Here is a 226064-nt window from a genome sequence, read left to right as displayed (position 1 = left end):
GCGTTTTGCTGGCGGTGGCAACGTCAACTGCCTCGTAGCGGATCGAGCGCAGTAGCGACTCCTGCCGTTTGGCCTTGCGCCAGAACCATGCCGATTTCTGTTCAAAGCGGAAGGTCGTGGTAGTCGCGATCATCGCGGCGGGGATGGACGCGAGTACCGCTGTCACCTGCGGCGGAATGCAGGGAAAACTGACTGAAATGCCGGCCAGGATACTCGACACCACGGAAGCGCCTGCGACCATGTATCCCAAAAAGTAATTCCTGCGCGCGTAGTAGCGCGATGCCGCAATGGCCGCTACCAGTTCTGCCTCAAGCGTATCCAAGTTAACCCCCCCCCCTAGTTTTAATGTTTATTTGATAAGGTAACATTTTTCCAGTCCGGTGGATATTGGCTTCATTTACGCAACAAGCTCGCGATCTTCATGTACATTCAGTTTTGAAAGTGATATTATCTTGATAATAGATTTTTTAAACCAGTAACAATAACTAGGGGACGAAAATACTATGTCAAAACATCTTGCTGCTGTCGCGCTGGCGTTCGCATCACTGACCACCAATGCCGCCACCATCCACCCGCTGGGCGATCAACTGCCAGTGGGCTTTTCAACGAACAACTACTTCTCTGGTAATGCGCGCGGCTGGGAGTTCACCGCAGGCGTCGCCGGCATCTCGGTCTCGGAACTCGGTATTGCCCCGGTCAGCAGCGGGTCGTACACGGTGAGTTTGTGGGACGTCGCAACCCAGTCGGTGCTCGCCCAGACCACCATCTCGAACGTCAGCGGTGAGCAGTGGAACTGGGCGAACCTGACGACCCCGGTGGCGCTCACCATGGGAGCAAGCTACCTGGTGATGGGCATTGGTAACGATTCAGGCCAGAGCTATTACTATGGCAGCGGTCTGCCGTCATCGTGGTATCCAACCGGCGACATCAACTACACGAGGATGATGTACTGCAACGGCTGTACCGCCAATTCCTATCCGTACGACACCCTGAGCGGCTATCAGTACGGCGTGGTGGATATCGGCTACACGGTCAACGCGGTGCCGGAGCCATCCACTTACGCCATGCTCGGCCTCGGCGCATTGGTAGTGGGTCTGGCCATCCGCAGGAAATCTTAAAATACAGGGACTGGGGAGCCATGCTAGAATTGGTTCATGAATTTCGTAATGGAGGTATTTATGAACACCAAGGTTCCTAGCATCTAATCTAAGCCTTAGCGCCGAGGATCACTTCTTCGGCGCGCCCTCATCTTGGGCTTTTGGCTTCGCCTCAGCATAGGGGCGGTCAATGAACCTGCTTCTTAACAAGTCTTCTTCAAGCGCATTGAAGTCGTTGTCATCCCAGATTTCGCGCCAAGTCCAGATTCCGCTGCTCATTCCTTTTTCCAGTATCCCTAAAGCAGTCTCTTTATCACTGGCCATGCCGCGTTTGCCGAAGCGTTTGGCGAGTGCACACGCGTAGTTGTATTCCCGATCATCATATTTCATCGGATTAAATTTGATCGACTTTTCGGCCCAACGAACTGCGTCGTCCAAAGACTCAGCGCGCATAGAAAAAATGCACAAAGTTGCCACGATGTAGCCAAGTATGCGTTGAATCGCAGCGGTTTGACTTTGATCGCTTGATTGGGCTGATTGAGTGCGTCGCGCCAGGAGCTTTTCTGCGCGCTCGAATAATTCGTGCCCTGCACCCAGGGCCAAGGTGGCTACCCGTTGTAACTCGACCGTGTTCTCGCCTTTAAGCAGATTTTCCACCTCATCAATTTTTATCGACAGTTGATGCATGTCTAAAAGGATCGAGGTGAGCTCCTGCATTTCCCACAGCGAGGACTCCAGGCGAGGGACGACTTCATTTTTTAGTTTTTCGACTTCCGTTAATTTTCTTTCGGACTCTGCCAAATTCTCAAAAAGCCGTGCCTTTGTTTCGGTCCAGCGTTTGTATTCCTGGAAGCCAAAAAAAGTCAGGATCACGGCTATAGCGCTCAGCGCAATGCCGACGACCTTCAGGATTCCCACTAACGACTCTTCGTTAGACTGCGCCGACTTGATGGCGGACTGGGCGGTTGCCGACACTTGTTCGAGATTTGACTTTGCGGAATCGATCGCAGACTGCGCCGTAGCTGAGACTTGTTCAAGATAATTAGATTGAACCACCACGAAGCCTGGCGGGATCGGCGGAAGCGGAGTGTTCGTCGGCGGCGCAGGCGCAGCCTTGGCCGTTGCGCATTGTTTGCATTTTCCGCTTGTCCCATTGTTCTGAACAACGACAACACCTTGTGGGTAGGATACGGCTTGCCCAGAGACCACCGTGCCTGGTTGAGTGTCTTGAGCGACGACTCCAAAACAAACAGTTTGCATTACCATCGCAAACGCCACAGATTTGCAGTTGGCAAAAGTACTTATTTCCACTGTTCTGTTATGCACGGAATCGTCCCGGGTCATCTGGCACTCCCTCTCAAAAGAACGACTTATTTAAAAGTTAAGAATATCATCGCCGAGCCAATTAAAGTAAAAATTTGGCTTGGTATGAATCGCTTAAAGAACTCAGGCGCATCGTTCTTCGATTGAGTGAATCCATTTGAAACCTCGCGAGTGCTGTGGTTTAATCGAACGATCTTTGCTTCCCTCGATTGCCATGTCCGACGCCACTCTTCAGCAAGACCTTCCAGCGTATCGAGTCGAACGCTCTTCCGTGCACGGTAACGGTGTGTTCGCGCAGCGCGATATTGCGCCCGGTGAGCGCATCGTTGAGTATGCAGGCCGTGAAATTACCTGGGACGAAGCCCAGGTGCGGGCCGAGGAGCAGGGCGGGCCGCATAATCACACCTTCTTTTTCAGCCTCGCCAACGGCAATGTGATCGACGGCGGCGACCATGGCAACGAGGCCCGCTTCATCAACCATTCCTGCGAACCGAATTGCGAGGCGATCGAGGAAGAAGACGGCCGCATCTTTATCTACGCCCTGCACGACATCAAGCGGGACGAAGAACTCAGTTATTCCTACCCGCTGATTTACGAGGGCCGCCACACGCCGGCCATCAAGCGCGCGTTTGCCTGCCGCTGCGGTGCGCCCAATTGCACCGGCACCATGCTGGCGCCCAAGCCGCGCAAGCGCAAGCCTAGGCCTGCACCAGCATCGCTTGTAGATTCCGTCCCTGCCGCAGCAGTTGTTCAAAGTCCGCAGCCGGTAGCGGCGGGCTGAAGTAGTAGCCCTGGATCTCGTCGCAGCCATGGCGGCGCAGGTAGTCCAGCTGGCTTTCGGTCTCCACGCCCTCGGCAATCACGCGCAGCTTGAGGTTGTGCGCCAGCGCGATGATGGAGACCACGATGGCCGCCTCGTCGTCTTCCTTGATGTCGCTGACGAAGGAGCGGTCGATTTTCAGCACGTCGATCGGGAAGTGCCGCAGGTAGGAGAAGCTGGAATAGCCGGTGCCGAAGTCGTCTATCGACAGCGCCAGCCCCAGCGCCTTCAGCTTGTGCAGCAATTCCACCGCCTGCGCCACGTCGTGCATGAACAAGCCCTCGGTCAGCTCGATGTCGAGGCAGGCCGGCGGCAGGCCGGTCTCGGCCAGCACCTGCGCGATGGAATGCAATAGCTGCGGCTCGCTGAACTGGCGCGGCGACAAGTTGACGGCGATGCGCAACATGCCATGCCCATCGTCCATCCAGCGGCGGGCCTGGGCGCACGCAGTCCTTAACACCCAGGCGCCGATTTCCACGATCAGCCCAGTCTCTTCAGCCAGCCCGATGAAGCGCTGCGGCGCCACCATGCCCAGTTCCGGGTGCTGCCAGCGCAGCAGCGCTTCCATGCCGACCACGCGGCCCGTCTGCAAGTCCACCTGCGGCTGGTAGTGCAGCACGAATTCCTGCCGCTCCAGCGCGTTGCGCAGCGCGCTTTCGATGCGCAGCCGCTCGCGTGCCTCTTCGTTCATGGCCGGTTCGTAGAACTGGGTGTTGTTGCGGCCCAGTTTCTTGGCGCGGTACATGGCAATGTCCGCATGCTCGATCAGGCGCTGGGCCGAGGTGCCGTCCGCGCCGTACACGGCCACGCCGATCGAGCAGGTGACGAAAAATTCTTTGCCCTCCAGCATGGCCGGCTGGGTCACGGCGCGCATGATGCGCTGGGCGATGTCGCGCGAGGCTTCTTCCGGGTACTCGGTCAGGATGGCAACGAACTCATCGCCCGACAGCCGCGCCACGGTGTCGCTCTCGCGCACGCTGTCCTGCAGGCGCTGGGCCACGGTCTTGAGCAGCTGGTCGCCGGCCTTGTGGCCGAGGCTGTCGTTGACGAACTTGAAGCGGTCGAGGTCGATCAGCATTACCCACAGCGGCTTGCCGCTTCGGTTGGCAAACGCCACGGCCTGCGTCAGCCGGTCTTGCAGCAGCACGCGGTTGGGCAGGCCGGTCAGCACGTCGTGGTGGGCGATGTGCTGGATGCGCTGTTCGGCCAGCTTGCGCTCGGTGATTTCGGTGCCGGTGCCGCGATAGCCTTTGAATTTGCCCTCGCGGTCAAACACCGGCTCGCCGGCGCTGCTGAACCAGTGGGTCTGGCCGTCGGTGCCGGGCTGTGAATATTCCAGATTGCTGAACGGCAGGCGCGCCTCCAGCGTGGCCCGGTGGTCGCGGCCCCAGCGGTTGTTCCACATTTCCGGCTGTAGTTCCCAGCGCGTCTTGCCGATGAATAGCTTGGGATCTTGCTTGCCTTTGTCGAAGAAGCCGCCGGTGATGCTGGTGAAGCGGAATTCCTCATCCTGCTCCCAGTACCAGTCCGACGACAGCGCCAGCAGGCGGCGGAAGCGGTGCTCGCTTTCTTGCAGTGCTTCCTCGGTGCGCTTGCGGGCGGCCACGTCTTCGGCCAGCTTGTCGTTGCTGGCCTGGAGGGCGACGGTGCGCTCATCGACCAGCCGCTGCACGCGCTTGGAGCGGCGCGCCAGCGAGTTGACGAAGGCCGCCGTCAGCAGCGAGAACAGCAGGCCGCCGACCAGCGTCGACAGCGAGCCCAGATGATGCGGCAGGAAGGGGCGCGGCAGCGGCGTCACTTGCACGTGCCACGACTTGCCGGCGGCGCTGAAGGCGCGCACGTAGGGCTCGCGGTAGTCGAAGGCCAGCCAGCGTTGCAGCGGGCGCGGCGCCGGCGCCTCGGTGGCGGGCTGGCCGCGCGTGTAGACCAGGTTGGCCGGGCGGATGTCGTCGCCGATGTAGACCTGCACCATCAGTTCGCGGTCATTGAGCAAGTCGGCCGCCAGCAGGATTTTCTGGATCAGGTCGGCCGAGCGGATCACCGCGCTGGTATTGCCCAGCCATGCGGCGCGCCGCTGCGCGGCCGTGCCCAGTTCGGCGCCGGGACGGTAGACCGGCATCATCATCACGAAACCTTGTTGCACGGCCCGTTCCTGCTCCAGCCGCATCAGCGCGGTGGTGCGCGGCTGGCCGCTGTCCACCGCTTCGGCGACGATGCGGGCCATGGCCGGCAGCGAGGCCACGTCCAGGCCGAAGGCAGCCTCGTTGCCTTCCAGCGGTTCCAGGTAGTCGACAATGATGTGCTGCGGACGCGGCGTCAGCGGCTGCTGGCCGCTGTCGTGCAGAAAGTAGCCGGGATAGCGCAGCCTGACCTCGGCCTCGTGGCGGCGCGCGCTGGCCGTGTCCATCACGCGGTGGAAATTGAAAGCTTGGACGAATGGGTAACGCTCCAGCAGCGGCTGGGTGAAACCGGCAAACTGCTCGCGGTTGACCACGCCCACCGACTTGAACAGGCCGTTGATGATGGTGACCAGCTCCAGCGTATCGTCGAGGCCGCGGCGGATCGCCGCCGCGCGCATGTGGCCGCGCTGCTGGAAGCTCAGCTCCATCTTGCTGTATTCCAGCGCGCTCACGGCCACGAACAGCAAGCCGGTCACGGCGAGGCCTGTCATCAGGGTCAGGATGGCCGCCAGCGATATCCGGGATGACTTGCGGGAGGACGACATGACGCGCTTTCCGGGACGGTGTGTGGCAGGGCGCGGGCGGGGCTAGGGGCCGCAGGGATGCTAGCTAGTGTGTCACAAAACATGCCTGCGGGACAGACTTGGTGTTAAATAACCACGCTCCAGGCTCAGGCCCATCTCAGCTTGAGCACGATCCAGTGCGCCAGCAAGCGGTTCAGCAGCGGCAGCGCCAGCCCGCCGGTGCGCGCCACTTTCTGCTGCATGGCCAGCGCCGGCGATGGCGCGCCGCCCTTCACCGCGAACAGGATGCGGTTGTTGCCGGCGATGCCGTTGAACCAGCAGATGCGGCCCTGGAACGCTTGCCGCAGGCGGCGCAGCATGGCGCTGTAGTTGGGATCGTAGCTGAAGATGTTGGACACCATCACGCCGCCGGGACGCAGGGCGCGGCGGCAATCGGCGTAGAAGGCGGCGCTGCCTAAGGCCGGCGGCAAGCCCTCGGCGTCGAAGCCGTCCACCAGCAGCACATCGGCGCTGTTGTCGAGCTTGCTCATGTAGTCGACCGCGTCGGCCTCGATCACGCGGAAGCGGGCGTTGTCGCGCGGGATGGCGAATTGCTCGCGCAGGGCGATCACGTCCGGGTTCAATTCCAGCACCGTGATGCGGCAGTGCGGCAAATAGCGGTAGCAGAACTTGGCCAGCGAGCCGCCGCCCAGCCCGACCATGACAATGTGCTCGGGGCGTGGATGGAACAGCACAAAGCACATCATGGCGCGCACATAGCTGAGCACGAGGTCGTCCGGGCGCGACAGGCGCATCTCGCTTTGCACCATGCCGGGCTGGAACTCCAGCAGGCGCTTGTCGCCGTGGGTGCGTACCTGGGGTCGATGCGTGGGCTTGGTGGGCTGCGTCAAGTTGTGTTGTATTGTGGATTTACGTAGGGAATCATAGTAGCATGGCGTTAGCACAGGCCAGCCCCTCCGGCGGCCAACTTGGAGAGAGATAACGATGTTTTTAGACCACCCTACGCTTACCGCCACCAACAGCTTTACCGAGCCTGACCGTCTGGAGCGCCTGACCCGCGTCTATGGCTACGTGGCGGCCTTGGCTGATCTGGCCGGCAAGCAAAGCTTTATCGAGAAAGTCAGCCAGCTGCATGACCACAAGGGCACGCTGATCGTGTTCTGGCACGACAGCCCGACCGAGGACGAAAAAGCCTTCTTTACCCAGGCCTGGGCCAGCAAGATGGGCGACGGCAGCAACAACGTGGAACACGAGGTCTGAGGCCAGGGGCTGACATCGGGCTGCGCTCATGGATATAAAAACCTTGCTGTTGGCGCTGGCGCTGGGCAACTTGAGCCTGTGCGCGGCGCTGTTCTTTTTTGATGCCGAGGCCCGCCGCTGCGGCCAGGGCTCCCGCCTCCACGCCACCTGGGCGTGGGCCAAGCAATGCCAGGCCGTGGCCTGGGGCTTGTTGTATTGCCGCGGCGTGCTGCCCGATTTCCTGACCATCCCATTTGCCAACGCCGTGCTGTTTGCCGGCTTTGCGCTCGATGCTTCCGCGCTGTGGGAGCAGGCCGGCCGCCGGGTGTGGCGCAAGTATCTGCTGCCGGCGCTGGGCGCCTTCATAGGCGTGTACACCGGCGCTTGGCTGTTGCAGCTGCCGGCCGGCGGCCGCATTGCGATTGCGTCGGTGGCGGCAGGCTTCTTCTTCCTGTCCGGCGCGGCTGCGCTGGGACGCGGCTGGCGCAACGGCACGCTGTTGCGGCGCTACATCGTGGTGCTGATGGTGGTGCTCAGCGTCGCCGTGGTGGCGCGCGGCCTGTGGTCGCTGTTGCCGGAAGGCGTCAGTGGCGTCAGCATGCTGGTAGTGCAGGGCGCAGGCGTCGGCGCGCTGTATTTGATGATGCTGGGCAATGCTTTTGGCTATCTGCTGCTGGCGCGCGAGCAGGCGCAAGGCGAGCTGGCGCGGCTGGAAGTGGTCGATCCGCTGACCGATGTGCCGAACCGGCGCGGCTTCTATCAAGCGCTGACGCCGTGGATTGCGCTGGCGCGCCGTCCCGGCATGCCGACGTCGCTGATTGTGCTGAATCTCGATCAATTCAAGCGGGTCAACGACAGCTACGGCCATCCGGCCGGCGACATGGTGCTGAAGGCCATGGTCGATGTCTGCAAAAAGCAGTTGCGCGATTCCGACCAGATGGGCCGCCTGGGCGGCGCCGAATTCGCGATTCTGCTGCCGCGCACTTCGCTGGAAGATGCGGCCATGGTGGCGGAGCGTATCCGCCAGGCCGTGGCGGCGTTGCCGGTGAAGGCGGAGAAGGCCATCATCAATATGACGGCAAGCCTGGGCGTGACGATCATCCGCGCCGAGGACAGCACCGTGAGCCTGTTCAAGCGCGCCGATGAGGCGCTGCAAGCGGCCAAGCAGGCGGGCCGCAATCGCGTGGCGGAGGCGGAAGTCATCAGGCTGTAACAAATCAGGCATATCTTGCTTATAATGGTGTAAATCGTTTAGTCAGATTCCAAGAATATGTATGCAGCCGTAGACCTCGGGTCAAATAGTTTTCGTCTCCACATCGGCAAGCATGATGGCGAGGCCATACGCGTTTTAAAAAGCATGCGCGAGCCGATACGGCTTGCCGCAGGGCTGGACAAGGACGGCTATCTCACGCCGGCCGCCATGCAGGCGGCGCTCAACTGCCTGAAGAACTTCCGCGCCGTGCTGGCCGGGTACAAGCTCGATGCGGTGCGCGTGGTCGCTACCTCCGCCATGCGCGTGGCGCGCAATTCCACCGCCTTCTTGCCGGAGGCCGAGCAAGCCATCGGCTACCCGATCGAGATCATCTCCGGCGAGGAGGAGGGCCGCTTGATCTACATGGGCGTGGCGCATGCGGTCAACCTGCCCGGCGAGCGCCGGCTGGTGATCGATATCGGCGGCGGCTCCACCGAGTTGATTCTCGGGCGCGGGCAGGAGATTGAAAAAGTCGAGTCGTTCAGCGTCGGCACGGTCAAGCAAAGCCTGTCGTTCTTTATCGGCGGGCGAGTCGATGCGCCGTCGTTCGAGGCGGCCATCCTGTCGGCGCGCAGCCATTTTGAAGACGCCGCGCCGCCATACCTGCCGCAATACTGGAAGCAGTGCTATGGCTCCTCCGGCACCGCGCGTACGATTGCCGACATCATCATCAAGAACGGGCTGGGACGCGAAGTCAATGCAGAGACGCTGGACGCGCTCAAGCAGCGCTTCATCGACTGCGGCCATATCAGCAAGATCGATCTTCCGGGCTTGAAGCCGGATCGCGCCGGCACCATCATCGGCGGGCTGGCGATTTTGATTGGCCTGGTGCGCGAATTGGGCATCCCGGTGGTGCAGCCGATCGAGGCAGGCCTGCGCATGGGCGTGATGTGGGACTTGCACCTGCGCTCGACCAAGCGTGACCGCCGCGAGCAATCGGTGCAAGCGTGCGTGCAGCGCTTCCACGTCGACGAGCGCCGCGCCAACCGCGTGGCCGATGACGCGGCGGCGCTGTATGCGCAAACCAAGCCGTCGTCCGATCAGTACAGCCGCCACCTGTATTGGAGCGCGCTGCTGCACGAGATGGGCATGGTGGTATCGCACACCGGCTATCACAAGCACGCCGCCTACATCATCGAAAACGCCGACCTGCCGGGCTTCACGGCGCGCGAACAGCGCACCATGAGCCGCCTGATCGTGGCGCACAAAGGCAATCTGCGCAAGGTGGCGGAGGTGCTGGCCGATCCTGATTTTGCCAAGGCGATTGTGGCGCTGCGGCTGGCGGTGCTGTTCATGCACTCGCGGATCGATATCGACTTCACGCAGATTAAGTTGCGCTTCAAGAGCCGCATCGAGCTGGAGATCCGGCGCGAGTGGGTAGCCGAGCATCCGACCTTGTCCTACTGGCTGGAGAAGGAACAGGAACAGTGGGATGAAGTCGGTGTAGACTTCACCATCCGAACCAGCGGCTAAGCGGGAGACGCCATGATCGACAGGACGAAAAGCTATTGCGCTTGCATGTTGCTAGTCCTGTCCTTGCCCTTCTCTGTGACTGCTGGTGCTGCGCCCAAAGAAACCGTTAAGCTGTGCTACGAAGCGCAAGACGTACTGCCTTGGCGCACCGAGAAGGGCGGCGGTCTCAATTTCGAGCTGCTTAAGCTGGTGGAGCAGCGGCTCAATATCCATTTCGATTTTCAAAGTATTCCGTGGAAGCGTTGCCTGGCGCAGTTGAAGGCTAACGCGGTGGACGGCGCTTTCGCCGTCAGCTACAAGCCGGATCGGCGTGAGCTTGGTGAATATCCGGGCGGCGAAAACGTCGACGCCAGCAAGCGTATGCACACCGATACCTACGTGGTCTTGCGCCGCAAGGGCAGCAAGGTGGAGTGGGATGGTAAGCACTTCAGCAATCTCGACGGCGCCGTCGGTTTCCAGCTGGGCTACTCGGTGGGCGATGTTCTGCGCGCACAGAACCTGGAAGTGGACGAGGGCAGCCAGCGCGCCGATGAACTGGTGCGCAAGCTGATTGCCGGCCGCCTGGCGGCAGCAGCGGTGGGCGGCAGCGACGCCGCCGGTTTGATGCGCGGCCCGCTGGCGCCGCAGCTGGAGCAGCTGCCGATACCGATCATCGAGAAGCCGTACTTCTTGATTCTGTCGCACGCGCTGGTGGCGTCCAAGCCGCAACTGGCGGCGCGCATCTGGAGCGCGGTGGAGCAAGCCCGCAACAGCGCCGCCTACAAGAAACTGGTGCAAGCCGAAGGAGCCCGTCATTGACACGCGGGACAAGCCGTTGAGCGACGGCGGCGGCCCGTTCGCGCAACTGCGGCTGGCCTGGCGGCGCAATATCCTGCTGCGGCTGGGCTTTGGCATTTTCCTCGCGGTGGCGATTTCCACCGCCATCTACACCACTTACGTGATGCGCACCTTGCGCAGCGAGGCCGAACAGAATCTACGCGAACGCGCCGAGCGGCTGGCGGCGGTGCTGTCGCAAGCCTTGGCGCGGCCACTGTTCGACATCAATAGCGCGGCGGTATCGAGCGTGGTCGATGCATCGGGCGCCACGCCGGAGGTGCTGGTGCTGCGCGTGCTCGGGCCGAATGGCGCGGAGCTGGCCAGTTATGTGTCGCCGATGAAGGTGCCGGTATCGTCGATCCACGTGCGGCGCGAGATCCAGTTCAGTGATGCGCGCCGTAGCTATCCGGTCGGCTCGATCGATCTCGCGTATTCGCGCCAGCAGATGGATGCGGACTTGCAGCGGCAGATCGTCAACACGGTGGCGGCCAATCTGCTGCTGGCGCTGGGGATCGTGCTGTCGATCTTTATCGTGGGCCGGCGCGCGGCGCGGCCGTTTGCCGATATCCGCATAGGCCTGGAAAAGCTGACGCGCGGCGAGACCGACATCAAGCTGTCCGGCGTGGGGCGTGCCGACCAGGTGGGGCGGCTGTCGGACGCGGTGCTGCGCTTCCGCGATACGCTGACGCGCCTGCGCGATGCCGAGCGTGAGCTGCGCGATCTCAACGCGGAGCTGGAGCAGCGTATCAGCATCCGCACGGCGGAGCTGACCCGCACCACGCAGCAGGCGCGCGATAGCCAGGCCAAGCTGCAAACCATCGTGGATACTGCGCTCGACGCGGTGGTGCGCATGGATCTCGATGGCCGCATCGTTGGCTGGAACCGGCAGGCGGAGGTCATCTTCGGCTGGCCGCGCGAGGAGGCGCTGGGGCTGGAGCTGGACAAGACCATCATCCCGCCGCGCTTCCGTTACGAGCACAAGCGCGGCATGCAGCGCTACATGAGCGGCGGCAGCAGCGGCGTGCTTGATACCCGCATCGAGGTGTACGCCTTGCGCCGCAACGGCGAGGAATTCCCGATCGAGCTGGCGATAACGCAAGTGAAGATCGAGGAGCGCGATAGTTTCGAGTTCTGCGCCTTTATCCGCGATATCAGCGAACGGCGGGAGCGTGAACAAAAACTGGTCAACGCCAACGTGATGGCGGAGGCGGCCAACATCGCCAAGTCGGAATTCCTGGCCAATATGAGCCACGAAATCCGCACGCCGATGAGTGCCGTGATCGGCATGGCTTACCTCGCGCTGCGCACCGAGATGACGCCCAAGCAGCACGACTACATCAGCAAGATCCACCGCGCGGCCTTGACGCTGCTGGGCATCATCAACGACATCCTCGATTTTTCCAAGATCGAAGCAGGGCGCTTGGAGGTTGAGGCGATTCCGTTTTCGCTGGAAGATGTGCTGGTCAACGTGAATAGCGTAACGGCGCAGCGCGCGGCCGACAAACGGCTGACTTATGTGATCGGCGTTGCGCCTGAAGTGCCGCGCTACCTGGTTGGTGATCCGCTGCGACTGGGGCAGGTGCTGATTAATCTGGTGAACAACGCCGTCAAGTTTACGCTGGAAGGCAAGCTGGAACTGCGCTGTGAGCTGCATAAGCAGCGCGAAGACAAGGTGATCTTGCGCTTCACAGTCAGCGACACCGGCATCGGCATGACGCCGCAGCAGAAATCGCGCTTGTTCCGCGCTTTCAGCCAAGCCAATGGTTCGACTACCCGGCAGTATGGCGGCACCGGGCTGGGGCTGTCGATCTCGCAGCAGCTGGTGCGGCTGATGGGCGGCGATATTGAGGTGGAGAGTGAAGTGGATCAGGGCTCCACCTTCCAGTTTGATTTGCCGTTTGCCTTGTCGGATGCGGCGGCGCTGGCGGTGCAGATGGCGGTGCATAACGGCCCGGCGGGCGATCTGCAGCTGGCGGCGTCGCCGCGCCGCACGGCGCGCGTGCTGCTGGCCGAGGATAGCGCCGATAATCAAGACGTCACGCGCGCGTTGCTGGAATTGCAGGGGCTGGACGTGGAGGTGGTGAGCAATGGCAGCGAGGCGGTGTCACGCTTGCTGGAAGCGGGGCCGCGCGCTTATGACCTGGTGCTGATGGATCTCGGCATGCCGGTGATGGATGGCCACGAGGCGACCCGCTTGCTGCGCGTGGATAGCCGCTTTAACGAGCTTCCCATCATCGCCGTGACCTCGAACGCGCTGGCTGGCATGCAGGCGCGCTGCATCGAGGAGGGCATGCAGGACTACCTCACCAAGCCTATCGACCCGCAGCGCCTGTATAGCGTGTTGTCGCGCTGGCTCGGCATATCGATGAAAGTGATTCCACCGGTGCCGCCGCTGCCGGAATATGGCGAGGATGCCACGGCCGCCAGCGCGGCCGACGTGCAGAAAACCTTGCTGGACTTGGCCGCGCTGCTGGCGGAGTTCAGCGGCGAGAGCATGGACTATTTCGAGCGCGCGCAGGCGAGTTTGGCGACCGTGCTATCGCCGTCGGAAATGGCGCGGCTCAATCATCACATGGAGCAGTATGAGTTTGAGGCGGCCGGCAAGCTGCTGGCCGAGGCTATTAAAAAACTGGAGACATCATGAACAATAATAATCGCGCGACTGTGCTGATTGTGGACGATACGCCGGACAACATCACCTTGCTGTCCAGCCTATTGAAGGACAAGTATCACACCAAGGTGGCGACCAGCGGGGCGACGGCCCTGCAGATCGTGGCCTCGTCCAAGGTGGACTTGATCCTGCTCGACATCATGATGCCGGATGTGGATGGCATTGAAACCTGCCGCCGGCTAAAAGCCGATCCTGCCAGCGCAGGGATTCCGGTGGTTTTCTTGACGGCGAAAAGCCAGCAGGAAGACGAAGCGCTGGGCCGCAGCGTGGGCGCGGTAGACTTCTTGCGCAAGCCGGTGAATCCAGATCAATTGTTCACGCGCGTGGCTGCGCATCTGAAATGATATATACTGTTTATATTGTTGACTAAATTGGAGTAAGCATGGCCACCAAAGCAGCCCCGAAAACCGCCGTAACCAAGACCGCCGCCAAGCCGGCAGCCGCCAAGCCGGCGCCAAAAGCTGTTGTGAAACCTGCAGCAAAACCAGCCGTGAAAGCCGCCGCCAAACCAGTGGCCGCAAAGCCAGCCGCCGCAAAGCCGGCACCGAAAGCTGCGGCCAAGCCGGCACCGAAGGCTGCGGCCAAGCCGGAACCGAAGGCTGCGCCGAAAGCCGCCGCCAAGCCGAAAGCCGCTGCCAAGCCAGCCGCGCCAGAAGTGAAAGTCAAAGCCGTCAAGGAAAAACTGGTACGCGACAGCTTCACCATGCCGGAAGCCGAATACGCAGTACTGGGCCAGGTAAAGAAAACCGCGCTGAAAGCCGGCTTCGAAGTGAAAAAGAGCGAACTGCTGCGCGTCGGCGTGGCGCTGATCTCGCAAATCGACCTGGCCACTTTGAAAAAAGTGCTGGCCAGCCTGCCGCAGTTGAAAACCGGCCGTCCTAAAAAAGCCTGATTTAAAAACAACATGTCATGAAAATGACATTCAGTTGTCATTTTCTTGAAAAATTCGCTGGTTACGCTTGCTTCGTCTTCCACACAACAGGGATGAAGCATGCAAACCTCGATCATACAAGCGGACGTCCGAGCAGCGTCTGGCAAGCTGGTACTCAGTATGGCAAGCACGCCGGAAGAACTGCGCGAAGTGCAGCGCTTGCGCTACAAGGTCTTTATCGAAACCATGGGTCTGAGCGCGCTGCAAAACGCCGACGGCCTCGATAGCGATGAATTCGACGAACATTGCGATCACCTGATCGTGCGCGACGCCGACAGCCTGATGGTGGTCGGCACCTACCGCCTGCTGAGCGCCAACCGCGCCCGCAAGCTGGGTCGCTTGTACTCGGAAGGCGAGTTTGACCTGGGCCGCTTGAATAACATCCGCAGCCGCATCGTGGAAGCGGGCCGCGCTTGCATCCATCCTGATTATCGCGGCGGCAGCGTGATCATGCTGCTGTGGTCTGGCCTGGCCGAGTATATGCGCCGTGAGAACGCCGAGTTCCTGGTTGGCTGCGCGAGCATCTCGCTGGCCGATGGCGGTCACAATGCGGTGGCCGTGTACCAGCAACTGGCGGCCAAGAACCTGGCGCCGATCGAATACCGCGTCACGCCGCACCTGCCGTTCCCGTTCTCCAAGCTGGAAGCGTCGCAAAAGCCGCAAGTGCCTGCGCTGTTGAAAGGCTATATGCGCTCGGGTGCGTGGATTTGCGGCGAGCCGGCATGGGATCCTGATTTCGAATCGGCCGACCTGTTCCTGCTGATGCCTTTGGCGAACCTGGATACACGCTACGCCCGTCACTACGGCGTCGGCGAGCAGCAAGCTGCCTGACGAGGTTTTCCAGCCCCGTGTAGAATAAGCCGTTGTGCTAATTCTGCGGGGCTGTGATGAAGTTGGATTTAGAGTCGGATAAAACGGGCTACCAAGAACGCCCGGTAACGCGCCATCGCGGCGCGGACGCCGCTCGCACCACCGACCGCGTGATCGAAGAAGTACCGGTTGCGCTGGTTTTCAATGGCATCTCGCATGCCGTCATGATGGTTACCCCGCGCGACCTCCAGCCGTTTGCTATGGGCTTTGCCCTGACCGAAGGATTAGTCTCCCAGGCTTCCGACGTGTTTGACATTGAAGTGCGCGAGCATGCGCGCAGCTTCGAGATCGACATCACCATCGCCACGCAGGAATTCGTGCAGCTCAAGCAGCAGCGCCGTTCGATGGCGGGGCGCAGCGGTTGCGGCGTGTGCGGGATCGAGAGTTTGGAGTCGCTGGACTTGCAGCCGGAGCGCATCGAGGCCGCGCCACTGGCCGGCCCGCTTCAGCCGGCCATTGCGCGCGCGGCGTCGGAACTGGGAGCGCATCAAGATTTACAGCGCGCCACTGGCGGCGTGCACGCGGCGGCGTGGTGCAGCGCCGATGGCGCGGTGCTGCGCGTATGCGAAGATGTTGGCCGCCACAACGCGCTCGATAAACTGATCGGCCACCTGGCCTTGGACGGGGTGAACATGCAAGAAGGCTTCGTCTTCATGTCCAGCCGCGCAAGCTACGAGCTAGTGCGCAAAGCCGCCCGCATGAACATCCCGATGTTGGCAACCATCTCCGCACCCAGTACCCTCGCCATCGACATCGCCACCGAGGCCGGCATCAAGCTAGTCAGCTTCTGCCGCCAAGACGGCTGCGTTGAATACACCTGACACTTAGGCTGAGCGCTCCAGCAGTACCGGAATGGACTTGGAGGTGGGGGTGCCGGCGCCGTCGGCGGTGCTGTGCAAGGGCACCAAGCCGTTGGTCTCGGGGAAGTAGGCGCCCAGGCAGCCGCGCGGGATGTCATAGGCGACTAGCAGGAAGCGCTCGGCGCGGCGGGTCACGTCGTCTTCCCAGACGCTGATCATGTCGACGTATTCGCCATCTTTTAAGCCCAGCATCGCCAAGTCTTCTTTGTTGATGAAGACCACGCGGCGCAGGCCGAACACGCCGCGATAGCGGTCATCAAGCCCGTAGATGGTGGTGTTGTACTGGTCGTGCGAACGGGCGGTCATCAACACCATCAGGCGCTCGCCGTGCTTGGCGCGGGCGCGCTGGATCGGGGTGTCCAGATCCACGGCGTGCGGCACGAACTGGGCACGGCCGCTCGGCGTGCGCCATTCGCGTTCGCGTGACGCCACACGCAAGTGGAAACCGCCCGGATGCGATACCCGCGCGTTGAAGTCGTGGAAGTCGTCGAAGACTTTTTCGATCATTTCGCGGATGCTCGCATAATCGGCGGCGGCGCCCAGCCAATCAACCTTATCGCTACCCAGCGTCGCATGCGCCAGCCGCGCGACTATCGCGGTCTCCGACAGCAAGTTGTCCGAGGCCGGCTTGTTCATGCCGTAGGACAGGTGCACCATGCTCATCGAATCTTCCACCGTCACGCCCTGCGGCACGCCGCGTTGCAGGTCGATCTCGGTTCGGCCCAGGGTCGGCAGGATCAGCGCGTCCTTGCCCATCACGAGGTGGCTGCGATTCAGCTTGGTGGCGATGTGCACGGTCAGCGCGCACTTGCGCAGCCCCGCGAAGGTGAGGGGCGTGTCCGGCGTGGCCATGGCAAAATTCCCACCCAGGCCGATGAAGACTTTGACGCGGCCATCGAGCATGGCCTGGATGCTGTCGACCGTGTCCAGCCCATGCTCGCGCGGCGGCTCAAAATTGAATACTTTTTGCAGGCGGTCGAGGAAGGCCTTGGTCGGCTTTTCTTCGATGCCCATGGTGCGGTCGCCCTGCACATTGGAGTGGCCGCGCACCGGGCACAAGCCCGCACCGAGGCGGCCGATCTGCCCGCGCATCATCATCAGGTTGGACAGCATCTGGATGGTCTTGAGCGCGCCCTTGTGCTGGGTCAGGCCCATGCCCCAGGTGCTGATGACGTTTTTGCCCTTGATGTAGATGTCGGTCAGCTGCTCGATCTGCGCGCGCGGTACGCCGGATTCTTGCAGTAGCACGTCCCAGCTTTCGGCGCGCAGATCCTGTTCAAATGCCGCGTAGCCGCTGGTGTGGCGCGCGATGAATTCGCGATCCAGCAGGCTTTCACGGCCTGCGGCCAGCGCCTCGTCGTCGCGCTCCACCAGCCGCTTGGCCATGGCCTTGACCAGCGCAAAGTCGCCCGCCAGTTTCGGCTGGATGAAAAGGTTGCTGATGGTGGTGCTGGAACCAATCAGCATTTCCATGGCGTGCGCCGGACTGGTGAAGCGCTCCAGCCCGCGCTCGCGCAGCGGATTGATGGAGACGATGGTGGCGCCGCGCCGCGCCGCATCGCGCAGTTCGTTCATCATGCGCGGGTGGTTGGTGGCCGGGTTCTGGCCGAAGATCAGCAGGGTGTCGGTATGCTCGAAATCCTCCAGGGTGACGGTGCCCTTGCCGATGCCAACGGTGCCCGGCAAGCCGCGGCTGGTCGGCTCGTGGCACATATTCGAGCAGTCCGGGAAGTTGTTGGTGCCGTACATGCGCACGAACAGCTGGAACAGGAACGCCGCCTCGTTGCCGGTGCGGCCGGAGGTGTAGAAGGTGGCTTGATCCGGGTCGGGCAGGGCCTTCAGGTGGCGCGCCATCAGCGCGAAGGCGTCGTCCCACGCGATCAGCGTGTACTTGTCGCTGGCGGCATCGTAGACCATGGGATCGGTCAGGCGGCCGTGCTGTTCCAGTTCGTAATCCGACTGCGCCAGCAGTTCGGTGACGGTGTGGGCGGCAAAGAAGGCCGGCGTCACGCGCTTGCTGGTGGCCTCGGCCGCCACCGCCTTGACGCCGTTCTCGCAAAACTCAAAGGTGGACGCGTGCTCGCGATCCGGCCACGCGCAGCCGGGGCAGTCGAAACCATCGGGCTGGTTTTGCTTGAGCAGGGTCTTGTAATTGCCGCCGGCGACGCGCTCGCGCACGAGGTTGATGGCCACTTGCTTCAACGCCCCCCAGCCTGCAGCAGGATGGGTGTAAGGTTCGATATGGCCTGCGGGCTTTTTGTTCATGTTGCGATCCGGTAATATTTGCAGCGAGTATATTGCATTTTAAGTAAAGAGACTACGCATGGATGATCAAGTGATGGCCGCGCTGGCTGGCGTGCTGGAGGCGCTGCGGCGCATCGAGGCCGAGTGGCCGGACAAGCCGTGCTCGCTCGCCAAGCTCAGCAAGCAGGCCCAGCGGCCGATGAGCGTGCTGCGGCGCCAGCTGACCATGCTGGAGGAGGCCGGTCTGGTCACGCTGGCGCTGGAGGACGGCGGCGTCGCCGGTACAGTTCAGTTTAGTCCGGCCGGCCGCCAGCTGGCCGCCGACATCTTCAATTAAAAATTTTTCTTGCATCTTGCCTGATCGCAGTTTAAAGTGATTGTACCGTTTGGTACAACTTAAAGGAAGCCACCATCATGTCCCGTCCTCCACTCCCGCCGTTCACCCTTGAAACCGCCGCCCAAAAAGTCCGTGCCGCCGAAGACGGCTGGAACAGCCGCAATCCCGAGAAGGTCTCGCTGGCCTACACGGAAGACTGCGCCTGGCGCAACCGCGGCGAATTCGTCACCGGCCGCGCCGAGATCGTCGGCCTGCTGCAGCGCAAATGGACGCGCGAACTGGAATACCGTCTGATCAAGGAATTGTGGGCGCACGACGGCAACCGCATTGCAGTCCGCTTCGCCTACGAATACCATGACGATTCCGGCCAGTGGTATCGCGCTTACGGCAACGAAAACTGGGAGTTCGCAGCAGACGGCTTGATGCAGCGCCGCCTCGCCAGCATCAACGAGCACCCGATCGCCGCCTCCGAGCGCAAGTTCCACTGGGATATCAATGCACCGCGCCCGGCCGATCATCCCGGCCTGAGCGATTTTGGATTCTAAACATGCCACGAGTGATGGGAGACCGCAGCGACGCCGTACCGCTGCTGGCCGAAGTATTTCGCACCTACGGTTTTGAAGGCGCCAGCCTGGCGCGGATCACCGAGGGCACCGGCCTCGGCAAAGGCAGCATCTACAACTTTTTCCCCGGCGGGAAAGAGGAGATGGCCGAGGCCGTGTTGAACGAAATCGACGGCTGGTTCCGCGACCAGGTGTTCCAGCCGCTGCGTTCCACCGTCGACGCGCGGCAGGGCGTGGCCGATATGTTCAAGGCGGTCGGCCGCTATTTCCTGTCCGGCCGCAAGGTGTGCCTGGTCGGCGTGTTTGCGCTCGGCCACGAGCGCGACCGCTTTGCGGAGAAGGTGCAGTCTTATTTCGCCGAATGGGTGCAGGCGCTGGCCGCAGCGCTGCAACGCGGCGGCCGCGACCACGCTAGCGCGCTGGCCGAGGCTGAAGATGTGGTCGGCGGCATCCAGGGCGCGCTGGTGCTGGCGCGCGCCGCCAACGAGCCGGAGCTGTTCATGCGGGCGCTGGAAAGAATGCAGCAGCGCTTGACTATCGTGTGAACTCATCGGCGGGCACGCGGTCTAACCATGTTTAATGGAAGACCGCGCCATGACCCCGCACCTCACCACCGTTATTTCTCCCGGCCTGGCCCCGGATATCCTGCTGCGGCAGATTTACCTCAACGTGCGCGACTTCGCCATTTTCACCGCTGACACGCAAGGCATGGTCACCAGCTGGAATATCGGCGCGGAGCTGATCTTCGGCTATGCGCCGAATGAAATCATCGGCTTCAGCATGGCTCGCCTGTTCACCGCCGCCGACCAGGCCGAGGGCCAGCACTGGCACGAGATGGAGCAAGCCGAGCAGTGCGACCGTGCCGCTGATTACCGCTGGCATTTGCGCAAGGATCATTCGATGTTTTGGGCCGACGGTGTGATGACGCCGATTCAGGGCGATCATGGCCAGCCGATCGGCTATCTCAAAATTCTGCGCGACATCACCGAGCGCAAGCTGGCGCAGGATGAAATCCGCCGCCTTGCCACCATCGACGCCTTGACCGGGCTGGCCAACCGCGCGGCTTTTGACACGCGCCGCATGGAAATGGTGTCGCTGGCCGAGCGCACCGGCCAGTTGCTGCTGTTGCTGATGATCGACCTAGACCAGTTCAAGGAGGTCAACGACGTGCTGGGCCACCAGGCCGGCGATCAATTGCTGCAGCAGGTGGCGCAGCGCATCCGCGACATCAGCCGCGAGAGCGATTACATTGCGCGCCTGGGCGGCGATGAATTCGCGCTGCTGCATTTGTACGCGCCGTCGCCGACCAGCGGCGGCGTGCTGGCCGAAAAGCTGCTGGCCGCGCTAGTGCAGCCCTTCATGATCGACGGGCGCGAGGTGAAGATCAGCGCCAGTATCGGCATTGCCGTCTGTCCGGTGGATGCCACTTCGGCGGACAGCCTGTTGAAGAAGGCGGATCTGGCGCTGTACTACGCCAAGAATGCCGGCCGCAATCGCTACCACTACTACACGCAGGCGCTGGACGATGTGGCGCACCGCAAGAACGCGGATCACACCGAGTTGCGCCGTCTGCTATTGGGCCGGCGCTGCGATCTGGCCTATCAGCCGATATTGGATCAAGCCGGCCATACCATCTCCATGGAGGCGCTGCTGCGCCTACCCGGCTATCTGGGGCGGCAGCCGGTGGAGTATGCGATCGGGCTGGCCGGCGAAATGGGCGTGCTGCCGGAACTGGGCAACCTGGTGGTGCGGATTGCTTTCGCACAGTTGCGCCTTTGGCGCGATGCCGGGCTGACCGGCGTACGCATCTGCATCAATACCTGCGCCAAGGAGTTGCGGGATGCCGGCTATTTGCGCCAGCTGGATGCCGCGCTGGAAGAACATGGGCTGGACGCTGGCGATATCGAAATCGAACTCACCGAGCGCGACGCCATCGAGCTGGAACGCAACGGCAGCAAGGTGATTGAGCAGTTGCGCGCGCGCGGTTTCATGGTGTCGCTGGACGATTTCGGCACCGGCTATTCCTCGCTCAGTTACTTGCGCACGCTGCCGGTCAACACCATCAAGCTCGATAAGAGTTTTCTGCACGGGGTGCCGGTCAGCGACGACGCCAACGCCGTGGTCAAAATGGTGATCCGGCTAGCGCAGGATCTGCGGTTGAATGTGATTGCGGAAGGCGTGGAAAGCACGGAGCAGGCGGTGTTTCTAGGCGATGCCGGCTGCCACGCTTTCCAGGGTTATTTGTACACACCAGCGCTGGCAGCCAGCGAGGCCACCGCTTGGCTGCACGATCACGCCATGGCTTAAACCAGCGACAGGTCGCGTCCCGAGGTGCCGAAGATTTTTTCCACTTGCCCGGCGTTCAAGCCGTACATGCGCGACAGCAGGCCGCCGAACATGGCGCGGTACTCATTGAGCACCGGGTAGTCGCGGTTTTGGAACAGGGTGGGCTGCTCCAGGCGCACTTGCTCGCCGTGCACCTTGCCGCCATTGACGCCGCCGCCCAGCACCCAGTACACGCTGCCGTGGCCATGGTCGGTGCCGCGATTGCCGTTTTCGCGGAAGGTGCGGCCGAATTCACTGACCACGATCACCACCGTATCCTTCCAGTCCGGCCCCATCTCCTGCGCAAAGCCGGACAGGCCGCGCCCCAGTTCTTCCAGGCGGTTGGCAAGGTAGCCGGTGGCGTTGCCTTGGCCGACGTGGGTGTCCCAGCCGCCGACGTCAACGAAGCCGATGTTGTAGCGCTCCTTCATCACCTTGGCGATGCGGCGCGCCTCCAGTTCAAAGCCCTTGGCGGTGATGGCGTTGCGGTTGGCCGCATCCATTTCGCCGATCATGTCCTTCATCACGTCTTCGCGCACGGTGAAGCCGTCGCGCACCGGCTGCGCCAGCGCCGTACCTTCGTACATGGCGGCGATCATCCTGGCTTGACGTGCATCGACGGCTGGCTTGGCGACGTTGCGCAGCGCGGTGTTCGGTACTTGCAGCCCGCCTTGCATAATCAGCGGCAGCTGGTCGGTGAAGGAAATGGCGTTGGCGCGATCCGCGTTGAGCGTGGCTGCCAGGCGGTTGAGGAAGCCGGAGCGGTAGTCGCGCTTGCGATCCAGCGCTTGACCGAGTTCGATGCTGTCCTGCGTTTCGAAGTGGCTGCGCGACAGATCCTCGGTGCCGGCAAACGGTACGAAGGCCGCTTCGCCCGCAGTGAACAGCGGGTAGATGGTGTCGCGCAGGGCAGGGTGCAGGCCCCAGTCGCTATTGACCGGCAGCGCCGCTGTTTTCGGAATCGCGATATTCGGACGCACCGCGTAGTAGTACTCGCTGGAGATCGGTACCAGCAAGCTGGTGGCGTCGTAACCGCCGCGCATGAAGACGAACAGCAGGCGCGTTTTGCTGGCGGGTGCGGCCCATAGCTGGCCGGTCATGGCGGCTGCCGGCAGGGCGGCCAGCGATTTGATCAGGGTGCGGCGTTTCATCGGGCTTCTCCTAGCGATGCATCAGTTCCGGCGATGCGAGGAACAGCGTGTTCCACTCCTGCGGCGAGGTGGCTTGCTCCAGTGCTTGCAGCGTGGCCGGCGCCAGCGATTTTTGCAGCGACTGGTAGTACAGCGCGTTGGCCAATTGCGGGAAGGCCGGCTTTTCCTGCGGCTGCGCGCCTTCGCTCTTGAACAGGCCCGCCGCGCCGCCGCCGATGGCCTTGGCGATTTCAAAGCGCGTTGTCATTTGGCCGGGACTGGCCCAGCCGGATTCGGTGAGCGGGTAGCCGTCCGGCGTTTGGCGGCCGTACAGCGGTTCGGCCATGCGGTTCAGCCAATTCAGCATCGGGCCGGTGTTGAGGATGACTTTATCGTCGTAGGTCAGGCGCACGGCGGAGACCACGTAGTGCACCGGGTCTTTAAACTTGTGGCCCAGCGATTGCTTGAACTCCTGCGAGTTGAACATCTCGCGCAGCACGGCGGCGATGTCGCCATCGCTGGATTGGAAGCGCGCCGCCATGCGGTCTAACAATGCCTGCGGCGGTTCGTCGGCCACGAAGTAAATAGCCAGCTTGCGGCTGATGTAGCGCGCGGTGGCGGGATGGCGGCTCAGGCGATCCAGCGCTTCGTCCACTTCTTCCAGTCCGCGTCCCTTCACGGTTTTGCCGAGGAAGAGCTTGTCGGCGTAGTCGTGGCGGTTGGGATTGAATTCAAACAGGCCTTGCCGCACGTACTGGTCTTGCTTGTCGCGGCGGACATTGGGCGTCTTGTCACCAAGGTTGACGCCGACGCCGGTGAGAATGCGCGCCAATTGCTGCACGTCGTTCTGGCTGTAGCCGCCGTCTACGCCCAGCGTGTGCAGTTCCATGATTTCGCGCGCGTAGTTTTCGTTGATGCGGTTGGCGGCGTTTTGTTCGTTATCGAGATAGCGGATCATGGCCGGATGGCGCAGCGTGGCCGCCAGCAGGTCGCGGAATTTGCCCAGCGCACGCGGACGGATCGCTTGTTCTTCGTAGTCGCTCACCAGCAGGCGCAGATTCGCCTTGCCCAGGTGGACGTTGAAGTGGTTCATCCAGAACCACGTCATCTGCTCCTGCAGCTGATTCGGCGAATAGAGATTGCGCAGCAGCGAGCGCGTGGCCGCTTCTTTGGCGAGGCGATTCAGTTCCTGCTGGTAGGCGCGTTGCGCGGCTTTCTTGGCGTCGTCATCGACCATGGCCTTGTCGTAGTCGCGGCGCTGGTCTTCCAGTTCTTTCACCAGTTGCGGCAGCGGTTTTTGCGTGATGCTCATGGCGTCGATTTGCGCCTGCGCGGCTGCGGGCAGCACGGCCGGTGACGGACGCAATTGCTTCTCCAGCCACGCCTCGTAGCCGATCTTCTCGACTTGCTGGTAGGTGCTGAGATTAACGCCCCATGTCACGCGATTGAGCGCACTGCTCAAGGCCGCCGGATCGGCCGGCGGTGCGGAGACGGTGGTGGTGCCGGCGCAGCCGGCCAGCAGCAAAGCAAGCGGGAAGGTGAGCGTTCTCATGCTCGGGAGTATAGACCGTTGCTTGCAAAGTCACGTATGTGTTTCGTGTATGGTGCAACAAAATGTTACCGGGTATATTAATGGCATGCCTACATTAGATCCGCGCGTCGACGCCTACATCGCCAAGTCTGCCGATTTCGCGCAGCCCATACTAGAACACCTGCGCGCGGTGGTGCATGCCGCTTGTCCCGAGGTGGAAGAGACCATGAAGTGGAGCTTCCCGCACTTTATGTACAAGGGCATGATGTGCAGCATGGCGTCCTTCAAGGCGCATTGCGCGCTGAATTTCTGGAAGGCGGAGCTACTGATGGCCGCAGATGAAGTCAATCGTGAAGCCATGGGCCACTTCGGCCGCATCACCAGCATCAAGGATCTGCCGTCGAAAAAAGTGCTGTCCGCTTACATCAAGCAAGCCATGAAGCTCAATGATGATGGCGTGGCGGCGCCTGCACGTGTTAAATCCGCGACACCAAAGCCGCTGGACATTCCCGATGACCTCAACGCCGCGCTGGACGCCGTGCCGGCGGCGCGTAAACACTTTGATTCCTTCAGTCCGAGCAAGCAGCGCGACTACGCCGACTGGCTCAACGAGGCCAAGACCGACGCGACACGGACGCGCAGACGCGAACAAGCCGTCGAATGGATTGCCGAAGGTAAGTCTAGGAATTGGAAATACGAGAAATGCTAGGGTACTGCCTGGTTACTACAAGAGGATTAGCGTTCAGCGGGGTTTGGGCTGGTCGCTAAGGCGCTTCTTAAAGGGCGCCGGATACCGCATGCCGGCGCCTGGCATGGCACGATAAGCTAAGCTGATCAATGCATAGACGCGGTGGACAAATCTTTCAGCTCGCGAATGCTGATATCTGATTTTTCATGCATACGCAGCAGGATCGTCGCACCAACTGCCAACTTCCGGTGCCGGATCTTGCTGATAATCGGTGGCTGAACTTCCAGCACGCGACACAACTCTGCATCGTTCTTCAAGTTCATCTTTTCGATCAAAGTATCAAGAAGCTTGTTCGGGACAAAACTGGATGGCTCCAGCGCCCGCGCACGATTCATGGCTTCGATCAGTTCCAGCTTTTTTTGCCGTACGTTCATGGCTTGCTCCTCCTTTGCTCTAAACGTTAAAAAAAGTACGTTTCCCGGCAAGGCTAGCGCCCACACCTCTTCTGGTCCGAATGTGGTACGCGACTCAACATTCTTAATAACCATGCAAGTTAATTTCAATAATACTACGGTTAAAAAAAAAGTGCAGTATTTGACAAAAAAATTATGTTAGTCAATGCTTAAACGGGTTGACGATTGTTGTTTCTTGTAACTGGTTGTTAGATAAATGTAGGATTTTGTCTGTCTTTTTGGCAGCAAGTTGCGAATGTGTCACCATGATGGCACAGGCGCCGGTGGCCTTGATTTCGCGTTGCAGGAGGTCGAGGATGGCGTCCGCGGTATCTGGATCAAGATTACCAGTTGGTTCATCCGCCAGCACCAGGGCCGGGCGGTGCACCAGCGCGCGGGCGATGGCCACGCGTTGCATTTGCCCGCCGGAAAGTTGATGAGGGAAATCGTTGCCGCGCCCGCCGAGACCAACGGCTTCCAGCATCTCGTTGGCGCGTGTCGTGGACAAGCCGTTGAGCAGCAAGGGCAGGGCTATGTTTTGCAGCAAGGTTAAATGCGGCAGGACATGGAAAGCCTGAAAGATGAAGCCCATGCGCGCGCGCCGCAGCCTGGTGGCGGCGTCGTCATCGAGGCCGGACATCGGGATGCCGTCAATGATGATGGGCGATTCGCCCTGTGCCGCATCCGGCGTATCGAGGCCGGCGATCAAATTCAACAGCGTTGATTTGCCGACGCCTGAGTCACCCATGATGGAGACGAATTCGCCGGCCTTGAAGGTCCATGACAGCTGGTCCAGCACCGGACGGCCGCCGTAGGATTTGGTGAGGTTGCGAAGTTCGAGCATGGGTGGCTTTATCGTGTGAGCGCGCGGCGCATGGCAAAGCTGACGCCATCGACCAGGGCCACCAACAGCAGCATGGCGATGATGACGGTGGCGGCCAGCGGCATCTGGAATAAAGACAGGTGGTACTTGAGCATCTGGCCCAAGCCGCCCGCGCCCACCACGCCGAGAATCGCTGCGGCGCGGATGTTGTTCTCCCAGCGGTACAGGGTGTAGGACATCATTTGCGGCAGCGTTTGCGGCAGCGTGGCGTAGAAGAAGGCCGCCGTGGCGCTGGCGCCGTTGGTGCGCAGGCTTTGCTCCGGCAGCGGCGCGGCGTTTTCCAGCGAGTCGGCAAACAGGCGGCCCAGCACCCCGGCGGTGTGCGCGGCCAAGGCCAGCGTGCCGCCCAGCGGGCCCAGGCCGGCGGCGATCAGCATGATGGAGGCCCACACCAGTTCAGGAATCGAACGCAGTACGTTGAGCAGGCCGCGCATGGCGGCGCGCGGTGCGGCGCCGAAGCGTCCCGATGCCGGCAGCGAGAAGGCGAGGCCGAAGACCACGGCCAGCAGCGTGCCCAGGCCGGACATGGCCAGCGTTTCAATCGCAGCCCAGAAGGTCTTGGTGAGGAAGGGCAGGCCGGTTTCCGGTGGTGTGAAGCCGGCCAGCAGTTCCAGCGTGCTATTGATGGCGTCGACGGTAAAGAACTCGCGCCACTTCAATGGCAGCGTGGCGAAGCTGGCGATGATCAGTGCGGCCAGCAGCGCCATCAGGATGATGATGGTCCAGTCGTGACGCGGCGGCTTGGGCATATTCGGATTCATCCCAGCCTCCGGCGCAGCACCTTGGAGAATTGGTCAGCCAGTGCGACCAGCGCGACAAACACCAGCAGCATGGCAGCGACTTCGGAACCGGCCAGCATTTTCATCGATTCATCCATGCGCTGACCCAGGCCGCCCGCGCCGACAAAGCCCATCACCACCGAGCCGCGGATCGCGCATTCCCAGCGGTAGACGGTGTAGGACATCAGTTCCGACGCGGCTTCCGGCAGCACGCCGTATAGCAGCGCGGAGATGCGTCCGCTGCCGTTGGCCAGCAAGGTGTCGCCGGCGTGCGAGTCGGACGATTCGAGGATTTCAGCGTAGACCTTGCCCAGCATGCCGCAGTAGGTAAGGGCGATCGCCAGTACGCCTGCGGTCGGGCCGAGGCCGATGATGCGCACGAATAGCAGCGCCCACACCAGCTCCGGTACGGAGCGCAGCAGAACCAGCAGCCAGCGCACCGCCTGGCGCACCAGGCGCGCCGCGAGGCGCATGCGGCCGGTGCCCAGCGCGGAGATCGACAGTTTTTCGTTGATGACCAGCGTCGCCGGAATGGCGCCTAGCAGGGCGAGTGCGAGGCCCGCCGTGGCGATGGCGATGGTGTTCCAGGTTTCGCGCAGCAGCATTTCGAGGAACTCGGCGCTGTGGGCCGGCACCAGGAAGTCGGCGAGGAAGCGGCCGGTGGCGCCCAGGCTTTGCTCGTCCAGCAGGATCCACGGCTTGAATTCTGTGATGACCAGCGTCGGCCACAGGATGATCAGCGCGAGCGCGCAGGCCACCAGGCGGCCGCGCAGCGCCGGATCGCGGCGGTCAGTCATTACAAGCACGCGCCTACCCCTGGTTTGACGGCCATGGCGTCGTACGGCTGCGCTGCTTCGGCGGCGGGCTGCTCGCCTTGATACAGCGCGGCGATCATCTGTGGCGTCACTTGTTCGCGCGGCAGGTCGAATTCGATGCGGCCATCGCGCAGCGCGACGATGCGCGGGAAGTGGCTCAAGGCCAGCTCCACCTGGTGCAGGCTGCAAATCAGCGTGGCGTTGCGCGCCTTGGCTTCTTCGCGCAGCGTGGTGAGCGTGAGTTCGGACAGCGCCGGATCGAGCGCCGACAGCGGCTCATCCACCAGCAACGCCTTCGCTGGGGACAGCAGCAAGCGCGCAAGACCGCAGCGCTGGCGCTCACCGCCCGACAAGCGATCGACGCGCGAATACAGCTTATCGCCCAAATTAAAGCGTGACAGCGCCTGCCACGCCGCTTCCGGGTCGGCAGGCTTGAACAGCGACACCAGCGCGCGCCACGCGCTCCATTGCGGCAAGCGCGCGGCCAGCACCGCAGTTACCACGCGCTGGCGCGGCGGCAGCGGCGGCGTTTGCGGCGCGAGGAACAACTGCGCGCGCAAGCGGTGGCGCGCCGCTTCGCCCAGCGCCCATGGATCGGTATCAAAGGCCGTGAAGCTGCCTTCGGCCGGGCGATGGGACAGCGACAGCGTCGCCAGCAAGGTAGTCTTGCCGGCGCCGGAAGGGCCGATCAGGGCCAGTTGCTCGCCCGGTTCGATGCTCAGGTTAATCGCTTGCAGCGCAGGCGCTGACGGCGCGGTCAGGTGCCGCACTGTCAGGTTTTGCAGGTGGTACGTGGGCATTGAATTACTTCAGCAGGCCGGCGTTCTTGGCTGCGGCTTCGATGTTCTTGTAGTTGTCCGCCTTGGTCGGGATGAACTTGACGGTGCGCTGCAAGTCCATGATGGCTTTATCTTCAGGCTTGTTGATGTCCAGCGCGAGGAAGGCGTCGGTCAGTTTTTTCTTCAGGTCCGCGTTCATGTCGGTACGCACCGACCAGTTGTAATCGTAGTAGCCTGGCGTGGTGTAGAACACGCGCACCACGGCCGGATCGACCTTCTTGGCTTCCACCAGCTTTTCCCACACCGAGATATTCAGCGCGCCGGCATCGACCTTGCCGCCTGCAACGGCGGCCACGGTGGCGTCGTGCGCGCCGGAGAAGGCGATGCGTTTCAGGTCGGTGTCTGGATTGATCTTCGATTGCAGCAGGTAGTAGCGCGGCATCAGGTGGCCCGAGGTCGAGGACTCGGAACCGAAGCTCAGGGTTTTGCCCTTGAGGTCATTCAGGCTGTTGATCGACTTGCTGGTGGTGACGAACACCGAGCGGAATTTTTCATCCTCGGTACGCTGCACCAGCGGCGTGATCTGGCCCTTGCTGCGGTCATTCGCTTGCACGAAGGTGAAGCCGCCGAACCATACCATGTCGACCTTCTTGTTAATCAGCGCTTCCACCGAGGCCGCGTAATCGGTCACCGGGGTGAACTCGACCTTCATGCCGATCTTCTTCTCAAGGTACTCGCCCAGCGGCTTGAACTTGCGCTGCAATTCGGTCGGTGCTTCATCCGGGATGGCGGAGACACGGAATACGTGGTCGGCCGATTGTGCTTGCGACCAGGAAGCAGCCAGCATCAGGCCGGTGGCGAGGATGGATTTGAGGGAGATTTTCATTGTGATTGCCCTTGAGTGTGAAAAGCCGCACGGAACTTATAGTGCGGCGCTGCAAAATGGATATTCGGCTATCATAGCAAAAATACCCAAATTAAAGGCAGCGCATCCCATGCAAATGTCCCACGGCAGTGCGGCGGTTATCGCCGAAATTAGTGCTGGTCTGTTGGTTCCTGCCGCGCACATCTCGCCCAAGTTTCTGTATGACGGCCTCGGATCCAAGCTGTTTGAGGCGATCTGCGAGTTGCCCGAATATTATCCAACCCGTACCGAAGCGGCCATTTTTGCCGCGCACGGCGCCGATATGGCGCGGGCGCTTGGCGATGGCACGACCTTGATTGACCTTGGCGCGGGCAATTGCGCGAAGGCCGCCTCGCTGTTCCCGCTGCTGCAACCGGCGCAGTATGTGCCGGTCGATATTTCGCGCGACTTCCTGCTTGGCGCGGTGGCGCAGTTGCAGCAGCGCTTTCCGCACATCGAGATGACGGCGCTGGGTCTGGATTTTTCGCATGGCTTTCAGCTGCCGGACAGCGTACGCGCCGGGCGCCGCGTGTTCTTCTATCCCGGTTCTTCAATTGGCAACTTCTCGCCCGAGCAGGCGGTGGAGTTCCTGCGCAGCCTGCGCGCCAACGGCGGCGCCGACGGCGGTCTGCTGATCGGCGTGGATCTGATCAAGGATCAAGCCTTGCTGGATGCGGCTTACGACGATGCGCTGGGCGTGACCGGCGCGTTCAACCTGAATATCCTGCGCCACCTGAATCACTTGATCGGCTCGGACTTCGATGTCGGGCAATGGAAGCACATCGCTTACTTCGATTTTGAACATAGCCGCATCGAGATGCATGTGGAAGCCCGCACCGCGCTGACCGTGCACTGGCATGGCGGCGAGCGCCGTTTCGAACGCGGTGAACGGATACACACGGAAGATAGCTACAAGTACACGCGCCAATCCTTCGTCAACCTGCTGGAGCGCGCCGGCTTTGCCACATCGCGGGTGTGGACCGACGAGGATAACTGGTTTGCCGTCATCCACGCGCGGATGATGTGAGGATCATGGATTCCCTACACGCCCGCTACGCCGAGGTACGCCAGCACACGCTGGCGCTGGCCGCACCGCTGTCCGACGAAGACTGCGGCGCGCAGTCCATGCCGGATGCAAGCCCGATCAAATGGCACCTCGCGCATACCACCTGGTTCTTCGAGACTTTTATCCTTGAGCGCATGGAGCGCGGCTTTGCGCCGTTTCACCCGGCGTTTCGCATTCTGTTCAACTCCTACTACAACGGCATCGGCGAGAAGCATCCGCGTGCGCAGCGCGGCTTGCTGACGCGGCCCGCCATGTCCGAGGTGCGTGCTTATCGCGCCGATGTCGATGCACGCATCGGGCGCTTGCTGGCGAGCGAGCTCGATGCGGCGCGGCGCGGCGAGTTGGCAATGCTGCTCACACTGGGCATGCAGCACGAGCAGCAACATCAGGAACTGATGCTGACGGACGTAAAGCACCTGCTGGCGCAAAGCCTGCTGCGGCCTGCGTACAATGAGGCGCCGCTGCCTGCCGCCGCTGCTGCCGCGCCGCTGGAATGGCTGGCGTATCAGGGCGGCTTGACTGACATCGGTCATCATGGCGATGGCTTCAGCTTCGATAACGAGCTGCCGCGCCACAAGCAGTACGTGGCGCCGTTCGCGCTGGCGTCGCGGCTGGTGACCAACGGCGAGTATCTTGAGTTCATCAACGCCGGCGGCTACTTCAATGCGGCGCTATGGCTGGCCGAGGGCTGGGACTGGGTACGCGCGCAGAATTTGAAAGCGCCGATCTATTGGTTCCAGGACGAGCAGGGCGCATGGCAGGAATTCACGCTGCACGGATCGCAGCCGCTGGACTTGAACCGGCCGCTCACGCACATCTCGCTATTTGAAGCGGATGCTTACGCCAATTGGGTCGGTGCGCGTTTGCCGACCGAGTCGGAGTGGGAATACGCGGCGGTGGAATCGCCGCCCGCGCAGATGTTCGGCCACTGCTGGCAATGGACTAGCAGCAGTTACGCGCCATATCCCGGCTTTGCGGCAGCCGAGGGCGCGCTGGGGGAATACAACGGAAAGTTCATGCTGAACCAGTACGTGCTGCGCGGCTCATCGAGCGCCACGCCCGAAGGCCACGCGCGCGCCAGCTACCGCAACTTCTTCCCTGCGGGCGCGCGCTGGCAGTTCACCGGCATCCGCCTCGCGCGTCGCTAAGGCCTAGTGATTGAGTGCGAGCGCCGTGGTTCTAAGCCGGAACTGGCTGACCACCTGATTCAGTTCTCCGGCCTGATCCTGCATTGCGGCTGCCGCAGCGGCGGCTTCCTCCACCAGCGCGGCGTTCTGCTGGGTGACTTGATCCATCTGGCTGATGGCGATATTGATTTGTTCGATGCCGCTGGTTTGTTCGTGATTGGCCTGCGTGATTTCGCCAACGATTTCGGTCACGCGGCGTACGCTGTCCTGCACCTCGTTCATGGTGCTGCCGGCTAGATCGACCAGCTGCGCGCCGGCTGCCACCTTGTCGACCGATTCATCGATCAGCGTTTTGATTTCCTTGGCGGCGCTGGCGGCGCGTTGCGCCAGCGTGCGCACTTCCGTCGCCACTACGGCAAAGCCGCGTCCCTGTTCGCCGGCGCGTGCCGCTTCCACTGCCGCATTCAGCGCCAGAATATTCGTCTGAAACGCGATGCCGTCGATGACCGTGATGATATCGACGATCTTGCGCGACGATTCGTTGATGGCGTTCATGGTGTCGACCACCTGCGCCACCACCGCGCCGCCGCGCTGTGCTACCTCGGTCGCCGTTTGCGCCAGCTCGTTGGCTTGATGGGCATTGGCGGCGTTTTGTTTAACGGTGCTGGTGAGTTCCTCCATCGAGGCGGCGGTTTCTTCGAGCGAGCTGGCTTGCTGCTCGGTACGCGACGACAAATCCAAATTCCCGCTGGCGATTTCCGCCGACGCAGTGTTGATCGCACCGGTACCGCTGCGCACACGGCCGACGATGTGGGCGAGGTTGTCGTTCATCTGTCCCAGCGCTTGCAGCAACTGGCCCATCTCGTCGCGCTGCTTGCTGCTGATGTTGCGGGTGAGGTCTCCGGCAGCGACGGCGCGCGCCATTTGCAGCGCGGTGCCGATAGGATCGGTGATCGAGCGCGTGACGCGCCATGCAAACGCCAGCCCGAGGGCCAGCGCAACAACGCCGAGCCACGCCATCACCTGGCGCGCGGTCGAGATATTGTGTTTTACCAGCTCGCCGTTTTGGTTGACGGCGGCCTTCTGCATCTCGTTCAATTCGCGCACGCTGTCTTGCAGCTTGGCGAGTTTGGGCAGCATATCGCCGCGTAGCTGGGTGAGGGCGGCGTCGCGCTGGCCGTCGGCCAACTGCTTGCCTACTTGTGTAAAGGAGCCGACGTAGGCCTTGCGCTCATCGCGGATGCGGGCCAGCAGGGCCTTGCCGTCATCGGTGATGAGTAGCTTGTCGAGCGTCTCCAGCGCGGTGGTGATGGTCTTCTTATTGACCTCCATTTCGGCGCGGATTTGGTCGGTGCGCGCGGGCGTATCGGCGACGAACAGTTCCAGCGTGAGGGCCGAGTTGGCGCGGGTGGTGCTGCTGACCGTGGCCGCCGCTTCGGCTTTGACCCAGTCTTCATCGATGATGGTGCGATTGAGATTGCTGATGCTGCCGAGCCGTTGCAGGCCGATGGCGATCAACAGCGCCATCAACAACAGCACGGCGCCAAAAGCGAGGCCCAGCCGGGCGCCAATTTTAAGATTGGAGAAATTCATGCACCGGCTCCTCGTTAGCAAACGAAAAGCCAGTATAGCGTTGAATGCTGCGTTGCGGAAAAAGCTCTTGCAGCAGGTGTTGCGCGGACGGGACGCATGTCCCGTCCGTGGTAGTGGGACTATTAAGCTGCTACTTTGCCTTCGGCCGCTTCCACGCGGGCCAGTTGGCGATTCACTGCGCTCAGCACGGCCTTGAAGGAGGCGGTCAGGATGTTGCTGTCGGTGGCGGCGCCGAACAGGGTCGGGCCATTGGCCAGACGCAGTTCGACGTAGCACGCCGCCTTGGCGTTGGCGCCCGAGCCGATCGAGTGCTCGTGGTAGTCCATCAGTTTGATGTCCAGGCCCAGTGCATCAACGAAGGCGTCGATCGGGCCGTTGCCGCCGCCTTGCAGCGCCAGTGGCGCGCCGCGGTGGATCATGGCGATATCGATCTGCACCGGTTCATCGCTGCTGGTGTCTTCCACCATTTTGTGCGACTGGTAGGCGTACGGCGAGGTCTGCTCGAAGTACTCCTTGTTGAAGATGTCGTAGATGCCTTCGGAGGTGATTTCGAGACCGGTTTGATCGGCCACCGCTTGCACCGCGCGGCTGAATTCAATCTGCAGGCGGCGCGGCAGCACCAGGCCGAAGTCCTGTTCCAGCAAGTAGGCCATGCCGCCTTTGCCCGATTGACTGTTGACGCGGATGACGGCGTCGTAGCTGCGGCCCAGGTCTTGCGGATCGATCGGCAGGTAAGGAATCTCCCAGATTGCGCCGGCTTCCTGCTTGGCGAAGCCCTTCTTGATCGCGTCCTGGTGCGAACCGGAGAAGGCGGTGAATACCAGGTCGCCCACGTACGGGTGGCGCGGGTGCACCGGCAACTGGTTGCATTCTTCAACCACTTTGCGCACTTCGTCGATGTCGGAGAAGTCGAGGCCAGGGTTGACGCCTTGGGTGTAGAGGTTGAGCGCCAAGGTCACCAGGTCGACGTTGCCGGTGCGCTCGCCGTTACCGAACAAGCAGCCTTCCACGCGGTCGGCGCCGGCCATCACGGCCAGTTCGGCCGAGGCCACGGCGGTGCCGCGGTCGTTGTGCGGGTGAACCGAGATAATCAGCGAATCGCGGCGCGCCAGTTTGCGCGACATCCATTCGATTTGGTCGGCGTAGACGTTGGGCGTGCTGCATTCCACGGTCGACGGCAGGTTGATGATCATCTTCTTGCCTGGCGTCGGTTCGAAGATGGCGGTGACGGCGTCGCAGATATGCTTGGAGAAGTCCAGCTCCGTGGTGGAGAAGGATTCAGGGGTGTACTCGTAGCCCCAGTCGGTGTCCGGGTGCTGCTTGGTCAGTTCTTTTACCAGCTTGGCGCCGGTGGTGGCGATGTTGGTGATCTCCTCGCGCGACATGCCGAAGACGACTTTGCGGAATACCGGCGCCACCGAGTTATACAGGTGGACGATGGCGCGCTTGGCGCCGACGCAGGACTCCACGGTGCGGCGGATCAGTTCCTCGCGCGACTGGGTCAGTACGATGATGGTGACGTCGTCCGGGATGCGGTTCTCGTCAATCAGCTTGCGCACGAAGTCGAAGTCGGTCTGCGAGGCGGAAGGGAAGCCGACTTCGATTTCCTTGATGCCGATTTTGATCAGCAGGTCGAAGAAGCGGATTTTCTTCTCGATGCTCATCGGCTCGATCAGTGCCTGGTTACCATCGCGCAGGTCGGTGCTCATCCAGATAGGCGGCTTGCTGATGATGGCGTTCGGCCAGGTGCGATCGGTCAGTTGGACGGCTGGGAAGGCGCGGTATTTGCTCGCTGGGTTCTGCAACATCATGGTAGTGCTCCTGAATTCTGTATGTAGGGTGTGCTAAACGTTGGATGTGGCGAAGGGCTGCGGCGCGGCCACGGGACACTAGGCGCGGCAACCGATCGGTAGTTTTAGCAGTAGCGAAAAAGCTGGGAGCATCGGTACAACTTTCCTGATTTTTTGGGGGCAGGTGCGGCTTATGGCCGGCACTGAGGTACAACTGAGACGCGGATTAAACGCGTGCTAGTAGGCGCGCTGCTAGCGATAGGGCGCTGGCAGGCGATAGCAGGAAAGCGGATAGGTGCAGATGCGAGATCATTCCTAGAATGTAAGCGATCCCTTGGGCGTCCGTCAAGAGAATGTTTGGCATGACTGAAATGGCACTGTTGTTATTTTTATCTGTCGGCGTGCTTACCAGCGCATCATCGGCAGCGGGCTCCATGGGTGGGTGAGGAGGCGCTTGGCGGAGAGTTTGAGGAGCATGGCGTGGAAGCCGGCGTCGGGGAAGGCGGCGAAGACTTCGCGCCGTAGCGCGCGCGGGATGCCGTGGTTGATGACGCCAAAGGTGACGTCGGCCCAGTCGGCGCGGCGGAAGGCTTCTACTAATGGGCTGCCGTTGGTGGCGGTGATTTTGTGGTGCTCGTTGATCATGCCGGCGATGTCTGCGCTCCACGCTTGCTTGCCGTTGGCGTTTAACCACGCTTGCGCCTGCGCGTCGGATGGCGGCAGGTAGTCGAAGGTGTGCGCTGACCAGATGCCCAGGTCGTGGAAGGCTGCTGCCACTTGCATCTTCTGCAGCGCTTCATCGTCCGCATCCAGCTGCGCGGCGCAGAAATTGACTAAACGGTATGTATGGTTTCGATAGGCGTCGAAGTCCTTGCCCAGCAGGGCGGCGTGCTGGCCATGCAGGGTGTCCAGTAGCGGTAGCTGGGTAAGGATGTGCGCCATGTGCTGATTAGGCCACGTTCACGCGCGGCTCGCCATCTGCCATGCGGCCGATGACGGCGGCCGATTCAAAGCCTTCGCGGTGGAACAGGGCGAGGACTTCGTCAACGCTGCCGGCGTCGCAGGAGACCAGCAGACCGCCGGAAGTTTGCGGATCGGTCAGCAGCGAGTGCTGGGCGGGTGTGACCGAGGCGGCCAATTGCACGTCTTTGCCGTAGGCTTCCCAATTACGGCCCGAGGCGCCGGTGAAGTAGCCGTCGTGCGCCAGTTGTTCTACACCCGGCAGCAGCGGAATTTTTCTCATCTCCAGATGCGCCGACAGCTTGGCGCCGCGCGCCAGTTCCAGCAAGTGGCCCAGCAGGCCGAAGCCGGTAACGTCGGTCAGCGCGTGCACGCCAGGCAGCTCGGACAGCGCCTTGCCCGGCTTATTCAGCTTGGTGGTGTTGGCGATCATGGCCTTGTAACCGTCGTCATCGAGCGCGCCTTTTTTCAGCGCGGCCGACAGCACGCCCACGCCCAGCGGTTTGCCCAGCACCAGCACGTCGCCGGCCTTGGCGTCGGCATTGCGCTTCACTTTCGATGGATGGATGAGGCCCATCACCACCAGCCCGTAAATTGGCTCGACCGAATCAATGGTGTGGCCGCCCGCGATCGGAATGCCTGCTTCAGCGCAAATCGATTCGCCGCCCTTGATGATTTGGCCGATGGTTTCAATCGGCAGTTTGTTGATCGGCATGCCGACCAGGGCCAGCGCCATGATCGGCGTGCCGCCCATCGCGTACACGTCGGAGATGGCGTTGGTGGCGGCGATGCGGCCGAAGTCGAACGGATCGTCGACGATCGGCATGAAGAAATCGGTGGTGGCGATCAGCGCCTGCTCGTCGTTAAGTTTGTAGACGGCGGCGTCGTCGGAGGTCTCGATCCCGACCAGCAATTCCTTCGGCACCGGGAAGCCGCTGGAGTTTTTCAGAATCTCCGACAGCACGCCGGGCGCGATCTTGCAGCCGCAGCCGCCGCCGTGCGAGAAGGAGGTGAGTTTGATTGCTTCATTGCTCATGATGTGATTCCTGTTGTATTACAATCGACGCATGACTTCCAGCTCTTCTTCATTCAGGAACGCCACGTCGCAGCAGTTGGCGCAAGCCCTGCAGCATGCCAGGGATTATACGCTGTCGCTGTTCGAGTGTTTTGCCGCCGCCGGAATGGACGCCGCGGCGCGCGTGCCGCAGCTTCGCATGATTAATCCGCCGTTGTGGGAACTGGGCCGCATCGCGTGGTTCGCCGAGTGGTACATTTTGCGCGAAGCCGCGTCCAGCCATCCGGCCGACGCCAATGGCCACTGCCTGCTGACCAAGGGCGACGACTGGTTCGACGCCGAGCGCGTGCCGCACCGCGCGCGCTGGACGCTGGACTTGCCGAGTCCCGGCGGCGTCAAGACCTACTGCCACGAAGTGCTGGATCGCGTACTCGACAAACTGACGCGCGAAGCCAATACCGACGAAGCCCTGTACCCATATCGCCTGGCGCTGGCGCACGAGGACATGCTGGGCGAGGCGATGCTGCATACCCTGCAAGCTCTGGGCCTGCCATCGCCGCTGCCGCACGTCGGCGAGTCGCAAGGTGCGTTCGCGCCATCCGAAATCGGCTTCCCCGGCGGTACGCTGCAACTGGGCAGCAAGACCGGCGCCGGCTTCACATTTGATAATGAACGCGAGGCGCACGCTTTCCATGTGGCGTCATTTCGCATCGATAGTGGGCTGGTTACCAACGCCCAGTATGCAGATTTCGTCACCGACGGCGGTTACGACCAGCGCCAATTCTGGAGCGATGCCGGCGCCGCGTGGCTGATGCGCCAAGAGCGCTCCGCACCGCGCTACTGGCAGCGCGACGGCGGCCAATGGCGCACCATGCGCTTCGGGCGGCTGTCCACGCTGGCCGGCGGCGAGCCGGTACGGCATGTGAATCTGTACGAAGCGCAGGCCTACTGCGCATGGGCCGGACGCCGCTTGCCGACAGAAGCCGAGTGGGAATATGCCGCCTTGGCCGGCCACCCCGCATTCCGCTGGGGCCAGTTGTGGGAGTGGACAGCGTCTTCATTCGAACCATACCCCGGTTTCACGCCTGACCGCTACCGCGAATACTCGGCGCCCTGGTTCCACACGCACCAGGTTTTGCGCGGCGCTTCCTTCGCCACGCCGGCCCGTTTTGGCTCGGCGAAATTCCGCCATCTTCAACTACCTGAACGCGATGACCTCTTTGCAGGTTTCCGCACCTGCGCCTGGCCCGGATAGTTTCGCTTTTGGCGGGTGCTCTGCTATGCTTTTTGTTTTCATTCAAACCGAGAGCGCCCGTTATGAAACTGAAGCACCTCCTGATGTCCGCAGCGATTTTGGGCGCAGTCGCGCAAACCAGCGCCGCCGATCAAGTCACCGTGATCCGCGCCGGTAAGCTGGTCGATGTCGTCGCCGGCACCGTGCTGAAAGACCAAACCATCGTCATCACCGGCGAGCGCATTAGCGCCGTCGGCCCGAGCGCATCGACGCCTGCACCGGCCGGCGCGACAGTGATCGACCTGTCGGCGCAAACCGTGCTGCCAGGCCTGATCGACATGCACACCCACTTGACCGCCGATCCATACATGGGCGGCTACAACTCGCTGGGCGTGTCCGACACCCGCGCTGCGCTGTACGGCGTGCGCGCTGCACGCAAAACGCTGGAAGCCGGTTTCACCACCGTGCGCAACGTGGGCGCAGGCGGCTTTGGCGACGTGGCGCTGCGCGATGCGATCAACGACGGCGATTTCATCGGCCCGCGCATGCGCACCGCCGGTTACGCCATCGGCATCAAGGGCGGCCACTGCGACGAGAACCTGCTGCCGCCGGATGTGAACTTCACCGGCCGCGGCGTGGCCGACGGCCCATGGGAAGCACGCGCCAAGGTGCGCGAGATGGCCAAGTACGGCGCCGATGTGATCAAGATTTGCGCCTCGGGCGGCGTGCTGTCGAAAGGCGATGAGCCGGGCGCGCAGCAGTACACGCTGGAAGAGATGCAAGCCATCGTCAACGAAGCGCATAAGCTGGGCCGCAAGGTAGCAGCGCACGCGCACGGCACCAGCGCGATTCACGACGCGATTATCGCCGGCGTGGATTCGATCGAACACGCAAGCCTGATCGATGACGTCAACATCAAGCTGGCGAAGGAGAAGGGCACCTACCTGGTGATGGACATCTACAACGATGACTTTATCCTGCAGGAAGGCGAGAAGGCCGGCATGCTGGCTGAATCCATCGAAAAAGAAAAAGTCATCGGCCAACTGCAGCGCGATAACTTCCGCAAGGCTTTCCAGGGCGGCGCCAAGATGGCCTTCGGCAGCGACTCCGGCGTTTATCCTCACGGCGACAACGCCAAGCAGTTCTACTACATGACCAAGTACGGCATGACCTCGATGCAGGCCATTCAAGCGGCGACCATCAACGCGGCTGATTTGCTGGGTTGGAAAGACCGTGTGGGTTCGATCAGCGTTGGCAAGTTCGCCGACATCATCGCCGTGCAAGGCAACCCGGCCGACAACGCCACTGAACTGACCAAGGTGTCGTTCGTGATGAAGGGCGGCGCGGTCATCCGCCAGCAGTAAAGGTCTGACGGGTCATCACACTGGCTCGCAAGGCCATGCTGGCAGTATAGGGAGAAGTTGTTTTTCTTCTTATACTGGCCGCATGCGTGTTTTACTTCTCTTCGTCTTTGCGGTGCTGAGCGCTTGCGGTGGCGGTTCCGGCTCCTCCTCCGGGGCTGCCACTGCGGGTAGTTCAGGAGCCGGCTCCCCGACTGCCTCCACCATCTCCGTCACTGATCCCGTCACCGTTGGCTCGCTGGCGGCGATGATCGATGCGCTGGTGGTTGGCGACCAAATCGTGGTGCGCTCACGCTCCGATTCTTTTGTTACCGTCAACGGTCAGCCCAGGTATGCCGGTACGCGATTGAGCGTGCTGGATAAGCAGGGCAAGCTTCTCTCCACTACGGATTATGGATTCTCGCTGGCCGCAGGCTACACCGGCGAGTGGCTGATGATGCCGTCGCCCGGTGGCTTCATCATGGTGCAAGCCAGCACCGGCGCCAAGCTGCTGCACTTCGATGCGCAGGCCAAGCTGTCTGGCGGCGCCACCGATTTATATCCGCAAGTAGCAGCGACATCCACCACTGAATACGCGGCGGCCGAAAACGGCGGCGCGGTTGATGGCAATGGCTTCTGGCTCGCCACTACCTTCTCGCTGCTGCCGGTCACGGACAAGACGCAGTATGTGCTCAAGCTGTGCAAATTCGATTTCAACGGCAAGCAGCTTACGCCGCCGTTCTTGATCGCTACCTCGGCGCTGCATCCGCGCGTGGCCGCTGCCGGCGGCACGGTGCTGGCCGGCTGGATGGAAGGTGGCGGCGGCATGCTGGCCATGTGGGCCAAGGGCGCTGGTGCGCCTGTTATCCACTCCGTCAATACCGGCGGCTCGCAGCCGTACCCGATTGCCCTCAACGCCGATGGCAAAATGGGCGTGCTGTGGAACGGCAAAGCGACGACCACCAGCGCCGGCGGCGTTATGGGCGTGACTGTCGATAACAACGGCGCTTCGGTGCTGCCGGGCGGCCGCACCGATTTAACGCAAGAGACCTTGTCCGCCTCGTGGGCCGGGAATGTGCGCGTGTCCGAAATCGACGCGCATGCATTCAGCGGCGGTATCGCTATCGCGGGCAGTGTGGTCGGCTCGTTCAACACCGGCGATCCAATCGGCGATGTGCTGGTGCTGGCCGATTACGCCGTCGGCGCCGGGCCTTTGTCGACGCAGACGCAGAACGTAAAGCGCTTCGTTCTGCCCGGACGCGCCGCGCTGGGCCCAACCCCGATCTTCCGCCAGATGCTGTTTGCCGACCATGCGGTGCTGCTGATGGGCGACGACAATCGCCTGCAAACGATTACTGTTACCAGAAGTCGTTAATCGAATGTCATAATTGTGGTAAATCTGTCTAATTTTCGGTTTGTCATAGACAAAACTATGCGTTTCCGGCATCGTTCGTCCTTTGCCAACAGGACGATGATGGAAGCATTTAAAAAACTGAAAATTGGTACTCAGCTCGCGCTGAGTTTCGGCACCTTGACGGCGCTGATGCTGATCATGGCCACCTTCGCCATCGTGCGTATGAATTCGATTACCGATGCCTTTCACAACGAGCAAAGCCTGATGGCGGAGAAGCTGGAGCCGTTGTACGTGGCGCGTGAAGCGCTGGCCCAGACCGGGCTGGCGGCACGCAACGCCTACATTTTTAGCGACAGTGCGCAGGTAGCCAAGGAGTTGGTTCTGGTCGATGAGCAGAAGGCGATCTACCTGGCAGCGTTGGAGAAGATGACGCCTGCCTACAAGGGCGACGCCAATTTCGACAAGGTTCGTAGCGGGTTGCTGAAGATGGCCGATGAACTGAAGCGCGTGCGCAAGCTGCGCGAAGCCGGCGACATGGAAGCGATGGCGGCGTTTCTTGCCAATGAATGCTCGCCGCTGCGTCGCCAGATCGTGGCCGATATCGCCGTGGTGCTGAAGGCGGCGCAAGAGGAAACCCGCGCCGCCAGCGCCGGCGTCGATGCGCATGGGAACGACGCGTTCATGTGGATCGTGCTGCAAGCCGTGTTGTCGCTGGTGGTGAGCGTGGTGATTGCGTGGGTGAACACACAGCTGCTGCTCAAGCAGCTGGGCGGCGAGCCAGCTTACGCGACCGCTATCGCCAACAAGATCGCCGAGGGTGATCTGTCGGTAGCCGTGGCGGTGAAGGCCAATGATCAAACTAGCTTGCTGCACGCGATTGCCGCGATGCGCGACAACCTGTCCTCTATCGTTGGCCAGGTGCGCCAAGGGACGAACCACATTACGACGGCATCGTCGGAAATCGCTAGCGGTAACCGCGATCTGTCGCTGCGCACCGAGCACCAGTCGGAGTCGCTGGAGAAGGTCGCCACCGCGATGGAAGAACTGACCGGCACTGTGCGCCAGAATGCGCACAATGCGATGCAAGCAAATACGCTGGCGGTATCGGCGTCGGAAGTGTCGGAGCAGGGCGGCCAAGTGATGGAGCAGGTGACTGAGACCATGGCTTCGATTAACGAGTCGTCGAAGAAGATCGCCAACATCATTTCCGTGATTGATGGTATCGCCTTCCAGACCAATATTTTGGCTTTGAATGCAGCAGTGGAAGCGGCGCGCGCCGGTGAACAGGGCCGTGGTTTCGCGGTGGTAGCGACCGAGGTGCGCAATCTCGCGCAGCGCTCGGCCGCAGCAGCCAAGGAAATCAAGACGCTGATCGACGATTCGGTCGACAAGGTTGGCGCTGGTTCGGCGCAAGTGCACAAGGCCGCCGAGACCATGCACGATGTGGTGACCAGCGTGAAGCGCGTGACCGAGATCATGGGCGAAATCAGCGGCGCCAGCATGGAGCAGACGGCCGGCATTGAGCAGGTCAACAACGCCATCGGCGAAATGGACAGCATGACGCAGCAGAACACCGCGCTGGTCGAGCAAGCGTCGGCCGCCGCGCAGGAACTGCAAGATCAGGCTACCAGCCTTGCGCACGTGGTGGATGTGTTCAAGCTGGAGTCGCATACGGCTAGCGTGACCGGCCTGCGTGGCCGCACGCGCAAGCAGCCTGCCGCTGCGCCGCAATTGGACGAGGAAGTTCGCCGCATCGCCAACGGTTAGTCACCTCCAAATAAGCGCTTGCATGTAGCACGTTGCTCATTACATAATTGAAAAATAATTATGATGAGGAGGGTGCTGCATGAAGCGTGTGTTCAAGTGGCTGGCGATTGCGCTGGCTTCCGTTGTGCTGGTGCTTGCGGCTTTAATCGCGCATACGATTTACTTCAAGCCGCTGAAGCTGAACTGGTTCTACACCAAGGTATTCGCCACCTTTGCCATCGACAGCCCGGAAATGCTGTCGTCAATGCGCATTCTTCCGGGATGGCTGGACTTCTACAGCGCCAAGCTGGATGACGCTTCGCCCAAGCACGAGCAGGAGATGCTCGATCTGGTGAAGAACAGCCTTGCCACCATCAAGCAGTACGACCGCGAGCAGCTGGATCGCGAAGGCCAGCTTTCCTACGACACGCTGACCTACTACTTGCAGATTCAGGCTGACGGCGAGGCTTACGACAAGCATAACTTCCCCGTCAATCAAATGCAGGGTGTGCAAAGCGCGCTGCCGGACTTCATGGTGCAGGTGCACCAAGTGCAGAACAAGGGTGAGGCGGAGAGCTATATCGCACGCTTGAAATTGTTCCCGACTAAATTCACCCAGTTGACCGAGGCGTTGCGCCTGCGCGAATCGCTGGGCATCATCCCGCCACGCTTCACGGTGGAGAAAGTGCTCAAGCAGATGAACGGCATGATTGCCGGAGCGCCGGAGCAGGATCCGCTGTATGTTACGTTCAAGGAGAAGCTGGATAAGATTCCGGCGGGGGAGATGGATGCGGAGACGCGTACGCGCTTGCTGGCTTCCGTGGCTGCTGCGCTGAAGGATCAAGTGTATCCGGCGTATCGCGGCTTGATTAGCTACTTCACGGCGCTGTCGCCGAAGGCCAAAGAAAATAACGGCGCCTGGAGCCTGCCGAACGGCGACGCCTACTACGCATGGGCAGTGCGCATGCATACCACCACCGACATGACGCCGCAGCAGGTGCATGAACTGGGTCTGGAAGAAGTGGCGCGTGTGAGTGCGGAGATGGACGCCATCCTCAAATCGCAAGGCCTGAACGAAGGCACCATCGGCGCGCGCGTGCAGCAGTTGGCGCGTTCGCCAGAGCAGCAGTATGCGAATACGCCGGAAGGCAAGAAGGCCATGCTGGCGCAGTATCAAACCATTCTGGATGAAGTGAACAAAGGCCTCGATAGCGCTTTCGATCTGCGTCCTGAACTGGGCGTGAAAGTGGAGCAGGTGCCGCCGTCATCGGAAGCGACTGCGCCGGGTGCTTATTACATGCCGGGCGCCTTTGACGGTTCGCGCCCGGGCGTGTTCTACGCGAACATGCGCAATCCGGGCGATACACCGAAATTCGCCATGCGCACGCTGGCCTATCACGAGGGCATACCGGGCCACCACTTCCAGATCGCAATTGCGCAGGAAATGCAGAACGTGCCGTTCTTCCGCCGCGTGCTGCCGTTCACCGCGTATCAAGAGGGCTGGGCGCTGTATGCGGAGCGCCTGGCGTATGAGATGGGCTTCCAGAAAAATCCACTCGATAATCTGGGTCGTCTGCGCGATGAGATGATGCGGGCCACGCGCCTGGTGGTCGATTCGGGTATCCACTACAAGCACTGGACGCGCGAGCAGGCCATCAGCTACATGATGGATAACACCGGCATGGCCGAAGGCGACGTGACGGCGGAGATTGAGCGTTACTTCGTCAATCCGGGGCAGGCCTTGGCGTACAAGGTCGGCATGCTGAAAATCTTGGCCTTGCGCGAGCATGCGAAGCAGGAACTGGGGGCGAAGTTCGACCTGAAGCAGTTCCATAACGAGGTGCTGTCGCATGGTGCGTTGCCGCTGTCGGTGCTGGAGCGCGTGATTAATGACTGGATCGCGAAGCGCAAACAGGCATGAAGATAGGACTGCAAACTTGGGGAAGCCATGGCGATATACGGCCGTTTATCGCCTTGGCGGAAGGTTTGCAGTCGGCCGGGCATGACATTACGCTGCTGATTACTTGCGTGGATAGCGCGGTGTACGAGAGCGTGACGTCGGCGACCGGCGTGAAGATACGCGTAATCGCTTCGCCGGTGAATACGCAGGCGGAAGCGGAACAGATTGGCTTCGAGGCGCTGATGATGCGCAATCCACTGAAGCAGATGAAGATGATAATCGATCGCTGCTTCATGCCATCGGAAGAGGCGATGTTTGCGGCGGCGATGGCATTGGCAGCGGAGTCGGACCTGCTGATCGGGCATTACTTCATGTATCCCTTGCAGGTGGCGGCGGAGCATGCGGGCAAGCCGTATGCGAGCGTGCTTCTGTCGCACGCGGCGATACCGAGTGCGTATAGCCATCCGCTTGGCCTTCCGTTTGGCCAGCGCTTCTTGTGGTGGCTGAGTAAGTGGGCTTTGCATAAGACGATGAGCCCTTATGCTGATCGCTTGCGGACGCGCCTGGGCATGGCGCCGTCCAGGGATTTTGTGACTAGTGTGTGGCTGTCGCCGTGGCTAACGCTAGTGGCGGTGAGTCCGCAGATTTGTCAGCGCCAGCCCGATTGGTCGTCGTCATTGCAGGTGTGCGGCTTCCTCGATATGCCGAACATGCAGTTGGAAGGGCGCTTGACGGAGGAGGTTGAGGCGTTCCTCGCAGCGGGCGAAGCGCCGGTCTACATGACCTTTGGCAGCTGGACGCCGCGCGAGATCGGTAATCAAAGCGAGAACCTGAAGCTGTTCACTGAGGCGGCCAAATTGTCGGGCCGACGCGCCATCATCCAAACGCACGATTCGGCGGCATGTGGCTTCCACTCGAACGATCAAATCCTGTACGTGACGGCTTCTCCGCATCACTTGATCTTCCCACGCTGTGCAGCAGTCGTCCACCACGGCGGCGCCGGCACCACGCAATCGGCCACGCTGGCGGGCAGGCCGTCCGTGATAGTGGCGCACATCAGCGAACAAGAACACTGGGGCAAAGAACTGCAACGCTTGGGTATTGCCGGCAAAATCACCAAGCGCAGTACCGTCACCCCCAAACAACTCGCCGCCCGCATCCAAGCGCTGCGCCCAGAAATGCAAACCCGCGCCGCCGCCATCGCTCGCGCAATGGCCCAAGAAAACGGCGTCGCCACAGCGCTCCGCTTAATTCATGAAAGTGCTCAACGTGAAGTCAAATAATTCGAACTCGCCAACAATAGCAAAAAAATTGCCTCCTCTAAAAAATCGCGTAGTAGCGATTGCTGAGAATAATTATTTGAGGTTCATAATTTGGGCAGGATTGCTGTTATTGACCACAGTAGGATCATTCACATTGCATCTATATCGAAGGCGATCGGGGATTTCTGATCTCCGAGAAGGCTGCTTGCTTTTGGTTGCGCTGATGATTTATCTACTTTTAATGTTCCCATTGCATTCGTTTCTGAGGGAGAAGATTTACGCACTTATCGTCCCGAAAGTAGATGAAAAAGAAGGGGGCAGAGATGTGGAAATGGCGAGGATCTGCGCTGTTCTTTCATTCGGATTGATCGTCCTCTTATCCTTAATCTGGACTCTATTGGCGGGTGATTATTTTGGACATGCTGGAACGCTTGCGCCTGAGGTGGCCTCGTCCTCGAGTACTAGCGTCAAGCCGACGGCAGAAGATACTATTAGCTTCTTGGGAACATACGGCGACTTCTTCGGCGGCGTATTGAATCCAATTTTGACTTTCGGAACTTTGATTGGGCTGGCGATTACGATTCTGATGCAACGATTGCAACTGCGCGATGCACGCAAAGAAGCTCTGACCAATGGGAATCTCGTTCGCAAGCAAGCTTTTGAGACGACGTTCTTCAACATGCTCAATCTTCACGCCGAGAATGTAAGGAACCTAAGATTTGACCCAAGACTGTTCTACAAGTCGATTAATCCTTCGCAGGTCAAAACGGACGTCATTGAGGGGCGTGCAGTATTTGCCGAAGTCCTAGATTACACGATGCAAGGTGCGCAATTTGCAGCTGATCAATTGGCCGCATATCGTAAGCTGCACTCTGAGCATCATTACATCTTGGGGCATTACTATCGTCATTTGTACCAGATTTTAGAACTGATTGAGTCAGCAGAGGTAGGAACTGACAAGACTGAAAATGACGCAATCCAGAAGTCGTATACAAACATCTTGCGAGCGCAAATTTCTTCCCCAGAGCTGGTGGTGCTTCTCTTAAACTGCACCAATAACACTCCTGATGATGAAGCCTTGAGGAGATTGCTGATCAAGTACGAGTTCTTAGAGAACTTGCCAGCATATACGGGAACAAATGGCATGCCGATTGTTTGGGGACTTGCGCCTAACCGTAGCTATATTTTTAAAGAGTACCTTCCTAGAACGGTGTCAGCAAAACTTGCGCGCCCGACCGGCGCATTTGGGAAGAATGAGGTCTTTGCAAAATACCTAAAAGCACAACTCGCGATCAAGCGACCTGCTGGGCCTGCAACACGAAGTCAGCCTTGATCGTATTGTTCGCATAAAATTAAAATAATGGATTTCCTCGAATCGCATCGCTGTTTTTTGTGACGGCGCTTGCCGAGATAGTAGGCTGCTATTTGCCTTGGCTGGTAATCAAACAGGACAAGTCGGCGTGGCTGCTGCTGCCTGCTGCTGCGTCGCTAGCGGTGTTTGCGTGGCTGCTCACGCTGCATCCCGCAGCTGCGGGCCGCACATACGCAGCATATGGCGGCGCATACATCTCCGTCGCGCTGCTGTGGCTTCGATTGGTTGATGGCTTGCCGCTGAGCCGTTTTGATGCAATTGGCGCCGTGCTGGCGCTAGCTGGCATGGCCGTTATCGCTTTGCAGCCAGGGAGGTAGCATGAAGCGGGCTTTATTCATTTGTAGCCAGAACCGTTTGCCTAGCCCGACGGCGGAGCATATCTTTGCATCGTGGCCGGACGTGGAGACTGATTCTGCTGGACTTGGTGGCGATGCGACGGTGCCGTTGTCGTCAGAGCAGATCGAATGGGCGAACCTGATCTTCGTGATGGAGAAGGTGCACAGGAACTGCCTCTCGGCCAAGTTCCAACGTCATCTGAACGGCAAGCACGTAATCTGCCGTGATACCCCTGATGTTTTTACGAGTACATACAGCCGGAGTTAATCAAGCTGCTGTAGAAGGTTGATTGAGCGATACTACCACCCCAAAAGTTTGGGGTCTGACCCCGTACGGGGTCAGACCCCTTGGCGCCGCAGTGCGGGTTTTGCGGTTCCCGCGGATTCAGTAGAAAAACAGAACCTGAACCCGCTTGGTTTGCGCCTTGGGGGAGGGGTTACAGTAACGACTCGGCCAAGTCTTTCAGGTCGTCGGCGTATTCGAGTTCTACTAGCTGCTTGCGTGCGACGCCGCTGCGCCATGCGGCCGTCGCGATCTTTGGCGTGACGCCGCTCAGCAGGCGCGGATCCAGCAGGCCCGGGACGATGTAGTCTTTGCTGAAGCGTGCATCGCTGCGCGCCATATCCGCCAGGGCCACCACGCACGCGCGCTTCATCTCCTGGTTGATGGTCGTCGCACCCGAGTCCAGCGCTGCGCGGAACAAATACGGGAAGCACAGGGCGTTGTTGATTTGGTTCGGGTAGTCCGAACGGCCCGTTGCGATGATGGCATCCGGCGCCACTTCTCGCACCAGTTCTGGACGCAGCTCAGGTTCTGGATTTGCCAGCGTGAATACGATCGGATGCGGGTTCATACGCACGATGTCCGCCTGCGACAACACGCCCGGACCCGATACGCCCAAGAATACGTCCGCACCTTCCATCACGTCCGACAGCGTCGTCGCCGAAGTATCCTGCGCCCACGCGGCTTTTTCGCCGTCCAGATTACGCGCGGTGGTCAGCACGCCTTTGCTGTCGCACACGAAGATGTTTGTACGCTTAGCGCCCAAGTCCACCAGCAGTTCCAGGCACGCGATAGCCGCAGCACCAGCACCCGAGCAGACGATTTTCACCGCGCTGATATCGCGGCCGGTCATTTCAATCGCGTTCAGCATGCCCGCGCCGACCACGATGGCGGTGCCGTGCTGGTCGTCGTGGAAGACCGGAATCGACAAGCGCTCGCGCAGTTTGCGCTCGATGTAGAAGCACTCCGGTGCCTTGATGTCTTCCAGGTTGATGCCGCCAAAAGTCGGATGCAGCGCGGCGATGATGTCGACCAGTTTATCTGGATCGCTTTCGTCGATCTCGATGTCAAACGCATCGATGCCGGCGAATTTTTTGAACAGCACCACTTTACCTTCCATCACCGGCTTGCCTGCCAGCGCGCCGATGTTGCCCAGTCCGAGCACGGCGCTGCCGTTGGTGATGACGCCAACCAGGTTGCCCTTGGCGGTGTATTCATAAGCTTTGGCCGGATCGCGTTTGATCTCAACGCACGGCGCGGCAACGCCCGGCGAGTAGGCCAGCGCAAGGTCTTCTTGCGTGCTGACGCTCTTGGTGATTTCAATAGCGATTTTGCCCGCGCTGCCTGCGCGGTGGTAGGCCAAGGCCTTTTGTTCGATGGTGCTCATATTCTGTTCCTTACAAATGCGAAAAACGCCTGCACGGCGTAAAACCGTACAGGCGCAAACTGCTGGGGATTCAGTGGATCATGGATACAGGCCACGCACTTCACGCGCTTGCAGCACGCGGGTGCAGGCAAGGATGAAGGTGGCGGTTCGCAGCGTGACTTTCTTTTCCTGCGCAACGGTCCATACAGCATTGAACGCATCTTGCATGATTCGAGTTAAGCGAGCATTAATTTCTTCCTCGGTCCAGAAGAAGCTCGAGAAGTCCTGTACCCACTCGAAGTACGACACGGTGACGCCGCCAGCGTTGGCCAAAACGTCGGGCACGATCAGCACGTCCTTGTCGGTCAGGATGTCGTCCGCTTCCGGCGTGGTTGGGCCGTTGGCGCCTTCCAGGATGATTTTGGTGCGAATACGCGGCGCGTTAGCAGCAGTAATCTGCTGTTCCAGTGCTGCCGGAATCAGGATGTCCGATTCAACGTCCCAGAACGCGTCGCGGTCGAGGAAGGCTTCTGCGCCCGGGAAGCCCGATACGCTGCCCACTTCCGCCACGTGCTTGTGCAGGCGAGGGATATCCAGGCCGCCTTGGTTTACCACGGTGCCGGTGTGATCCTGCACGGCGATGACCTTGGAGCCGGCATCCGCAAACATGGTCGCAGCCACGCCGCCGACGTTACCGAAGCCCTGTACCGCAACACGCGCACCGGCAATCGCCACGCCGCGCTTGGCGGCAGCCTCGCGGCCAACCACGAACACGCCGCGGCCGGTCGCTTCACGACGGCCCAGCGAGCCGCCCAGCGAAATTGGCTTGCCAGTCACCACGCCGGTCGACAGGTTACCTTCGATCATGGCGTAGGAGTCCATCATCCACGCCATCACTTGTTCGTTGGTGTTGACGTCCGGTGCAGGGATGTCTTTGTTAGGGCCGATAATCAGGCTGATTTCGCTGGTGTAGCGGCGGGTCAGACGCTGCAACTCACCACGCGACAGGGTTTTAGGATCAACGCGGATGCCGCCTTTGGCGCCGCCGTATGGCACGTTGACTGCTGCATTTTTAACGGTCATCCACGCCGACAGTGCCATCACTTCGGACAGGGTCACGTCCTGGTGGAAGCGCACACCGCCTTTACCTGGGCCGCGCGACATATTGTGCTGTACGCGATAGCCTTCGTAGTGAGCGATGGTGCCGTCATCGCGCTCGATCGGCACGTCAACGGTCAGGATGCGCTTAGGGCGCTTGAGGGTTTCGACCCAGCGCGACAGGCTACCGAGGTGCGGGGTAACGCGGTCGATTTGCTGCAAGTAGACACCCCATGGGCCGAGATCTTCGGCGTTGAGGTAGGAAGGCAGTGCGTGTTGTGCTTGTACAGAGGTCATGCTCAAGGCTCCCGTGGATTCGTTTGCTGAACGCTGCTCATGGCAGCGCTCAAGTGGGACGAATCATAGGCCTGGAGCGTTTAGAGCGGCCAATGCTGTATGCGCATTCGGCTATGCAAATAATGCATAGTTATCTCTCCGATACCGGAATGCGGCGTTTTTTCGCGCCGTGATTTTGCTGCGCTTCGAGGAATTCCCACAGCCGGTCGACGATCGGCTTGCCGCGCCGGTGCGTCGATGGACGCTCGCGGTACAAGCGGATTTCCATCTCGATTTCCCAGTCCGAGGTATCGCCGTCGGCCCGCGCCAGCTGCTTTTGTTTGAGCTCGCGCGTGACGGCTGATTCGGGAAGAAAGGCGATGCCGCGGCCTTCCAGCGCCATCATCTTCAGCCCCTCGGCCATATCAGTTTCGTAATGCGGCTCAAGGTGCAGTGCAGTTTTTGCATCGCTCAAAATCAGCTCCACCATGCGTCCGAGGTAGGCGTTGTTGGTGTAGGAGAGGAAGGGCAGTGGCGAGCGCTTGGTGCCCGGCAGTGTAAATTCCGGCACCTTGTTTTTGTCGCAGCGAGCATATGCCCGTAATGATTCGTGACCCAGCACCAGCATGTCGTAACGGCCTGGATCCAGCTGCACCGGCTGGCGCGGATGGTGATAGCACAGCAGCAGATCGCAGCCGCCTTCGACCAATTGCAGCACGGCGTCGTGAACGTTCAGGGCCATCAAGCGGCTGCGGATCGGCGCGAAATCTTCTTCCAGTTTGGTGAGCCATTTCGGCACGAAGGTCAGTGACAAGGTGTGCGGCACCGCGAGGTCGATGCTGGTTTGCGCGGCGGCGCGCTTGGAGCGCAGCATTTCGCGCGCGCCGTTGATCTTCGATAGCATCTCCAGCGCCTGCTCGTAGAACACGATGCCGGCCGGCGTCAGGCGCGTTGGATAGGAGGTGCGGTCGATCAGGTCGGTGCCCAGCCAGTTTTCCAGCGACTGGATGCGGCGCGAAAAAGCGGGCTGCGTCACGTGGCGCAGCGCCGCCGAGCGGCTGAAGTTATTGGTCTCTACGAGCGAGATGAAGTCTTCCAGCCATTTGGTTTCCATGCAGTGTCCTTATGATGCGTTGGCGGTGATGCTGCGGATCGGCGTGAACAAATACGCGATTGCAGCAAACAGCACCAGTATGATGCCACCTCCGACGAACAATTGCGACAGCGTGATCTGCGTGAGTATCCAGCCGGTGCTTGCCGCCGACAGCGGCGCCAGTCCCATAAAGATGAACATGAAGATGCTCATGGCGCGGCCCATCATCTGCGGCGGTATGCGCTGCTGGATCCAGGTGAACACGTTGATCTGCATGTAGCCGCCCAACAGGCCTAGTGTCAGCATCAGCAAGCACGCTTGCCATGCGATGTGTACGAAGCCCAGTGGCGCAACCAGCAAGCCGGCGAGGGCGTCGATCAACAGCAGCATGGTGCCGAATTCCGCGAAGCGCATGCGCTTGCCGAATTTCGCCGCCACGCCCATGCCGAGCAGCGTGCCCGCGCCGTGAGCGCCCATCAGAATGCCAAGCGTGGTTGCGCCGTGCAGGTCTTGGGCCAGTACCGGAATCGCCACTTGCATCGCGCCGCCGATAAACAGCGATACTGTGCCCCAGTAAGCAAAGCACAAGCGCAGCGGCACGTCGTTCCACACCATGCGCAGGCCTTCACCGACAGAACGCAGCACCGATACGCCGGCTTGCGCTTGCGGCGATGCGTTTAGCGGGCGCACTTTCGCCAGCGTCCACGCGGAGAACAAGTAGCTGAAGCAGTCGAAGGCGAAGGCCAATGCAAGGCCGCGCGCATCGCTTACCGCCTCGCCGCCATTGCCGCCAATGGCCAGCAGGCCTGCCGCCATCAGTGGCCCGATCAGCATCGACAACTGACGGATGCCCATCAACACGCCGTTGGCGGCTTGCAGATTTTCGGGCGGTATCGCCAGCGGCATGATCGATGTCGCTGAGGGAATCGCAAACGCCTGTGCCAGGCCAAGACCCAGGGCCAGCGCGTAGATCACTTGCAGCGCCAGTTGCGGCGTGACTGAAACGGTGAGCGACAGCGATTCGCTCAGCGCGATGGTCGGCGTAGCGTTCAGGTTCAACACCAGCAGCGTAAGCAAGGCAAGCAGCGCGGCATTGGCGTACTTGCTCAGCATCAGAACACGCTTGGGGGAGTAGCGATCCACCAATGCGCCGCCGATCAGGATGAAGATGGCGCGCGGTACGCTCATCAGCGCGATTACGAAGCCGAGGGCCAGCGTGTCGCCGGTCAGCTTGAGCACCAGCCATGGCAGGGCGATCATGGTCAACTGATCGCCGAGCGCGGAGACGATGCCGCCGCGCGTTAGCCATTTGAAGTTGGCGTCCTGCTTGAGCGCGTTCATGAGTTGGAAGCGTTCATGCCGGCGATGAGCGCCAGCGCGTTGCTCAAGTCGTCGAACTGCGCTGCGGGGCAGTTGCGCAGCAGGTCTTTGCTGATCTGCTCGGCCACGGTGGTGGCGTTGAGCAGCAGTTCGCGGCCGGTCTCGGTGATGGCGGCGTAGGCCACGCGGGCGTCGCGCGGATCCTGCTGGCGCTCGACCAGGCCGATTTTCTCCAGCGGCAGCAGGGTGCGGGTGACGCCGGACGCGGTCAAGCCTTGGCGTTCAGCCAGATCCACGCGGCGCAGGCGGCCACCCGGTGCGCGGTTCAAGTAGTGTAACAACATAAAATCGCTGAAGCTGACGCCGTGGTAGCCGCCCAGCACTTGATCGAGCCGGCGCACCAGCGTCGCTTGCGCGCGCGCCAGGCGCAGCGTGAATTCCAGGCTGGCACTGACCTTGTTTGCGTTTTCCATGATTTTTCCTTAGTTGAACAATGGTTGAATGATACTTGAGTATGCAAGTATATCGCAAGCATTGTGTAGTTTTTTTTCACTATCGGAGCATCTTGTTTTTAAGCTAAACTGGCTCATCGATACATAATTACATAATGGAGACAATCCAATGCACATGGGGACGACAGAGATCTTTCTGATCGCAATGGTCATTATTTTCAGCGTGCCTTATCTGATTTGGCGCCTGGGCGGCACGGATTACTACGCGCCGCTGGTGGTGGTGCAGATCATCGCCGGCATTTTGCTGGGGCCGGGCATCATGGGCCGTGCCTTTCCCGAATACTATTCTTTCGTGTTTAACCCGCAGGTGGTGCAGTCGCTGAACGGCATCGCGTGGTGGGCGGTGATGATTTTCGTGATGATCGCCGGCGTGGAGTTGGACCTGAAAAAAGCCTGGATGCACCGCCGCGAGAGCAGCATCACCGCCGGTCTGGCGCTGGGCACGCCGCTGGTGTTCGGCTGCGTGGCCGCGCTGGGGATGGTCGGCTATGCCGGCTGGATGGGGCCGAAGGCGCACGACTGGCAATTTGTGCTGGGCGTGGGCATGTCCTGCGCCGTAACCGCGCTGCCGATCCTGATCCTGCTGATGGAAAAACTGGAGATCCTGCGCCAGCCGATTGGCCAGCGTATCCTGCGCTACGCCAGCCTCGACGACATCGCCATCTGGGGCGTGCTGGCGGTGATCTTGCTGGACTGGGACCGCGTCGGCCGCCAGCTTGGTTTCCTGGTGCTGTTCGCCGTGGCGACCAAGCTGTTCCGCATGCTGATGGTGCGCATCGAGGAGCGCGACCGCTGGTACATCTCCTTCATCTGGCTGGCCGTGTGCGCGTTTGCGGCAGACTGGGCGGGTCTGCACTTCATGGTTGGCGCCTTCCTTGCCGGCGCCGTAATGGATGCCGAATGGTTTAATCAAGAGAAGATGGACTTCCTGCGCGCCAATATCCTGATGGCGGTGATGCCGGTATTCTTCCTTAGCACCGGCCTGCGCACCAACTGGGCGATGGGCGGTTCGGCGGTGTTCCTGGTGGCCGGCGTGCTGCTGGTGGCGTCGGTGAGCGGCAAGCTGGCCGGCATCCACATCGCAGGCAAAATTCTGAAGTGGCAAGCGGGCGAGGCTTCGATTATCGGCTGGCTGTTGCAGACCAAGGCGCTGATCATGATCATCTTTGCCAACATCCTGCTCGATAAGCAGATCATCACCAGCGAGACGTTTACCGCGCTGCTGCTGATGGCGATCGCCAGCACCATGCTGACGGTGCCGATGGTGGCACCCAAGTTGCAACGCGTGGCGCAGCTGATCTTCAAAACCAGTTAAGCTAGCTGATATAATTCGGGGATGAACGATACTACTCAACTCCCACCACTGCCGGATCGCCTGTCGATCGATCCGCGCAGCAAATTCCACGTTGCCGCCGTGTTCGAACACGACATCGGCATCAATTTCAACGGCAAAGAGCGCAACGATGTGGACGAATACTGCATCAGCGAAGGCTGGATCAAGGTTCCAGCCGGCAAAGCACTGGATCGCAAAGGCAATCCGATGCTGATCAAGCTGAAAGGCACGGTCGAGCCGTTCTACCGCTAAGCGCTAGCTTACCCAACGAAAAAGCCACCCTCGGGTGGCTTTTTTTTTACTTGCCGGCGTCGCCGCGCAGCTTGTCCAGCATTTCCAGCGTGGACGGGGACAGGTTCATGATCCCGTGGTACGCGCAGTACTCACAGAACGCCTCCTCCGGCGACATGGCTGCAATACTGGTGTCCGAATGGCCGCGGCGGCGCAGCGCGCGCAAGCAGGCGGCATCCATATTTCTGGAATTCATGCACTTCTCCCTTTTTAGATCTGATAAGGTTGGTGGGTACGACTTACTGAAAATATTATAATTCGAAAATAGTGCCATGTGGCAACAAAATTGGTATTTCTTAACAAGAGGAAACAATTTGATACGCCTGGTGGTGCTGGCGGGGGCGTTGTCGCTGTCCGCCCATGCCACGGCGGCGCCGGCGGTGACGCTGGTGACCGAGGAATTTGCCCCGTACAGCTACGCTGACCATGGCAAGGTTCGCGGTTACTCCACCGAGTTGGTGGAGGCGGCGCTGGAGCAGGCAGGGATCGACTACGGCGTGCGGATTTACCCGTGGGCACGTGCCTTCCTAATGGCAAGGACGCAGCCCAATGTGCTGATCTACAGCATCGTCCGTACGCCGACGCGCGAGGCGCAGTTCCAGTGGATCGCGCCGATTGCGCCGCGCAGCGTCTATTTCTACAAGCGCAAGTCGCGGCAGGACATCCTGCTGCGCTCGGTGGAGGACTTGCGGCGCTATCGTGTCGGCGCCAACCGCGGCGACGTGGTCGAGGAGCAATTGCGGCAACTGGGACTGGTCGCGGAGCTCTCGGCGCAGAACGAGTTTAACTTGCGCAAGCTGGTGGTAGGGCGGCTGGACTTGATGGTGGCGACGGATCTCTCGCTGCGCGACCTGTGCGCGCGCACCCAGATCCGCTGCGACGAGCTGGAACGCACCATGCCGCTGCCGGGCATGGGCGATTACTACGTGGCGGCCAGCCTCCGCACGCCGGCCGCCACTGTGGAGGCGCTGCGCACCGAGCTCGACAAGCTAAAGAGCTCGGGCGAGGCGCAGCGCCTCGCGGACAAGTACGGCCTGACGCTCAAGTAGCCGCCTGCGGCTGCGGCGCGGCCTGCGACGGCAGGTTGCGCTGCAAGCGCCACAGCAGGGTGGTGGCCAGCAGTGAAGTCGCCACCACCACGTAGCCGACCGTGTCGAAATGCTGCAAGTGGCCGTCCGGCGCCTGCGTCACGATATGGCCGGCCGCCACCGAAGCCACGCCGCCCGCCAACTGCTGGATCGAGGCGCTAATGGCGTTGTACGAACCGCGTTGGGTCATGCTCGGCACAGTCGACGAGATCGCCTGGAACGGGATCATGCGCGAGAAAATCCCCACGAACATCACCGAATTGACCAGCACCAGCATCCACAGCGGGATATGGCCGAGGTGGGTGTAAATCAGCACCATGGTGATCGACAGCGCGGTGCCGAATAGGAACACGCGGAACTTGCCAATGGCGTCGGCCGCGCGGCCGATCAACGGGCCGATGAAGATGGTGCACAGGCCGGTGACCAGGTACACGGTCGGCAGGTGGTGCAGGTCGATGCCCATGTTGTTGACGATGTAGGCGCTGCTGAACGGCATCAGCATAAAGCCGCCGGTGGTCAGCAGGGCGGTCACGCAGAAGGCCAGCAGGTAGCGGCGCTCGGTCACGGTGTGGAACAGGTGCATGAACGGGCTGTGTTCCTGCGGCTGCTTGAGGTGGGCGTCCACCGGTTGCAGCTTCCACGCCACCAGCACGCCGCCGATCAGGCCGAACGCGGCCATGGCGAAGAACGGCACATGCCAATTCCACTGGTTCGACAAGTAAATGCCGGCCGGGATGCCCAGCACCTGGCTGGCGGCAAACGCGGTCTGGATCAGGCCCATCACGCGGCCGCGCATTTGCGGCGGGAACAGGTCGGTGGAAATGGCCAGCACCACCGAGCCGATCACGCCGCCGAACAGGCCGGTGAACACGCGCGCGGCCAGCAGGCTTTCAAAGCTGGTCGCAAGGCCGCACCAGACGGTGCCGACGATGAAACCGGTATAGAAAAACAGCAGCAGTTTCTTGCGGTCGTAGCGGTCGGCAAAACCGGCCGTCAGCAGGCCGGACACGCCGGCGCTGAAGGCGTAGGCCGACACCACGAGGCCGAACTGCACCGGGCCGAACTTCAAGTCCGGCATGATGACCGCGCCCAGCGGCGACATGATCATGAAATCGAGGATGACGGCGAACTGCAGGAAAGCCAGCATCGCCACCACGGTTTTTTGATAGCCGCTAAATGGCGGCGCGGGTGTTTTCTGCATTGCTTATTCTTTCGTTTCGGTTGGGGCAGGGCGGCAGAAATTGGCGCGGTTCTTGAAGAACGCCTGGCGTTCCTCGGGCGTCATGGCTTGCCAGCGCTGCCAGTGCTCGCGCTTCTCGTGCCAGTCGCGGTGACGGCCGCGGAAACCGCCAAACAGGATGCGGCAGAGTAGCAGCAATCCCAGGGCTTGCCAATAATTCACTGCATTGGCGCCGGGGAATATTGCTGGAATCAGCCAATTCCACAGGGCCATCACAATGACGCCGAGCACGCCGGCGCAGGCGAGGATGAAGAGGCCCTTCATCAGTTTGAATTTCTTGTAGCTCATATCGTGGTGACGCATTTTGCAGGTACTCCTTTCATTCGTCGTACAGGGCTTGCAGGCGCTGGCGCAGGAACAGCACGGCGTAGCGTTTGCGAGCCAATAAAGTGTTGATCGAGACGCCGGTTTGTTCGGCCATCTCCTTGAAACTGACGCCGTCGAGTTCGTGGGCGATGAAGACTTCGCGCTGGTTGGCCGGGAGGTCTTCCAGCGCGCGCTGGAGTTCTTCGAGCAGCATGGCGCGGGTGTAGGCGGCCTCGGGGCCGCCGTCGGGCGAGGGTAGCATCAGGTCGAGGCGGTAATCGTCGTCCTCATCGGCCGAGGAGGCGAGATCTTCCAGCGCCACTTCCTTCTTCTTGCGGAAACGGTCGATGATGCGGTTGCGGGCGACGCGGAACAGCCACGCGCTGGCCTGCTCGATCGGATCGGGCAGGCGGTAGGCCTGGGTGAACTCGTAGAATACGTCTTGCAGAATATCGTCGGCGTCGGTCTGATCGGCCACGCGCCGCCGAATGAAATTCCACAAGCGCGACCGTTCCCGCAACACCGTCGCGGTGATGTCCTGATCTTGCTCAGATGTTGTTATTGGTGCAGTCATAGACTGGAAGACGGTTCTCGGCGCTGAATATTGTGCTGTGTTGAAAAGTCTTCTAAAGGAGCAATTATGCCAACGATCTGCGTGTTCTACGGCATTGTGATCCAGATGTTCTTTCGCGATCACTTACCGCCGCACTTCCACGTCAAATATGCGGGCAGCCAAGCCACCTTTGATATCCAGAAACTGGCCTTGATGGATGGCCGCTTGCCGCCTAAGGAACTGCGGCTGGTGTCTGAGTGGGCTACACTGCATCAAGATGAATTGCTGGAGAACTGGCGCTTGTGCAAGTCAATGCAGGCGCCTAATCTAATTGCGCCATTGGGGTAAATCATGGACTGGGACGTTACAGATGTGCGGGTGGAGAGCGACTATGCTATATGGGTTCGCTTCAAGGACGGCGTGGAGGGCATGGTCAAATTCATGCCATCCGCATTCCGAGGAGTCTTCTCAGATTTACGTAGTCCGGCCAAGTTTTCTCTAGTTTCCGTCGTTGACGGCGTAGTCACTTGGCCCGGTGAGCTAGATCTTGCGCCGGACGCGATGCATGAGCAGATACTGCGGCACGGCGAGTGGGTTCTGAACTGAACTTTGAATCACTCAGAGCAGCACTAATATTAATAAAAAAATATCACTTAGCATTCTGATCCACGGAATCGACGTCCTGTCGAAAACCCATGCCCAGTGGCGCTGACCTTTTTTACACTGGCGGCTCTTTAATCTGGGGAGAGCTGCATGGGTAAATTGGTGAAGGTGATGTTGGGATTGATGCTGCCGCTGGCGGCGCAAGCGCAGGGTGACTTGGCGACGCTGGATCGGGATATGGCCGGGCCGCGATCGCAGGTGCTGGTGCTGGGAACCATGCACTTGAGCCAGTTGCCGAAAACCTTTAATCCCGCCGCACTGGACAGTGTGCTGAACCGGCTGGCGGCATTCAAGCCGGACATCATCACCATCGAGTCCTTGCCCGGCGAAGAGTGCGATCTTGCCGCGCGCCAGCGGGCGAAGTACGGCGCTGATTATTGCGCGCCAACGGACGACGCCAAGGCTGCCACCGGGCTGGATCTCACCGCCGCCATTGCCGAAGTCGAGCAAACGCTCAAAACATGGCCGTCACAGCCGACGCCGGCGCAACGACGCCACCTGGCCGCGCTATTCCTCGCCGCGAACGATCGCCCCTCGGCTTATGTGCAATGGCTGCATTTGCCGGCCGCGGAACGCCGTGCCGGCGATGGCCTGAATTCGGTGCTGGTCGAGAAACTCACCAAGATCGCCGCCAATAACAATGAGAACTACCTGATCGGCTCGCGCTTGGCCGTGCGCTTGGGACTGCAACGCGTGTACGCGACCGACAACCACACCGGCGACAACATCATGGTGGCCGATGAAAAAGCGTTCGGCCGCTCAGTCGAAGCGGCATGGAAAGCCGGCGGTGCGGCCTTGCAGGCGCAAGACAAACAGCAGGACGCGCGCGCATTGGAAGCAGACCTACTGCCGCTGTATCGCGAGCTCAACGACCCGGCTGGATTGCGCATCCGTGCCGACGGCAACGTCCGCGCCGCGCTCCGCGCTAAGTCGCCGGAAGGCTATCCGCAAATGTGGGTGGCCGGCTGGGAAATCCGCAACCTTCGCATGGTCGCCAACATCCGCGAAACCTTCCGTGAACGGCCCGGCGCCCGTGTCCTTTCCATCGTCGGCGCCACCCACAAGCCATGGTTTGACTCGTGGCTCGGCCAACTGCAAGGCGTAGATATTGTCGACGTAGAGGCCGTGCTGAAGTAAAGGAGGCCGTTGCGCGCTTGTGCTAGTTGGCTAACGGAGGAGGCCAAGAATAGCGCCTAGAGTGAGGCTGTACGCTTCACTCACCGGAGATAAAAATGAATGATCGCAGCTTGCTTTCTTCCGCTTTGATTGGCGCTGTGGCAAGCGCGCGGTCGATGACGCCGATGGCCACCCTGGCGGCAGCGCGCCTCGCCGACCGCGAAACCAGCGGCAAACTGGTCTTGCTGGACAATCCCGTGTTCAAGCTCGGCGCGCTGGCCATGGGGGCTGGGGAATTGGCCGGGGATAAGATGAAGAGCGCGCCCGACCGTACGGTTTTCCTCGGCCTGCTGGCGCGGGTGCTGAGCGCCGGCATTGCCGGCGCGGCGCTGGCGCCGCAGGGGCGGGAGAAGGCCGGGGCGGCAGTCGCGGTGGCTACCGCCGTGCCGCTAGCCTACCTGACGCTGGCCGGCCGCAAGCGCGCCATGTCTTGCATCGGCCAAACCAGTAGCGGATTGATTGAGGATGCACTGGTGGTCGCCGCCGGCGCCGCCGTGGTGGCGCTAGCCACGCGCGCGAAATCCGAATAAAAAAAGCCACCAGAACTGAGCGCGATCTTGAGCGCGTTCAGGCTGGTGGCTTTTTTAGCTAGCGAGCCGGATTAACGGTCGCCGTAGCTGCGACGTGGACGGTCGCTGTTGTACGGATTGTTGGCTTTGAAGCCCGGGCCTTTGTAGCCTTCGCTCGAGCCAGCGACGCCGTCACGGCGTGGTGCGCCGCTAGGTTTGCTGAACGAACGCTGGCCTGGTTTCTGGCCGCCACGGTTGTCGCCTGGTTTCCAGCCGCCCGGACGCGAGGTGCGTGGTGCGGAACCGGTTTTCTTCGGCTCATAGCCTTCAACCACATTCACCGGAATCAGCTGCTTGGTGAAGCGCTCGATGCGTTTCACGTGCATGCCTTCAGCGTGGTTCACCAGCGAGATGGCTTGACCGTTGCGGCCAGCGCGGCCGGTGCGGCCGATGCGGTGCACGTAGTCTTCCGGGAACTTCGGCAGATCGTAGTTGAACACGTGGGTGATGGTCGGCACGTCGATACCGCGCGCGGCAACGTCGGTGGCGATCAGGATCTTCACCTGGCCGCGGCGCAGGCTTTCCAGCGTGCGGTTACGCGCGCCCTGGTGCATGTCGCCGTGCAGCGCAGCTGCCGAGAAACCGGCGATGTTCAGGCGGTCGGCGATGGTATCGGCGTCACGCTTGGTGGCGGTGAAGACCACGGCTTGATCCAGCGACTCGTCGCGCAGCAGGTGATCCAGCAGGCGGTTTTTGTGCGACAGGTCGTCGACAAAGTGCACGCGCTGGGTGATGTTTTCGTGCTTGTTGGCCGCGCTCATGATCTGGATCACTTGCGGATCTTTGGTGATGCGGCGCGCCATGTTGCCCACTACGCCGTCCAGCGTGGCCGAGAACAGCATGGTTTGACGGCCTTCAGGGGTGGCGGCAACGATTTTCTCGATGTCGTCGATGAAGCCCATGTCCAGCATGCGGTCGGCTTCGTCCAGCACCAGGATTTCCAGTTGCGAGAAGTCGATCTTGCCCGATTCCATGTGGTCGATCAGACGGCCTGGGGTCGCGACCAGAATCTCAGGATTCTTGGCCAGCAGTTGCATCTGCTTAGGGTAAGGCATACCGCCCAGGATCGACACGGCCTTGATGCGGCGCAGGTTGACGCTGTATTTGTCGGTGTTGGTGGTGACTTGCAACGCCAGTTCGCGGGTTGGGGTCAGCACCAGCATTTTGGGCTGGGCAGCTTTGAAACGTGGACGCTCGTTACGGGCACGGGCGGCTTGCGCTTCTTGATTAGGGGTTTTGCCGGCAGGCGCCGGCTCGATAGCGGCCAAACGGTGCAGCGACGGCAGCATGAAGGCTGCAGTCTTGCCGGAACCGGTTTGGGAGGATACCAACAAGTCCTTGCCTGCGATCGCGGCAGGTACTGCCTGCTGCTGAACTGGAGTCGGCGCGGTGTAGCCGGCGTCGGTCAGGGCTTTAATGATGGACGTGTTGAGACCTAGTGCTTCAAATGTCATGCTTTTCTTTCGTAAAAATCAGCGTTCACGCTTAACTACGGAACGCGAAATAGCAACGCCTACCAAAACGAAATGACTCAATCAAAATCGAAAGAAATTTCGGCACAAAAGCTTTGCGCCGGGACGGTGTCTCAAATGACGACACCAAAGGCGGGAGGGCTTTATAAGGGCATCAGAATGATGCGCTGAGGCTGCGATGCTGCTAAATAACTCTGGCTGAACTATCGCTATCGATTTGCTATCGAAGGGCGTATCAGTGCTAGCCAGCTATTATGCCTTAGTTTGGCTCTCTTGTATAGCGCACTTAGCCGGCGAGCCGTTTCAGCAGCCGTTCGAAGCGCATGCTGGCCAAATGGGCTTTTTCCAGCTGTGCCTCGCTGATCGCGTTGGCGAGCGGCTCGGCCGGCTGGCCGTCCTGGCCGAACAGGCTGGTGGTGTGGCGGATGCGCGCCGACATGAACACCGTCAGGGCGCGGTAAAAGCGGGCGGCAAACCGGGCATCGTCGCTGAGCTTGTCGCGCAGGCGGGCGTGCGACACGCGCAGCGCCGCCGCGCCGGCGTTGGCCAGCACCGAGGCGGTGGTGCGGGCCGGATCGACCAGCGACATTTCGCCGATGATTTCGCCGCTATGCAGTTCGGCGACCACGTCGCCATTGCGCGCCAGCACGGAAAACGTACCGTCCAGCACAAAATAAATGCTGTCCACCATGCTCCCGCAGGGGATGAGTTCGGCGCCGACGGGATAGCGCAGGCGGTCGCCCGAGTTGGCCAGCCATTCGACGTCGTCATCCTCCAGTTCGCTGAGGATGAAAAGCACTTTACGCATGCGTGCCGGATCCGGCGTGATCATTCTGTTCACTTGCTGCCCTGGTTTGAATGTTGTTTATATTTTCAGAAAGTATAAACAGTTTTCAGGCGGAAGGATATCTTCTGAACAACAAGTTAAGCTAAATTTAGGGTCAGCTCTGTCATTTGGACAAGCGGCGCGCACTTTTGATCTAGCTCAATATGCGACTTTTTTAATTTGGATCGCGTGGTGATGGCGATCACGTTGGTCAAAAGTTTAAGTTGCTATGCTGCTAGCATAATCAGAAACAGATGGTGATATGGCAATTCCAAGTAAAAGACGTCGCAGTGCGAGACTGCGTAAGAAGTTGCATCTCGAAGAGTTCCAGGAGTTTGGCTTCAGCTTTGAAGCAACAGTTGACGCTGCCTGCAGTGGTGAACGGTATGACGCCATCGTCGACGCCTTCCTCGAGCAGGTTGTCGAAGCGCGCGGCTTGGGGATGGGAGGTAATTTGAGCGGCGCCTATATCCAGGCTATGGATAGGTCATCCGCCAGCGATGCAGATCGTGAAGCAGTGCAGGCATGGCTGGAAGCTCAGCCGGAGCTAGGTAATGTCTTGGTGCATCCTCTGTCCGATGCATGGTACCCGCCGGAAGAATAAAAACATCAACAATACGATGCGCAGTTTGATATTCATCAAGGTATGCGCGTCGGTGTCCAAATGACAGAGCTGACCCTGAATTAGCAAAAAGCCCTGCAAGCAGGGCTTTTTGTGTGACGCAGTAACGCGGGGATCAGGTGTAGTCTTCCGCGTTCAGGCCCATGACATGCGAGAAGCCGCCATCGACGTAGGTGATTTCGCCGGTGATGCCCGAGGCCAGATCCGACAGCAGGAAGGCCGCAGTGTTGCCGACTTCTTCGATGGTGACGTTGCGGCGCAGCGGCGCGTGCGACGAGGCAAAGCCCAGCAGCTTGCCGAAGTCCTTGATGCCGGAAGCGGCCAAGGTCTTGATCGGGCCGGCCGAGATGCCGTTCGAGCGGATGCCCAGCTTGCCCAGGTTTTCCGCCAGGTAGCGTACCGACGCTTCCAGCGAGGCTTTGGCCAGGCCCATGGTGTTGTAGTACGGGATCGCGCGCACCGCGCCCAGGTAGGACAGGGTCAGCACCGACGAGCCTTCTTTCAGCAGCGGCAGCGCAGCCTTGGCCATGGCCGGGAAGCTGTAAGCCGAGATGTCGTGGGCGATGCGGAAGTTTTCGCGGGTCAGGCCGTCGAGGAATTCACCGGCGATGGCTTCGCGCGGCGCAAAGCCGATCGCGTGCACCAGGCCGTCGAGGCGATCCCAGCTCTTGCCGAGGTCGGCGAACAGCGCTTCGATTTGCTCATCGCTGCTGACGTCGCAGTCGAACACCAGGTTGCTGCCGAATTCAGCGGCGAATTCCGTGATGCGATCCTTGAAACGTTCGCCGACATAGGTGAACGCCAGTTCGGCGCCTTCGCGTTGGCAAGCCTTGGCGATACCGTAAGCGATGGAACGGTTCGACAGCAAACCAGTAATGAGGATTTTTTTGCCTTGCAAGAACGCCATAGGGACTCCGATTGCGACTGCGTGCTCCAGCTGGCCCCGGGTGAGGAGCTGGCTGGCACGGCAGTGGGTTGTGTTTTTTTAAGACCGAGATTGTAGGGCGAGACCGCCGCAACTGCAACCTTTGTCAATGATTGGTCTTGCGGTGAGGCTTGGATTTGGCGGTGTCGCGCGACACGCGGGCCTTGACGAGGGCCACCGGCGCGGCTTTGTCCGACTTGCTGGCCTTGGCTTGCTTGTAGCCCTTGTTGGCGCTTTTCGCGGCGCTGGTGCGCTCCGCTTCGAAGGCCATGGTGGCGGAGTCGGCCACTTCCGGCGCGATGTCGCGGCTGACCGAGGTGGAAATTTTCGGCACCAGGATGGTGGAGCCGGCTTTCAGCACCGATTTCTGCGGGATGTTGTTGGCTTGACGAATCACTTCAGGCGAAGTGTGGAAGCGCGACGCCAGCGAACCGATGCTTTCGCGCGCGCTGGTGATTTTGTGGGTAGTCCAGGTCGACAGCTCTTTAGTCCATTGTGCCAGGTTCAGGTGGAACTTCTCGGCGTTTTCCTTGGGCAGCAGGATTTTGGTCTGCTCGTCGCCGGTGATGACCGGGCGCTTGAATTGCGGGTTCAGGGCCTTGAATTCATCGACCGACAGTTCGGCCAGGTGGGCCGCCACGGTCAGGTCGATATCGCTGGTCTTGTCGACGGCCGTGAAGTACGGCTTGTTGTCGATGGCCGGCAGGCTCAGGCCGAATTGCTGCGGGTTGGCGACGATGTTCTTCACCGCTTGCAGTTTTGGCACGTAGTTGCGGGTTTCGGCCGGCATGTTGTCGGCCAGGCTTTCAAAGTCGGTCGGCTTGCCGGCCGCCTGGTTGCGCTTGATGGCTTTTTGCACCGAGCCTTCGCCCCAGTTGTAGGCGGCCAGCGCCAGTTGCCAGTCGCCGAACATATCGTACAGGCGCTGCAAGTAGGTGAGGGCGGCGTCGGTCGAGGCCAGGATGCCGCGGCGCTCGTCCTTGAAGGCGTCTTGCTTCAGGTTGAAATCGCGGCCGGTGCCCGGCACGAACTGCCACATGCCGGCCGCGTTGGCGCTGGACAGGGCGTTCGGGTTGAAGGCGGATTCGATGAACGGCAGCAGCGCCAGTTCGGTCGGCATATTGCGCTTTTCCAGTTCGGACACAACGTGGAACAGGTACAGCGAAGCGCGCGCGGTGGTGCGGGCGATGTAGTCCGGGCGGGTGGCGTACCAATTAACGTGCTTGGCAACCAGCTCGTTATTCACATCGGGAATCGCGTAGCCGCTGCGGATGCGGCCCCAGACGTCTTTTTCACGGAAAGCCTCTTCATCGACCGCTTTGGCCGGTTTGATCAATTTCGGGGAGGTGAGGTCGGGGAGGGGAGCTTTAGGCAGGGGAGATAGCGCGGTAGTGACCGTTGGCAGGCTCGGCGCCTCATCGTGCGCCTGGGCCAGCACCGGCGCGAGTAGCGCGATCAGTGCCGTCAATAGTGCCGATTTAGAAATTCGTGCTTGCATAGTTTTCCATGGTTGGCGACAAGAAACATCGCGTGGACTATGAATTAAACGTGGAGTGTACGAAGGTCACTCGGTCGAGTCAAGAAATATGTCAATCATATGACTAATTCTTATAAGCAATAATTCGCAGTAAATAAGGCCGAGATCGCAGCAAATTTGCGTACAATCCTGTTTTTGAGTAGTCACCGAGGAAGAGCAATATGAGTAGTCCCATCGATCGCGACGTGGTCATCGCCGACACCGTTCACTGGATGGAAAAGGCCGTCATCGGCCTGAACCTGTGCCCGTTCGCCAAGGCCGTGCACGTGAAGAAGCAAGTGCGTTACGTCGTGAGCGAGGCGGAAACGCCGGAAGAGCTGCTGGAAAAGTTGATGGAGGAATTGCAGTATCTGGCCGACGCCGATCCTGAAAAAATCGACACCACGCTGCTGATCCACCCGAATGTACTGACCGATTTCTTCGACTACAACGAATTCCTCGATGTCGCCGACGCTGCGCTGGAAGACCTCGGCCTGGACGGTTTCCTGCAAGTGGCCAGTTTCCACCCGCAGTACCAGTTTGCCGATACCGATGAAAACGACATCGGCAACTACACCAACCGCTCGCCTTACCCAACGCTGCACCTGCTGCGCGAAGACAGCATCGACCGCGCGGTGGAAGCTTTCCCCGATGCGTCTGACATTTTCGATAAGAATATCGAGAAGCTGGAACAACTGGGCCACGAGGGCTGGGACAAACTCATGGAGAAGCCATGAGCGATTTGCCGATTCGTCCCGACACGCCGTGCGTGGCGGTATGCTCGACCACCTTTGATGAAATCTGCCGCGGCTGCGGCCGCACGGTGGTCGAGGTGGCGCACTGGGTTGCCATGACGACCGAGCAGAAAGAGGTCGTCTGGCAGCGCATTCTGGCGCAGGGCTACCCGCGCCGGAACACCTGATTAATAGCTGCCGATAAAGTCCTTCTTGCCGATTTCCAGGCCGTTGTGGCGCAGGATGTCGTATGCGGTGGTAGCGTGGAAGTAGAAGTGCGGCAGCGCGTAGTGGAACAGGTAGGTCTGGCCCACGAAGTGCTTGGTCTTCTCGCCGCTGCCGGTGGTGATGGCGCGGCCTTCGCTGCCTTCGATAGCGGCTTGCGGCACGCTGTTGATGTAGTCCAGCGTCTTGGTAATGCGCGCCTTCAATTCAGCAAACGTGGTTTCCTTATCTTCATACGACGGCACGTCCAGGCCGCCGAGGCGCGCCGCTGCGCCCTTGGCGAAGTCGCAAGCGATTTGAATCTGGCGGGTGAACGGCAGCATGTCCGGGAACAGGCGGTATTGCAGCAGCGCGTTCGGATCGATCTTCTTGTCGGCAGCGTGGGCCTCGGCCTTTTCCAGGATGGCGTACAGGCTGTTGAGGATCTGCTTGAACACAGGAATGGAGGCGGAGTACATCGAGAAGGTGGTCATGGCGATTCCTATGTGTGTGAAAAAGAGTCGCGATCATAGCGCGCTTAAGCGATTTTTGCTCGTGCCGTCACTTTTTACCTACTTTTCCGTGCATAATTCCCATGAAGTAACAATCAAGTAACGAATACGTAACAACTTTCATAACGATGATGCCAATTAATTACGACGCTGCGCTGGTGCATGACTAGTACTCTTTATAAGCGAATGCGCGCCCGCCTGAGCGCGTTGTACGGTCTGTCCATCTATGGCGCGCTGTTGCTGGTGGTATTTGGCGGCCTGGTGATCCCGGCCATCATCGGCAGCTACTTGCTGATCGGCGTGCACGAGCAGCAGTCGGCGCGCGTGGCCCTCAACGAATCCTTGCAGCGCAACGCCGACATCCTCGCGCTGGGCATGCAGGAATCCCTGTGGAATATGAACGCCGAATCGGCCCACTCGCTGGTCGAATCGGTGATGCGCGACCGCTCGGTGCTGCAAGTGCAGGTGGTCGGCCAGGCCGACACCCAGTTCATGCACGTGCGCTCGCCGCGCGTGGCCAGTGGAAACGTTTATCGCGCCGAGCGCGAGATCCTGGTGCGCGGTGAGCGCATCGGCCGCATCATGGTTGAAATGGACGACGCACGCAGCCAGCAGGAGCTGCGCGAGAAGCAGCTGTCCTACGTGTTCGTGCTGGCGGCGCAGTTGACGGTGTCGCTGCTGTTGATTGTGCTGTTCCTGAATTCCCGCCTGATTAAACCGCTGCGCAAGCTGATGCGCTTCTCCGACCGCCTGTCGCACGGCGATTTCGAAACCCGTCTCGACGTCACCGGCAGCGATGAACTGGGCCGCCTGGCGCAGCAGCTGGAGCAGATGCGGGTGGCGATCAAGCGCTTGTTTGAAGACATCGGCCAGCGCGAGGAGCGCTTCCGCACCATCGTCACGCAGGTGCCGGGCGCGGTGTTCCGCTTCCGTCCCGACGGCCCGATTGATTTCGTGTCCGATACGATAGAAGACATCTCCGGCTACTCGGCTGCGCAGTTCATGCGCAGCACGACCCATTCGTGGACTAATCTGATCGCGCCGGAAGACCGCAAGAAGCAGCGCCGCGTGATCGGCCAGGCGATCCGCGACGGCCAGCCTTACGAAATCGAATACCGCATCCTGGACGCCTCCGGCGCCGAGCGCTGGGTGCAGGAAAACGGCCAGCCGCAGCCGTCGGACGGCGACCGCGATGCGCCGTGGGTGGACGGCATCATCTCCGACATCAGCCAGCGCAAGCACAATGAAATGCGCATCGAGGCGCTGCTGGCCGAGCAAAGCGCGATTCTCGATAACGTGATGTTCGGCGTGATGTTCGTGCGTCACCGCACCATCGTGTCGGTCAACCGCCGCTGCGAAGAATTGTTCGGCTACGAGCCAGGGGTGATGACCGGCGGCTCGACCTCGATGCTGTTCCTGAACGCCTTCGACTATGAATCGTCGGGTGCGCGCCAGTATCCGTCGCTGTCGCAGGGCGATTACTTCAGCGAAGAACGCCAGTACCGCCGCAAGGACGGTAGCCTGTTCTGGTGCATGGTCAGCGGCTATGCGCTGGACAGCAACCGCGCCAACGAGGGCAGCATCTGGGTGTTTGCCGACATCACCGCGCGCAAGGAAGCCGAAGAAAAACTGCGCCTGTCCGCCACCGTGATCGAGCACATTGCCGACGGCGTGGTGGTGCTGGATGCGCAAGGCACTATCGTGGCAGTCAATCCGGCCTTCACGCTGATCACCGGCTACACCGAGGCCGAAGCAGTAGGCAAAGACCGCACGCTGACGCGCTCCGGCCGTCACGACGCGGCGTTCTACGATGAGATATGGCGCGAACAGCTGGTGAACGGCTTCTGGCGCGGCGAGTTGTGGAGCCTGCGCAAAAACGGCGATCTGTATCTGGAGTTCCTGACCGTGAGCGCGGTGCGCGATCCTGGCGGCGAGGCCACGCACTACGTCGGCGTGTTCAGCGACATCACCAAGGCCAAGGAGTCGCAGGAAAAGCTCGATCACCTGGCGCACCACGATCCATTGACCGCGCTGCCGAACCGCCTGCTATTCCACGACCGTCTGCAGCACGCCTTGCAGCGCGCCTCGCGCGATGGCGAACAATTGGCGCTGCTGTTTATCGACCTTGACCGCTTCAAGAACGTCAACGACACGCTGGGCCACCACATCGGCGACGAGCTGCTCAAGCAAGTCGCCAAGGCGCTGCAAGACCGCCTGCGGGAAGGCGATACGCTGGCGCGTCTCGGCGGCGACGAATTCATCGTGCTGCTGGAAGATATCGACAACCAGTACGGCGCCAGCCAAGTGGCGGAAAAACTGGTGCAGATGTTCGAGCAGCCGTTCATGGTGGCCGGCCACGAATTGTTCGTGACCTGCAGCGTGGGTATCAGCTTGTTCCCGGACGATGCTTCCGATTTGAATATGCTGATCCGTAACGCCGATGTGGCCATGTACCAAGCCAAGGCGCGTGGCCGCAATGGCTTCAGCTTCTACGCACCGTCGATGACGGGCGAGGGCGTCGAGCGCCTGCGCCTCGAGACCTTCCTGCGCCGCTCCATCGAGAAGGACGAGATCTTCCTCAACTACCAGCCGCAAGTCGAAATCGACACCGGCCGCCTGATCGGCGTGGAAGCGCTGGTGCGCTGGAATCACCCGGAACTGGGCTTGATCCCGCCGATCCGTTTCATTCCGCTGGCCGAGGATACGGGCTTCATCAACCAGTTGGGCAAGTGGGTGCTGCACGAGGCCTGCCGCCAGATGGTGCGCTGGCAGGAAGCCGGTTTGCATGTGCCGAAAATCGCGGTCAACCTCTCGGCCAAACAATTTGAGCGCGGCTCGATCGTCAACATGGTGGCGGATATTCTGCGCGACACGGGACTGGAGCCGCAGCGCTTGCAGCTGGAAGTGACCGAGTCGGTGATTATGAACACCGGCGACGCCATGGTCTTCATCAACGACTTGCACTCGATCGGCGTGGCGCTGGCGATTGACGATTTCGGCACCGGCTACTCTTCGCTGGCCTACCTGAAGCAGCTGCCGGTGCAGACGCTGAAGATTGACCGCTCCTTCATCAAGGACATCTCGACCGACGTCAATGACGAGGCGATTGCGATTGCGATTATCCAGCTGGGCAAGAGCATGAATCTGTCGGTGATTGCGGAAGGCGTGGAGACCGAAGAACAGGCCGCGTTCCTGCTGCGCCACGGTTGTAATCTGGCGCAGGGCTACTTCTATAGCCGTCCGCTGGCCGCTGATGATATGCTGACACGCTGGCAAAAATAATAAGACCTAGGAGACGTTATGCAGGGAGCGAAAAAGCCATCGCGCCGCCGCTTCATCTTGGGCGGTCTCGCGGTAACAGGTGCATTGGTGGTTGGCTGGGGCGTGATGCCGCCGCGCCAGCGCCTCAATGGATCACACCCGCTGCCGCTAGGCGCTGACAGCGTTGCGCTGAACGGCTGGGTGGGCATCAATAAAGACGGCACCGTCAGCGTGGCCATGCCGCGCAGCGAAATGGGGCAGGGCGTGCATACCGCCTTGCCGATGCTGGTGGCCGAAGAAATGGACGTGCCGCTGTCCGCCGTGATGGTGGTGCAAGCGCCTATCGATAAAATCTTCGGCAATATCGCCATGCTCAAGGACGGGCTGCCGTTCCATCCCGACGATACCGGTCGTCTAAAAAGTACCGTCAGCTGGGTAGTCGGCAAGGTCGCGCGCGAGCTGGGATTGATTATTACCGGCGGTTCTTCCAGCGTGAAGGATGCGTGGGAGCCGATGCGCGAAGCCGGCGCCACTGCGCGCGCCATGCTGGTCGCCGCTGCCGCCGCCGAGTGGAATGCGCGCGTTGAAGACTGCCGCACCATGGACGGCCACGTGATCCATGCCGATGGCCGCAAGCTGGCCTACGCTGCGCTGGCGCAGAAAGCCGTTACCGCCAAGCCGGATAAGGTACGCCTTAAATCTCCTGAAGAATTCAAATTAATCGGCCATCCGCAGCCGCGCCGCGACACGCCGTCCAAGGTGAATGGTACTGCGATCTTCGGCATCGATGTGCGTCCGCCGGGCATGCTGTATGCGTCGGTGCGCATGTCGCCGGTGATTGGCGGCACGGTGGGCAGCGTTAATAGCGCCGCCGTGTTGAAGATGCCGGGCGTGTTGAAAGTGGTTGATTACGCCGGAGCGCTGCCGGAGAAAACCGGCGCCGGTGCTGGCGTCGCGGTCATCGCCAAGAGCTACTGGCAGGCCAGGCAGGCCGCGCTGGCGCTGGACATCAAGTGGAACGACGGCCCGCTGGCCGGCCTGTCCAGCGCCGCCATCTACGCCGAATTTGCGGCCAAGCTGGATAAGGAAGACGGCTTCGCCTACTACAAGGCCGGCAATATGGATGCGGTGGAAGGCAAGGCCGCAGGCGTTGCCAAGACCGTGCAGGCCGAGTACCGCGCGCCGTATCTTGCGCATGCGGCGATGGAGCCGGTCAACTGCACCGCGCAGGTCAAGGATGGCAAGGTGTACTTGTGGGCGCCGACGCAGTCGCCGGGATTTGCGGTGGACGTGGCGGCCAAGGTCGGCGGCGTTTCGGCCGACAACGTGGTGCTGACCGTGACCATGCTGGGCGGCGGCTTTGGCCGCAGGCTCGATGTGGACATGATCGCCCAAGCCGTCGCCATCGCCAGGCAGGCCGACGGCTACCCGGTGCAGCTGATTTGGACGCGCGAAGACGACACCACCCACGACGTATATCGCCCGGCGTCACTGGCGCGCTTCAGCGCCACGCTGGACGCCAAGGGCAATGTGCTGGGCTACGACAACAAGTCGGCCAGCGGCGCGATCTCGCACCAGTTCTTCCAGCGGAATCTCGGCTTGCCGCCGGGCGGCCCTGACAAGACCACGGCCGAAGGCGAATTCGATATGCAGTACCACTTCGCCAATCAGCGCATCCGCCATGTGATTGTGGATAGTGCGGTGCCGCTTGGCTACTGGCGTTCGGTCGGCCACTCGCACAACGCCTTCTTCAAAGAGAGCTTCATCGACGAACTGGCGCATGCGGCGGGCAAGGATAGCGTGGCGTTCCGGCGCGAGTTGCTGGCCCAGCACCCGCGCCACCTGGCGGTGCTGAATGCGGCGGTAGCGAAAGCCGGCGCTGCGCCGGAAGGCCGCGCGCACGGCGTGGCGCTGCACCAGTCGTTCGGCACCATCGTCGCGCAGGTGGCGGAGGTGTCGGTGGAGGGCACGGAGATTCGCGTGCACCGCGTGGTGTGCGCAGTCGATTGCGGACTGGCGGTCAATCCCAACATCATCGCGCAGCAGGCCGAATCGGGTGTGGTGTTTGGCTTGTCGGCGGCGCTGTTTGGCGCGGTCACCATCAAGGATGGCAAGGTTGAGCAATCCAACTTCCATGACTATCCGGTCGTGCGCCTGAACCAGGCGCCGGAAGTGGAGACCATCATCTTGCCAAGCGCCGCGCACCCGGAAGGGATGGGCGAACCGGCCACGCCGCCTATCGCGCCGGCGGTCGCCAACGCGGTCTTCAAGCTGACTGGCAAACGGCTTCGCAGCCTCCCACTAACGCTTTAGAGTGCGTCGCGCAGCAGGGTGCGCAGGTTGCACTCGCGCTGCCACTGGGCGCGCTCTTCATTGTTGATGATGAGTTCTTGCAGGTCTTCGTCGCTTTGCGCGGCGGTCGACTGCACCAGGCGGTTGGCGATGCCGGCGTCCGGCAGCATGGTGCCGAAGAAGGCTACCAGCTCGTGGTGCTGGATCAGCAGGGTAGGGAAGTTTTCCACGTCCAGATCGCCGACGATGTCGGCGTGGTCTTCGATGTCGATCCAGACGAAGAATTTGTCCGGGTGGCGCTCGGACACCTCGTCGAAGGTGGCGCGGTAGGTGGCGCAGGTGCCGCACCACGCGGCGCACAGGCAGGCGACGATCCAGCGGTCGCCGGCAAGGGCGGCGGCCACTTCTTCGCGGTTTTCGGAATTCAGGGTCAGGCTAGCCATAATCAGATCAGCAAACGGCGCGCTCAGCGCTCAAACGCGTATTCTACCTCCCCGCGCGGGGTCGCGCCTGCCAGCGCGCCGGGTTAAAATACGGGATGCCTAACATTCTTGCCATTGAAACCTCGTCCGAAACCGCCTCCTGCGCTCTGCTGCGGGGCGATGCCGTCATTAGCCGCGTCTCGAACGGCGTGCGTACCCATTCCCAGTCGGTTTTGCCGATGATTCAAGAATTGCTGGCCGAAGCCGGCATTACTTTGCAAGAGTGCGACGCCGTCGCCTACGGTTCCGGCCCCGGTTCCTTCACCGGCGTGCGTACCGCCTGCGGCGTGGCGCAGGGGCTGGCGTTTGGCGGCAAGCTGCCTGCCGTGCCGGTGGTGACCCTGGACGCCATGGCGCTGGCCTGCCATCGGCAGCACGGCGCCGCCGAGGTGCTGGTGGTGCTCGATGCGCGCATGGGCGAGGTCTATTGGGCGCAGTACCAATTTGAAGACGGCCAGCCGGTGGCGGTGTTGCCGCCAGTGCTGTCGGCGCCCGGCGACGTGCAGGCGCAAGGTTCGCCGGTCGCGTGCGGCAATGGCTTGACGGCGTATGCGGAGGCTTTCCCGGCAGGCGGCTACGCCGAGGTGATGCCGCATGCAGAGCAGATCGCGCAGCTGGCGGCGGTGGCGTTTGCAGCGGGCCGCACGGTGGCTGCGGCGGATGCCCAGCCGCTGTACCTGCGTAACAAGGTCGCCTACACGCAGGCCGAGCGCCGCGAGATGGCCGCCACCAAGGAAGCTGGCGCATGACGGCACCTGTTTGGGATCTGGCCCGGCTCAATTACGAGCCGATGCAGAAGGCCGATTTGGCGGACGTGTATGCGCTCGAGCAGAGCGTGTATCCGCATCCGTGGAGCATGGCCAATTTTGAAGATTCCTTGCGCAGCAATTACGAGGCGTGGGTATTGCGCGATCGTGACGGCGATTTGCTCGGCTACTTTTTGCTGATGGCGGTGGTGGACGAGGCTCACTTGCTCAACGTGGCGGTATCGGCTGAGAAGCAGGGGCAGGGCTTGGGCCGGTTCCTGCTGAATCAGGCCGTGGCATGTTCGCGCGGCCTGGGCATGGAGTCGGTGCTGCTGGAAGTGCGGCCATCGAATACGCGGGCGCTGCAGATTTACGAGCGCTATGGATTTAAACAGATCGGCCGCCGCAAGGGTTACTATCCGGCGGCGAACGGGCAACGCGAGGACGCAATTGTGATGCGGTTTGGCATATGAGTCAGTCGGCACGGAGTGCGGTATTCCTGCAAGAGATGGGCATCGGCGTGCAATGGAAGGCGCGTAATGCTGCGGTAGCGGTAGTAGCTGAGGAGGCCGAAGCGGCCGATTCGTTCACCGCCGCCGTGCAAGCGCTGGCCGACGAGCATTCCGCCGCTATCGCCCCGCCAGTTGCAGCGCCAGTTGCCGCGCCAGTTGTCGCGCCTGAGTCCGCGCCGGCCGTGCCCGTGATTGCCGAGCAGCCCGCGCCGCCGGCACCTGTGCCTGCGCCCGTGCCCGTGCCCGCTGCGATCATCGCGCCGCCTGCACCGGTCGTGGCGTCGGCGTCGGATGACGACTCGATGGCGTGGTTCGACGACGCGCCAGCCCCGGCGCGCGCCGCGCCAGTCAGCGAAGAAGCGATCGCCGCCATGGACTGGGCGGCGCTGCAAGCCGCCGTTGCCAGCTGCACCCGCTGCACCCTGTGCGAAACACGGCGCAACGCCGTCACTGGCCGCGGCGCTGAAAACGCCACGTGGATCGCCATCAGCGGCGCCCCATCGCGCCTGGACGAAAAAGACAAGCAAGCCGTCGCCGGCGACGCAGGCCAGCTGCTGCACAACATGCTGAAGGCCATCGAACTCAAACCAGAGTCTGATGTCTACGTGACCAGCGTGGTCAAATGCCGCCCATCAACGCCGGACGGCGCCGACCGCCATCCGAGCGCCGACGAAGTGATCGCCTGCCGTCCCTTCCTGGATCGCGAGCTGGCGCTGACCGGCGCCCGCATGGCCATGACCTTTGGCCAATTCGCCGCCAAAGGCCTGATGATGGGCCCAGCCGCGCGCGGCAAGGTAATGCATTACGGCGAGAAGCAATTGCCAGTCGTCGCCACCTACCACCCGGACGATCTGCTGCGCAAGCCGGAAGACAAAGCCAAGGCGTGGGCTGACCTGTGCCTGGCGAAAGCCAGCCATGCCTGACCAGTCGCCGGGCGTCCCCGCCGCGCCCGGCGTCCCGGCCGCCGAGCCAATCGGCGCGTTCCAGGCGCAGTTTGAAAACCGCTGGCCGCATCTGACCAATCCGCACGTGCGCGCGCTGGCCTGGCTGCTCGACGCGCCGGATTTGCTCGATCCCCGCTCGCCGCACTGGGAAGGCCGCATCGCCTCGCTCGGCCCGATCGCGCCGGCCACCATCGGCTGGTTAGCCGCACTGGAGCAAGATCCCGCGCCGCTGCTGGCATCCCTTGGCAACAAACACTACTCACGCCTGGGCCTCTACGCTGAAAAGCTGATGGCCTTCTATTTCAAAGAACACGGCCAACTGCACGCCCACGGCCTGCAAGTCCGCGCCGACCGTACCGACACCATTGGCGAATTCGACTTCCTGCTCAACGAAGGCAATCACCTCGTCCACATCGAATTCGCCACCAAGTTCTACCTGCTGGACGCCAACAGCACTGCTGCCGATTTCAACGGCCTCATCGGCCCCAATCTGGCCGACACGCTAGGCGCCAAGATGCGCAAAATCTTCGACAAGCAGCTGTCGCTGGCGCAGCACCCCGCCGCGCAAGCGCTGTTGCCGCAGCCGGTCGCGCGGGCGCAAGCCTTGGTCAAAGGCTGGCTGTTCTATCCAGACGGCGTCATGGCCATGCAAGGCATCACCCAGCAGCACTGCCACGGCTTCTGGATCACCCAGGAACAAGCGCAAGATCTGCCCGAGCAGCAGTACGCCGTCATGCCGCGCCTGAGCTGGCTGGCGCCGCTGAAAACGCAGGCCGGCATCGACAAAACACTGCTGCTGGCTGCATTGCAGGACGCCACCGTGCCCATCATGGTCGCGGCATTGCGTACAGTAGGGGATTGGCTGGTAGAAGAGCGCCGGGGATTTGTCGTCCCCGACGATTGGCGCGCGCAAGCCGCGCAGCGCCGTCACGAAGGCGTGCTGCCCGCTTAGTGCTTGGCTTCGCCGATCAGCGCGACCGAATCAAATTCGCGCTGATTCGCTTGATGGCGACGCATGATATACAACATGGTGCCGGCCAGGAACAGGCCAAACAGCAGAATGATGATGTCCAGATTCAGGTGCGCGCGCAGCATCAGCGAGTACATGGCCAGCATGGTCAGGATCGACAAATTCTCATTGAAATTCTGCACCGCAATCGAGTGACCCGCGCTCATCAGCACGTGGCCACGGTGCTGCAACAGCGCATTCATCGGCACCAGGAAGAAGCCGCCCAGCAGGCCAACCAGAATCAGCAGCGGGTAGGCGATGGCAACCGAGTTCACCATGGTCATGCACATCACAATCACGCCCATGGCGATGCCGACCGGGATTACCGTCAGCGACTTGCGCAGCGAAATAAAGCGCGCCGAAATCACCGCGCCGGCCGCCACGCCAATCGCCACCACGCCGACCAGGCTGGTCGATTGCTCGTAAGTCAGGTGCAGCGTGCGGTTAGCCCATTCCAGCACGATGAACTGCAAGGTCTGCGCCGCGCCCCAGAACAGGGTGGTCACGCCCAGCGAAATCTGGCCCAGTTTGTCTTTCCAGAGCAGGCCGAAGCAGTTGGCGAAATCGCTGATCAGCTTGATCGGATTGCGCTCCTGGTGGCCGTAGACGCAGCCGGTGTCCGGGATGCGGGTATTGAACAGCGCCGCCAGCATGTAAATGCCGACCACCACGCACAGCGCGGCCTGGGTCGGCGTTTCGATGCCGGTGTCGATCAGCGGCATGTCAAAGCCCAGCAGGAAACCGGAGACGCGGCCGCCTACCAGCGCCCCGCCCATCACCGTGCCGAAGATAATCGACAGCACGGTCAAGCCTTCCACCCAGCCATTGGCGGCCACGAGTTTTTCGGCCGGCAGCAATTCGGTGAGGATGCCGTACTTGGCAGGCGAGTAGACCGCGGCGCCAAAACCGACGATGGCATAAGCGAGCAGGGGATGAACGTGCGCGAAAATCAGCAGGCAACCGCCAACCTTGATCAGGTTGGAGATGAACATAACCTTGCCTTTGGGCATCGAATCAGCAAAAGCGCCGACAAATGCCGCTAACAGCACGTAAAAGAGGGTAAATGAAAGCTTCAGGAGCGGCGTAATCCACCCCGGTGATTTCATGTTGACCAGCAGGTCGATCGCAACAAACAGCAACGCATTGTCCGCGAGGGACGAAAAGAACTGCGCTGCCATGATGGTATAGAAACCACGATTCATTCTGGGATAGCCTGAAAACTTATCTGGCTTGCTTTATACCATGCTTTGTTCGTATCCCCAAGAATTGAGCAGTCCTTCTGGGCGCGCTCTTGGTAAAATGGCGGCTTCATTATTTACCCAGCGCTCAGCTGTAAATGTCGTCATGCCAAGGCCGATCCTAGCAACTATTCACATTGATTCCATGAAGCATAACTTGGCGCTGGCCAAGGCCAAATCGCCGGGCGCCAAGGCGTGGGGCGTGCTGAAAGCCAATGGATACGGCCACGGACTGGAACGCGCGATGCGCGGTTTTGCCGCTGCCGACGGCCTCGCGCTGATCGAGTTCGACAACGCCGTCAAGCTGCGCGAACTGGGCTGGAAGAAGCCGATTTTATTATTGGAGGGTTTCTTCAGTCCGGCCGATTTGCACACCATGGCGGGCTACGACCTGCAAGCGGCAGTGCACTGCAATGAGCAGCTGGAATGGCTGGAAGCGGTGGCGCCGCAGTTGAGCGCGCGCGGCATCCGCTTCGATCTGCATTTGAAAATGAATACCGGCATGAATCGTCTCGGCTTTATGCCGGAGGCGTTCGCGGCTGCGCATGCGCGCCTGTTGGCGATTTCCTGCGTCGGCAGCATCACCTTGATGACGCACTTTGCCAATGCCGACGATGTCGACCATCCGCTGCTGCCGATTACCGAGCAAATCCGTCGCTTCGAGCTGGGTGCGGCTGGACTGCCGGGCGCGCGCAGCCTGTCGAATTCGGCCGGCGTGCTGCTGCACAATGAACATTTGCAGAATGACTGGGTGCGTCCCGGCATCATGCTGTACGGCGGCACGCCGGGTGGCGGCAGCGCCGAGGAATTCGGCCTGCAACCGACCATGACCTTGAGCAGCGAGATCATCGGCGTGCAAGATATTGCCGCCGGCGAGGTGGTCGGCTACGGCAGCCGCTTCCAGGCCGAAGGCCCGATGCGCATCGGCGTGGTGGCCTGCGGCTATGCCGACGGCTACCCGCGCGTTGCGCCGCTCGGCACGCCGGTGGTGGTGGACGGCGTGCGCACCCGCCTGGTTGGCCGCGTGTCGATGGATATGCTGACCGTGGATCTGACCGGCCTGCCGAATGCGCGCATCGGCAGCAAGGTCGTGCTGTGGGGGCAGGGCTTGCCTATCGACGAGGTGGCGGTTGCGGCCGGCACCATCGGCTATGAGCTGATGTGTGCGCTGACGCAGCGCGTGCCTGTGGTCGAGGGTTGAAGCATGGCAAAGGCAAAAACCAATTACACCTGTAGCGAGTGCGGCGGCACTTCCACTAAATGGACTGGCCAGTGTTCGTCCTGCCAGCAGTGGAACACCATGGTGGAGACCGTCATCGAGGCCGGTGGCAACAACCGCTACTCGCAGCCGGCCCACCTGGCGCTGGCGCAGACCGCGCCGGTGCTGTCGCTGGCCGATATCGATGCGATCGACGTACCGCGCTTCGGCACCGGCATCGAGGAATTTGACCGCGTGCTGGGCGGCGGCCTGGTGTCGGGCGGCGTGGTGCTGATCGGCGGCGATCCCGGCATCGGCAAATCGACGCTGCTGTTGCAGGCGCTGGCCAATGTGTCGCACATGAAGAAGGTGCTGTACGTGTCCGGCGAGGAGTCGGGCGCGCAGATCGCCTTGCGCGCTAAGCGCCTGGCCATCGATGCCCGCGATCTGAAATTGCAGGCTGAAATCCAGCTGGAGAAAATCCTCGGCACCTTGGCCGATCTCAAGCCGGAAGTGGCGGTGATCGATTCGATCCAGACGCTGTATTCCGATGCTTTAAGTTCTGCGCCGGGTTCGGTGGCGCAGGTGCGCGAGTGCGCGGCGCAATTGACGCGCGCGGCCAAACAAACCGGCGTGACCATCATTCTGGTTGGCCACGTCACCAAGGAAGGCGCGCTGGCTGGGCCGCGCGTGCTGGAGCACATCGTCGATACCGTGCTGTACTTCGAAGGCGATAACCATTCGAGCTTCCGCTTGGTGCGGGCGATTAAAAACCGTTTCGGCGCGGTCAACGAGCTGGGCGTGTTTGCCATGACCGAGAAAGGCTTGAAGGGCGTGTCGAATCCGTCGGCGCTGTTCCTGTCGCAGCACGATAATCAAGTGCCCGGCTCCTGCGTGATGGTGACGCAGGAGGGCACGCGGCCGCTGCTGGTGGAGATCCAGGCACTGGTCGATGCCAGCCACCAGCCAAACGCGCGCCGCTTGTCGGTCGGCCTGGAGCAGAATCGCCTGGCGATGCTGCTAGCGGTGCTGCATCGCCATGCCGGGATTGCCGCGTTCGATCAGGACGTGTTCATCAACGCGGTGGGCGGCGTCAAGATTACCGAGCCGGCCGCCGACTTGGCGGTGTTGCTTGCAATTAATTCCTCGATGCGCAGCAAGCCGCTGCCGCGCGGTTTCGTGGTGTTTGGCGAGGTGGGCTTGGCGGGCGAGATCCGTCCGGCGCCGCGCGGGCAAGAGCGCCTGCGCGAGGCGGCCAAGCTCGGTTTCTCGATTGCCATGATCCCGAGCGCCAATGCGCCCAAGCAGCCGATTGAAGGGATGACAATTATTAGTGTTGACCGAATCGATGATGCCTTCAATAAGCTGCGCGAAATCCAATAACGATGTATTGTTATGTGTTGTAATCGTTAATAGTGCATTTTGCGTAATAAGAGGACAAGAAAGTGTTAGTCGATCAAAGGTCAGGCGCGCGTAAGATCGTGCGTTCCAAAGCAGTCGTGGTGATGGATGGCATGCCGCCCAAGCAGGGGCGCACGCTGGATATCAGTGCGGCCGGGGTGTCGCTCACGTTCGACAACAAATTGGCGACCGGTGAGGTGGGCATGGTGTCGTTCGAGCTGTTCGTCGAGGGCAGGGCGCAGATCCTGAGCTGCCAGTCGCGGGTGAACTACTGCATCTTCAGCGGCGACCATTTCAAAATCGGATTCCAGTTTATGAATCCCGACCTGGCCACCATGGCCACCATCAATAAATTCCTGCGCTGATGATGGCGGCGGGCCCCGTGTAGCGGGCTCGCGGCCGGATCAGGCGGTTGGCTTGCACTTGCTCCAGGGCGTGTGCCAACCAGCCGACGCAGCGACCCACAGCAAACAAGATAAACGGTGCGTCTTTCGGCAGGCCGCAGTGCGCGGTTAGCAGCGCGAGCGCGTAGTCGATATTCGGTAGTTCACCGGCCTGCTGTTCGGCGGTTGCGGCCAACTCTTCATATGGTTTAAGTTTCGGTAGGTGCTTGAGCAGGGCTCGGGCGCGCAAATCGCCGTCGCTGTAAAGCGGATGGCCGAAGGCGGGTAGCGGGCGCTTGCTGGCGAGCCAGTTGGCGACGGCGCTGCTGGCGTTGTCGGCTTGCGCGTGGGCGATGAGCTGGGCGAATTCTTTTGCTGCGCCGCCGTGCAGCGGGCCGGTGAGGGTGGTGAAGCCGGCGAGCACGCCAGCGGCCAGCGAGGCGCCAGTCGAGATGGCGACGCGGGTGGCGAAGGTGGAGGCGTTTAGTTCGTGATCGGCCATCAGCACGAGGGCGCGGCGGATCAAGTCTTCGTGCTGCGGGACTTGCCATGCGTGGGCGAGGCGGGTGCTGATGGAGCCGGCGTCGGAACGGCCGGTCATGGCGTCTACCAGAGAGACGAGGACTTGGGCGGCTTCGGCGCGCAGATCGGCTGGCGCGCGGCCCAGCGATGGCGCATCCACAGCGCTGCGGCGCGCGAGCGCGAGCAGGCCAGCGGCAAGTGCGCTCTCAGGCGCGCTCTGCGCTGCCGGCGCCGGCGCGGTGGGGAGGCTGGCGCTGGCGGGCCAGAGTGCAGCCGCTTCGGCGGCATCGCATTCCCACAGCAGGGCGGCGATGTCTTCGAGGCTGGTGTTTTCGGCTAGTGTGGCGGCATCGTGGCCGCGGTAGAGCAACTTGCCGTCCGCGGCGGTGGAGATCGATGACGGCAGCACCGGATCGCCATATTGCATCGCCTCGCTGGAGACGATTTCCACTTTGCGCCGCCCGTTGGCGCGGCGCGCCATGCGCAGCACATCGTCGCGGTGATACAGGCTGCGGCGCGGATCATCGTCATCCGGCTTGGCGCGGATTTTTCCCCGGCTGACATTGGCGTACAGCGTTTGCGGGCGAACGTTGAGCACGTCCAAAGCTTCTGCGGCGGTCATCCAGACCATTTCCACTTCCTATGTTGACACTTCAAGTCAAGATTGACGCTTGCGGACACGCAGCCCTAAGCTGAGACCAAGCATAACTTATCGGGAGCCGACATGTCTGATCATCTGCTGAACGCCATTTGGTCTGCACTGGACTTGCCGTCATCGGCGTTGGGCGCCGTGCAGATTGTGGGCGAGGGCGCATTGCCATCGTACTTTGCCGTGACCGATCTCGCGGCGGCTTCGGTCGGCGCGGCGGCATTGGCCGTGCAGCAGTTGATGGTCGCGCAGGGCGCACCGGCAGCCTGTGTGACTGTCGATCAGCGTCTTGCCTCCATGTGGTTCAGCTGGTCGTTACACCCTGTGGGGTGGGAGCGGCCGCCGTTGTGGGACAGCGTGGCAGGCGATTACGCCACCGCCGATGGCTGGATACGCCTGCACACCAACGCACCTCATCATCGCGCCGCAGCGCTGGCGGTGCTTGGATGCGCCGAAGACCGTGAGACGGTCGCGCAAGCCGTGTCCCGCTGGCGCGGCCTGGACTTAGAGGAGGCCTTCATCGCGCAAGGCGGCTGCGCAGCGATGATGCGTTCGATGGACGAGTGGCGCGCACATCCGCAGGGTCAAGCTGTCGCGCAAGAGGCATTGATCGCGTTTGCCGACGTGAGCGGCGCCGGCAACGCGGCCGGACAGCGCGCATGGCCGTGGATGGCCGACCGCCCGCTAGCCGGATTGAAAGTACTGGATCTGACGCGCGTGCTGGCCGGCCCGGTGGCAACCCGTTTCCTGGCCGGTTACGGCGCGGACGTGCTGCGCATCGATCCGCCTGGCTGGAACGAGCCGGGCGTCATCCCCGAAGTCACCCTCGGCAAACGCTGCGCGCGACTGGATCTGGCGCAAGCGGCGGATCGCGCCGTGTTCGCCGGCTTGCTGGCGGAAGCCGATGTGTTGGTACACGGCTACCGCCCCGACGCGTTAGAGCGCCTCGGCTTCGGCAAACGAATGCGACGCCAACTGAATCCGCGCTTAATCGACGTCGCACTCGACGCTTACGGCTGGACCGGCCCGTTGGCTGGCCGTCGCGGCTTCGACAGCCTGGTGCAAATGAGCAGCGGCATCGCCTACCACGGCATGCAGCAACAGGGCGCCACCAAGCCCGTTGCGCTACCCGTCCAAGCCCTGGACCACGCCACCGGCTACCTCATGGCCGCCGCCACAGTCCGCGCACTGATCGCTCGCCTGCACGAAGCCCGCACCCTGCAAGCCCGCCTCTCACTAGCCCGCACCGCCAAGCTGCTCACCGACGTCCCGTCAACAGCACCGATGCAGACCACCACTCCAATGGCGCCCACGTCCGACAACGACTACGCGCCGCAGCTCGAACAATCCGAATGGGGCCCAGCCCGCCGTTACCTTCCGCCAGTCACCATCGATGGTGCACCGATGGCTTGGTCCCGCCCAGCCGCAAGCCTCGGTTCGTCAGCACCAAGCTGGAATTAGGTAAAACACTCGGTTCGCGAATTATGATATGGAAAAATCTTCGCGCCGTTCAGTGGCGCTTGCCGGGCTAATGTCGATGCGGATTTTGTAGCCGACAGCGACCGCCAGTTTGTGCATTACTTCCATCGTTAGGTTTTCCTCCCCTCGTAAGATTGCCGTAATTCGGGAGGGGGAAACGCCCAATTCTCGTGCCAGATCAGCGCGCTTCTTGCCTGCGTTAACAAGTGCGCGCTCAATGGCAATAGCAAAATCCAGCTTCAAGTCATCGAGATCGTCGGAGGCTAAGGTGCTGTACCAGTTTAATGCGGGGTTGCTCATGATCGTCCTAATGGTTGAGGCGGAATTGGGCTTTACACCTGATGGCGATGCTCACTTCTGCTTGATCGACTTTTTGTGACTTCTTGATCGTGCCATTGGTCAGAATCACGTTGTTCCCGATCACGAAACAGAATAAGCGTAAATCGCCTTTGACGAACTCCCAAATGCCTTTGTCCTTATCGACTTCGTGAAACAGTTCGGCGGTCAATTTACTGCGTCCACCATCAGCGTAGCGTTGAAATAGCTTCTTAAAACCCTTCGCGCTAGCGCCGTACTGGGCAGACGATGCCAGTGTCTGGAGGAAGGTGAGTGCGGGGAAAGTGGTGCTGAAATCATCCGCTACATGACCCAGCGCCAGCACATTGTACTTTCCGCTCTCAATGACAGCGTAGGAGGACATTTCACCTATAGGTTAATAATATGTGTTTTGTGGCGCAGCTACAAGCAGGGAGTAGCGTTTCATAAAATAGTCTGAACTTGATTTGCAGTGCATGATATGGAGCAATAGTAGGTAAATGAAGTGAGTGCTATCGAATAAGGGGGAAAACCCTTGCTGTTCACCGCTTTGGTGCGGACGTCTATGTTGCATACTAGGTAACCACCAAAATGGAATGAAACCATGGCTACTTCCAGTATCAATTCGACCAGCAGCTCAACCGGCGCGACGGTCTCGACGGACGTTTACAATCGCGTCCAGCAAACCATGGCGTCGCAAACCAGCGCCGCTGCCAAGCTCAATGCGTCCATTACCAAGGATCAGACTAAATTGTCGGCGCTTGGCCAGTTGCAGAGCGCGCTGGCAAGCTTCCAGCAAATCGCCGCCGGCCTCGTCGGCAATGGCCTCAACACCAGCGCCACCAGCACCGCCAAGGGCGTGCTGACAGCAGCCTCCAGCGGCGCCGCCAAGGCTGGCACTTACGCGCTGGATATCAAACAATTGGCGCAGGGCCAGTTCTTGACCAGCGAAGATTTCGCTTCCTCCAACGGCAAGATCGGCACCGGCGCGACGACCACCGTCAAAATCGATTTCGGCACCGCCGGCGGCGAGAAGGGCTTTGTCAACGCCGCCACTGCCAGCAAAACGGTCACCATCGATTCCACCAACAACACGCTGGACGGCATCGCCGCCGCTTTCAAAGCCGCCGGCGTGGACGTCAGCGTGGTCAAGGGCGACGATGGCCAGTACGCGCTGTCGATTGCCGGCCCGGACGGCGCGGCCAACAGCATGCGCATCAGCGTCAGCGGCGACGCGGCGCTGAAAAATCTGCTGACCTACGACCCCGACGGCACCCAAAAACTCAAGCAAACCAGCCCGGCGCTGGACGCCATCCTCACTGTCGACGGCAAGGAGATCAAGAGTGCCAGCAACACCGTCAAGGATAGCGCTATCGCCGGCGCCACCCTGACGCTGGTGGGCAAGGGCAAAAGCGACGTCACGATCACGCAGGACGCCAGCCAGATCAGCACCAACCTGAAATCGTTCGTCAGCGCCTACAACGATCTCAATGCCAAGCTGCTCAAGCTGCAAAAGGGCGCTTTGAAATCGGATACGGCCCTGAACCAGACCATGAGCCAGATGAATTTGCTGCTGAAAACCGGCGGCGGCTCGGTCTCGGTGACGGCGCTGGCGGCCGCCGGCGTCAGCCAGGACAAGGACGGCAACCTGCTGCTCGACGATAAGAAGCTGCAAGCGGCCATGACCGCCGATTCGGCCGCGCTGGCCAAGCTGTTCACCAACGACGGCCGCGGCATTGCCGACCTGCTATCGGCCAAGGCCGCCTCGCTGACCTCGGCCAACAGCGTGCTGACCAAGGAAACCAGCCTGACCACCAACGAAATCAACAGCCTGAACAGCAAGAAAACCGCCATGACCAAGGCCATGACCTTGCAGGCCAACGCGCTGGCGGCCCTGTACACGGCCCAGGCTCAAACCGGCGCCGGCAGCGCGCTCACGGGCAGCGGCAGTGCAGGCACCGGCACTCTGTTCGATATATTGGGCTGATAATTCTAAGGAACTCCTTGCATCCGCGTGGTAGATGTCCGATCATCACGGCTTGTGTATGAATCCCATTTCGGAGGTGCTATGGCAGGGAAGTTCGTTGGTGCGGTGCTGGTCGCGGCCGGCTTGATGGCAGGTGCGGCGCAGGCGCAAGAGGAAAAGGTTCTCAATATTTACAACTGGTCGGACTACATCGCCGAAGATACGGTTAAGAATTTTGAGAAGGAAACCGGCATCAAGGTTCGTTATGACCTTTTCGATAACAACGAAATCCTGAACTCCAAGCTGGTCGCCGGCAAGTCCGGCTACGACATCGTGGTGCCGACCGCGCAATGGGCGCGCCTGCAAATCGATGCCAAGCAGCTGCGCAAGCTGGACAAGTCCAAGCTGCCTAATCTGAAAAACCTCGACCCGGAAATCCAGGCCAAGCTGGCCAATATCGATCCGGGCAATGAGTACCTGGTGGACTGGCTGTGGGGCTACACCACGGTCGGCATCAATGTGAACAAGGTCAAGGCCGCGCTGGGTGGCATGCCGATGCCGGACAACGCATGGGAGCTGATTTTCAATCCGAAGTACGCATCCAAGCTGAAATCGTGCGGCGTGTCTTTCCTTGACTCGCCGTCGGAAGTGCTGCCGGCCGCGCTGATCTACGCCGGCAAGCCAGCCTACTCGAAGTCGGCTGCCGACTACGCCGAAGCCGGCAAGGTGCTGCAAGCGATTCGTCCTTACGTGACCTTGTTCAGCTCGTCGGGCTACATCAATGACATGGCCAACGGCGCGGTGTGCGTGGCGCTGGGCTGGTCGGGCGACATCAACATCGCCCGCCAGCGCGCGATCGACGCCAAGAACGGCAACGTGATTGAAGTGCTGGTGCCGAAGACCTCGGCCGCGCTGGTGTTCGACACCATGGCGATTCCAGCCGATGCGCCGCACCCGAACAACGCCCACCTGTGGATCAACTACATCATGCGCCCTGAAGTGCATGCCAGCCTGACCAACAAGGTGTTCTACGCCAATCCGAACGCGGCCAGCGTCAAGCACGTGCGCAAGGATATCGCTAACAACAAGACGGTGTTCCTGTCGACCGAAGACAAGAAGCGCATGGCTGCGCCAGAGGCGGTGCCGGCGGACATTCGCCGCAACATCACGCGCATCTACACGAAGTTCAAAACCGGGGTGTAATCGGGAGCTGTAAACGTTGAACGGCGCGAGAGGCGTTGTCCTGATAGGGCACGCCGCTGGCGCCGTAGGCTTCGATGAAGCTGAGTGCTATTCGTGATAGCGGTCGATGAGCTTATGTTTACTGCCACGCATTTCCTGGACTAGTTCATACACCACCAGGGCAATCATGCCCCCGAACATACCCATGGTGAGCAAGGTGAACATCATGATGGCCTCCCTCATAGTTGATGCAATTAAACTTTAGCAGATGCTATTGGCTTTGCAAGCTATTTAACTACGAGGTCGGCGGCCATCACCGCTTTTAGATACACACTCATGGGGTCACCGGGCTCGCGCTGCGCAAACCACCACGCGCTGGCCTTGCGGATATCCCACTCCAGGTCGTCACCCGTCATCAACATGGAAGCCACCTGGCCCAGCGTCGGCTGATGGCCGACCACCAGCACCGAATCCTTGTTGCCCGGCCAGTTGACGGCTTTCAAAATGTCGGACGGATCGGCGCCGGGCGCAAGGTCGTTATGGATTTTGAACTTGCGGCCCAGTGCTTCCACCGTCTCCAGGGTGCGCACGGCGGGACTCGCCAAAATCTTGCAGCTATCGGGTAGCTGCGAGTTCAGCCATTGTCCCATGCGGCGCGCCTGCTTCTGGCCCTTGGCGGTCAGCGCGCGTTCCAGATCGGTCATGCCGGGGCCTGCATCCTCCGCTTCGGCGTGTCGCCATAAAATCAGATCCATGCTTTATTCTCCGAGGTGGCCGTTGGGTGTACCCAGTGTCTCCATCAAGTGCTGTTGTGCGCTGAAGCTGGCTTGCTTGCCGCGCGCCTTGCGGCGCTGGTAGTGGCCGTCCGGCTCCAGTTCCCAGGCGTTCTGGTTATCCTTCAAGTACGGGCTCAGGCCTTCGGCCATCACCCGGCGTTTCAGCGCCTTGTCCAAAATCGGGAAGGCGACTTCGATGCGGCGGAACAGATTGCGGCTCATCCAGTCGGCGCTGGCGAGGTAGGTGTCGTGTTCCAGATCGTTGCGGAAGTAGTAGATGCGGCTGTGCTCCAGGAAGCGTCCGATCACCGAACGCACCTTGATGTTTTCCGACAGGCCGGGCACGCCCGGCTTGAGCATGCAAGCGCCGCGTACGATCAGGTCGATCTTCACCCCATCCTTCGACGCCGCGTACAAAGCGCGGATCACCGATTCGTCCACCAGCGCATTGATTTTAACAATAATCCGGCCCGGACGTCCCGCGCGCGCAATACGTGCTTCGTTGCGGATGGCTTTGATGATTTCGTTTTGCAGCGCGAACGGCGCCAGCCACAAGTGGGTGAGGCGGTGCGGCTTGGTCAGCGAGGTCAGGTGGATGAACACCTCGTTCACTTCCTGCGCAATGCCGGGGTGGCAGGTCAGCAGGCCGAAGTCGGTGTAGAACTTGGTGGTGGTCGGGTGGTAGTTGCCGGTACCAAGGTGGGCGTAGTAGCGCAGCTTCTTGTCTTCGCGGCGAATCACCAGCGCGACCTTGGCGTGCGTCTTCAAACCGACCACGCCGTACACCACTTGCGCGCCGGCTTGCTCCAGCTTGTCGGCCCAGTTGATGTTGGCTTCTTCGTCGAAGCGCGCTTTCAACTCGACGATGACAGTGACTTCCTTGCCGAGCTTGGCCGCAGTAATCAGCGATTCCATCAAGTCCGAGTTCATGCCGGTGCGGTAGATGGTCTGCTTGATCGCCACCACGTTCGGATCATGCGCGGCGCTGCGAATGAAGTCGATCACGGTCTGGAACGACTGGTAAGGGTGGTGCAGCAAGATATCGTTTTCACGCAGCGCCGCGAAAATGTCGTGGCTGCCGGGCTTTTGCGCGAAGCCGGGGAAGAAGGCCGGGAAGCGCAGCGCCGGGTTGTTGACGTGATCCATGATCTCGGTCAGGCGCACCAGATTCACCGGGCCGTTCACCGCGTACAGGCGGCTCTGGTGCAGGCCGAACTGATCGAGCAGGAACTGCGACAACTCGGGCGGGCAGTTCTTTGCCACCTCCAAACGCACCGAAGCGCCGAACTGGCGGCCGACCAGCTCACCCTTCAAGGCCTGGCGCAGGTTTTTCACTTCATCTTCATCGACCCACAAATCGCTGTCGCGCGTCACGCGGAACTGCGAGTAGCCGATGACCTCGCGGCCGGCAAACAAGTCGGAGATGTGAGCGTGGATCACCGAGGACAGCAGGCAGAACGAAATGCCGCCGCTCTTCGATAAATGGTCGGGCAGGCGGATCACGCGCGGCAGCACGCGCGGCGCTTTGACGATAGCGATGCCGGTGCCGCGCCCGAACGCATCCTTGCCGCCCAGTTGCACGATGAAATTCAAACTCTTGTTCACCACCTGCGGGAACGGGTGGGCGGGGTCGAGGCCGATTGGTGTCAGCAGCGGCCGCACCTCGGTGTCGAAATATTCCTTGACCCACGCGCGCTGCGCATCGTTGCGCTCGTTGTGGCGCACCAGGTGGATGCCGTTGGCGGCCATCTCGGGCAGGATTTCGGTGTTCAGCAGTTCATATTGATACGCCACCAGCGCGTGGCACTCATTGCTGATGCGCGACAGGGTAGCCACAAGGGCAGGGTGGCTGGACAGGGAGCCGTCGGCGGCGCCGGCCGCCAACAGGCTGGCCACGCGTACCTCGAAGAACTCGTCCAGGTTGCTGCTGGCAATGCACAGATAGCGCAGGCGCTCTAATAAGGGGATGCTTTTATCTTCCGCTTGCGCCAACACCCGGCGATTGAACATCAATTGCGACAGCTCGCGGTCGAGAAAGGCCGAGTTCTTATTTACTTCCGCATGCAGGTCAGGCTTCATGTCTTTTTGTTCACTTTGCTGGTAATTCCATTCTATCCTGTTTGCGGAAGAATGATTGCTACAGTGTAAAGACTAAATATGACAGCTTTGTGACAGAGCATGTCATAAATGGCCGCCAATTATGACAAGCAGGCGTAACATAGAGGGGCAACTCGGCCTGTTTACAGAGGGAAGCGGGGTCTACGGAACTATTTTTGAAATATTTTGGGTATGTCATAAAGCTGTCATATTCGGCCGTTAGACTGCGCAGCATCCTAACCTGTCATAACAAAGGACTTGAAATGCGACTGAAACAATTGATCTCTTCCCTGATGGTTGGCGCGGCAGCTGTAATGGCTTTCTCGTCGGCTGCTCACGCCGCCGATATGACCGGCGCCGGCGCGACCTTCCCGTACCCAATCTACGCTAAGTGGGCTGAGTCGTACAAAGCCGCTACCGGCAACGGCCTGAACTACCAGTCCGTCGGTTCGGGCGCTGGCATCAAGCAGATCAAAGCCAAGACCGTTGACTTCGGCGCATCGGACATGCCGCTGGCAGCCGCTGACCTGGACGCAGAAGGCCTGATGCAATTCCCAGCCATCATGGGCGGCGTTGTGACCGTGGTTAACCTGGACGGCATCACCCCAGGCCAGCTGAAGCTGACCGGCCCAGTGGTTGCTGACATCTACCTCGGCAAAGTCACCAAGTGGAACGACGCTGCCATCGCCGCGCTGAACCCAGGCGTGAAACTGCCAGCAGACGACATCACCGTGGTGCACCGCGCTGACGGTTCGGGCACCTCGTTCCTGTTCACCGACTTCCTGTCGAAAACCAGCCCAGAATTCAAGACCAAGATCGGCGCTTCGACCGCTGTGAAATGGATCGTCGGCGTCGGCGGCAAAGGCAACGAAGGCGTTGCAGCCAACGTTCAGCGTATCAAAGGTTCGATCGGCTACGTTGAGTGGGCCTACGCTAAAAAGAACAAAATGTCGCACACCCAGCTGAAAAACAAGGACGGCAACTTCCTGCAGCCTGACGACGAGTTCTTCAAAGCCGCTGCTGCTTCGGCCGAGTGGACCAAGACCCCAGGCTTCGGCGTCGTGCTGACCGACCAGGCTGGTAAAAATTCGTGGCCTATCACCGGCGTGTCCTTCATCCTGATGCACAAAGCCCAGGCTGATGCCAACAAAGGTAAAGAAGTCGTCAAGTTCTTCGACTGGGCCTTCAAAAACGGTGGCGCAGCTGCTACCGAACTGGACTACGTTCCACTGCCAGCATCGGTGGTTAAGCTGGTACAAGATTCGTGGAAAGCTAACCTGAAAGACGCTTCGGGCAAGGCAATCTACTAATCAGGACTGTCCCTTCGCCGCCGTCAGCATAGTCGCAACGGCGGGCGGCGAGGGGGTTAGCCTGCGGGGCCCGACCGGGATCCGCAGGCTAGCTTACATCCACCGAGAAAAAATATGAGCGCAGATATCACTTCCACGCCACTACCAAAGCAAGAGCCGGCCATGCATATCAACACCGCACAAGCTACTGCCGCGGAACAAGCTGCCATGCAGGCCATGCTCCGCACCATGCGCAAGCAGCGCATCCAGGACTTCTTCTTCCACAAGACCACCATGCTGTTCGCGCTGTCCGTGCTGGCAGTGCTGCTGGGGATTATCTTCTCGCTGATGGTCGGCGCGTGGCCGGCTTTCAAAGAGTTTGGCCCGGCCTTCATCACCACCGTGGAGTGGGATCCGGTCAACGACCAGTACGGCGCCATGATCGCCATCGTCGGCACCCTGGCTACCTCGGGCATCGCGCTGCTGATCGCCTTCCCGGTATCGTTCGGCATCGCCTTGTTCCTGACCGAGATTTGCCCGGCCGGCCTGCGCCGTCCGCTGGGTACGGCAGTTGAGCTGCTGGCCGGCATCCCGTCTATCATCTACGGCATGTGGGGCTTGTTCGTGTTTGCGCCGCTGTTCGGCGACTACGTGCAGCCGTTCCTGAAACAGACCATCGGCCAGCTGCCGCTGATCGGCCAGTTCTTCAACGGCCCGACCATGGGCATCGGCATCCTGACCGCCGCGCTGATCCTGGCCGTGATGATCATCCCGTTCATCTCCTCGGTGATGCGCGACGTGTTTGAAATCGTGCCGGCCGTGCTGAAAGAATCGGCCTACGGCCTCGGCTGCACCCGCTGGGAAGTGGTGCGCAAGATCGTGCTGCCTTACACCAAGACCGGCGTGGTCGGCGGCGTAATGCTGGGCCTGGGCCGCGCACTGGGCGAGACCATGGCGGTCACCTTCGTGATCGGTAACGCCAACAAGCTGTCGTTCTCGCTGTTCGCTGCCGGTAACTCGATCGCCTCGACGCTGGCCAATGAATTTGCCGAATCGGATACGCCGCTGCACACCTCGTCGCTGTTCGCGCTGGCACTGATCCTGTTCGTGATTACCTTTATCGTTCTGTCCGCCGCCAAGCTGATGCTGGCTGGCATGTCTCGCAAGGAAGGCGTCAAATAATGAGCGCAACTCTGGAAAAAGCCGCGATGAATCCGGTGTACCGCAAGCGTCTGCTGACGCACCGCATCGGCATCGCGCTGTCGGTGGCCGCAATGTCGGTCGGCCTGCTGGTGCTGGCGTGGATCCTGATCACCCTGATCGTCAAAGGCTTCGGCGCGCTGAGCATCAATATGTTCACGCAAACTACCCCGGCGCCGGGCAGCGAAGGCGGTGGCCTGCTGAACGCCATCTTCGGCAGCTTCATGATTGTCGGCCTGTCGACCCTGATCTCGACCCCGATCGGCATCCTGGCCGGCATGTACCTGGCGGAATACGGCGAAGAAAACAAGATCGCCAGCATCACCCGCTTCGTGACCGACATCATGCTGTCGGCGCCGTCGATCGTGATCGGCATGTTCGTGTGGGCCATGTACGTGGCTACCACCAAGCACTACTCCGGCTACGCCGGCTCCATCGCGCTGGCGCTGATCGCCGTGCCGGTGGTGGTGCGTACCACCGACAACATGCTGCGCCTGGTGCCGAACAGCCTGCTGGAAGCCGCCTTCGCACTCGGTGCGCCGCGCTGGAAAGTCGCGATGATGGTGCGCCTGCGCGCTGTTAAAGCCGGCGTGATCACCGGCGTGCTGCTGGCCGTGGCCCGCGTCTCGGGTGAAACCGCGCCGCTGCTGTTCACCGCGCTGAACAACCAATTCTTTAGCTCCGACATGAACGCGCCGATGGCCAACCTGCCGGTCGTGATCTACGGTTTCGCCATGAGCCCTTACGACAACTGGCGCGAGCTGGCTTGGGGCGGTGCACTGCTGGTGACCTTCAGCGTGCTGGCCCTGAACGTGATCTCGCGTACCGTGTTTGCCCAAAAAGCCCCGAATTAATTATATAAAGCGAATCCATACAATGAATACGCAACTGAACCAGGAAAACGTCGTCGCCATGAACCAAGGCAAGCGCAAGACCATTGAAATTTCGGGCCTGAACTTCTTCTACGGTAAAACCCAGAGCCTGCACAACGTCAGCCTCGACATCCACGAGAAGCAAGTGACCGCCTTCATCGGCCCGTCGGGCTGCGGCAAGTCGACCCTGCTGCGTACCCTGAACCGCATGTACGATCTGTACCCAGGCCAGCGCGCCGAAGGTTCGATCATGTACCGCGGCCGTAACATCCTCGAAGGCGGCCAGGACTTGAACATGCTGCGCGCCAAGGTCGGCATGGTGTTCCAGAAGCCGACCCCGTTCCCGATGTCGATCTACGACAACATCGCGTTTGGCGTGCGCCTGTACGAAGACCTGTCGAAAGGCGAGATGGACGAGCGCGTGGAATGGGCGCTGAAAAAAGCCGCGCTGTGGACTGAAGTCAAAGACAAGCTGAGCAAGAGCGGCCTGTCGCTGTCGGGCGGCCAGCAGCAGCGCCTGTGCATCGCGCGCGGCGTGGCGGTCAAGCCTGACGTGCTGCTGCTGGACGAGCCGACCTCGGCGCTGGACCCGATCTCGACCTCGAAAGTGGAAGAACTGATCAGCGAACTGAAGCAGGACTACACCATCGCCATCGTGACCCACAACATGCAGCAGGCAGCCCGTTGCTCGGACTACACCGCCTATATGTACCTGGGCGAGCTGGTGGAATTCGGCGAGACCGATCAGATCTTCATGAATCCAGCGCGCAAAGAAACGCAGGATTACATCACCGGCCGTTTCGGCTGATCAACCTTATAATACGCATTCAAATTGGAGAGCAGCATGATCGGTGAGCATTCATCCAAGCAGTACGACAACGAACTCGAATCCATCCGCAGCAAAGTGCTGCTGATGGGCGGCATCGTCGAGACCCAGTTCCTCGACGCCATGACTTGCTTCCGTATCGGTAATTCCGAGCGCGCCGAGCGCGTGATGCGTGAAGACGACGCCGTCAACCAGCTGGAAGTGCAGCTGGACGACGCCTGCAGCCACTTGATCGTGCGCCGCCAGCCGGCCGCCAACGACCTGCGCACCATCATGGCGACCATCAAGGTCATCACCGATCTGGAACGCATCGGCGACGAAGCCACCAAGATTGCCCGTACCGCCAAGCAGCTGCACGCACGTGGCGCCGTGACCGTCAACCACTACGAGATGGTGCGCGGCATCGCCAACAACACCAGCGACATGCTGCACGATGCGCTGGACGCGTTTGCCCGCAACGACGGCAAGCAAGCGCTGCAACTGATCGCGCAAGACGCCGTGATCGACCACGAATTCCGCTCGATCATGCGCAACCTGATCACCTTCATGATGGAAGACCCGCGCACCATCTCGGCCGCGCTGGATACCCTGTGGGTGGCCAAAGCCATCGAGCGCATTGGCGACCACGCCAAGAACATCGCTGAATACGTGATCTACGTGGTCGAAGGCAAAGACATTCGCCACACCAAGACCCACGTGCTGGAAGAACAGCCTGAGCAAGCTGAGTAAATCTAAAAAATAAATGGCATCTGATAAAACCACCGTATTGATTGTTGAAGACGAACCGGCGATTGTCGAGCTGGTGACGTTTTCGCTGCGCGAAGCAGGCTGGAACTGCTGCAACGTGCAAAGCGCGGGTGAGGCCTGGGACTTCATCCAGACCAAGACCCCGCAACTGATTTTGCTCGACTGGATGCTGCCGGATTCGACCGGCATCCGCCTGCTGTCGCGCATCCGCTCTGATCGCCAGTTCAACGACATCCCGGTGATCATGCTGACGGCCAAGAGCATGGAAGAGGACAAGCTGGCCGGCCTCAACACCGGCGCCGACGACTACGTCACCAAGCCGTTCTCGCCGCGCGAGCTGCTGGCGCGCGCCAAGGCGCTGCTGCGCCGCAAGGCGCCGGAACACGCGCAATCGACCATGCGCGCGGCCAACATCATGCTCGATCCGGTGAGCTGCACGGTGTCGATGGACGACCAGAAAATCGACATCGGCCACGCCGAATACAAGCTGCTGAAATTCCTGCTGGCGCACCCGGAACGCGTGTTCTCGCGCAGCCAGCTGCTGGACAAAGTGTGGGGCGATCACGTGGTGATCGAAGAACGTACGGTCGACGTGCACGTGCTGCGCCTGCGCAAGGCCTTGAAAGAGGCCGAGCACCTGATCAAAACCGTGCGTAGTGTAGGCTACATGCTGTCGGAAAAAAGCTGAGTTTTAAATGAATCCAAAACTGGTGTTCTGGGTGCCTGCCGCACTGCGCACCGCCGTCATCCTGGCGGCATGTGCGCTCGGCGGCTGGATGTTTGGCTGGGTCAACGGGCTGATCTTGGCCTTGATCGCCATGATCGCGCTGGTGTTCACGCAACTTTCCTACCTCTACCAGCTCAGCAACTGGATGGACGATCCGCAAAGCGCCAAGCTGCCGGATGGCTGGGGCGAATGGACCAACATTTTCTCGCGCCTGTACCGCATGCGCCGCGAGGACGAAAAAAACCAGACCGAACTGACCGAGTGGCTGGCGCGCTTCCGCCAGGCCATGCACTTGCTGCCGGACGGCGTGGCCATCATGGACGACGTGCTATTCCTTGAATGGTGCAATCCGGCCGCCGAGCAGCACCTGGGCCTGAGCAATGACCGTGACAAGGGCATGCGCGTGACCAACCTGGTGCGCAACCCGGACTTCATGGACTACATCATCCTCGGCCGCTACGAGCAGCCGCTGACGATCAGTTTCCGCGAGCGCAAGCTGATTGTGCACATCATCCCGTTTGAAAACCGCCGCCAGATTCTGGTCACGCACGATGCGACCGAGACCGAGCGCATCGAGGAAATGCGCCGCGACTTTATCGCCAACGCCTCGCACGAACTGCGCACGCCGCTGACCGTGATTGTCGGTTTCCTGGAGATCGCCGCGCAAGAAGGCCTGGATGCCGCGACCCGCGCCGCGCACCTGAAGCTGATGACGGAGCAGGGCCACCGCATGCAGCATCTGATCGAGGACATGCTGACCCTGTCGCGCCTGGAGTCGGTGGATTACCCGATGCGCCCCGATCCGGTGGATGTCGGCAAGCTGATGGATCAGCTGCTGCGCGAAGCGCGCGCGCTGTCGGCCGGCAAGCACGAAATCACCATGGAAGTGAATGGCCCGGACGTGGTCGGCTCCTACGAAGAACTGCACAGCGCGTTTGGCAACCTGGCCTCGAACGCGGTGCGCTATACGCCGGCCGGCGGCAAGATCCACTTGATCTGGAAAGAGTACGATGGCGGCGTCAAGTTCATGGTCGAAGATACCGGCATCGGCATCAGCCCGGAACACATCTCGCGCCTGACCGAGCGTTTCTACCGCGTCGACAAGAGCCGCTCGCGCGAAACGCAGGGCACCGGGCTGGGGCTGGCCATCGTCAAGCACGTGCTGCTGCGCCACGGCAGCACCTTGCAGATCAAATCGGAAGCAGGCAAGGGCAGTACCTTCATCGTCTGCATCCCCAAGACCGCCATCGTGGCCCAACAGCCGGAGCTGCTGCTCAACTAAAGCGTAGGCTAAGGATTCTTGATCTGATCGAGCACCGTCTTGATTTTGCTGGTCGCTTCCGGCGTCAGCTGGGTGAACATGCAGCCAAGATGGAGCTGTTCGCCAGCCAGGAATGAACGGAAGGCGCGGGTGTAGCGGATTTCCATTTCCGCGACCTCGATGGTGATTTCCCCCATTTCCAGCACCACATCGTGCAGTTTGCGCCCTTTGATCAAACCCTTGGCACGGGCTTTCGAGCAGTGCATGCCGAGTCCGCCGTCGGAAATATCGTAGACCGGCAACTCATGGAAGTTGGTTTCGCTCACGGCGAATGCGGCCGTGCAAGTGATGCCCAGCGGCGTTTCCAGCCGTTCCGTGGTGCGCCGGTTCAGCACGGTGCAGGTTTCCGGGAACACCATCGGGATGTGCAGCGGCTGGCCGGGCAGCGGGTCCCAGTCGTCCTTGGACAGGCGGAATTGCAGCTTGGCCGAGCGCAGGGTGGTGACAAACGTGATCTTACCGGAGGGCAGCGTGGCGCCCTCGTTCAACTCCATCACAAAATGCGGCAATTCGGGATCGACCGACAGGATGCGGCCGAGGATAGGCTCGCGGCTGCCTGGGGCGTACATCGAAATGGCGTCGCCATGTTCGGCCAGCAGGGTCAGCGCATCACCGATTTCGTCCTCGGTGGCCATGTCAAAAGAGTTATCTGGCTGCGCCGTAAAGGGGGCTATCGCGTCTTGCGGACGCGGCGGCCCTTTTCGGCTCAGGGTGGAATGTGGTTCATGAAGCGTCATAGTGATGTATGTGTTTTAGACGTTGTTTGGGTCTCCTACTATTTCATCATAGACGAATTTTTCCAAATGGCAACCTATTTCGCCTGACGGGAAACTGCCGTTGTCAAGGTAATAAAGTGGCAGGGCTAGCGGTAGGCAAGCGCTGCAGGCACGGTCAGCACCACGCTGGTGCCGGCGCCGGGCCCGCCGATGATGGCCAGCTCGGCGCCGATGCCGGCAGCGCGCTCGCGCATCCCGTCCAGCCCCCAATGGCGCTCGCGGTGGCCGGCGCTGCGCACCTCGTCGGGCAAGCCGCGTCCGTTATCGCGCACCTCCAGTGCCAGGCTCTCCTCGCCGTAGCCCAGTAGCACGGTCACCGCCGTGCCGCCGGCGTGGCGCAGCGCGTTGTTGACCGCTTCGCGGGTAATGGCAAACAGCTCATCCTGCACGTTGGCCCGCAGCGCGCGGCGCTTGCCTTGTTCCCGCAGCAAGAAGGCCACGCCATGCTGGGCGGCGGCGACGCTGCCCGCCGCTTCCAGCGCCGTGGCCAGGTCACCGCGGCAGGCGTGGTTGACGCGCAAGTCCATCAGTTGCTCGCGGCCTTCCTCGGCCACCGCGTCGGCGGCGTCCAGCGCCTCGTCGATCCGCTGATGGATGGCATCGTCCTGCGGCAGTCCCGCCTTGATATTATGGAAACGCAGGCTCAGGCTGTGCACGCTTTGCAGGAAAGTGTCGTGCAGCGCGCGGGCGATACGTTCGCGCTCATCGAGCCGGGTGCGCATGCGGTCGATTACGCGCGCCGTGATCTGCGCCATGCGCCACCGGTACAGCCTATACAGCGCACTGGCCAGCAGCGCCGCGCAGGCGAGCTTGAACCAGCTAGCCTGATAAAACGCCGGCGCGATGCTGAAGTGCAGGCTGGCCGGGGCGGCGCTCCACAGCCCATCCTCATTGGCGGCCATCACCTCGAAGCGGTAGTCGCCGGGGCCGAGGTTGGTGTAGGCGGCCTGGCGCAACGCGCCGGCGTCGCGCCAGGCGTGGTCTTGCCCAATCAGCCGGGTGCGGAAGCGCGCCCGCTCGGGCACCGACAGCACGGCGGCGGTGAAGTCGATTGCCAGGCTCTGGGTATGCTGGGGCAGGGCGATGCCTGTGCCGGCGCGGTAGTGCTGGCGGTCGGTGCGCAGCCCGGTGATCAGGGGCGTGGGCGGCACCGGGTTGCGCGGTGCGGTCTGGCGCGGATCGATGGCGCCGACGCTGCTGGAGGTGGCATACCACAGGCGGCCGTCGCTGGCCTCGACCAGCGTGTTGAGCGGGATCACCTGCGCCACCGCGCCGGCGTAGCCGTCCAGATAACCAAAATGCTCGGCGGCCACCAGGCCAGTGCCGCCGCGCCGGACGGTCGCTAGTTCGGCGGCCCTGATGCGCACCAGTCCATCCTGTCCGTGCAGCCACAGTTCGCCCTGCGCCGTTTCCACGATGCCGGAGACGCCGGCCAGTGGCTGGCCGTTGCTGTCGTTGAGGGTGACGAAGCGGCCATTGTGGAAGCACGCCACGCCCTGGTCGCCGCCGATCCACAGCGTGCCGCGTCGGCTGAACATGGTCAGTACGTTGCCGACCTGCAGGCCGTCGGCGGCGCTGAAGCGGCGAATCTGGCCACGCTCGAGCATGGCCATGGTGTTGCCGCTGTAGCCGAACCAGATACGGCCCTGCGCGTCGGTATGGAGCGCGCTGGCGCTCGGTTCGGCCAGCTTGGCATGGCCACCGCCGGCCTGCCACGCGCCGTCCTTGAACGTGTGCACGCCACGGTGCATGACCGAGACCCACAGCCGGCCGTCGCCGCCCATGGTGATCGCCTGCACCGGTTGCTGTATCAGCTCGGGCGGTAGCGGCCAGCGCTGCGTCTCGCCATCGCGCCGCTTCCAGACCCAGTGGACATTGCCGAACCACAGCGTGCCATCGGCCGCCAGCGTGCCGGCGGTGGCCGACGGCATATCGCTGGCGATGCGCCGTCCATCGCTGGCGATGGCGAAGGTGGGCGGCGAGATCGGGTCGAGCGAGGAGTGGCTATTGATCCAGACTTCGCCGTCGGGGCCGGCAGTGATGCTGAAATCGGTGCTGCCGGGTGGCATCTCCTGCACCGCCAGCCGGTTTTCGCGGATACGGTCGATACCGTTCTCGGTGATGAACCACAGATTGCCCTCGCGGTCGTCGAGCGGCGGCCGGAACACCCGCACGGCGCTGAAATGCTGCGGCGCCAGGAACTGCTGTTGCAGTTGGAAGTCCGGGGTGTACAGGCGCATGCCGTTCCCTGGCCCCACCCACCACGCGTTGCGGCGGTCCGCGTGTACGCTGTAGGGCATGCTGACGCCGGCTGGCAGGCGCAGCGGGGCCGAGGTTTCCGTGGCCGGGTCGAACAGTTGCAAGGGGTAGCCGAATTTAAACACCAGCACCTTGCCGTTGGCGGTCAGCTGGCTGCGCTGCATGCTGCCAAACTCGCCGACCTTGCGGAAACGGTGCGTGCCGGGCACGCTGCGGTACAGGCCGGCGTGGTGGGTGACCAGCAGGCTGCCGTCGTGCAGCACATTGAGCGTGGCTTGATCGCCGGCCGGCAAGCCGTCGGCCGGCTGTACCCGCCGCCAGCGCTCGCCATCGAGCCTATAAATGCCGGCCGGCGAGGAGAACCATTGCGTGCCATCGGCAGTTTTGCCGAACTGTAGGATGGCGCTGGACGGAATTCCGTCCGCCTCGCGGTAGTGGCGCACAGCGCCATGCTTGAACACGCTGATGCCGCCGTGGGCGTAGCCCAGCCACAGCGCATCGTCGAACAGGCCCAGTGCGAACACATTCGGCGACAGCAGCGGCTGGCCGCCGATTTCGTCCACCCGTTCGAAGCGCACGCCGTCAAAGCGGAACAGGCCGTTGGAAGCGCCGAACCACAGCATGCCGGTCTGGTCCTGCAGCATCGCGCTGGGATTGGAGGGAGCGCCATCCTGCTTGGTCCAGGCCCGATGCGACAGGCTGGCGCTCCAAGGGGGCAGAGGTTCGACGGCGGCGGCGGTGGCTGCCGCCATCGACAAAATGAGCAATAACGGCGCCCGGAAATCGGTCATGCGGGAGAGATGGTTAAAAAACAATAGCCTATATCATTCGCTCCGGTGGCTCAATGCCTCGATAGAGGAGTACGCCGGCATCGGTGACAATTAGCGTACTTTTCAAATGAGCAAGATGTTATTCTGATTAATATTAATGCCGCGAGGATTTATGAAGAGAATTTTGCTTGTTTTACTGTTCATTGGCACCATGGTTGGTGCAGAGGCCCAGCAGCCGGAAGGATCTACCTCATTTGAAATCACCGTCCAGAATGCGCCCTTGCGCGAGTCAACTGTAGTGACGATCCCAATGTACGGGGAATCTCAAAGTATTGGCTTAGGCGGTTTGACGGTCGAAGTAAGCGCGCCTGATGGGAGCGATGGGCCATCGGTGGTGAAATTATTCTCGGCGAACAAGCAGAAGCCTGAGCTGCTACATACTGCACGCATCGACAATCCGCGTGCACTCCCGGCTAAAATTGCATACACAGTGTGCGGCAAGGTGGTGACGTTTCAATCGCCAGCGCCGGCCAAACTTGTAGAATGCGCGAGCACGCCGTGAAGACTTTCATTTTGGCGCTTGCCTTACCCGGCATCGTCGCCGCTCAAGGCTCAGCCGCTGTCGATGAATCATTTGTGCGCGGACGTGCAGCATATTCGCCTGCGATGACCCAATCGCTATTGAAGAAGGTCGAAGCATATTGTGCGAGCGCGGACAAATCTGCGCGCGACAACCTGACTGCTGCCGTTGCGGCTTGGCAGAAACGTCATGCCGACCTCCTGCTGGAGAACATACGCGTGCGAGGTGAACTTCTGGACGAGGTCAATGCGCTGACGGCTCCTCAAGGTCTTAAGGCTGAACTTGATAACATGCTCAACAAACAGGTTCCGTCCCAGGTTGAGGCCGATTACAAGAAGCTAATTCCGCCGGACACTTCAAAAGGCTGGGCCACCAAGGCATTCGTTTGCGGTGCTAACGCAGGAATGATCGAGCAAGGCCAGTTTGATCTGGATCGACTCGATCCACAAGTGGCGGACTACCTACGCAGACGAATCGCGCCGCCCGGAAGCAGCGGCGTGGCAACGCCCTAAGCAATGCTGACCGAAGCTGCTGGCAGCGCTTGAGTTGAGGTCAAAGCGCACCCAGTGCCATAAAAGGAACCAAAAAGCCTTCACGTAGGGGCTGGTCTGGCAAAGATTACGGAATTGGGCTCACGCTCATTGGAAATTGGAGAACAGGTTTGCAACCGAAGCTAAGGTTTACGAAAATCTGGCAGGATGAGGACATGGTAGAGCTTCGTGTTGAAGCATGCGATGGCACATCGATGTTTTCGAATAAGGTGTACGTTGGCCATCACAGCCTACGAGAGACTGTTATTGACCTGCATAGATTCAAGGATCATATATACGGCGGCCTGTATGATTTGCGTTTCGGCGAATTTGGCCCTGAATATGGTTCGGGAGCGTTGAGTGCCCGGTTGCATTTCCATGACCGTGGCAAGCTCTTAGTTTCAATCGCCATGCAATCCGAGTACTCAGATTTCGGGAAGAAGAACGTCGCCAGTGAGGCCAACCTTTTTTTGATTTCCGAGCCTGCTCTATTGGATAATTTTATCCAATCGTTGCGCGCAGTTAGCGAAGGGCATCAAAATGATGCGCAGTTGGATGGCATTGACTCACCGTGGACTTGGGATTGATTCACGGTGCCATAGATTGTTCACAGAAATCAAAATGCCGATTTAGGCAAACACGCAAGGACGCCACTCCACACTGCCGAGCAACCCGCTTTTTGATGACGCCAGGACGTGACCGGCCCCTCACGACTGCTGCAACCAGTATCCCAGAATTTTGAAAGGATCATCCCTAGTGAACGGACGGCCCCCTATCGCACCACCTTACTGGACACAAAGCTTGGAGGAATTTTTGGGCGTCAGCGCGATCAGAAATGACGGCTTTCATCCGATGCTCAACAGTTCGGTAGCGACGAGGCCAAAACTCAGCAACGGGCTGCAAATAGATCGAACCACGAAGATAAGGCATCCGATTCTCGACGCGGACTTTTACCTTTGTCCGATAACCAGATCTGGGGAGCCTGGATTCATTTTGTACCACGATGAGAATGGAACAATCGTAGAAGCGGGAATGTTCCGCCACTTCTTATCGGATTGCAGCACATTCACCTACATCAAAGACAGTTTTCTGGGGCGAGGCCTCGGCGCCAAATTGGTAGCCGCTTCCATCGCTATCGAGACGGTGGAAAACAGGGTAGTTGCCAATCAGCCAGGCTCGTTTACTGCGAAGGGCTTGGAAACCAAAATAAAAGCATTCGGACACCTCATTGACTATGCGCTCTCACAGGAATCGACCCAGGGAATCGTCGTGGCTCAGGAAGCGATCGATACAAGAAATTGGGAAATTCCGGTGGTTACGCCAGGCTCATTCGATGAAGCGCTCTATCGATCGATCTTAGAGCCGCTGGGGGCGCGCACTCCAACCCCTCAACAAATAGCAGGGTGCCTAATTTTCTATTTTGCCGGCGCCGTAGCGTATGAGTTCACCAGGCCGGGACTGAAGACGCATTACGTACACATCCCCCCAAACATCTGGATTCATGGAGATAGAAAATTCAGTTCCGAATTGGCGTTGAAGGAGGCACTTGCCCCCGGAGCCGTAGTGAACACCACATCACTGATAATTCCGCACGAAACATTGTGTTGTGAGCCAGGGTTTGACAGGCAATTTGTGAACAAACTTGTCGCCCGGTCGCGCCCTGGTCGAACTGGCCGATCCTGATGTCACAAGGTTGCGCGGCCTTTCATCGCTAGCTGGCAGCGATGCACGGCATCGTCGTAGGAGCGGGAGACATGATCGGCGGTTGGGAAGACGCAGGTTTTGAGGTCGGCGTTTTCGAACGGGCTTGGCAGCAGCAGCGCGAATTGTTTGCAGTGGGGGAGATCCTTGCGCATGCGTTCCAAGGCTTGCGTCATCAGTTCGCAATCCTGCAGCGGGTTGACGCTGACCAGGCACACGATCGCCACCAGCTCCGGCGTTGCCTCCGGTGGCGTTGGTTTGTCGAGGTCTTCGTAGCTCATGCTGCGGGCGTCGATTTTTTGCTCGCGCAGGATGCGGACGAGGATTTCGGTTGCCAGTTCCGCGTAGGCCGAGCCAAGGCCAATACTCAGCACCAAGCTACCGGCCGGCACGTCGAACGAACCTTGCCATTCACCGGTATCGGAAATGCGCCGCTCGCGCAGTTGACGGCCAATGCCGCCGCCCGTCAACACGCTGCTGCGCTTGCGCTTTTTCCACCACTTCGGATTTCCGCTCAGCGCCTCAATCACGGCGATGATGGAGGAGGTGACTTTCTCTTCCTCATCCGGCGTAATCGCGCGGTCTTTCAAATCAAAATTCGCCAGATGCAGCGCCGGCAGCAGTACGCCGTCGCAGTACTCGGCCAGCGATTTGTGCTGCATGTAGCGCTTGGCGCTGCTGACGATTTCATGCGCGTCGCCCGACAGCGCGCGCTGGTAGAAGTTCTGCGGCATGGTCAGCGCCGGCAGTTCGCCGAACATAATCTCCAGCACTTTCAAGGCGCGGATGTAGCGCCCAGCCACCACCAGGCACAAGGTCAGCGGCGTCGACAGCACCAAGCCCACCGGCCCCCAAATCCAGCTCCAGAATATCGCCGATACCACCACCGACAGCGGCGACATGCCCGTGGTATGTCCATACAGCTTGGGCTCGATGGTTTGCGCAACAATGATCTCGACCGCAAGGAACAAGCCCAGCGTCATCAAGGCCAGTGACCAGCCCGGATCAACGGCCGCCGCCAGCAAGGTTGCGCAAAACGCCGCCATCCACACGCCAACGTAGGGAATAAAGCGCAGCACCGCCGTCATGGTGCCCCACAACAGCGCTTGCCCCAGACCCAGCAAGCTCAAGCCCAGCCACACGGCCAGACCCGTCGCAATGTTCACCAGGAATTGCGAAATGAAGAAACGCGACAGCCTCTCGCCCGCGTCATTCACGGCAATGGTGGTAGCGCGCAAATCGCCGCCACCGGCCAGCCGGATGAAGCGGTCGCGCAGGGACTCGTGCTCCAGCAGCACAAAGATCAGCACCACGAACACAATGCCGGCCGTCTCCAACGGCGGCCACACCGATGCTGCCACCTTGCCCAGCAATTGGAACGGTTTCAAGGCCGGCTCGTGAATCTCCACCAGCACCGGCGTCTTTACGCTGCCATCAGCCAGCTGCACCGGCTGCGCGCCACCGGAAGAATTCTCGTTGGTGAAATGCTCGATCAACTGTCCCGCCGGCCCGCCGAGGCTGCCCAGGGTGCCGCGCGTCAGCTCGTCCAGCGTTTCGATCTTGCTGGCGATGGTGTCCTGATACTTGGGCAAACTCGCGCCCATGGCGCCCACCTGCTGCACGATCACCGCGCCGATGGCCAGTAGCGTTGCCGTTACCACCAGCACGCCGGTAATCACCGACGTGGTCTGCCCAAGCCCAAGATGGCGCAAGGCCCGCACGAACGGCGCAATCAGGAAGCTGAAGATAAACGCCAGCGTGATCGGAATCAGGACGTCGCGGCCGAAGTAGAGCAGGGCGAGCACGGTGGCAGTGCCAACAAGGCCGGCCACGGCACTCGGCAAGGTGCGGGAGGTGAGGGAATCAGACAACGGGTAACCTGTGATGAGTTTTCATCAATGATACCCCAAGCGCGCTTAGAACTTGTAGATCAGCGCGGTCATCACCATTGGCGTGGTTTTGCGCTTGGTGAGCGGACTGTCGGCCGCGTCGGTCATCAGGCGGCTGGCGCCCAGCGCGCTGCGCACCGACCAGTTACTGTCGATCACGTGGCTCCAGTTGACGCCCACATTTACGTTTTCAAAGCCGGCCTTGGCGGTGTACGGGCGATAGTTGGAATAGATGCTTTGGCGCTCCGTCACGCCGTAGTAGGTTTGCATGTGCTTCCTGTCGCCATAGGTCGCCGACATGCCCAAGCCGATCTGGTCGGTGGCATCGCTGTACAGCGGCGTGTTGGCCGACAGCGTGTAGGTGGCGCCGTACTCGCGGTGGTTGATGTTCTGCTTGGTGGTCAGACCCAAGCCGACTGAGCCCAATTGGTAGCCCACGCTCAGCACCGCTTGCGCCGAGCCCTTGATTTCGCCCATGCCTTTCAGCGCATCCGAGCCGGAGAAGTAGTTCTTCTTGTGGTCCTCGCGCCCGCCGTCGTAGCCCAGCGCGGCGCTCACTTTGAAATCGCCAACCTTGGTCTCGTAGCCGATGCCGCGCTGGGTGCTGAGGAATACGCCGTTGGCATAGGTCTTTTCGAGGAAGGGCAGCGGCAGCACGCGGCTCTTGTCGGCGCCGGCGTATTCCGGCATGTAGGCAAGGCCGATGCCGGCGACGAGGCTGTCGCTGGGCTGGGCCGGCCTGGCGTCTTCGGCAAAGCTCTTGTTACTGAAGGCGCAGAGGGCGAGGAGAGTCAGAGTGATAGCGTGGCGCATTTTTTAGGGTCCCGTTCAGTGGTCCGCCGGTGCGTGATTGCCCGGCTTTAGACGGACGGGAGTGTCCCAGTTAATACTGTCTGCCGCTATCATTGCCGCTGAAGTATCATGTGCTGAAATCTTTGGTATCGCATTCTGGAGCTGATATGTCCCTGACCCTGTATTACCACCCGCTGGCCTCGTTCTGTCACAAGGTGCTGATTGCGCTGTACGAGAACGGCACGCAGTTCGACAAGCGCATCATTAATCTGGGCGAGGAAGCGGATCGCGCCGAGCTGGAAGCCATCTGGCCGCTGTGCAAATTCCCCGTGTTGCGCGACCACACGCAGCGGCGCGACATCCCGGAAACCTCGATTATCATTGAATATTTAGACCGCCACTATCCCGGCGCGCAGCTGATGATTCCAGCCGATTGGGACGGCGCGCTGGATGTGCGCCTGTGGGATCGCTTTTTCGACAATTACGTGCAGGAGCCGATGCAAACCATCGTCAACGCGCACTTGACCGGCCTGAGCTGCGACCAGACCAAGGAGCGCACCAAGCTCAAGACGGCCTACAAGATGATCGAAAAGCGCATGGCGACGCGCAGCTGGATGTGCGGCGAGGCCTTTAGCCTGGCCGATTGCGCGGCGGCGCCGGCGTTGTTTTACGCCGCCACGCTGTTGCCCTTCCCGGAGGAATACCAGCACTTGCAGAGCTACTTCGAGCGCTTGATCAGCCGCCCTTCGGTGAAGCAAGTGCTGGATGAGTCCAAGCCGTATTTCTCCCTGTATCCTTTTGCCGCCGATATCCCGGAGCGTTTCCTCTAGCTCTTATTGCCTTCGCCCGCGCTCTGCATGGACTGCGGCTGTTGCAGCGCCTGATTTTGCTGGGCGATGGCGGCAAAGCGGCTGGCCTCGTCGGCCAGGTGCTTGTTGGCAGCCTGGCGTCCGGCGTCAGCCAGCTCGCTCGCGGTGCGCGCGGTTTGCGGCACGTGTTCCTGCGCGATCTGGTTGATGTCGGACTGGAATTCCGCTGCCACCTGCGTCAGCCGCTGGTGATACGCTTGCAGCTTCTGCAAAATCTCTCCTGGCTGCAAAGGCGCATTCTCGGCGCTGCGTTCCTCGGGCGAGGTCAGCAGCGCATAACGCAGCGCAGTGGTGGCGTCGTCCAGCGACTCGCGGCTGAATTGCGCATGCACGTCGGATAGCTGGCGCAGCGAGCGCAGTACCGATTGGCTGAGGTCAGTGTAATAGTCAATGCGGGCCTCCGCATGGTTACGGGCGGCGGTGGTCAGCGGTTCCACAAACGAGTTCATAAGCGTGCTCCTGTTGAGAGGGGCCAAAAAAAGAGAAGGGGGAGGGACGCTTTGGCCTGGCGTCTCCATCCCCCGTATCATCGCAAATGTCGTGCGCTTGTGGCACTACTGAGCCTGCTGGAACTATTTGTTTTCCCTATTCAACAGATGGGGCAGGCCGGGGCAGGAGGAACAGCGATTTCTGCCGGCCGTTGATGTAGCGGACGCCACTTTCATCAAAATAGGCATCCTCTTCCAGCATGATGCGCACCGGCTCTTTCCAGCCCGGGATGGCGGTCGCTGCGTTCAGTTCGATCGAGTAAGCGGTGCCATAGCGCAGCACGTCGTCGCCGGTGCCGGGCACGCCGCCTTGCATATCCCACATGCCGATGGCCGGGCCGGCCGCGTGGCCGTGGTAGCCGATCGGATGGGTGTAGATGGTGGCGTTGATGCCCTCGGCTTTCGCCTGTTGCAGCGACGCGGCCAGCACCTGGTTGCCGCTGCGGCCTTGCTTGAAGTGCGAGGTCAGGATGTCTTGCAGGCGGTTGGCGCTGGCGAAGGCTTTGCTCAACTCGGCCGGCGCCGCGGTTTCGCCCGGTTTCAGCACGTAAGCGTGTTCCTGGATGTCGGTGTTCAGGCGCAGGTAGGTAATGCCGATGTCGACGTGCAGCAGGTCGCCCGGCACGATCACGTCAGCGTTGGACAAGCCCTTGCCGGCGCGCTGGATTTCCACCGATGGATGGAACCAGGTGTCGTAGCCCAGGTCGCGGATTTTTTGGCGGAACCACCATACGACATCGTCAGCCGTGGTGATGCCCGGCGTGATCACGCGTTCGGAAAACCCTTCCTCGATAATCTTGTGGGTGGCGTTCACCAGTTGCGGGTAGATGTGCATCTCGCGCGCGGTGCGCGATTCCAGCCAGCGCACGGCCAGCGGCTCTGCCGAGACGACGCGTTTTTTCAGATCGGCGGGCAGGGCGGCCAGCAGTTCGGTGTACTCGGTGTGGTCGATGCCGTCCGCGTGCCCGAAGTGGGTCGAGGTGTTGAGCGCGATCTTGGCCGGATTGCGCTGCTTGATGATGTCCACCAGCGCGTCCCACTGGTTAGGGAATTTCTTCATGTCCCATGCGGCGGCGATGCTCTTGCCGACGTTGTAGCGCGCCACCGCCAGCCGTTCTACCTTGCCGGTCTTGGCGTCGCGGTAGAACACGAGCACTGTGCGGCGGCGGGCGTTCAGCCATTCTGCCGGCAGCATGGTTTTCAGGACGGGATCTTCGTTGTATTCGCGCGAGACCACCACCCACATATCGATGCCGGTTTGCGCCATGATGTTGGGCAGCAGGTTGTCGAAACGGTCAACCAGCAGCTCGTTGACCACGGTGGCTTGGTCGCGCACCGACAGCACTTGCGCGTGGATCGGGGCGGCTGCGGCCAGCAGCAGGGGGAGGGCGAGGAGGAATTTTTTCATCTCCTGATCTTGAGGCCGGATTTTGGCAATGTCAATCAACAATGTTTACAATGCCGGATGCACTAGCTAAGGAGAGATCATGGCAGCACCCTCGGTTTTTTATTTGCACGGCGGCCCGGCGCTCGGCCCGGTGTTTGAGCGCGCCCGCTACCCGGACGCGCATCACGTCCATTGGTGGCATCAGCCGCTGGCCAAGCCGTGCGCGGCGCGTCCCTACCTGGACTTGCTGGAAGCGGCGCTGGCCGAATTCCGCCGTGTGGCCGCCGAAGCGGGTGGGCCGCTGACCGTGATGGCCAGCTCGTTTGGCGCCCACCTTGCGGTGCATTTGGCGCGCCAGGCGCCGGAGCTGGTCAAGGACGTGGTGCTGCTGGCGCCGACCTTCAACCCGGAGGATGCGGCCCTGCGCCTGGCGCGCCGCGCATTCCGCGTCCATACCGACCATCCGCATGCGGGCAAACTGGCTACCGCGCTGGCGATGTACGAAGATGATCCGGGTCGTCCGCGTTTCTGGGACGTGTTTGGCGCGCTGTCCTTGCTGCCGGATGTCACGGAGCTGTACTTCGGCCCGAGCGCCGGCCCGGATGCGGCACGCTCGTTCGCCGAGTTGATCCAGCAGCCGGGCGCTTTCGATGGCCCGACCTCGGTGGCGACTTCGGATGATTTCTCGGCGCTCGATCACACGCCGGTGCAAAGCGCGTTCACCGGCCCGGTGGCGGTGCTGTTCGGCGCTTACGATCCGATGATCGACGCGGAAAAAGACCGCGCCGTGTGGGAAGCGATCTTCCCACAGGCGGCGTTCTTCAAAGTCGAAACGGGCCACTTCCCGCTGCTGGAATTGACGCTAGCGGAATGCTTGACGCCCGCTTAAATTTGGGGTGATGGGGTTGACGTTGCACGAGTTTTAAAAGCGCGCGGCACCAACCCAACCCGCACACCGCTGCGGCCAGGGTCTGACCCCGTACGGGGTCAGACCCTTTCGTTCGGGGTGCTTTTTAGGATCGTAATGAGGCGCAGCCGGTATTCATCGTGAGTACCCCGTTAAGATTTCAGCGGGCGAAGCGGGCTTCGATTTCTTCCAGCGTTTTGCCCTTGGTCTCGGGCAGCAGGAAGGCGGCGGTGAGGAAGTAGAGCAGGGTGCTGCCGGCCCACCAGAAGAACATGGTCGCGTAGCCGTACTGCCCCACGGTGGGCAGGAAGGTTGCGGCGATCATGGTCGAGACGAATTGGTTGATCAGCAGCGCGATGCTCATGCCGTTGGAACGGATGCGGGTTGGCATCAGCTCCGACAGCGCCAGCCAAACGCACACGCCTGGGCCAACCGCGAAGCCAGCCACGAACAGGCACATGGCCAGCGCCACTTGCCAGCCGTGCGAGGTTGACGGCACTGCGGCGATGTCGGCGCGCTCGATACGCAGCGGCGCGTTCAAGCCTTCTGCCGGATCGGCAAATGGATTCAGATGCAGCTTGCGGAAGAAGACGCCGATCACGCTATCGGCTTGCACGGTGTCTTCCCGGCTCAGGTGCAGCAGCGGCAGGGCTGCGTCGTCGCTGCGGCGGGTTTGCACGTTGGTGAACGGGCCGTAAGAATAGGCTACCGTCAATTGTACTGGGGCTTGTGCTGCATTGGCTGCGCCGAAGGATTGCAGTGTCGCGGCGTCCAGGCGCAGCGACAGGCTGTCGGACTGGATTTGGGCTTGCAGCATCGGGCGCACATCGCGCTGCTCAGCTTCGGCGCTGCGGAACAGCAGGCCGGCGGCCAGCAGCGCGGTGACGATGCAGCCGGTGCCCAGCATCAGCAGGAACTTGCGGCCCTTGCGGTCTACCAGCACCACGGCCACGATGGTCATCAGCGCGTTCAGGACTTTCAGGGCGACGTCGCCGGCGTTGGCGGTCGCGCCAGGCAAGCCGGCTTGATTCAGGATGTTGACCACGTAGGCCAGCACAGAGTTGATGCCGGTCGCCTGGTTCAGCGCGAGGATCAAACAGGCCAGCAGGAAGGGCAGCATGTAGCGGCGGCTGATCAGCGGATCGGCGGCGCGGCCCGTCACGGCGGCGTTGGCCGTGGAGGTGTCTGGCGCGAGGGCTTGCTGAATCTCGCGCAGTTCGGCTTCCGCTTCGTCAGCAGGGCGGGTGCGCAGCAGGGCGGTGCGTGCTTCCTCAATGCGGCCGCGGCGCGCCAGCCAGCGCGGCGACTCGGCCAGCAGCAGCGCGCCTAACGTGAAGATGAGGCCCGGCGTCAAACACCACCAGAAGATGCTGCGCCACGCATGATCCTTGGCCGCAAACACCGCAGCGGTGCGCTCGCTCTCGGCCAAATGCTGTGCAGCGGCGGTAGCGCTTTCCACCGAATTTGCCTGCATCAAACCAATCACCGCCGCCGCCACCAGACCAATCGTCAGCAGCAGCTGGAACAAGGCTGCACCGCGTCCGCGTTGACGCGCGTGCAGGCACTCGGCCAAGTACAGCGGCACAATCACGCCAATCAAGCCACCGCTCACGCCTTGCAGCAAGCGGCCCAGCAGCAGCGGAATATAACCATCAGCCAGCGCGATCAAGGGAATACTGAGCGTGAACAGCACGCCGGACAACACCATCGCCCAGCGGCGGCCGATCCAATCGGCCAGTGCACCGGCAAATAAAGAAGACAGCACGGAGCCAAGCAGCACCGCCGCTACGATAAAACTTAGTTGCTGCGCGCTCAAACGCCACGCCACCGACGCCGTCGATTCAAGATAAGGCAACGCACCCGCGATAATGCCAACGTCAATTCCGTAAAGCAGTCCACCCATCCCTGCAATGAACAATAAAAATCCCATGGCGCGTGCTTGCATCGAGTCTCCGGCTAGTTGGTGGTTAGATCGATGGCTTCACCTTCCACGAAGACGGCCACCGGTTGTAATTCTGCGTTGAGCACCACAATGTCCGCCCATGCACCCGGAGCGAGGCGACCACGCTCGGTCTCGCCGAGATAGTCCGCCGGGTAGAGCGACAAGCGATTCGAAGCATCGGCCAAGTCCAAGCCAAGTCCGACGAAATTGCGCAGTGCTTGATCCATCGTCAGCACGCTGCCGGCCAGCGAACCGGTCGCCAGTCGCACGCAACCCAGGCACTTGTAGACGCGCTGGCTGCCAAGCCCATACTCGCCGTCCGGCATGCCGGTGGCCGACGTTGCATCGGTCACACCGTACAAGCGCGGGATGGCGCGCAAGGCTGCGCGGATCGCGCCCGGCTCCACGTGCTGCAAGTCCGGGATAATCTCCGCGTACTCTGCGTGCGCCAGCGCTGCGCCGACGATGCCGGGCTTGTAGTGATTCAGTCCGGTCATGCCGTTGTACAGGTGCGTGAAGCCAGCCGCACCGGCCTTCAGCGCGGCCACGCCGTCTTCATAGGTGCCATTGCTATGGCCAATCTGCACGCGGATGCCGAGTTCATTCAATTGCGGGATCAATTCCAGGTGGCCGTCCACTTCCGTCGCCAAAGTCATGGCGCGGATCGGCGCCAGCTCATGATAGCTGCGCACCAAGTCCATGCTGCCGACCGCGATGGCATCCGCAGGCTGCGCGCCAAGGCGGTGGATACTGAGGAACGGGCCTTCCAGGTGCACGCCCAGCATGCGCGCGCCGCCGGTTGGCCGCTCGGCTATCGCCGGCGCCAGCCCGCGCAGGGCGCGGCGGATCGAGTTGTCGGTGGCGGTCATGGTGGTGCCCAGCATGGCGGTGGTGCCATGCTTCGCATGCGCGCGCGCCACAGTGGCGCCAGCGTCGCCGCCTTGCATGATGTCGACACCAGCCGCGCCGTGCACGTGCAGGTCGACAAAGCCGGGCAGGATGGTGAGCGTGCTATCCGCGTTGTTGTCTTCGCGGATGTGTTGAATCCGCTGGTCGAAACTGATGCTGCCGTTGATCCAGCCGTTCGGGGTGAGAATACGTCCACTCAGCACAGCATCACTCCGCGATCAAGACTTCGATGCCCGCTTCCAGCAGGCCGTCGCGGTATTCCGGGCTGATGCCGGCGTCGGTGATCACCGTGTGCACGCGATCCAATTGTACGATGCGGTGCAGGCTTACGCGGCCGAACTTGGAGGCGTCGGTCAGCACGATGATCTTCTTGGCGCGTTCCACCATCTTGTGATTCAGGCTGGCCTCCGCCTCGTGGTGGGTGGTGACGCCGAACTGCAAATCGAAACCGTCCACGCCGAGGAACAGCTTATCGAAGCTGTAGGCCTGCAAGCAGGCTTCGGCCTGCGTGCCTTGAATCGACAGCGATTGCTTGCGCAGCAGGCCGCCGGTCAGGATCAAATCCACGCCCGGCGCGTCGGCCAGCTCCCAAGCGATATTCAGGCCGTTGGTCATGACCGTGATGTTTTGCGCCTCGCGCAAATGGCGCGCCAGTGAGATGGTGGTGGTGCCGGAGTCGATGATGATGTTATCGCCCGGCTGCACCATTCGCGCGGCGTAGGCGCCGATGCGCGCTTTCTGCTCGTGGTTGATGGCATCCTTCTGCGGCACCGTGTGTTCGGTCGGCGGCGTGCGGGCGAGGGTGGCGCCGCCGTGGCTGCGCGTGGCTAGCCCTTGGGATTCAAGCGCACTTAGATCGGTGCGGATGGTCACCGCGGAAACGCCCAACTGCTCTACCAGTTCGTTGACCTGCACCGAACCGTGTTGGGTGAGCGCCTGCAAAATCGAGGCGCGGCGTTGACTGGTATGTCGCATGGCTGTGCTGATAATTTTTCAAATATGGCAGCTTAACAGATTGCGGCAGCGGCGCTAATCTGTTCGTTGCTGCCAGCGGCGGCGTTGCGGTTGCAGGCGCGCGCGTACTGCGCCAGCAGGCGGCCGATTTTGTGCTCAAGCAGGGCGTTGGCCTTGGCCGCCAATTGGCCTTGCAGCACTTCCAGATACTGCTCCGGCAGGTGCTGGCTTAGCAGCGACAGCGGAATCTCCAGCGCGTCCAGATTGGCGACCAGTTTCTCGACGGCGGCTACCACCGGCGCTTCGCCCCAGTAGTAGCGGCAGCGGTCACTCAGGCCGTAGCGGCGCAGCAGGCGCTGTTCGGCGCCGCTGCCGGGGTAGTGTTTGGCCCAGTGCTTGGGCTGCGCCAGCATGGTCTCGTCCAGTACTTGCATCAGGCGCGAGACTTGGCCGGCCGGCACCAGTTCTTCTTCGATTTGGCACAGCGCCATCAGCGCCTCGCGCAGGGCGAAGGTGGCGGCCGGGCCGACCTTGAGGATGGCGAAATGGTCGCGCACCATGGCGTGCAGCGCCGATTCGCGCTGGTAGTCGGTGGAGTGGGCCTCGAACACGATGCCCGGCTGGCCGGCCACGAAGGCCGACAATTCGGTGGTCTGCTTCGCATCGTAGTGCTGGATGTGGGTGTGGTCGAAGTCCACGCCCGGCTGCACCACCATCGCAATCACGCGCCGCCATGCGGCGTGCAGGTTCTGATCTATGAAGGCTTTGCGGTGCACGTCCAGCGTGCGCTTGGCCGCTTCCGGCGAGGTGACTGCGCCTGCTTGGGCCAAGTTTGCTTCGCCACCCGGAATCGGCACCTCGGTGCCGATCACGTACACCGGCGGCGGCAGGCCGGCTTGTTTGGCTGCCTGCTCGGCGACGATGCACAGGCGCGCGGAGCGGGCGGCAATCACTTCATCGCTCAGGTATTGCGGATCGTCGGCGCAGCGCATCGAGCAATCGAGGTGGATTTTGTGGAAGCCGGCCGCCGCGTAGGCCGCGATCAGCGTTTCGGCGTGCTGCATGGCGGTGGCTGCATCCAGTCCTTGCCACGCATTGGGGCCGAGGTGATCGCCGCCCAGCACGAGGCGCTCCAGCGGGAAGTCTTGAGCGCCCGCTAGCGCATGCACGTAGTCGACGAACTGCGACGGCGTCATGCCGGTGTAGCCGCCGAACTGATCGACCTGATTCGAGGTCGCTTCGACCAGCAGCACGGTGTCATAGATCGCGGCAACGCGCATGGCGGCGCGCAGCACGCTCGGGTGGCTGCAGCACACGCTATACAGGCCGGTGGCGTCGCCACGGCGGTGCGCGGCAATGATTTGCTGGACGGGGGACAGGGAATCGGTGGTCTTCATGTTTAACTCAGTTGTTGACGGGCGAGGAGGGCTGCACCGCGCGCGCCGCCGGCATCGCCAAAAGCAGGCGGCAGGACGGGAGGCGTGCGGACGCCCGAGAACAGGTGGCGGTTCATCGCTGCCGGAAGTTTTTCGTACAAATGCGCCAGTTGCGACAAGCCGCCGCCCAGCACAATCGCGTGCGGATCGAGCGTGATCACCAGCGTGGCCAGTGCATGGCCCAGAAGATCGAGATGCACGTCCAGCGTTTGTTGCGCCGTCGCGGAACCGGCTTGCGCGCGGGCGACGATGGTCAGCGGTGTTTCATCGCCGCCGCCGAAGTGGCGGTACATCTGCTGCATGCCGGGGCCGGAGACGTAGCGCTCAAGGCAGCCTTTCCTGCCGCAAGGGCAGTCGTAGAGCGGCAGACCATGCGGTGCTAGCAGCGATGCGGCCAGCGGCCAGTGGCCCCATTCGCCAGCGACGCCGTTGGAGCCGCGCATCAAGCGCCCATTGGCGCAGTAACCGCCACCCGCGCCGGTGCCAAGAATCGCGCCGAACATGGTCGCCAGGCCATCAGCCGCGCCGCCCTGCGCTTCGGACAAGGCGAAGCACTGGCAATCGTTGCCGATGGCGAGTGGGCGCTCCAGCGCTTCTTCCAGCGATTGCACCACCAAACGGCCGTTCAGCGCCGGCACGTTGGAGCTGAGCTGGCGGCCGGTCACGCTGTCGATCACGCCGGGCAGGCCGATGCCGACCGGCGCGCGCAGGCCCAATGCCTCGTCGGCGCGGGCGATTAAGCCCTGCATGGCGGCGATGAATTCGGCGAAGTCGGTGCCGGGTGTGGCGATGCGCTCGCGGTGGACTTCGCGTAATTGAGCATCTTCCTCGGCAAACGACACCAACTCAATCTTGGTGCCGCCGATGTCGATGCCGTGGTAGCCGTTTTTAGAATTCGTCATGGCGATAAATGGTGACGCCTTGAACCACGCGGTTCACGATGCCGCCCGTGAAAGGATTATCAGGACGCAGTTGCAGCAGCGCCGATTGATGCAGCGCGTATTGCTGTGCCATCAGCAGCCACAGAGGCGCCAGCCACGCATCCGGCCATGCCGGCGTATCAATGGCGAAGTCGCCGCCCGCGCCGATGGTCAGCACGTGCGCCGCCACCTGGTCGCGGCGCAGTTCCTCCAGCAAATCGTGTTCGTAGCGGCGCGACAGCGGATCGGCGCTGCGGAACAGCAGCACCAGCGTGTCGCACGTAACGGCGGCTTTCGGGCCGTGACGGAAACCGAGAGCGCTATTCGCCATCGTCATCACCGCGCCTGCGGTCAATTCCATGATCTTCAACGCGGCTTCTTTCGCCAGCGCTTCCAGCGGGCCGCTGCCGAGATAAATCACGCGCGACACGCGCTCCGCCGCCAACTTTGCTACCGGTGCCCCCCATTGCTCGGCTGCTTGCTCGCCCAAATCGGCCAACTTACTCAAGCGCTCCGGCTGGAAGTCAGGATCAAGCACGCTCAATGCCGCCAGCAGCATGCAAGTGAAACTGCTGGTCATGGCGAAGCCGCGATCGCAGCTAGCCGGGGGCATCAGCAGATTCAAGGTATCGGCATCGCCGGCGCTTTGCTGCGCCAGTGCGCCTTCCGCATTGCAGGTGATGTTGAGGAAGCGCGCATTCGGCACGAGATCGCGCACCAATTGAACGGCGGCGGTGCTCTCCGGGCTGTTGCCGCTGCGGGCGAAGGACACCAGCAGCGTCGGCGCGCCGGTTTCCAGATACAGGGCAGGGTGGGTCAACAAGCTGGTGGTCGAAATGGCGCGCACCTGGCACGGCCACGCGGCGTTGATTTCGTCCGCAATGATTTCGCCCACGTACGCCGAGCTGCCGGCGCCGGTCAGGATCACGCGCTGCTGCGAACTGCGCAGGCTGTCGCCGAGGAAGGCGGCGATGCGGCTTTGTTCCGCGCCCAGATGCGTCGCCAGCTCGCGCCACAAGGCCGGCTGGTGAGCGATTTCTTCTGCGGTATCGAGGCCGCCGATATCGCGCCATTCGTCGGTCGTACGCTGGAATAAGGTAGTCATCGAAAGATTTTCTCTGGTGAAGGTCAGGGAAAGAGTAAGGTTTAATTTTCGAAATGTCAAATACGAAAGTAAAAAGAAAGATATTCCCTGCAACAACTTTGTTTGAATGTACCGTTTTTACTACGAATTCGAAAGTATCTGCTGCTGACATCACCTAATACGAAAGATTTTGCTAATTATTTTTCGATTTCTTCTTTCTTTTTGTTGACCGTGTTTGCTTTTATTTCTAGAGTAAGTGCAGAGTCTTTCGAAAGTAAAACCAAAACACAACACCGAGGGAGAGTTCAGCATGCATCACCACAGCCGTTTTAAGCCACGCAACAACGCCATTCGCCAAGCGACGGCCATCCTGATCGGCCTGACCATGGCTGCCGCAGGCAACCACGCGCTGGCCCAGTCTAACGCCACCACCACTATTTACGGCGAGGTGACCTCGCCGGCCGGTGCCACCGTGGTGCTGGAAAATCTGGACACCGGCGCGCAGCGTACCCTGACGCCGGATGCGTCGGGCCGCTACGTCGCCAACTCCATGCCGCCGGGCCGTTACGCGGCGCGCGTGGTGCGCAACGGTACGGTTCAGGATACGCGTGAAATTGAAGCGCTGGTCGGTAGCGGCGCGGAAGTCAATTTCGGCGGCAAGCTGGCGGAAGGCCAGACCGTGGTGGTGCGCGCAACGCGTACTTATATTGATGTCTCCAACACCAATAACGGCGTGGTGTTCACTGCCAAGGAACTGAAAGCGCTGCCGGTGGCGAACGATATCGCCTCGGTGATCCAGCTGACGCCGGGCGTGGCGCGCGGTACCAACAGCCAATACGGCAATGCGCCGTCGATTGGCGGCTCGGGCCAGTCGGAGAATGCGTTCTACGTCAACGGCTTCCCGGTCACGAATATCTTGACGCAGGTGGGCGCATCGGAATTGCCATTCGGCGCGATCTCGAATATGCAGGTGCTGTCCGGCGGCTATGGCTCGGAGTTCGGCCGCTCCACCGGCGGTGTGGTGAATATCACCACCAAGAGCGGCGGTAACAAGTTTCAGTTCGGCGGCAAGCTGTCCACCATTCCAGGCGGTTTGAAAGGCAAGCAGGAGAACACCTACTACCCGAACACCGGCGCCAACCCGGACACCGACGGCAAGCTGATTTACTGGAACCGCGATAACACCAGCACCACCAAGGTCGCCGGCCTGTATGGCAGCGGCCCGATTATCCAGAACAAGCTGTTCGCGTTTGTTGGCCTGGAGCGCAGCAAGACCAATAGCGAATCGATCGGCGCGACTGCCGACGCTTCGGCTACCGCGCTGAAAACCGGCTGGTCGACCAGTGACTCCACCGTGGATCGCGGCACCATCAAGCTCGATTACAACCTGAGCGAAGATCATCACTTCGAATACACCAAGCTGTATGACCGCACCCGCGTCAGCAGCCGCTCGTATGGCTATGATTACGCCACCCATACCAGCAACAACGTAGCGGGCAACGCTGGCGAAGTTACTACCAACTGCTGCGGCGCATCGGCTGCACCGGGCTCCAATATCGACATCTACAAGTACACCGGCTACCTGACCGAGAACCTGACGGTAACCGCCTTGTACGGCAAATCGCGTACCCGCCACGAGCGCACCCCGAACGGCTACAACCCCTCGCTGCCGCAGATTTCGACCGGCGCCACCGTGCAGGTGCCGGGCCTGAGCTACAACACGCCGCAAACCGTCACCGGCAATCTGGTCGATCCGGCGTCGGGCGACAGCCAGAAGGGCAAGCGTCTGGACTTGGAATACCGCTTGGGCGATCACTCTCTGCGCGGCGGTATCGACCGCATTGACGTGGAATCGATGGTCGGTTTCTCGCTGGCGGGCGGCTACCGCTGGACTTACCGCAAGGCGGCCGATCCTAACCGCGCCATCAACGGCGCGTTTGAAACCCCGGCGCAGGGCGGCGGTTATGGCACGCAGGGCTACTACGTCAGCCGCGATGTGTACTCCAACCTCGCCAAGCCGACCAGCGAACAATCGGCGCAATACATCCAGGATCACTGGCAGATCACGCCGCGCGTGCTGCTGGATCTGGGATTGCGCCGCGAGCAGTTCACCAACTATACCAGCACCGGCGATGCCTTCATCTCGCAGCGGAACATGATCGCGCCGCGCCTCGGCGCAACCTGGGATTACGCGGGCGACGGTTCGATCAAGCTGTTCGCCAACGCCGGCCGCTACCACTTGCCGGTGCCGTCCAACCTGTCGTCGAACATGGCTGCGCCGTTCACGTCGACCAGTGAATTGTTCACCTACACCGGCGTTGATCCAACCACCGGCGCACCTACCGGCCTGCATCAAATCGGCAAGCCGTATTCGGCCAACAACGCTTACGGCCAAAGCCGCGATGCGCGCGAAGTCACCGCCATCGATTTGAAGCCGCTGTCGCAGGATGAGATTTCGCTGGGCTTTGAGAAGGCGCTCAGCAAACAGCTGGTAGTCGGCGTGAGTGGTTTGTATCGCCGTCTGAACGACACCAATGACGATACCTGCGACCAGCGTCCTATCGATGCGTGGGCCGAGCGTAACAACGTCGACACCAGCCATTGGGGCGGCTTCCAGTGCGCCATTATTAATCCGGGCCGCGACAACGCGCTGTGGATTGACTTCGCCGATGGCAAAGGCCTGCGCCGTGTTGATATTTCGGCGGCGGAGTGGGGCAATCCGAAACCGGATCGTACTTACAAGGCGTTGAACTTCTTCGTTGAGCACCCGTTCAGCAACGGCTGGTACGGCAAAGTGACTTATACCTTGTCCGCACTGAAGGGCAATATGGAAGGCCAGACCGACACCATCGGCGGCGGCGACGTGGGCCTGACTGTCAGCGATGACCACAAGGAGTTGATGTACAACGCCTACGGCTATTTGCCGGGCGATCACCGCCACTCGATCAAGGCGTATGGCTTCTACCAAGTGATGCCTGAGCTGTTCATCGGCGGTAATCTGAATCTGACTTCCGGCGCGCCGCGCAACTGCATCGGCGAACTGCCTGCGGATCTGAAGTTCGATAACGACTATGGTGCGGCTTACTTCTACTGCAACGGTAAGCCAACCCCGCGCGGCAGCCAGGGACGCCTGCCGTGGCAAGCGCAGCTGGATTTGAATGCGATCTATCAGCCGCGCTTCGCCAAGGGCTTGAGTCTGAAAGTGGACGTGTTCAATGTGTTCGACCGCAAGTCCGTCACCCGCTACAACGAAACGCGTGAAGACGGCGGCGCTATCGCCCACAGCTACCTGCAAGTGGCCGGCCGCACTGCACCGCGTTCCGTGCGCCTGACCGCCGAATACGAATTCTAAGAGGAGGAGATGATGATGCAACGACGTTTGTTTTTGTATTCAGCAGCACTATTCTTGAGCGCTTGCGGCGGCGATGGCGCCACGCGCGCCGAAGCGCCGGCGCAGTCCTTGGCCGCGCCAGCTGCCACCACGGTCGCCGGCACTACGTCGACCGTAGCCTTGGCCGGCAATGCCTTCATCACCTCGGCCCCGGCCGGGGCGGGGGAGGTCATTAACGACAACGGTCTCGCCAACTGGAGCAACGCTAACAGCGTGACCAGCGCATACTTCCGCGTGGCGTCCGCCGGTTCTGTGACGCTGGGTCTTGATGCGCGCCTCGCGGGCAGCAACAACAGCACCATCCGCGTGACGGTCAACGGCACGCCGTTCACCGTGGCGCTGGCCGGCACGGCGACCAAGACTTACGCGGTCGGCACCGTCAACGTCGCGGCGCCGGGCTACGTAAAGGTGGATCTGCAAGGCGTGAGCAAGGATGGCGGCTACTTCGGCGACGTTTCGGCGCTGAAGGTGACCACCACGGCCACCGTCAACTACGCCAACGATGCGGCCAATTACTACTGGTCGCGCCGTGGCCCGTCGGTTCACATGAGCTACACCACGCCGGCCAACACCGAGTACTTCTACAACGAGATGACCATCCCCACCGGCCAGGATCCAATCGGCTCCTACTTCATGGCGAATGGTTTCAGCGGCGGCTACTTCGGCATTCAGGTCAAGTCCACTACCGAGCGCTGGATTCTGTTCTCGGTGTGGGATGCGGACAACGGCGCCAAGACCACGCTGGTGAGCAAAGGTGCAGGCGTGGTCGATAACAGTTTTGGCGGCGAAGGCACTGGCGGCCAGTCCTACCTCGTGTACAACTGGATCGCCGGGAACACCTACCGCTTCATCACCCGCGCGCGTCCTGACGGCAGCGGCGGCACTAACTTCTCGGCATGGTTCTACGCGCCGGAGACTGGCGTTTGGCGCTACATCGCGACGTGGAAGCGTCCTGCGACTGTGACTTACCTGACGAGCAATCACTCGTTCCTGGAGAATTTTATCGACACCAACGGCTATACTGGTCGCCGCGTTCAATACGGTAATCAGTGGGCGCGCAATGCGAACGGAACGTGGTCGGAAGCGACCATCGGCCGCCTCACCGGCGACGCCACCGTGACCAATGCGCAGCGCATGGACTATGCGGGCGGTTTGGAGAATGGCCGGTTCTATCTGCGCAACGGCGGCTTCTTTGCCGACTATGTGCCGGTCAATCAAAACTTTACCCGGCCGGCCACCGGCCAGCAACCGACGGTGGACGTAAGCAGCCTGCCGCAATGATTTTTTGAAGGAGTACCATGAAATCTGTTTTGAATCGACGTGACTTTCTGGCGGCAGGCGCCGCTCTTGCGGGCAGCATGATGCTGCCATCGGCCTTCGGTGCGACGCGCCAGCGCGTGCGCCTCGGCATGATCGGCACCGGCATGCGCGGCCAGGTGCTGCTGCAAGAACTGCTGCGCCGCGACGACGTGGAGGTGGCGGCGCTGTGCGATATCGAGCCTATCATGCTGGGCAAGGCGCTCAAGCAGGTAGAGAAGTTCAACAAGCCGAAGCCGAAGACCTACGGCGAAGACCGCGATCAGCAAGCCTACAAGCGCATGCTGGACGCGGGCGGCCTCGATGGCGTGATTATCGCCACACCATGGGAATGGCATGCGCCGATGGCGATCGCCGCGATGCAGGCCAAGATTCCGGTCGGTTGCGAAGTGGTGGCTGGCGTCACGCTGCAAGATCACTGGGATGTGCTGAACACGCAGCTGAAAACGCAAACGCCGTATATGCTGCTGGAGAATGTGTGCTTCCGCCGCGACGTGATGGCAGCGCTGCAAATGGTGCGCGCCGGCGTGTTTGGTGAGCTGGTGCACCTGCAAGGCGGCTACCAGCATGATCTGCGCGCGGTGAAGTTCAACAACGGCGATCCGGCCAAGCCTTACGGCAGCGGCATTGAGTACGGCGCCAAGGGCTGGTCGGAAGCGCGCTGGCGCACGCAGCATTCGGTGCAGCGCAATGGCGAACTGTATCCGAGCCATGGCATCGGCCCGTGCGCGATGTACACCAACATCAATCGCGGCAACCGCTTCACGCGCATTAATGCGTTCGCCACCAAGGCGCGCGGCCTGCATGACTACATCATCAAGCAGGGCGGGGCGAATCACCCAAGCGCGAAGACCACCTTCAAGCTGGGCGACGTGGTGACCACCACGCTGGCTTGCGAAAACGGCGAGACCATCATCCTGCAACACGATACCTCGCTGCCGCGTCCTTATTCGCTGGGCTTCCGCGTGCAGGGCACTGACGGTCTGTGGATGGACGTGAACAACGGCATCCATATCGAAGGCAAGAGCAAGCCGCACGAGTGGGATGACTTCAAGGTTTGGCAAGACAAGTACGACCATCCGCTTTGGAAGAAATATGCCAAGAATGCGGAAGGCGCTGGCCACGGCGGCATGGACTTCTTTGTGATCCACGCCTTTGTGGAAGCGTTGAAAGCGCAAGCGCCGATGCCGATCGATATCTACGATGCAGTGACGTGGAGCGCCATCACGCCGCTGTCCGAGCAGTCGATTGCGCAGAACTTCCAGACCCTGGACTTCCCGGACTTCACGGCCGGCCAGTGGAAGACGCGCAAGCCGATTTTTGCGTTCGATGACCGCTATTAATTAGCGCTAATAATGGCCGGGAAAAGGCGGTGTACAATCTGGGCGCTTAAATTTAACTCTTGCGCCCATGCTTTCACGCCGTCTTTTCCTTGTTCTTTTGTCTGCAGCCGCAATCGCCGGCTGTAAAACCACTCCCGTCGCGGAGACGCCTGTCGTGCAGCCGCCGGTTGCCGTTCCTGAACCCCTGCCGCCTAAAAAGATCAAGATCGGCCTCGCCCTCGGCGGTGGCGCCGCGCGCGGCTTTGCGCACATCGGCGTGATCAAGGCGCTGGAAGCGCAGGGCATTTACCCTGACATCGTGGTCGGCACCAGTGCCGGCAGCGTGGTTGGCGCGCTGTACGCAGCCGGTAACACCGGTTTCCAATTACAGAAGATGGCGATGGAGATGGACGAAGCGCAGATTTCCGACTGGGCCTTGCCGCTGTTCCGCAAGAGTACCGGCGTGCTGAAAGGCGAGGCGCTGCAAGCCTACATCAATAAACTGGTCAACAACCAGCCGATGGAAAAGCTGAAGATTCCATTCGGCGCGGTGGCTGCTGACCTCAAGGACGGCAAGCCGATTCTTTTCCAGCGCGGGAATACCGGCATGGCGGTGCGCGCATCGTCGGCGGTGCCGGGCGTGTTCCAGCCGGTGACGATCAGCGGCCATACTTATGTTGACGGCGGCCTGGTAGCCCCGGTGCCGGTGCGCTTTGCGCGCGACATGGGCGCGGACTTTGTGATCGCCGTGAACATCTCGACGCAAGCCGACGTGCAAGCCACCGTCAGTTCGCTGGACGTGATCATGCAGACCTTCTCCATCATGGGCCAGCGCATCAACGAATATGAACTGCGCGATGCGGACATCGTCATCACGCCGCCGCTGGGCAAAATGGCCGGCAATGATTTCAATGGGCGCAATCAGGCCGTATTGGCGGGCGAGCAGGCCGCCGCGCAGGTGATGGCGCAGATTAAACAGAAACTCGAAGCTAAACGTCGACCATAAGGAAGTAGCTATGCAAACCAAACCATACCTGTCGCTCGCCGACGTGAAGAAAATCGCTGCCGCCGCCGAGGCGGAAGCGGTGGCCAATAACTGGCCGGTGGTGATCGCCATCGTCGACGACGGCGGCCATCTGCTGTGGCTCCAACGCCAGGACGGCGCCAACCCGCTGTCCTCGCACATCGCTCCAGCCAAGGCGCGCGTTTCGGCGCTGGGCCGCCGCGAATCCAAGCTGTATGAAGACATGATCAACAACGGCCGCGTTTCGTTCCTGAGCGCCCCGGCGCCGATGGCGGATGGCATGCTGGAAGGCGGCGTGCCGATCATCGTGGACGGCCACACCATTGGCGCAGTGGGCGTCTCGGGCGTGAAATCGACCGAAGATGCACAAATTGCAAAAGCCGGCATTGCAGCGCTGAACTAAAAAATAGGCCGCCTGCGCAACGCCGGCGGCCTTGCCAAGCAGGGCAGATTTGGTTATAATTCAAAGGTTTAGCCAAATCATATCTCTACCGTAGCGACTACCACTCATCCATCATCAATCTGACCAACTCCCCCGTGGTGCGTAAGCTCCTGGGTCGCTTGAGGGTCGTCTGACGTGGCGCAGCTACGGTAACTTTATCAGGAGTTGCCCTTGCCGCCATTTTTTTCTGGCCCCGCCGTTCCAGCCATACTGGCCCTCGCTGACGGAACCATTTTCAAAGGTTTTTCGATCGGCGCTGCCGGCCATACGACCGGTGAAGTGGTCTTCAACACTTCCATGACCGGCTACCAGGAGATCCTCACCGATCCTTCCTACAGCCGCCAGATCGTCACCCTGACGTATCCACACATCGGCAACTACGGTATCAACACCGAAGACGTCGAATCCACCAAAGTGCACGCAGCCGGTCTAATCATCCGTGACCTGCCGCTGATCGCTTCGAACTTCCGCTCCACCCAAACGCTGTCCGACTACCTGAAGGCCGAGAACATCGTCGCCATCGCCGGTATCGACACGCGTAAGCTGACCCGTATCCTGCGCGAGAAGGGCGCGCAATCCGGCGCTATCGTCACTGGCACTCAAGGCAACGAGCCGTCGGTTACCCAGGCACTGGATCTGGCGCGTTCGTTCCCGGGCCTGTCGGGCATGGATCTGGCCAAGGTGGTCACCGTGAAAGACAAGTACGAGTTCACCGAAACCGAGTGGGCGCTGGGCGAAGGCTACGGCAAACTGGCCGATACCAATTTCCACGTGGTCGCCTACGACTTCGGCGTCAAGAAAAACATCCTGCGCATGCTGACTTCGCGCGGCTGCAAAGTGACCGTGGTTCCTGCGCAAACCACCGCAGAAGAAGTGCTGGCCCTGAACCCGGACGGCGTATTCCTGTCGAACGGCCCTGGCGACCCGCAGCCTTGCGATTACGCGATCGCTGCCGCCAAGGTGTTCATGGAGAAGAAGATCCCGTTGTTCGGTATCTGCCTCGGTCACCAGATCATGGGCCTGGCCTCCGGCGCCACCACCCTGAAAATGAAATTCGGCCACCACGGCGCCAACCACCCGGTGCAGGATTTGGACAGCAAACAAGTGCTGATCACGTCCCAGAACCACGGCTTCGCAGTCGACCCGAACACGCTGCCGGCCAACTGCCGCGTAACCCACGTGTCGCTGTTCGACGGTTCGCTGCAGGGCTTCGCCCGCACCGACACGCCGGCGTTCTGCTTCCAGGGTCACCCTGAAGCATCCCCTGGCCCGACTGACGTCGCTTACCTGTTTGACCGCTTCATCGGCCTGATGGAAGCAACGGAGAAAAAATAAATGCCAAAACGTTCTGATATTAAAAGCATTCTGATTATTGGCGCTGGCCCGATCATCATCGGCCAGGCCTGCGAATTCGACTATTCCGGCGCACAGGCTTGCAAGGCCCTGCGCGAAGAAGGCTACAAAGTCATTCTGGTCAACAGCAACCCTGCGACCATCATGACCGACCCGGAAATGGCCGACGTCACCTACATCGAGCCTATCACCTGGCAAGTGGTAGAAAAGATCATCGCCAAGGAAAAACCGGACGCGATCCTGCCGACCATGGGCGGCCAGACTGCGCTGAACTGCGCGCTGGATCTGCACCGCAACGGCGTGCTGGATAAGTACAAAGTTGAACTGATCGGCGCAACGCCAGAAGCCATCGATAAGGCAGAAGACCGCTCCAAGTTCAAAGATGCGATGACCAAGATCGGCCTGGGTTCGGCCCGTTCCGGCGTGGCGCACTCGATGGAAGAATCGTGGGCAGTGCAGAAGGAAGTCGGCTTCCCAACCATCATCCGTCCATCGTTCACCATGGGCGGCAGCGGCGGCGGCATCGCTTACAACGAAGAAGAATTCGAAGCGATCTGCAAACGCGGCCTGGAAGCTTCGCCAACCAACGAGCTGCTGATTGAAGAGTCGCTGCTGGGCTGGAAAGAGTACGAGATGGAAGTGGTGCGCGACAAAGCGGACAACTGCATCATCATCTGCTCGATCGAAAACCTGGATCCGATGGGCGTGCACACCGGCGACTCGATCACCGTTGCACCAGCTCAGACCCTGACCGATAAAGAATACCAAATCATGCGTAACGCCTCGCTGGCGGTACTGCGTGAAATCGGCGTGGATACCGGCGGTTCGAACGTGCAGTTCTCGATCAACCCGAAAGACGGCCGCATGATCGTCATCGAGATGAACCCGCGCGTATCGCGTTCGTCGGCACTGGCATCGAAAGCAACCGGCTTCCCGATCGCTAAAGTAGCGGCGAAACTGGCAGTGGGCTTCACGCTGGACGAACTGCGCAACGAGATCACCGGCGGCCAGACCCCGGCCTCGTTCGAGCCTTCGATCGACTACGTCGTGACCAAGGTGCCGCGCTTCACCTTCGAAAAATTCCCAACCGCTGACCACCACCTGACCACCCAGATGAAATCTGTCGGTGAAGTGATGGCGATCGGCCGTACCTTCCAGGAGTCGTTCCAGAAAGCCCTGCGCGGCCTGGAAGTCGGCGTCGATGGCCTCAACGAAAAAACCAAAGACCGCGAGAAGATCGAAGAAGAACTGGGCGAACCTGGCCCTGAGCGTATCTGGTACGTGGGCGACGCCTTCGCCCAAGGCTTCACGCTGGAAGAAGTGCACCAGCTGACCAAGATCGACCCATGGTTCCTGATCCAGATTAAAGAGATCGTCGACCTGGAACTGTGGATGGACACGCAGAAGCTGGAACAGCTGGACAAGACCACGCTGTACAAGCTGAAACAAAAGGGCTTCTCGGATCGCCGCCTGGCCTTCCTGCTGCAAACCACGCCGGCTGAAGTGCGCAAGTACCGCCACTCGCTGGACATCCGTCCGGTCTACAAACGCGTTGACACCTGCGCCGCAGAATTTGCGACCAACACCGCGTATATGTACTCGACCTACGATGAAGAGTGCGAGTCGAATCCGACCGACAAGAAGAAGATCATGGTGCTGGGCGGTGGCCCTAACCGTATCGGCCAAGGTATTGAGTTCGACTACTGCTGCGTGCACGCTGCGCTGGCCATGCGCGAAGACGGCTACGAGACCATCATGGTCAACTGCAATCCAGAGACCGTGTCGACCGACTACGATACCTCGGATCGCCTGTACTTCGAGTCGCTGACGCTGGAAGACGTGCTGGAAATCGTCGAACTGGAAAAACCAGTTGGCGTGATCGTGCAGTACGGCGGCCAGACCCCATTGAAACTGGCGCTGGATCTGGAAGCCAACGGCGTGCCTATCATCGGCACCTCGCCGGACATGATCGACGCTGCGGAAGACCGCGAACGCTTCCAGAAAATGCTGCAAGACCTGGGTCTGCGTCAGCCGCCTAACCGCACCGCGCGCACCGAAGCTGAAGCGCTGGCACTGGCACAGGAAATCGGCTATCCGCTGGTGGTGCGCCCTTCCTACGTGCTGGGTGGCCGCGCGATGGAAATCGTTCACGAGCAGCGTGACCTCGAGCGCTACATGCGCGAAGCCGTCAAAGTATCGAACGACTCGCCAGTGCTGCTGGACCGCTTCCTGAACGACGCCATCGAGTGCGACGTCGACTGCATCTCGGACGGCGAAACCACCTTCATCGGCGGCGTGATGGAGCACATCGAACAAGCTGGCGTCCACTCGGGCGACTCGGCCTGCTCGCTGCCACCGTACTCGCTGGCGCAAGAGACCATCGATGAACTGAAGCGTCAAACCTCGCTGATGGCCAAGGGCCTGAACGTGGTTGGCCTGATGAACGTGCAGTTCGCAATCCAGAAGCAAGACGGCAAAGACGTCGTCTACGTGCTGGAAGTGAACCCGCGCGCATCGCGTACCGTGCCTTACGTGTCGAAAGCGACCGGCCTGCAACTGGCCAAGATCGCCGCGCGCTGCATGGTCGGCCAGAAGCTGGCGGATCAAGGCATCACCAAGGAAGTGGTGCCGGATTACTACAGCGTGAAAGAAGCCGTGTTCCCGTTCGTGAAATTCCCAGGCGTGGACACCATCCTCGGCCCAGAGATGAAATCGACCGGTGAAGTGATGGGCGTTGGTAAAACCTTCGGTGAAGCCTTCGTGAAATCGCAGCTGGGCGCCGGCGTCAAGCTGCCGAAATCGGGCAAGGTATTCCTGTCGGTGAAATCGTCGGACAAGCCGCGCGCCGTGAAAGTGGCGCGCGACCTGGTCGACATGGGCTTCACCTTGGCTGCAACCAAGGGCACCGCGGCGGTGATCTCGGCAGCTGGCATTCCAGTCACCGCGGTGAACAAGGTAGTGGAAGGCCGTCCGCACGTGGTCGACATGATCAAGAACCACGAAATCGTCCTGGTCATCAACACGGTGGAAGAGAAGCGCAACGCCATCATCGACTCGCGTGCCATCCGCACCTCGTCGCTGGCATCGCGCGTGACCACGTACACCACCATCGCCGGCGCTGAAGCGGCAGTGGAAGGCATCCGTCATCTCGACGAATTGCAAGTGTACGATTTACAAGGGCTGCATAAAACCTTACACTAAGCCCTAATAGGTTTAGGTAGTACCCGGACCACAGAGCTCGCGCAGGCAGTATGGCGCGGCCTCTGTGGTTTTCCATTGTAAAAACAGAGTAAATAAACAACATGACTTCAGTTCCACTTACCAAATTCGGCGCCGAGCTTCTGAAAGAAGAACTGCACCAGTTGAAGACCAAAGAACGCCGTATCGTGATCGACGCGATTGCCGAAGCACGCTCGCATGGCGACCTGTCGGAAAACGCCGAGTACGATGCTGCCAAGGAGCGCCAGGCGTTCGTGGAAGGCCGCATCGCGGAACTGGAAGGTAAGCTGAGCGCCGCCCAAATCATCGACCCAACCACCCTGGACGCAGAGGGCCGCGTGGTGTTTGCCGCCACCGTGGACCTGGAAGACCTGGAGTCGGGCGCGAAGGTAAGCTACCAGATCGTCGGCATCGACGAAGCGGATCTGAAACTGAGCAAGGTATCGGTGACCTCGCCGATCGCGCGCGCGCTGATCGGCAAATCGGCCGGCGACGTGGTGGAAGTGCAGGCGCCATCGGGCCCGCGCGAATACGAAATTCTGGAAGTGCGCTACGTCTGATGCTACTCGCCCGCACACGTTTGCTGGTCGCGACCCTGTGGGCCGGCAGTTTATGGGCGGTGGGCTATTTGGCCGCACCGACCCTGTTCGCTACGCTGAGCGACCGCGTATTAGCTGGCACCATTGCTGCCAGCCTGTTTAAGAATCAAGCCTGGCTGTCGATTGCCTGCGCGGTGGTGATGCTGTTGCTGTTGTTGGCAACCCAGACCAGCACCGGCGGCATCTTTGCCGGTTCGGCGGCGAATATGGCGGCCAAGGCGCGCCGCACCTTGCTGATTATTGTGCTGGTGATGCTGGGTTGTACGCTGGTGTCGCACTTCGGCTTGCAGCCGATGATGGCGTCGCTGCGTGCTGCGGCGGGGCCGGGCGGTGTGATGGAAGGCGCCGCGCGCAATGAATTCGGTATCTTGCACGGTATTTCCAGCACCATCTATCTGGTACAGAGTCTGCTGGCCGCTTGGCTGGTGGTGAAGCAGTAATGATTTTCGCTCCCGCTGGCGCGGGAGCGATTACCGTATCAGCCCAATACAGTCTTTTTGGTCGACTTTTGACGAGCCTTGGCGCGCTTGATGTTGCCGCCCTGGGTCACGCGTTCATTTCCCTTCAGCAGTACCTTGGTCACCGACGGACGCTTGGTGCCGCTGGCGCTGGCCTTGACGATGGTGACTTCGCGCATGCCTTTGCCGGCGGTGGCGCTACGGGCTTTTTCCGTTTCCACTTTTGGACGGTACAGCACCAGCAGCTTGCCGATGTGTTGAACCGGCGCCGCTTTCAGTTGCTCGCAGATGGTTTCGTACATGGCGATGCGGGCTTCGCGGTCGTCGCCGAACACGCGCACCTTGATCAGGCCGTGCGAGTCCAGGCCCAGCGAGATCTCTTTGATAACGTTGGCAGTCAGGCCATCGGCGCCGATCAGGACGATAGGTTTCAGGCCGTGGGCTTCGGCGCGCAGGGCACTGCGCTCAACGGGGGTAAGTTTGATCATAAAATTTCTTTTTGTAGGTTCCTTAAAGGCAGTATTCTACGCGAATGGCTAAGAACAAAATAAACAAAAACTGGATTCACGATCATATTAATGATCCTTACGTGAAATTGGCCCAGAAAGAGGGCTATCGCGCCCGTGCGGCTTTCAAGCTGAAAGAGATCGATGAGGATGAAAAACTCATCAAGCCGGGGCAGGTGATTGTCGACCTTGGCTGCACGCCCGGCAGCTGGGCCCAGTACACCCGCCGCAAGCTGGCAGGCAAGGAGGGCGGTGGCGTGCATGGCACACTGATCGGCCTTGATATTTTGCCAATGGAGCCAGTGGCCGATTTCCACTTCATCCAAGGCGATTTCCGTGAAGCCGAAGTGCTGCAACAGCTGGAGGCTGTGGTGCAAGGCCAGAAAGTTGACTTGGTGTTATCGGATATGGCGCCCAATCTGTCCGGCATTCATGATTCCGATGCAGCCCGCATGGAGCATTTGATTGACCTGGCGATTGAATTTTCCCAGGCCCATTTGAAACCGGAAGGCTCGCTGCTGGTCAAATGTTTTAAAGACATGGGTTTCAACGACATCGTGCATAAATTCCGCGCCGAATTTAAAACCGTGATTCAGAAGAAACCGAAAGCCAGCCGCGACAAATCGTCCGAGATTTTCCTGCTGGGCCGTGGCCTGAAAAACCCGACCGATGGCGGCATGGCCTCGGCGCAACCGCTCGATTCTGGCGAATGGCGCCCTTGATATTTGCTGAACAACCCGCAAATGGGCCATCGGAGAAGTAGTTTTATCTTGATCGCAGGATGTTTTTGCTCAAATAATATGCTTTTCAGCCGGATTTAAGCCGGCGCACGGCAGGTTTGTGGCAACGCCTGCTCATTGCGAGTAAAATCGGGTTTCCAGCTTTAGGTCATACAGATGCGTCTCGCATCCAAGGAGTTTTCGTGAATAACATGTTTTCCAAATCAGCCATCTGGGTAGTCGTCGTGCTGCTCCTGCTTATGCTGTACAAGCAGTTTGATAGCCATGGCGTAACCGGTGGGGCCAAAGCCATCGCTTATTCCGACTTGCTGGATGACGTGAAAGCCAAACGCATCAAGGACGTCGTAATTGAAGGCGGCAACATTACCGCCACCCGCAGCGACGACACCAAAGTCCGCACCACCGCCACGCTGCTTGACCGCGGCCTGATTGGCGACCTGCGCGACAATGGCATCCATTTCGACGTCAAACCGCCAGAGGAGCCATCGTTCCTGTCGCAAGTGTTTGTGTCGTGGTTCCCGATGCTGCTGCTGATCGGTGTGTGGATCTTCTTCATGCGCCAGATGCAGGGCGGCGGCAAGGGCGGCGCGTTCTCCTTCGGTAAGTCGAAGGCGCGCATGATGGATGAAACCAATAACACCGTCACCCTGTCCGACGTTGCAGGCTGCGATGAAGCCAAGGAAGAAGTGGGCGAGATCGTCGACTTCCTGAAAGACCCTAGCAAATTCCAGAAACTGGGCGGCCGCATTCCACGCGGCGTGCTGATGGTTGGCCCTCCAGGTACCGGTAAAACCCTGCTGGCGCGCGCCATTGCGGGCGAAGCCAAGGTGCCGTTCTTCTCGATTTCCGGTTCGGACTTCGTTGAGATGTTCGTCGGCGTCGGTGCAAGCCGTGTGCGTGACATGTTCGAGAACGCCAAGAAGCATTCGCCGTGCATCATCTTCATTGACGAGATCGACGCGGTTGGCCGTCATCGCGGCGCCGGCATGGGTGGTGGTAACGACGAGCGCGAACAGACCCTGAACCAGTTGCTGGTTGAGATGGACGGCTTTGAAGCCCAGTCCGGCGTGATCGTGATCGCTGCAACCAACCGTGCAGACGTGCTGGATAAAGCGCTGCTGCGTCCGGGCCGTTTCGACCGTCAAGTGAACGTGGGCCTGCCGGATATCCGTGGCCGCGAACAGATCCTGAACGTGCACATGCGCAAAGTGCCTATCGGTACCGACGTCAAGGCTGACGTGCTGGCACGCGGCACTCCTGGTTTCTCGGGCGCTGATCTGGCTAACCTGGTCAACGAGGCTGCGCTGTTTGCCGCCCGCCGCTCCAAGCGCCTGGTCGATATGGCTGACTTCGAAGACGCCAAGGACAAGATTTACATGGGCCCTGAGCGTAAATCGATGGTTATCCGCGAGGAAGAACGTCGCAATACCGCTTACCACGAGTCCGGCCACGCTGTGGTGGCCAAGCTGCTGCCGAAGGCTGACCCTGTTCACAAGGTCACCATCATGCCGCGTGGCTGGGCACTGGGCCTGACCTGGCAGCTGCCGGAGCACGACAATATCTCGGGCTACAAGGACAAGATGCTGGAAGAGATTTCCATCCTGTTCGGCGGCCGTATCGCGGAAGAAGTGTTTGTCGGCCAAATGTCGACCGGCGCCTCGAACGACTTCTCGCGCGCTACCAAGCTGGCACGCTCGATGGTCACCAAGTTCGGTATGTCGGATGCGCTGGGCGTGATGGTGTACGAAGATTCGCAGAACGACGGTTTCCTGGGCGGTTCGAACAAGACCATCTCGGAAGCGACCCAGCAAAAGGTTGACGCGGAAATCCGCAAAATCCTGGACACGCAATACGCGCTGGCCCGCAAGCTGCTGGAAGACAACCGCGACAAGGTCGAAGTCATGACCAAGGCGCTGCTGGAGTGGGAAACCATCGACGCAGACCAGATCAACGACATCATGGCCGGCCTCGAGCCGCGTCCGCCGAAAGCCGGCGTGACGATCCGCAAACACCCACCGGGTGATGGTGGCAGCGGCGTCTCGCCTAGCGTGACTGCACCGGCCTAAGCCTTAGCGTTACGCGGTATCGCATCAACATCGAAGGGTGAGGAGCAATCCTCGCCCTTTTTCATTCTGGTTTCACATGCAATCTACCTTACAGTTTGGCCGTTTTAATTACCCGTGGCGGGGGCAGGGCGCGCGTGCGCGCGTGATGGGCATTCTTAACGTGACGCCTGATTCGTTTTCGGACGGCGGCAATTACCAGTCGCTGGAGTTTGCCATCTCGCATGCCGAGGAAATGATCGAGGCCGGCGTCGAGATCATCGACATCGGTGGCGAATCGACCCGTCCCGGCTCGCCGCCGGTGTCGCTGGAAGACGAGCTGCAGCGCGTGATGCCAGTGCTGTACGCGGTGCGCGACATGGGGCCGGCCATCTCGGTTGACACCTACAAGCCGCAGGTGATGCGCGAAGCCATCATCGCTGGCGTCGATATGATCAACGATATCAACGGCTTCCGCGCGCCGGGCGCCATCGAGGCGGTGCGTGACGCCGATTGTGCGCTATGCATCATGCACATGCAAAGCGATCCGCAGCACATGCAGCTGGCGCCGGCTTACACCGACGTGGTGGCCGAGGTCAGCGCCTTCCTGCGCGAACGGGTCGAGGCGCTGCTGGCGGCCGGTATTGATCGACGTCGACTTTGCATCGATCCCGGCTTTGGCTTTGGCAAGACTGTAGAGCATAATTACACCTTGCTGAAAGCCACTTCACGGCTGATCGACGAGCTGGACCTGCCGCTGCTGGCGGGCCTGTCGCGCAAGTCCATGGTGGGCGCGGTGACCGGCAAACCGGTCGAGCAGCGCATGGCGGGCAGCGTCGGCGGCGCCTTGGCGGCGGTGGCGCAGGGCGCCCTGATCGTACGCGTGCACGACGTGGCCGAGACCGTCGACGCCCTGAAAGTATGGCACGCAGCACAATAACAACGACTTAAAAGAGCACACACAATGGCACGTAAATATTTTGGCACCGACGGCATCCGCGGCCTCGTAGGCGAAGCACCGATCACCCCTGACTTTGTCATGCGCCTCGGCTACGCGGCCGGCAAGGTGCTGGCCAGCAAACGCAGCGGCAGCAGCCGACCGACCGTGCTGATCGGCAAAGACACGCGCATTTCCGGCTACATGCTGGAAGCGGCGCTGGAGGCCGGCTTCTCGGCAGCCGGCGTGGACGTGATGCTGGCCGGCCCGATGCCGACCCCGGCCATCGCCTACCTGACCCGCGCGCTGCGCCTGTCGGCTGGCGTGGTGATTTCGGCCTCGCACAACCCGTTCCAGGACAATGGCATCAAATTTTTCTCGCATCAGGGCACCAAGCTGCCGGATGCGGTGGAGCTGGACATCGAGGCTGAGCTGGATCAGCCGATGAACTGCGTGCCGTCGGAAAAACTGGGCCGCGCCAAGCGCCTGGACGACGCCCAGGGCCGCTACATCGAATTCTGCAAGAGCACCTTCCCGAACGAGCTGGACCTGCGCGGCCTGAAAGTAGTGGTCGATTGCGCCCACGGTGCGGCCTACAACATCGCCCCGCACGTATTCCACGAGCTGGGTGCGGAAGTGATCGCCATCGGCAACAAGCCGGACGGTTTCAACATCAACCTGGAGCATGGCGCCACCGCGCCGAAAGCCATGGCTGCTGCCGTGCAAGCGCACGGCGCCGACCTCGGCATTGCCTTGGACGGCGATGCGGACCGCCTGATCATGTGCGACCACAATGGCCGCCTGTACAACGGCGACGAGCTGCTGTACCTGATGGTGATGGATCGCCTCGCTACCGGCCCGGTCGCCGGCGCCGTCGGCACCCTGATGACCAATATGGCGGTAGAAGTGGCGCTGAAAGAGAAGGGCATCGGCTTCGCGCGCGCCAAGGTGGGCGACCGCTACGTGCTGGAAGTGATGCAGGACAAGGGCTGGATCCTCGGCGGCGAGGGCTCGGGCCACCTGCTGGCGCTGGACAAACATACCACCGGCGACGGCATTATTTCCGCACTGCAAGTGCTGTCGGCATTGAAACGTGCCGGCAAGTCGCTTGAAGAGTGCTGTTCCGAGCTGACCATCTTCCCGCAAACCCTGATCAACGTGCGCGTCGCAGCCGGTTTCGACTGGACTAAGAATGCGGCCATGGTGGCGGAAAAAGCCAAGGTCGAGGCCGAACTGGGCGACAGCGGCCGTGTGCTGATCCGCGCCTCGGGTACCGAGCCGCTGATCCGTGTGATGGTCGAAGCGCGCAACGCCGACGATGCGCAATCGATGGCACGCCGCATCGCCGACAAGGTCGAAAGCCAGCTGGCTGCATAAAATTTCAGCACTGAAATTTAAATCAGGCGCTTTGATTGACGTCCGAGGCGAGTGAGGCTAAAATACTGTTCATCGGAGTGTAGCGCAGCCCGGTAGCGCATCTGGTTTGGGACCAGAGGGTCCAAGGTTCGAATCCTTGTACTCCGACCAAAAATATAGAACGGGTTGTCTGAAAAGACAGCCCGTTTTTCATTTCCGCTTCACATTCGTGAAGCCTATCTGCCCATAGCTCAGTTGGATAGAGCACAAGCCTTCTAAGCTTGGGGTCGCTGGTTCGAACCCAGCTGGGCAGGCCATCAGCATCCCCCCCCCCTTTTTGTGTGCAAGCACTATAAAGTAATTACATTATTTTAATTTAATTGTTGTATTGATAATCGTGCGCGAGTAGAGTGGTTGGGCTTCACCAAATGTCTCATCGTCGTAGTCCCTATCATTCTTGAACGGAGGTCTATCGTGCGTAAGTTGTCTCTACCGATCAAAACTGCAATTACCCTGGCTGCTCTCCTGGCCGCAACGACTGCCCAAGCTGCTTTAACGACATATACTAGCCAAGCCTCGTACCTGGCTGCCGTTGGTAATACCGGCATTGATGATTTTAATGATTTGACCAGCGCGGGCTATATCGGCCCACTCAGTCGTACTGCCGGCGCTTATGGTTACTCCGTTTCGTCGTCGCCTAATTCGCCCGTGCTGTATGGCGCCGGCCCCACTGGCGACGCGTGGTTAAGTACAAATAACGCTCGTGACGCTATCACCTTCAATAATTTCACCGGCGGGAGTATTGCAGGCGCTGGCGGTTATTTCTTTGGTTCCAATATCGCCGGCGGATTTACAAGTGCTACCGAGCTTATTCTCAAGGCCACGGATAGTACTGGCGCCACCTTAACTTATTCCCTGGCTAATCCTGGGACTAGTTCTTTCCTCGGTTTTGTATCGACCGGCCTGATCACTTCATTGTCGGTAAGTGTTACCCAACCCGGCTCGGGCTTTATTTGGCCTACCGTTAATAACCTGAATCTCTCGGTATCCGCGGTACCTGAGCCTGAAACCTACGGCATGATGTTGGCCGGCCTGGGCATGCTGGGCTTGGCAGCCCGCCGCCGCAATGGCGCGAAAAACTAGCGGGCCTTGATTCGCGCTAAAAATTGGCGTGTTGAGACTCAATTCTGGCATACTCCTCTAGCCCGGTACGAAGGAACGCCTCTCTGCCGGTCTTGAGGAGACCTTGATGACCTTGGATTGGAATGCGTTTGCTCCCGGTGTGGCGCTGGCCGGTGGAGTGTTGATTGGGCTGGCTGCGGCGTTGTTTGTTATTTTTAATGGACGGATTGCCGGCATCAGTGGAATTCTCGGCGGCCTGATTAAGCCTCGACGCGACGATATTGGCTGGCGTGTGGCTTTCATCGCTGGTCTAGTTATTGCGCCAGTTATTTACGCCTTGTTTTGGAAGCTGCCGGAAGTGCAAATTGAAGCCGATAGCACCACGTTAATTATTGCCGGTTTAATTATTGGATTGGGAACGCGATATGGTTCCGGTTGCACCAGCGGCCATGGAGTATGTGGGATATCCCGACTTTCTCCCCGTTCGATTATTGCCACCATAGTTTTTATGATGGCCGGGTTTATTGCCGTTTTCTTGGTGCGCCACCTATGATATTCATTTCTTTCTTGGCTGGCCTGGTATTCGGCATCGGCCTGATTATTTCCGGGATGGCGAATCCGGCCAAGGTATTGGCATTTCTTGATTTGGCAGGGAATTGGGATCCTTCATTAATCTTTGTCATGTGCGGCGCCATCGGCGTCGGTTTCTTTGCTTTTCTGTGGGCGAAATCCCGCCAAACGACTTTGCTGGGCGCGGAAATGAAACTGCCGACCGCAACTAAAATAGACCGCCGCTTGGTAATTGGTTCCGCGATGTTCGGCGTCGGCTGGGGCCTTGCCGGTTTTTGCCCCGGCCCGGCGCTCGTCGGCCTTGGCATGGGCTTGCCGAAGGCGACCATTTTCGTGGTCGCCATGCTCGCCGGTATGGCCTTGTTCGAGCTACTGGAACGGAGGCGCGGTGGATAAGTTCTGCTGCGAAAAAAATGCGCAGTGAAAAAATGTTCTTTCAAAACAGCGGCTTAGTGTCTTGGTCGCCCCCTTGTTAACAGCCTTATCCACAGAATTTGTTAACAACCGCCCGGCAAGCAGTCAATGAGGGCACGGCTGGCGGCGGACATGCGGCGGTGCGGTGGATAAATCAGGGAGAAAGGCTTGCTCCGACCGCTTAACTCCGGCAGCACTTCCACCAGTTGCCCGCTGCGCAACCGTTCTTCCGCCACGAAGCGGTAGGTCTGGCAGATCCCCAATCCCTGCTGCGCCAGCGATACCACGCCTAGCACGTCATCGGTCACCTGCATCCGGGCCGGAGGCTGCCAGTCGATATCCTTGCCATCCACCCGCAGCAGCCACGGCGATTGTCGCCCGGTGCTCGGCATGATGAAGGGCAGGCAGGCGTGGTGCGACAATTCCTCCAGGCTGCGCGGCATGCCTGCCGCCCGCACGTATTCCGGCGCGGCCACCAGGCACACCATCTCATCCCCCAGCCGCTTGGCCACAAGCCCGCTGTCGGCCAGTTCGCCCAGCCGGATTGCCATGTCGTAGCCCTCGTCGACCAGGTCGACGTTGCGGTTGTTGATACTGAGCTCGATCATCACCTGCGGGTGCCGTTCCATGAACGGGCGTAGCAGCCCCGGCAGGCGGTAGTGTCCGTAAGTCGTTGGCACGCTGATGCGCACCTTGCCTGACAGCGCGCCGCCTTGGCCCGAGATCGCCCGCTCAGCGTCCGCAATTAGCCCGAACGCATTGCGCGCCTGCTCAACGTAAAGATTGCCGGCCTCAGTTACGCTGAGCCGGCGCGTGGTTCGCCGCATCAACTGCACGCCCAGCCTAGCCTCTAGCCGCGCCACAGCCCGGCTCAACACCGACGGCGTCGTTCCCAGCGCCACTGCCGCCGCGCTGATGGTGCCCTTGTCGACGATGGTGACAAACGCCTCTACATCGGCCATGTGATCGAATTGTCGTGCCATTCATGCCTTTCAAGAACAAATGATTTGATGATGTGCGTATTTAAACACGGCCAAGGCATGAATACACTAGCTCCATCGAAACTAAGGAGTAGCAAAATGAAGAACACCTTCCGCAACACGATCGCCAGCGTCGTGCTGGGCTTGACCGCGCTGAGTGTCAACGCAGCCAACGTGCTGGTAGTCCTGTCCGACGAATCCCAACTGGCCCTGCGCGACAACAAGACTTTCGATACCGGTTTCTACGCCAATGAGCTGATGCAGCCAGTCAAAAAGCTGATCGATGCCGGCCACACCGTCACCTTCGCCACGCCGCTGGGCAAAGCGCCAACCGTGGATCGCAGCTCGCTCGACAAGATGTACTTCGGGAATGACGAAGCCAGCATGCAGCAGCACCTGGCCTTGCTCGATCAGTTGAAGATTACTTCGGTCACCAGCTCGCCGGTGATCAGCCTGTCGCGTGTAGAGCAGGGCGGCTACGACCGCTATGACGCCGTCTACATCCCCGGCGGCCACGCGCCGATGCAGGATTTGCTCTACAGCGCACCGCTGGGACGCCTTCTGGCCAGTTTCCACCAGCAAGGCAAGCCGACCGCGCTGGTGTGCCACGGCCCGATCGCGCTGCTGTCCACGCTGGCGCAGCCGCAAGCTTTCACCAAGCCGTTGGAAACCAAGGCCAAGGCAGGCAAAGCGCCGGCATGGATTTACGCGGGCTACCAGATGACCGTGATCAGCAATAACGAGGAAGAAGCCGCTAAGCCCATGCTCAAGGGCGGCGAGATGAAGTTCACGCCGCAGACGGCGCTGGAACGCGCGGGCGGCATCTACAGCAGCGGCGCGAACTGGCAATCGAAAGTAGTGGTGGATCGGGAATTGATCACCGGCCAGAATCCAGCCTCGGCCAACGGCGTGGCCGAGGCATTGCTGGCGCGTTTGAAACCGTAAGCCTCAGTGCAGCGTCGGCACGAATGCGCGCGCCTGGAAGGGATTGATTTCCTTGCGCAGCAAGAGCGGCATCAACGGGTCGTTGATGAAGGATTGCGACTTGTAGAAGTTCTCCGTGCCGTCGCCCGCCTGCAATAGCAAGCGATGGATGCCGACGCTCAAGCAATACTGCTCGATGCGCTTCATGATCCAGTGGCCGATGCCTTGGCCGCGATGCGAACTCAAGATCATCAGCTCCGATACAAAGCAAAACTCGGGCGGCGCCAGCTCCAGCCGGGCGATGCCGACTTGCTTGTTCTTGAACTCCACCGCCACCCACTGAATCTTGCCGCGCACGTCAGAGGCGTGGGCCTGCGGTGGCGCAGTCCCGAAGTGGGCGTCTTTGCGATAAGCCATCAGCACCTTGTTGGTGGGCGGCGCTTTTAGCAGGCGGAATTGCAAATCAAGATTCATATACGCGTTTCAATTACGTGATTCACGTATACTGGGCCGTGCACGCTAGCTGCGCAAGCCCCGATTTGTATAAATTGTTTCTTTCGCGTCATGTGCGACAATGAGCCATGAGCGACCAATACTTCTACCAACCCGCGCAAGGCCACGGCTTGCCGCACGATCCCTTCAACGCCATCGTCGGCCCGCGCCCGATAGGCTGGATCTCCACCCGCGCCGCCAGCGGCATTTTGAATCTCGCGCCTTATAGCTTCTTTAACGCCTTCAACTACACGCCGCCGCTGATCGGCTTTGCCAGTTTAGGACGCAAAGACACGCTCCGCAATGTCGAGGAAACCGGGGAGTTCGTGTGGAATCTGGCCACCCGCCCGCTGGCCGATGCCATGAACGCCAGTTGTGCCGCTGCCCCGCCGGAGGTGGACGAATTCCAGCTGGCCGGCCTCACGCCGGCCGCTTCCAAGATCGTCGCCGTGCCGTGCGTGGCCGAGAGTCCGGTGTCATTCGAATGCAAATGCAGCCAGATCATCCGCCTGCAAGGCGCGTCCGGTGCCGAAACCAATAGCTGGCTGATTTTGGGAGAAGTGGTCGGCGTGCATATCGCGCGCGAGCTGCTGCGCGATGGCATATATGATACGGCCGGCTCGCACACCATCTTGCGTGGCGGCGGCCCGGCCGATTACTTCGAGATCACGCCGGATAATCTGTTCCGCATGACGCGGCCCAGCTATCCGTAACGATCAGTAGGTATAGAACATGCGCTGAATTTGCTTGGTGTCGCTGGTCTTGGTCAGCGCCAGCATCAGCAGGATGCGCGCCTTCTGCGGGTTCAGCGTGTCGGACGCCACGAAGTCCAGCTCGTCGTCATTGGCCTCGCCATTGCGCGCCACGATGCCTTGGCCGACGCGGCTGGAACGCACGATCAGCACGCCTTGCTTGCGCGCTGCCACCAGGCCGGTCTTGACCGACGACGCCAGGCTGCCGTCGCCCACGCCGGCGTGGATGATGCCCTTGGCGCCGGCGCCGACCAGCGCGTTCAGCGCAACTGGATTAACATTGGCATAGCCGTAGACGATGTCAACCTGCGGCAGTGCCTCCAGCTTGCTGATGTCGAACTCGGTATCCACCGTGTTCTTGCGGGCCGGCAGATGGTAGAAGTAAGGCTTGTTGCCTTGGATGTAGCCGAGCATGCCCAGTTCCGGCGTCTTGAAGCTGTCCGGGGTCGAGGTGTTGGTCTTGGTGACGTCGCGCGCCGCGTGGATCTGGTCGTTCATGGCGACCAGCACGCCTTTGCCGACGGCTTCCTGGCTAGCGGCCAGCAGCACGGCGTTGTACAGATTGATCGGGCCGTCAGCCGACAGCGCGGTGCCCGGGCGCATGGCGCCGACCAGCACCACCGGCTTTTTGCTCTTGACGGTCAGGTCGAGGAAGTAGGCGGTTTCTTCCAGCGTGTCGGTGCCGTGGGTGATGACGATGCCGTCCACGTCCTGCTGCGCCAGCAGGGTGTTGACGCGCTTGGCCAGTTTCAGCCAATGGTCGTTGCTCATGTTTTCGCTGGCGATCTGGAACACTTGCTCGCCCTTGACGTCGGCGACCTTGGCCAGTTCCGGCACGGCCGCGATCAGGCGCTCGACGCCCACGGTGGCGGCGGTGTAGCCGACCGTGGTGGTGCTGGTGGCGCCGCTGCCGGCGATGGTGCCGCCGGTGGCCAGAATGGTCACGCGGGCGAGTTTTTCTGCTGCCCCGGCATAGGTACTTAGCAACATTGCACAGGCCAGCAGGGCTTTGCACCAGCGGGCGGAATTATTGTAGGACATGGAGTCTCCTGATCAGGCGGTAAAGCTTGGGATATTAACAAAACCCCTGCCTGTCAACAATGCGGCGTGTTGCCGCGTTAACTCAGGATTGCAGGAACAATATAAAAGAGAAAATATATGAGATTGGCGATCACGATAGCCGCGCTGCTAGCGCTGGCCGCCTGCGGCAAGACCGCAGAGCAAAAGCAGCGCGAAGAGGCGGCGGCGCTGACCACACTGGGCGAAAAATACGTGCGCGAGAAGGTGCTGGAGCCGGCACAGGCACAGTTCCGCAACCAATTCATCGGCAAGGGCGGCGCGCCATGCGGCGAGGTTAATGCCAAGGACGCGTTTGGCAGCTACATCGGTTTTCAGCGCTATATCTCGGTGGCGCGCGACCTGACCTTGCTGGCGCAGGATGTCTCGCCGGCCGAGTTCGAGGCACAGTGGCAGCAGCTCTGCCGATAAGTTCAAACCGCGCTATCATGGCCGTATCACACCGCGAGGATATGGCATGAATCAGAAATTCGGGGGCGTCGGCAATGCATCCCCTCACTTGGCGTCGTCCGACATCGGCAACCGCCGCCACCAGATTTTCCCCACCCTGAGCGAAGACCAGTTCGATATCCTGATGCGCTACGGCGAGCGGCAGCACTTTGCCGCCGGCGATGTGCTGTTCCGCCAGGGCGACCGTCACATCGCCATGTACGTCATCATCTCCGGCTCGATTGAGATCGAGCGCGGCTCGGCGCTGGGCTCGACCATCATTGGCACCCACGGCCCCGGCATGTTCACCGGCGAGATGGGATCGCTGGCCGGCCGCGCCGCTGTTGCCACCGCTCGCGTAGTGGCCGATAGCGAGTTAATCGTCATCAGCGAAGAGTCGCTGCGCACGCTGGTCATTTCCGAAGCGGCCCTCAGCGAAACCATCATGCGCGCCTACATTTTGCGGCGCGTGGCGTACATGTCGGATCAAACCGGCGGCGTGGTGGTGTTTGGCGCGCGCGATTCGCAGCAGACACTGATCCTGCGCCATTTCCTCAATCGGAACGGCCATCCCGCCGCGTACTTCGATACCGATACCGACAAGGATGCGCAAGCGTTGATGGATCGCTTCGGCGTGACGCTGGACGACATTCCAGCCGTGGTGACCATCAGCGGCGAAGTGCTGCGCCGACCGTCGCTGCGCGAACTGGCCGACGGCATCGGCATCAGCCCGGACAGCCTTGACGGCCGCTTGTTCGACGTGGTGGTCGTCGGCGCCGGCCCGGCAGGACTGGCCGCCGCCGTGTACGCGGCCTCGGAAGGCTTGACGGTGGCGGTGCTCGATGCGAAAGCGCCGGGCGGCCAGGCCGGCGCCAGCTCCAAGATCGAAAACTACTTCGGCTTCCCGACCGGCGTGTCGGGCCAAGCGCTGGCAGGCCGCGGCCTGTCGCAAGCGCGCAAGTTTGGCGCGGAAGTGGCGGTGCCGGTCAAGGTCAGCTCCGTCAATTGCGATAGCCCGGAATACGATATCGAAATCGACAGCGGCGAAAAGCTGCGCGCGCGTTCCATCGTCATTGCCAGCGGCGCGCGCTATCGCAAACCGAACTTGCCGGGGCTGGAGCGCTTCGAAGGGCGCGGCGTCTACTACAGCGCCTCCTTCATGGAAGCCAATTTCTGCGCCAATGAAGAAGTGGTGATTGTCGGCGGCGGCAATTCGGCGGGGCAGGCGGCGGTGTTCTTGTCGCAGCACGCCAGGCATGTGCACATCGTGGTGCGGTCAAGCGGGCTGGCGGCCAGCATGTCGCGCTACCTGATTCAGCGCATTGAGGCCTCTCCCAAGATCACGCTGCACACGCACAAGCAGATCGTTGAACTACGCGGCGAGGATCGCCTGGAAAGCATCTGCTGGCAAAGCGCGGGCGGCGAAGCGCGTGAAGCACCGGCACGCCATTTATTCCTGTTCCTCGGCGCGGAGCCGAGTACCGCGTGGCTGGGCGATTGCGTGGCGCTCGATGATAAAAACTTTGTGCTCACCGGGCCGGATGTGCCGTCGGAGCGCTGGCCGCTTGAGCGTCCACGCCACTTCCTTGAGACCAGCCGTCCGCGCATCTTCGCGGTGGGCGATGTACGCAGCGGCTCGGTCAAGCGGGTCGCGGCGGCAGTGGGCGAAGGCTCGGCGGCGGTGGCGTCGCTGCACCAAGCCTTGGCCTCCGACCTGCTTTAAGGCTCGATGCTGCTCAGCGGCTTACTGTGACGATTGGCGCGGCGGATCGGCGGCTGCTGAAGCGGCGGCCGCGCCAGCGCTTCCTGCGCGCGCTGGTAACCGTAGTCCCATTGATCCTGCATGTGCTGCACGAAGATCTCGTAACTCGGCGGCATGCGCAGTTCGATGCGGTTGCGTAGCCAGTCCAGTTTTTGCTGCATCTGTTGCTTCTCCAGCACTACTGATACGTCGGACGAATCGATGCGCATATCTGCCAAGTGCGAGTTGGCGTAGCGCAGGCGCGCGTTGCCGTCCACGCCCAGCACGGCGCGCCATGCGGGAATCGAGAACACTTGGTCGAAGGCTTCTTTAAACTCCATCACCACTTCGGCGCCAAGCTTGCGCGCGATTTCGACTGGGAACAGATCCAGCACGCCGCCGATGTATTCGTCGCCTTTGTACTGCGCGCAGCGGAAGTAAATCATGTCGGCGATGGAGATGCGGGCGGCGTCGGTGACGGCCACGCTGCCATCGGTCAGCAGCTCTTTGGCGACAGCGTGTTCGCCCCAGCGCGGCGCGTTCAGCGGCGAGTCCATACCTTGCAAGGCAGCTGCTGCGCGCGCGTTGCAGAACACTGTTTCCGCATACAGCTTGCGCTGGCCGCGTGGCTGGCCGACATCCGCTTCGTTGAACAGCAGCTTGCCGCCGATGATGGCGACATCCACTTCCGGCGTGCCAGTGGCAGACGGGAAGGGCAGTTGCGGCGGTATCTCGAACAGATAATCGGTGAACAGATCGGGGATCACAGGTGCGCTGGCGCTGTTCATTTTGCGCTTGGCGGCGCGCAGCAGCGTGCCAAGCAGCACGGCGTTATCGGTGGAGCGTAGGCTGCACCAGAACTGGTACATCTGTTCAGACGACAGCCACTTACGCTGCGCTTCGGGATCGGGCAGGTTATGAATAATGGCTGCAGCGATAGCGCCGCCGCAGCTGGCAAGCAGCACATCGGGCGCCTTGCCAGCCTGTCGCAGCGCGGCGTACATGCCGATGTAAATCCCGAAGCGGAATCCACCACCACCCATCACCATGCAGCGTTTATACGGTTTATACGATTCTTGCGTCATAGCCCGCAACGATACCACAAGCAAGCAGCGCCCAGCTTGCTTGAAACGCCTCAGCAGAGGCATAAGATGGAGTGCATGGAGACCCAAACTACATCGACGGAAGAAATGCCGCGAACCTTGCTGGTTCGCACTGCCGTATTGCAGGCTGGGAACGAGGCGCTGGCTGCATCCTTGGCTGCTGCAGTGACGGATCTGCGCGACAGGCAAGTCGCCATGCAGGAATCTTTCAATGCGCTTCAGGTAGAAACGGCCGGCATCAAAGCTGTGGCGGCTCACCATGCTACCAACGCCGATGTTGAACGCGTCCGCTCGGAACTCTACAAAGCGCTGGAAGCGCAAACATGGCGCATGTTCGTTTGGTTGACGGCGGTCTGCTCAGGGCTCACTGCCGCTGTCTACTATATCGCGCGCAACGTCCACTAATCACAACTGATGTTCCAGCATGAGGCGCAACGTTGCTTGCGTTGGCGTTAGGCGGATGCGTTGCATGGTGCCGGTGGTGTCGTTGTAGGCGTAGGTTTCGGTGGCCTGATGGCGCAGCAGGTTGCTGGCCGAGAGGCGCAACTGCGTTTTGCTGCTTATCTTCCACAGGGCATATAGATCTAGTTCGCGTTTCGGGCTGGCGCTGGTCAGCACTTGCGCGGACTGACGCGATGGCCCGGCGGCTTGGTAGTTCAAGTTGCCGCCGACGGTGAACTGCGACCAGCGATAATCCAGGCCGATGTTGGCGGTGGCCGGCGTTTGCGATTCCAGACGATTGTCCGGGCCCGGCACATTGTCTACGCGCGACCAGTTGCGCGACAGGTTGACGCGTAGGTCCAGCGCTTTTGTCAGCGGCAGCTTGGCTTCCAACTCCACGCCGTGCGCGCTGGCGTTGCCTTCATTGAACGGCGCTTCTACCCACACGCCATCCTGCTGGAACAGGCGCGATTGCGTCACGTCGCGGATGCGGCGCAAGTAGGTACTGATGCTGACCAGCGCACCTTCGCCCAGATAGTGTTCATAGGCCGCATCCATTCCCCAAGCCAGTTCCGGCCGCAGATGCGGATTGCCCTGTTCATCGGGATTGGTGGGGTTATTGTTGTTGTCATTGGTGTAGCGGCGCGGCACCAGCTTGACCAGCGGCGGCGCCTTGTAGGTGCGGCTGACCGCCAGCCGTAGCACATCTTTATTCGCCAACTCGTAGCGCGATTGCAGCGATGGGCTCCACACCGACGAAGTGCTGTGCAGCGCATCTGGCGCATTGGCGGCATTGGCGCGGCTGGCCGTGTCGAGCCGTTCGTGGCGCAGGCCGAGGTAGAGCGAATACTGCTTGGTTACCTGCCATTCATCCTGCGCAAACAGCGCGAGGCGATTGACGTTGGCGCTGTAGTCGGCGCTGTTGGCGCCTGTTAGCTTGCCGTCGGCGTCGAACAGCGTTTCCTTGCGGTCTTCGCTGCGCACGGCGTGGCTGGCGTCCCAGCCCAGCGCAATCGCGTGCTTTTCCCCGATCGGATGGCGATAGGTGCCAGTGCTGGTGATGGTGTTTTCTACCGGGCCGGACTCGACGTGATGGCGGCCTAGCGGCTTGCCGTCGGCATCGCGGCCATGGAAATCGAAGGTGCCGGTGCGGCGGTTGGTGGCTGCGCCCAGTTTTATTTCCACCTTGGCGCCTTCGGCCAGCAAGTGCGTCCAATGCAGATCGCTGCGCAGCATGATGAAGTTGGCGACGAAGTTGGCATCGTTGCGCGGGTACTCACTGTGTTCCCCGATCAGCGCCGTTTCGTCGGCGCGGGCAAGATTGTCCACGCGGCGCAGGTAGGCGAAGCTTTGCCAACTAAGCGTGTCGCCGCCGGCCAGCTTCCAGTTCAGGCGCGGCGTGATGGTGAGGGCGTCGGTGCGGCCAGATTCGTTTTGTGGCGTGTAGCGCAGCAGCGTGGTTGCGCCGCTGGTGTCGCGCTGTTCCTGCCAGTCGGCGAAGGGCTTTTCGGTGCGCTTGCGTATCAGCGTAGCGGCGAGGCTGTAGGAGTAAGCATCGCTTTGATCCGAGAGTTGTGCGCTAAGGGCTGGCGTGTTGATGCCGCCCTGTCGCGCTACGCTGGCGCTAAGTGAGCGCTGCTTACGCGTGGTGGCTTTTTTCAAAATGATGTTGATCGCGCCAGCCACCGCCTGGTTGCTCAGTTCCGCCGTGGCGCTGCGCAGGACTTCGATGCGCTCAATGGTCTCAGGCGCGATGGAATCCAGCGAGAAGCCAGCGGCTACAGGCTCGCCGTTGAGCAGAATTTGCGTATAGCCGTTGCCAAGGCCGCGCATTTGAATCGCGCCGGTGGCGGAGATGCTTACGCCGGGCAGGCGCTTGAGCACATCGGCCAGCGCTTGGTCGCCTTGTCTCACGATGTCGGCGTGGTTGATGACGATGCTGGTGGTGGTTTCGCGCTGGCGCAGATCGGTGCGCGCACCGGTGATTTGCACTTGCTGCGGCTCCGGCGTTTCGGAAGCGTAGGCGCAAGCGGAGACCGCCAGCAGCAGGCTGCTGGTGATTTTGTGCGGCGTCATGGATTATCCCTTTTGCTGGCGGCGGACTCGGAGTGCGCGCGGTGTGGCGTAGGCCTCCAGGTTGTCGAACCTGGAGGCGGGGTCGATGAGGCGGCCGTTCTGCCGCACTTCGAGGTGCAGGTGCGGGCCGGTGGCGAAGCCGGTTTCGCCGACCGCGCCGATGAGCTGTCCAGCGGCGACGCGTTGGCCGGGGACGACATTCACGCTGTTCAGGTGCGCGTACAGCGATTGCTCGGCGCCGTGGTCGATGATGACGACGTTGCCGTAGCGGCCGTCGTTTTCCGCGATTTGGCCGGCAGCGATGATGGTGCCGCCAGCGCTGGCGTGGACTGCGGTTCCTTTGGCGCCACCGAAGTCGATGCCCTTATGAGGCGTCGGCAAGATGCTGCGTTTGATGCCGAAGAAGCTAGTAACGCGGACATTGTCCAGCGGTGCGCGCCATGCGGCTGGCGGCGTGGCGACGGCCGTGGGGGCCTGCACGATCTTCGCGTTGTCTGGATCGCTAAAAGCCAGCGCCGGTTGCAGCATCGCGCCCAGTGCCAGTATCGCTGTCAGCGCGGCGGACACGAGCCAGGTAGCGGCTGCGCTCAATGCTGGCAAGCCGTCTTGCTGCATGTGGTGGATGCGCGCGGTGATGGTCGCACCACCGCCGAAGGCCGCTGCGCCGGCTGGCATGATCGTGGTCCATTGCTGGAGCAGGGCGGCGGCATATTGTTTGCGCTGTTGCTGCGGACGGCCGGAGAGCACGTGCTGGTCGCAGCTCAGTTCCAGCGCCCATGCCATTTGCTTTGTCATCCAGCGCAGGGCGGGATTGAACCAGAAAATCGTCTGCAAGATGGCGGCGATGGCAAGGCATAGCGGGTCGCGGGCGCGCCAGTGATGGAGTTCGTGGGAGATGATCATTTGCTGCTGTTCGCGGGAGAGCGCGTCCAAGCGGGCTGGCAGCAGCAGGCGAGGGCGCACGACGCCGATCAGCATCGGCGAGATAGCGGCATCGGTGCGCAGCACAGTGAGGCGGCGTTGGCGAATCTCACGCAGTTGGTCTTCAGTGAAAGCGATATGGCCTTGCAGCGCTTGCGGCGACAGGCGCTCGGCGGCCGCCAGCAGCCCGCGCCACCAGCGGCGGGCGCGCAGCTGCTTGATAATCGCCCACGCCAGGCCGGCCACGTAGACGAACAGCCAAAGCGCCGCTAGCAAGGGCACGATGTCGGCAGATCCATGTGGTTCGACGATGTCAATTTCTGGAGCAGCCTCGATCTCCCTCGCCTCGGCGACAGCTCCGGAGGTGGGCGACGTAGCCGGCGCCGCGATGGTGAATTGCGCGGCGCTGCTTGAGTGCGGGAGGAAGGGCAGCAGGGCGGAGCAGGCGGAAACGATTAGTCCTGCCAGCCAAACGGCGCGGCGTGTCCGCAGCGCTGGCCAGAGCCGCGAGCCGCCATCCAGCAGCAGCCACGCCAACAGGCCCGCCACCGCGCAGCCGGCGCAAGCCAGCAGCCACTGGAGCGACAGCAGAGACACCGCCGCCATCACGCCTGATCCTCCGGCCAGTCTTGCAGCATCTGCTCCAGCTGCGCCAACTCCTGCTGATCCACCAGGCGGCTGCCGGTGAACATGGTCACCGGCAGTGGCGCATCGATCTCCATCACGCGCCGGCCGAAATCATGCGCAAACGCCGCCAGCGTGCCGACCTTTTCCAGCTTCGCGCTGTAGACATTTACCCCATGCACTACCTGCACCGCCACCATCTGCTTTTCCAGCATGCGATCCAGCGTCTTGCGGGTGGACGAAAACGACCAATCCAGCTCGCCGGCAGCACCATCATGAATCTCGCGCGCACTCAGCGGCTGCTGTTTCCACAGCACTTTCAGCAAACTCAGCTCCGTAATCGACGGAATCGACGGAATCACCATGACACTTTCCTTTATGCGACTAACGTAACCAGTATGCGACACTTGTCGCATGCACGTCAAGCCAATGTATATCATTTTGTAACATTGCTTTGAATAAATTCTAAATCTGCTACGATGAATTTTTTGCTAATTAGCAAGATGGCACATTAGGAAAGCGGCGGCGTGTAACAGCGAGGCGCTATACAATGCCAGTGGCCGCAGCTATCCCAGCCGCAGCCACCATTGCATTGGAACCGAATATGTATTACGGAGAGCGCTTCAACAGCATCACGCACACCGTCGGCGCTGCGCTGGCTGCTGTCGGCGGCACGCTGCTGATCGTCCAGGCGGCCCGCAGCGGCGACGCCTGGAAAATTGTCAGCTGCAGCATCTACGCCGCCACCTTACTGGCGTTGTACCTGATCTCCACGCTGTATCACAGCTTGCGTGGACGCGCCAAGGACGTGCTGCGGCAGCTCGACTACTGCGCCATCTACCTGCTGATCGCCGGCAGCTACACGCCGTTCACGCTGGTCAGCCTGCGTGGGCCTTGGGGCTGGAGCTTGTTCGGCGTGGTTTGGGGACTAGCCGTCATCGGCATCGTGCAGGAGCTTTTGTTTGCCAAGGGCGCGCGCGTGCTGTCGCTGCTGATCTACGTGGCGATGGGGTGGGTAGGCGTGATCGGCGCCAGCCCGCTGATCGACGCGCTGGGCTGGAACGGCTTTATGTGGCTGGCGGTCGGCGGCTTGGTGTACACACTGGGCATCGCCTTCTTCATCACCGACCACAAATGGCGCTACGGTCACGGCGTATGGCATTTGTTTGTACTGGGCGGCAGCGCATGCCATTTCGGCGCGGTGCTGCTCTACGTGGCGTAAGGATGGAACACCCGTGGAAATCAACTCGGACGATTTAAAAACCTTCATCACCGTGATCGACAGCGGCACCTTGAGCGCCGCCTCGGTTCACCTCGGGCAGACCACGTCGGGCGTGAGCCGCGCGCTGTCTCGCCTGGAGGACAAGCTGGCCACCTCGCTGCTGACGCGCACCACCCGCCGCATGGAGCTGACCGAGGAAGGCCACCTGTTCCTCGAAAAAGCCCGCGCCATCCTGGGTGCGATGGAGGAGGCGGAAGAAACCATTCGCATCCGCCGCCAAAAGCCGTCCGGCCGCTTGTGCGTGGACGCGGCCTCGCCGTTCATGCTTCATTGCGTGGTGCCGCACGTGGCCGAATTTCGCGCCATGTACCCGGACATTCGCCTTGAGTTAAGCAGCAACGACCAAATCGCCGATCTGATCGAGCACCGCACCGACATCGCCATCCGCATCGGCGCCCTGAGCGACTCTACCCTGCACGCACGGCCGCTGACCTCCAGCCCCTTGTACGTGCTGGCCAGCCCGGAATATCTCGCGCAGCATGGCACGCCGCAAACGCCGGAAGATTTGACCCGGCATTCGCTGCTCGGCTTCGTGCAATATGAACTGGGCAACCAATGGCCGCTGCGTCACACCACCGGCAACAGCCTGCCGATTACGCCGTCGATTTCCGCCTCCAGCGGCGAGACTTTGCGTCAACTGGCGCTGTCCGGGCAGGGCATCGTCTGCCTGGCGGACTTCATGACGCGCGACGATATCGAAGCCGGGCGCCTGGTGAAAGTGCTGGAAGCCGACTACACCGGCTATCGCCAGCAAATCCACGCGGTCTACTACCGCAACACCCAGCTGGCCCAACGGATCAGCTGTTTCCTCGAGTTTTTGCAGCAAAAACTCTGATCTGTGCAGTGTGCGGGGCCGTACAGTGTGGCCTGCGTTGCGGGGCTACACTGGAATCACTCGATAACGATGTAGCCGCCAACTGGAGGTCATCATGACGCACACTACGCACCCTTCGAAGTATCTCGTCCGGGCCTATCTTGAGCGCCGCTCGCATGAAGTAAAGCCGCCGCCAACCCCGGAAGAGATCCGCCGCCAGCTAGGGTGGGGCTTGACCTCCTTCGATCAAAAAGTCAGCAACGGTCGTAACTGACCGCCATTTCCCTGCCGGCGAAGGAATCCCTTCGCCGTTCACCGGCTGTTTTCCGCCGTTCACCGAATAGCGGTTTCGCCGCCAGCCGTTCCCCGGTATTGTTACATCCATACCGAATTGGGGGACTAAAATGAACGTCGAAACTGCATACCGCTGGCGCACGCAACTCGTCTGGGGCCTCGCACTGATCGCCGTCGGCACCGCCGTGCTGCTGGAACGCGCAGACCTGCTGGAACTGGACATCAACTGGGCACAGGCCTGGCGCTATTGGCCTTGGCTTCTGGTCATCAGCGGCGTCACCAAAATTATTCCACCGACTACGCCGCGCTACTTCCTCAATGGCTGCTGGGAGATTTTCTTCGCCGGCTGGTGGTACGTCTCGTTCAATCGCATCTGGGGCTGGGGCTTCGGCGAAACGTGGCCGGCGCTGCTGGTAGCGTGGGGCGTCGGCCTGCTGCTGCGCCCACTGCTGGACAATATCTTCGCATCGATCAAGGAGCAAGCATGAAAACCCGCCGTGACCGCAATCCTGCCACGCAGATGTTTATCGGCCTTTTCGTCATCGGCTTGGGCATGCTATTCCTGCTCGATAATCTGGGCTGGCTGGATCTTGATCTGCGAGTGCATATTCTGCCGACCGTTCTGATAGGCGCCGGCATCTTGAAAGTGCTGCAAACCCGCACCCAGTCCGGCATCGTGATTGGCGGCGTGATGATCGCGGCCGGCAGCTTGATCATGCTGAAGGAGATCGGCTTGATCGACATCGGCTGGCGCACCCTGTGGCCGTTGCTGCTGATCGCCGCCGGCGTGGCAGTGGTGGTGAAGTCGACCGTCAACCGCAACTTGCAGGTACAGCAGCAGCTCGGCCCATTGGATAAATCCGAAGCCGATGCGCAGATCAACTACACCGCCATCATGGGCGGCTTCAAGCACCGCATCACTACGCAGGATTTCCGCGGCGGCGAAATCACCGCCATCATGGGCGGCTGCGACCTCGATCTGCGCCAGTCGTCGATCAATGGCGACGCAGTGCTGAACGTGTTCGTTCTGTGCGGCGGCATCACCATCAAAGTGCCGATCGATTGGACGGTGGTGTATGAAGGTACGCCGATCATGGGCGGCTTCGATGAAAAGACCGTGCCGCAGGCCGGCGTAGGCTCCAGCAAGCGCCTGATCATTCGAGGCTACGTCATCATGGGCGGCATGGAAGTGCGCAACTGATGCAGGAGATTTCCTCCACCCGCCGAGGCACAGTCATCTATCTGCTGGTATGGCTGTTCCTCGGTTGTGCGTTGGGCGGCGTGATTTCGCTGGCGAGCGAAACGCCGCTGGCCAATGCCTTGCTGTTCGCGATTCCGATGAACTTGTGGTTCGCATTTGCGGCGGGCTACTCGGCCTACTACTTGTGCCGGGCCTACCCGTTGGGAACACGCGGCGCGATGCCGACGGCGCTGGTGCTGATCGTGGCGTCGCTGGTGCTGGGTTTTTTGTGGCTGATTATCGGGAATCTGTGGAACGCCGTGTGCCTGCTGCTGGAGACTTCGTGGAGCGGCATCGTCATCACGCCGCAATTGTCGATGCTGATCGTGGTGCTGGGCGTGCTGCTGTATGGCTTTGCGGTGGCGCTGCACTATCTGGTGATTGAATTCGTCCGCGCCAAGAGCGCCGAGCAGCGCGAGCTGGAATCGCTGCTGATGGCGCAGGAGGCCGAGCTGCGCATGCTGCGCACGCAGATCGATCCGCATTTCCTGTTCAACAGCCTGAATTCCATCAGCGCGTTGACGTCCATGGATCCGAAGGCGGCGCGCCGCATGACCCTGGAACTGGCGAGCTTCTTCCGCCAAAGCCTCGGCATGGAGGCGCACAAGAAGGTGACCTTGGGCGAAGAGATGGTGCTGATACGGCATTTTCTCGCCATCGAGCAGGTGCGCTTTGGCGATCGTTTAAAAGTGGAAGAGGACATCGGCGAGGAAGCGGCGCAATGCCTGGTGCCGCCGATGATTATCCAGCCGCTGGTGGAAAACGCCGTCAAGCACGGCATCTGCAATATGCCGGAAGGCGGTACGATACGAATCACGGCCCACCGTGCCGGTTCGATACTGCAAATCGGCGTGGCCAACCCGGTGGACGAGGACATGTCGTCGATCCGCAGTGAAGGTCACGGCATAGGATTGACCAACGTGCGCCAGCGTTTATCCGGCGCTTACAAACACGAAGCCGGCATCCAATGGGGACGGCGCGACAACAGCTTTGGCGTGGACATCACGATGCCCGCGCAAACGAGCGAACAAGGGGATTGAGGTATGCGTATCATCATCGTGGACGATGAAATGCTGGCGCGCGGCGTGGTGCGCGAATACTTGTCCGAGCATGCGGACGTGGAAGTGGTGGCCGAATGCGCCAACGGTTTCGAGGCGGTGAAAGCGATTACCGAGCTGTCGCCGGATTTGGTGTTCCTGGATATCCAGATGCCCAAGCTCGATGGCTTTGAGGTGGCGGAACTGGCGGGCAGCAAGACGCGCTATATCTTCGCCACGGCGTTCGATCAATATGCGATCAAGGCGTTTGAATTCCACGCGCTGGATTATTTGCTCAAGCCTTTTAGCCAGCAGCGTTTCGATCAAGCGCTGGCGCATGCGCGCGCCAATCTCGGCGCCGGCGGCGAGGCGGTGGAGAAAATGGTGCGGGAGGCGTCGGGTCGTAACAAGCCGCTGGGCCGCGTGCTGATACGCGACGGCGCCAAGGTTCACGTCATCAACGCCGACAAGATTGAGTACGTGGAAGCGCAGGACGACTACGTGCAGATACGCTCGGAGGGCAAGTCTTATCTGAAGAATCAGCGCATGACGGAGCTGGAGGAGCAGCTGGATGCAGAGCAGTTCCTGCGCATTCATCGCTCCTACATCGTCAACATTGCGTTTGTGGATCGCATCGAGCAGGCCACCAAGGACAGTCACGTCGCGGTGCTGAAGGATGGCAGCCGTGCGCCGATCAGCCGCAGCGGCTATCAGAAGATACGCGCGGTGATTCAGTAATGCTGCACGAGGAATTTGCGCCGCCTGCGGAACTGCAAGAGGCCGTCAAGTGCTTCTGGTACAACCGCTGGGACTTTGGTGCAGAGCCTTCAAGCTTTGAGGTAATGCCGGACGGTTACGCGGAAATCGTTTTTTGCTTCGGCAGCGTGGCGCGCGATAGCGTGGCGATGCCATCTCCGTTCATGATGGGATTACTGAATCAGCCGGTGACTTTCACTGCAGCGGGCCGGCTAGAGATCATCGGCATTCGCTGCTATCCGTGGACGGTGTTCGATCTGCTTGGCCTGCCGTCCGGGAAGCACGGTGTGCACACGTTTGAACATCCGATTGCGCAGTTGCAGCCCGTGTTGGCGCGCTGCGTGCAGGCTGGCGATATCAACTCGGCGCTGGACGAGTTACGCCGCTACTTCCTGCAAGCGCGCTCGCGACTTGCCGTCGACAGCATGTTGTTCAAGGCAGGGGAGGCGATGCGCAAGGCGAACGGCGCGATGCCGGTGAGCGAAGTCGCTGCGGCGGCGCATGCCACGGTGCGCACGCTGGAGCGCAAGTTCAAGCAGTCGTCCGGGCACACGGTGAAAGATGTTTCGGGCTTGATGCGCTTCGAGCAGGTGCGCAATCGCTTGTGGCATGCGCCGCACACCAATCTGGCGGCGTTGGCGCAGGAGCTGGGCTACACCGATCAATCGCATTTGAGCCGCGAGTTTAAGCGTTACAGCGGCGCTACTCCTGCCGCATTCGCCCGCACGGCCCGCGCAAGCAGCAAGGATTTTGTCGCATTTGTACAAGCCGCGCCGGGAGCCACGCCCTAGACTGCGGGGCATGAATACATCACATCACGTTATCGTTGCAGGCGCCGGGCCGGTTGGCCTGCTCCTCGCTTGCGAGCTGGCGCTGGCCGGCTGCTCTGTCCTCACCCTTGAGAAGGCGGAAGATCCGCACTCGCCGTTGAAGCAGCTGCCGTTTGGGATACGCGGACTTTCCGCGCCGTCGATAGAGGTGCTGCATCGTCGCGGCTTGCTGGATCAAATGGAAGTGCCCAAGCGCTTGCAGAACCCCTTCACGGGCAAGCGCACCAGGCAGGCCGGCCACTTCGCAGGCATCCCCTTTGAGTTTGACAATATCGATATGTCACGCTGGCCGACGGATTTGCCACTGAGCCTATTGTCCGAGATGGCTGAACTGGAAGCCGTGCTGACACGCCGCGCCCTGGAGCTGGGCGTGGAGATCCGGCGCGGTGCGGGCATCACCGGCTTCGAACAAGACAGCGATGGCGTGACCGTGTACGCCGCGGGACAGAGCGCGCGTGCGGGCTGGCTAGTTGGCTGCGACGGCGGGCGCAGCGTGGTGCGCAAGCAGGGCGGATTTGAATTCGCCGGCACCGAGCCTGAATTCACCGGCTACTCGGCCAAGGTCGACTTTCTCGACGCGGACTTGTTGGCGCCCGGTCGCGTGGTCACTGAGCGCGGCATGTACTTCCAATCGCAGCCGGGCTATCTGAACTTACAGGACTTTGACGACGGCGCCTTCCACCAAACCGGCGCGCCGGTCACGCGAGAACATCTGCAAGCAGTCCTGCGCCGCATCTCCGGCATCGAAGTGACCATCGCCGCACTGCACGTCGCCACCACGTGGACTGACCGCGCGCGGCAAGCCACGCAATACCGTAATGGACGCATCCTGCTGGCCGGCGACGCCGCGCACATCCACGCGCCGCTGGGCGGCCAAGGTCTCAACCTCGGCATCGGCGACGCCATGAATCTTGGCTGGAAGCTGGCCGCCACCATTCACGGTGAAGCGCCTGCCGATCTACTGGACAGCTACCACGCCGAGCGCCACACCATCGGCGCAAAAGTGCTGGACTGGTCGCGCGCCCAAGTCGCCGTGATGCGGCCAACGCCCGAAGGGCGCGCCCTCAACGCCATCTTCCGCGACCTAATGAACACCCGCGACGGCGCTACCTATTTTGCCGGTCGCGTATGGGGCGTGGACGAGCTTACTGGTTAGCGCGGTGACCGTAGCTGAGGGCGCGCGTGACTTGCCATGCGCCTTCGCGGAGCCGCCAGACGAGAGTGAATTCGGCGATCCCCTCGCACTTGTTGCTAGCGAATTGGCAGAAAGTGTGCGAGCCGGTGGCGATGGCGCCGAAGTCCTTCACGGGAACCACCTTGAGGCTGCCGGCCACCAGCTCGCGCCGGAAGTGGCCGCAGACATTCTTCTGCGTGCTGGCGATCATCGCGTCGCGCGTCCACGTTACGCCGCCATTGTCGTGGTAGAACTCGATGTTGGGATCGAAGTAGCTCGCGTACTTGTCCAACTGGCCCGGCTGGTCGCAGTGATTGAAGGCGTTGAACATTTCGGTATCCAGCTTGGCGATGGTGGCGCTGAGCGCCGCGTCGTTTGCCTGCGCGGTTCCTGCCAACACACACAACAAGATGCTGCTCCATTTTTTCATGACCGGCCTCCAGGTGGTTGCGATGAACAGGTATCTTACGCGATTTCGATGCGCCACCAGTTAGGCATGAGCTCCTGGATCTCGGGGCGGGCGAAGCGGTCGTCGATCAAATATACAGTGCCTTTGTCGGACTGCGTGCGGATCACACGGCCCGCTGCCTGCACCACTTTCTGCATGCCGGGATAGGTATAGGTGTAGTCGTAGCCTGCGCCGAAGATGGTCTCCATGCGCTGGCGGATTTGCTCGTTGACGGGATTGATTTGCGGGAGACCCAGCGTGGCGACGAAGGCGCCGATCAGGCGCGCGCCCGGCAAGTCCACGCCTTCGCCAAACGAGCCGCCGAGTACAGCGAAGCCGATACCTTCGCTGTCAAGCGTAAAGCGGTCGAGGAATTGCGTGCGTTCCGCTTCGTCCATGCGGCGCGATTGACGCCACGTTGGCACGTCGGGATGCAGTTCGCTGAATTGGTTGGCCGCCTTTTCCATGTAATCGAAACTGCTGAAGAAGGCGAGGTAGTTGCCGCGCTGTTGCGCGTACTGCTTGCCCATCAAGTCTGCGATGGGACGCAGAGATTGCTGGCGATGCTGGTAGCGCGTGGAGATGTGCTTCGCCACTTGCACCGATAACTGCTCCGCCACGAATGGCGATTCCACGTCGACCCAGGCCGTGGTCTCCGGCATGCCGAGCATATCGCCGAAGTAGTTCCATGGACTGAGCGTGGCCGAAAACAGCGCCGTGGTGTGTGTGCTTTCAAAGCGCGGCTTCAGGTACGGGGCCGGCACGATGTTGCGGATGCAGAGCACGGAGTTGCTATTGGCGGCGCGCGCGCCCGGCGTTTTCTCGATATCGAACAGCGCGTGGTCGCCGAAGCTCTCCGCCAGGCGCGCGAACATCAACGCGTTGAAGTAGAAGTTTTGTAGATCCGGCTCGACGTAGCTCGGGTGATCGGCCATGTAATCGGAGATGGCGGTGGATGCGGTCTGCAACGCGCCCATGAATTTTTCCGGCAGTTCAGCGTACGACTGGTACTCGGACGCCTGGTCTTTCTCCAGCTGGTTCCATTGCTTGTGCACGCGATCCAATGGTTTTTTCAATTCGTCGGGGACGATTTTGCGCAGCAGGCGCAGGCTGTCGTGCTCCATGTCGGCGGAGTACATTTTGCGCGCGCGGGAGACCATGTTGTGCGCTTCGTCCACCAGCACGTTGACCTTCCAGTCGTTGAGCTGCGTAAGGCTGTGCAGCATGGCGCTGATGTCGAAGTAGTAGTTGTAGTCGCCGATGACGATGTCGCACCAGCGCGCCAATTCGCTGCTCAAGTAGTATGGGCAGACGTTGTGGGCGAGGGCGATGGCGCGCAGCGTATCGCGATCCAGTGCCGGCGGCGCGCTGCCATTGGGCGACGGCGCCATGATGGCCAGCGCCGACTCGCGCGCGGCAGGCAGGCGGTCGTAGAAGCCTTTCGCCAGCGGGCAGGAGTCGCCGTGGCAGGCCTTGTCCGGGTTGACGCAGGCGGTACTTTTAGCCGCTAGTTCCAGCGTGCGTAACGGCAGCAGCGGCGCGCCTTCGCGGATCAAGTCCACCGCATCCAGCGCCATTTGCCGGCCCGAGGTCTTCGCGGCGAGGAAGAAGATCTTGTCGACGCCATGTTCGGCGCTGGCCTTCAGCATCGGGAACAGGCTGCCGACGGTTTTGCCGATGCCTGTCGGAGCTTGCGCCAGCAAACAAACCTTACGATTGCTGGCGCGGTACATGGCTTCCGCCAATTGACGCTGGCCTGGACGGAAATCGCCGTAGGGGAAGCGCATCGCCTTGAGCTGTTGGTCGCGTTCCGCGCGGTGCGCCATTTCCTGCTGCGCCCATTGCAGGAATAGGCCGCACTGCTGTTCGAAGTAGGCTTGCAGATCGGCCGCCGTGTAATCTTCATGCAGCACGGTTTCCTTCTGGCTGCCGATGTCGAAGTAGACTAGCGCGAGGCGGATCTTTGCCAGTCCTTGATCCTTGCACAGCAAGTGGCCGTAGATTTTGACCTGCGCCCAGTGCAGCGCGCGCTGATTGTCCGGCATCTTCTTCAAATCGCCGCGATAGGTCTTGATTTCTTCGAGGCGGTTGGCGTGGATGTCGTAGCCGTCCGCGCGGCCGCGCACGTGCAGCGGGCCGAAGTCGCCGGAGAGTGCGATCTCGGTTTGGTAATCGTCATCGCGGCGCGAAGTCACCACACCGTGGCCGGCGATGCCTTCCTGCGCGGTGGGCGAGGGCGTGAAGCGCAGATCGAGGTCGCCAGTCTTGGCGGTGAACTCGCACAGGGCGCGCACGGCAACGGTGTAGCGGGCGGACTGCGTCATGCCGCCCACTGCAAGTAGCAGACCGAGATCGGCATCTGGTGCGCGGCGCAGTATTCGATCCAGCGCAGCTGGTTGTCCTGCAAGCGGTCGCCCGGGCCTTTTACTTCGATCATGTTGTAGCGGCGTTCCGCCGGCCAGAACTGAATCAGGTCGGGGAAGCCGCTGCGGTTGGATTTGATGTCGAGCAGGATGCGCTCAAATGCGCGCTTCAGGTGCAGCGGTGGAATGCAGTCCAGCGCCATCTCCAGCAGTTCCTCGCTAATCGCTTCCCAGTACAGGAACGGCGACTGGATGCCGAACTTGGCGGCGTAGTTGGCGCGGATGGTGGCGCGGTAGGCATCGCTGTCCAGCTGCGTGAAGGCCTCCGCAAACTGCTGCGCGCGGCGGCGCAGGAAGTCGGCGCTGTGCAAATCAGCCGGGCCGCGATGATACGGATGGAAGAACGCACCCGGTATCGGCGAGAACACCGCGTCCCAGCACAGCAGGCCAAACAGGGAATTCATCAGCGAGTTCTCGACGTAGTAGACCGGCGCGTCGTCGCTGTGCAAATGGTCGCGCACCACGAATTCGACGTAGTAGTCTTCCTGCGGCGGCGGCAGATTCAGGTCGATGCGCTCGGCCTGCGCCAGCGTCACCGGCGGCGGTTTGGCGTGACCGAGCTTGCGCGCAAGGCGCGGCGCCATGCGCAGCAACTGCTGGCGTTCGGCCTCGCTCTCCGGCGCTTGCATGGCGGTTTGCAGCAAGTCGAAAGCCTCGCGCGGCTGCTGGTTTTTTTCCAGCACACGGATGGCGCGGGCGCGGGCGCCGGGGTAATCGCAATCAGCATACAGCGCGTAGGCGGCTGGCCAGTCGGCCTGCTTCTCCACGTGCTGGGCGATGGTGAACAGCAGCTTGTTGCGGCGGCTGCGCAGCCATTCGTTGTCGGGCGCGCAGGGCGGCAGGTCGGCGATGACGACGGCCACGTCCTCGCCTTCGGCAAAGCGCTCGTGGCATTGGTGGATGGCGAGGAAATCGTCGATATCGCGGCGGCTGCGGAAACCGCGCGCGGCCGGCGAGAACTCGACCTTTTCGTACTGATAGATGCCCAGGTCGGACAGCACGAAATCAGTCCAGTCCTGGTAGTAATTGCCGAAGAAGATCAGGCGCAGGCGGTCGCACAGTTCCTGCGTGAGATTGCGGTAGACGTGATCGCCGGAGTTGGCGTACCAGCCGGAGAAGCGGCGCTCGGCGTCGTATTCTTCGCGCAGGGCTTCAAGCTGCTCGGCCTTGCGCAAGTGCTTGACGTGCGTGGCCAGCTTGAAGACCTTGGCGATTTCCGGTTTTTGCAGCAGATCGAACAGGGCGTCCAGACCAAGCTGCGGATCTTCCTCGATGAAGCGCAATTCGGCCAGTGGACGCGCCGCCTCATGCGTGCTGCCGATTTCGGCGTAGACCAATTTACTGGCGCGAAACACGGTGCCTTTGCGCATCACCATGCGCACGAACAGCGCGCGCGAGGGCTGGGGCAGCGTGGGGAAGGTGGTGAGGAAATGCCGCTCGTCGGCGGTCAGCAGATCATCGTAGCGTTCGCTGATCCACGCCAGTACCCGGTGAAAATTCTCCAGGTAGTAGAACGGATTTTCAAGGACTTTGATCATTGCAGCGGGGACGAACGGCGATTAACTGTATTTATGTACAGTGTATCGCGTTCGCCCCCGCCGGTACAGCAAAATATTCGGGGTCAGTTCTGCCTTTGGTACATGAGTCCGTGTGCGATTGGCAGAACTGACCCCGGATTTTATTTCTTGGCTTTGGCCGGTTTGGCTGGCGCGGCGGTGGTGACCAAGGCATTGGCTTTGGCGATTTCCGCTTCTACTGCCTGCACGGCTTGCTTGGTGGCCTTGGTCACTTGCTCGTAGCCGGCAAAGGCGTTGTCGATCGCGGTTTTGACGATCTGCACGGCGTTTTCCGAGCCGGGACGCACGTTCTTGGTGACGTCGTAGATCAGCGCGCTCAGGTTGCTCTTGGCTTCGGCCACGTGGGCGTCGGCGGCGCGGGTGAATTCTTCGCGGATCTCGGCAATGATGTCGCCCAGTTGCTGCTGGTAGACGGCGGCATTCGCTACGCCCGGCTGGATTTGGTCGGCGGCCAGCTTGATCGCGGCTTTCGGATCCTGCGCCTGGCTGATTTCCTTGCCGGCGGCCAGGCCGTCTTCAAGGTGCGATTTGGCGGTGGAGAGGTTGAGAGCGATCACTTGCTCGACGCCCTGCACGGTCTTGCTGGTCAGGGTGTTGAAGGTTTCAAGCTGGAATTCAAACAGCGCCTTGGTGGCATTGGCAAATTGTTCTGGGTTCGTAAACATACAGTCTCCTCATGATTAGTGTGGGATGCAGCTTGTAGCAACTCCGGTCGAACTTTTTGTGATTTGATTATCTAACAACAATTAACTTCTCGCAACGGGCATCGCGAAATGGCCCGTAGGCCTTGGTCCAGCCAGGCCCCAGCGGTGTTTGCGAGCAGACGAACGCGCCATCAATCTTGCTGCGCCACTTCCACCAGGGCGCCGGCTCTGCCGCCAGCGAACCACAGCAGGAGGCCAGCGCGAACAGCAGGATGGCTTTTGGTTTGAACTTTTTCATATCTCACATCAGTTGTTGCGCGCAGACGCGATTGCGGCCGCTGTTTTTCGCAGCGTACAACAAATCGTCGGCGGCCGCGATCATGTTGACGTGGGCTTCGTGGGTGGAGGTGGCGAAGTCGACACTGGCCACGCCGAAACTGGCGGTGACGTGGATCTGCTGGCCGTCGTGCTCGACCGGGGTGTCAGCCAGCGTTTGGCGCAGGCGCTCGGCCAGCAGCTCGCCGCCAGCCAGGTCGGTTTCCGGCAGGATCAGCAGAAATTCCTCGCCGCCGTAGCGCACCACGCTGTCGATGCTGTCGCGCGTCATCGATTGCAGCAGGGCGGCAAAGCGTTGCAGCACCGCGTCGCCGCCGTAGTGGCCGTAGGTGTCGTTGACGGCCTTGAAGTGGTCGAGGTCGCTCATGATGACGGTCAGGCTCAGCCGGTAGCGCTGGGCGCGCGAGATTTCCGTTTCCAGCAATTGCTCGTGCAGGTGGCGCCGGTTGTAGCAGCCGGTCAGCGGATCGCGCACCGACAGGTTTTTCAGCACCATCTGGGCGCTGTATTCTTCGCGCCACAGGATTTGGTAGCGCCGCGCCGCCACGTAGCCGAACAGGTTGGTCAAGCCCAGCAGCGCTGCCATGGTCAACAGTTCCATCGTTTGCAGGGCGCCCAGCCACCACGCCAGCAGCACGAACATCGCGGTCGACAGCGCGCCGATGGCGACGGCGTAGATCAGCCGGTTCGGGATGTAGATGTACAGCACGATGATGACGATGGACATTGAGATCGCGTGCAGCGAGAACTCGGTCGGCCGCAGCGCCGCGATCAGCAGGAAGCCGGCCGTGCCGGCCACTTCGACAATGTTGGCCGCCACCCGCGTGAACGGAATCGAGTCCGGGCGGCGCTTGAGGAGCGCCAGGCAGGTCAGCACCACGGCCGCCACGGCAATGCGCGCGCCGACCAGCAAGCAGGTTTTCAGTTCGTAGCCGACCCAGATCAGGTCGGTCGCCGCAAAGCACAGGTAGAACAGGGCGCAGAACAGGAAGGTCACGCGCAACTGCGCCTGCGTCATCGCCAGGTGGTGACGCAGGAACTCGGTCTCGGTCGTGGCGTCGCAGAACTCGCAGCGCAGCGGCGCTACTTTAATTGTCCTGGACGGAACGGGATTGGATGGCATGGTCGCGTGTCTCCGCTGTAAGCCGGCTGCTTGCCGGTCTGATACCGGCAATTATACGACTGCAACAATTGCGGAGTGGAAAAAACTTCATGGCGGGCTACACGGGCGCCACTTTCGGCAGGCGCACCATGAAGCTGGTGCCTTGGCCCGGCGTGCTGGCCGCCTCGATCCGGCCGCCCAGCACGCCGGTCACGATGTTGTGTGTGATATACAAACCGAGCCCGGAGCCGCCCGCGCCGCGCCGGGTGGTAAAGAAGGGATCGTAAATGCGCGGCAGGTTGTCAGCCGGAATGCCGGCGCCGGTGTCGCTCAGCGTGATGGCGATTTCGCCGTTGCCGCTGTCGTGGGCCGACAGGGTGATGCTGCCTTGGCCGTGCGCGCGGCCGCCAAAGCCGTGCACCAGGCTGTTCTCGATCAGGTTGTGCAGCGCTTGCGTGAGGGGGCCGGGGTAGCTGTCCATTTCCAGCCAGTGTTCGACGTCTTCGACCAGATCCAGTTCACGCTGGCGCACCTCGCCCTGCACTGACTCCAGCAGCGCCGCCACCACGTCCCCGAGCACAAAGCGGCTGCGCTGGCTGTCGCCGCCATCGACCGCGATGCGCTTGAAGCCGGCCACCAGCGCGGCGGCGCGGTTGAGGTTGCGCAGCACCACTTCATCGGCGGCGGCGGCCTCGTCCAGGTAGGCTTGCAGCACCGAGCGCCGCAGGCCGCTTTCCAGATCGTGACGCAGTTCGGCGGTGCGTTCGCTCATGCTGCCGGCCATGGTCAGGCTGTTGCCGATCGGCGTGCTCAGTTCATGCGCCACGCCGGCCACCAGCGCGCCCAGCGCGGCCAGCTTGTCGCGCCGGACTAACTCCTCTTGCGTCATGCTGAGATTGTCCAGCGCGGTGGTCAGTTCTTCGTTGACGTGCTCGGCTTCTTCCTTGGCGTGCTGGAGTTCGGCGGTGCGGGCCGCGACCAGTTCTTCCAGATGCTCGCGGTGGCGCTGCAGCTCTTCCTCGCGGTGCGTGCTGGCGATGGCGATGCCGGCCAGGTGCGTGGCGGCGTGGATCAGGCGGCGATCATCGTCGTTAGGCTCGCGCTCTTCGCGGTAGTACATGGCAAACGAGCCCAGCACTTTATCCTTGTCCTGCAAGATCGGCATCGACCAGCAGGCGCGCAGGCCGTAATGAAGGGCGGCATTGCGGTAGGGCGTCCACAGCGGATCGTTGAGGATGTCGCTGACGATCACGGTTTGCTTGCGGTACATGGCAGTGCCGCAGGAACCGGCCGCCGGGCCGATCGGCAGGCCGTTGAGGGCGTTCATGTAATCGGGCGGCATGCTGGGGCCGGCGACGCTTTGCACGGTCACGCCGTCGGGATTGAGCAGCATCACGGTGCAGTAGCCGCCGTCCAGCTGGGCCTCGATCAGGCGCACCAGCTTGTCGAGCGTCTCCTGCATCGGCGCGCCGCGCGCGATCATTTCCAGCAGCGCGTTTTTGCCGTCGCGCAGTTCGGCCGCCAGCTTGCGGGCGGTGACGTCGACAATGCGCACGTGCATTAACCGGTGTGCCTGCGTGGTCAGCGGCACCATGCGCAATTCGCACGCAAGGGCGCGGCCGGAGCTGTGCAGCATCTCCAGTTCGAATAGCTGCACCTCGCCCGACATCACTTGCTCGAGATCGGCGGCAAACACGTTTTGGCTGGGCTGGCCGCCCGGCTGCACCGGCGGGCATAGCGACAGCAAATCGGTTTGCAGCAGTTCGGTCTCGGTCATGCCGAACAGCTGGCGCGTGCGGCGGTTGACGTCGAGGATGCGGTTGCTGCCGCGCTGGATCAGCAGGATGGCGTCCGGCGAACCGGCCAGCATGGTGTGGTAATTGACTTCCAGCGTCGCCATGGTCGGCATGCCGGCCAGTACCGGCGCGGGCGAAATGGCATGCAGGTAGAGCAGGATTTTTTCCGCCATATCGTCGATGGGGAAACTCATCGGCAGGTAGGCGGCGGCCCCGGCTTCATTGGCGCGTGCGCGTTCTTCCTCGCTCGGGTGGGTGGACAGCAGGAATACCGGCAGCGGCCGGTCGCTGGCTTTTTGCAAGCGATGGCAGAGCTCAAGGCTGGCGCTGCCGGCCAGCGCCACGTCCAGCAAAGCCAGCACCACATTGCCCTGGCGCGCTACGCCCAGCGCCTCGTCGCCGCGGGTGACGGCGTGAACCTTTAAATGATGGCGGGCCAGCATGCGTCGGAGCGCGGCGGCGTCATATGCCGCGCTGGCGGCAATCAGGATGGTGTGCGGCTGATCAGGAGAGAACGGCGGCATCTGGTTTTGGTCTATTGCGGCTCCGCAGGGCGGCGTGGAAACCAGTGTATTACAAGATCGCCGCGCGCGGCCAGTTTATGCCGCCTTGCGCGTGTACTCCTCTTGCGCTTGTTGGATCAGTGGGAAATTCTCCTCGATCCAGTCGACCAGCACCTCCAGCCGTTCGGCGGCTTGGCGGCCCAGCGGCGTCAGGCTGTACTCGACATGCGGCGGCACTACCTGATGGGCCACGCGCAACACCAGGCCGTCGTGGGCGAGGGCGTCCAGCGTTTGCGCCAGCATCTTCTCGCTGACGCCGCCGACGGCGCGGCGCAGTTCGCTGAAGCGGTGCGTACGTTCCAGCAGCATCACCAGCACCAGCACGCCCCAGCGGCTGGTGATGTGGCCGAGCACGGCGCGCGATGGACAGTCGGCGGCCATTACCTGGGCGCGCTGGGGATCTTGATTCATCGCCTGGATGGTTTGGCGCAGGGATTTGCTGGTCATGGTGGGCTCTCCGGTGGTACTTACTAAAATGTGCGTACTTACAATTCGTAAGTATAGCCGATATCATGCTCCCATCAATTTTTCAACGGAGGATTCCATGATTGTCGTAACCGCTGCAACCGGCCAACTGGGCCGTCTCGTGATTGCCAACCTGCTCAAAACCACCCCGGCGGCGCAGATCGTCGCTGCCGTGCGCGATCCGGCCAAGGCGGCCGATCTGGCGGCGCAAGGCGTGCAGGTTCGCCGTGCTGACTACACTGATCCGGCCTCGCTGGATGCGGCCTTCCAGGGTGCAAGCAAGGTGTTGCTGATTTCGTCGAATGACCTGGGCAAGCGCGTGGCGCAGCACCGCAATGCGATTGACGCGGCTGCCCGCGCGAAAGTGGGCTTGCTGGCTTACACCAGCGTGCTGCATGCGGATCGCTCGACGCTGGGCTTGGCGGGCGAGCACCGCGAGACGGAAGAGGCGGTGCGGGCTTCGGGCGTGCCGTTTAGTTTCTTGCGTAATGGCTGGTACGTAGAGAATCACACCGTCAGCTTGGGCGGCGCGGTGGCGCATGGCGCCTTGGTTGGCGCGGCGGGCGAGGGGCGCATCTCGGCGGCAGCGCGTGCCGAGTATGCTGAGGCGGCGGCCGTGGTGCTGAGCGCTGCTGGTCCGGTGGAGCAGGTGTACGAGTTGGCCGGCGACACCGGCTTCACGCTTGCGGAACTGGCGGCGGAAGTCTCGCGTCAAACCGGTAAAACCATCCCGTTCCACAATCTGCCGCAGCAAGAGTACCGTGAACTGCTGGTGAATGTTGGCCTGCCAGCCGCGCTGGCCGACCTGATCGCCGACTCCGATGCCCAGGCCGCCAAAGGCGCGCTGTTCGATGACAGCCGCACCCTGAGCAAGCTGATCGGCCACCCAACCATCTCGCTGGAAGCCGCTGTGAAAGCCGCGCTGTAAGCAGAAATGAAAAAAGCCTCCCGAAGGAGGCTTTTTGCGGAATTCTTGGTGCCCACGGAGGGACTCGAACCCCCACACCTTGCGGCACATGGACCTGAACCATGCGCGTCTACCAATTCCGCCACGTGGGCATTTGTAACATCAACAGTCATCAGCGCTTGGTGCCCACGAAGGGACTCGAACCCCTACACCTTGCGGCACATGGACCTGAACCATGCGCGTCTACCAATTCCGCCACGTGGGCGCTGATACTGTCTCGCTACTTTCTGCTGCGTTGTTCTGCAACAGAAGGCACGCATCTTAAAGGCCGATCGCGCACCCGTCAATAGCAAATTGCTGCTTTTGTGAAATTATTTCTGCGACATCAATTCGGGGTCAGCTCTGTCATTTGGACAGCGGTAGACCATATTTGAGAAATATCAAAGGAAGTCGCAAAATTTCGACATCGCCAATCGCGATTTGCGGATGTGGTTGGTGATTAAAATACTGGAGCAGGTATTGATATTTCGCAGATGTCTTGCCTGACTGTCCAAATGACAGAGCTGACCCTGAATGGGCTGGAAAACAAAAAAGCCTCCCGAAGGAGGCTTTTTCGCGGAATTTTTGGTGCCCACGGAGGGACTCGAACCCCCACACCTTGCGGCACATGGACCTGAACCATGCGCGTCTACCAATTCCGCCACGTGGGCATTTTTACTTCTCTCTGCTGCGTTGTTCGCGTCAGAGGCCAGCATTTTACGGGGATTGGTTGTTTTCTGCAAGTATTTTTCTGCTTGCATGTTCCATGCGAGTTTCGTAAGCTTAATCCTGTCATTTCAACAATGCCGGAGATGGGAAATGGAAATGATTAGCAGCTGGTTCAACAGCGAAGGCTTTATGCCGCACGGCCATTGTTTTCTGTGGATCCCGTCCATTCTGTGGACGAGCGTGATTTCCGACGCCTTGATCGCACTAGCCTACCTCAGCATCCCCGTCAGCCTGATTTATTTCATCCGCAAGCGCCGCGATATGCCGTTTGACTGGATGTTCATCGCCTTCGGCGTGTTCATTCTCGCTTGCGGCGCTACCCACGTGGTTGATATCTGGGTGGTGTGGAGGCCGGATTACGTGCTGTCGGTATCGCTCAAGGCGATCACTGCCGCCGCCTCGGTGGTGACTGCCATCGCCATGATCCGCCTGATTCCAATTGCGCTGCGCATCCCCAGTCCGGCGCAGCTGGCCGCCGTCAACGCCGAACTGCAAAAAGCTAACGACGATTTGCGCGCCGCCATGGAGCGTGCCGAGGTTGCCAACCGCGCCAAGAGCGCCTTCCTCGCCTCGATGAGCCACGAGCTGCGTACGCCGCTCAACGCCATCCTCGGCTACACGCAAATCCTCAAGCGCGATAAGGCGCTGACGGTGCCGCAGCAAACGGGTCTCAGCACCATTCAGCAGGGTGGTCAGCACTTGCTGGCGCTGATAAACGACGTGCTCGATTTGTCACGCGTGGATGCCGGCAAGATGGAGTTTCATCCCAAGCCGGTGCGGCTGGGCGATTTGCTGTCGGTGGTGGCCGACATCATGCGTGTGCGTGCCGAGCAAAAGCATTTGCAGTTTGAGCTGGAGTTGGCGGAGGGCTTGCCGCAAGCCGTTAGTGTGGATGAGACCCGCTTGCGCCAGGTGCTGCTTAACTTGCTGGGCAATGCCCTCAAATTCACTGACCGCGGTGCGGTGCGTCTACGGGTGGCGCCGCTGCCGGCTGAGCAAGGGCAGGGCGCTGATGTGGCGCGGCTGCGCTTTGAAGTTATTGATGAGGGCATCGGCATCGAGGCGGATCAGCAAGAGGTTATTTTCCGTCCGTTTGAGCAAGTCGGCGACGCCTCGCGCCGCGCCGGCGGCACCGGCCTCGGCCTCGCCATTAGCAGGCAGCTAGTGCAATTGATGGGCGGCGTGCTGCAAGTGGAAAGTGCGCCGGGCAAGGGGAGCCGCTTTTGGTTCGATGTGCCGCTGAAAGTAGTGAGCGTGCCAGGCGCAAAAGTATCGAGTGAGCATATCGCCACAGGTTACGTCGGTCCGCGCAAGACGATTTTGGTGGTGGATGACGTGGCTACCAATCGCGCGCTGCTGCGCGATCTATTGGGTTCGCTCGGCTTCCGCACGGTGGAGGCGGAAAGTGGCTCGTCGGCGCTGATGCAAACCCAGGCCATTCGGCCCGACATGGTGTTGCTGGATATGGTGATGCCTGATATGGATGGCATCGAAACCACGCGCCGCTTGCGTGCAGATGCGCGCACTGCGGATACGCCGGTATTGATGATTTCCGCCAGCTCCACGCCGGAAGAGGAGGAGCGTTCGCTGGGGGTTGGCGCCAACGCCTTCCTGGCTAAACCAGTCAACGAAAACGATCTGCTGAGGGAAATTGGCGCCCATCTGAAATTGGAATGGACAGAATGAAAAAAGCCGCCCGAGGGCGGCTTTTTTTGCGGAATTCTGTGGTGCCCACGGAGGGACTCGAACCCCCACACCTTGCGGCACATGGACCTGAACCATGCGCGTCTACCAATTCCGCCACGTGGGCACTGATGCTTCTCAACAACTCTGCTATTATATCGACCGGGAGAGTTTTGCGCCAGATGAACTTTTACATTCCTTGCTGCACATCAACCCTGTCTAGCAGTTCTCGCTGCTTGCGCTGCGAGAGACCAGAATTATAGAGGATTCCTTGGCGAAGTCAAATGCCTTCCAAAAATTATTTCGCTGCCACCGCTGGCAGCGTACGAAATGGTCAAGCCCAGCGTTTCCAAGTACACTACGCCTGTCGCCATGCCATATATATGCTAACAACGTAAAAATAAGAAAAAACTTTTGAACCAATCTACACACACCATTCCCAGCCGGGAGGAAATTCTCGGCATCTTCCGCAGCGCCAAAGGCCCGCTAGACCTGCGCGCCCTGTCGAAATCGCTGAAAGTCGCCACCGACGCCCAGGCTATCCTGTCGCGCCGCCTGAACGCGATGCACCGCGACGGCCAGATCATCGTTGACGACGCCGGCCACTACTCGCTGGCCACGCAGACCGGTTTCATCGCCGGCCGCGTCAGCAGCCACCGCGATGGCTTCGGCTTTGTGATCCCGGACGAGCCGGGCGAAGACCTGTTCCTGCCCGAGAAGGAAATGCAGAAAGTGCTGCATGGCGACCGCGTGCTGGCCAAGGTCGTCGGCGTGGACCGCCGCGGCCGCGCCGAGGCGACCATCGTCGAGGTGACGCAGCGCGCCAACACCCACATCATCGGCCGCCTGCTGAACGAAAACGGCGCCTGGGTTGTGGCGCCGGAAGATCAGCGCATTTCGCAAGACGTGCTGGTGGAAGGTTCGATCGGCAAGGCCAAGGCCGGCCAGATCGTCAGCGTGGAATTGACCGAACAGCCGATGCGCTTCAAGCAGCCAGTCGGCAAGATCGTTGAAGTGCTGGGCTCGCTGGACGACCCGGGCATGGAAATCGAAATCGCCGTGCGCAAGTTCGGCGTGCCGCACATTTTCTCGGACGCCGCGCTCAAGCAAGCCAACAAGCTGCCGGACGTGGTGCGCGAAAGCGATTGGGGCGACCGCGTTGATTTGCGCGACGTGCCGCTGGTCACCATCGACGGCGAAGACGCGCGCGACTTCGACGATGCCGTCTATTGCGAACCGATCAAGATCGGCCGCGCCAAGGGCTATCGCCTGATCGTCGCAATTGCCGACGTCAGCCACTACGTCAAGCCGAACGATGCGCTGGACGCCGACGCGCTGCAACGCAGCACCTCGGTCTACTTCCCGCGCCGCGTGATTCCGATGCTGCCGGAGAAGCTGTCCAACGGCCTGTGCTCGCTGAACCCAGCGGTTGACCGCCTGACACTGGTATGCGACGCGGTGGTTACCGCCAAGGGCGAGATCACGGCTTACCAGTTCTACCCCGCCGTGATTCACTCGGCCGCGCGCCTGACCTACACCGAAGTGGCCGACATCCTCGGCAACACCAAGGGCCCGGAAGCCAAGCGCCGCGCCAGCCTGGTGCCGCACCTGAACAATCTGTACGACGTGTTCCAGGCGCTGCTGAAAGCGCGCGCGGAACGCGGTGCCATCGATTTCGAAACCACCGAAACCTACATCGTCTGCAATCCGAACGGCAAGATCGAAAAAATCATCCCGCGCACCCGCAACGATGCGCACCGCCTGATCGAAGAGTGCATGCTGACCGCCAACGTGTGCGCGGCCGATCTGCTGATCCGCCACAAGCATCCGGGCACCTACCGCATCCACGCCACGCCGACCGCTGAAAAGCTCAAGCAAGTGCGCACCTTCCTCAAGCAAGTGGGCCTGGTGCTGAACGGCGGCGACAAGCCGGCCGCAGCCGACTACGCCGCGCTGATGAAGCAGATCAAGGAACGCCCGGACGCGTCGCTGCTGCAAACCATGCTGCTGCGCTCGATGCAGCAGGCGGTGTACTCGCCCGATAACATCGGCCACTTCGGCCTGGCGTACGAGGCCTATGCCCACTTCACCAGCCCGATCCGCCGCTACCCGGACTTGCTGACGCACCGCGCCATCAAGGCTATCCTGCTGGGTAAAAAGTACGAGCCCAAGATCGCTGACAACAGTGTGCTGAACACCAACGTCTCGAACGCCACCCGCAAGCAGCAAGCCAAGGACAAGGCGGAAGGCAAAGAGAAAAAAGCCGCCGACATGACCGTGTGGGACGCGCTCGGCGTGCACTGCTCGGCCAACGAGCGCCGCGCCGACGAGGCTTCGCGCGATGTTGAGAACTGGCTCAAGTGCTACTACATGCAGGATAAGCTGGGCGAGGAATACACCGGCATCATTACCGGCGTCACCACTTTCGGCATCTTCGTGCAGCTGGATCAGCTGTTCGTGGAAGGCCTGGTGCACGTGACCGACCTCGGCGCCGATTACTTCCAGTACGACGACGCCCGCCACGAGCTGAAAGGCGAGCGCACCGGCAAGAAGTACCAGCTGACCGACCGCGTCAGCGTGCAAGTGGTGCGCGTTGACCTGGAGTCGCGCAAGATCGACCTGCGACTGGCCGGCGCCGATGCGCCCGAGCCGCGCGAAGGCAAGCCGGACGCGCCTTCCAAGGCAAGCAAGACCAACATCAAGCCTGGCCCGGCGATCCCGGCCGCAAAGCCAGGCACGCCAGCCCGCAAGCCTGCTGCCGCCAAACCGGCAGCCAAGCCTAACGCTGCCAGCAAGCCCAAGGCTGCACCCGCAGCCAAACCTCGGGCAGTGAAAAAAGCTGCCCCAAAAAGTAAGAAGAAGCGATAAATGAGTAAGAACAAAATGATTTTCGGTTTCCACGCGGTGACCTCGCGCCTGCGTCACGAAGCCGCCTCGGTGGAAGAAATTTTCGTCGACGCCACGCGCGACGACCGCCGCATGAAGGACTTGATCGCCAACGCGAAAGCGGCCGGCGTGCGCGTGATGCCGGTCGATTCGGCCCGCCTGGACAAGATCGTTGGCACCCGCCGCCACCAGGGCGTGATCGCGTTTGCCTCGCAGCTGGCGCTGGCGCGCAATCTGGACGAGCTGCTGGACGCGATCGACGGCCCGCCGCTGCTGCTGGTGTTGGACGGCATTACCGATCCGCACAATCTGGGCGCTTGCCTGCGCGTGGCCGACGGCGTTGGCGCGCACGCGGTGATCGTGCCCAAGGATCGCGCCGTTGGTTTGAATGCGACTGCCGCCAAGGTGGCTTCGGGCGCGGCCGAGACCGTGCCTTACATTACCGTGACCAATCTGGCGCGCACCTTGCGCGAGCTGAAGGATCGCGGCATCTGGCTGATCGGCACCTCCGATGACGGCGACAAGGGCTTGTACGAAGCCGACTTCACCGGCCCGACCGCGCTGGTGATGGGCTCGGAAGGTGAGGGCATGCGCCGCCTGACGCGCGAAACCTGCGACATTCTGGTCAACATCCCGATGTTCGGCTCGGTGGAGAGTCTGAACGTGTCGGTCGCATCGGGCGTCTGTCTGTACGAGGCCCGCCGCCAGCGTATCGCCAAGGAAGCATAAGCAGCGATACGCAAACACCGGCGGCCGACTTCGAGGGCCGCTGGTGCTCTTCCTCCCCATCGAAGTCAGCCGCTGTTCAGCAACTCCCAGCCGGATAAGCTACCATGAAAGCACCGGTTGTCATTCTGGATAAGCCATGTTTCATCGTCTCCGCCAAGACATCAACAGCATCATCGAACGCGATCCCGCTGCCCGCAACGCATGGGAGGTGCTGACCTGCTACCCCGGTTTGCAAGCCATCGTCATGCACCGCTGGGCGCATTGGTGCTGGACGCACAAGATGAAATGGCTAGGACGTTTCATCTCTTATCTTGCGCGCATTGTTACCGGGATTGAAATCCATCCCGGCGCGACCATCGGCCGCCGCGTGTTCATCGACCACGGCTTCGGCGTGGTGATCGGCGAGACCGCCGAGGTCGGCGACGATTGCACCATCTACCAGGGCGTGACGCTGGGCGGCACCTCGCTGCACACCGGCACCAAGCGCCATCCGACGCTGGGGCGCGGCGTCATCGTCGGCGCCGGCGCCAAGGTGCTGGGCGGCTTTACCGTGGGCGAGTACGCCAAGGTGGGCTCCAACGCCGTGCTGCTGAAACCGGTGCCGCCGGGCGCCACCGCGGTCGGCAATCCAGCCCACATCGTGCAGAAGGATGCGATGAGCGCGGCGGCCAATCCGTTTGCCGCTTACGGCGTCACGCCGAACGGCGACGATCCGTTGTCGAAGGCGCTGCGCGGCCTGATCGAAAACGCGGTCAAGCAAGAGCAGCGCATCGAACAGCTGGTGGCAACCATGAAGGCGGCGGGCCTGGAGTGTCAGAGCGTACCCGACTGTGATAAATTAAATTCCGCCCAACTCAACAAGCTCGTCGAATAAAGGAAGCAGGCCATGGAAGAAGGCGCCGAAGTACTGGACCCGTTTGAAATCCGCGTGTTGGCCGTGCTGGCCGAGAAAGAAGCGCTGACGCCGGATAACTACCCGATGTCCCTGAATGCGCTGGTGAACGGCTGCAATCAGCTATCGAGCCGCGACCCGGTGATGGCGCTGTCGGAAGACACGGTGGCCGAGGTGCTGCAGCGCCTGATGCAGCGCAAGTACGTCAACGGCATCACGCAGGCCGGAGCGCGCGTGACCAAGTACGAGCATCGCATGCGCATCAAGTGGTCGCTGGAGCAGGACAAGCTGGCGGTGTTGACCATCCTGATGCTGCGCGGCCTGCAAACGGCCGGCGAAATCCGCACCCGCAGCGGCCGCCTGCACGAATTCAAATCGGTGGGCGATGTGGAATTGGCGCTGCAATTCCTGATCGATAAATATCCGCCGCTGGTGTCGCGCCTGGCGCTGGCGCCGGGCACCAAGGAGCCGCGCTACGGCCAGTTGCTGGGCGGGGAAGATGCGCTGGCGCGCGAAGAAACCGCGGCCAGCCTGGGTGGATCGGTGAGCGGCGGCGGGCAGGGCACCCGCATCGGCGCGCTGGAGCAGGAAGTACAGCAACTGCGCAAGCAAGTCGAAGACCTGACCGCGCAGTTCGCTGAATTCCGCAAGCAGTTCGAATAAGCCTCACGCCTCTTCGCGGCGGCGGCGCATGTAGACGGCAACGGCAATCATCGCCACGCCGGCTGCTGCGCCGATCCACACGCTGGCGCCGCCCAAGGTCGACCACGAGGCGTTGAAGATCGCATCCGGCAGCGCCATCTTGTGATCCTGATGTGCGATGGCGACGGTGTCCTTGCTAAAGATCAGCCACGAGCCCGGCACTACGCCCAACAGGATGCGGTTGGTGATGTGTTCGGCGAACCAAGCGGTATTAATGCCGAAGTTCAGCGCTTTCTCAGCCCAGAGTATCAGCAGCGAGGTAATCACCGGCGTACCGACGGCCCACAGGAACACCTTGGAGCGCGCCATGCTCGACACCATCAGCAGCCAGCCCACGGTCGGCAAGGCCCACAGCACGTACACCGGCAGCAAACCGATCAAGCGCAGCGGCGACAGCCAGAAGTCCGGCGAAGCCAGCACTGCACCGAAAAGGTTGGTGCCGTGCGTCAGCAGCATGATGCAGGCGGCCACCAGCACCACCAGTCCCAGCACGATGGCGATGGCTATCGTAATCAGCGGCGCGACCACCACGGCCAGCAGCAGCTTGGACATCACGGTGGTGAAGTCCGACACCGGCAGCGATTTCCAGAACAGCAGGCTACGGTCGCGGCGCTCGTCGTGCAGCGCGCCGAGGCAGTAGAAGAACACCAGCAGGCCCAGCACCATCAGCACCGGCATGCCGGCGCCGATGTAGGCTTGCGACAGCGTTTCGGCTATGCGCATGCGCACCGCGCCTTCGATGGTGACAGTGCCGATGTTATGGCCGTCGACATTGATGCCGCTCATTTTGCCGAGGAACAGGCTGGCGAGCACCAGCAGCGCGACGGCGGTGGCGATCACCACCGGCGTCCAGAACAGCATGCCCTTGTGTTCCCAGATTTCGCGCTTGATCAGCCATTTCATGGTTTTCATGCGTAGCTTCCTTTCATGGTGGCGACGAACAGATCCGCCACGCTCGGCGTGCGCAGTTCGCCAAAATTCGACAGCTGTTGGCGGTGCACGCCGTCAAACAGCATCACGGCCTTGCCGAACACGGTGCGCTGGCTCAATGGCTGCAGCGCGTTGGCGGCCGCCACGAACTGCGGCTCCACCATCACCTCGGTAAAGCGCTCGCCCACTTCATCCATCGACGCGGCCAGCGAAATCTTGCCGTTCTCGATGAACATCAGGTCGGTGAGGATGTGCTCGACTTCCTCGATCTGGTGGGTGGTGATCAGGATGGTCTTGTTCTCGTCGAAGTAGTCTTCCAGCAGGTTTTGGTAGAACTGCTTGCGGTACAGGATGTCCAGCCCCAGGGTCGGCTCGTCCAGCACCAGCAGCTTGGCGTCGATCGCCATCACCAGCGCCAGGTGCAGCTGTACCACCATGCCCTTGGACATGGCTTTGACCTTCATCTCCGGCTTGAGCTTGGTGTTGGCGATGTATTTCTCGGCCTTGGCGCGGTCAAAGCGCGGGTGCACGCCTTCGACGAAATCGATGGCGTCCTTGACCTTGAGCCAGCGCGGCAGGATGGCAACGTCGGCGATGAAGCAAACCTCGTTCATCAGTTCTTCGCGCTGGGTGCGCGGATCCATGCCCAGCACCGACAGCTCGCCCTCGAACTGGGTCAGACCGAGGATGGCCTTGAGGGTGGTGGTCTTGCCGGAACCGTTGGGGCCGATCAGGCCGACGATGCGGCCGGCTTCGACCTGGAAACTGGTGCCGTCCAGCGCGGTTTGCTTGCCGTAGCGCTTGCCCAGGTTGGTGGCGGTAATGATGGCGCTCATGCCGTACCTCCCGGCGCCGCCTTCAGCAAGGCCTCCAGGTCGAGGCCGAGGCGGCGGATGCGTTCCAGCAAGGTTGGCCAGTCTTCGCGCAGAAAGCGCTCGCGCTCGGTGGCCAGCAATTTATCGCGGGCGCCATCAGTGACGTACATACCTAATCCCCTCCGTTTTTCGACCAGCGTTTCGTCCACCAGCTCCTGGTAGGCACGCGAAACCGTGATCGGGTTGAGTTGATAATCGGCGGCGATTTGCCGCACCGAGGGCAGGGCATCGCCCGGTTTCAACAGGCCGTCGAGCATCATGCCGACCACCTTGTCCTTCAGCTGCCGATAAATCGGCGCGTTGTCATTCCACATACATGGTTACCCCTTACGTGTGTTGATGAAGTGGTGTTGTAGTGAACTATAACACTAGGAATCAAAAAAACAAGCATTTTTGCGCGCACGATTAAAAAAACGTCATTATTTGCTAGTTGCTATATAGTCAGGTGATTACGTTATCAGTTCAACCAATAACAGGGGAATGCATGAGCACCAATACTACCGTCCTGCGTGTCGGCACGTTGATCACGCAGCATGAGAGCGACATCCTGAGCACCTGGATTCAGGAATTGTCGGGCAAAAGTTTCCGTGGCGACGATGTAACGGTGCAGCGCCACACCCGCCAGTTCCTGATCTTGCTGCCGGTAGCGCTGGCGACGGGCGGCAACGAGGATATCAATCTGCGCCACTGGGACGAGGTGCGCAACCTGTTGAATGAAATTTCCAGCCAGCGTGCCAAGCAGGGTTCCACGCCCAACGAGACGGCCACGTTTGTGTTCTCGCTCAAGCAACCGCTGTTCACCATGCTGCGCCGCGAACTGGCCGATGAGCCGACGGTGCTGGCCGATGCCCTGTGGGCGATCAGCAGCATCCTCGACCAACTGGGGCTGTACACGGTGGAAGTGTTCCAAAAGAGCCGCGACCAGATCATCGTGCGCCAGCAGCACGAACTGATGGAGCTGTCGACCCCGGTGGTCAAGTTGTGGCAGGACATCCTGGCGTTGCCGCTGATCGGCACGCTGGACAGCGCGCGCAGCCAGGTCGTGATGGAAAGCTTGCTGGAGAAAGTGGTGGAGACCGGCGCCGCCATCGCCATTATCGACATCACCGGCGTGCCCACGGTCGATACGCTGGTGGCCCAGCACCTGATGAAAACCATCGCAGCGGCCCGCCTGATGGGCGCGGATTGCATTATCAGCGGCATCCGCCCGCAGATTGCCCAGACCATTGTGCACCTGGGCGTTAATCTGGAGGATGTGATCACCAAGGCCACGCTGGCCGACGCCTTCGTGGTGGCGTTGGACCGGGTGGGGGCCACTATCAGCCGCAAGGGGTGAGCGGACGATGGAACGCATCCCTATTTTGCGCATAGGTGACTTGCTGCTGGTGACCATCCAGGTCGACATGCATGACCGCCTTGCCATCACTTTGCAGGATGATCTGACCGAGCGCATTGTGAGCGACCACGCCAAGGGCGTGCTGATCGACATCTCCGCGCTGGACCTGGTGGACTCCTTCATCGGCCGCATGATCAGCAACACCGCCGCCATGGCGCGCGTGCTCGACGCCGATACCGTGCTGGTCGGCATGCAGCCGGCGGTGGCGATCACGCTGGTGGAGCTGGGCCTGACCCTGCCCGGCGTGAAAACCGCCCTGAATGTCGAGCGGGGCATGAAACTGCTCGGGAAGAACTATAACTGATGATGCCTACCGCGACACCAGACCTTAGCCGCTACCGTTCGCCGTTGCTGACCCACTATGCCGACCGGGCGGACCTGCATCAAGTGCTGCCGTTGGAAACCGACGAGCACGTGGTGAGCGTGCGCAAGGCGGTGCGCGAGCATGCGCTGGCCATGAAACTGAGCCTGGTCGATCAAACCAAGCTGGTGACGGCAGCCAGCGAGCTGGCGCGCAATACCATCAAGTACGGTGGCGGCGGCGTGGTGCTGCTGGAGCGCCTGAGCGATGGCTTGCGCAGCGGACTCAGGCTGGTGTTTGCCGACGACGGTCCCGGTATCGCCGATATCGAACTGGCGCTGCGCGATGGTTATACCAGCGGTGGCGGACTGGGTTTGGGACTGGGCGGCGCCAAGCGCCTGGCCGATGATTTCAATATTGATTCTCGCCCCGGCGAGGGCACTGCGGTAGCGATTATCAAATGGAAAATTTAAGCAGTTCGCTCGATCCCGCTGAATGGATAGCGATCCAGCATGCAAGCGATGTCGGCGCCGCGCGCCGCAGCGGCCAGCTCCTGGCGGACCGATTAGGCATGAACGAAACGCGCAGCGGGCAACTGGCGCTGGTCGTTACCGAAGCGGCCACCAACATTCTCAAGCATGCAGGCGAGGGCAGCATGCTGCTGTCGGTTGCCAGCCATGCCGGCTGGCGCTGTGTCGAAGTGCTGGCCGTTGATCGGGGGCCGGGCATCGCCAACTTGCAGCAGGCCATGACGGATGGCGTCTCCAGTACCGGCACGGCGGGCACCGGCCTGGGGGCGATTCGCCGGCTGTCAGACCAGTTTGACGTGTATGCGCCACCGGGCAAGGGCACGCTGGTGTTTGCGCGCTTGTGGAGCGACCCCATGCCGGCCAGCCTGCCGCCGCGCTATGGCGGCGTGTGCGTGTCGATTGCCGGCGAGACGGAAAGTGGTGACGCTTGGGCCGTGGCCCAGCGGCCGGACAGCATCACCATGCTGGCGGTCGACGGGCTGGGCCATGGGCCGGAAGCCGCCAAGGCCGCGGCTGCCGCCATCGCTACCCTGAAGGCGTCGCCAGCGCAGCCGCCGGGCCTGTTGATGGATGCTTGCCACGCGGCGCTGCGGCCCACGCGCGGCGCGGCCTTGGCGATCGCCACGCTGCATCCGGCGAGCCAGCAACTGGCGTTTGCCGGCATCGGCAACATCATGGCCAGCATTTATGTCGACGGCGTGCGACGCCAGTTGATGTCGCATAACGGCATCGTCGGCCACAACGTGCGCAAGGTGCAGGAGTTGCAGTTTCCTTGTCCGGCCGGCGCGCTGGTGGTGCTGGCCAGCGACGGCATCAGCACGCAGTGGGACTTGGCCCAGTATCCGGGCCTGCTGTCGCGCGAGCCGGCCATCATTGCGGTGGTGCTGCTGCGCGACCATGGGCGCGGGCGCGATGATGCCAGCGTGCTGGTGCTGGCCATGCCGGGGAGCCCATGATGGCCTTCGTTCGCCTGCTCCAGGTTGGCATCGACAGTGCGCCGGACGTGGTGGCGGTGCGCCAGCGCGCGCGGCAGATTGCCGGCATGCTCAACTTCGGCGTGCAGGACCAGGTGCGGATTGCCACCTCGGTGTCGGAAGTGGCGCGCTGCGCGTATGGCCGCCTGACCGGCGGGCGCGCCACCTTTGCCGTCAATCTGCAAGCCAAGCTGCCGCAACTGCGGGTGGTGATTACCGCCGAAGGCGCGCCGAGGGCGCTGCCCATCGCCGAGACGGAACCCGGCCTACCGCAGCTGGAGCTGGCGCTGCTCACCGCGCAACGGCTGATGGACGAATGCAGCATCGTCAGCGCAACGCCAGCCACCCTGAACGTGGTGATGAACAAGACGCTGCCGACGCCGCAGGCCCAGGCGCCGCTCGATCTGGCCGAGGTCGGCGCGCGGCTGGCCAGCATGCCGGTGCAAAGCACCTACTCGGAAATCGAACAGCAAAACCGCGAACTGGCGCAGGCGCTGGCCGAGCTGCGCGAGCGCCAGGACGACTTGCTGGAACTGACTCGCGAGCTGGAGGACACCAACCGTGGCGTGGTGGCGCTGTATGCCGAGATCGAGGAAAAAGCCGAACGGCTGCGCAAGGCCGACGAGATGAAATCGCGCTTCCTGTCAAATACCAGCCACGAGCTGCGCACGCCGCTCAGCTCCATCCGGGCGCTGACCCAGCTCTTGCTCGACCGCATGGATGGCCCGTTGACGGCGGAGCAGGAGCGCCAGGTGGCGTTTATTGCCAGCGCCGCCGGCGACCTGTCGGAGCTGGTCAATGACTTGCTCGATCTGGCCAAGATCGAGGCCGGCAAAGTCGAGATCAGCATGGCGCCGGTCGACGTCGGCCAACTGTTCAGTGCCTTGAAAGGCATGCTGCGGCCGCTGACGCGCGACGCCAAGACCGAGCTGATATTTGCCGAGCCGGCGCCGCTGGCGCTGGTATCCGACGAAGGCAAGCTGACACAAATTCTGCGCAATTTCATTTCCAACGCGCTCAAGTTTACCGAGCAGGGACAGGTGCTGGTCGAGTTGCAAGGCGTGGCCGATGGCCGCGTGACGTTTGCCGTGACCGATAGCGGCATCGGCATCAGCCCGGAAAACCAGCAACTGATCTTTGAAGAGTTCAGCCAGGTCGCCCATCCCTTGCAGCGCCGCGCCAAGGGCACCGGGCTGGGACTGCCGTTGTGCCGCAAGCTGGCCACGCTGCTGGGCGGCGAGGTTGATGTGCGCAGTGCCGAAGGCGAGGGCTCAACTTTTTACCTGCGGCTGCCCGCCACCGCACCATGAATCAGGGATGCTGCCATGGCCATTAGCGAAATTTTGATACTCAATGTGGATGATAACGATGGCGCGCGCTACGTCAAAACCCGCATCCTGCAGAGTGCCGGCTTCCAGGTGATCGAGGCCGCCAATGGCACCGATGCGCTGGAACTGGCGCGCAAGGCCAAGCCGGCGCTGGTGCTGCTGGACGTCAAGTTACCCGATATCAGCGGCATCGAAGTGTGCCGCCGCATCAAGGCCGATGTCTCGACCGCCACGGTGCTGGTGCTGCAAACCTCGGCAGCCTTGATCGGCCGCGACGACAAGATTCGCGGTCTCGACGGCGGCGCCGATAACTACCTCGCCGCACCGATAGAAGCGGACGAGCTGATCGCCAATGTCAATGCGCTGCTGCGCCTGCAACGTACCCAGACCGAGTTGCGCAACAGCGAAGAACGCTTCCGCCAGCTGACCGACAATATTGATGATGTGTTCTGGATGTTTGGCCTGGGCGACCAGCAGCTGCTTTACGCTAGTCCGGCCTACGAACCCCTGTTTGGCCGCCCGCTGGCGCAGTTGCAGCAGTCGCCGGACGACTGGGTGGCGGCGGTGCATGGCGACGACCGTGCGCTGGTAGTAGACGGCTGGCTGGGCGTGCTGGAGAATGGCTTTTACGATCAGGAGTACCGGCTGGCGCTCGATGGCAAGATCCGCTGGGTACGTGACCGTGCTTTCCTGGTGCGCGACGATCAGCAGCAACCGTACCGCATCGCCCGCATTACCAGCGACATCAGCGGGCGCAAGAACATGGAAAGCTTGCTGCGGGCGGCGGACGAGAACAAGAACGACTTCCTCGCCACCCTGGCGCACGAGCTGCGCAATCCGCTCAGTCCGATCCGCAATGCGGTGACGCTGATGAATACCGTGCCACTAGCCAACGGCGAGGCGCATCGGCAAGCGCGTGAAGTGATCCTGCGCCAGGTCAGCCATTTATCGCACTTGGTCGACGACTTGCTGGACGTGGCGCGCATCTCGGAGGGCAAGCTGACGCTGCGGCGTCAGGATGTCGAGTTGCATACGGTGGTGGAGCCGGCCGTGGAAACCGTCAAAGCGCTGATTGATGCGCGCCGCCACACGCTGACAGTGACGCTGCCGCCGCAGCCTGTGCACTTGAATGGCGATCCGGTGCGGCTGTCGCAAATCATCGGCAACCTGCTGCACAACGCGGCCAAGTTCACCGACCCCGGCGGGCAGATTGCGCTGGCGATCACGTTGCCGCAGCCGGATCGGCTGCGTATCGCGGTCAGCGACAATGGCATTGGCATCACCTCGTACAACCTGGCGCGGATTTTTGAGATGTTTGCGCAGGGCGCCTCGACGCAGGATCGCGTGCATGACGGGCTGGGCATCGGCCTGTCGCTGGTATCGACGCTGGTGGAAATGCATGGCGGCACGGTGGAAGTGCAGAGTGACGGCATCGGCAAGGGCAGTACTTTTGTGGTGGAGCTCCCTTTGCAGCCGGCCGTCGCGGCCGTGGCTGCCGGGCCGGACGCCACGGCGCCGCTGGCACCTGCGGGGCGGCGACTGCTGCTGGTGGACGATAACGTCGATTCCGTTAGCGTGATGGGCGAACTGTTGAAAACCGTGGGCCACGAGGTGTACACAGCGAATAACGCGGCCGAGGCCATTGCGCTGGCGCATGCCCATCATCCCGACGCCGCCGTGCTGGATTTGGGCTTGCCGGAGGTCGACGGCTACATGCTGGCGCGCATGCTGCGCGCCGAGCCGGCGCTAGCGGGAATGCGCCTGATCGCCCACACCGGCTACGGTTCCAGCCAGGACCGCGAGCGCACGCGGGCGGCTGGCTTTGATGTGCACCTGGTCAAGCCTGCTAAGTATGAAGAACTGGAACGGGCGCTGTGGCCTGAAGCTTCATCATCTGCAGCGCGTTGAGAATGGCGGCGCCGGCGGCGGTGTTGTCGAAGATGCACCAGCCGTCACGGCCGGCCAGCCACGTGGCCACGCTGCGCAGATAGGCCTCGTCGTAAGACGAGTAATAAATGCGCGGGCTGCCGTGCAAGCGGACATAGGCTTGCTCCGTGGTCGCGACGTACCGTCCTGGCGCGCCGGCTGGCGGATCGGCAATCACGCGGGTGATGTGGTGTGCGCGTAGCAACGCAGTGGCCTCGTCGCTGAACCAGCTGGCGTGGCGCGCTTCACAGGCCAGCATGCAGTCGAAGTGGCCCTGCAATTGCTGGAAGACGCTTGCGGCCGCGTCTGTGTCGAGTCCTAGGCTGGGTGGCAGCTGCACCAGCACGCAGCCGAGTTTATTTCCCAGCGCGCTGGCTTCCGCTGCAAATCGATCAATCAAGGACCCGGCATCTTGCAGGCGCTGATCGTGCGTGATGCTACGTGGCAGCTTGACCGAGAAGCGGAACTCGTCCGGCACGCTATCGGCCCAGCGCGCGTAAGTCTGCGGCTTGTGAGGGCGGTAGAACGAGGAATTGATCTCGACCGCGTTGAATACGGCGGCGTAACGCTCCAGGTGACTACCGGCACCTTCAAATGATGGCGCCGCCTCGCGGCTGATGCTCCACCCGGCGCAACCTAATCGCGTCAGAGTCATATAATGCGCCTGTTCCGTATTGTTGAAGGATGGTTTGATGAATCTTAAACGCTATGCCCTATTCGCCGCTGCACTGTTGCTGGCGGCCTGTGCCACCCTGATCGGCCCGCGCGAGGTGAGCTTGCCGCAGGAGAAGCTGCAGGCCAGCCTGGAGCGCAAGTTCCCGCTGCACCAGCGCGTACTGGGCGTGTTCGAGGTGGAGTTGAGCCATCCGCAACTGGCGATCCTGGCGGAGAATGACCGCGTGGCGCTGACCGTCGAGCTTGGCGTAACGCTGCTGCTGGCGCGGCAATCGTGGCGCGGCAGCATGGTGGTGTCCGGCCGCCTGCGCGTGGACAGTTTTAGCAATGCCATCTACATTGCCGATGCCCACGTCGACCGTTTCAACGTCGCCGGCCTGGACGAAGGCAAGCAAAACCAGCTGGCCAGCGTGGCCAACCTGCTCAGCGACAAAGTCATCCGCGACATGCCGGTACACAGCTTCCGCCCGGAAGAGCTGCGCTACGCCGGCGTACAGTTCGTGCTGACCGGCATCGACACCCGCCCCGGCGCGCTAGTCGCCAAGCTCCAGCCCGCGCAATAGTTCGAAATCCGCGAAATCCGGGGTCAGTTCTGCCAATCGCACACGGGCTCATGTACCAATGGCAGAACTGACCCTGAATTTCGCGCTGGTGGGCGGCATTTCGCGCCGGGCTGGTGCATTTCGTCGCATGGCGCTGCGCCTGGCGTCCGTAACGCGCATCATGGCTCCATCGTAACTTACTTACCGGAGCCAACCATGATCGTGCAAATCCTCTCGCATACCCCTGTCTACGTTTGGGCTTTGCTGGCCTTTCTGCTGTACCGCGGCTATCTCGCCAGCCAGGACCGCGAACTGTCGCTGCTGAAGCTGTCGCTGATTCCGGGCGTGATGCTGGTGCTGGCGCTGACCAGCATTAACCCCCACGGCGTGCTGGGCGAGGCTGTCTGGGCCGCTTGGGCAGCCGGTGTCGTAGTCGCCGTGGCGCTGGTCTGGACCTTCAGCAAGGGCGAGATCGCCGTCAACCGCGCCGCCGGCACCGTCTACCAGCGCGGCAGCTGGGCGCCGTTGATGCTGATGGTTGCCATTTTCATCACCAAGTACACTGTCGGCGTGCTCAGCGTCATGCGCCCTGAGCTGGTGCATAGCCTGCCGGGCTCGCTGGGCGTGACGGTGCTGTACGGCCTGTTTAACGGCGTGTTCATCGGCCGCCTGGCGCGCTACGCCGCTGCCTACCTGCGCCAGCCTGCGCCTGTGGCCGCCTTGTGATGCACGGCCAGAGCTTCTACAATCTGGGTTCATTTTGATTGTAGAGGCAGCTCATGGAGATTTTTGGAGTTGGATTGCACGTGCTGGTGGCGATTTTCTTCGCCATCCACGCTATCCGCAGCGGTCAGCAGTTGTACTGGGTGGTGATTTTGTTCTTGTTCCCCGGCCTCGGCAGCATTGTGTATTTCTTCGCGATTTACCTGCCGAATTCGAAGATCCAGCACGGCGCGCGCAAGGCCGTCACCGTCGCGGCCAAGACGCTCGACCCGGGCCGCGAGCTGCGCGAAGCCCGCGATGCCTACGAGTTCACGCCCACCGCGCAGAACCAGATGCGTTTGGCCAGCGCCTTGCTGGCCGCCGGCAACGCCGAAGAGGCGGCGTCGACTTACGAGGCTTGCCTGCAAGGCCCGTTCTCCGGCGATCTGGATATCCGCTTTGGCGCCGCGCAAGCTACGCTGGCAAGCGGCCGTGCAGCGGCGGCGGTGTCGCACCTGCAAACCATCCGCAGCAGCGATGATAAATTCCGTCCCGAGCAAGTGTCGCTGCTGCTGGCGCAAGCGCTGGCCGCGGCCGGCCGTCAGGATGAGGCGCGCGCCGAGTTTGAGCACGCGCTGAGCCGCCATAACAGTTTTGCAGTGCAAGCGGAATTCGCCATCTGGGCGGCCGGTGTCGGAGATGCCGATAGGGCCAATCAGCTGTACGCCGAACTGCAACGCACCATGGAGCGCTGGGCGCGCCACACCCGCGACCTCAACCAGCAGTTAGTGCGCCGCCTGAATACGGCGATGTCCGCGATTAAGCGCTAGGATTATTTGGCGGGCTGGCTGTGGCCGGGGTTGAATATGCCCCCGGTCGCAGCAATCGCTTGATTCAGCTTGTTCATGGTTGCCTGCGGTACGTCGCGGCTGCACACGATATGACGCTTGAGGCCGGGCGGCATGTCCGGCATGTCGTAGTGGAGGATGGACTGGCCCGGCTTTTCCTTCTGCTGGAAATACTCCCAATCTTCGCGGTCGACAAATATATACGACGCGCGGCCCACCGTCAGCATGCGCATCATCTGCGTGGTTTCGACCGTCCGGCTCATTACCGTGTTGCTGCTGGTCTTGATCTTTGCATCCAGCACCGGCCCATACGACACGCCTTCCACCACCCCCAGCGTCAAGGCCGGATCGGCCAGCAGTGAATTGAGCGAGGTATGCGCCTTCACCCGCGCGGCTGCCCTTGGCGCGATCAGTATGGTGTGCGGCAAGTCTTCGTGAAACGGCTGGCTGAATTGCGCCACTGCCTCGCGCTCAGGCAGGCGATACCAGCTGATCGAGCAGTAGTTGGTGGCGCCGTGCTTGAAGTTGGCCCAAATGCGCTTCTGCGGCTCGCTGACGAAACGCGCGTTCAGGCCAGCGCTATCGAATATGGCGCGTGCCCGCGTCAGCAGGAAGCCGGTCGGCACGCCGTTATCGAGGTAGTGGTAGGGCGGCTTGTCGCGCCATGCGACGGTGAGTTGCGGCTCGGCCGCAATCAGCGCGCCGCTTGCGAGAGCGCCGCACAGCCCGGCGAGCAGCATGCGCGGTTTCATGCGTTGATGGCTGCGCCGTTGAGGTCGTAGCGCGTGATGGCGCCGTCGTCGGTGATGGCGATCCAGCCGCCGCGCGGCGGTGCCGCTTCCGGCTCCCAGTCGGGCAGCACGTAGCGGCGCTTGCCATCAACGTGGTGCAGGGCAGGGCGGTGGGTATGGCCGTGGATCATCACCTCGGCGCCGGTCTCGGCGAACACGTCGCTAATCGCTTGCGGCGTCACGTCCATGATGTCGTAGGATTTGCCGCTTTGTTCCTTGCGGCTGTCGGCGCGCAGGCCGGCGATGATGGCTTTGCGCTGCGCCAGCGGCATGGCGGTGAATTGCGCCTGCCACGCAGGCTGCCGCACCATGGCGCGGAATTCCATGTACTTGGTGTCCTGGGTGCATTGGGCATCGCCGTGCAGCACCACGACCTTGTGGCCGCCGATCTCGGCGACCCAGGTTTCCGGCAGCAGGATCACGTTGGCCGCTTCGGCAAAGCGCGCGCCGACGAGGAAATCGCGGTTGCCGGCGATCCAGTAGATCACCACGCCCGCATCGCTGACAGCGCGCAGCGCCGCCACGATCTCGGCATGATAGGGATCGGTGATGTCGTCATCACCGGCCCAGTACTCGAACAAGTCGCCGAGCAGATACAGTTGCTGCGCGTGCCGCGCATGCCGCTCCAGGAAGTCGAAGAACGCCTTGCTGGTTGCAGGATGCGCAGGCTGCAAATGCAGATCGGAGATGAACAGCGCGCAGACAGCAGTCATAAATTAAGCAGCCAGTTCGATGCTTTCGATGATCACGTCTTCCGCCGGCACGTCAGCGAACATGCCGCTGCGGGTGGTTTTGACTTTCTTGATGGCGTCCACAACGTCGGTGCCTTCGACCACTTTGCCGAACACGGCGTAGCCCCAGCCGTCCTGGCCTGGGTAGTCCAGGAAGGAGTTGTTTTTCACGTTGATGAAGAACTGTGCCGAAGCCGAGTGCGGCGCCGAGGTGCGGGCCATGGCCAGGGTGTAGGTATCGTTTTTCAGGCCGTTCTTGGCTTCGTTTTCCACGGTGGTGTCGGCTGGCTTTTGTTTCATGCCTGGCTCGAAACCGCCGCCCTGGATCATGAAGCCGTCGATCACGCGGTGGAAGATGGTGTTGGTGTAGTGGCCGGCTTCCATGTAGGCCAGGAAGTTGGCAACGGTCTTCGGCGCTTTTTCCGCGTCCAGTTCGGCGGTCATGGTGCCCAGGTTGGTTTTGATGATTACTTTGGTCATTTTGTTATCCTGAATTGGTTGAGGAATACGGCAAGGCCGCTATTTTACTGTTTTGGCTGGATCGGTGTCTTCAAAATCGTTGCCGACTTCACGGTGATCGGAATCACCGGGATGTTTTGGAAGATGCCTTTGTCGTCCACCAGCACGCCCTTGATCTTGTCGACGGTTTCGAAACCCTTCACAACCTTGCCGAACACGGTGTAGCCGCCGGAGCCGTCCGGGCCCGGATAATCGAGCGGGGTGTTGTCTTCGACGTTGATGAACCACTGCGAGGTGGCCGAGTTCGGATCGCCCATGCGCGCCATCGCCAGCGAGTACTTCACGTTGCTGAGGCCGTTATTCGACTCGATCGGCACCGGCTTGTTGACCGGCTTGCCTTTGAGTTTTTCATCGTAGCCGCCGCCCTGAATCATGAAGCCGTCAATCACGCGGTGGAAAATCGTGCCTTTGTAGAAACCAGACTTCACATAGTTGATGAAGTTGTCGACCGACTTCGGCGCCTTCTCGCGGTTCAGTTCCAGCACGATATCGCCCATCGTGGTCTTGAGTTCAACCTGGGTGGGTGCGGGCGCGGCCAGCACAGCGGCGGAGAGCGTCAGGCCGGCGAGGGCGGTCATCAGTTTTTGATACATCGGTCACCTTTGCGTAATGTTGAATAGGCAAAATCCCGTTACAGATCAGGCCTATGCTGTTTTTATCAATGCTATACTTGTTCCATTCTACCCCTTAGAAGGTAGAAACAAGAACATTCCCAAGGTTCCCCAGGCTCACGATGACGACAGGCGCATACGCCGCGCCGGGTCGTCGTATTGCCTGAGGGCCCAGCAAACGCAAGAGTCCGATGAGCAATTTAAAGATTTACAACACGCTGGCGCGTGACAAGCAAGTATTCGTACCTATCGAACCGGGCAAGGTTCGCATGTATGTCTGCGGCATGACCATCTACGATTACTGCCACATCGGCCACGCCCGCATGATGATGGCGTTCGACGTCATGTACCGCTGGCTGCTGGCTTCCGGCTACGACGTCACCTACGCCCGCAACATCACGGACATCGACGACAAGATCATCAAGCGCGCGGTCGAGAACGGCGAGACCATCTCGCAGCTGACCACCCGCTTTACCCGCTACATGGACGAGGACACCACCGCGCTCGGCATCCTGCCGCCAACGCTGGTGCCGCGCGCCACCGAGTATGTGCCGCAAATGCTGGCGCTGATCGAGCAGCTGGAATCGAAAGACCTGGCCTACAAGAGCGACGACGGCGACGTCAACTACGCGGTGCGCAATTTCCCGCAATATGGCCGACTGTCGGGCAAGTCGCTGGACGACCTGCGCGCCGGCGAGCGCGTGGACGTCAACACCGGCAAGCGCGATCCGCTCGACTTCGTGCTGTGGAAAGCATCGAAAGAATCCGAGCCGGAAGAAGTGAAGTGGGATTCCAAATGGGGCAAGGGCCGTCCGGGCTGGCACATCGAGTGCTCGGCCATGTGCTCGGCGCTGCTCGGCGAGCATTTCGACATCCACGGCGGCGGCGCGGACTTGCAGTTCCCGCACCACGAAAACGAAATCGCGCAGTCGGAAGGCGCGTTCGGCCACCAGATGGTCAACTACTGGGTGCACAACGGCTTCGTGCGCGTGGATAACGAGAAAATGTCCAAATCGCTGGGCAACTTCTTCACCATCCGCGACGTGCTGAAAAAGTACGACGCCGAAGTGGTGCGCTTCTTCATCCTGCGCGCCCACTACCGCAGCCCGCTGAATTACTCGGACGCCCACCTCGACGACGCACGCGGCGCACTGACCCGCCTGTACACCGCGCTGGACGGCGTGGAAGGCGACGGCCAGCCGCTGGACTGGCAAGAAGAACACGCCGCCCGCTTCGCCGAGGCGATGGACGATGACTTCAACACGCCGCTGGCAGTGGCCGCGCTGTTCGACCTGGTCACCGAGTTGAACAAGTCGAAATCGCCGGTACTGGCGCGCCAACTGAAAGGCTTGGCCGCCGTGATCGGCCTGCTGGATCGCACGCCGCAGCAGTTCCTGCAAGCGTCGGTCGGCGGCGAGGGCGGCGACGATGCCGCGATCAACGAAGCCATCGCCAAGCGCGCGGAAGCCAAGAAGGCCCGCAACTTCGCCGAGTCGGACAAGATCCGCGCCGACCTGCTGGCCCAGGGCATCATCCTCGAAGACAAGCCCGACGGCACCACCAACTGGCGCCGCGCATAACATGGTCATCGCCAAGGATATTGAGGCCGTGGGCGGCGTGCCGCCATACTGGGAGGAGGCCAAGCTTGAGCTCATGAAGCGCGACCGCATCATGAACAAGCTGATCCCCCAGTTTGGCGACCTGCACCTGCGCGGCCATCACGATCCGTTCACGACCTTGGCCCGTTCCATTGTCGGCCAGCAGGTGACCGCCAAGGTGGCCGACGTGGCGTGGAAAAAGCTGCTCGACATCAGCCCGAAATGCACGCCGGCGCAAATCATCAAGGCCGGCGCCGAGCAGTTGGCGGCCTGCGGCCTGTCCAAGCGCAAGACCGAATATATCCTCGATCTGGCCGACCATTTCAAGAACAAGCGCGTCCACACCGCCCAATGGGATCAAATGGACGACGAGGCGGTGATCGCCGAATTGACGCAGATTCGCGGCATCGGCCGCTGGACAGCCGAGATGTTTTTGATATTTAATCTGCTCCGACCGAATGTTTTACCGCTCGACGACCCCGGTTTAATCCAGGGCATCAGCCAGAATTACTTCTCCGGCGAACCGGTCTCGCGCAGCGATGCGCGCGAGGTTTCGGCCAACTGGGAACCCTACCGCACGGTCGCCACATGGTATTTATGGCGTAGTCTCGACCCGGTTGCTGTAGAATAGATACTCTAATCGCTGCGCGAGGCATTTGTGTGCCCGTCAAAAGTGGGCAAACAAGCCGCAGCTGAGAACAAACACGGAGGTACAATGACCAAAACGACTTTCCTCAATTTTGAGCAACCTATTGCTGAACTCGACGGCAAAATCGAAGAACTGCGCTTCGTACAAGACGATTCCGCTGTCGACATCTCTGAGGAGATCGACCGTCTGGCAAAGAAAAGCCAGCAGCTGACCAAAGACATCTACGCCAAGCTGACGCCGTGGCAAGTTTCGCAAATTGCGCGTCACCCGCAACGTCCATACACCATGGACTATGTGAACGAAATCTTCACCGACTTCCACGAACTGCACGGCGACCGCACCTATGCGGACGACCTGTCGGTGGTTGGCGGCCTAGCTCGTTTCAACGGCCAGGCTTGCATGGTGATTGGCCACCAGAAGGGCCGCGACACCAAAGAGCGCGCCATGCGCAACTTCGGCATGCCGAAGCCGGAAGGCTACCGCAAGGCGATGCGCCTGATGAAACTGGCTGAGAAGTTTGGTATTCCGGTATTTACCTTCGTGGATACGCCGGGCGCCTTCCCTGGCATCGACGCGGAAGAGCGCGGCCAGTCGGAAGCGATCGGCCACAACCTGTACGTGATGGCGGAACTGAAAGTGCCGCTGATCGCCACCATCATCGGCGAAGGTGGTTCCGGCGGCGCGCTGGCGATTGCCGTGGCCGACTCGGTGCTGATGCTGCAATACGCGACCTACTCGGTGATCTCGCCGGAAGGCTGCGCATCGATCCTGTGGAAGACCTCGGAGCGCGCTGCGGATGCGGCGGAAGCGCTGGGCCTGACCGCGCACCGTCTGAAAGCGATTGGCCTGATCGACAAGATCGTCAGCGAACCGCTGGGCGGCGCACACCGCGATCCGAAGCAGATGGCGACGTTGCTGAAACGCGCACTGGCCGACTCGCTGCGCCAGTTCCACGGCATGAAAACCAAAGACCTGCTGGAAGCCCGTCACGAGAAGCTGATGAGCTACGGCAAGTTCAAAGAAACCACGCCGCAGGAGTAACCACCCCGCACACCGTGAGTAAGAACCCGCTCACCGCAAGCCGGGGTCTGACCCCGTACGGGGTCAGACCCCTTTTTGCCTAGGGTTAAGGCGCAAAGAAATCACACAGAACCGGGAGCGATGCTCCCGGTTCGCATTTGGAGTCACCATTGAAGCAGCAGAAGCCCACTCTCGAGTCCACCTTTAACAGCGCCGTCGCCAGCGCCCTTGCGCGCGGGGGTATCGCGCGCATCGCCGTCGCGCTAAGCGGCGGACTGGACTCGTCGGCCCTGCTGCACCTCGCCCACGCCTACGCCAAGGCCCACGGCGTCACCTTGCACGCCTTCCACGTCCACCACGGCCTCAGTCCGAACGCCGACGCCTGGCTGGCCCACTGCGAGCAGCAATGCGCAGCCCTCGGCATCACCTTCGCGGCTCGCCGGATCCAGCTGCAAGACGCCAAGAAAACCGGCACCGAAGCCGCCGCCCGCAAAGCCCGCTACGCCGCCCTAGGCGCCCTATGCGCCGAGCACAACGTCGCGCTACTGCTAACCGCCCACCATCAGGACGACCAAGCCGAAACCGTCCTGCTGCAACTGCTGCGCGGCTCCGGCCCGGCCGGCCTGTCCGGCATGGACGCCGCCAACACCGCAGCCAGCCTGCTGCAAAACGCCAGCCTGGTCATGGCGCGCCCGCTGCTGCCGGTCTCGCGCAAGCAGCTGGAAAGCTACGTGGCCCAGCACAACATCAGCCACATCCACGACGAATCCAACGACGACCCGCGCTACGCCCGCAACGCGCTGCGCCACACGGTGATGCCGGCGCTGGAGCAGCACTTCCCCGGCTTCCAGGAACGCTTCGCCCGCAGCGCACAGCACGCGCAATCGGCGACCCGCCTGCTGACCGAACTGGCCGAACAAGACCTCGCCGCCACGCTGGACGGCGACCACATCGACATCAGCAAGCTGCGCGCGCTGAGCCAAGACCGCAGCTACAACCTGCTGCGCCACTGGTTCGCCACGCGCGGCTACAGCATGCCAAGCACCGCCTGGCTGGCCGAAATGCTGACCCAGTTACTGGAAGCCAAGTACGATGCCCAGCTGCTGGTCACGCACCCGGACTGCCACGTGCGCCGCTACCGCGACCGCCTGCACCTGACGCCGAAACTGGCAGACCTCGAAGGCACGCGCGAAGACCAGTTCGACGACAAGCCCGGCACCGATTTCACCTGGAACGGTGAAACCGAACTGGCCTTCCCAGCCTACGGCGGCGTGTTGCATTTTGAACCAGCCGACGACGGCTTCGATCCCGACTGGCTGCGCGCGCAAAAACTGCTGATCGAATTCCGCCGCGGCGGCGAAAAACTCAAGCTGGCGCCGAACCGTTCCACGCGTCCGGTCAAATACCACTACCAGGCGCTGAACATCCCGGCATGGGAGCGCGGCCGCCTGCCAGTAGTTAAATCTGCCAAGGACTTGCTGTTTGCGGCCGGCATCGGCATGGATTGCCAGCACGTCAGCAGCGGGGCAGGGCGGGTGCGGCTGCGCTGGCAAGCTGTATAGACATGAGGCCGCTTTCTGCCGAATTTTGTATGTAGATATGTCTATTCGGTATGACTTTATGAGTTTTTCGACTTGTTATTTTGCACTGCGGCAGGTAGAGTTTAGGGTTCCATTTACCTTTATTTGAGCGGAAAACTCACTGTTATGGCTTTAATCGTGCACAAATATGGCGGTACGTCGATGGGTTCGACGGACCGTATCAAGAACGTCGCGCGGCGTGTCGCCAAGTGGCATGACGCCGGACACCGCATCGTGGTGGTGCCGTCGGCAATGTCGGGCGAGACCAACCGCCTGATCGCCTTGGCCAAAGAAATTCAAGCCCAGCCAGATCCACGCGAACTGGACATGATCGCCTCGACCGGCGAACAAGTGTCCGTCGGCCTGCTGTCGATGGCGCTGCAAGCGATTGGCAAGAAAGCCGTCGCTTACGCCGGCTGGCAAGTCGCGATTAAAACCGATTCCGCTTACACCAAGGCCCGTATTCAGTCGATCGACAACGAGAAAGTCAATCGCGACCTCGACGACGGCAAAATCGTCATCATCACCGGCTTCCAGGGCGTGGATGACGAAGACAACATCACCACCCTGGGCCGTGGCGGCTCGGACACCTCGGCCGTGGCGATTGCCGCCGCGATGAAGGCTGATGAATGCCTGATCTTCACCGACGTCGACGGCGTTTATACGACCGATCCGCGCGTGGTGTCGGAAGCGCGCCGCCTGAAGGCGATCACCTTTGAAGAAATGCTGGAACTGGCGTCGCTGGGCTCGAAAGTGCTGCAGACCCGTTCGGTTGAATTCGCCGGTAACTACCGCGTGCCGACCCGCGTTCTGTCGTCGCTGACCGACCCGATGCTGGACATCGAAGAAGAAGCCAACTCCGGCACCCTGATCTCGTTTGAGGAAGATACACACATGGAACAAGCAGTCATCTCCGGTATCGCGTTCAACCGCGATGAAGCCAAAATCACCGTGCTGGGCGTGCCAGACCGTCCAGGCGTGGCCTACCACATCCTCGGCCCAGTGGCCGACGCCAACATCGAAGTCGACATGATCATCCAGAATCAGTCGGTCGACGGCAAAACCGACTTCACCTTCACCGTCTCGCGCAACGACTACCAGCGCGCCGTGGACGTGCTGAACAGCACCAAGGAAGCCCTGGGCGCGGCCAGCGTGACTGGCGACGCCAAAGTGTCGAAAATCTCGGTGGTGGGCGTGGGCATGCGTTCGCACGTGGGCGTGGCATCGCAGATGTTCCGTACCTTGTCGGAAGAGGGCATCAACATCATGATGATCTCGACTTCGGAAATCAAAATTTCCGTGCTGATTGACGAGAAATACATGGAACTGGCCGTGCGCGCGCTGCACAAAGCGTTCGAATTGGAAAAGGCATAATTTTTTCAAAAAAACCGCTGTAGTTGCCTTGACCAAATGAGTCACGGTCTATACTATGGCGGTCGTCTGCTTCACGGCGGACATAGTTGAGCAATCGACTAGGAGACGTGGCCGAGTGGCCGAAGGCACTTCCCTGCTAAGGAAGCATACGGGCAAAACCTGTATCGTGGGTTCGAATCCCACCGTCTCCGCCATAACACCTAAAACCCGCTTCGGCGGGTTTTTTCATTTCGGCCTTCTCATAGGAGAAACGGCGTTTTTACTGTCCAGTGAAGTACCCTTGCCACCTATGTCTCGCCGGTGATCGGTGCGCTGCAGGTGTCGGCGATCGAGACGGATCACATCGTCAGGATACTGGCACCGATCTGGACGATCAAAACGGAAACGGCCACGCGTCTGCGCGGGCGGATTGAAAGTATTCTTGACTGGGCGACCGTGAGCAGGTTGCGCCAGGGGGAGAACCCGGCCCGCTGGCGCGGGCATCTGGAATTCCTTCTGGCCAATCCGAACAAGGTGGCGCCAGTCAGGAACTTCCCTGCGCTCCCGTGGACGGAGATGGCGGCCTTCATGGCCGAGTTGCGCCGGCGCGAGGGCACCTCAGCGCGGGCGCTCGAGTTTGCCATCCTGACGGCGGCGCGCTCTGGCGAGGTGCGCGGGGCACGCTGGGAGGAAATCAGTCTTGGGCGGCATCTCTGGATCGTGCCGGCCGCCAGAATGAGAGCGGGCAAAGAGCACCGGGTGCCGCTGTCGGACGCGGCGACTGGACTGCTGTGCAGCCTCCCGCAGCAGGAGGGGCTGCTGTTCCCGGGACAAAAGAACCAGCCACTGTCCGACATGAGTCGGACGGCGGTGCTGCGCCGCATGGGGCGGCCATCGATCACGGTTCACGGCTTCCGTTCCGCGTTCCGCGACTGGTGCGCAGAGGCGCCGGGCAATAACTTTGCGCGCGAGGTTTGCGAGCATGCGCTGGCCCACCAGTTAGCGGACCGGGTAGAGGCGGCCTATCAGCGCGGGGACCTGTTTGCCAAGCGCGTTGCCCTGATGCAGGCATGGGCGGATTACTGTTGCGGGAAAGCGTCCTGCTGAAACTGTTCCGCTGTACCTTGACCAAACGCGTTTCAATCTATACCATGTTGCCGGTCTGCCCATCCACTCATGGGAGACAAGTTGAGCAATCGACTTGGAAACGTGGCCGAGTGGCCGAAGGCACTTCCCTGCTAAGGAAGCATACGGGCAAAACCTGTATCGTGGGTTCGAATCCCACCGTTTCCGCCAGAATCAAGGAAACCGCTGGTACCTGCATGGGCCAGCGGTTTTTTTTTGGCCTCAGGCCTGGCGCACCAGTTCCGCCAGCCGCCGGCAATCGGCGCTCAGGCGGCGCGCGTCCACATTGGTCACGCCCAGCAGCAGTCCGCGCGGTTGCGGGGCGTGGACGTACCAGGGCGACAGCGGCGCCGGCGCCAGGCCGAAGGGCAGGGCGCGCAGCGCGATGTCGGTGTCCGGCGCGTCGGCGCGCAGGCGCGTGACGACCGCCATGCCGGCGGTGGCCTGCACCTCCAGCGCGCCCGCCGCCTCCTCGTGCAGGCAGCGCAGCAAGGCCTGGCGCCGCTCGGCATACACCCGCTTCATGCGGCGCAGGTGCCGCAGGTAATGTCCCTCGCGTAGCAGGCTGGCGACGGCAAACTGGATGACCGAGGCCGGCGCGGGCGCCAGGCAGGCGGCCAGCTCGCCAAAGCGATCCTCAAGCGCCGGCGGCACCACCACGAAGCCGAGGCGCAAGGCCGGGCTGATGGTCTTGCTGAAGCTGCCGATGTGCAGCACCCGGCCGCTGTTGTCCAGCGAGGCGAGCGCCGGCGCGGCCCGTCCCTGCAGCTGCAGCTCGCTCAGATAATCATCCTCGACAATCCAGGCCTCGTTGTGCCGCGCCCATTCGAGCAACTGGCCGCGCAAGGCCACCTGGTGATCGGCCTGGCGCGCGACGTCAGCGCCCCCGGCTTTCCGGGCATCCTGCACAGCGTCGACCTGAGCGATGAGCAGGCCACCGCGCGCGCACTCGGCGCCCTGTGCCGCGAGCACGCCATTGATGGCGTGGTCAACAATGTCGGCTTTGTGCGGCTCGCCCGCATCGGCGACATCGATCTCGCCGACCTCGACGACACGCTCCGGCTCAATCTGCGCCCGACGGTGCAGATCGTGCAAGCGGTGTTGCCCGGCATGTGCGAGCGCGGCTGGGGCCGCATCATCAACATGTCCAGCCTGGTCGCGCTGGGGATGGCCGAGCGCACCGCGTACGCCGCCTCCAAGAGCGCGATGATCAGTTTTACCCGCACCTGGGCGCTGGAACTGGCGCGTACCGGGATTACCGTCAACAGCGTGGCGCCCGGTCCCACCGAGACGGAATTGTTCCGCCAGAATACGCCAGTGGGCAGCGAGGCGGAGCGGCGCTTCCTGGCGGCCGTCCCGATGGGCCGCTTTGGCAAGCCTGACGAGGTGGCCGCCGCCGTGGCCTTCCTGCTGTCGGAGCAGGCCGGCTTTATCACCGGACAGACCCTGTTTGCCGACGGCGGCGCCTCGGTCGGCAAATTATCGCTGTGAATTGCAGGGGCGGTCATCGGCACCAGGCACGGTTGCGATTTTCTCCAGGCGCCGGAGCAGGAACGCAGCTGCCCCTAGCTGGACCGGGCGGGGCCTGCTTGGCTGGGTTTATTGAACGGCAGCAGCAAGCAGGCTGTCGCCAGTAGCAGCAGGCCGAGTGAAGCAAGCAGATTGGCGTGGAAGCCGAAATGCACATATAACGGACCGGCGAGGGCCGAGCCGAACGCGATGCCGGCGAACACAAACGACGCCGTCAGCGCCAGCGCCACGCCGCGCAATTCGACCGACAGTGCAACGATGCGCCGTTGTTGTGATGGCCATACGATGTCGGTGGCAAACGCCCATAACAGCAGCGCTGCGAACAACACTGCCAGCGAGGGTGGGGCCAGCATCAGCAGTAGCAGGTCGAGCGCCAGCAAGCCAATGCCGGCCAGCAGCATGGTGTTGGCGCTGTGCTGGCGCGCGGCCCGCACCACAAACAGATTGTCCAGCACGCCCGCCACGCCCAGCACCGTCAGTCCCGCCGAGACCGTATGGGCGCCGCCGTGGAATACGTCGCGAATGAAGGGGGCGATGAAGGCATAGGTCGCATATACCGCGCTGGCGATAAAGAACACCACCAGATAGCCTGGCAGCAGCAGCGGATCGGCCAGCGCCCGTCCCAGCGTCGCCAGCGACACCGCCGGGGCGCCGTCCTGGCGCGGCAGCACGCCGCGCAGCAGCAGGGCGGTGCCGATGCCCATTGCACCTATCAGCAGAAACAAGGCGCGCGCGCCCCAGGCATGCGCCACCCAAGCCGCCAATGGCATGCCCAGCAGGCCGGCCAGGCTCAGGCCCAGCAGGACCATGGCGATGGCGCTACCCTGTTGCGGTGGTTCCACCAATCCGGCGGCAAGCGCGCCCAGTGCCGGGCCGATCAGCGCTGCACCAAGGCCCATCGCCACGCGTGCCGACAACAAGGCAGGATAGTTCGGCGCCAGCGCGAACAGCAGCGCGGCGCTGCTGAACAGCGACAGGCCGATCAACACCTGGCGCCGCCGTGGCAGATGGCCGAAGGCCACCTGCAGCAGCGGCGCGGCGACGGCAAAGGTGACGCCGAACACGGTGACCAGCAGCGCGGCCTGGGTCTCGCTCAGGCCCCATTCTCCGGCGATTGCGGCCAGGCTGCCGACCACGGACAGGGCGCCCGTGGCCTGCACAAAATAAGCCAGGCTCAGCGATCGGAGCGGCAGTACGGCGTGCGATGGGACCGCGCGCATGGCTTAGTGTCCGACCGGGATCGGGTTGTCTTTGAGCGACTGGTTGAAGGCGGTGACGAAGCCGTGCTCGCCCGAGCCCGGGTTGTCGCGCAGCGCCTGGATCGCCTCGACGTACACCTCATCCTTGCCGGCGGCCAGGCCGGCCATGGTGGCGGCCACAAAGTCGGGCAGCGGCATGGCGCGGCTGTCGCCGCTCTTGTAAACCAGGTCGGTGTCGACCCACGGCGGGGCAATTTCCACCACCTGCACGCCGCTGCCGGCCAGCATGAAACGCTGCGACAGCGCATACGAGTGGATCGCCGCCTTGGTGGCCGAGTAGACCGCGGTGCTGGCCAGCGGCACGAACGCCAAGACCGAGGAATTGTGGATCACGGTCGCGCCTTCCTGCTGCTTCAGGTGCGGCAGCAGGGCCGAGGTCATGCGTACCGGGCCGAGCAGGTTGGTGTTGATGGTGGCGACCGCGGTGGCGTCGTCGATCTCGCCGGCGGCGTCGTCAAACGGCATGATGCCGGCGTTGTTGAACAGCACGTTCAGCTTGGGGAAATCCGTCACCAGTTGCGCCGCCACGGCCTTGATCTGCTGCGGGTCCTGGATGTCCAGTTCGACGCTCTGCATGCCGGGGTTGGCCTTGGTGACTTCGTCCAGCAGTGCCTTGCGGCGGCCGCTGATGATCACCTGGTTGCCTTGCTTGTGAAACGCTTCGGCGATGCCGCGACCGATGCCCGAGGTGCCGCCGGTGATGAAGATGGTATTGCCGCTGGTTTTCATGATTTGCCTTTCGGTTCAGGTGAAGTGATGAGTCATTCTCGATCATTTTGTGATGTCCGCTGTGACGTAATTAACGCAATTTAGGACATTTGGCTTTCTACCCGAAAAACAGATAGTCTTGGCATAAAATGCGTTTTTTTGCGTAAATAGGATGTCATCATGAGCAAGCGTATCGGGCTGGTCATTTACCCGGGCTTCCAGGCCCTCGACATGGCGGCGCTGACCGTCTTTGAGTTCGCCAACAGCCTGTTGCCGGCGCCGCAGTACGCGCTGGCCACGCTGTCGCTGCAGGGTGGGCCGGTGCGGAGTTCGAGTGGGGTGGTGCTGGACAGCCATCCAATCGGCTGGGGCGGCTTTGATACCCTGCTGATTGCCGGCGCGCTGGGCGAGCCGGCGGCGCAGCCGGCGCTGGAGGCCACCCTGCGCGACAACGCTGGCGCCAGCCGCCGGATTGCCAGCATCTGCACCGGCGCCTTTGTGCTGGCGCGCAGCGGCCTGATGGATGGCAAGCGGGTCACCACCCACTGGTCGTTCGGCCGGCGCCTGCAGCAACAGTTTCCAGCCTTGACGGTGGATGAAGACAAGATTTATGTGAAACAGGACAAAATCTGGTCGTCGGCCGGGGTGACCGCTTGCATCGACATGGCGCTGGCCATGGTGGAGCACGATTTCGGCAGCGAACTGGCCAGAAAGGTGGCGCGCGGCATGGTGGTCTATCATCGGCGCAGCGGCGGCCAGTCGCAGTTTTCCGCCATTGCCGAGATCGAACCCAGCTCGGACCGCATCAAGGATGCGCTGCAGTATGCGCGCGACCACCTGCAGCGCGATCTCAGCGTGGAGGAGTTGGCGGCGCGCGCGCACTGGAGTGCGCGCCATTTCAGCCGCATGTTCCAGGCCCAGACCGGCATGGCGCCGGCCAAGGCGATCGAGAAGCTGCGCTTGGAGGCGGCCCAGGAATTGATCGAGCAGGGGCATGTTTCGCTGAGCCGCGTCGCCGGCCTGACCGGTTTCGGCGACGAGGAACGGCTGCGGCGGGCCTTCCTGCGCGCCTACGGCCAGCCGCCCAAGGTTTTTGTGCAGCAGGCGCGGCGGCGCAACGAGCATATCTACCTGGCCTGAGCCGCAGCTGCGGCTTTCCAGTCCAGCGCGTGCTGGATGCGGTGGGCGATGGACGGGTGGTCGTACAGCAGCCATTCCTCCAGCGGCCCCGGCTCCGGCGCCCGGTAGTCGGCGCTGCGCAGCAGGGCGATGGCCATGCCGTCCGCCTCCTGCGCGTGCGCCAGGCCATAGGCGTCGGCCTGGTTTTCCACCAGCCGGGTCATGCTGTTGGTGACCGGCGTTAACAGCAAAAAGCACAGGGTGAACAGGATCGACAGACGCGGCAGGCCGGCCGGATCGTCCTGCGGTCCGAGCCGCCAGTGGGCGATCCCGAACGCCAGCGTCAGCAGCACGGCATAGCCGAGCGTCAACCACAGCGTGTGATGCAGGACGTAATGGCCGATTTCGTGGCCGACCACGGCGCGTAGTTCCGCCGTGCTGGCCTGGCGCAGCAGGGCGTCGGACACCGCCACCCGCGCGCTGGCGCCCAAGCCCGATACATGGGCCGTGTACTGGTTCGATTGCTTGCTGCCGTCATACCAGACGATGCGCTCGGGACCGATGCCGGCCTGCCGCGCCAGGCCAGCGATGGCGTCGCGCGGCGAGCCCGCCGGCAAGGGCTGGAAGTGGTTGAAGGCGGGCTCGATCACCGCCGGCGCCAGCAGCATGGCCAGCGCCAGCACGCCGCTGCTGACCAGGCTGGACCAGAGCCACCAGCGCCGCGGCGAGCGCCGCATCAGCGCGTACAGCAGCATCACCACCAGCCCCAGCAGCAGGGCCGAAAACGCGGCGCTGATCAGCGATTCGGCCAGCCAGGCGCCGGCCGGCTGCTGGCTCAGGCCGTACCGGACTTCGCGCCACCAGCGCGCATACAGCGCCCATGGCAGGTCCAGCAGCCAGGCCAGCAGGAAGTAGGCGGCGAACACCACCAGGCTGGCCGACCAGGGCCGCGGGCCGCGCCGTTCCCAATGCCGGCGCAGCCGCGACAGCCAGCCCAGGCGCAAGATCGCCAGATTGATCAGCACCCCCACGATGGCGCTGGCCAGCACGATCCAATGGCCGCCATGGGTGTAGTCGGCGGCGCGCTGGCGCAGTTCGGGCGGCAGTTGCGCCAGGTAGGCCGGTACGCTGGCGGCGGCGTGAAACATGGGCATGGGAACTCCTTACTGGCAAACGATGCCGCGCTGGATCGCCATCACCACGGCCTGGGTGCGGTGGGTGGCGCCCAGTTTGGCGAACAGCGATTTGATGTGGGTTTTGACGGTGCCGACCTCGATGTCGAGCTGGCGGGCAATCAGCTTGTTGCAGCAGCCCTCGGCCATCAGGTCCAGCACTTGCGCTTCGCGCGGCGTAAAGTCCAGCCAGCGCAGGGTGTCGGCCAGCCGCGCCAGCAGCGGTTTCTGGTAGTAGCACTGGCCGGCGCCGAGCGCCGCCAGCGCTTCGCCCAGTTCGGCGGCGGCGCAGTGCTGCGGCAAGTAGGCCGCCACCCCGGACGACAGCGCCGAACGCACATTCCAGTCGCGCGCGCGGGTGGTGACGATCATGACTTTATGCTTGCCCAGCCGGGCGCGCTTCAGGCCGTCATCGTAGTCGGTGATGATCACATCGGGCTCATCGGCAATCACCGCCAGCTGGCGGCAACTGCCCAGCAGCGCGGTCAGTCCGGCGTTGACAATCGGCTCGGCGTGGCAGATCCGGACTTTCAGAGGGCAAGCAGACAACAATCGTGACCCCTCGCGTCAGGCCAGCACGATGGCGCTGGCGTCGATCGACACCACCAGCGGTTCTTCCTGGTGGCCGCCGTCGGCGTCGCGCACATAGATGCGGTGGCGGGTCGGGATGGTGATGCCCTGTACCTGAACGTGCTGCGACAGGTAGTGCACGGCCGGCGCGCCGCCGCCGATGTCAACCTGGTAGTCGTGCCGGCGCAGCAGGCCGTCGGCGCAAAAGTAGAAGGTCTGCACCGCGCAGTGGGTGGCCAGTTGCGGCGGGAAAGTCACTTGCAGGCGGCGCAGGGTCTGTCCGCCTTCCTGCCAGGCCGGCAGTTCTTCCACCGTAAAGCCGGGCATGGCCAGGGTGAACGGCATGGTGAAGTAGTTCCAGATGGCGTAGCCGACAAAGTAGGCCAGTTGCGCATCGCTCCATGGCGTGTCGAGCTGGTGGCCGGCGAAGCTGGCGCGCGGCGCCAGCACTTCTTCCAGCACAGCGCCGTCGCCGCTTTCGATGGCCACGCGCTCGGGCGTGACGGCGGTGCGCCGCTGCGGCGCGCCGAATGGCTGGTGCGAGGTCCAGGGACGGTGCAGCTGGATCTGGATGTCGACCTCGTCGAGCATGCCGCCTTTGCCTTTGAGCGGCCACAGGATGCCGCCTTGCGACAGGTGCGCGCTCAGGGTGGTAAAACTGTTCCAGCGCGCCATGCCGCCGTGGGCGTCGATAATCTGGTTCAACAGTGGGTTCATGTGTTGCGCTCCTTGGGTGAAGTTGTTGCGAGGTTGGGGGGGGCATCAGTCCGGGCAAGGCATGCCGGCGCGTGCCCATTGCTGCAGCGCTTTGATAAATTCGTCGTGCGATAGCGGCGGCGTGGTGCGTTTGGCGCCGGGGTTCCAGGCCCACAGCACCAGCGGATCGGTCTTCATGTGTTCGATCACCTGATCGCCGCTGCGGCGGTTGCCGTTGCGGGCAGGATCGCGCATCTGCTGGCAGACGCCTTTCTTGTCGAGTCCCTGCCAGCGCATGCTGAGCGGCGCCAGGTGCCAGTTGGGCGCGCCCGGCACCTGGCCTTGCGCCGTGTTCGCTGCCTGGTGGCAGGCGGCGCATTGCAGCGCCGGCGCGCCGTGGCCGTCGCGGCCGCGCACCACCTGCTGGGCATGCAGCACGCCCTGGTCTTTCTGACGCGGCGCCTCGGCCTGGTGGCAATTGACGCAGCGCGGCGACTGCACCACGCTGGCGATCGGGTCGAACAAGGCGCCGTTCGTCGGCGCTGCCTGTGCCGCGCCGACGGCGGCCAACAACAGGATCAGCAGCCGCTTCATACCTTGCCCGCCGCTTTGTGGATGGCGGCGCGGATGCGCGGATAAGTGCCGCAGCGGCAGATATTGCCGGACATGGCCTGGTTGATGTCGCGGTCGCTCGGATGCGGGATCTGGCGCAGCAGCGCGGCGGCCGCCATGATCTGGCCGGACTGGCAGTAGCCGCATTGCGGCACATCCAGTTCGGCCCACGCCTGCTGCACGCGCTGGCCGACCGCAGTGGCGCCGATGGCTTCGATGGTGCTGATTTTCTTGCCGGCGGCGGCCGACAGCGGCGTCACGCAGGCGCGCACCGGCTGGCCGTCGAGGTGGATGGTGCAGGCGCCGCACAAGGCCATGCCGCAGCCGAATTTGGTGCCGGTCATATGCAGTTCGTCGCGCAGCACCCACAGCAGCGGGGTGTCTGCTTCGGCCTGGACGGCGAGGGCTTTGCCGTTGATGTGTAAGGTAGTCATGCGGTGGTTTCTCCTGTTAGGCGGACTGCAAGGCGGTGGCCAGCGGCAGCTTGCGGATGCGTTGGCCGGTGGCGGCAAAAATGGCGTTCGCCAGTGCGGGCATCACGGCGGCGGTGCCGGGTTCGCCCATGCCGCCCGGCGCTTCCTGGCTGGCCACGATATGGCTCTCGATGTGCGGCGTTTCATGCATGCGCAGCACGCGGTAGTCGTGGAAGTTGCTCTGTTCGACGCGGCCGTTCTTGAAGCTGATCTCGCCCCACAGCGCGCCGGAAATGCCGAAGATGACGGCGCTCTCCATTTGCGCCTTGACGGTGTCGGGATTGACCACCACGCCGCAGTCGAGCGCGCACACCACGCGCTCGACCCGCACTTCGCCGTCCATCAGGCGGGCGTCGACCACCATGGCCAGATAGGTGTCGAAGGCGAACTGCACCGACAGGCCGCGGCCGCTGGCGCCGGCGCGCGGGCCTTGCCAGCCGGCTTTCTCGGCGGCCAGCTGCAGCACGCGCGCGGCGCGCGGGTTGTGCTGGAGCAGGGCCAGCCGGTATTGCAGCGGATCGGCCTGGGCCGCGGCCGCCAGTTCGTCGATGAAGCTTTCGACCACGAACACATTGTGGGTCGGGCCGACGCCGCGCCAGAACGCGGTGGGAATGTGCGGCGGTTCATGGCGCGTGTACTCGACCTTGATGGCCGGGAACGCATACGGCGGCGTGGCGGCGCCGTCGACCGTCTCCGGATCGAAGCCGTTGTTGAAGGCCGGCGGCAGGAAGCGGCCCAGCACCGAGGAACCGGTCAGGTGGTGTTGCCAGGCCAGCGGCCGGCCCTTGGCGTCCAGCCCGGCGCGCACCTGGTCGTAGAAATAGGGGCGGAACATATCGTGCTGGATATCTTCCTCGCGGCTGTAGATGACCTTGACCGGATAATTGACCGCGCGCGCAATCCGCACCGCACGCTCGACGCCGTCGATCTCGAGGCGCCGCCCAAAGCCGCCGCCCAGCAGGAAGTTGTGCACCGTGACTTTCTCCTCCGGCAGGCCGGTGACCTTGGCGGCCACGGCGCGGGCGCGCGTGATGACCTGGGTGCCGGTCCAGACGTCGCAGCGGTCCGGCTGCACGTGCACCGTGCAGTTCATCGGTTCCATCGCCGCGTGGGCCAGGAACGGCAGTTCATAGGTGGCCTCGAGCACGCGGCTGGCGCTGGCCAGCGCCTGCGCTGTGTCGCCCTCGGCGCGCACCTGGGCGGCGCCGCGCGCGCTGGCCTGCGCCATGTCGGCCACGATGTCGGCGCTCGACAGTTGCGCGTTGGGGCCGTCGTCCCATTGCAGCTGCAGCCGCGCCAGGCCTTTCTGCGCCGCGCCGTAATGGTCGGCAATCACGGCCACGCAATCGTCGAGCCGCACCACCGCGCGCACGCCGGCGACCTGGCGCGCCGCGCGGTCGTCCAGCGCGGCCAGGCGGCCGCCGTAGGCCGGGGCGATGGCCAGCGCCGCCACCTTCATGCCGGGCAGCTGGACGTCGATGCCGTACTGCGCCGAACCGTTGAGCTTGGCGGCGGTGTCGAGCCGGCGCGTGGCTTTGCCGATCAGGCGGAAGGCGTCGGGCTGCTTGAGGACCACCGTGTCCGGCGCCGGCACCGGCAGCCGTGCGGCGGCCGCGACCAAGGCGCCATAGCCGAGCTTGCGGCCGCTGGCTTGGTGCAGCACCACGCCGCGTTCGGCGCGGCAGCTGGCGGGATCGACCTGCCACTGCTGGGCGGCGGCCTGCACCAGCAGCAGGCGCGCGGTGGCGCCGGCCAGGCGCATCGGTTTCCAGGCGGCGCGGATGGTGGTCGAGCCGCCCGTGACCTGGAAGCCCAGGGCCGGGTTCATATAGCGCTGGTCGTCGGCCGGCGCGTGCTCGAGGCTGACGTCGCCGAGGTCCACCTCGAGCTCTTCGGCGATCAGCATCGGAATCGAGGTATAGGTGCCCTGGCCCATTTCCACATAGGGCATGGTCAGGACGACCTTGCCGTCGTCCATGATGCGCACCATGGCATTGGCGCGCCAGTCGGCGCCTGCGGCGCGGTCGCGTGCGTGGGCGACCGGCAGGGCGACGTCGAGCAGGAGACAGCTGCCGGAGGCAGCCAGGGCTTTGAGAAATGCGCGTCGATCGGTCATCGGAAGTTCCTTGTACGGTGGGCGCCACGGCCGGCATGGCGAGGAGGACGTGCTAAGACATTGCCAGCAGCAACAGTGCTGCTTGGAAATGATTATACGAATGGCACTTTGGACAAAGCGGCCAGAAAACCCGCAAAACAGGACACGCGTGGGGCGCGCTGCGGGGCGAGCAGCGAGGCGAGAGGAGGGGAGGCGCGGCCGCGGCGGGGCCGCGGCAGCCGGCGTCAGACCTGGGCCAGCTTGCGGGTGCGCGCGGCGCGCACGATTTTTTGCGGGATGGTGCCGAGGACGCGCTGGAACGCGCGGCGCATCCGTTCCTCGTCGCCAAAGCCGGTTTGCTCGGCAATGCGCGCGGCGGACGAGTGGCCGCTTTCGATCAGGTTCTGGGCCGCTTCGACCCGTAGTTTCTCGATCGCTTTGGCCGGCGACAGCCCGGTTTCGGCATAGAAGGCGCGGCTGAAGTGGCGTACGCTCCAGTTGACATGGTCGGCCAGTTGCTGGGTGGTCAGCGCTTCGCGCAGGTTGGCGCGGATATAGCTCAGGACCCGGCGGATCCGTTCATGCCTGGGATCGATCTCCGCCAAAACCGAAAACTGGCTCTGGCCGCCGGCGCGCCGGTGCGGCAGCACCATGATTTTGCAGATCTGCTTGACCACCTCATGGCCGAGGTCCGCTTCGACCATGCCGAGCACCAGGTCGGTGCCGGCGGTCATGCCTGCCGAACTCCAGACCGGACCGTCGCGCACGAAAATTTTCTCCGGCACCAACTTGGCCATCGGCAGCTTGTGCATCAGCTCATCCGTATAACGCCAATGGGTGGTGACCTCACGGCCGTCGAACGCGCCGGCTTCACCGAGCAAGAAGGCGCCGGTGCAAATGCTGGCCACGCGGCGAGACTGGGACAGGGCTAGCCGCAGCCGCGCGGCCAGGGCTGGACTGGGGCGCGGCAGGTCGGGCATGCTGGCGATGATCACCGTGTCATAGCGCTCCGGCCCGAAAATGGTGGTTTCCACCCCGACCCCGGACATGCTGCGGACGATGCCGCCCGTCATGGAGACCAGCTCAACGGCGTAGCTGCCCGGCGCGTAGTGGTTGGCAATCCCGAGCACGGTCAACACCGACAGGTCCAGGATATTGAATCCGGGGTAGATGACGAGGGCGACTTTGGCCGTCATGCCGGCGGCGGTTTTTGATTGAACGATCTGCATAATGTGTTACGGCGGCGCCTGGCCCGGCGCTGGGCCGCGTGGTTATGGCCAATGGCGCGGGCGTTGCTGCCCATGCCGTGCGGTCGATAAAGAACTGGCAAGCGACGTCACAGGCAGTTCCTGAATGGCACTTGCCGGGTGAAAAGCGCTAATAGTTTATCAGCTTTAATGATGAAAGCTAGAAAGCTCCGACCTGGTGGTGCGTGCCGGATCGACACCATTGCGGTTGACCTTGACCAAACCCGTTTCAATCTATACCAAGCTGCCGGTCTACTCATTCACTGATGGGAAGACGGTTGAGCAATCAACTAGGAGACGTGGCCGAGTGGCCGAAGGCACTTCCCTGCTAAGGAAGCATACGGGCAAAACCTGTATCGTGGGTTCGAATCCCACCGTTTCCGCCAAGAAACACAACCCGCTTCGTGCGGGTTTTGTCGTTTTATGGCGTGCCCTCCTTTTGCCTAGGAAGCGCCCAAGGCTTGACTGTCCTTGGCTGTTGGTTAATCGGCGCTAGTTGGCGCGAGGCGCTGCTCAAAGGACTTCAACAGGCGTGAAAGGTCATCCAGTGACGTCGCGGTCAGTTTCCAGGCATGTGGCTCGGGCCGTTCACCGCCATTTATCTTGCGGGTCATATGACCGCGTGGCAGCGTTTGCCAGGCAGTGGAAGGCGGGTCAAACTAAGTGGGTCAACTCATCGAGCAAACGAACAGGGTAGGAAAAAATCGAACTATTAACTCAGCTATTGGCTATTTTCAGCTGAGTGCGGTTATTGACGGGCGAGCTCCAGTTGTTTTTCAATAATTGACAACGATGCTCTCTTTGTTGATGCCAGTCATCGCCAACTTCAAACGGCGCCTGTGGTTACAAAGCGTGCGTTTAAGGGGGAGATCAGGCGGGTAGGATTTTTCAGACCCTGTTTTTCATAGGAGAGTTCGCCCTTTTGCTGGCGCGTAGCGCCAGCCCCGCGCGCCGAGGGCGCGCGACGCATGCACATCCAACACGGGCAGGTATAATCCCGCCATGACCGACGCCCTGAAAACCGCCCCGGAACCGACATTGTCCGATGTTGCTGCGCTGGCCGGTGTTTCGCGGGCGATCGCGTCGCGCGCGTTGTCGGCGCAACCGCGGCCCGTATCAGCGGACAAGCGCGAACGAGTGCTGCGCGCGGCCGAGACGCTCGGCTTCCGTCCCAACTCCCTCGCGCGCGGGCTGGCGAATAAGACAGTCAACCTCGTCGCCATCCTCGTCAACCACATTCACGACCTGTCGGACCTCGACTTGTTCGACTTGCTGCTGGCCGAGATCCAGGCCATCGGCAAGCAGGTGATTTTCATCCGCGTTGGCGCCGGCGAGCATGCCGAGAATTTTCTGCGCGACGGCGTGGCCTACCACGTCGACGCGGCCCTGGTGTTTTCCGATTTCGCCGACGCTGCCACCGTGCGCCGCATGTTCCGCAATAACGCGGTGCTGATGCTGAACGGCCATCACGCCCCCGGCGCGCCATCGGTGACGATGGACGAGGATCACGGCATCCGCGAAGCCGTCGCCGATGCAGCGAGCAAGAACGCGCGCAGCGCGCTGCTGCTGACGGGGCGCACCATGTCTTTAGTCGAACAAGCCCGCATCGCTTCCTACCGCGCGGCGCTGGCGCAGCACGGCATCACGCTGTTAAAAGAACTGGCGGGGGACTACTCATACGCCAGCGGCCGCGCGCTGGCGCAGCAGATCGACGTGGACGCCGTTGGCGCCGTGTTCTGCACCTCGGACGCGATGGCGATGGGCGTGCTCGATGCGCATCGCCAGCATTTCCCGCAGCACCGGCCGCAACGCTTCCGCCTGTACGGCTTCGATAACATCTCGCTGACGCAGTTCGACGCCTACCCGATTTCGTCCATCGGCGCCGATAAGCGCGAATATGTGGCGCAGATCGTGCGCATCTTGAGCCAGTCTGCGCACCTGGCCGAAAACAGCGACCAAGTGCTGGTCCCCACGCGCTTCGTTCCCCGTCTTACGGGTTGAGCACCGGCGGCGTGGTTTTGCTGCCCCACCATTTCTTGTAGTTGGCCGCATAAGCGCCGGACTTGATGTAGTCCGACACGAAACCGTTCACAAACTTCAGCAAGGCCGGATCGCCCTTGGCCATGGCGATGCCGATCGGCGTGTTGCCGTACATGGTGGGCAGTATCTCCATTTGCTCGTTTTTGCTGGCCAGGTAGTCCAGCAGCGATGAATCCTCGATCCCAGCATCAACGCGCTTTTGCTGGAGCAGCAGCACGCCGTCCGGCGCGAAGTTGTCGGTATAAACGAAGATCGCTTGCGGCGCCGATTGCTTCAGGAAGATGTCCGCCGTGGTACCGCGTCCGACCACCACGCGCTTGCCGTTCAAATCCGCCAGCGATTTCACATGCGCGCTTTTCTGCGAAATCACGCGCAGGCCCGCCACATTGTACGGGATCGAGAAATCCACCACGCGCGCCCGTTGCGGCGTGATCGACACATTGGCCACCACCAGGTCGAGCTGCTTCGACATCAACATCGAAATGCGCGCATCGCTGGAGACATCGGAAAAGCGCACCGGCACGCCCAGCTTGGCCGCCAACTGCGTGGCGACATCCACGTCGTAGCCGACCGGCTCATTGCTGGCGTTGCGAAATCCGACCGGCTCGCCGCCGAGCGACACGCCGATACGCACGTAGCCGCGCGCCTTGATTTCCTCGATGCGGCCGGCCAGCGCGGACGCCGATACCAGCAGTAATGCCGCTGCGGCGGCGTAACGTTGCAAGCGATGCTGCATAGTTTGTCCTTTCAAGCTTGAGCGGCAACGCGCAGTTCCGGCGCGGCCATGCGTTCGTCCCAGTACCAATAACGGATCTCTTCCTCGCAGCGGTAGTTGACCACCTGGTGGTTGCCCTTGGCGTCGATCGCGTGGATGACCACACCAGCCAGGAAGCCGCTCTTCAATTCTGACAGTTCTTCAACGGCCAGTTTGATCGCATCTTGCAAGGAATACCCGAGGCGCATCGCCAGCACGATGCTGCGCGACGTCCCGCAGCGCATGGTCATCTCGCCGGTGTGGGTGCAGGCGGCCGCGCCATAGCGGCTGTCTGCGTAAAAGCCGGCGCCGGGAATCGGCGAGTCGCCCAGCCGTCCCGGATACTTCCACGCCCAGCCGGAGGTCGACGTAACCACGCCGATATTGTCGGTAGCGTCGCGGCCCAGGAAAACCGTGGTGTCGCGCACGCGTTCGGGATCGGTGATCGCGTTGCTGAGCGGGGCCAGCGCGATGTCGGGGAAGGCCGCCAGCTGCTCCGGCGACATTTCCTTTTGCAGCCGCTCCCACCACACGCGCTTGCTGTCCGGGTGCAGCACCTCGTCGACGGCAAAGCCACGTTCGCTGGCGAAGCGGCGGGCGCCGGCGCCGGTCAGCATCACGTGCGGCAGGTGCTGCATCACTTCGTAGGCCAGCGCGGAGACGGGCAGGGTAGCCGGCACCGCTCCGACGGCGCCGACGTCGCGCGTGGCGCCGTCCATCACGCCTGCATCGAACTCCATCTCGCCCAGCATATTCGGCCAGCCGCCGTAGCCGACACTGCGCACTTTGGCTTCGCGTTCAACCTTGGCGATGCCGCTGACCATGGCGGCGATACTGGCGCCGCCTTGTTTCAGCAGGCCGACGGTGGTGTCAAAGCCGGGCCAAGCCTCGGCGTTTGCAAGCAGCATTTTCATGAGTGGGCTTTCTTTACTTCGTCATCTTGGAGAGGAATTGGGCGATGCGTGGTTGCGCCAGTCCGCCATCCGCCGCGAAGAACTGCACGGTCGGCAGGTCGGCCAGCAAGCGGCCTTGGTCGAGGAACACCACGCGGCTGGAGATCTGGCGGGCGAATTCGATTTCGTGGGTGACGAACAGCATGGTGGTGCCGTCCGCCGCCAGCTTGGCGAGAATCTCCAGCACCTCGGCGGTCATTTCAGGATCGAGCGCGCTGGTGACTTCATCAAGCAGCAGATAGCGCGGCTTCATCGCCAAGGCGCGGCAGATGCCGACGCGCTGGCGCTGCCCGCCGGAGAGCTGGGACGGGAAAGCGTGCGCGTGGCCCGCCAGTCCGACGGCGGCCAGCAATGCAGTCGCTGTCTCCTCGGCCTCGCGGCGCGGCACTTTCAGCACTTCCATCGGCGCCAGCGTGATGTTTTGCAGCGCCGTCATGTGCGGGTACAGGTTGAACATCTGGAATACCGTGCCGGAGCAGCGGCGTGCCAGTTGCAGCTGCGTCGGATCGCTGACATCGTGGCCATCTACCGAGATGCTGCCGCCGTCGAGCCGTTCAAGGCCGTTGATGCAGCGGATCAGCGTTGATTTGCCGGAGCCGCTGGCCCCAAGCACCGACACCACTTCGCCCGGCGCGATGCGCAGGTCTATGCCATTGAGCACGGTGTTGGCGCCGAAGCGCTTGGTCGCGCCGTCGATCAGTATCATGCTACAAACCCTTCCATTGACTATGTGCGCGCAGACGTGTCTCGGCGGCAGCGCAAGCCTTGGCGATCAGCCGCGCCATGAGGTAGTACAGCAGTCCGATCACGGTCCAGACGATGAAGGGCTTCAGCGTGCGCAGGTTGAGAATCGCGCCAACCTTGGTCAGGTCAACCACGCCGATCACGGAGATCAGCGACGTCACCTGCAACTGGTTGATCAACAGCCCGGCCAGCGGGCCGAGGCCGAACGCCGCCGCTTGCGGCGCGATCACGCGGCGCAGGATTTGCCAGCGGCTCAAGCCAAACACGCGCGCGGTTTCCAGTTGCTCGCGTCCCACCGATTCGATGGCCGATACCGCAATCACGTAGATAAACGCCGCCGTGTTGGCGGATAGCGTAATGAGCGCGGCCTGCACCGGCGTCAGGTCGGTTTCCAGCAGCACCGGCAGGCCGAAGAACACCAGGAACAGCTGCACCAGCACCGGCGAATTTTTCAGCAGCTCGGCGAGGCCAGTCACCAGTTGCGCCAGCAGCGGCGCGCGGTAGTAGCGCAGCATGGCCCAGGCCAAGCCGATCGCCAGGCCGATGACCGTGGTGGCGGCAAATAGCGCGACCGATACGCCCAGGCCTTGCAGCAGAAGCAGCAGATCGTGTGGGGTGAAATCGGTGTAGCGCATCAGCCGGGATTCCGGTTCAGGCGGCGGTGCAGGGCGCCGGCGGACAGCGATACCAGCCAGGTCATCACTGCGTAGGCCAGCAGGAGCAGGGCGTAGACCTCGAACGGCTGGAAGGTGTCGGCAGCGACGATCTTGGCGCTGCCGGTCAATTCATTGAGCGTGATTGCCGACAGGATGGACGAGGTCAATATCAGATTGACGAACACGGCGCCCAGCGGCCGCACCGCGCTGCGCAGGGCGATGGGCAGCACGATGCGGCGGTAAATGGTGAAGCGCGACAGGCCGCTGACCTGCGCCGCTTCCAGCACGCCCGGCTCAATCGCCAGGATGCCGGAACGGATCACGTCTGAAGTGAACGCGCCGCCTGCCAGCGACAGGGCCAGCACGCCGGTGCCAAAGGCGCTCAGCTCGACGCCGATTTCAGGCAAGCCGTAAAACAGGAAGAACAGTTGAACGATGAAGGGAACGTTGCGGAAGATGTCGACGTAAAGCTCGGCCGCGCGGCGGGCCAGCGGCGATGCCGCAGTACGCATCAGCGCCGCCCCGACGCCCAGTGCCAAGCCGCCGGTAAGGGCGAGCGCGCAGGCGAGCGCGGTCAGCCGCGCGCCGGCTGCCAAATCGCCAAAATAAGGCGCAAGAGGCGTTATATCGAACGTCAAACAGGCAGCTCCCACTCAAAAGTGAAACCGGTTTCACTAGCATCTTGGCGAGTGTCACACAAACCGGCTTGCATTTCAAGGGTCAGGCCAGCAGGGCGGCCTTGAGCGCGGCGACTTTCTGGCTGCTGGTGCGGCGGCGGTTGCCGGTATCGAAGCCCAGGGCCAGCACTGGCGGCGCTACAGGGGGCAGCGGTTCCGAACAGGAGGCGTGGATGTCGGTCAGTGGCAACTGCGCGCGCAGCAAGGACACATTGCCGGCGTTGACGCCGGCGCCGGGCATGATGGCGATGCGTCCGGCTGCCGCGTCGAAGCAGCGCTGCAAGCCAGCCAGGCCTGCCGGCGCGCTGGTGGCGCCGCCGGAGGTCAAAATGCGTTCGAAGCCTAGTTCGATGGCGATGTGGGTCGCCTGCGCCAAGTCCGGGCACAGGTCGATGGCGCGGTGCAGTGTGCAGCGCAGTCCATGGCGCTGTGCGCGGCGCACCAACCGTTCCAGCGTGCTGCGGTCTAACTGGTTGTCCGCCAGAGACGCGCCCAGCACCACGCCTTGCAGACCGGCGGCAGCAACAGCGTCGATGTCGTTCAGCATCTGCGCAATTTCGGCATCGCTGAAGCAGAAGTCGCCTCCGCGCGGACGTATCATCGCCACCACCGGTATCGGGCTGGCCGAGGCCACCTGCAGCAGGCCGGCGCTGGGCGTCAGGCCGCCGATTTCCAGCGCGCTGCATAATTCGATGCGGTCGGCGCCGCCGGCCACCGCTGCGGCCAAGCCGTCGGCACTGTCGATGCAGACTTCCAGCACGATGGCGTCAGTCATGGCTGATCCCCAGTTGTTCCAATCCCAGCCATGCTGCGCCGATCAGGCCCGGTTCGGTGCCGGACTGGCCGGGAACGATGATGGGCGCCGTGGTCTTGCGCAGGATGGCGGCGCGCACCGCCTGGTCGAGCCGCGCAATCAGCGGTGCGCTGTTGGCCAGGCCGCCGCCAACCGGCAGGATCGATGCGCCCAAGGTGTTGACCAGCATGGCCAGCGGGCCGCTCAACAGGTCGATGTAGCAATTGATGGTGTGGCTGGCGTGGGCGTCACCAGCCAGCCAGTTGTTGATGATCGCGTGACTGTCCAGCGGCTGCTGGTGGAGGGCGAGGTGCAGGCGCTCCAGGCCGCGCGCGCCGCCGACCGTGTCCACGCAACCGACTTGGCCGCAGCCGCAGGCAAAGCGGGGAATCGCTTGCGGCGGCCTGCCCGCAAACTGCGCCGCCACCGGGCCGTGGCCCCACTCGCCGGCGAAGCCGCCCGGCCCGGCGATCAATTTGCCGTTGATAACCAGACCGCCGCCTACGCCGGTGCCCAAAATTAGTCCAAACACGTTGGCATGGCCGCGCCCGGCCCCGGCGTGCGCTTCCGCCAGCGCGAAACTGTCGGCGTCGTTGATGATCCACACCGGCAGGCCGAGGGCAGCCGCGAGGTCGCTTGCCAGCGCGCGGCCGTCGATGCAGGGAATGTTGGCGCACTTGATGCGGCCGTCGGCAGGATCGATCACCCCGGCGATTGAAATGGCGATGCCGCGCGATGGGCCGCCATCCAGCACCAATGCCTTCATGACCGCTGTGAACGCGGCAAAGTCGTTGACGGGAGTAGGGACGCGCTGCAGGGCGCCGACCCGGCCGTCCGCTGTGGCGACGGCGCACTTGATGGCACTGCCACCGATATCGAAACAGGTAATCATGTCGCAAATCATAGCAGTTGTGTCATACTGCCGCGTTTTTGGCGTTCAAGGGATGCCAGATTAGCCACACGCACGGTAGGGAAAACAATAGAGGAGTAGTTGTGAGTATTTTTAGAACCAAGGATTTCGATGCCATGCGCGCCGCTAGCGCGACTGGCGGCCTGAAAAAGGTGCTGGGCCCGGTCGATCTGGTGTTGATGGGCATCGGCGCCATTGTCGGCACCGGTATCTTTGTCCTGACCGGCAGCGGCGCGACGACGGCTGGCCCGGCGTTGGCGCTGTCGTTCGTGGTGGCGGCGTTTGCCTGCGGCTTTGCGGCGCTGTGCTACGCGGAATTCGCGTCCATCCTGCCGGTGGCCGGCGGTATCTACACCTACAGCTACGCCATCCTCGGCGAACTGGTCGCGTGGATGATCGGCTGGGACTTGATTCTTGAATACGGCTTGGTGACGTCGGCCGTGTCGGTCGGCTGGTCGGGCTACTTCCAATCGCTGCTGAGCGGCTTTGGTTTGCACATCCCGGTCGCCCTGTCGGCCGCGCCGGGCGCGATTCCGGGCGTGACCACCTTCTTCAATCTGCCGGCCTTCCTGATCATGATGGTGCTGACCGTCATGCTGTCGCTGGGCGTGCGCGAATCGGCCCGCATCAACAACATCATGGTGGTGGTGAAGATTGGCGTGGTGCTGCTGTTTATCTTCGTTGGTGCGCGCCACGTGGCGCCGGCTAACTGGCAGCCGTTCATGCCGTACGGTATGAATGGCGTGATGAGCGCGGCGGCCCTGGTGTTCTTCGCTTTCATCGGCTTCGACGCCGTCACCACGGCGGCGGAAGAAGTGAAAAATCCGAAGCGCGACCTGCCGATCGGCATTATCGGCTCACTGGCCGTGTGCACCGTGCTGTACGTGATCGTGACCGGCATCATGACCGGCATCGTGCCGTTCACCCAGTTCAAGGGCATCGACCACCCGGTCTCGCTGGCGCTGCAATTTGCCGGTGAAAACTGGTTTGCCGGTTTCGTCGACCTCGGCGCGATCCTGGGCATGAGTACTGTGATCCTGGTGATGGCCTTCGGCCAAAGCCGCGTGCTGTACGCGATGTCGCGCGACGGCCTGCTGCCGAAAAAACTGTCGGCCCTGAACGGCGCTGGTACGCCTATCGTGGCAACGTGGCTGGTCGGTATCGTGTTCGGCCTGCTGGGCGCGCTGGTGCCGCTGCAAGTGCTGGGCGAGCTGGCCAACATCGGCACTTTGGCTGCGTTCTGCCTGGTGTCGCTGGCCGTGATCGTGCTGCGCAAGAAGCGTCCTGATTTGCCGCGCGCATTCCGCTGCCCGGGCGTGCCAGTGATTCCCGTACTGGCCATTGTGTTCTGCGGCGCGCTGATGATCTTCCTGAGCGCCGTGACGTGGATTGCCTTCACCGTCTGGCTGGCGATCGGCTTGGTGGTATATTTCACCTACGCCCGCCACAATTCGCTGCTGAATAAGGGCTGATCGTTCATCGATAGGAGAGGGGAGCTTATGGTGCTGTTTCGCATGATCGCATTCATCGCAATGTGTATCTCTGGCCTGACGGCGCAAGCTCACCCTACCTCTCCCATCAAAGTCGCCGGCGGCCAGATCGCCGGCGCGCATGCCGATGGTGTGAACACGTATTTCGGCATTCCCTACGCCGCGCCGCCGGTCGGCAAGCTGCGCTGGCGTGCGCCGCAGCCGGTGTCGCCGTGGCAGGGCGTGCGGCAGGCCACCAGCTTCTCCGCTGCCTGCGCCCAGACCGCCGTCTGGATCACCGATCCCAAAAGTGAAGACTGCCTATACCTGAACGTGTGGGCGCCGGAGCAGGCCGATAAGCTGCCGGTGCTGGTCTGGATCCACGGCGGCGGCTATTACGGCGGCACAGGTTCGCAGCCGGGCTTCAACGGCGCCAACCTCGCCAAGCGCGGCGCCATTGTGGTGACCATCAACTACCGCCTCGGCATCTTCGGCTTTTTCGCCCATCCCGAATTGAAAGATGAATCCGGCAACCAGGGCTTGCGCGACCAGATCGCTGCGCTGCACTGGGTGAAGGACAATATCGCGGCCTTCGGCGGCGATCCGGGTCGCGTCACCATCTTTGGTGAATCGGCCGGCGGCATCTCGGTCGGCATCCTGATGGCGTCGCCGATGGCCAAGGGCCTGTTCCACCGCGCCATCGCCCAAAGCGGCAATGCCGGCTGGCCGATGCATCCCGGCGAACGCAGCGCCTACGAACAAAAAACCGTGGAAGCCACCGGCGTGGCCTTGGCCAAGACCGTCGGCGCAAAAGACCTGGCCGCGCTGCGCGCCATGAGCGTTGAGACTTTGCACAAGCAGCCATGGAGCGCGCGCGTGAGCGTTGACGGCCGCGTGCTGAGCGAAGACCAAACCAGCCTGTATCGCAATCATCATCAGAACGACGTGCCGCTGCTGGTCGGCTGGAATGCGCAGGAAGGCCGTGATCTTGCGCCGGAAATTCTCAACACCAGCGAGTTCACTGCGGCGCGCTACAAGGAACTGGTAACCAAGCTGCTGGGCCGCGCACCATCCGAGTCCTTGCTCGCGGCCTATCCCGCCGCCACCGATGCGCAAGCCAAGGCTGCAATCGAACAATTGACCTCCGATTGGTGGGGCTGGCGCAAAGTGTATTGGGCCGGGCTGCAAGCCAAGTACGGCCACGCCAAGGCTTACGTCTACTACTTCACCCATCGTCCCGCCGAGCCGTTGACGCCGTGCGGCTACGGCTGCGGCGCCGGCCACGGCGCGGAAATCCGCTACGTGTTCGACAACCTCGATCAAGACCAACGCCCATGGAGCGCGGCGGATCGCCGGGTGGCGGCGCGTATGGCAGACGCCTGGGTGCAATTCGCCCGCACCGGCAGCCTGCCGGGTTGGCCAGCGTTTAACGGCGCCAGTTCCTCCATCGTCCGCATCGGCGAAGCGCAAGACCGCTTGCCCGAGTTTTCCCTATTTGAATAAGCGTAGCTGCTAGTGTCGTCGTTACCAGAGCCTATCCCCGCCAGAAAATCCCGTAAAGCCCCGCAGGCCGAGGCCTTGCTGGCGGCCGCTTGCGGTCTCGTCAGTAGCGAAGGGCTGGCTGGGCTGGGCCTGCGTCCGCTGGCGGAAGCGCTCGGCGTGTCGGTGACCGTGCTGACTAGCCACTACGGCGCGCGCGCCGACGTCATGGCCGCCATTTGCGATGCCGCCCGCCTGCATGACCAGCGCGAAATGGCGCGCTGGCGCTCGTTGCTTTCCGAACTGGGCCCGTTCTCGCCAGCCCTCGCCGCCGAGCTGGCGGAGACCATGTTGGACGAGTTGGCCATACAGCAGCGCGCCTTGTCGCTGCTATATCTTGAGTTGCTGCACGTCTGCACGTGGGACGCATCGCTGCAACCGGCATTTGCCGCCTGGTCGAGCGAGCGGCGCCGTTTCTGGCAAGAGTTCGCCGATCGCGCTGCGCTGATGCCGGCCTTGGTGAAGTGCGGCTGGTGGTATGGCTATGTCGTGGCCGAGCTGGCGTACAGCGTTGCGTTAGGCCCTGTGACGTCTTACCGGATGCTGCGCCGGCTGTGCTTGCGCCGCCTGTTTGCCGGCGGCCTCGCCAGCCGGGGCGAGGATAGCGACGGCGCGCTGTTTGCTTTGCTGCTAGGGCAGATGCAGATTGAAGGCCTGCATGATGAAAAGCCCGATGCACGCGCTCCCGCCTGGGATGCGCCGGCCGCGCGCGCTTGCGGCCGGCGGCTGGCGGCGCAAGGCGCGCAAGGCTTGACCCATCGCGCCATCGCCAGCGATATCGGCATTCCGCACACCACGCTGAGCTACCGCTATCCGGCCCAGCGCGATTTAGTGATTGCGGGACTGGAATCGATCGTCGCACATATCCGTTTTGCCGTTGATGCCGACAGCCTGAGCGAACTACAGCGCTTGCGGGTGGAGGGCGACGGCAAGCAGCTGGATCTGGCGCGCGCCAATTTCGCCGTCGCGCTGGCGGCCACGCACATGCCGGAGCTGGCCACCTACACGGCCGACATGCGCAGCCGGCGCGGCAACAATCTGGCGAAAGTCTTCCTGAAGTATTTGCCGCAGGCGCGCGGCATTGATGCGCTGTGCGCGCAAGTGATCTCGATGGGATTGACGGGACTCACCAACACTGAGCCGGCCGGCGAGGCGTCCGAGCAGACGGTGGCCGCTGCCTTTGGGGCAGCGGCGCAATGGCTACAGCAAAACCAAACCTGAACTTACTCGGCGTAAGCCCACAATTCGAGCGGCGTGCTGCCGCTGTAGGCCAGCAGGCGGAAAGCGGCTGGCGCATAGTCGCTATCAACCACCAGATATCCATCCGACTGAGACGGCAGGTCGCCGCACGCGGAGGCTACCAACGACAATTTCAGCGTGTTCGGCAGCGGCGACGTGGCCAGCTTGCCGGACAGCTTGCAGCTGGTGCTACCAGCGACGATCTCACCACTGGCATTAACGCTGAACGCCGCCGCCGCGCCGCTCGAAAGTCGCACCGTGTAGCTGCGCGTAATGGCTGCGAAGTTGAGTACAGACGAGGTCAGCGCGGTGCTGTTCAGTAGTTCCAGCGAGATGTCTTGCGTTGGCGCTGGCGTCATTTGCCAGCTGCCGCCCGCATCGCGGCGGTACAGGGCAGTAGCTTGCTGCGCGCTGTTGTTGAGCACCAGCAGGCGGCTGCCATCGGCGGCCGAATAGTAGCGGCCTGCGGTTGGGTTGGCGGCGTCGCCCGAGCTGACGGCGTACATGCCGGCCGCCAGGTCGGTCACTTTGACCACCGGCTTGGCGGCTTGGTTATCGCTGCCGCAAGCGCTCAGCAGCAGGGCGGCTGCGCAGGCCGCGAGGGTAAGGTGACGGTTCATGGCGCGGCTCACTGGGCAAACAGGTCACGCAGGCGCAAGCGCAGCCACTGCTGGCCGGCAGGACGGTGCTCGTAGCCGATTTGCATGGCGCTGACCGCAATCTTGGTCTTGTAGACGACGGCTTCATCTTCAGCTTGATCGGCAGTAGCGGCTGGCGGCAGCGAGCCGCTCAAGCCCCATGGCGCGGCGCTGCTGAATTTCAGCGCATAGGTATCGTAGGTGCCGATGCGCGAGAACGACCATGGGCTGCTGGCGCTGACGCCGTTCGGGAAGTTGACGTTGAGTGCGGTGCCTGCTGGCAGCAGGGCCGAGCTGCCAGCCTTCGCTTGCAACGCGGCGATCAGCTTGACGCTCAATTGCGCCACGGTCTTGGAGCCGGCGGCGGCCAGGCTGGTGTTGTCGACGGTATCGGTGCCGGCGCTGAGCGCGATGGCGGGAATGCCGCGACCGGCGGCAAACTGGGCGTTGCCGATGGTGCCCGAGTTAATCACCACCTTGCCGACGTTCTGGCCTTCGTTGGGGCCGGACAGTACCAGATCCGGCGCCTTGCCCCAGCGCGCGGTCGCCAGCACGTCGAGGCCGTACATGGTCGCCATCACTGGCGTGCCGTGTACGTAGTTGTAATCGCCGTTGGTGTAGCCGCTCTTGGTGAACGGGCCCACGGCCGGCGCGCCGGTAGGGGCGGCGCCGTTGTGGCAGCCGCCTTCGGCTTCGATCTGGGTCTTGTCGTTGTCCGGGATGACGGTGGTGGCGCTGTACATCACGATGGCGGCGCTGCGGCCGCTCTGGCCGGTACACGGTACGGATACGATCACGGAATGGCCGGCGGCCTTCAGTTCTTCATACAAAGCCTTGGTGTTGCTGGTCAGGCCATCGTCATTGACGAGGACGATATTCAGGGCAAAGGCAGGGCTGGCGCACAAGGCCAGCGCGGCGCTGATGGCTAAACGTTTCATGGATTTGCTTGCTCTCTCAACGTGGAAAAACCGTGAGGATAAGAAAACTTTATGACGGCGTTATGACATCTGTACGATATAAATTTGCTATATGGATGGCTAAAAAATACAGTTGTACGATTTATTGACTGAATCTATGTCAAAAAAAATGCCCGCACGAGGCGGGCATCTTGGACTGGAAGGAACGAGATTTATTGCTCAGGGAAGGCGTTGGTGGCTTTCGAGCCCCACACTGCATAGAACAGCACGTACAGTTCGCAGGCGGCGGTCAGCAGGAAGGAGGTTTGCAGGCCGACGGTGTCGGCCAGCCAGCCTTGCACCACTACCAGCGCGCCGCCGGCAATCGCCATGATCAGCAGGCCGGCGCCTTCCTCGGTCAGCGGGCCCAGGCCTTTGATACCCAGCGTGAAGATGGTCGGGAACATCACCGAGTGGAACAGGCCGACCGAGATCAGCGCCCACATCGCCACGCTACCAGTGCCCAGCGTCGCGATCATCATGACGATAAACGCGCCGATCGCGCAGAAGGCCAGCACGCGCTCGGCGGTGGTCTTGTTCATGGCCCATGCGCCGATGAAACGGCCCACCATCATGCCGCCCCACAGCAGGAACAGGTAATGCGCGCCTTGCTCGTGGCTCAGGCCGCCGATTTCCGGCTGCGCGGTGAAGTTGATGAACAGGTTGGCCACGCCGATTTCAGCAATCAGGTAGATGAAGATGGCCGGGATGCCGAACACCAGGTTGCGATGCTTCCACAGCGACATCTGCTTGCGCTCGTCGCCCGAGACGCGGCTGGTGTTGTGGTGCATGGCCGGCATCGGGAAGCGCGCAATCACCAGCGCCAGGATCACCAGCACGGCCGCGACGATCAGGTAAGGCAGTTGCACAGCTTGCGCGTCGGCCAGCTTTTCAGCCTGGGTCAGCACATGGCCGGCTTCGGCGGTGCCGGAAGCGGAACGGCCGAGGATCAGGTAAGCGCCAAACAGCGGCGCCAGCGTCGCGCCCAGCGAGTTGAACGCCTGCACCAGGTTCAGGCGCGCCGACGCGGTCTGCGGCGAGCCGACCACGGCCACGTATGGATTGGCCGACACTTGCAGCAAGGTGATGCCGCAAGCGATCACGAACAGCGCCACCAGCGTCACGCCGTAGGACGGCAGGCGCGCGGCTGGAATCATCAGCAGGGCGCCGACCGCCATCATGCACAGGCCGATCACCATGGATTTTTGATAACCCACCCGCTCAATCAGGCGCGCCGAGGGAATCGAGGCAAAAAAGTAGGCAATAAACCACACCGACTCAATCAAGGTGGTCTGGGTGTAGTTCAAATCGAACACGCTGCGCAGGTGCGGCAGCAGCGTATTGTTGATAACGGTGATGAAACCCCACGTGAAGAACAGGCTGGTCAGCAGGGACAACACGGCGCGGTTACTGGTGGAATGGGACTGCGGCTGCACCGCGTTAGCGGTGGCGGGGAGTGGTGCTGGCATCGGGAACGTCTCTGTTAGTTTAGTTAAGCCCTCATGCTATAGCAGGGCTGGCCTGATCTCCAATGCCAAAAAAACCAAGATCGATATCATTTGGATATAGCTCGGCCCGGATTCAGCCTGGCCACGATGAAATCGACAAAAGTCCGCACCCGCAGCGACAGGTGGCGCGCATGCGGGTACAGCAGGATGAAGGGGCGCGAGGTGCCGCCGTGCTGCGGCAGCAATTCGAGCAGGGCACCGCTGGCCAGATCCTGTTCGACGATGAAACGGTAGGTCTGCACCACGCCCGCGCCGCTGCGCGCCAGCGTGACGATGCCCAGCACATCCTCCGCGCAACTGAGGCCGCCCTCGGTGACCAGATCAAGCACCGCGCCGTCGCGCATGAAGGGCCATGGAATGCGCTTGCCGGTGCTGGGCAGGTCGAATTGGATGCATTCGTGCTTGCTGAGGTCATCCAGCGATTTGGGCGTGCCGGCGCGCTTGAGGTAGGCGGGGGCGGCCACCAGCACCAGTTCGGCGTCCTCCAGCTTGCGGGCGATCAGGTTGGAATCGGCCGGCGCGCGGCCGCGGATCGCCAGGTCGTAGCCCTCGTCGGCAAAGTCGATGTTGCGGTTGCTGACGTGGATGTCGATCGTGACGTCGGGATACTTGCGGCGGAATTCGCCCAGCAGCGGCAGCAGGCGGTAGTGTGCATACGGCGTCGGCGCGCTGATGCGCAGCGGGCCGGACGGCTTGACCTGCGCGCCGGTGATCTGGCGTTCGGCCTCGGTCAGCTGCGACAGCGCTTGGCGGCATTGCTCGAAGTAGAGCCGGCCGCCGTCGGTCAGGCGGATCTGGCGCGTGGTGCGCACGAACAGGCGCACGCCCAGGCGCTCCTCCAGCCGCGAGACGGAACGGCTGACGGCAGCCGGCGTCACCCCAGCCGCAGTGGCGGCGGCGGTAAAGCTGGAAAGCTCGGCGGCAAGGCAGAACAGCTCGATGCTACCGAGTAGCACATCATCAAATTGGCGTTTCATGGCGGTCTATTCATTACATGGTGTAGCAATTGTCTTGTGTTTCAGGCTGTTTATCAAGGTACTGCGCAAAAGTAAGATGGCTTCACCTTCTTAAAACCCTGAAAGGAAACATCATGAACAAGACTGTTATTGTGACTGGCGCATCGAGCGGCATCGGCTTTGCGGTTGCCGAGGCTTACCTGAAGCGCGGCTATAACGTGGTCGGCAACGCCCGCACCATCGAGCGCCTGAAAGCGGCGGCCGACAAGCTGGGCAATCCAGCCAACTTCGTGCTGGTGCCGGGTGATATCGCCAAGCCGGAAACCGCCAAAGCGCTGTTCGAGCGTGCCGTGGCCGCTTTTGGCAAGGTCGATATCCTGGTCAACAACGCCGGCATCTTCATCGCCAAGCCGACCACCGACTACACCGAGCAAGATCTGGACGATATTCTCAACACCAACCTGAAAGGCGTGTTCTTCCCATCGCAGCAAGCGGCTGCGCACATGGGCGCCAACAAGTCGGGCCATATCGTCAACATCACCGCCAGCATTGCGATCCAGCCGAACGTGAAAGTGCCGGCCCTGCTGCCAGTGCTGATCAAGGGCGGCCTGAACAACGCCACCAAGGCGCTGGCGATTGAATTGGCGGCGTCCAACGTCAAGGTCAATGCCGTGGCGCCCGGCATCATTGCCACCCCGATGCACAGCGAGGATGAGGCGACCCAGTCCTTCTTCCGCACCTTGGCGCCAACCGGCACCACCGGCGTGACCGACGACGTGGTCAACGCCGTGCTGTACCTGACTGAATCGAACTTCACCACCGGCACCATCCTGCCCGTCGACGGCGGCGGTAGCGCTGGTACTTGGTAAATCAAAGGAGAACACCATGCCATACGTAAATATCCGCGTTACCAATGAAGGCGTGACGGCTGAACAGAAACAGCAACTGATCGAAGGTTCGACCGATTTGCTGCAGCGCGTGTTGAACAAAGACCCAGCCACCACCTTCGTCATCATCGACGAAGTGGAGACCGACAACTGGGGCGTGAACCGCGAAAACATCACCTCGCGCCGCAAACGCGAGAAGGCGGCAAAATGAAGTTGCTGTACGTGGGCGATCCCATGTGCTCGTGGTGCTATGGCTTCGGCAAGGAAATGACCGAGCTGATGGCTATGCACCCTGAGCTGGATCTGGAAATCATCGTCGGCGGCGTGCGCGCTGGCGCTACCGATGTGCTCGATCAGGCGGGCAAGGAATTCCGCCTTGGGCACTGGGCAAGGGTAGAGGCGCAGAGCGGTTTGCCGTTCAACCGCGCTGCCTTGATGGCGCGTGAGAACTTTGTCTACGACACGGAGCCGATTTGCCGTGCCGTCGTCACCGCGCGCAAGCTGGCGCCGCAAGCTGATTTGCTGGCCGTGTTCCGCGCCTTGCAGAACGCATTCTATGTTGACGGGCGTGACACCACCAATGGCCGCGTGCTGGCCGAGGTGGTAGCGGCGCAGCTGCAATTGGACGCGGAGCAGGTGCTGCAAGTGTGGGAAGAACACGACACTATAGTGCAAACCAAGGCCGACTTTGTACGTGCCCGCGCCTTGGGCGTGCGCAGCTTCCCGGCCTTGCTGCTCGATACCGACCAAGGTATTTTCGAAGTCAGTGGCGGCTATGCCCATGCGGCGCAACTGGATCAGCAGTTGCAGCGGGTAATCGCCCAGCGCGGCCTCGCAGCTTAAAGCGGTAAACCCTCAGCGCGGCGCCGGCAACGGCGCCGCGCTTTTTGTTGTGGCGTGCGACAAGTTACTGCGGCCCTTTGTATGCTGGTCTCTTTCAAACCGACAGTGCGACGGAGCACCACATGATACAGGCGACCGATGCAAACGACTCCGGGTACGAGCTGTCAGCGACCTCGCTTGCGGTGCTGGCCATGCGCGAGGAGGTGTTCGACTTGTGGTTGGCACTGGTGCGCTCCGCAGTGGAACAGGCGATTGAAGTTCCGCGGCCGTTGCTGATCAATACATTGCCGGCCTTCTACGACAATATCGCCGAAGCCATGACGCCATCGTTTCCGCGTGCTCATGGCGCCAGCCATACGACCTCAATGTCCGCCCATGGCGGTGAACGCGCGCGCATGACGCCGTTCCGGGCCGACCAGATCATCCTTGAATACCAGCTGTTCCGCGATGCCATTGCCACCGTCGCTCACCGTAATGGTGTGCTGTTCACGCCAGAAGAGTGGCAGGTAGTGGTGCAGTCTATCGACGTTGCCGTGCGCGACGCCATCCGCGAGTTCTCGGCAATACACGAGAGCATCCGCGAGCGCATGGCCGCCACGCTGTCGCACGACATGGCGAACCCACTATCGCTGATTGTAGCCGGTTCGCAACTGATTGCGTTGGCGCCGGATGTCGAAACAGCGCGCCGCACCGCCCTGAAAATCCGTAACGGCGCCACCCGTCTCGGACAGATGATGATTGAACTGGTTGACGCGCTGACCTTTGACCGTGGCGTCAAGCCGCCCTTGAGCTTGTCTCAATTCGACATCAAAGACCTGATCCATGACCTCGCGCAGGAATTCAACGTCATGGTAGGGGGCAGGGTAGAGGTGGAGGCGCCGCCGATCATCGGCTACTGGTGCAAAAGCTCCATGCTGCGCGCGCTGGAAAATTTGTTGACCAATGCCTTCAAGTACGGTGATGGCAAGCGCGTGCGGATCAAGGCAGAAGAAATCCACGGGCGCTTAATGCTCACCGTCCACAACACCGGCAACCCGGTGCCAGACGAGCAGCAGGAGCGGATCTTTGAGTATCTGCGGCGGGAAGAGAACGGCAATGGCAAACACGTGGAA

The 226064-nt window shown here is 61.6% G+C and carries 216 protein-coding genes, 9 tRNA genes and 3 pseudogenes (2 of these 228 only partly in view); 129 read left to right on the top strand and 99 right to left on the bottom strand.

Annotation, left to right across the window (positions count from 1 at the left end; genetic code table 11):
- Window positions 1–322: the 5' portion of a hypothetical protein gene (locus tag GTP45_RS14835; protein ID WP_161014636.1), read on the bottom strand. 68 nt of this gene lie to the left of the window's left edge; only the first 322 of its 390 coding nucleotides appear in the window; its start codon is at window positions 320–322; the stop codon falls past the left edge of the window.
- A 181-nt stretch (window positions 323–503) separates the two neighbouring features.
- Between GTP45_RS14835 and GTP45_RS14830 the strand changes: the two genes are divergently transcribed.
- Window positions 504–1118, top strand: a complete 615-nt coding sequence (locus GTP45_RS14830) for a PEP-CTERM sorting domain-containing protein (RefSeq protein ID WP_161014900.1) — start codon at window positions 504–506, stop codon at window positions 1116–1118.
- A 108-nt stretch (window positions 1119–1226) separates the two neighbouring features.
- Here the strand turns inward: GTP45_RS14830 and GTP45_RS14825 are convergent, their stop codons facing one another.
- Window positions 1227–2441, bottom strand: a complete 1215-nt coding sequence (locus GTP45_RS14825) for a hypothetical protein (RefSeq protein WP_161014635.1) — start codon at window positions 2439–2441, stop codon at window positions 1227–1229.
- 193 nt (window positions 2442–2634) lie between these two features.
- Between GTP45_RS14825 and GTP45_RS14820 the strand changes: the two genes are divergently transcribed.
- Window positions 2635–3201: an SET domain-containing protein gene (locus GTP45_RS14820; RefSeq protein WP_161014634.1), complete on the top strand. Its 567-nt coding sequence runs from the start codon at window positions 2635–2637 to the stop codon at window positions 3199–3201.
- Here the strand turns inward: GTP45_RS14820 and GTP45_RS14815 are convergent.
- Together GTP45_RS14815 and GTP45_RS14810 are read right to left on the bottom strand one after the other, a co-directional pair.
- The gene (locus GTP45_RS14815) at window positions 3119–5965 is read right to left on the bottom strand and encodes a bifunctional diguanylate cyclase/phosphodiesterase (RefSeq protein WP_161014633.1); all 2847 of its coding nucleotides are present in this window, start codon (window positions 5963–5965) and stop codon (window positions 3119–3121) included. The two genes, GTP45_RS14820 and GTP45_RS14815, sit on opposite strands and share 83 nt — an antisense overlap.
- 125 nt (window positions 5966–6090) lie before the next feature.
- A complete protein-coding gene (locus GTP45_RS14810; RefSeq protein WP_229258467.1) occupies window positions 6091–6834 on the bottom strand; it encodes a fused MFS/spermidine synthase in 744 nt (247 codons plus the stop codon).
- A 94-nt stretch (window positions 6835–6928) separates the two neighbouring features.
- Here GTP45_RS14810 and GTP45_RS14805 point away from each other — a divergent pair, with 94 nt between their 5' ends.
- The 9 genes from GTP45_RS14805 (at window position 6929) to fdhD (ending at window position 16017) form a co-directional block, all read left to right on the top strand.
- Window positions 6929–7204 (top strand): hypothetical protein, encoded by a 276-nt coding sequence (locus GTP45_RS14805; RefSeq protein ID WP_161014632.1) that lies wholly within the window; start codon window positions 6929–6931, stop codon window positions 7202–7204.
- Window positions 7205–7232: 28 nt separating this feature from the next.
- The gene (locus GTP45_RS14800; protein WP_161014631.1) at window positions 7233–8396 is read left to right on the top strand and encodes a GGDEF domain-containing protein; all 1164 of its coding nucleotides are present in this window, start codon (window positions 7233–7235) and stop codon (window positions 8394–8396) included.
- Between the two features lie 57 nt (window positions 8397–8453).
- Window positions 8454–9908: a Ppx/GppA phosphatase family protein gene (locus tag GTP45_RS14795; RefSeq protein ID WP_161014630.1), complete on the top strand. Its 1455-nt coding sequence runs from the start codon at window positions 8454–8456 to the stop codon at window positions 9906–9908.
- A gap of 12 nt (window positions 9909–9920) precedes the next feature.
- Window positions 9921–10706 carry a substrate-binding periplasmic protein gene (locus GTP45_RS14790; RefSeq protein WP_161014629.1) on the top strand — a complete coding sequence of 262 codons (786 nt, stop codon included), beginning with the start codon at window positions 9921–9923 and terminating at the stop codon, window positions 10704–10706.
- Window positions 10707–10722: 16 nt separating this feature from the next.
- Window positions 10723–13368, top strand: coding sequence for a hybrid sensor histidine kinase/response regulator (locus GTP45_RS14785; protein WP_229258466.1), 2646 nt, complete (start codon window positions 10723–10725; stop codon window positions 13366–13368).
- Window positions 13365–13739, top strand: coding sequence for a response regulator (locus GTP45_RS14780; protein WP_161014628.1), 375 nt, complete (start codon window positions 13365–13367; stop codon window positions 13737–13739). The genes GTP45_RS14785 and GTP45_RS14780 overlap by 4 nt, the downstream gene beginning before the upstream one ends.
- 38 nt (window positions 13740–13777) lie before the next feature.
- The gene (locus tag GTP45_RS14775) at window positions 13778–14287 is read left to right on the top strand and encodes a hypothetical protein (protein WP_161014627.1); all 510 of its coding nucleotides are present in this window, start codon (window positions 13778–13780) and stop codon (window positions 14285–14287) included.
- A gap of 99 nt (window positions 14288–14386) precedes the next feature.
- On the top strand, window positions 14387–15157 hold the full coding sequence (locus GTP45_RS14770; protein WP_161014626.1) for a GNAT family N-acetyltransferase: 771 nt from the start codon (window positions 14387–14389) through the stop codon (window positions 15155–15157).
- A gap of 56 nt (window positions 15158–15213) precedes the next feature.
- Window positions 15214–16017, top strand: a complete 804-nt coding sequence (gene fdhD / locus GTP45_RS14765) for a formate dehydrogenase accessory sulfurtransferase FdhD (protein ID WP_161014625.1) — start codon at window positions 15214–15216, stop codon at window positions 16015–16017.
- Between the two features lie 3 nt (window positions 16018–16020).
- On the opposite strand, the gene GTP45_RS14760 is transcribed toward fdhD, so the two are convergent.
- Entirely contained in the window at window positions 16021–18321 is a 2301-nt protein-coding gene (locus GTP45_RS14760; RefSeq protein WP_161014624.1) for an FdhF/YdeP family oxidoreductase, read from the bottom strand.
- 58 nt (window positions 18322–18379) lie between these two features.
- On the opposite strand from GTP45_RS14760, the gene GTP45_RS14755 reads away from it, so the two are divergent.
- From GTP45_RS14755 to GTP45_RS14740, 4 genes are all read left to right on the top strand, one after another.
- The gene (locus tag GTP45_RS14755) at window positions 18380–18637 is read left to right on the top strand and encodes a helix-turn-helix domain-containing protein (RefSeq protein ID WP_161014623.1); all 258 of its coding nucleotides are present in this window, start codon (window positions 18380–18382) and stop codon (window positions 18635–18637) included.
- A 77-nt stretch (window positions 18638–18714) separates the two neighbouring features.
- Window positions 18715–19182, top strand: a complete 468-nt coding sequence (locus tag GTP45_RS14750) for a nuclear transport factor 2 family protein (RefSeq protein WP_161014622.1) — start codon at window positions 18715–18717, stop codon at window positions 19180–19182.
- A 2-nt stretch (window positions 19183–19184) separates the two neighbouring features.
- Window positions 19185–19745 (top strand): TetR/AcrR family transcriptional regulator, encoded by a 561-nt coding sequence (locus GTP45_RS14745; RefSeq protein ID WP_161014621.1) that lies wholly within the window; start codon window positions 19185–19187, stop codon window positions 19743–19745.
- Window positions 19746–19794: 49 nt separating this feature from the next.
- Window positions 19795–21507: a putative bifunctional diguanylate cyclase/phosphodiesterase gene (locus GTP45_RS14740; protein ID WP_161014620.1), complete on the top strand. Its 1713-nt coding sequence runs from the start codon at window positions 19795–19797 to the stop codon at window positions 21505–21507.
- On the opposite strand, the gene GTP45_RS14735 is transcribed toward GTP45_RS14740, so the two are convergent.
- Both GTP45_RS14735 and GTP45_RS14730 read right to left on the bottom strand, forming a co-directional pair.
- Window positions 21504–22676, bottom strand: a complete 1173-nt coding sequence (locus GTP45_RS14735; RefSeq protein ID WP_161014619.1) for a DUF1501 domain-containing protein — start codon at window positions 22674–22676, stop codon at window positions 21504–21506. The genes GTP45_RS14740 and GTP45_RS14735 overlap by 4 nt on opposite strands.
- 10 nt (window positions 22677–22686) lie before the next feature.
- The gene (locus GTP45_RS14730; RefSeq protein ID WP_161014618.1) at window positions 22687–24207 is read right to left on the bottom strand and encodes a DUF1800 domain-containing protein; all 1521 of its coding nucleotides are present in this window, start codon (window positions 24205–24207) and stop codon (window positions 22687–22689) included.
- An 85-nt stretch (window positions 24208–24292) separates the two neighbouring features.
- Between GTP45_RS14730 and GTP45_RS14725 the strand changes: the two genes are divergently transcribed.
- Window positions 24293–24895, top strand: a complete 603-nt coding sequence (locus GTP45_RS14725; RefSeq protein WP_161014617.1) for a YdeI/OmpD-associated family protein — start codon at window positions 24293–24295, stop codon at window positions 24893–24895.
- Between the two features lie 125 nt (window positions 24896–25020).
- On the opposite strand, the gene GTP45_RS14720 is transcribed toward GTP45_RS14725, so the two are convergent.
- The 6 genes from GTP45_RS14720 to GTP45_RS14695 all read right to left on the bottom strand — a co-directional run bounded on the left by GTP45_RS14720 (window position 25021) and on the right by GTP45_RS14695 (window position 29468).
- Entirely contained in the window at window positions 25021–25308 is a 288-nt protein-coding gene (locus GTP45_RS14720) for a hypothetical protein (protein WP_008447145.1), read from the bottom strand.
- Between the two features lie 181 nt (window positions 25309–25489).
- Entirely contained in the window at window positions 25490–26170 is a 681-nt protein-coding gene (locus GTP45_RS14715) for an ABC transporter ATP-binding protein (protein ID WP_161014616.1), read from the bottom strand.
- An 8-nt stretch (window positions 26171–26178) separates the two neighbouring features.
- A complete protein-coding gene (phnE, locus tag GTP45_RS14710) occupies window positions 26179–26970 on the bottom strand; it encodes a phosphonate ABC transporter, permease protein PhnE (RefSeq protein ID WP_161014615.1) in 792 nt (263 codons plus the stop codon).
- Window positions 26967–27785, bottom strand: a complete 819-nt coding sequence (locus tag GTP45_RS14705) for a PhnE/PtxC family ABC transporter permease (protein WP_161014614.1) — start codon at window positions 27783–27785, stop codon at window positions 26967–26969. Before GTP45_RS14705 ends, phnE begins: the two co-directional genes overlap by 4 nt.
- A complete protein-coding gene (locus tag GTP45_RS14700) occupies window positions 27785–28603 on the bottom strand; it encodes a phosphonate ABC transporter ATP-binding protein (RefSeq protein WP_161014613.1) in 819 nt (272 codons plus the stop codon). The genes GTP45_RS14705 and GTP45_RS14700 overlap by 1 nt, the downstream gene beginning before the upstream one ends.
- Window positions 28604–28607: 4 nt before the next feature.
- Window positions 28608–29468, bottom strand: coding sequence for a putative selenate ABC transporter substrate-binding protein (locus GTP45_RS14695; protein WP_161014612.1), 861 nt, complete (start codon window positions 29466–29468; stop codon window positions 28608–28610).
- A gap of 109 nt (window positions 29469–29577) precedes the next feature.
- Here GTP45_RS14695 and egtD point away from each other — a divergent pair, with 109 nt between their 5' ends.
- Window positions 29578–30513, top strand: coding sequence for an L-histidine N(alpha)-methyltransferase (egtD, locus tag GTP45_RS14690; protein WP_161014611.1), 936 nt, complete (start codon window positions 29578–29580; stop codon window positions 30511–30513).
- 5 nt (window positions 30514–30518) lie between these two features.
- Complete coding sequence (egtB, locus tag GTP45_RS14685) at window positions 30519–31700, top strand: ergothioneine biosynthesis protein EgtB (RefSeq protein ID WP_161014610.1); 1182 nt, start codon at window positions 30519–30521, stop codon at window positions 31698–31700.
- A gap of 3 nt (window positions 31701–31703) precedes the next feature.
- Here the strand turns inward: egtB and GTP45_RS14680 are convergent, their stop codons facing one another.
- From GTP45_RS14680 to selD, 4 genes are all read right to left on the bottom strand, one after another.
- Window positions 31704–33272, bottom strand: a complete 1569-nt coding sequence (locus GTP45_RS14680) for a methyl-accepting chemotaxis protein (protein ID WP_161014609.1) — start codon at window positions 33270–33272, stop codon at window positions 31704–31706.
- A 122-nt stretch (window positions 33273–33394) separates the two neighbouring features.
- Window positions 33395–35083 carry a 2-isopropylmalate synthase gene (gene leuA / locus GTP45_RS14675; protein WP_161014608.1) on the bottom strand — a complete coding sequence of 563 codons (1689 nt, stop codon included), beginning with the start codon at window positions 35081–35083 and terminating at the stop codon, window positions 33395–33397.
- A gap of 384 nt (window positions 35084–35467) precedes the next feature.
- Complete coding sequence (locus GTP45_RS14670) at window positions 35468–36004, bottom strand: hypothetical protein (RefSeq protein WP_161014607.1); 537 nt, start codon at window positions 36002–36004, stop codon at window positions 35468–35470.
- Between the two features lie 7 nt (window positions 36005–36011).
- Entirely contained in the window at window positions 36012–37058 is a 1047-nt protein-coding gene (gene selD / locus GTP45_RS14665) for a selenide, water dikinase SelD (protein ID WP_161014606.1), read from the bottom strand.
- Between the two features lie 31 nt (window positions 37059–37089).
- Here selD and senA point away from each other — a divergent pair, with 31 nt between their 5' ends.
- From senA to GTP45_RS14620, 9 genes are all read left to right on the top strand, one after another.
- The gene (gene senA, locus GTP45_RS14660) at window positions 37090–38292 is read left to right on the top strand and encodes a selenoneine synthase SenA (RefSeq protein ID WP_229258465.1); all 1203 of its coding nucleotides are present in this window, start codon (window positions 37090–37092) and stop codon (window positions 38290–38292) included.
- A 62-nt stretch (window positions 38293–38354) separates the two neighbouring features.
- A complete protein-coding gene (locus GTP45_RS14655; protein ID WP_161014605.1) occupies window positions 38355–39635 on the top strand; it encodes a Xaa-Pro dipeptidase in 1281 nt (426 codons plus the stop codon).
- Between the two features lie 82 nt (window positions 39636–39717).
- The gene (locus tag GTP45_RS14650) at window positions 39718–40986 is read left to right on the top strand and encodes a hypothetical protein (RefSeq protein ID WP_161014604.1); all 1269 of its coding nucleotides are present in this window, start codon (window positions 39718–39720) and stop codon (window positions 40984–40986) included.
- A gap of 99 nt (window positions 40987–41085) precedes the next feature.
- Window positions 41086–42732, top strand: coding sequence for a methyl-accepting chemotaxis protein (locus GTP45_RS14645; protein WP_161014896.1), 1647 nt, complete (start codon window positions 41086–41088; stop codon window positions 42730–42732).
- A gap of 79 nt (window positions 42733–42811) precedes the next feature.
- Window positions 42812–44632 (top strand): DUF885 domain-containing protein, encoded by a 1821-nt coding sequence (locus tag GTP45_RS14640; protein WP_161014603.1) that lies wholly within the window; start codon window positions 42812–42814, stop codon window positions 44630–44632.
- Window positions 44629–45894, top strand: coding sequence for a glycosyltransferase (locus tag GTP45_RS14635; RefSeq protein ID WP_161014602.1), 1266 nt, complete (start codon window positions 44629–44631; stop codon window positions 45892–45894). Before GTP45_RS14640 ends, GTP45_RS14635 begins: the two co-directional genes overlap by 4 nt.
- On the top strand, window positions 45866–47206 hold the full coding sequence (locus GTP45_RS14630) for a putative phage abortive infection protein (RefSeq protein ID WP_161014601.1): 1341 nt from the start codon (window positions 45866–45868) through the stop codon (window positions 47204–47206). Before GTP45_RS14635 ends, GTP45_RS14630 begins: the two co-directional genes overlap by 29 nt.
- 41 nt (window positions 47207–47247) lie before the next feature.
- Window positions 47248–47562 (top strand): YnfA family protein, encoded by a 315-nt coding sequence (locus GTP45_RS14625; protein WP_161014895.1) that lies wholly within the window; start codon window positions 47248–47250, stop codon window positions 47560–47562.
- A gap of 1 nt (window position 47563) precedes the next feature.
- Window positions 47564–47848: a low molecular weight protein tyrosine phosphatase family protein gene (locus GTP45_RS14620; RefSeq protein WP_371874456.1), complete on the top strand. Its 285-nt coding sequence runs from the start codon at window positions 47564–47566 to the stop codon at window positions 47846–47848.
- 169 nt (window positions 47849–48017) lie between these two features.
- Here the strand turns inward: GTP45_RS14620 and GTP45_RS14615 are convergent, their stop codons facing one another.
- The 5 genes from GTP45_RS14615 to GTP45_RS14595 form a co-directional block, all read right to left on the bottom strand.
- Window positions 48018–49250, bottom strand: a complete 1233-nt coding sequence (locus tag GTP45_RS14615) for a malic enzyme-like NAD(P)-binding protein (protein ID WP_161014600.1) — start codon at window positions 49248–49250, stop codon at window positions 48018–48020.
- A 78-nt stretch (window positions 49251–49328) separates the two neighbouring features.
- On the bottom strand, window positions 49329–50624 hold the full coding sequence (locus GTP45_RS14610) for a Glu/Leu/Phe/Val family dehydrogenase (RefSeq protein ID WP_161014599.1): 1296 nt from the start codon (window positions 50622–50624) through the stop codon (window positions 49329–49331).
- A gap of 130 nt (window positions 50625–50754) precedes the next feature.
- Window positions 50755–51717, bottom strand: coding sequence for a LysR substrate-binding domain-containing protein (locus tag GTP45_RS14605; RefSeq protein WP_161014598.1), 963 nt, complete (start codon window positions 51715–51717; stop codon window positions 50755–50757).
- Between the two features lie 9 nt (window positions 51718–51726).
- Window positions 51727–53037, bottom strand: coding sequence for an MFS transporter (locus GTP45_RS14600; RefSeq protein ID WP_161014597.1), 1311 nt, complete (start codon window positions 53035–53037; stop codon window positions 51727–51729).
- Window positions 53034–53489: a MarR family winged helix-turn-helix transcriptional regulator gene (locus GTP45_RS14595; RefSeq protein ID WP_161014596.1), complete on the bottom strand. Its 456-nt coding sequence runs from the start codon at window positions 53487–53489 to the stop codon at window positions 53034–53036. Before GTP45_RS14595 ends, GTP45_RS14600 begins: the two co-directional genes overlap by 4 nt.
- 148 nt (window positions 53490–53637) lie before the next feature.
- Between GTP45_RS14595 and GTP45_RS14590 the strand changes: the two genes are divergently transcribed.
- Together GTP45_RS14590 and GTP45_RS14585 are read left to right on the top strand one after the other, a co-directional pair.
- Window positions 53638–54843 (top strand): cation:proton antiporter, encoded by a 1206-nt coding sequence (locus GTP45_RS14590; RefSeq protein WP_161014595.1) that lies wholly within the window; start codon window positions 53638–53640, stop codon window positions 54841–54843.
- Between the two features lie 21 nt (window positions 54844–54864).
- On the top strand, window positions 54865–55113 hold the full coding sequence (locus GTP45_RS14585) for a DUF3297 family protein (RefSeq protein WP_161014594.1): 249 nt from the start codon (window positions 54865–54867) through the stop codon (window positions 55111–55113).
- A gap of 46 nt (window positions 55114–55159) precedes the next feature.
- Here GTP45_RS14585 and GTP45_RS27960 read toward each other — a convergent pair whose 3' ends face one another.
- The gene (locus tag GTP45_RS27960; protein ID WP_166454618.1) at window positions 55160–55348 is read right to left on the bottom strand and encodes a hypothetical protein; all 189 of its coding nucleotides are present in this window, start codon (window positions 55346–55348) and stop codon (window positions 55160–55162) included.
- Between the two features lie 118 nt (window positions 55349–55466).
- Between GTP45_RS27960 and GTP45_RS14580 the strand changes: the two genes are divergently transcribed.
- Window positions 55467–56201, top strand: coding sequence for a substrate-binding periplasmic protein (locus tag GTP45_RS14580; protein ID WP_161014593.1), 735 nt, complete (start codon window positions 55467–55469; stop codon window positions 56199–56201).
- Here GTP45_RS14580 and GTP45_RS14575 read toward each other — a convergent pair.
- From GTP45_RS14575 to GTP45_RS14565, 3 genes are read right to left on the bottom strand one after another with little or no spacing between them, the layout of a single operon-like run.
- A complete protein-coding gene (locus GTP45_RS14575; RefSeq protein ID WP_161014592.1) occupies window positions 56194–57441 on the bottom strand; it encodes an MFS transporter in 1248 nt (415 codons plus the stop codon). The genes GTP45_RS14580 and GTP45_RS14575 overlap by 8 nt on opposite strands.
- Before the next feature lie 3 nt (window positions 57442–57444).
- Window positions 57445–57768, bottom strand: coding sequence for a hypothetical protein (locus tag GTP45_RS14570; RefSeq protein WP_161014894.1), 324 nt, complete (start codon window positions 57766–57768; stop codon window positions 57445–57447).
- A gap of 31 nt (window positions 57769–57799) precedes the next feature.
- Entirely contained in the window at window positions 57800–58360 is a 561-nt protein-coding gene (locus tag GTP45_RS14565; RefSeq protein ID WP_161014591.1) for an RNA polymerase sigma factor, read from the bottom strand.
- Window positions 58361–58426: 66 nt separating this feature from the next.
- Between GTP45_RS14565 and GTP45_RS14560 the strand changes: the two genes are divergently transcribed.
- From GTP45_RS14560 to GTP45_RS14545, 4 genes are all read left to right on the top strand, one after another.
- Entirely contained in the window at window positions 58427–58687 is a 261-nt protein-coding gene (locus GTP45_RS14560) for a DUF4160 domain-containing protein (RefSeq protein WP_161014590.1), read from the top strand.
- Between the two features lie 3 nt (window positions 58688–58690).
- Window positions 58691–58945 (top strand): DUF2442 domain-containing protein, encoded by a 255-nt coding sequence (locus GTP45_RS14555; RefSeq protein ID WP_161014589.1) that lies wholly within the window; start codon window positions 58691–58693, stop codon window positions 58943–58945.
- A 147-nt stretch (window positions 58946–59092) separates the two neighbouring features.
- A complete protein-coding gene (locus tag GTP45_RS14550; RefSeq protein WP_217363359.1) occupies window positions 59093–60139 on the top strand; it encodes a DUF5694 domain-containing protein in 1047 nt (348 codons plus the stop codon).
- A gap of 95 nt (window positions 60140–60234) precedes the next feature.
- Window positions 60235–60708: a hypothetical protein gene (locus GTP45_RS14545; RefSeq protein ID WP_161014588.1), complete on the top strand. Its 474-nt coding sequence runs from the start codon at window positions 60235–60237 to the stop codon at window positions 60706–60708.
- 71 nt (window positions 60709–60779) lie between these two features.
- Here GTP45_RS14545 and GTP45_RS14540 read toward each other — a convergent pair whose 3' ends face one another.
- Both GTP45_RS14540 and GTP45_RS14535 read right to left on the bottom strand, forming a co-directional pair.
- A complete protein-coding gene (locus GTP45_RS14540) occupies window positions 60780–62201 on the bottom strand; it encodes a DEAD/DEAH box helicase (RefSeq protein WP_161014587.1) in 1422 nt (473 codons plus the stop codon).
- A gap of 304 nt (window positions 62202–62505) precedes the next feature.
- Window positions 62506–63027: a cyclic nucleotide-binding domain-containing protein gene (locus GTP45_RS14535; protein ID WP_161014586.1), complete on the bottom strand. Its 522-nt coding sequence runs from the start codon at window positions 63025–63027 to the stop codon at window positions 62506–62508.
- Between the two features lie 280 nt (window positions 63028–63307).
- Between GTP45_RS14535 and GTP45_RS14530 the strand changes: the two genes are divergently transcribed.
- Complete coding sequence (locus GTP45_RS14530; protein ID WP_161014585.1) at window positions 63308–63649, top strand: YggL 50S ribosome-binding family protein; 342 nt, start codon at window positions 63308–63310, stop codon at window positions 63647–63649.
- 133 nt (window positions 63650–63782) lie between these two features.
- On the opposite strand, the gene fabI is transcribed toward GTP45_RS14530, so the two are convergent.
- Window positions 63783–64574 carry an enoyl-ACP reductase FabI gene (gene fabI / locus GTP45_RS14525; protein WP_161014584.1) on the bottom strand — a complete coding sequence of 264 codons (792 nt, stop codon included), beginning with the start codon at window positions 64572–64574 and terminating at the stop codon, window positions 63783–63785.
- 124 nt (window positions 64575–64698) lie between these two features.
- A complete protein-coding gene (locus tag GTP45_RS14520; RefSeq protein ID WP_161014583.1) occupies window positions 64699–66090 on the bottom strand; it encodes a transglycosylase SLT domain-containing protein in 1392 nt (463 codons plus the stop codon).
- A gap of 200 nt (window positions 66091–66290) precedes the next feature.
- On the opposite strand from GTP45_RS14520, the gene GTP45_RS14515 reads away from it, so the two are divergent.
- Together GTP45_RS14515 and GTP45_RS14510 are read left to right on the top strand one after the other, a co-directional pair.
- Window positions 66291–66845 (top strand): DUF1415 domain-containing protein, encoded by a 555-nt coding sequence (locus GTP45_RS14515; RefSeq protein WP_161014582.1) that lies wholly within the window; start codon window positions 66291–66293, stop codon window positions 66843–66845.
- The gene (locus tag GTP45_RS14510) at window positions 66842–67030 is read left to right on the top strand and encodes a DUF1289 domain-containing protein (protein WP_161014581.1); all 189 of its coding nucleotides are present in this window, start codon (window positions 66842–66844) and stop codon (window positions 67028–67030) included. The genes GTP45_RS14515 and GTP45_RS14510 overlap by 4 nt, the downstream gene beginning before the upstream one ends.
- Here the strand turns inward: GTP45_RS14510 and GTP45_RS14505 are convergent, their stop codons facing one another.
- On the bottom strand, window positions 67031–67540 hold the full coding sequence (locus GTP45_RS14505) for a DUF1993 domain-containing protein (protein WP_161014580.1): 510 nt from the start codon (window positions 67538–67540) through the stop codon (window positions 67031–67033).
- A gap of 180 nt (window positions 67541–67720) precedes the next feature.
- On the opposite strand from GTP45_RS14505, the gene GTP45_RS14500 reads away from it, so the two are divergent.
- Together GTP45_RS14500 and GTP45_RS14495 are read left to right on the top strand one after the other, a co-directional pair.
- Window positions 67721–70840 (top strand): bifunctional diguanylate cyclase/phosphodiesterase, encoded by a 3120-nt coding sequence (locus GTP45_RS14500; protein WP_161014579.1) that lies wholly within the window; start codon window positions 67721–67723, stop codon window positions 70838–70840.
- A gap of 18 nt (window positions 70841–70858) precedes the next feature.
- Entirely contained in the window at window positions 70859–73132 is a 2274-nt protein-coding gene (locus GTP45_RS14495; RefSeq protein WP_161014578.1) for a xanthine dehydrogenase family protein molybdopterin-binding subunit, read from the top strand.
- Here the strand turns inward: GTP45_RS14495 and GTP45_RS14490 are convergent.
- Complete coding sequence (locus GTP45_RS14490; RefSeq protein WP_161014577.1) at window positions 73129–73554, bottom strand: thioredoxin family protein; 426 nt, start codon at window positions 73552–73554, stop codon at window positions 73129–73131. The genes GTP45_RS14495 and GTP45_RS14490 overlap by 4 nt on opposite strands.
- Before the next feature lie 95 nt (window positions 73555–73649).
- Here GTP45_RS14490 and tsaB point away from each other — a divergent pair, with 95 nt between their 5' ends.
- The 4 genes from tsaB to GTP45_RS14470 are packed head-to-tail and all read left to right on the top strand — an operon-like array spanning window position 73650 to window position 76747.
- A complete protein-coding gene (tsaB, locus tag GTP45_RS14485) occupies window positions 73650–74342 on the top strand; it encodes a tRNA (adenosine(37)-N6)-threonylcarbamoyltransferase complex dimerization subunit type 1 TsaB (protein WP_161014576.1) in 693 nt (230 codons plus the stop codon).
- Window positions 74339–74812: a ribosomal protein S18-alanine N-acetyltransferase gene (gene rimI, locus GTP45_RS14480; protein ID WP_161014575.1), complete on the top strand. Its 474-nt coding sequence runs from the start codon at window positions 74339–74341 to the stop codon at window positions 74810–74812. Before tsaB ends, rimI begins: the two co-directional genes overlap by 4 nt.
- Window positions 74809–75774: a uracil-DNA glycosylase gene (locus GTP45_RS14475; RefSeq protein ID WP_161014574.1), complete on the top strand. Its 966-nt coding sequence runs from the start codon at window positions 74809–74811 to the stop codon at window positions 75772–75774. Before rimI ends, GTP45_RS14475 begins: the two co-directional genes overlap by 4 nt.
- Entirely contained in the window at window positions 75767–76747 is a 981-nt protein-coding gene (locus GTP45_RS14470; RefSeq protein ID WP_161014573.1) for a DUF1853 family protein, read from the top strand. Before GTP45_RS14475 ends, GTP45_RS14470 begins: the two co-directional genes overlap by 8 nt.
- On the opposite strand, the gene lplT is transcribed toward GTP45_RS14470, so the two are convergent.
- The gene (lplT, locus tag GTP45_RS14465) at window positions 76744–78006 is read right to left on the bottom strand and encodes a lysophospholipid transporter LplT (RefSeq protein ID WP_161014572.1); all 1263 of its coding nucleotides are present in this window, start codon (window positions 78004–78006) and stop codon (window positions 76744–76746) included. The two genes, GTP45_RS14470 and lplT, sit on opposite strands and share 4 nt — an antisense overlap.
- Before the next feature lie 142 nt (window positions 78007–78148).
- Between lplT and alr the strand changes: the two genes are divergently transcribed.
- The 3 genes from alr to GTP45_RS14450 all read left to right on the top strand — a co-directional run bounded on the left by alr (window position 78149) and on the right by GTP45_RS14450 (window position 81006).
- The gene (gene alr, locus GTP45_RS14460) at window positions 78149–79243 is read left to right on the top strand and encodes an alanine racemase (protein WP_161014571.1); all 1095 of its coding nucleotides are present in this window, start codon (window positions 78149–78151) and stop codon (window positions 79241–79243) included.
- 3 nt (window positions 79244–79246) lie between these two features.
- Entirely contained in the window at window positions 79247–80623 is a 1377-nt protein-coding gene (gene radA, locus GTP45_RS14455; RefSeq protein WP_161014570.1) for a DNA repair protein RadA, read from the top strand.
- Window positions 80624–80721: 98 nt separating this feature from the next.
- Window positions 80722–81006: a PilZ domain-containing protein gene (locus tag GTP45_RS14450; protein WP_371874455.1), complete on the top strand. Its 285-nt coding sequence runs from the start codon at window positions 80722–80724 to the stop codon at window positions 81004–81006.
- On the opposite strand, the gene GTP45_RS14445 is transcribed toward GTP45_RS14450, so the two are convergent.
- The gene (locus GTP45_RS14445; RefSeq protein WP_161014568.1) at window positions 80987–82177 is read right to left on the bottom strand and encodes a citrate/2-methylcitrate synthase; all 1191 of its coding nucleotides are present in this window, start codon (window positions 82175–82177) and stop codon (window positions 80987–80989) included. The genes GTP45_RS14450 and GTP45_RS14445 overlap by 20 nt on opposite strands.
- 93 nt (window positions 82178–82270) lie before the next feature.
- Here GTP45_RS14445 and GTP45_RS14440 point away from each other — a divergent pair, with 93 nt between their 5' ends.
- A complete protein-coding gene (locus GTP45_RS14440; RefSeq protein ID WP_161014567.1) occupies window positions 82271–83656 on the top strand; it encodes a CoA transferase in 1386 nt (461 codons plus the stop codon).
- A gap of 21 nt (window positions 83657–83677) precedes the next feature.
- On the opposite strand, the gene GTP45_RS14435 is transcribed toward GTP45_RS14440, so the two are convergent.
- Both GTP45_RS14435 and GTP45_RS14430 read right to left on the bottom strand, forming a co-directional pair.
- Window positions 83678–83974, bottom strand: coding sequence for a helix-turn-helix domain-containing protein (locus GTP45_RS14435; protein ID WP_161014566.1), 297 nt, complete (start codon window positions 83972–83974; stop codon window positions 83678–83680).
- 7 nt (window positions 83975–83981) lie between these two features.
- Window positions 83982–84374: a type II toxin-antitoxin system RelE/ParE family toxin gene (locus tag GTP45_RS14430; RefSeq protein WP_161014565.1), complete on the bottom strand. Its 393-nt coding sequence runs from the start codon at window positions 84372–84374 to the stop codon at window positions 83982–83984.
- A 219-nt stretch (window positions 84375–84593) separates the two neighbouring features.
- Between GTP45_RS14430 and fliD the strand changes: the two genes are divergently transcribed.
- On the top strand, window positions 84594–85976 hold the full coding sequence (gene fliD / locus GTP45_RS14425) for a flagellar filament capping protein FliD (RefSeq protein WP_161014564.1): 1383 nt from the start codon (window positions 84594–84596) through the stop codon (window positions 85974–85976).
- An 81-nt stretch (window positions 85977–86057) separates the two neighbouring features.
- Window positions 86058–87158 carry a polyamine ABC transporter substrate-binding protein gene (locus GTP45_RS14420; protein WP_161014563.1) on the top strand — a complete coding sequence of 367 codons (1101 nt, stop codon included), beginning with the start codon at window positions 86058–86060 and terminating at the stop codon, window positions 87156–87158.
- Window positions 87159–87424: 266 nt separating this feature from the next.
- Here GTP45_RS14420 and GTP45_RS14415 read toward each other — a convergent pair whose 3' ends face one another.
- Together GTP45_RS14415 and ppk1 are read right to left on the bottom strand one after the other, a co-directional pair.
- Window positions 87425–87892: a SixA phosphatase family protein gene (locus tag GTP45_RS14415; RefSeq protein ID WP_161014562.1), complete on the bottom strand. Its 468-nt coding sequence runs from the start codon at window positions 87890–87892 to the stop codon at window positions 87425–87427.
- A gap of 3 nt (window positions 87893–87895) precedes the next feature.
- On the bottom strand, window positions 87896–90028 hold the full coding sequence (gene ppk1, locus GTP45_RS14410; protein WP_371874466.1) for a polyphosphate kinase 1: 2133 nt from the start codon (window positions 90026–90028) through the stop codon (window positions 87896–87898).
- A gap of 245 nt (window positions 90029–90273) precedes the next feature.
- Between ppk1 and pstS the strand changes: the two genes are divergently transcribed.
- The 7 genes from pstS (at window position 90274) to phoR (ending at window position 96953) form a co-directional block, all read left to right on the top strand.
- On the top strand, window positions 90274–91320 hold the full coding sequence (pstS, locus tag GTP45_RS14405) for a phosphate ABC transporter substrate-binding protein PstS (protein WP_161014560.1): 1047 nt from the start codon (window positions 90274–90276) through the stop codon (window positions 91318–91320).
- A 162-nt stretch (window positions 91321–91482) separates the two neighbouring features.
- A complete protein-coding gene (gene pstC / locus GTP45_RS14400) occupies window positions 91483–92481 on the top strand; it encodes a phosphate ABC transporter permease subunit PstC (protein ID WP_161014559.1) in 999 nt (332 codons plus the stop codon).
- Window positions 92481–93353 (top strand): phosphate ABC transporter permease PstA, encoded by an 873-nt coding sequence (pstA, locus tag GTP45_RS14395; RefSeq protein WP_161014558.1) that lies wholly within the window; start codon window positions 92481–92483, stop codon window positions 93351–93353. The genes pstC and pstA overlap by 1 nt, the downstream gene beginning before the upstream one ends.
- Window positions 93354–93375: 22 nt before the next feature.
- The gene (pstB, locus tag GTP45_RS14390) at window positions 93376–94179 is read left to right on the top strand and encodes a phosphate ABC transporter ATP-binding protein PstB (RefSeq protein WP_229258464.1); all 804 of its coding nucleotides are present in this window, start codon (window positions 93376–93378) and stop codon (window positions 94177–94179) included.
- 36 nt (window positions 94180–94215) lie between these two features.
- The gene (gene phoU, locus GTP45_RS14385) at window positions 94216–94926 is read left to right on the top strand and encodes a phosphate signaling complex protein PhoU (RefSeq protein WP_161014557.1); all 711 of its coding nucleotides are present in this window, start codon (window positions 94216–94218) and stop codon (window positions 94924–94926) included.
- A 13-nt stretch (window positions 94927–94939) separates the two neighbouring features.
- Window positions 94940–95632, top strand: coding sequence for a phosphate regulon transcriptional regulator PhoB (gene phoB, locus GTP45_RS14380; protein WP_161009957.1), 693 nt, complete (start codon window positions 94940–94942; stop codon window positions 95630–95632).
- Between the two features lie 7 nt (window positions 95633–95639).
- The gene (gene phoR / locus GTP45_RS14375; protein WP_161014556.1) at window positions 95640–96953 is read left to right on the top strand and encodes a phosphate regulon sensor histidine kinase PhoR; all 1314 of its coding nucleotides are present in this window, start codon (window positions 95640–95642) and stop codon (window positions 96951–96953) included.
- A gap of 8 nt (window positions 96954–96961) precedes the next feature.
- Here phoR and GTP45_RS14370 read toward each other — a convergent pair whose 3' ends face one another.
- Both GTP45_RS14370 and GTP45_RS14365 read right to left on the bottom strand, forming a co-directional pair.
- Window positions 96962–97627, bottom strand: a complete 666-nt coding sequence (locus GTP45_RS14370; RefSeq protein ID WP_229258463.1) for a flagellar brake protein — start codon at window positions 97625–97627, stop codon at window positions 96962–96964.
- A gap of 227 nt (window positions 97628–97854) precedes the next feature.
- The gene (locus tag GTP45_RS14365) at window positions 97855–100818 is read right to left on the bottom strand and encodes a sensor histidine kinase (protein WP_161014554.1); all 2964 of its coding nucleotides are present in this window, start codon (window positions 100816–100818) and stop codon (window positions 97855–97857) included.
- Window positions 100819–100969: 151 nt separating this feature from the next.
- Between GTP45_RS14365 and GTP45_RS14360 the strand changes: the two genes are divergently transcribed.
- The 4 genes from GTP45_RS14360 (at window position 100970) to GTP45_RS14345 (ending at window position 103590) form a co-directional block, all read left to right on the top strand.
- Complete coding sequence (locus GTP45_RS14360) at window positions 100970–101359, top strand: hypothetical protein (protein WP_161014553.1); 390 nt, start codon at window positions 100970–100972, stop codon at window positions 101357–101359.
- Window positions 101356–101889, top strand: a complete 534-nt coding sequence (locus tag GTP45_RS14355; RefSeq protein WP_161014552.1) for a hypothetical protein — start codon at window positions 101356–101358, stop codon at window positions 101887–101889. The genes GTP45_RS14360 and GTP45_RS14355 overlap by 4 nt, the downstream gene beginning before the upstream one ends.
- A gap of 194 nt (window positions 101890–102083) precedes the next feature.
- Window positions 102084–102494: a hypothetical protein gene (locus GTP45_RS14350; protein ID WP_217363358.1), complete on the top strand. Its 411-nt coding sequence runs from the start codon at window positions 102084–102086 to the stop codon at window positions 102492–102494.
- 214 nt (window positions 102495–102708) lie between these two features.
- Window positions 102709–103590: a hypothetical protein gene (locus GTP45_RS14345; protein WP_161014550.1), complete on the top strand. Its 882-nt coding sequence runs from the start codon at window positions 102709–102711 to the stop codon at window positions 103588–103590.
- Window positions 103591–103592: 2 nt separating this feature from the next.
- Here GTP45_RS14345 and GTP45_RS14340 read toward each other — a convergent pair whose 3' ends face one another.
- Complete coding sequence (locus tag GTP45_RS14340; RefSeq protein WP_229258462.1) at window positions 103593–105479, bottom strand: AI-2E family transporter; 1887 nt, start codon at window positions 105477–105479, stop codon at window positions 103593–103595.
- A gap of 45 nt (window positions 105480–105524) precedes the next feature.
- Window positions 105525–106310, bottom strand: a complete 786-nt coding sequence (locus GTP45_RS14335) for a MipA/OmpV family protein (RefSeq protein WP_161014549.1) — start codon at window positions 106308–106310, stop codon at window positions 105525–105527.
- 146 nt (window positions 106311–106456) lie between these two features.
- On the opposite strand from GTP45_RS14335, the gene GTP45_RS14330 reads away from it, so the two are divergent.
- A complete protein-coding gene (locus GTP45_RS14330; protein WP_161014548.1) occupies window positions 106457–107119 on the top strand; it encodes a glutathione S-transferase family protein in 663 nt (220 codons plus the stop codon).
- Here GTP45_RS14330 and GTP45_RS14325 read toward each other — a convergent pair.
- Together GTP45_RS14325 and GTP45_RS14320 are read right to left on the bottom strand one after the other, a co-directional pair.
- Entirely contained in the window at window positions 107116–107607 is a 492-nt protein-coding gene (locus GTP45_RS14325; RefSeq protein WP_161014547.1) for a phasin family protein, read from the bottom strand. The genes GTP45_RS14330 and GTP45_RS14325 overlap by 4 nt on opposite strands.
- A 136-nt stretch (window positions 107608–107743) precedes the next feature.
- A complete protein-coding gene (locus tag GTP45_RS14320) occupies window positions 107744–109054 on the bottom strand; it encodes a M24 family metallopeptidase (RefSeq protein ID WP_161014546.1) in 1311 nt (436 codons plus the stop codon).
- Window positions 109055–109133: 79 nt separating this feature from the next.
- Here GTP45_RS14320 and GTP45_RS14315 point away from each other — a divergent pair, with 79 nt between their 5' ends.
- Window positions 109134–109922, top strand: coding sequence for an alpha/beta fold hydrolase (locus GTP45_RS14315; RefSeq protein ID WP_229258461.1), 789 nt, complete (start codon window positions 109134–109136; stop codon window positions 109920–109922).
- A 178-nt stretch (window positions 109923–110100) separates the two neighbouring features.
- Here the strand turns inward: GTP45_RS14315 and GTP45_RS14310 are convergent, their stop codons facing one another.
- Genes GTP45_RS14310 through GTP45_RS14285 form a run of 6 tightly spaced genes read right to left on the bottom strand, consistent with a single transcriptional unit; the run spans window position 110101 to window position 117206 of the window.
- On the bottom strand, window positions 110101–111885 hold the full coding sequence (locus GTP45_RS14310; RefSeq protein WP_229258460.1) for an MFS transporter: 1785 nt from the start codon (window positions 111883–111885) through the stop codon (window positions 110101–110103).
- A gap of 11 nt (window positions 111886–111896) precedes the next feature.
- Window positions 111897–112994, bottom strand: coding sequence for an N-acetylglucosamine-6-phosphate deacetylase (gene nagA / locus GTP45_RS14305; protein ID WP_161014545.1), 1098 nt, complete (start codon window positions 112992–112994; stop codon window positions 111897–111899).
- 4 nt (window positions 112995–112998) lie between these two features.
- Window positions 112999–113766 carry a DeoR family transcriptional regulator gene (locus GTP45_RS14300; RefSeq protein ID WP_161014544.1) on the bottom strand — a complete coding sequence of 256 codons (768 nt, stop codon included), beginning with the start codon at window positions 113764–113766 and terminating at the stop codon, window positions 112999–113001.
- 32 nt (window positions 113767–113798) lie between these two features.
- A complete protein-coding gene (locus tag GTP45_RS14295; RefSeq protein WP_217363357.1) occupies window positions 113799–115142 on the bottom strand; it encodes a D-tagatose-bisphosphate aldolase, class II, non-catalytic subunit in 1344 nt (447 codons plus the stop codon).
- A 2-nt stretch (window positions 115143–115144) separates the two neighbouring features.
- Window positions 115145–116083 (bottom strand): ROK family protein, encoded by a 939-nt coding sequence (locus GTP45_RS14290; RefSeq protein ID WP_161014543.1) that lies wholly within the window; start codon window positions 116081–116083, stop codon window positions 115145–115147.
- The gene (locus GTP45_RS14285; protein WP_161014542.1) at window positions 116070–117206 is read right to left on the bottom strand and encodes an SIS domain-containing protein; all 1137 of its coding nucleotides are present in this window, start codon (window positions 117204–117206) and stop codon (window positions 116070–116072) included. Before GTP45_RS14285 ends, GTP45_RS14290 begins: the two co-directional genes overlap by 14 nt.
- Window positions 117207–117495: 289 nt before the next feature.
- Between GTP45_RS14285 and GTP45_RS14280 the strand changes: the two genes are divergently transcribed.
- From GTP45_RS14280 to GTP45_RS14240, 9 genes are all read left to right on the top strand, one after another.
- Window positions 117496–120537, top strand: coding sequence for a TonB-dependent receptor (locus GTP45_RS14280; RefSeq protein WP_161014541.1), 3042 nt, complete (start codon window positions 117496–117498; stop codon window positions 120535–120537).
- A gap of 9 nt (window positions 120538–120546) precedes the next feature.
- Window positions 120547–121857, top strand: coding sequence for a DUF3472 domain-containing protein (locus tag GTP45_RS14275; RefSeq protein ID WP_229258459.1), 1311 nt, complete (start codon window positions 120547–120549; stop codon window positions 121855–121857).
- Window positions 121858–121874: 17 nt separating this feature from the next.
- Complete coding sequence (locus tag GTP45_RS14270) at window positions 121875–123236, top strand: Gfo/Idh/MocA family protein (RefSeq protein ID WP_217363356.1); 1362 nt, start codon at window positions 121875–121877, stop codon at window positions 123234–123236.
- A 67-nt stretch (window positions 123237–123303) separates the two neighbouring features.
- Window positions 123304–124221, top strand: a complete 918-nt coding sequence (locus tag GTP45_RS14265; RefSeq protein WP_161014540.1) for a patatin-like phospholipase family protein — start codon at window positions 123304–123306, stop codon at window positions 124219–124221.
- A gap of 10 nt (window positions 124222–124231) precedes the next feature.
- Window positions 124232–124642 (top strand): GlcG/HbpS family heme-binding protein, encoded by a 411-nt coding sequence (locus tag GTP45_RS14260; protein ID WP_161014539.1) that lies wholly within the window; start codon window positions 124232–124234, stop codon window positions 124640–124642.
- Window positions 124643–124852: 210 nt separating this feature from the next.
- Complete coding sequence (gene carA, locus GTP45_RS14255) at window positions 124853–126016, top strand: glutamine-hydrolyzing carbamoyl-phosphate synthase small subunit (RefSeq protein WP_161014538.1); 1164 nt, start codon at window positions 124853–124855, stop codon at window positions 126014–126016.
- Entirely contained in the window at window positions 126017–129235 is a 3219-nt protein-coding gene (gene carB / locus GTP45_RS14250) for a carbamoyl-phosphate synthase large subunit (protein ID WP_161014537.1), read from the top strand.
- Window positions 129236–129336: 101 nt separating this feature from the next.
- On the top strand, window positions 129337–129813 hold the full coding sequence (greA, locus tag GTP45_RS14245) for a transcription elongation factor GreA (RefSeq protein WP_161014536.1): 477 nt from the start codon (window positions 129337–129339) through the stop codon (window positions 129811–129813).
- Window positions 129813–130292, top strand: coding sequence for a DUF4149 domain-containing protein (locus GTP45_RS14240; RefSeq protein WP_161014535.1), 480 nt, complete (start codon window positions 129813–129815; stop codon window positions 130290–130292). Before greA ends, GTP45_RS14240 begins: the two co-directional genes overlap by 1 nt.
- Before the next feature lie 38 nt (window positions 130293–130330).
- Here the strand turns inward: GTP45_RS14240 and GTP45_RS14235 are convergent, their stop codons facing one another.
- Window positions 130331–130798, bottom strand: coding sequence for a YhbY family RNA-binding protein (locus tag GTP45_RS14235; protein ID WP_161014534.1), 468 nt, complete (start codon window positions 130796–130798; stop codon window positions 130331–130333).
- A 44-nt stretch (window positions 130799–130842) separates the two neighbouring features.
- Between GTP45_RS14235 and GTP45_RS14230 the strand changes: the two genes are divergently transcribed.
- From GTP45_RS14230 to GTP45_RS14190, 9 genes and pseudogenes are all read left to right on the top strand, one after another.
- Window positions 130843–131538 (top strand): RlmE family RNA methyltransferase, encoded by a 696-nt coding sequence (locus GTP45_RS14230; protein ID WP_161014533.1) that lies wholly within the window; start codon window positions 130843–130845, stop codon window positions 131536–131538.
- A gap of 200 nt (window positions 131539–131738) precedes the next feature.
- Window positions 131739–133622: an ATP-dependent zinc metalloprotease FtsH gene (gene ftsH, locus GTP45_RS14225; RefSeq protein WP_161014532.1), complete on the top strand. Its 1884-nt coding sequence runs from the start codon at window positions 131739–131741 to the stop codon at window positions 133620–133622.
- A gap of 76 nt (window positions 133623–133698) precedes the next feature.
- Window positions 133699–134538, top strand: a complete 840-nt coding sequence (gene folP, locus GTP45_RS14220; protein ID WP_161014531.1) for a dihydropteroate synthase — start codon at window positions 133699–133701, stop codon at window positions 134536–134538.
- Window positions 134539–134562: 24 nt separating this feature from the next.
- The gene (gene glmM / locus GTP45_RS14215) at window positions 134563–135912 is read left to right on the top strand and encodes a phosphoglucosamine mutase (RefSeq protein ID WP_161014530.1); all 1350 of its coding nucleotides are present in this window, start codon (window positions 134563–134565) and stop codon (window positions 135910–135912) included.
- Between the two features lie 73 nt (window positions 135913–135985).
- Window positions 135986–136062 (top strand) — tRNA-Pro (locus GTP45_RS14210).
- Window positions 136063–136131: 69 nt separating this feature from the next.
- Window positions 136132–136208: transfer RNA gene (locus GTP45_RS14205), tRNA-Arg, on the top strand.
- A gap of 157 nt (window positions 136209–136365) precedes the next feature.
- Complete coding sequence (locus GTP45_RS14200; RefSeq protein ID WP_371874453.1) at window positions 136366–137034, top strand: PEP-CTERM sorting domain-containing protein; 669 nt, start codon at window positions 136366–136368, stop codon at window positions 137032–137034.
- A gap of 91 nt (window positions 137035–137125) precedes the next feature.
- Window positions 137126–137566 (top strand): annotated as a pseudogene (locus GTP45_RS14195) (YeeE/YedE family protein); the annotation flags it as partial.
- Window positions 137563–137979, top strand: coding sequence for a DUF6691 family protein (locus tag GTP45_RS14190; protein WP_161014528.1), 417 nt, complete (start codon window positions 137563–137565; stop codon window positions 137977–137979). The pseudogene GTP45_RS14195 and the gene GTP45_RS14190, both read left to right, overlap by 4 nt.
- A gap of 101 nt (window positions 137980–138080) precedes the next feature.
- Here GTP45_RS14190 and GTP45_RS14185 read toward each other — a convergent pair whose 3' ends face one another.
- The gene (locus GTP45_RS14185) at window positions 138081–138980 is read right to left on the bottom strand and encodes a LysR family transcriptional regulator (RefSeq protein WP_161014527.1); all 900 of its coding nucleotides are present in this window, start codon (window positions 138978–138980) and stop codon (window positions 138081–138083) included.
- Between the two features lie 96 nt (window positions 138981–139076).
- On the opposite strand from GTP45_RS14185, the gene GTP45_RS14180 reads away from it, so the two are divergent.
- Complete coding sequence (locus GTP45_RS14180) at window positions 139077–139922, top strand: type 1 glutamine amidotransferase domain-containing protein (protein ID WP_161014526.1); 846 nt, start codon at window positions 139077–139079, stop codon at window positions 139920–139922.
- A gap of 3 nt (window positions 139923–139925) precedes the next feature.
- Here GTP45_RS14180 and GTP45_RS14175 read toward each other — a convergent pair whose 3' ends face one another.
- Complete coding sequence (locus GTP45_RS14175) at window positions 139926–140375, bottom strand: GNAT family N-acetyltransferase (RefSeq protein ID WP_161014525.1); 450 nt, start codon at window positions 140373–140375, stop codon at window positions 139926–139928.
- A 107-nt stretch (window positions 140376–140482) separates the two neighbouring features.
- Between GTP45_RS14175 and GTP45_RS14170 the strand changes: the two genes are divergently transcribed.
- Complete coding sequence (locus GTP45_RS14170) at window positions 140483–141106, top strand: flavin reductase family protein (RefSeq protein ID WP_161014524.1); 624 nt, start codon at window positions 140483–140485, stop codon at window positions 141104–141106.
- 3 nt (window positions 141107–141109) lie between these two features.
- On the opposite strand, the gene GTP45_RS14165 is transcribed toward GTP45_RS14170, so the two are convergent.
- The gene (locus tag GTP45_RS14165) at window positions 141110–142186 is read right to left on the bottom strand and encodes a type II asparaginase (protein ID WP_161014523.1); all 1077 of its coding nucleotides are present in this window, start codon (window positions 142184–142186) and stop codon (window positions 141110–141112) included.
- 117 nt (window positions 142187–142303) lie between these two features.
- On the opposite strand from GTP45_RS14165, the gene GTP45_RS14160 reads away from it, so the two are divergent.
- Together GTP45_RS14160 and GTP45_RS14155 are read left to right on the top strand one after the other, a co-directional pair.
- Window positions 142304–142633: a hypothetical protein gene (locus GTP45_RS14160; RefSeq protein ID WP_161014522.1), complete on the top strand. Its 330-nt coding sequence runs from the start codon at window positions 142304–142306 to the stop codon at window positions 142631–142633.
- A gap of 46 nt (window positions 142634–142679) precedes the next feature.
- The gene (locus tag GTP45_RS14155) at window positions 142680–144374 is read left to right on the top strand and encodes an FAD-dependent oxidoreductase (RefSeq protein ID WP_161014521.1); all 1695 of its coding nucleotides are present in this window, start codon (window positions 142680–142682) and stop codon (window positions 144372–144374) included.
- On the opposite strand, the gene GTP45_RS14150 is transcribed toward GTP45_RS14155, so the two are convergent.
- Window positions 144371–145477 carry a patatin-like phospholipase family protein gene (locus tag GTP45_RS14150; RefSeq protein WP_229258457.1) on the bottom strand — a complete coding sequence of 369 codons (1107 nt, stop codon included), beginning with the start codon at window positions 145475–145477 and terminating at the stop codon, window positions 144371–144373. The genes GTP45_RS14155 and GTP45_RS14150 overlap by 4 nt on opposite strands.
- Before the next feature lie 75 nt (window positions 145478–145552).
- Here GTP45_RS14150 and GTP45_RS14145 point away from each other — a divergent pair, with 75 nt between their 5' ends.
- Complete coding sequence (locus GTP45_RS14145) at window positions 145553–145900, top strand: hypothetical protein (RefSeq protein WP_161014520.1); 348 nt, start codon at window positions 145553–145555, stop codon at window positions 145898–145900.
- On the opposite strand, the gene GTP45_RS14140 is transcribed toward GTP45_RS14145, so the two are convergent.
- The 3 genes from GTP45_RS14140 to GTP45_RS14130 are packed head-to-tail and all read right to left on the bottom strand — an operon-like array spanning window position 145901 to window position 149922.
- Window positions 145901–148012, bottom strand: coding sequence for a TonB-dependent receptor plug domain-containing protein (locus tag GTP45_RS14140; protein ID WP_161014519.1), 2112 nt, complete (start codon window positions 148010–148012; stop codon window positions 145901–145903).
- A 3-nt stretch (window positions 148013–148015) separates the two neighbouring features.
- Window positions 148016–149539 (bottom strand): M23/M56 family metallopeptidase, encoded by a 1524-nt coding sequence (locus GTP45_RS14135; RefSeq protein WP_161014518.1) that lies wholly within the window; start codon window positions 149537–149539, stop codon window positions 148016–148018.
- The gene (locus GTP45_RS14130; RefSeq protein ID WP_161014517.1) at window positions 149539–149922 is read right to left on the bottom strand and encodes a BlaI/MecI/CopY family transcriptional regulator; all 384 of its coding nucleotides are present in this window, start codon (window positions 149920–149922) and stop codon (window positions 149539–149541) included. The genes GTP45_RS14135 and GTP45_RS14130 overlap by 1 nt, the downstream gene beginning before the upstream one ends.
- A gap of 239 nt (window positions 149923–150161) precedes the next feature.
- Between GTP45_RS14130 and trhA the strand changes: the two genes are divergently transcribed.
- The 9 genes from trhA (at window position 150162) to GTP45_RS14090 (ending at window position 156966) form a co-directional block, all read left to right on the top strand.
- A complete protein-coding gene (gene trhA, locus GTP45_RS14125; RefSeq protein WP_161014884.1) occupies window positions 150162–150779 on the top strand; it encodes a PAQR family membrane homeostasis protein TrhA in 618 nt (205 codons plus the stop codon).
- A gap of 13 nt (window positions 150780–150792) precedes the next feature.
- Window positions 150793–151674 carry a LysR substrate-binding domain-containing protein gene (locus GTP45_RS14120; RefSeq protein WP_161014516.1) on the top strand — a complete coding sequence of 294 codons (882 nt, stop codon included), beginning with the start codon at window positions 150793–150795 and terminating at the stop codon, window positions 151672–151674.
- A gap of 94 nt (window positions 151675–151768) precedes the next feature.
- The gene (locus GTP45_RS27955) at window positions 151769–151927 is read left to right on the top strand and encodes a hypothetical protein (protein ID WP_166454627.1); all 159 of its coding nucleotides are present in this window, start codon (window positions 151769–151771) and stop codon (window positions 151925–151927) included.
- 130 nt (window positions 151928–152057) lie between these two features.
- The gene (locus GTP45_RS14115) at window positions 152058–152435 is read left to right on the top strand and encodes a LiaF transmembrane domain-containing protein (protein ID WP_161014515.1); all 378 of its coding nucleotides are present in this window, start codon (window positions 152058–152060) and stop codon (window positions 152433–152435) included.
- Window positions 152432–153148 carry a LiaI-LiaF-like domain-containing protein gene (locus tag GTP45_RS14110; RefSeq protein ID WP_161014514.1) on the top strand — a complete coding sequence of 239 codons (717 nt, stop codon included), beginning with the start codon at window positions 152432–152434 and terminating at the stop codon, window positions 153146–153148. The genes GTP45_RS14115 and GTP45_RS14110 overlap by 4 nt, the downstream gene beginning before the upstream one ends.
- Window positions 153148–154227 carry a sensor histidine kinase gene (locus GTP45_RS14105; RefSeq protein ID WP_161014513.1) on the top strand — a complete coding sequence of 360 codons (1080 nt, stop codon included), beginning with the start codon at window positions 153148–153150 and terminating at the stop codon, window positions 154225–154227. Before GTP45_RS14110 ends, GTP45_RS14105 begins: the two co-directional genes overlap by 1 nt.
- A gap of 3 nt (window positions 154228–154230) precedes the next feature.
- On the top strand, window positions 154231–154962 hold the full coding sequence (locus GTP45_RS14100) for a LytR/AlgR family response regulator transcription factor (RefSeq protein WP_161014512.1): 732 nt from the start codon (window positions 154231–154233) through the stop codon (window positions 154960–154962).
- Window positions 154962–155771, top strand: coding sequence for a helix-turn-helix domain-containing protein (locus GTP45_RS14095; RefSeq protein WP_161014511.1), 810 nt, complete (start codon window positions 154962–154964; stop codon window positions 155769–155771). Before GTP45_RS14100 ends, GTP45_RS14095 begins: the two co-directional genes overlap by 1 nt.
- Window positions 155772–155781: 10 nt before the next feature.
- Entirely contained in the window at window positions 155782–156966 is a 1185-nt protein-coding gene (locus GTP45_RS14090; RefSeq protein ID WP_161014510.1) for an FAD-dependent monooxygenase, read from the top strand.
- Here GTP45_RS14090 and GTP45_RS14085 read toward each other — a convergent pair.
- The 8 genes from GTP45_RS14085 to GTP45_RS14050 all read right to left on the bottom strand — a co-directional run bounded on the left by GTP45_RS14085 (window position 156956) and on the right by GTP45_RS14050 (window position 166320).
- Window positions 156956–157414, bottom strand: coding sequence for a nuclear transport factor 2 family protein (locus GTP45_RS14085; protein WP_161014509.1), 459 nt, complete (start codon window positions 157412–157414; stop codon window positions 156956–156958). The genes GTP45_RS14090 and GTP45_RS14085 overlap by 11 nt on opposite strands.
- Window positions 157415–157449: 35 nt before the next feature.
- A complete protein-coding gene (locus GTP45_RS14080; protein ID WP_161014508.1) occupies window positions 157450–159756 on the bottom strand; it encodes an ATP-dependent DNA helicase in 2307 nt (768 codons plus the stop codon).
- Window positions 159753–161393 (bottom strand): VRR-NUC domain-containing protein, encoded by a 1641-nt coding sequence (locus GTP45_RS14075; RefSeq protein ID WP_161014507.1) that lies wholly within the window; start codon window positions 161391–161393, stop codon window positions 159753–159755. The genes GTP45_RS14080 and GTP45_RS14075 overlap by 4 nt, the downstream gene beginning before the upstream one ends.
- 140 nt (window positions 161394–161533) lie before the next feature.
- The gene (locus GTP45_RS14070; protein WP_161014506.1) at window positions 161534–162097 is read right to left on the bottom strand and encodes a phasin family protein; all 564 of its coding nucleotides are present in this window, start codon (window positions 162095–162097) and stop codon (window positions 161534–161536) included.
- Between the two features lie 67 nt (window positions 162098–162164).
- Window positions 162165–162374 carry a hypothetical protein gene (locus GTP45_RS14065; protein WP_161014505.1) on the bottom strand — a complete coding sequence of 70 codons (210 nt, stop codon included), beginning with the start codon at window positions 162372–162374 and terminating at the stop codon, window positions 162165–162167.
- 3 nt (window positions 162375–162377) lie between these two features.
- Complete coding sequence (locus GTP45_RS14060) at window positions 162378–163535, bottom strand: GGDEF domain-containing protein (RefSeq protein WP_166454626.1); 1158 nt, start codon at window positions 163533–163535, stop codon at window positions 162378–162380.
- A 97-nt stretch (window positions 163536–163632) separates the two neighbouring features.
- Complete coding sequence (locus tag GTP45_RS14055) at window positions 163633–165834, bottom strand: ATP-binding protein (RefSeq protein WP_161014504.1); 2202 nt, start codon at window positions 165832–165834, stop codon at window positions 163633–163635.
- A gap of 75 nt (window positions 165835–165909) precedes the next feature.
- Complete coding sequence (locus GTP45_RS14050) at window positions 165910–166320, bottom strand: winged helix-turn-helix transcriptional regulator (protein WP_161014503.1); 411 nt, start codon at window positions 166318–166320, stop codon at window positions 165910–165912.
- A gap of 97 nt (window positions 166321–166417) precedes the next feature.
- On the opposite strand from GTP45_RS14050, the gene GTP45_RS14045 reads away from it, so the two are divergent.
- The gene (locus GTP45_RS14045) at window positions 166418–167266 is read left to right on the top strand and encodes an SDR family oxidoreductase (RefSeq protein WP_161014502.1); all 849 of its coding nucleotides are present in this window, start codon (window positions 166418–166420) and stop codon (window positions 167264–167266) included.
- A 46-nt stretch (window positions 167267–167312) separates the two neighbouring features.
- On the opposite strand, the gene GTP45_RS14040 is transcribed toward GTP45_RS14045, so the two are convergent.
- The 3 genes from GTP45_RS14040 to GTP45_RS14030 form a co-directional block, all read right to left on the bottom strand.
- Window positions 167313–167397 (bottom strand) — tRNA-Leu (locus tag GTP45_RS14040).
- 28 nt (window positions 167398–167425) lie between these two features.
- Window positions 167426–167510: transfer RNA gene (locus tag GTP45_RS14035), tRNA-Leu, on the bottom strand.
- 360 nt (window positions 167511–167870) lie between these two features.
- Window positions 167871–167955: transfer RNA gene (locus GTP45_RS14030), tRNA-Leu, on the bottom strand.
- Between the two features lie 148 nt (window positions 167956–168103).
- Here GTP45_RS14030 and GTP45_RS14025 point away from each other — a divergent pair.
- Window positions 168104–169699, top strand: a complete 1596-nt coding sequence (locus tag GTP45_RS14025) for an ATP-binding protein (protein WP_161014501.1) — start codon at window positions 168104–168106, stop codon at window positions 169697–169699.
- A gap of 39 nt (window positions 169700–169738) precedes the next feature.
- Here the strand turns inward: GTP45_RS14025 and GTP45_RS14020 are convergent.
- A tRNA-Leu gene (locus GTP45_RS14020) sits at window positions 169739–169823 on the bottom strand.
- Window positions 169824–170110: 287 nt separating this feature from the next.
- On the opposite strand from GTP45_RS14020, the gene rnr reads away from it, so the two are divergent.
- The 4 genes from rnr to GTP45_RS14000 all read left to right on the top strand — a co-directional run bounded on the left by rnr (window position 170111) and on the right by GTP45_RS14000 (window position 174866).
- Window positions 170111–172564 carry a ribonuclease R gene (gene rnr / locus GTP45_RS14015; RefSeq protein WP_161014500.1) on the top strand — a complete coding sequence of 818 codons (2454 nt, stop codon included), beginning with the start codon at window positions 170111–170113 and terminating at the stop codon, window positions 172562–172564.
- The gene (gene rlmB, locus GTP45_RS14010; protein ID WP_161014499.1) at window positions 172565–173311 is read left to right on the top strand and encodes a 23S rRNA (guanosine(2251)-2'-O)-methyltransferase RlmB; all 747 of its coding nucleotides are present in this window, start codon (window positions 172565–172567) and stop codon (window positions 173309–173311) included. It abuts the gene before it with no gap.
- 136 nt (window positions 173312–173447) lie between these two features.
- On the top strand, window positions 173448–174185 hold the full coding sequence (cysE, locus tag GTP45_RS14005; RefSeq protein ID WP_161014498.1) for a serine O-acetyltransferase: 738 nt from the start codon (window positions 173448–173450) through the stop codon (window positions 174183–174185).
- A gap of 12 nt (window positions 174186–174197) precedes the next feature.
- Window positions 174198–174866, top strand: coding sequence for a YceH family protein (locus GTP45_RS14000; protein ID WP_161014497.1), 669 nt, complete (start codon window positions 174198–174200; stop codon window positions 174864–174866).
- A gap of 3 nt (window positions 174867–174869) precedes the next feature.
- Here GTP45_RS14000 and GTP45_RS13995 read toward each other — a convergent pair whose 3' ends face one another.
- The 3 genes from GTP45_RS13995 to GTP45_RS13985 are packed head-to-tail and all read right to left on the bottom strand — an operon-like array spanning window position 174870 to window position 177024.
- Window positions 174870–175817 (bottom strand): hypothetical protein, encoded by a 948-nt coding sequence (locus GTP45_RS13995; RefSeq protein WP_161014496.1) that lies wholly within the window; start codon window positions 175815–175817, stop codon window positions 174870–174872.
- Window positions 175814–176671 carry an ABC transporter ATP-binding protein gene (locus GTP45_RS13990; RefSeq protein WP_161014495.1) on the bottom strand — a complete coding sequence of 286 codons (858 nt, stop codon included), beginning with the start codon at window positions 176669–176671 and terminating at the stop codon, window positions 175814–175816. The genes GTP45_RS13995 and GTP45_RS13990 overlap by 4 nt, the downstream gene beginning before the upstream one ends.
- Entirely contained in the window at window positions 176668–177024 is a 357-nt protein-coding gene (locus GTP45_RS13985; protein ID WP_161014494.1) for a GntR family transcriptional regulator, read from the bottom strand. Before GTP45_RS13985 ends, GTP45_RS13990 begins: the two co-directional genes overlap by 4 nt.
- 170 nt (window positions 177025–177194) lie before the next feature.
- Between GTP45_RS13985 and GTP45_RS13980 the strand changes: the two genes are divergently transcribed.
- The 6 genes from GTP45_RS13980 to GTP45_RS13955 are packed head-to-tail and all read left to right on the top strand — an operon-like array spanning window position 177195 to window position 183147.
- A complete protein-coding gene (locus GTP45_RS13980) occupies window positions 177195–178046 on the top strand; it encodes an STAS domain-containing protein (protein WP_161014493.1) in 852 nt (283 codons plus the stop codon).
- Window positions 178047–178053: 7 nt separating this feature from the next.
- Entirely contained in the window at window positions 178054–178410 is a 357-nt protein-coding gene (locus GTP45_RS13975) for an STAS domain-containing protein (protein ID WP_161014492.1), read from the top strand.
- A 2-nt stretch (window positions 178411–178412) separates the two neighbouring features.
- Window positions 178413–178880, top strand: a complete 468-nt coding sequence (locus tag GTP45_RS13970) for an anti-sigma regulatory factor (RefSeq protein WP_161014882.1) — start codon at window positions 178413–178415, stop codon at window positions 178878–178880.
- Window positions 178868–179893: an ATP-binding SpoIIE family protein phosphatase gene (locus GTP45_RS13965; RefSeq protein WP_161014491.1), complete on the top strand. Its 1026-nt coding sequence runs from the start codon at window positions 178868–178870 to the stop codon at window positions 179891–179893. Before GTP45_RS13970 ends, GTP45_RS13965 begins: the two co-directional genes overlap by 13 nt.
- Window positions 179890–181221 carry an ATP-binding protein gene (locus GTP45_RS13960; RefSeq protein ID WP_161014490.1) on the top strand — a complete coding sequence of 444 codons (1332 nt, stop codon included), beginning with the start codon at window positions 179890–179892 and terminating at the stop codon, window positions 181219–181221. The genes GTP45_RS13965 and GTP45_RS13960 overlap by 4 nt, the downstream gene beginning before the upstream one ends.
- A gap of 15 nt (window positions 181222–181236) precedes the next feature.
- Entirely contained in the window at window positions 181237–183147 is a 1911-nt protein-coding gene (locus GTP45_RS13955; RefSeq protein ID WP_161014489.1) for a hybrid sensor histidine kinase/response regulator, read from the top strand.
- Here GTP45_RS13955 and GTP45_RS13950 read toward each other — a convergent pair.
- Entirely contained in the window at window positions 183086–183820 is a 735-nt protein-coding gene (locus tag GTP45_RS13950; protein ID WP_161014488.1) for a DUF72 domain-containing protein, read from the bottom strand. The two genes, GTP45_RS13955 and GTP45_RS13950, sit on opposite strands and share 62 nt — an antisense overlap.
- 37 nt (window positions 183821–183857) lie before the next feature.
- Between GTP45_RS13950 and GTP45_RS13945 the strand changes: the two genes are divergently transcribed.
- From GTP45_RS13945 to GTP45_RS13935, 3 genes are all read left to right on the top strand, one after another.
- Window positions 183858–184403 carry a DUF1439 domain-containing protein gene (locus tag GTP45_RS13945; protein ID WP_161014487.1) on the top strand — a complete coding sequence of 182 codons (546 nt, stop codon included), beginning with the start codon at window positions 183858–183860 and terminating at the stop codon, window positions 184401–184403.
- A 195-nt stretch (window positions 184404–184598) separates the two neighbouring features.
- Window positions 184599–185108: a DUF6622 family protein gene (locus tag GTP45_RS13940; protein WP_166454625.1), complete on the top strand. Its 510-nt coding sequence runs from the start codon at window positions 184599–184601 to the stop codon at window positions 185106–185108.
- A gap of 53 nt (window positions 185109–185161) precedes the next feature.
- Window positions 185162–185914: a tetratricopeptide repeat protein gene (locus GTP45_RS13935; RefSeq protein WP_161014486.1), complete on the top strand. Its 753-nt coding sequence runs from the start codon at window positions 185162–185164 to the stop codon at window positions 185912–185914.
- A 2-nt stretch (window positions 185915–185916) separates the two neighbouring features.
- Here the strand turns inward: GTP45_RS13935 and GTP45_RS13930 are convergent, their stop codons facing one another.
- From GTP45_RS13930 to GTP45_RS13915, 4 genes are read right to left on the bottom strand one after another with little or no spacing between them, the layout of a single operon-like run.
- Complete coding sequence (locus GTP45_RS13930; protein WP_166454624.1) at window positions 185917–186672, bottom strand: substrate-binding periplasmic protein; 756 nt, start codon at window positions 186670–186672, stop codon at window positions 185917–185919.
- Window positions 186673–186680: 8 nt separating this feature from the next.
- Window positions 186681–187436, bottom strand: coding sequence for a UDP-2,3-diacylglucosamine diphosphatase (locus GTP45_RS13925; RefSeq protein ID WP_161014484.1), 756 nt, complete (start codon window positions 187434–187436; stop codon window positions 186681–186683).
- Window positions 187437–187439: 3 nt separating this feature from the next.
- Window positions 187440–187934 carry a peptidylprolyl isomerase gene (locus tag GTP45_RS13920; protein WP_161014483.1) on the bottom strand — a complete coding sequence of 165 codons (495 nt, stop codon included), beginning with the start codon at window positions 187932–187934 and terminating at the stop codon, window positions 187440–187442.
- Window positions 187935–187978: 44 nt separating this feature from the next.
- Window positions 187979–188566, bottom strand: a complete 588-nt coding sequence (locus GTP45_RS13915; RefSeq protein WP_161014482.1) for a peptidylprolyl isomerase — start codon at window positions 188564–188566, stop codon at window positions 187979–187981.
- A gap of 209 nt (window positions 188567–188775) precedes the next feature.
- Here GTP45_RS13915 and cysS point away from each other — a divergent pair, with 209 nt between their 5' ends.
- From cysS to GTP45_RS13875, 9 genes and pseudogenes are all read left to right on the top strand, one after another.
- Entirely contained in the window at window positions 188776–190164 is a 1389-nt protein-coding gene (cysS, locus tag GTP45_RS13910; protein WP_161014481.1) for a cysteine--tRNA ligase, read from the top strand.
- Window position 190165: 1 nt separating this feature from the next.
- On the top strand, window positions 190166–190813 hold the full coding sequence (locus GTP45_RS13905; protein WP_161014480.1) for a DNA-3-methyladenine glycosylase family protein: 648 nt from the start codon (window positions 190166–190168) through the stop codon (window positions 190811–190813).
- Window positions 190814–190897: 84 nt separating this feature from the next.
- A complete protein-coding gene (locus GTP45_RS13900) occupies window positions 190898–191872 on the top strand; it encodes an acetyl-CoA carboxylase carboxyltransferase subunit alpha (protein ID WP_161014479.1) in 975 nt (324 codons plus the stop codon).
- A 149-nt stretch (window positions 191873–192021) separates the two neighbouring features.
- Window positions 192022–193413, top strand: a complete 1392-nt coding sequence (gene tilS, locus GTP45_RS13895) for a tRNA lysidine(34) synthetase TilS (RefSeq protein ID WP_161014478.1) — start codon at window positions 192022–192024, stop codon at window positions 193411–193413.
- A gap of 144 nt (window positions 193414–193557) precedes the next feature.
- Complete coding sequence (locus tag GTP45_RS13890; protein ID WP_161014477.1) at window positions 193558–194805, top strand: aspartate kinase; 1248 nt, start codon at window positions 193558–193560, stop codon at window positions 194803–194805.
- A 101-nt stretch (window positions 194806–194906) separates the two neighbouring features.
- Window positions 194907–194999 (top strand) — tRNA-Ser (locus tag GTP45_RS13885).
- Window positions 195000–195093: 94 nt separating this feature from the next.
- Window positions 195094–195276, top strand: a pseudogene (locus tag GTP45_RS29315) (phage integrase central domain-containing protein); the annotation flags it as partial.
- Window positions 195277–195360: 84 nt separating this feature from the next.
- Window positions 195361–195891 carry a tyrosine-type recombinase/integrase gene (locus GTP45_RS13880; protein ID WP_267876200.1) on the top strand — a complete coding sequence of 177 codons (531 nt, stop codon included), beginning with the start codon at window positions 195361–195363 and terminating at the stop codon, window positions 195889–195891.
- A 96-nt stretch (window positions 195892–195987) separates the two neighbouring features.
- Window positions 195988–196080 (top strand) — tRNA-Ser (locus GTP45_RS13875).
- 51 nt (window positions 196081–196131) lie between these two features.
- On the opposite strand, the pseudogene GTP45_RS13870 reads toward GTP45_RS13875, so the two are convergent.
- A pseudogene (locus GTP45_RS13870) lies at window positions 196132–196743 on the bottom strand (aminotransferase class I/II-fold pyridoxal phosphate-dependent enzyme); the annotation flags it as partial.
- Here GTP45_RS13870 and GTP45_RS13865 point away from each other — a divergent pair.
- Entirely contained in the window at window positions 196723–197400 is a 678-nt protein-coding gene (locus GTP45_RS13865; protein ID WP_371874452.1) for an SDR family oxidoreductase, read from the top strand. The pseudogene GTP45_RS13870 and the gene GTP45_RS13865 overlap by 21 nt on opposite strands.
- A 74-nt stretch (window positions 197401–197474) precedes the next feature.
- Here GTP45_RS13865 and GTP45_RS13860 read toward each other — a convergent pair whose 3' ends face one another.
- Window positions 197475–198659, bottom strand: coding sequence for an MFS transporter (locus tag GTP45_RS13860; protein ID WP_161014474.1), 1185 nt, complete (start codon window positions 198657–198659; stop codon window positions 197475–197477).
- A 3-nt stretch (window positions 198660–198662) separates the two neighbouring features.
- Complete coding sequence (locus tag GTP45_RS13855; protein ID WP_161014473.1) at window positions 198663–199427, bottom strand: SDR family oxidoreductase; 765 nt, start codon at window positions 199425–199427, stop codon at window positions 198663–198665.
- A 159-nt stretch (window positions 199428–199586) separates the two neighbouring features.
- On the opposite strand from GTP45_RS13855, the gene GTP45_RS13850 reads away from it, so the two are divergent.
- Entirely contained in the window at window positions 199587–200546 is a 960-nt protein-coding gene (locus GTP45_RS13850) for a GlxA family transcriptional regulator (protein ID WP_161014472.1), read from the top strand.
- Here the strand turns inward: GTP45_RS13850 and GTP45_RS13845 are convergent.
- The 7 genes from GTP45_RS13845 to GTP45_RS13815 all read right to left on the bottom strand — a co-directional run bounded on the left by GTP45_RS13845 (window position 200534) and on the right by GTP45_RS13815 (window position 207372).
- A complete protein-coding gene (locus GTP45_RS13845) occupies window positions 200534–201679 on the bottom strand; it encodes a M48 family metalloprotease (protein ID WP_161014471.1) in 1146 nt (381 codons plus the stop codon). The two genes, GTP45_RS13850 and GTP45_RS13845, sit on opposite strands and share 13 nt — an antisense overlap.
- A 9-nt stretch (window positions 201680–201688) precedes the next feature.
- Entirely contained in the window at window positions 201689–202246 is a 558-nt protein-coding gene (locus GTP45_RS13840; protein WP_161014470.1) for a response regulator transcription factor, read from the bottom strand.
- 18 nt (window positions 202247–202264) lie between these two features.
- The gene (locus GTP45_RS13835; protein WP_161014469.1) at window positions 202265–202984 is read right to left on the bottom strand and encodes a hypothetical protein; all 720 of its coding nucleotides are present in this window, start codon (window positions 202982–202984) and stop codon (window positions 202265–202267) included.
- 45 nt (window positions 202985–203029) lie between these two features.
- Window positions 203030–203557, bottom strand: coding sequence for a hypothetical protein (locus tag GTP45_RS13830; protein WP_174821656.1), 528 nt, complete (start codon window positions 203555–203557; stop codon window positions 203030–203032).
- Complete coding sequence (locus tag GTP45_RS13825) at window positions 203554–204009, bottom strand: (2Fe-2S)-binding protein (RefSeq protein ID WP_161014468.1); 456 nt, start codon at window positions 204007–204009, stop codon at window positions 203554–203556. Before GTP45_RS13825 ends, GTP45_RS13830 begins: the two co-directional genes overlap by 4 nt.
- A gap of 16 nt (window positions 204010–204025) precedes the next feature.
- Window positions 204026–206164 (bottom strand): xanthine dehydrogenase family protein molybdopterin-binding subunit, encoded by a 2139-nt coding sequence (locus GTP45_RS13820; RefSeq protein WP_161014467.1) that lies wholly within the window; start codon window positions 206162–206164, stop codon window positions 204026–204028.
- Between the two features lie 224 nt (window positions 206165–206388).
- Window positions 206389–207372, bottom strand: coding sequence for a GlxA family transcriptional regulator (locus tag GTP45_RS13815; RefSeq protein ID WP_229258455.1), 984 nt, complete (start codon window positions 207370–207372; stop codon window positions 206389–206391).
- A 311-nt stretch (window positions 207373–207683) separates the two neighbouring features.
- Between GTP45_RS13815 and GTP45_RS13810 the strand changes: the two genes are divergently transcribed.
- Together GTP45_RS13810 and GTP45_RS13805 are read left to right on the top strand one after the other, a co-directional pair.
- Window positions 207684–207776, top strand: a tRNA-Ser gene (locus tag GTP45_RS13810).
- Window positions 207777–208392: 616 nt separating this feature from the next.
- On the top strand, window positions 208393–209391 hold the full coding sequence (locus GTP45_RS13805) for a LacI family DNA-binding transcriptional regulator (protein WP_161014466.1): 999 nt from the start codon (window positions 208393–208395) through the stop codon (window positions 209389–209391).
- Here the strand turns inward: GTP45_RS13805 and GTP45_RS13800 are convergent.
- From GTP45_RS13800 to GTP45_RS13770, 7 genes are all read right to left on the bottom strand, one after another.
- Window positions 209381–210166: a transporter substrate-binding domain-containing protein gene (locus GTP45_RS13800; protein WP_161014465.1), complete on the bottom strand. Its 786-nt coding sequence runs from the start codon at window positions 210164–210166 to the stop codon at window positions 209381–209383. The genes GTP45_RS13805 and GTP45_RS13800 overlap by 11 nt on opposite strands.
- Before the next feature lie 11 nt (window positions 210167–210177).
- Window positions 210178–211098, bottom strand: coding sequence for an isoaspartyl peptidase/L-asparaginase (locus tag GTP45_RS13795; protein ID WP_161014464.1), 921 nt, complete (start codon window positions 211096–211098; stop codon window positions 210178–210180).
- Between the two features lie 13 nt (window positions 211099–211111).
- Entirely contained in the window at window positions 211112–211843 is a 732-nt protein-coding gene (locus GTP45_RS13790; protein WP_161014463.1) for an amino acid ABC transporter ATP-binding protein, read from the bottom strand.
- Between the two features lies 1 nt (window position 211844).
- Entirely contained in the window at window positions 211845–212516 is a 672-nt protein-coding gene (locus tag GTP45_RS13785) for an amino acid ABC transporter permease (RefSeq protein WP_161014462.1), read from the bottom strand.
- The gene (locus GTP45_RS13780; protein WP_161014461.1) at window positions 212516–213175 is read right to left on the bottom strand and encodes an amino acid ABC transporter permease; all 660 of its coding nucleotides are present in this window, start codon (window positions 213173–213175) and stop codon (window positions 212516–212518) included. The genes GTP45_RS13785 and GTP45_RS13780 overlap by 1 nt, the downstream gene beginning before the upstream one ends.
- Before the next feature lie 82 nt (window positions 213176–213257).
- Window positions 213258–213989: a copper homeostasis protein CutC gene (locus GTP45_RS13775; RefSeq protein WP_161014460.1), complete on the bottom strand. Its 732-nt coding sequence runs from the start codon at window positions 213987–213989 to the stop codon at window positions 213258–213260.
- Window positions 213982–214899, bottom strand: coding sequence for an ROK family protein (locus GTP45_RS13770; RefSeq protein WP_161014459.1), 918 nt, complete (start codon window positions 214897–214899; stop codon window positions 213982–213984). Before GTP45_RS13770 ends, GTP45_RS13775 begins: the two co-directional genes overlap by 8 nt.
- Before the next feature lie 101 nt (window positions 214900–215000).
- Between GTP45_RS13770 and bcaP the strand changes: the two genes are divergently transcribed.
- The 3 genes from bcaP to GTP45_RS13755 are packed head-to-tail and all read left to right on the top strand — an operon-like array spanning window position 215001 to window position 219146.
- Window positions 215001–216389 carry a branched-chain amino acid transporter BcaP gene (gene bcaP / locus GTP45_RS13765; RefSeq protein ID WP_161014458.1) on the top strand — a complete coding sequence of 463 codons (1389 nt, stop codon included), beginning with the start codon at window positions 215001–215003 and terminating at the stop codon, window positions 216387–216389.
- A 42-nt stretch (window positions 216390–216431) separates the two neighbouring features.
- Entirely contained in the window at window positions 216432–217889 is a 1458-nt protein-coding gene (locus GTP45_RS13760; protein ID WP_217363355.1) for a carboxylesterase/lipase family protein, read from the top strand.
- A 12-nt stretch (window positions 217890–217901) separates the two neighbouring features.
- Window positions 217902–219146 carry a TetR/AcrR family transcriptional regulator gene (locus GTP45_RS13755; protein WP_161014456.1) on the top strand — a complete coding sequence of 415 codons (1245 nt, stop codon included), beginning with the start codon at window positions 217902–217904 and terminating at the stop codon, window positions 219144–219146.
- Between the two features lie 2 nt (window positions 219147–219148).
- Here GTP45_RS13755 and GTP45_RS13750 read toward each other — a convergent pair whose 3' ends face one another.
- The 4 genes from GTP45_RS13750 to GTP45_RS13735 all read right to left on the bottom strand — a co-directional run bounded on the left by GTP45_RS13750 (window position 219149) and on the right by GTP45_RS13735 (window position 223243).
- Complete coding sequence (locus GTP45_RS13750; protein WP_161014455.1) at window positions 219149–219784, bottom strand: hypothetical protein; 636 nt, start codon at window positions 219782–219784, stop codon at window positions 219149–219151.
- 8 nt (window positions 219785–219792) lie between these two features.
- Window positions 219793–220740, bottom strand: a complete 948-nt coding sequence (locus GTP45_RS13745; RefSeq protein ID WP_161014454.1) for a 5'/3'-nucleotidase SurE — start codon at window positions 220738–220740, stop codon at window positions 219793–219795.
- 191 nt (window positions 220741–220931) lie between these two features.
- Entirely contained in the window at window positions 220932–222227 is a 1296-nt protein-coding gene (locus GTP45_RS13740) for a sugar MFS transporter (RefSeq protein WP_161014453.1), read from the bottom strand.
- A gap of 86 nt (window positions 222228–222313) precedes the next feature.
- Window positions 222314–223243, bottom strand: coding sequence for a LysR family transcriptional regulator (locus GTP45_RS13735; RefSeq protein WP_161014452.1), 930 nt, complete (start codon window positions 223241–223243; stop codon window positions 222314–222316).
- A 113-nt stretch (window positions 223244–223356) separates the two neighbouring features.
- Here GTP45_RS13735 and GTP45_RS13730 point away from each other — a divergent pair, with 113 nt between their 5' ends.
- From GTP45_RS13730 to GTP45_RS13715, 4 genes are all read left to right on the top strand, one after another.
- Window positions 223357–224091: an SDR family NAD(P)-dependent oxidoreductase gene (locus GTP45_RS13730; protein WP_161014451.1), complete on the top strand. Its 735-nt coding sequence runs from the start codon at window positions 223357–223359 to the stop codon at window positions 224089–224091.
- Between the two features lie 16 nt (window positions 224092–224107).
- The gene (locus GTP45_RS13725) at window positions 224108–224320 is read left to right on the top strand and encodes a 2-hydroxymuconate tautomerase family protein (RefSeq protein ID WP_161014450.1); all 213 of its coding nucleotides are present in this window, start codon (window positions 224108–224110) and stop codon (window positions 224318–224320) included.
- The gene (locus GTP45_RS13720) at window positions 224317–224952 is read left to right on the top strand and encodes a DsbA family protein (RefSeq protein ID WP_161014449.1); all 636 of its coding nucleotides are present in this window, start codon (window positions 224317–224319) and stop codon (window positions 224950–224952) included. Before GTP45_RS13725 ends, GTP45_RS13720 begins: the two co-directional genes overlap by 4 nt.
- Window positions 224953–225074: 122 nt before the next feature.
- Window positions 225075–226064, top strand: partial view of a sensor histidine kinase gene (locus GTP45_RS13715; protein ID WP_161014448.1) — the 5' portion only. It continues 144 nt past the right edge of the window; the window shows 990 of its 1134 coding nt (coding positions 1–990); it begins with the start codon at window positions 225075–225077; its stop codon lies beyond the right edge, outside the window.

The organism is Duganella rivi, assembly GCF_009857435.1.
In the GTDB taxonomy this organism is placed as follows: Bacteria; Pseudomonadota; Gammaproteobacteria; order Burkholderiales; family Burkholderiaceae_D; genus Rugamonas; species Rugamonas rivi.
This window is presented reverse-complemented; position numbering and strand designations above follow the sequence as displayed.

Coding starts and splice junctions, on each gene's coding strand:
- GTP45_RS14830 (WP_161014900.1), top strand. CDS start 504: ATGTCAAAACATCTTGCTGCTGTCGCGCTGGCGTTCGCATCACTGACC.
- GTP45_RS14825 (WP_161014635.1), bottom strand. CDS start 2,441: ATGACCCGGGACGATTCCGTGCATAACAGAACAGTGGAAATAAGTACT.
- GTP45_RS14820 (WP_161014634.1), top strand. CDS start 2,635: ATGTCCGACGCCACTCTTCAGCAAGACCTTCCAGCGTATCGAGTCGAA.
- GTP45_RS14815 (WP_161014633.1), bottom strand. CDS start 5,965: ATGTCGTCCTCCCGCAAGTCATCCCGGATATCGCTGGCGGCCATCCTG.
- GTP45_RS14805 (WP_161014632.1), top strand. CDS start 6,929: ATGTTTTTAGACCACCCTACGCTTACCGCCACCAACAGCTTTACCGAG.
- GTP45_RS14800 (WP_161014631.1), top strand. CDS start 7,233: ATGGATATAAAAACCTTGCTGTTGGCGCTGGCGCTGGGCAACTTGAGC.
- GTP45_RS14795 (WP_161014630.1), top strand. CDS start 8,454: ATGTATGCAGCCGTAGACCTCGGGTCAAATAGTTTTCGTCTCCACATC.
- GTP45_RS14790 (WP_161014629.1), top strand. CDS start 9,921: ATGATCGACAGGACGAAAAGCTATTGCGCTTGCATGTTGCTAGTCCTG.
- GTP45_RS14780 (WP_161014628.1), top strand. CDS start 13,365: ATGAACAATAATAATCGCGCGACTGTGCTGATTGTGGACGATACGCCG.
- GTP45_RS14775 (WP_161014627.1), top strand. CDS start 13,778: ATGGCCACCAAAGCAGCCCCGAAAACCGCCGTAACCAAGACCGCCGCC.
- GTP45_RS14770 (WP_161014626.1), top strand. CDS start 14,387: ATGCAAACCTCGATCATACAAGCGGACGTCCGAGCAGCGTCTGGCAAG.
- fdhD (WP_161014625.1), top strand. CDS start 15,214: ATGAAGTTGGATTTAGAGTCGGATAAAACGGGCTACCAAGAACGCCCG.
- GTP45_RS14760 (WP_161014624.1), bottom strand. CDS start 18,321: ATGAACAAAAAGCCCGCAGGCCATATCGAACCTTACACCCATCCTGCT.
- GTP45_RS14755 (WP_161014623.1), top strand. CDS start 18,380: ATGGATGATCAAGTGATGGCCGCGCTGGCTGGCGTGCTGGAGGCGCTG.
- GTP45_RS14750 (WP_161014622.1), top strand. CDS start 18,715: ATGTCCCGTCCTCCACTCCCGCCGTTCACCCTTGAAACCGCCGCCCAA.
- GTP45_RS14745 (WP_161014621.1), top strand. CDS start 19,185: ATGCCACGAGTGATGGGAGACCGCAGCGACGCCGTACCGCTGCTGGCC.
- GTP45_RS14740 (WP_161014620.1), top strand. CDS start 19,795: ATGACCCCGCACCTCACCACCGTTATTTCTCCCGGCCTGGCCCCGGAT.
- GTP45_RS14735 (WP_161014619.1), bottom strand. CDS start 22,676: ATGAAACGCCGCACCCTGATCAAATCGCTGGCCGCCCTGCCGGCAGCC.
- GTP45_RS14730 (WP_161014618.1), bottom strand. CDS start 24,207: ATGAGAACGCTCACCTTCCCGCTTGCTTTGCTGCTGGCCGGCTGCGCC.
- GTP45_RS14725 (WP_161014617.1), top strand. CDS start 24,293: ATGCCTACATTAGATCCGCGCGTCGACGCCTACATCGCCAAGTCTGCC.
- GTP45_RS14720 (WP_008447145.1), bottom strand. CDS start 25,308: ATGAACGTACGGCAAAAAAAGCTGGAACTGATCGAAGCCATGAATCGT.
- GTP45_RS14715 (WP_161014616.1), bottom strand. CDS start 26,170: ATGCTCGAACTTCGCAACCTCACCAAATCCTACGGCGGCCGTCCGGTG.
- phnE (WP_161014615.1), bottom strand. CDS start 26,970: ATGAATCCGAATATGCCCAAGCCGCCGCGTCACGACTGGACCATCATC.
- GTP45_RS14705 (WP_161014614.1), bottom strand. CDS start 27,785: ATGACTGACCGCCGCGATCCGGCGCTGCGCGGCCGCCTGGTGGCCTGC.
- GTP45_RS14700 (WP_161014613.1), bottom strand. CDS start 28,603: ATGCCCACGTACCACCTGCAAAACCTGACAGTGCGGCACCTGACCGCG.
- GTP45_RS14695 (WP_161014612.1), bottom strand. CDS start 29,468: ATGAAAATCTCCCTCAAATCCATCCTCGCCACCGGCCTGATGCTGGCT.
- egtD (WP_161014611.1), top strand. CDS start 29,578: ATGCAAATGTCCCACGGCAGTGCGGCGGTTATCGCCGAAATTAGTGCT.
- egtB (WP_161014610.1), top strand. CDS start 30,519: ATGGATTCCCTACACGCCCGCTACGCCGAGGTACGCCAGCACACGCTG.
- GTP45_RS14680 (WP_161014609.1), bottom strand. CDS start 33,272: ATGAATTTCTCCAATCTTAAAATTGGCGCCCGGCTGGGCCTCGCTTTT.
- leuA (WP_161014608.1), bottom strand. CDS start 35,083: ATGATGTTGCAGAACCCAGCGAGCAAATACCGCGCCTTCCCAGCCGTC.
- GTP45_RS14670 (WP_161014607.1), bottom strand. CDS start 36,004: ATGGCGCACATCCTTACCCAGCTACCGCTACTGGACACCCTGCATGGC.
- selD (WP_161014606.1), bottom strand. CDS start 37,058: ATGAGCAATGAAGCAATCAAACTCACCTCCTTCTCGCACGGCGGCGGC.
- senA (WP_229258465.1), top strand. CDS start 37,090: ATGACTTCCAGCTCTTCTTCATTCAGGAACGCCACGTCGCAGCAGTTG.
- GTP45_RS14655 (WP_161014605.1), top strand. CDS start 38,355: ATGAAACTGAAGCACCTCCTGATGTCCGCAGCGATTTTGGGCGCAGTC.
- GTP45_RS14650 (WP_161014604.1), top strand. CDS start 39,718: ATGCGTGTTTTACTTCTCTTCGTCTTTGCGGTGCTGAGCGCTTGCGGT.
- GTP45_RS14645 (WP_161014896.1), top strand. CDS start 41,086: ATGGAAGCATTTAAAAAACTGAAAATTGGTACTCAGCTCGCGCTGAGT.
- GTP45_RS14640 (WP_161014603.1), top strand. CDS start 42,812: ATGAAGCGTGTGTTCAAGTGGCTGGCGATTGCGCTGGCTTCCGTTGTG.
- GTP45_RS14635 (WP_161014602.1), top strand. CDS start 44,629: ATGAAGATAGGACTGCAAACTTGGGGAAGCCATGGCGATATACGGCCG.
- GTP45_RS14630 (WP_161014601.1), top strand. CDS start 45,866: ATGAAAGTGCTCAACGTGAAGTCAAATAATTCGAACTCGCCAACAATA.
- GTP45_RS14620 (WP_371874456.1), top strand. CDS start 47,564: ATGAAGCGGGCTTTATTCATTTGTAGCCAGAACCGTTTGCCTAGCCCG.
- GTP45_RS14615 (WP_161014600.1), bottom strand. CDS start 49,250: ATGAGCACCATCGAACAAAAGGCCTTGGCCTACCACCGCGCAGGCAGC.
- GTP45_RS14610 (WP_161014599.1), bottom strand. CDS start 50,624: ATGACCTCTGTACAAGCACAACACGCACTGCCTTCCTACCTCAACGCC.
- GTP45_RS14605 (WP_161014598.1), bottom strand. CDS start 51,717: ATGGAAACCAAATGGCTGGAAGACTTCATCTCGCTCGTAGAGACCAAT.
- GTP45_RS14600 (WP_161014597.1), bottom strand. CDS start 53,037: ATGAACGCGCTCAAGCAGGACGCCAACTTCAAATGGCTAACGCGCGGC.
- GTP45_RS14595 (WP_161014596.1), bottom strand. CDS start 53,489: ATGGAAAACGCAAACAAGGTCAGTGCCAGCCTGGAATTCACGCTGCGC.
- GTP45_RS14590 (WP_161014595.1), top strand. CDS start 53,638: ATGCACATGGGGACGACAGAGATCTTTCTGATCGCAATGGTCATTATT.
- GTP45_RS14585 (WP_161014594.1), top strand. CDS start 54,865: ATGAACGATACTACTCAACTCCCACCACTGCCGGATCGCCTGTCGATC.
- GTP45_RS27960 (WP_166454618.1), bottom strand. CDS start 55,348: ATGAATTCCAGAAATATGGATGCCGCCTGCTTGCGCGCGCTGCGCCGC.
- GTP45_RS14575 (WP_161014592.1), bottom strand. CDS start 57,441: ATGCAGAAAACACCCGCGCCGCCATTTAGCGGCTATCAAAAAACCGTG.
- GTP45_RS14570 (WP_161014894.1), bottom strand. CDS start 57,768: ATGAGCTACAAGAAATTCAAACTGATGAAGGGCCTCTTCATCCTCGCC.
- GTP45_RS14565 (WP_161014591.1), bottom strand. CDS start 58,360: ATGACTGCACCAATAACAACATCTGAGCAAGATCAGGACATCACCGCG.
- GTP45_RS14560 (WP_161014590.1), top strand. CDS start 58,427: ATGCCAACGATCTGCGTGTTCTACGGCATTGTGATCCAGATGTTCTTT.
- GTP45_RS14555 (WP_161014589.1), top strand. CDS start 58,691: ATGGACTGGGACGTTACAGATGTGCGGGTGGAGAGCGACTATGCTATA.
- GTP45_RS14550 (WP_217363359.1), top strand. CDS start 59,093: ATGGGTAAATTGGTGAAGGTGATGTTGGGATTGATGCTGCCGCTGGCG.
- GTP45_RS14545 (WP_161014588.1), top strand. CDS start 60,235: ATGAATGATCGCAGCTTGCTTTCTTCCGCTTTGATTGGCGCTGTGGCA.
- GTP45_RS14540 (WP_161014587.1), bottom strand. CDS start 62,201: ATGACATTTGAAGCACTAGGTCTCAACACGTCCATCATTAAAGCCCTG.
- GTP45_RS14535 (WP_161014586.1), bottom strand. CDS start 63,027: ATGCGTAAAGTGCTTTTCATCCTCAGCGAACTGGAGGATGACGACGTC.
- GTP45_RS14530 (WP_161014585.1), top strand. CDS start 63,308: ATGGCAATTCCAAGTAAAAGACGTCGCAGTGCGAGACTGCGTAAGAAG.
- fabI (WP_161014584.1), bottom strand. CDS start 64,574: ATGGCGTTCTTGCAAGGCAAAAAAATCCTCATTACTGGTTTGCTGTCG.
- GTP45_RS14520 (WP_161014583.1), bottom strand. CDS start 66,090: ATGCAAGCACGAATTTCTAAATCGGCACTATTGACGGCACTGATCGCG.
- GTP45_RS14515 (WP_161014582.1), top strand. CDS start 66,291: ATGAGTAGTCCCATCGATCGCGACGTGGTCATCGCCGACACCGTTCAC.
- GTP45_RS14510 (WP_161014581.1), top strand. CDS start 66,842: ATGAGCGATTTGCCGATTCGTCCCGACACGCCGTGCGTGGCGGTATGC.
- GTP45_RS14505 (WP_161014580.1), bottom strand. CDS start 67,540: ATGACCACCTTCTCGATGTACTCCGCCTCCATTCCTGTGTTCAAGCAG.
- GTP45_RS14500 (WP_161014579.1), top strand. CDS start 67,721: ATGACTAGTACTCTTTATAAGCGAATGCGCGCCCGCCTGAGCGCGTTG.
- GTP45_RS14495 (WP_161014578.1), top strand. CDS start 70,859: ATGCAGGGAGCGAAAAAGCCATCGCGCCGCCGCTTCATCTTGGGCGGT.
- GTP45_RS14490 (WP_161014577.1), bottom strand. CDS start 73,554: ATGGCTAGCCTGACCCTGAATTCCGAAAACCGCGAAGAAGTGGCCGCC.
- tsaB (WP_161014576.1), top strand. CDS start 73,650: ATGCCTAACATTCTTGCCATTGAAACCTCGTCCGAAACCGCCTCCTGC.
- rimI (WP_161014575.1), top strand. CDS start 74,339: ATGACGGCACCTGTTTGGGATCTGGCCCGGCTCAATTACGAGCCGATG.
- GTP45_RS14475 (WP_161014574.1), top strand. CDS start 74,809: ATGAGTCAGTCGGCACGGAGTGCGGTATTCCTGCAAGAGATGGGCATC.
- GTP45_RS14470 (WP_161014573.1), top strand. CDS start 75,767: ATGCCTGACCAGTCGCCGGGCGTCCCCGCCGCGCCCGGCGTCCCGGCC.
- lplT (WP_161014572.1), bottom strand. CDS start 78,006: ATGAATCGTGGTTTCTATACCATCATGGCAGCGCAGTTCTTTTCGTCC.
- alr (WP_161014571.1), top strand. CDS start 78,149: ATGCCAAGGCCGATCCTAGCAACTATTCACATTGATTCCATGAAGCAT.
- radA (WP_161014570.1), top strand. CDS start 79,247: ATGGCAAAGGCAAAAACCAATTACACCTGTAGCGAGTGCGGCGGCACT.
- GTP45_RS14445 (WP_161014568.1), bottom strand. CDS start 82,177: ATGGTCTGGATGACCGCCGCAGAAGCTTTGGACGTGCTCAACGTTCGC.
- GTP45_RS14440 (WP_161014567.1), top strand. CDS start 82,271: ATGTCTGATCATCTGCTGAACGCCATTTGGTCTGCACTGGACTTGCCG.
- GTP45_RS14435 (WP_161014566.1), bottom strand. CDS start 83,974: ATGAGCAACCCCGCATTAAACTGGTACAGCACCTTAGCCTCCGACGAT.
- GTP45_RS14430 (WP_161014565.1), bottom strand. CDS start 84,374: ATGTCCTCCTACGCTGTCATTGAGAGCGGAAAGTACAATGTGCTGGCG.
- fliD (WP_161014564.1), top strand. CDS start 84,594: ATGGCTACTTCCAGTATCAATTCGACCAGCAGCTCAACCGGCGCGACG.
- GTP45_RS14420 (WP_161014563.1), top strand. CDS start 86,058: ATGGCAGGGAAGTTCGTTGGTGCGGTGCTGGTCGCGGCCGGCTTGATG.
- GTP45_RS14415 (WP_161014562.1), bottom strand. CDS start 87,892: ATGGATCTGATTTTATGGCGACACGCCGAAGCGGAGGATGCAGGCCCC.
- pstS (WP_161014560.1), top strand. CDS start 90,274: ATGCGACTGAAACAATTGATCTCTTCCCTGATGGTTGGCGCGGCAGCT.
- pstC (WP_161014559.1), top strand. CDS start 91,483: ATGCATATCAACACCGCACAAGCTACTGCCGCGGAACAAGCTGCCATG.
- pstA (WP_161014558.1), top strand. CDS start 92,481: ATGAGCGCAACTCTGGAAAAAGCCGCGATGAATCCGGTGTACCGCAAG.
- pstB (WP_229258464.1), top strand. CDS start 93,376: ATGAATACGCAACTGAACCAGGAAAACGTCGTCGCCATGAACCAAGGC.
- phoU (WP_161014557.1), top strand. CDS start 94,216: ATGATCGGTGAGCATTCATCCAAGCAGTACGACAACGAACTCGAATCC.
- phoB (WP_161009957.1), top strand. CDS start 94,940: ATGGCATCTGATAAAACCACCGTATTGATTGTTGAAGACGAACCGGCG.
- phoR (WP_161014556.1), top strand. CDS start 95,640: ATGAATCCAAAACTGGTGTTCTGGGTGCCTGCCGCACTGCGCACCGCC.
- GTP45_RS14370 (WP_229258463.1), bottom strand. CDS start 97,627: ATGGCCACCGAGGACGAAATCGGTGATGCGCTGACCCTGCTGGCCGAA.
- GTP45_RS14365 (WP_161014554.1), bottom strand. CDS start 100,818: ATGACCGATTTCCGGGCGCCGTTATTGCTCATTTTGTCGATGGCGGCA.
- GTP45_RS14360 (WP_161014553.1), top strand. CDS start 100,970: ATGAAGAGAATTTTGCTTGTTTTACTGTTCATTGGCACCATGGTTGGT.
- GTP45_RS14350 (WP_217363358.1), top strand. CDS start 102,084: ATGGTAGAGCTTCGTGTTGAAGCATGCGATGGCACATCGATGTTTTCG.
- GTP45_RS14335 (WP_161014549.1), bottom strand. CDS start 106,310: ATGCGCCACGCTATCACTCTGACTCTCCTCGCCCTCTGCGCCTTCAGT.
- GTP45_RS14330 (WP_161014548.1), top strand. CDS start 106,457: ATGTCCCTGACCCTGTATTACCACCCGCTGGCCTCGTTCTGTCACAAG.
- GTP45_RS14325 (WP_161014547.1), bottom strand. CDS start 107,607: ATGAACTCGTTTGTGGAACCGCTGACCACCGCCGCCCGTAACCATGCG.
- GTP45_RS14320 (WP_161014546.1), bottom strand. CDS start 109,054: ATGAAAAAATTCCTCCTCGCCCTCCCCCTGCTGCTGGCCGCAGCCGCC.
- GTP45_RS14315 (WP_229258461.1), top strand. CDS start 109,134: ATGGCAGCACCCTCGGTTTTTTATTTGCACGGCGGCCCGGCGCTCGGC.
- GTP45_RS14310 (WP_229258460.1), bottom strand. CDS start 111,885: ATGCAAGCACGCGCCATGGGATTTTTATTGTTCATTGCAGGGATGGGT.
- GTP45_RS14300 (WP_161014544.1), bottom strand. CDS start 113,766: ATGCGACATACCAGTCAACGCCGCGCCTCGATTTTGCAGGCGCTCACC.
- GTP45_RS14295 (WP_217363357.1), bottom strand. CDS start 115,142: ATGAAGACCACCGATTCCCTGTCCCCCGTCCAGCAAATCATTGCCGCG.
- GTP45_RS14290 (WP_161014543.1), bottom strand. CDS start 116,083: ATGACGAATTCTAAAAACGGCTACCACGGCATCGACATCGGCGGCACC.
- GTP45_RS14285 (WP_161014542.1), bottom strand. CDS start 117,206: ATGACTACCTTATTCCAGCGTACGACCGACGAATGGCGCGATATCGGC.
- GTP45_RS14280 (WP_161014541.1), top strand. CDS start 117,496: ATGCATCACCACAGCCGTTTTAAGCCACGCAACAACGCCATTCGCCAA.
- GTP45_RS14275 (WP_229258459.1), top strand. CDS start 120,547: ATGATGATGCAACGACGTTTGTTTTTGTATTCAGCAGCACTATTCTTG.
- GTP45_RS14270 (WP_217363356.1), top strand. CDS start 121,875: ATGAAATCTGTTTTGAATCGACGTGACTTTCTGGCGGCAGGCGCCGCT.
- GTP45_RS14265 (WP_161014540.1), top strand. CDS start 123,304: ATGCTTTCACGCCGTCTTTTCCTTGTTCTTTTGTCTGCAGCCGCAATC.
- GTP45_RS14260 (WP_161014539.1), top strand. CDS start 124,232: ATGCAAACCAAACCATACCTGTCGCTCGCCGACGTGAAGAAAATCGCT.
- carB (WP_161014537.1), top strand. CDS start 126,017: ATGCCAAAACGTTCTGATATTAAAAGCATTCTGATTATTGGCGCTGGC.
- greA (WP_161014536.1), top strand. CDS start 129,337: ATGACTTCAGTTCCACTTACCAAATTCGGCGCCGAGCTTCTGAAAGAA.
- GTP45_RS14240 (WP_161014535.1), top strand. CDS start 129,813: ATGCTACTCGCCCGCACACGTTTGCTGGTCGCGACCCTGTGGGCCGGC.
- GTP45_RS14235 (WP_161014534.1), bottom strand. CDS start 130,798: ATGATCAAACTTACCCCCGTTGAGCGCAGTGCCCTGCGCGCCGAAGCC.
- GTP45_RS14230 (WP_161014533.1), top strand. CDS start 130,843: ATGGCTAAGAACAAAATAAACAAAAACTGGATTCACGATCATATTAAT.
- folP (WP_161014531.1), top strand. CDS start 133,699: ATGCAATCTACCTTACAGTTTGGCCGTTTTAATTACCCGTGGCGGGGG.
- glmM (WP_161014530.1), top strand. CDS start 134,563: ATGGCACGTAAATATTTTGGCACCGACGGCATCCGCGGCCTCGTAGGC.
- GTP45_RS14190 (WP_161014528.1), top strand. CDS start 137,563: ATGATATTCATTTCTTTCTTGGCTGGCCTGGTATTCGGCATCGGCCTG.
- GTP45_RS14185 (WP_161014527.1), bottom strand. CDS start 138,980: ATGGCACGACAATTCGATCACATGGCCGATGTAGAGGCGTTTGTCACC.
- GTP45_RS14180 (WP_161014526.1), top strand. CDS start 139,077: ATGAAGAACACCTTCCGCAACACGATCGCCAGCGTCGTGCTGGGCTTG.
- GTP45_RS14175 (WP_161014525.1), bottom strand. CDS start 140,375: ATGAATCTTGATTTGCAATTCCGCCTGCTAAAAGCGCCGCCCACCAAC.
- GTP45_RS14170 (WP_161014524.1), top strand. CDS start 140,483: ATGAGCGACCAATACTTCTACCAACCCGCGCAAGGCCACGGCTTGCCG.
- GTP45_RS14165 (WP_161014523.1), bottom strand. CDS start 142,186: ATGTCCTACAATAATTCCGCCCGCTGGTGCAAAGCCCTGCTGGCCTGT.
- GTP45_RS14160 (WP_161014522.1), top strand. CDS start 142,304: ATGAGATTGGCGATCACGATAGCCGCGCTGCTAGCGCTGGCCGCCTGC.
- GTP45_RS14155 (WP_161014521.1), top strand. CDS start 142,680: ATGAATCAGAAATTCGGGGGCGTCGGCAATGCATCCCCTCACTTGGCG.
- GTP45_RS14150 (WP_229258457.1), bottom strand. CDS start 145,477: ATGACGCAAGAATCGTATAAACCGTATAAACGCTGCATGGTGATGGGT.
- GTP45_RS14145 (WP_161014520.1), top strand. CDS start 145,553: ATGGAGACCCAAACTACATCGACGGAAGAAATGCCGCGAACCTTGCTG.
- GTP45_RS14140 (WP_161014519.1), bottom strand. CDS start 148,012: ATGACGCCGCACAAAATCACCAGCAGCCTGCTGCTGGCGGTCTCCGCT.
- GTP45_RS14135 (WP_161014518.1), bottom strand. CDS start 149,539: ATGGCGGCGGTGTCTCTGCTGTCGCTCCAGTGGCTGCTGGCTTGCGCC.
- GTP45_RS14130 (WP_161014517.1), bottom strand. CDS start 149,922: ATGGTGATTCCGTCGATTCCGTCGATTACGGAGCTGAGTTTGCTGAAA.
- trhA (WP_161014884.1), top strand. CDS start 150,162: ATGTATTACGGAGAGCGCTTCAACAGCATCACGCACACCGTCGGCGCT.
- GTP45_RS27955 (WP_166454627.1), top strand. CDS start 151,769: ATGACGCACACTACGCACCCTTCGAAGTATCTCGTCCGGGCCTATCTT.
- GTP45_RS14115 (WP_161014515.1), top strand. CDS start 152,058: ATGAACGTCGAAACTGCATACCGCTGGCGCACGCAACTCGTCTGGGGC.
- GTP45_RS14110 (WP_161014514.1), top strand. CDS start 152,432: ATGAAAACCCGCCGTGACCGCAATCCTGCCACGCAGATGTTTATCGGC.
- GTP45_RS14105 (WP_161014513.1), top strand. CDS start 153,148: ATGCAGGAGATTTCCTCCACCCGCCGAGGCACAGTCATCTATCTGCTG.
- GTP45_RS14100 (WP_161014512.1), top strand. CDS start 154,231: ATGCGTATCATCATCGTGGACGATGAAATGCTGGCGCGCGGCGTGGTG.
- GTP45_RS14095 (WP_161014511.1), top strand. CDS start 154,962: ATGCTGCACGAGGAATTTGCGCCGCCTGCGGAACTGCAAGAGGCCGTC.
- GTP45_RS14090 (WP_161014510.1), top strand. CDS start 155,782: ATGAATACATCACATCACGTTATCGTTGCAGGCGCCGGGCCGGTTGGC.
- GTP45_RS14085 (WP_161014509.1), bottom strand. CDS start 157,414: ATGAAAAAATGGAGCAGCATCTTGTTGTGTGTGTTGGCAGGAACCGCG.
- GTP45_RS14080 (WP_161014508.1), bottom strand. CDS start 159,756: ATGACGCAGTCCGCCCGCTACACCGTTGCCGTGCGCGCCCTGTGCGAG.
- GTP45_RS14075 (WP_161014507.1), bottom strand. CDS start 161,393: ATGATCAAAGTCCTTGAAAATCCGTTCTACTACCTGGAGAATTTTCAC.
- GTP45_RS14070 (WP_161014506.1), bottom strand. CDS start 162,097: ATGTTTACGAACCCAGAACAATTTGCCAATGCCACCAAGGCGCTGTTT.
- GTP45_RS14065 (WP_161014505.1), bottom strand. CDS start 162,374: ATGAAAAAGTTCAAACCAAAAGCCATCCTGCTGTTCGCGCTGGCCTCC.
- GTP45_RS14060 (WP_166454626.1), bottom strand. CDS start 163,535: ATGCCATCCAATCCCGTTCCGTCCAGGACAATTAAAGTAGCGCCGCTG.
- GTP45_RS14055 (WP_161014504.1), bottom strand. CDS start 165,834: ATGCCGCCGTTCTCTCCTGATCAGCCGCACACCATCCTGATTGCCGCC.
- GTP45_RS14050 (WP_161014503.1), bottom strand. CDS start 166,320: ATGACCAGCAAATCCCTGCGCCAAACCATCCAGGCGATGAATCAAGAT.
- GTP45_RS14045 (WP_161014502.1), top strand. CDS start 166,418: ATGATTGTCGTAACCGCTGCAACCGGCCAACTGGGCCGTCTCGTGATT.
- GTP45_RS14025 (WP_161014501.1), top strand. CDS start 168,104: ATGGAAATGATTAGCAGCTGGTTCAACAGCGAAGGCTTTATGCCGCAC.
- rlmB (WP_161014499.1), top strand. CDS start 172,565: ATGAGTAAGAACAAAATGATTTTCGGTTTCCACGCGGTGACCTCGCGC.
- cysE (WP_161014498.1), top strand. CDS start 173,448: ATGTTTCATCGTCTCCGCCAAGACATCAACAGCATCATCGAACGCGAT.
- GTP45_RS14000 (WP_161014497.1), top strand. CDS start 174,198: ATGGAAGAAGGCGCCGAAGTACTGGACCCGTTTGAAATCCGCGTGTTG.
- GTP45_RS13995 (WP_161014496.1), bottom strand. CDS start 175,817: ATGAAAACCATGAAATGGCTGATCAAGCGCGAAATCTGGGAACACAAG.
- GTP45_RS13990 (WP_161014495.1), bottom strand. CDS start 176,671: ATGAGCGCCATCATTACCGCCACCAACCTGGGCAAGCGCTACGGCAAG.
- GTP45_RS13985 (WP_161014494.1), bottom strand. CDS start 177,024: ATGTGGAATGACAACGCGCCGATTTATCGGCAGCTGAAGGACAAGGTG.
- GTP45_RS13980 (WP_161014493.1), top strand. CDS start 177,195: ATGAGCACCAATACTACCGTCCTGCGTGTCGGCACGTTGATCACGCAG.
- GTP45_RS13975 (WP_161014492.1), top strand. CDS start 178,054: ATGGAACGCATCCCTATTTTGCGCATAGGTGACTTGCTGCTGGTGACC.
- GTP45_RS13970 (WP_161014882.1), top strand. CDS start 178,413: ATGCCTACCGCGACACCAGACCTTAGCCGCTACCGTTCGCCGTTGCTG.
- GTP45_RS13965 (WP_161014491.1), top strand. CDS start 178,868: ATGGAAAATTTAAGCAGTTCGCTCGATCCCGCTGAATGGATAGCGATC.
- GTP45_RS13960 (WP_161014490.1), top strand. CDS start 179,890: ATGATGGCCTTCGTTCGCCTGCTCCAGGTTGGCATCGACAGTGCGCCG.
- GTP45_RS13955 (WP_161014489.1), top strand. CDS start 181,237: ATGGCCATTAGCGAAATTTTGATACTCAATGTGGATGATAACGATGGC.
- GTP45_RS13950 (WP_161014488.1), bottom strand. CDS start 183,820: ATGACTCTGACGCGATTAGGTTGCGCCGGGTGGAGCATCAGCCGCGAG.
- GTP45_RS13945 (WP_161014487.1), top strand. CDS start 183,858: ATGAATCTTAAACGCTATGCCCTATTCGCCGCTGCACTGTTGCTGGCG.
- GTP45_RS13940 (WP_166454625.1), top strand. CDS start 184,599: ATGATCGTGCAAATCCTCTCGCATACCCCTGTCTACGTTTGGGCTTTG.
- GTP45_RS13935 (WP_161014486.1), top strand. CDS start 185,162: ATGGAGATTTTTGGAGTTGGATTGCACGTGCTGGTGGCGATTTTCTTC.
- GTP45_RS13930 (WP_166454624.1), bottom strand. CDS start 186,672: ATGCTGCTCGCCGGGCTGTGCGGCGCTCTCGCAAGCGGCGCGCTGATT.
- GTP45_RS13925 (WP_161014484.1), bottom strand. CDS start 187,436: ATGACTGCTGTCTGCGCGCTGTTCATCTCCGATCTGCATTTGCAGCCT.
- GTP45_RS13920 (WP_161014483.1), bottom strand. CDS start 187,934: ATGACCAAAGTAATCATCAAAACCAACCTGGGCACCATGACCGCCGAA.
- GTP45_RS13915 (WP_161014482.1), bottom strand. CDS start 188,566: ATGTATCAAAAACTGATGACCGCCCTCGCCGGCCTGACGCTCTCCGCC.
- cysS (WP_161014481.1), top strand. CDS start 188,776: ATGAGCAATTTAAAGATTTACAACACGCTGGCGCGTGACAAGCAAGTA.
- GTP45_RS13905 (WP_161014480.1), top strand. CDS start 190,166: ATGGTCATCGCCAAGGATATTGAGGCCGTGGGCGGCGTGCCGCCATAC.
- GTP45_RS13900 (WP_161014479.1), top strand. CDS start 190,898: ATGACCAAAACGACTTTCCTCAATTTTGAGCAACCTATTGCTGAACTC.
- GTP45_RS13890 (WP_161014477.1), top strand. CDS start 193,558: ATGGCTTTAATCGTGCACAAATATGGCGGTACGTCGATGGGTTCGACG.
- GTP45_RS13880 (WP_267876200.1), top strand. CDS start 195,361: ATGGCGGCCTTCATGGCCGAGTTGCGCCGGCGCGAGGGCACCTCAGCG.
- GTP45_RS13860 (WP_161014474.1), bottom strand. CDS start 198,659: ATGCGCGCGGTCCCATCGCACGCCGTACTGCCGCTCCGATCGCTGAGC.
- GTP45_RS13855 (WP_161014473.1), bottom strand. CDS start 199,427: ATGAAAACCAGCGGCAATACCATCTTCATCACCGGCGGCACCTCGGGC.
- GTP45_RS13850 (WP_161014472.1), top strand. CDS start 199,587: ATGAGCAAGCGTATCGGGCTGGTCATTTACCCGGGCTTCCAGGCCCTC.
- GTP45_RS13845 (WP_161014471.1), bottom strand. CDS start 201,679: ATGCCCATGTTTCACGCCGCCGCCAGCGTACCGGCCTACCTGGCGCAA.
- GTP45_RS13835 (WP_161014469.1), bottom strand. CDS start 202,984: ATGAACCCACTGTTGAACCAGATTATCGACGCCCACGGCGGCATGGCG.
- GTP45_RS13830 (WP_174821656.1), bottom strand. CDS start 203,557: ATGAAGCGGCTGCTGATCCTGTTGTTGGCCGCCGTCGGCGCGGCACAG.
- GTP45_RS13825 (WP_161014468.1), bottom strand. CDS start 204,009: ATGACTACCTTACACATCAACGGCAAAGCCCTCGCCGTCCAGGCCGAA.
- GTP45_RS13820 (WP_161014467.1), bottom strand. CDS start 206,164: ATGACCGATCGACGCGCATTTCTCAAAGCCCTGGCTGCCTCCGGCAGC.
- GTP45_RS13815 (WP_229258455.1), bottom strand. CDS start 207,372: ATGCAGATCGTTCAATCAAAAACCGCCGCCGGCATGACGGCCAAAGTC.
- GTP45_RS13805 (WP_161014466.1), top strand. CDS start 208,393: ATGACCGACGCCCTGAAAACCGCCCCGGAACCGACATTGTCCGATGTT.
- GTP45_RS13800 (WP_161014465.1), bottom strand. CDS start 210,166: ATGCAGCATCGCTTGCAACGTTACGCCGCCGCAGCGGCATTACTGCTG.
- GTP45_RS13795 (WP_161014464.1), bottom strand. CDS start 211,098: ATGAAAATGCTGCTTGCAAACGCCGAGGCTTGGCCCGGCTTTGACACC.
- GTP45_RS13790 (WP_161014463.1), bottom strand. CDS start 211,843: ATGATACTGATCGACGGCGCGACCAAGCGCTTCGGCGCCAACACCGTG.
- GTP45_RS13785 (WP_161014462.1), bottom strand. CDS start 212,516: ATGCGCTACACCGATTTCACCCCACACGATCTGCTGCTTCTGCTGCAA.
- GTP45_RS13775 (WP_161014460.1), bottom strand. CDS start 213,989: ATGACTGACGCCATCGTGCTGGAAGTCTGCATCGACAGTGCCGACGGC.
- GTP45_RS13770 (WP_161014459.1), bottom strand. CDS start 214,899: ATGATTACCTGTTTCGATATCGGTGGCAGTGCCATCAAGTGCGCCGTC.
- GTP45_RS13760 (WP_217363355.1), top strand. CDS start 216,432: ATGATCGCATTCATCGCAATGTGTATCTCTGGCCTGACGGCGCAAGCT.
- GTP45_RS13750 (WP_161014455.1), bottom strand. CDS start 219,784: ATGAACCGTCACCTTACCCTCGCGGCCTGCGCAGCCGCCCTGCTGCTG.
- GTP45_RS13745 (WP_161014454.1), bottom strand. CDS start 220,740: ATGAAACGTTTAGCCATCAGCGCCGCGCTGGCCTTGTGCGCCAGCCCT.
- GTP45_RS13740 (WP_161014453.1), bottom strand. CDS start 222,227: ATGCCAGCACCACTCCCCGCCACCGCTAACGCGGTGCAGCCGCAGTCC.
- GTP45_RS13735 (WP_161014452.1), bottom strand. CDS start 223,243: ATGAAACGCCAATTTGATGATGTGCTACTCGGTAGCATCGAGCTGTTC.
- GTP45_RS13730 (WP_161014451.1), top strand. CDS start 223,357: ATGAACAAGACTGTTATTGTGACTGGCGCATCGAGCGGCATCGGCTTT.
- GTP45_RS13725 (WP_161014450.1), top strand. CDS start 224,108: ATGCCATACGTAAATATCCGCGTTACCAATGAAGGCGTGACGGCTGAA.
- GTP45_RS13720 (WP_161014449.1), top strand. CDS start 224,317: ATGAAGTTGCTGTACGTGGGCGATCCCATGTGCTCGTGGTGCTATGGC.